Below are 225658 nucleotides of genomic sequence, written 5' to 3'. Positions count from 1 at the left end.
TCGACAATCTCGAAAACCCATTTATTTACCTGTTGGCATTTCTCAAAGAAATCTTCCTTGGCCATGTCTTCCGGCTTGAGGATATTCAGGTGCAGGTTGCCGTCTCCGATGTGACCGAACCAGATGATCTCGAAATCCGGATAATGCTCGGTCACCACCGCGTCGATTTCCTGCAGAAATCCCGGAACCCTGGAAACCACCACAGATATATCATTCTTATACGGGGTACGCGGCGCAATGGACTCGGAAATGCGCTCCCGCAGTTGCCACAGGTTCCTGGCCTGGGTTTCGCTCTGGCTTATAACACCATCCAGCACCCAACCATTCTCGACACACTGCTCGAACAGTGTCATGGCGTCGTCCATCACCTGATCAGACACCGCCTCGAACTCCAGCAGCGCATAGTATGGCGCCTCGGTTTCAAACGGTGCCTGCACCTGCCCATGAGCCAGTACGTGCCCCATGGCCTGGTGGGAGAAGAATTCGTAAGCGGTGAGGTCGATCTGCTTCTGGAACGTCTGCAGAACGTCCATGGTGTTGGTCAGGTCATTCAGACCCAGCACCAGCACGGTGAGATTGTCCGGCGTGCGGGACAGCTTCATGGTGGCTTCCGTGATAAAGCCCAGGGTCCCCTCCGCGCCGATAAACAGGTGGCGGAGATCATAGCCGGTGTTGTTCTTCTCCAGGTCCTTGTTCAGATCGAGGATATCGCCCTTGCCGGTGACCACCTTGAGGCCGGCGACCCAGTCACGGCTCATGCCGTAGCGAATCACCTTGATGCCACCGGCGTTGGTGGACAGATTGCCACCCAGCTGGCTGGAACCGGCGGATGCAAAATCCACCGGGTAGTAAAGGCCGTTTTCTTCCGCAAAATTCTGCAGCTGCTCGGTCACCACACCGGCCTGGCACCTGACGGTGCGGTCACTGGCGCTGAAGTCCAGGATCTGGTTCATGTTGTCGAATGCCACGACCACTTCGCCGTTGGCAGCCACGGCGCCGGCACTCAGGCCCGTACGGCCGCCGGAGGGCACCAGAGCCACCTGGTTGTCGTTGGCAAAATGCACCAGCGCCTGCACCTGCTCGGTGGTTTTTGGCAGCACAATAGCCACCGGTTTCGGCGGATAGATCTTCGTCCAGTCCTTGCCGTAGTTTTCCAGGTCAGCCGCGTCGGTCAGTACTTTTCCGGGGGTCTGGCCCGTTTCCATCAGGGCTTTGAGGGAGGCAACGATCTGTTCAGAATTCATGGATTATCCGATCTCACTATGGGTGATTCAGGGCGCCGGCAGACGAAGTTGATTCAGGTAACCCGGCGCGCTGTGAAAGTCTGCGTTTATGGTATCATACCGCCCCTGTTCTGTGAGCCTACCCGCCAACCGCGGCGCTCACGGGTCATTTCATGTGACGAAAGGTTCGGAAGCAAGCCCATGTCAAATACGTCTCTTGAAAAGAGCAAAATCCGCATCCTGCTGCTGGAAGGCGTACACCAGTCCGCCATTGATACACTCAACGCCGCAGGTTATACGAACATCGAGTACCTGACTCACTCTCTGGGCGAAGACGAGCTGGTCGACAAAGTCGCCGATGCTCATTTCGTGGGTATCCGTTCCCGTACCCAGCTGACCGAGAAGGTGTTCAGCGCCGCCCAGAAGCTGGTGGCCGTGGGCTGTTTCTGCATTGGCACCAACCAGGTAGACCTCCAGGCCGCAACCCGCCGCGGCATCGCTGTTTTCAACGCGCCTTTCTCCAATACGCGCAGCGTGGCCGAACTGGTTCTTGCCCAGGCAATTCTTTTGCTCCGTGGCGTGCCCGAGAAAAACGCCAAGGCCCATCGCGGCGAATGGCTGAAGTCGGCCAAGGACAGCTATGAAATCCGCGGCAAGAAGCTGGGCATCATCGGCTATGGCAATATCGGCACCCAGTTCAGTGTTCTGGCAGAAGGCCTGGGAATGGATGTGTACTACTACGACGTCGTGTCCAAACTGTCTATCGGCAACGCCACCCAGGTCGGCACACTGCAGGAGCTGCTGAACACCTGCGACGTGGTCAGCCTGCACGTGCCGGAAACGCCCGCCACCAAGTACATGTTCAAAGCCGAGCAGTTTGCCCAGATGAAACCGGGCAGCATCCTGATGAACGCCTCCCGGGGAACTGTGGTGGACATTGACGCCCTGGCGGATGCACTGCGCAGCGGCAAGCTCCTCGGCGCCGCGATAGACGTTTTCCCGGTTGAGCCCAAGTCCAACGACGAGGAGTTCATTTCCCCGCTGCGGGAGTTCGATAACGTGATCCTGACGCCGCATGTTGGCGGCTCCACCATCGAGGCCCAGGAAAATATTGGTCGCGAAGTGGCGGAAAAGCTGGCCATGTACAGCGACAACGGCACCTCGGTGTCGTCCGTGAATTTCCCGGAAGTGGCCCTGCCCTCGCACCCGAATCAGCATCGCCTGCTGCATATCCACGAAAACGTGCCGGGCGTGATGTCGGAAATCAACCAGGTGTTCTCGGAGAACGGCATCAACATCTGTGGCCAGTACCTGCAGACCACGGAAAATATTGGCTATGTGGTGATCGACGTCGACAAGGAATACGGCGAGCTGGCACTGGAAAAGCTGTTGAAAGTGAAAGGCACCATCCGCTGCCGTGTGCTGTTCTGATTCTGACCGCTTCAGGAATAATGATAGCCGGGGCCGGCCAGCAGGCTCCGGCTTTTTTTAGCGTTCGGACCTTGAGATGTCATCAGGTGCAACCATGATAGAGGTGTAAGCTTTTAAAATGCTTTACTCATCGACTCAAGGAGCATGCTATGTCACTGAAGGAATCACTGCAGAAGAAACTGGAAACCCAGACCGAATACTGGAGCAAACAGATCGAGAAGCTGCAGGCTGACGCTGAAGAGAAAAAGGCAAAAGCCGAAGATGAGCAGGCGGAAGCCGAAATCCAGAAAGACTTCTCCCAGCGCATTCAGGAACTGGAAGACAACGTCAATGAAGCGCGCAAAAAGATGTCTGAAGTCCGGGATTCAGGGGAAGAGCACCTGAAGGATCTTAAGGAAAGGATTGAAGGTTGGCTGCCAGGCAGCAAAAAGTAACCCGATAAACGCCTGTAAGGCAGTGAAAAGTAACCCGATAAACGCCTGTAAGGCAGTGAAAAGCCCGGTATCGCGAGCAGCGCGATACCGGGCTTTTTGTTACTGCATCGGAACCAGTGTCAGCTCAACGCGACGATTCTGTTCGCGGCCGGAGGCAGTATCGTTGGAAGCCACCGGATAGCGTGGGCCATAGCCAACGGCACGGGTGCGCTTGGGTTCAATACCCTGGTTCAGCAGGAAGTCCCGCACTGAACTGGCACGACGCTCGCTCAGTAACTGGTTGTAGTCCCGGGAGCCGGTGCTGTCAGTGTGGCCTTCGATCTGCACTATGGTCTTGTCGTATTCTTTCAGCACCAGCGCCACAGACTCCAGCGTATCGCTGAACGAGGGCTTGATGGTGGACTGGTCCACGTCAAAGGTGATATTGCCGGGCATGACCAGTTCAATCTCGTCGCCATTACGCACCACGCGAACCCCGGAGCCTTCAAGTTTGCGACGCAGCTCAGCTTCCTGCCTGTCCATGTAGTAGCCAATACCACCGCCCACGGCTGCGCCGGATGCCGCGCCGATCAAAGCGCCCTTGCCACGGTCACTGCTGCTGGAGGTGGCGGCACCAACGGCGGCGCCACCAAGTGCACCAATAATACTGCCTTTGGTTGCACTCGAGGTTTTCTCTTCCCCTGTGTAGGGGTCATATGTCATACAGCCGCCCAAACCAATAGTGGCGACAGCAAAAGCAACAATTGTTTTTTTCACGATATTCTCCAGAGTCTTTCCACGGTATGACTTTCTACGGCAAGTTACCGCACTGCTTTTCCCTGACGGGCCTCTGACAGAGCCCCGCCCTGGTCGTTTTTAAAGGTATCAACGATTGCGTTGAACACCGTTGCCTGCAAGTCCTGGGCTTCGTTTACCAGATGATGACGACCGTTCGGTATTCTGAGTTCCTCAACGGCGGCAAATTTATTACGGATGATTCGCAAATTGTGCTGCCAGTCGACGGTCAGATCTTTCTCACCCTGCACCACTGTGACCGGAAAATCCACCGGGCGAGCGGACTCGATATGGGGCACCCACCGCCTCAGCGCCGACACCCAGTCCACGTGGACGGCCCTCGCCTGGAGCGGATCATGTTCTTTCAGGAAGGTCAGAAAACGCGAGTTTCCACTATTGGCACCGAACACCCGGGCCCACCGAGACACAAACGGTTTGACCATGCTGTGCAGTACTTTTGCCCCCAGCCAGCCCGCGGGGCGTATCAGGGGCGCAAGCAGCACAACGCGGCGGAAGTCGGACGTTTCCGGAGTATGGTGGTTGGTCAGCAGGTAATCAATCAGGATGCCCCCACCGGTACTCTGCCCCACGGCGTACCAGGGTGCCTCCACCTTGTCTCTGACGTTGGCCATTACGTCTGTGAGCACCGCCTGATACTCCAGAAAACTGCCAATTGCTGCCGGCGTTCCACTGGACAGCCCGTGACCCGGCTGGTCATAGGCCAGAACATTGAACCCTGCCCCGAGGCAACGGTCAATCAACTGGCTGTACAGGCCCACGTGGTCGAAGTAGCCGTGCAGGATGAACACCGTGCCACGGGGCTGATCATTTTCCGGTAACTGGAAATAGTGCACCATCACCTGGTGTCGATCTGCCATGACATAACCCTGATGATAGCAAACAGCCGGGTGCTCCACCCAAAGGTCCAGCCCGTAGAATCGGCAATAGGCAACCATGTCCTCGTCCAGCGCCCCCCGGCGTTGCGGATCGAATGGCTCCAGCCTTTCCAGCAGCGACGCCCTGTTCCAGTTGGGGATTTCTATGGAATCTGTTTTCCAGTACACGTAGAGTTAAACGCCTGTTATCAATGGGTACAGAAGTGGCAAGGTGCCCGCCGGGAGCTTGGCCGTAAGATTAGCACACCAGATGGCCTTATAGGGGTTAAAGCGGTGTTACCGGAGTGAACCATGATACAAGCCGTACTGGAAAGCGGACTGCGCCAGACCATGACCCGACTGGTCCGGCCGCTGCTGCATCCCTCCGTCCCGGTCAGACTTCAGCGTCGCCTGATCAGTAAAGCCTACCTGACCTCTGTCCCGCCCCGTGGCACCCGCTTTGAAGACATCGAGGCAGAGGGCCTGGCCATGACAAGGGTTTGCCACGGTGACAACCCGGACGGTGTCGTGCTGTATTTTCACGGCGGCGGCTATATCATTGGCTCCCCACGGACCCACCGGGGGATTACCGGTCATCTGGCCAGAGCCAGCGGTGCCATGGTGATTGTTCCGGACTACCGCCTTGCTCCCGAAAACCCTTACCCGGCAGCACTGGATGATGCAGAAACCGTTTTTCTCGCCCTGCTTGAAGAGGGACATACGCCAACGTCACTGAGCCTTGCGGGCGACTCCGCCGGCGGGGGGCTGGCTATCGCACTGGCCATGCGCCTGCGGGACAAGGGGTTTCCCCTGCCCTCGTCGCTGATGGTCATGTCTCCCTGGACCGACCTCTCCAATACCCGACTTTATTCACCGGAATACGAACCGGTGCTGCAAAGACCGTGGATAGACAAGGCGGCGCGGCTTTACTGCGCCAATGAGCCGGTTGCCAACCCTTACATTTCTCCCGTTTTCGGGGATCTGTCCGGCCTGCCGCCGCTGCTGATCCAGGCGGGCAGCCAGGAAATCCTGCTGAACGACGCACGGCGACTGGCTGATGCCGCCAACCGGGACAGCGTCGATACCCGGCTGGAAATCTATAACAGTCTCTGGCACGTTTTCCAGGTGCATGCGGGGCAGCTGGCGCGGGCAACCGGGGCGTTGAACACCGCAGGTGCGTTTATTCGCCAGCATCTGAGACCCTGAATCACTCATTGAGTCGGCCAGTGATATCGGGAAGCGTTACCTCCCCGCGAATCAACGCCTCCTTACGCTTGCGCGGCCACTGTTTGAGTTGCCACTCCAGCTTCGAAGCAGCAGCCCTGTCCCTGGCTTCGGCAGCAAATGCCAACTCCAGGGGCCCCTTGCCCCGGAGGCTGCGGGCCCCTTTCGGTGCGCCTGCCTGATGCTCGGTAAATCGGCGCGCAACATCCGTTGTGATCCCCGTATACAGAGCCCCTCGGGCTGTCCGCACCATGTAGATAAACCACTGGCTCATGCCGACGATGCCCTCACCATTTTTTCCCGGGCTTTGCGTTGCTGGATCCACAGGCCCGCGACAATCAGCACCAGGCCTATGTAAGTGGACGGCAGGATTGTTTCGCCAAGGATAAAATAAATAAAGACCAGGGACAGAAACGGCGAGATAAAAATCAGGTTGCTCACCCGGGAGGTGTTTTCCGCCTTTTTCATGGCATAGGACCAGAGCACAAAGGCGACCCCCATCTCGAACACCCCCACATAGATGGCGGCGGTCAGCCCGGTGCCCGGGCTGACGTCGAAACCCGAGGTCATGGCACAGATCACCACAATCACCGGCAGACCAAACAGGAAATTCAGAAACAGCCCCACCACCGGATCCCGGGTGTCCCGTGTAGCAATAATCCAATAGGACGCCCACACCAGGGTACTGCCAATGGCATAGGCCACCCCGAGTGGGTCCGAGAACGTGAGGGAGAGGACGTCACCACGGGTCGCAATGACGACGACACCGCTGTAACACACCAGCCCGGCAATAATATCCGCACGTTTCAGACGCTGCCCCAGAAAGGGCACCGAGAGATACGCCAGCACCAGTGCCCAGGTATAGTTCAGCGGCTGCGCCTCCTGGGCGGGAAGCCGGTCAAAGGCACCGAACAGCAGGAAGTAGTAAAGGCAGGGATTGATCAGGCCCATGCCGATTGACTGCAGGTACTGGCGCCCACTCAGCTGGAAAACCAGGTGCCAGCGACGCTGGACCAGAAGTACCAGTGCCATAACCAGCACCGAAGCCGAACAGGCAATAACCAGCATCTGTATCGGGGCAAGCTCCCGCAACGAAAGCTTGAAAGCCGTGGCGACCGTCGACCAGAGCAGCACCGTGCCAAGACCATAGAGCATGGCCTGCTTCTGATTAGTCATTGGCCTGATCCTTTTCGCTGTCGAGCCAGCGATAAAGGGTCCGGCGATTAACCCCCAGGATCTGTGCGGCCCGCCGCTTGTTGCCCTCCACGTCACCCACCAGGCCCAATGAGGCGTCTTCGGCGCTCGGTGATTGGTAGCGGGCCAGTTCGCTGGTAATGGCCGCATGGGCCAGCAAACGCCTGACCTTTAATCGCAGGTGATCAGTGGACAGGGGTTTGGTGAGAAAATCATCGGCACCGGCCTTGAGGGCCTCCACTGCCTGATCAACCGTGCCAAAGGCGGTGATAATGACAAAGGGCACCGACCTGCCCTCCGCCTGCAGTTGCCGGAGTATCGACAGCCCGTCGCCGTCCGGAAGCCGGAGATCGGAGACAATCAGGTCAGGGCCGGTGTCCAGGGCGAGCCTGCTACCTTCATCAGCGGTGCCGGCACAGCTTACCCGGTAGCCATCCACCTCAAGCTCTTCAGCCAGCAATGCTCGCAAACTGGCATCGTCCTCCACCAGCAGGATCGAGGATGGATTACTGCGCATAGCCGCCTCCCGCTATTGCCGGGCCGTCGTCATCCACGCTCAACTGCCATAGTCCGTCGTGCTCGGCACTGTCCGCGCGGGCCACCAGTTCAAGATCCTCTCTCAGGCGATAGTTCAGGTTTTCTCGACGGCGCCCGGCCCCAGGTAGATAGCGACACCGCTGAACACCATCAGGGGAACGACAATACGCAGCACGAGGGTCAGGCGCAGCGAGCGGAGCATTTCCCGCGCGTTCAGCGCGCGTTCAGCATGGACCGTTTCATAAACAACTCCGACAAAGTGTCACACATCTGTGCCACATGTGTCATTTTGCCACAATAGACATAACGTACTGCTAACCTTCGTTTTTATTTAGGTTATTGATATTAAGAGACTTAACAACCTTAATAAAAGCTGGCACAGGTTTGACGCATAGTATTTGTAAGTGCGAATCCGGTGAACATCAGATTCAGGTTCGACAGATTGTTTGCAGAAATCGCAGGCGATTCAATAAAAGCACAAGGAGACAGTTATGAACAAGCTTCTCGTATCATTGACCGCATCACTGTCCCTGCTAGCCGCCGGCCCGGCACTCGCCCAGGAACTGCAGATGGAAGCTAATGATGAGATGGTAGGCGTGATTGAGGATGCCGGGATGGATATTCCGACCTACAACTCAATTGCAACTGCCTACAACAGCGAGCCGCAAGTAAGGAACCGCGTTGATGCGCTGATGTAAAAGACGCCCCGCTATCGTGTCGTCCGGCCCCGCTTTTGCGGGGCCTTTTTGATGGCGTTGCTGGGCAGGAACGACCATTGTGCCGGCGTATTATGGTACCTTTCACCCGAGGACCCGTTAACAATGCCCGGAGACAGGAAATGCAAAGACTTTGCCATTGGCGAACCCCCTTGTTTGCAATGGTCATTCTGCTATTGGCAGGCTGTTCAGACAGCCCGTCCCCAACCACAACCAGCGGCAATGAAAGTGAAAAGCCCAGCTACCCTGTCACCTGGCGGTTCGCCCTGGAAGAAATCGAGGGCAGTGTCCAGCACCAGTACGCACTGGAGCTGAAAGAGCGTATCGAAGAAATTTCCGACGGCAATATCCTGATCGACATTTTCCCCTATGGCTCGATCGGAACATCCATCCAGTTGACCGACCTGGCCCGGGAGGGCTCCGTTCATCTGGCCTTCGCTTCTCCCGGTCATCTGGCGGACGTGATCCCGGAAACCGGAGTGTTCACCCTCCACTACCTGCTGTCAGACGACGAGACCGTAAACCGGGACATTCTGGCAAGCGACGCCCTGGTGCAGCAGTTCAGCGAGCCCTATGCAGAGCAGGATCTCAAGCTGCTCGCTTTCGTCCCCGAAGGCTGGATGGTCTGGACCGCAAACAGGCCCCTCAAAACACCCGCCGATTTCGAGGGGCTCGCGTTCCGCACCATGACGTCACAGATCGCGGCTGAGGCCTACAAGGCCTACGGAGCAACCCCCACCCCGGCGCCCTTCTCCCAGGTCTACAGCGATCTCCAGTTACGCCGAATTGACGGCCAGGCCAACCCGGTTTTTGCCATTGAGGAGATGGGGTTTTACGAAGTCCAGAGCACCATGACATTCGCAAGGCCAGCCCAGTTTGTGACCTCTGTGGTTTCCAACAAGGCGTGGTTTGACGCCCTTCCCGGTGACCAGAAGCTGTGGCTGGAAAATGCGCTGGACGAAGTGGCACCGCTTGCCTACAACGTACAGGCAGAACTCAATGCCAGCCGTCTCGAGACCATTCGGCAAAACAGCAACGTTCAAATTATCGAGCTCACAGAACAACAGCGTGAGCGCTTCCGCGAAGCGAGTCTTCCGGTCCGTGAAACCTATGCCCGTATTGCAGGCAAACGGGGACAAGCGATTCTGGACCAGCTCATCGAGATGGTGAAGGAGGCGGAGCCAGAGGCTCCGGACGCCTGACCCGACTGACAGGCCACGCTATTCAGGAATCAGCCAGTCCATCGCCGGGGTAATGCCAAGGCAGTCACTGCCGGAAACCGCTTCCAGCATTGCGTTGAGCCTGCTGTCAAAACCCCAGGGCGGATTAACCACCAACATCCCCGAGCCCGTCATACCCCGCTCCGGCGGGGTGAGCAGGTGCACCTCACTGCACAGCACCTTGCGGACAGCGGAAGCCCTGAGTGTGTCTTTCAATTGCTCCTGAAGGCCACTGGTCAGTAGCGGATACCAGACCAGATAGACCCCATGCCGGCACTTTTGCCAGGCTTTGACGAGGGTATCGGCGACGTCCCGGTAATCAGACTTGATCTCATAGGATGGATCAATCAAAGACAGCAGGCGTGGCTGTTTTGGCGGCAACCGACTGAGCAGTCCGGCCAGCCCATCCTGCCTGAGAACACGGGCCCGTCCCACAGACGCCCAGTCTGCCAACTGCTGACTTTCAGAAGGATGGAGCTCAAACAGGGTCAGGTCATCCTGTGGACGAAGAAAATGCCGGAACCAGGCCGGTGACCCCGGGTAGACGGCCAATTCCCCCAGGCCGACATTGGACTGTCCGAAAACCTCCAGCACCGGCTTCCAGTCTGCCCCCAGCCGATCGCGAAACGTCCAGAGCCTTTGCACGCCGCTGTCAGCCTCTGCCGTTTTCCGGGCTCTCTCGCTTTGCAGGTCGTAGAGGGCACTGCCGGCATGGGTGTCAAAGCAGGCAATGCCGGACTTCTTCGAATGCATCATCGACAGCGCCAGTGCCAGCGCTGCGTGTTTCTGTATGTCGGCGAAGTTACCGGCGTGGAAGGCGTGCAAATAGCTCAGCATGGGGACTCCTGTGTGGTCCGGGCTCGGGTCTGTCAAGCCCCGGGGTGGTCTACGATAACACCCTCCCCGTAACGTGGTACTTAAGCCAGACAGAATCAACTGCTATGCTTCTGCGCTCATTTTCCGGGAGGATGTCCGTTTGTCCACAAAAGAATCCACGCCCAAGAGAGATACCATTGACCAGCTCTACAGCCTGATTGCCAATGAGGAAGACGCGCGGGTCTGCAAGGACATCCCGGAGGAGGCCTGCCGGGAAGTGCCCCGCAACTTCTTCCTGATTCTTGCCAGTAACGTGCTGACCAAGCTGGGCGACCTGCTGATCAGTCCGAAAACCGTGCTGGCCTGGCTGATGAGCGCCGTGGGTGCCCCGGCTCTGGTCGCCTGGCTCGTTCCCATCCGGGAATCCGGTTCAATGGTGCCGCAAATGGTCATCGCAGCCTGGGTTCGCCGGCGGGCGGTTCGCAAGTGGTTCTGGACCCTGGGGAGCTTCGGACAGGCTGCCAGTGTCGTGGCCATGGCGGCAAGCGTCTGGTTTCTCGAGGGGTACGCCGCCGGCGGCGGCATCGTAGCGGCACTCGTCGTGTTTTCACTGGCCCGCGGCTTCTGCTCGGTATCCATGAAGGACGTGCAGGGCAAATGCATTCCGAAAACCCGCCGCGGTCGGCTGTCGGGCCTGGCGTCCACCCTCGGTGGCACCGCCACGGTGATTCTGACCGCGCTGCTGTTCTGGGACCGCGGTGATCCGACGCTCGGCTTCTATGCGCTGCTACTGCTATTGGCCGCTGCGTTCTGGATCATTGCCGGCTTCCTGTTTGCCGGCGTTGACGAATACCAGGGTGAAACCGGCGGCGGCGGAAATGCCATGTCAGAGGCGATCAAAAGCCTCTCTCTGCTCCGGGATGACGTCCCGTTCCGGAATTTCGTGATCACCCGGGCGCTGCTACTCGGTTCGGCCCTGGCTTCGCCCTACTTCGTGGTGCTGGCACAGAAAGAATCCGATACTGGCTGGATGCTGGGGGTTTTCCTGCTGGCCAGCAGCCTTGCAAGCTCGCTCAGTGCCAGCTTCTGGGGCTGGGCGGCGGACACATCAAGCCGCAAGGTGATGATACGCAGCGGCGCCATGGCCAGCGGGATATGCCTGGTGGTCGGAGTGACCGCGCTCTTGCTCGGCACAGACATCGGCAGCGTCTGGTTCTACCCCATTGCGTTTTTCGTGTTGGGCATCGCCCATGCCGGAGTGCGGCTCGGACGCAAAACCTATCTTGTGGATATGGCCGGGGGCAACAAGCGAACCGACTATACCGCGGTGAGCAACACCGTCATCGGCATTCTGCTACTGGCTACCGGTGGCCTGACGGCGTTGATCTCCCTGGTCTCGGAAGTCGCGGTGATTCTGGTACTGGGGCTGATGGGGCTGGCCGGAATGCTCAGCGCCATGCGCCTGAAAGAAGTTACCGACAGCTGATTCCGGTGCTCGCCCGTCAAAGAGGGGCTTTACCGTCGTTGAGAGCCAGGGCTCCTTTCACAATGCGATAGATTATCCAGATGGCGATGCCCAGGAGAAAAAACCAGCCAATGATCAGTGGCGCGGTCACGATACCGATAACGGTCCATAACAAGCCGATCCAGAAGGTACGGATCTGCCAACGGAAATGGGGTTCTATCCAGGTATTCCTGACATCATCGAGCTTCACGTAGTTGATGATAACGCCGGCAAGGCCGGTGATCCCTCCCACGAAAAAGGACAGCGCCTGCAGTATATAAACCAGCACGGCCAGGTTGCGGCCTGGCTCCGCGCGGCGGGCCAGCGGGTTCTCGTCAGCGGGGATGTATTCAGGCTCGGACAAGTGATTCCTCCTTTTACTACGTACCAGAAGTATATCACAGCACCCGAGCCTGACGGCCGGGTGATTCAGTGGCTGTCCGGTTTGTAACCCAGGCGGAAACCACCCCAGTGCTTACCGTTCACGTAGACCGGTACTGACAGGTCATGCATGATCTCGCCGGTATCCCGACGGTAGGTCTGCAGCAGCATACTCTGGGTATGACTGCCACAACGGGCGCCGGTGCGGTCATTGAACAACCGCTTGCTGCGGCTTTTCACCAGATCCACGCTCGGATCACCGGTGGGTGCATGGGCAAAATCCCGGTTATGGGTAGGCACATAGCCGTCCGGCGCGATGGCAATCGCATACACCATGGACGGATCGGCTGCCTTTACGGCTTCCTGCACGGTAGGGAGCTGCTGGTCCGTATAACGGTCATAGCTGCTTGCGTATTTCTGAGGATCGGTGCCGGGAATGGGTTCCCGCTTTTTGTCGAAGAGCGCACTCTCCGACAGCTGCCCGTCGCGAACGGCCTGTTCAAAGAGTTCCCCAATCCGGTCGGCTCCCTGACGGGCCTGGTTATAGAAGGCCCGGTGGTAACTTTCGTCGCTGTTCAGTGCAAATGCGGCGTTGGCCTGTTCCGCCAGCTCCATCAGGGTAGCGGCCTGCTGGGCCAGGGATGCCACACTGGAGTCACTCTCGGTGATCTGGTCGCGAACGGTTTCAATGGCGCCAGAGACCTGTTGCAGACTCTGCTCGTTGTTCTGGTCAATCTCGGCGATGCGCGCCACCTGCTGCTGCACCCGGTCGGATTGATCACGGATCTGATCCAGGCGCTCACCCACGCTCTCGACGGATTCCAGGCCGGTCTCCACGCTTTTGGCAAGATCTTCAATCCGCGACACGATCAGGGAGGTGTCGGACCTTATTTCCTGAAGCGTTTCGGCCACCTCACCGGTTGCCTGGGCGGTTCGACCGGCCAGCTGCCGGACCTCATCGGCAACGACCGCGAAGCCCCGGCCCTGGTCACCAGCACGGGCCGCTTCAATGGCCGCGTTCAATGCAAGCAGGTTGGTCTGTTCCGCGATACCCTGGATGGTCGTCGTGACCCCCTGGATCTTGTTGGACTTCTCGTTCAGTTCCTGAATCAACCGCAGGTTTTCACTGGACTGCTGATGCACGGCCCGTACACTGTCGATGGCAAAGGTCAGCATTTCCCGGCCTTCGGTGCTCACCTGCCTATTCTGCAAGGCCATGGTGGCAGCATCCGTCGCCTGCTGGGCGGATTCACGCACGCTCTCGGTGATCTGACCGGCATATTCTGCCATCTGGACGGTTTCGCTGACCTGGCGGTCCAGACGAACCTTTAACTGATCCGCAGCGAAAGACACCTGCGCCGCGGAAATCGCGCTCTTGTCCGCACTGCCCGATAACGCCTCAATCAGGGCGCGGCCGGCTTTTGCCTCCGCAATAAGGCCCGCACACTGCTGACCCAGTGGGCTATCGTCCGAAAGGTCCCCGTCATTCAGTTGCTTGATAGAACGCTCGACCGGCTCCAGTACCCGCAGTACCAGATAGGCAGTGGCAACCGCCAGACCAATAATCAGGCCAACCAGAACCGAGGACCCGTCCAGTCCTATCAACGGCGCCCCCAAAGTGGCTGCGACGGCAACAACAACCGCAACCGACATTCCCGCAAACAGTACAGGTCGACTGAGCAAACCCATGGCCACCTCGTTATTATCATTGTTAATGAACACATTTTAGAAATACCGGTTTTTGATGGTATTAAATTACCGATTATTTATATCTGATACTTTAGTAAACCTGAACCGACACTCACAAAATGACACGCTTCGGCTCAGATCCCGTCATAAAACCTCTGCCAACCTGTTACCAATTCGTCTGCGTAACGTCAGGTAACCAGGCACCCTCTTACCATGCCACGGATCATTTAACGGCGGGTGGCACGAATCCTTTTGCATTGATTTTAAATTCAGGGAGAGAACTGGGAGGCCATACAGTTTGGCGAGGCAGGTATCCGGCCAAACTCGGCGACTTTGGGTATTACCCGCGGAGATGAAGAGGAAAACCAGTATAAACGCAAAACGGCCACCGTTAAGGTGGCCGTTCTAAGGCAGGATCAGCTGTACTAATACCCCAGTTTCTATGTTACCTGCAGCATTTCAACGCTTTACTGCTCCATGGAGTCACCTGCCTCCTCAACAGCTTCTCCCATTTCTTCGCCTGCTTCGTCCATTGCTTCGCCGGTTTCCTCGGCAGCATCACCGGCAGCGTCCTTGGTTTCATCCCAGGCGCTGTCATTCTGGCCGGTGGCGTCTTCGTAGGTTTCTTCGGCAGCATCACCGGCGTCGTCCGCCATATCCTCGACGTTATCGCCGGCTTCCTCGAAATCCGCTCCCTCGTTGTCGTCCTGGCTGCAGGCCGCAAGGCCCAGCGTCATCAGCAGTGCCAGTGCGCTCAATGTCAGCTTGTTCATAACCATGTCCCTTATTTGGTTTGACGTGTTAATACAACAACGACAAGTCTACGGTCCTGCCTGACCCTGGCACAATTACCCGCTGATTACGTTTTTGTTAGTAGCGACAATAAGTTAAAAAAAGCAACAACCTGCTGATATCAATCGGTACAAGCCACCGTCTTGCCGTCAAGGGTTAACACGTGGTCCAGCCGGACCATGTGTCCGCGCCCCAGCAAAACAAACTCCTGGCCGGCCCTGCTGAACAGGTCGCGGATGGCATCGTGGGTGGTCTGTATCTGGCCGGCCTCGTCGCGGTAGACGATTTCCGCAAGCCTCGAAGTGCTGTGGTATTCCCTGAGCAGACAGTGAATTTCACAGCGCACCGGTTGGTAGGCGTTAAAGGCATTTCCCGATGTCATGGCAGGCTCTTCCCTGTGGATACCGACGGGATAGAAAAATGCCCCGGAGCGCCTGATGCAGCGTCAGAGCCGGGGCATGCCTACAGTCTGGTCCAGATTCCGTCAGTCTTCCAGTTTCAGAACCACTCCGGCTTCATGTTCATACAGGTGTCGTCCTGATTCTTCAGCAGCACCAGATCCTGGGCGACCGTTGGCAGCTCCCAGTGGAAGAAGTACTGGGCAGCCTGCAATTTGCCCTGATAGAAACCACGCTCGTCGTCGCTGTTGGCGGAGCCCAGAGCCTTTGCGGCGGCATTAGCCTGGCGCAACCACATCCAGGACACGATAATGTGACCAAACAGGTGCAGGTAACAGGAGGCATTGGCCAGAACCCGGTCCGGGTCTTCCGACATCAGGGATTTACCCAGGCTCTGGGTGACCTTGACGGCCTGCTGCAGGGTTTCGCTCAGTGACAGGGCCCACTGCTGGCAACGGTCGGTAGTCGCCGCTTCCAGATCCACCTGCATTTCCTGCATCAGCAACTGCAGGCCGTGGCTCTGGTCCTGCCAGATCTTGCGGCCGAGCAGGTCCAGCGCCTGGATGCCGTTGGTGCCTTCGTGGATCGGATTGAGACGGTTGTCCCGCCAGCACTGTTCCACCGGATATTCCCGGGTATAGCCGGCGCCACCATAGACCTGGATTGCCAGGTCGTTGGCCTTCGGGCCGTACTCGGACGGCCAGGCCTTGATCACCGGTGTCAGCAGGTCCAGCAGCTTGCCCGCTTCCATCCGTTTCTGTTCATCCGGGTGGGTGTGCTGGTCGTCCATCAGTCGCGCACCGTACAGGCACAGGGCCACGCCGCCTTCGCTATAAGCTTTCTGGGCTAACAGCATACGCCGCACGTCAGCGTGTTCGATGATGGGCACCTGAGGCGCCTCCGGGTTCTTTTCCGAGGGCTTGCGGCCCTGTAGGCGGTCCCTGGCGTATTCGAGACTGTGCATGTAGCCACGGTAGCCAATCACGGCGGCGCCAAAACCGACACCAATACGGGCTTCGTTCATCATCTGGAACATGTACTTCAGGCCCTGGTGAGGCTCACCAACCAGGTAGCCGTGACAGGGAGCATCATCACCAAAGCTCAGGGCAGTAGAGGTGGTACCGCGATAACCCAGCTTGTGAATCAGCCCTGCCAGGCTTACGCCGTTACGCTCTGTCGGGTTGCCTTGGTCATCAACCGTGAATTTCGGCACGATAAACAGCGAGATGCCTTTCACTCCGGCCGGCGCGCCCTTGATCTTGGCCAGCACCATATGAACGATATTTTCGGTAATGGACTGCTCGCCGCCGGAGATATAGATCTTGGCACCCTTGATCAGGTAGTGGCCCTCATCCGTCGGTGACGCGGAGGTGCGGATGTCTGCCAGGGAGGAGCCGGCGTGAGGCTCGGTCAGCGCCATGGTGCCGCTGAAGCGGCCGCTGAGCATGTGGGGCAGGAAGGTGTTTTGCTGCTGGTCGCTGCCGAATACGCGGATCAGGTTGGCAGCGGCGGTGGTGAGAAACGGGTAGCCGGCGGTGCCCGGATTGGCTGCTGTAAAGAAGCCGTTACAGGCAGCCATGACGGACTCCGGCAGTTGCATGCCGCCGAGGTCATAGTCGTACCGGCCGGCAATGAAGCCTGCGTCGGCATAGGCATCAAACGCTTCTTTTACCTGGGGAAGCATTTCGATCTGGCCGTCCACGAATCTGGGTTCGTCTTTGTCAGCGGCACTGTTATGGGTGGCGAATTTGTCGCGGGCGATTTTGTCGGCGGTTTCGATGACAGCATCGAAGGTGTCGCGGCTGTGCTCACTGAAGCGCTCCCGTTCGCTGAGGCGTTCGGTATCAAGTACTTCATAGAGCTGGAACGCCAGGTCGCGGCGGTCTATCAGGGTGTCTGTCATTGGTGGTCTCCTGTTAATGGCCTATAGCCTCTCACAGGGTTGTTTTGGTTGAAACCGGCGTTAATGACATAATCATGGTTGATTCCGCCACTTTTCATTCCGGGCGACCGGCCAATCACGGGGATAGGTTGTCCGGGGCACGCTGTAAATACGTCCATGTAAGCTTGACGGCAGCCTCCCTGCTGCCAACAGTCCCGGACAACCTATCCCCGTAATTACCCTACTTCGGATTTGGCATGCGGACTGTTTTTATCATTGGTTTTGATGGCGCTCTTGCGAGTGCAATTACCGGGATTATTGACCTGTTCCGCTTGGCAGGAGTTACCTGGGCGCGGATCAATGACATGCCGCCGGAGCAGGAGTTTACGACGCGGCTGTTGACCGACGGCGGCAAGCCCTGCCGCTGCATCAATGGGATAACACTGCTTGCGGATGGAGACTGGCAGGACTATCCTGCCGGCGATTCCGGGGCGGATCTGGTAATTGTCCCCACAATCGGGGCGCCGATCGGGCAGGTGTTAACGGCTAATCCTGAGCTGATTCAGTGGCTCGGCGGGTTTCGCCAGACAGCGTCCGGGCAGGTTCGGGTGGCCAGTAACTGCACCGGCGCATTTCTGCTAGCCGAGGCGGGGCTGCTGGACGGACGGCAGGCGACGACGCACTGGGGCTTCGGCAATCAGTTCCGCCAGCGTTTTCCGGCGGTGGACCTGCAGCCAGACAGGCTGATCACGGTGGACGGACACGTTGCCTGTGCCGGGGGCGGCATGGCCTGGTGGGACCTGGGGGTGTACCTGGTAGAGCGATATGCCGGGGCAAAGATAGCGCGTGAGTTGGCGAAGGCGTTCGTGATTGATGCCGGGCGGACCAGTCAGGCGCCATATGGTGCCCTTCAGGCGCGGCGATACCATTCCGATGCCGCCATTCTGAAGCTGCAGGACTGGCTGGATGCAAATTATACCGAGCCGGTTACCCTGCAAACGCTTGCCGGACTGGCGGGGTTGACGGAACGTTCCCTGATCCGTCGGTTCAAGGCAGCGACCGGAGACACCCCCACCGGTTATCTGCAGATTCTGAGAATCGAGGCTGCCCGGCAGCACCTGGAAAATTCACGGTCGGCCATAGAGGAAGTGACGCGAATGGTGGGTTATGAGGACGTAAGTTCATTCAGCCGCCTGTTCCGGAAACACACCGGCCTGGCGCCTGGCATTTATCGGGCCCGGTTTGGGCGCTAGCGAACCGACGGACCGGTTTGGCCCGAGTTATGCTTCGTGTTAGTGACAGGGCCAGAACCCGGCACCAAACGTAAAAATTATCGACACAGGCTATTTCCCGCGGAGGGTAATACCATGACAGCACTACAAAGAGACCAGCAATCGGCACTGCTGAACCGCCTCTACGATATGAAGCAGAAACAGCTGTTACAGGTACAGGCCAGCCAACAGGTCGACAGCCTGCGTTACCAGGTATTGTCTGCGGAAGCCGACGCCATCAGCGCAGCCCTGAAGGCCATTCGATAACCGGCGGCCAGCTCCTCTAGCAGCAACTGACTGCCGCCGGCGCCTGAGGGAAAAAGGCGCTCACTTAGTGACCAAATTTGTCGCCATCGGTCAAATCCGGGCAGCCACTTCCGTCCCCTGGCGGATAGCCCGCTTGGCATCCAGCTCTTCGGCCACATCCGCCCCGCCAATCAGGTGGGTCTGAACTCCACGATTCGCCAGATCATCAAACAGGGCCCGGAACGGCTCCTGGCCGGCGCAGATAACGACATTGTCCACCGCCAGCACCCGGCTCTCTGTCACCTTGCCATCCTTGTCGGACAAGGTGATGTGCAGACCTTCATCATCAATCCTCTCGTAGCTGCAGCCACGGAGCATTTCCACATCCCGGTGCTTCAGGCTGTTGCGATGAACCCAGCCAGAGGTCTTGCCAAGGCCACCACCGACCTTGCTGCTCTTGCGCTGCATCAGGTAGATCTTGCGGGGTGATGCTGCAGGTTTACGCTCGGCAAGCCCGCCGGGCCCTTCGAATTGCGGATCCACACCCCATTCCGCCTGCCACTCGGCAACGCTGACCTGCTCGCCCTCCGGGTGATGACCGGCCTCGTGAGCAAGAAATTCGCTGACATCGAAACCGATGCCACCGGCACCGATCACGGCGACTGACCGGCCCACGGGCTTGTTGTGGCGGAGCACGTCGAGGTAGCCCAGTACTTTCGGATGGTCGATACCGTCAATTTCCGGCGTCCGTGGTTTCACGCCGGTAGCAATGATGACGTCGTCAAAGCCCGCCTCACTCAGCGAATTCGAGTCCACGCGGGTGTTGAGCTTGAGTTCGACACCCAGAATTTCGATCTGGCGCTGGTAGTAGCGCAGTGTTTCAAAGAACTCTTCCTTGCCGGGGATGCGTTTGGCGTAGTTGAACTGGCCGCCGATTGCGCCATCGGCCTCAAACAGGGTCACCTGGTGTCCACGCTTGGCAGCGGTGGTGGCCGCAGCCAGCCCGGCAGGCCCTGCGCCCACGACGGCGACGCGGCGGCTGATCGACGCCACGGTGAGGACCAGTTCAGTCTCGTGACAGGCCCGCGGGTTCACCAGGCAGGAAGCGCGCTTGAGCTGGAACACATGGTCCAGGCACGCCTGGTTGCAGGCAATACAGGTATTGATTTCGTCGCTGCGGTTCTGCTCCGCCTTGCGAACGAACTCCGAATCCGCCAGCAGGGGCCGTGCCATGGACACCATGTCGGCCTTGCCAGCGGCCAGGATTTCCTCGCCTTTTTCCGGGGTATTGATGCGGTTGGTAGTGCACACCGGAATGTCCACCTCACCATAGAACTTGGCGGTTACGTCGGCAAATCCGCCCCGGGGCACAGAGGTTACGATCGTGGGCACCCGGGCTTCATGCCAGCCAATGCCGGTATTGATAATCGTGGCGCCGGCCTTCTCGATGGCCTTGCCCAGCTTTACCACCTGGTCCCAGGTCTGCCCGCCGTCCACCAGGTCCAGCATTGACAGGCGATAAATAATGATGAAATCGGGGCCAACGGCTTCCCGCATACGGCGGACGATTTCCACCGGCAACTGCATGCGGTTCTCGAAGGGTCCACCCCATTTGTCCGTGCGCTTGTTGGTACGTTCGCACAGGAACTGGTTGATGAAATAGCCTTCGGAGCCCATCACCTCAACGCCGTCGTACCGTGCCAGTTTTGCCAGCCTGGCGGCATTGACGAAATCGTTGATCTGTTTGTCCACGCCCCTGGTAGACAGCGCGCGGGCCTTGAAAGGGGTGATCGGCGCCTTGGTGGCAGAAGCCGACACGCTGAAGGGCTGGTAACCGTAACGGCCGGCGTGCAGCAACTGCAGACAGATCTTGCCACCGGCATCATGCACTTCGTTGGTAACATGGCGATGAAGGATGGCAGTGCCGCGATGGTTCATGGTGGACGCCAGGGGCGAAAGCTGGCCAACGAAGTTGGGCGAGAAGCCGCCGGTGACCATAAGCCCCACACCACCCTCTGCACGCTCGGCGAAATAACGGGCGAGCTTGTGAATGTTCCAGAAGCGGTCTTCCAGGCCCGTGTGCATGGAGCCCATAAGTACGCGGTTTTTCAGCTCGGTGAAGCCCAGATCCAGGGGCTTGAGCAGGTTCGGATAGGCTTGGGTCATGTGGTTTCCTTTGTCCTTCGAAGGCGGTTTTCATCAGCAGGCAACATGGTAGCATAGCGCCCTACGACGAACGTATGACACGGAAACGATACTATGAGCGCAGGTGATTCAGAACGGGTGCTGGTCAATATCGAGGATGGCATCGCCATCGTTACCCTGAACCGACCCGATAAATACAATGGTCTGGACATGCCCATGTTTGAGGCGATAACCGGCGCCGCCAAAACGCTGAAGAAAGACCGTGGCGTGCGTGCCATCATCCTGAAGGGCGCAGGAGAGGCCTTCTGCTCAGGGCTGGATGTAAAAACCGTGTCGAAAAACCCGGTAAATTTTCTCAAGCTGCTGATCAAGCCGGGACGAAGGATCAGCAATCTGGCACAGGATGCGGGCTATCTCTGGCGGGATGTGCCGGCACCGGTGATTGCCGTCACCCACGGCTACTGTTTCGGCGGGGGCTTCCAGATGGCACTTGGCGCCGATTTCCGGTTTTCCACCAGCGACTGCGAGTTTTCCATTATGGAGAGCAAGTGGGGCCTTATCCCGGATATGAGCCTGACCGTTACCCTCCGCGAGCTGGTCGCCATTGACCTGGCCAAGGAACTGACCATGACGGCACGGCGAATCAATGGCACCGAAGCAAAAGCCATGGGCCTTGTCACCCGCGTCAGCGATGATCCGATGGCCGACGCGCTGGCTTTTGCCCGGGAATTGGCCAGTCGCTCTCCGGACGCCGTGGCGGCCAGCAAATTGCTGTTCAATCGAAGCTGGAACGCGACCGACAAGGTCGCGCTGGACTGGGAAACCAGGCTGCAGAAAAAAGTGCTGGGCCGGGCCAACCAGCGCGTTGCTGTCGCGCGGAACTCCGGGTCGCCTGAGACGCCGTATCGGAATCGACGGAATTTCTGAGCGTAGGCACTGGCGCTTTGAGGTTTGTCGTTGATCTTGCTCCCCCTGCAGAACCGTATCTGAGTGTCTATCCTGTTAGTTTGACGTGCTGTAACCATCTTGCCTTTGATCAAGGTGTCGGATAGGCTCTCAGGCGTCTGAATACAGGGGACTATCAGCTATCCCTTCGGGTCCGCCTCCATCTTCGGAGCGATCCAGCCGACTTTAACGTGCCTGACCGGAGCGCAATCGAACCATGCTACTGGCTGTGTTATCAGGATTCCTGCTGGCGCTCGTGGCGCCGGCACTGCACCGGGTCACGGGCAGGTACATTGGTTGGACACTCGCCATTCTGCCCGCCAGCCTGACCGCCTACTTCGCCAGCCTGATCCCCGCGGTCCAGGCCAGTGGTTCGCTGGTGATCGAATATGCCTGGATGCCGGGCCTGGGCATCAACCTCAACTTCCTGGTCGACGGCCTCTCCCTTGTATTTGCGCTGCTGATCAGCGGCATCGGCACGTTTATCCTGATTTATGCGGGAGCCTACCTGGCCGGGCACCAGTACCTGGCTCGTTTCTTCGTGATCATGCTGTCGTTCATGGCTTCGATGCTGGGGCTTGTGCTCTCCGATAACCTGGTGTCACTGTTTGTGTTCTGGGAGCTCACCAGCATCACCTCCTACATGCTGATCGGCTTCAACCATGAAGATATGGAAGCCCGCAAATGTGCACTCCAGGGCCTGTTTGTCACCGCTGGCGGCGGCCTCGTGCTCATGGCAGGGCTGATTCTTCTGGCGATCATGGGCGGCAGCTACTCGCTGGCTGAAATTCTGTCATCGGATCTGGCCCTCCAAGACCACGCCTTCTACACCGGGGCGGTCATCTGCATCCTTGCGGGGTGCTTTACCAAATCCGCTCAGGTGCCGTTCCATTTCTGGCTGCCCAACGCCATGGCGGCACCCACACCGGTTTCCGCCTTCCTGCACTCGGCCACCATGGTCAAGGCCGGAATTTATCTGATGGCGCGCCTGAACCCTTCCCTGGGCGAGGGTGCCCTGTGGAGCCAGGCACTGATGGTGTTCGGTGCCGCCACCATGTTTACTGGTGCCTACCTGGCCTTCAGCAGCACCGGCATCAAGAAAGTACTGGCCTACTCAACCATCATGGCCCTTGGCACCCTGACCATGTTGATCGGGGTGGGTACAGAACTGGCCCTGACCGCCTTTGTCTGCTTCCTGGTTGCCCACTCCCTGTACAAGGGCGCGCTGTTCATGATCGCCGGTGCCCTGGACCACGAAACCGGCACCAAGGACATCTCACGGATGGGCGGCCTGAGAAAGACCATGCCGGTGACCGCGGCGATTGCGTGCCTGGCCGCCTTGTCTCTGGCGGGGCTGCCGCCCGTGTTCGGCTTTATTGCCAAGGAACTGCTGCTTGAATCACTGCTGGACGCCCCGTTCTGGTCCATCGGCCTGACGACGGCTGCCGTTGCAGCGGCGGTACTGATCGTTGGTGTCGCCGGCCTGGTGGCTATCAAGCCGTTCTTCGGCAAGGTCGCAAACACGCCCAAAGCTCCCCACGAAGCACCGTTTGGCATGCTGATAGGTCCCGCCGTGCTGTCGGTGATTGCGCTGATCTTCGGCCTGGCTCCTTTTCTTCCTGAGGGAGCCCTGCTTCAGTCTGCAGTCGGAAGCGTCTTCGGCACACCGGTAGAAACCTATCTGGCGCTCTGGCATGGCGTCAACGTGCCGCTGGTTCTGTCAATCGGCAGTCTGGTATTGGGATTAAGTCTTTTGTCCGGCTGGCACCGGCTTCAGCCTGCGCTCTACGCGATCAATACTTACGCCGCCCGGTTTGGCCCGGAGGCCGGTTACTTCCATTTTATGGAGGGCATAACCATTGTGGCAGCCTGGCAAACCCGGATTCTACAGAACGGCGTGCTCGGTCTTTACCTGCTGTTGCTGGTGGCGGTGACCTTTGGCCTGACCGGATACACCCTGCTGACCCACCATGGCATCCACCTGACCCTGGACCTGACTGACAGCCACTTCTATGAGTGGGGCATTGCTCTTCTGCTGGTTGCCGCTGCCACCTTCGCCAGCTCTACCCATTCCCGCCTGGGTTCGGTGGCATCCATGGGTGTGCTTGGCTTCGGTGTCGCCCTAACCTTTATTCTGTTCAGTGCGCCTGATCTGGGCATCACCCAGTTGCTGGTAGAAACCCTGACGGTAATTCTGCTGGTGCTGGTACTGTTCAGGCTGCCCGAATTCGTCAACCTGTCCTCGCCCTTTGAACGCTTCCGGGACCTCGCGGTGGCGATCTTTGCTGGCGTGGTGATGACACTGCTGATTCTTGCGGCCCTGGATGTTCAGTACTTCGAGAGCATCTCAAGCTACTACATCGAGAACAGCGGCACGCTGGGTCACGGCCGCAACATCGTCAATGTCATCCTGGTGGATTTCCGGGCCCTGGACACCCTGGGGGAGATCTTCGTACTGTCGCTGGCGGCCCTGGGCGTACTGTCGATGATCAAGCTGAGGGCGGAGGATCAGTACAAATCATGAAATCCAATACCCTCATTCTGCATACTGCTGCGCTGTTTATCATGCCTTTGCAGCTTATGTTCTCCGTCTTCCTGCTGTTCCGCGGCCACGACGAGCCTGGCGGCGGTTTCATCGGGGGGTTGGTAGCGGCAAGCGCCTTTGTGCTCTACGCCTTTGCATTTGGCTCGGAACCTACTCGGCGCATCCTTCGGGTAGCCCCGAGGGATCTGCTGGCTGCCGGGCTGTTATTCGCCATTGCCTCGACCGTTCCTGCGTTCCTGGCAGGCCAGCCGATGCTGACCGCCCACTGGTGGGAAGTCCCCCTTCCCGGTGGTAACTACCTCAAGCTGTCGACACCCCTGATTTTCGACATTGGCGTATACGCGGCGGTTCTTGGCACCATCATGACGTTTGTCATCAACCTGATGGAGTCGGATGAATGAACCAGCACATTGCACTCCAAACCTTCAGCCTGAAAGGAGAGCCTTTATGGAAAGCCTGATGGCTTACGTCGTCGGCATCCTTTTCGCAGCAGCGATCTACATGATGCTGCGACGCTCCATTGTCAAACTGGTCATCGGCCTGATAATGCTCAGCAACGCCGCCAACCTTCTCATTTTCGTTGTGTCCGGTATGACCAGGGGTGCTCCCCCCCTGATACCAGAAGGTGCCGATGCGCCTCTGGGTGCGGTTGCGGATCCGCTGCCGCAGGCATTGATACTGACTGCCATCGTTATCGCTTTCGGCGTTCTGGCCTTCGCAGTGGTTCTCATACGGCGCGCGTATGAAGTAGTGGGAACCGATGACCTCGACCAGATGAAGGATACGGACACTTGAACCTGGAACTCGCCCTACCGATTCTTATTCCGCTGATTTCCGGCGCCCTGTCCGTGGCGCTGTGGCGATCGGTTCGCTACCAGCGCATCCTGGCCGTCCTGGCGACGGCTCTTCTTCTCGCAGCCAGCGTCTGGCTGCTGCGATCGACCATCGACCAGGGGTTCCTGGTCATGGAAATGGGCAGCTGGCCGGCCCCCTTCAGCATTGTGTTTGTCTCCGACATACTCAGTGCCATCATGATCGTATTGACCGGCATCATCGGTCTTGCCATCGCCATCTATTCACTGGCCTCCACACCCAGTGGACACGAGAAGTTCGGCTACTATCCCCTGATGCACCTGCTGCTGGCCGGAGTGGCCGGCTCATTCCTGACCGGCGACATTTTCAACCTGTTCGTCTGGTTTGAGGTCATGCTGCTGGCCTCTTTTGCATTGCTTACCCTGGGCGGTGAGCGGGCGCAGATGGAAGGGGCGATCAAATACGTCACCCTGAACCTGTTTTCTTCCGCGATCTTCCTGTCGGCGGTGGGCCTGCTTTACGGAACCGTTGGCACGCTCAACATGGCGGACATCGCCCAGAAAGTGGCAACGCTGGAAGACCCCGGCATGGTCACGGTGGTATCCATGATGTTCATGGTGTCCTTCGGCATCAAGGCGGCCGCCTTCCCGCTGTTTTTCTGGCTGCCAGCGTCCTACCACACCCCGCAGGTGGCGGTGTCCGCCCTGTTTGCCGGGCTACTGACCAAGGTAGGGGTTTACGCGCTGTACCGGGTGTTCACCCTGATCTTTACCCAGGATGTGGAATACACCCATACCATTCTGCTGTGGGCAGCCACACTCACCATGCTGACCGGTGTGCTCGGAGCGGCAGCCCAGTTCGAGTTCCGCAGGATCCTGTCGTTCCACATCGTCAGCCAGATCGGCTACATGATCCTCGGGCTTGCCCTGTTCACCCCGCTGGCCATCATCGGCGGCGTGTTTTATATCATGCACCACATCATTGTTAAGACGAACCTGTTCCTGGTCAGTGGCATTGTCTACCGGCTGCTCGGCAGCTACGAACTTAAAGATCTTGGCGGCGTCTACAAAGAACGGCCAATGCTCGCCCTGCTGTTCCTGATTCCTGCCCTGTCACTGGCAGGCATTCCACCCCTGTCCGGGTTCTTCGCGAAATTTGTGGTGATCCGCGCCGGTCTGGAAGCGGAAGCCTACGTGGTGACCGCCATAGCCCTGCTGGTGGGCCTGCTGACGCTCTATTCAATGATCAAGATCTGGGCCGAGGTGTTCTGGAAAAAAACACCGGAACACGTCAAGTCCCTCAGCCTCCTGAAGGGCGACATCAAGAAAAGCCACATGTGGGCTTACTATGTGCCTGTTGTCGGCCTTGCAGCCTGTACCCTGTACATCGGTCTTAACGGCCAGCCTATCTACGAACTGGCAGAGATGGCGGCAGATCAGCTGATGAATCCTGAGCTCTACATAGAGGCGGTTCTGGGAGGTGCGCAACAATGATCGGTTTCTTCTGGAACATCATGCTGGCGCTTGCCTGGGTAGCGCTGAGTGGCAATTTTACCGCCATGAATTTCATTACCGGCTTTTTCTTTGCCTACCTGGCACTGATGGTCCTGCAAAGGCAGGTTCCCGTCCTTAAAGGTTACTCGCGCCGGATTCCCAGGGTGGTGGCATTTCTGGTGTTCTTCATCAAGGAACTGGTCAAGGCCAACGTTCGCGTGGCCTATGACGTTGCCACGCCGGTCTGGTATATGAAGCCCGGAGTGATCGCTTTTCGCCTCGAAGCCCACACAGATGTCGAAATCCTGTTCCTGAGCAGTGTTATTTCCCTGACACCGGGAACCCTGAGCCTGGACGTGTCGGACGACCGTCAGGTACTTTTTATTCATGCCATGTTTCTTCAGGACGAAGAAGAGCTGCGTCAGGATCTCAGGGAACTTGAGCGCCGAATCCTGAAGATCTTGCGCTGAGGAGCCAACGCGTGATTCCGATTGTCATCAACATTGTCTACTTTATGCTCTCAGTGGCACTTCTGTTGGCATTCATCCGCCTGACCAGGGGGCCCTCACTGCCCGACCGGGTCGTGGCTCTTGAGCTCATCGCGTCCATCGTTGTGGGCTATGTGGGTGTCCATGCCATTGATACGGGCGTTTCCAGCCTGCTGGACGTTGCTATCGTTATTGCCCTGACGGCTTTCCTGGCCGCGATTGGTTTCGCCCGATTCCTCGAACGGGGAGCGCGCAAATGATGGAGCTTATCGTAGCAATATGCCTTCTCGCAGGAGCCACCTTCATGCTGCTGGCTGCCGTAGGCATTATACGCCTGCCAGACCTGCCCACTCGTATGCATGCCTCGACGAAAGCGGGCGCCATGGGAGCCATGTTCACTATGGCCGGTGTCGCTTTTTACTTTGCCGAGAGTGTTGTGGCCGCCAGGGCATTTGCCATCGTGGTGTTTATCCTGATCACCTCTCCGGTTGCAGCCCACGTCATCGGAAGGGCCGGTTACTTCATGGGCACGTCGTTGTGGGATGGAACCGTTAAGGATGAGCTCAGAGAAAACTACGATCCAGATACCCACAAGCTCAGCAGCGGTTACGAGGGTAGCCCGGAGAGCGTGACGCCTCCCCCCGAGTCGGAGTCGCCGGACGAGCGCTAGGCGAGAGTCTTTTTACCGTTGCCGCGCTGCTTTTCACAGTGCTGCAAACCAATTTCGCGTATCCTGCGCCCATCGACTATAAGGAGAAGCTTTCATGTTGAAAGTGAATGAATATTTTGATGGAAAGGCCAAATCCATTGCCTTCCAGACCTCCACCCTGCCGGCCACGGTGGGCGTTATCAGCCCGGGCGAGTATGAATTCGGAACCAGCAAAAGGGAAACCATGACCGTCATCAGCGGCGCTCTGACGGTTCTGCTGCCGGGTATGGAGGATTGGATGACCTACGGTTCCGGCGAGTTTTTTGAAGTGGCCGGGCAGGCCAGCTTCAAGGCGAAGACCGACATTGACACCGCCTATCTGTGCACCTACGAATAACCGCTAGACGTATCAGGGAACAGCGCAGAACGGGACAGCAAGGCCAATCGGGCCTGAGACTCCTGTCCTGCGTTTTTTATCAGCCAAAGGTTTCCGTTGTCGTAAAACTGTGTCAGATTTAGGGCTCTTCTCGTTATAAATTAAACAATTGAGAAAGAGGCATCGAGTTATGGCACAGACCCGCATCCTGTCACCGGCAGACAACGCCTATCAGTATCCACTCCTGATCAAGCAGCTCCTGCTCTCCGGCCCCCGCTACAACCCGGACCAGGAAATCGTGTACGCCAACCGCAGCAAGTACACCTACACCGACCTTGTGGATCGCATCCATCGCCTGGCAAACGCGCTGACAGATGCCGGCGTACAGGCGGGTGATACCGTGGCTGTCATGGACTGGGACACTCCTCGTTACCTAGAGTGCTTCTTTGCCGTACCGATGATTGGTGCCATTCTGCACACCATCAACGTACGCCTGTCTCCCGAGCAGATTGTCTACACCATGAACCACGCCGAAGATGATGTGGTACTGGTACACGATGACTTTCTTTCCATCATCGAAGGCGTGAAGGACGAAATCAAAACCGTCAAGACGTGGATCCAGCTCACCGACAGCGACCAGGCCAAGGCGGCGCCTGTCGATACCATTGGTGAGTATGAGGAATTACTGGCCAAAGCAGACAATCAGTTCGACTTCCCGGACTTTGACGAAAACAGCGTAGCAACCACTTTCTACACCACCGGCACTACCGGCAATCCCAAAGGCGTGTACTTCAGCCACCGCCAGCTGGTGCTGCACACTCTGACCATGACAGGGGTTACCGCAGCGTTTGATGAGATGCCATTACTGCGCTCGTCATCGGTTTACATGCCCCTGACGCCCATGTTTCACGTTCATGCCTGGGGCGTACCCTACGCTGCCACCATGCTCGGCGTTAAACAGGTCTACCCCGGTCGGTACGAGCCGGAGCTGCTTGTCGACCTTCTGAAGGAACACAAAGTCACTTTCTCACACTGCGTACCAACCATTATGCAGATGATGATGGGGACCGAATCCATCAAGACGGCCGACCTGAACAACTGGCACGTGCTGATCGGTGGTAGCGCACTGACAAAGGGCCTCTGCGATGCCGGGGCAAAGCTGGGAATCAAGATGTACACCGCTTACGGCATGTCTGAGACCTGTCCGCTGCTAAGCGCATCGCACATCAAGCCGGAAGATATGGAGCTGCCCCTGGAGCAGCAGACGTCCAAAAGGGTAAAGACCGGTGTTGCGGTGCCGATGGTGGAACTTGAAATTGTGGACCCGGAGGGCAAGCCTCTCCCCCATGATGGCGAAGCCAAAGGCGAAGTTGTTGCCCGCGCTCCCTGGCTGACACAGGGCTACTTCAAGCAGCCTGAAAAAGGCGAGGAGCTCTGGGAAGGTGGCTGGCTGCACACCGGCGACGTCGCCAGCATGGAGCCTGACCACACTCTCACCATCAAGGACCGCATCAAGGATGTGATCAAGACCGGTGGTGAGTGGCTGTCATCCCTGGATCTGGAGAACCTGATCAGCCAGCACCCGGCTGTCGCAGGCGCCGCAGTGGTCGGTATACCGGATGAGAAGTGGGGTGAACGCCCCCATGCCATGGTGACCCTGAAACCTGGCGAGGAAGCGACTCTTGAGGATATCCAGAGCCACCTGAAGAAGTTTGTGGATGCCGGCGAAATCAACAAGTGGGCGATACCCAACCAGATCGATTTCGTAGAGGACATCCCCAAAACCAGTGTTGGCAAGATCAACAAGAAACTGATCCGGGATCAGTTGAAGTAAACCTAACTGACAAGGCGCCCCTGCGAGGAACGAACGGGGGGCGTCTTCGTACCTCCCGAAACCTGCCAAAATCTGTTAAAGCCCGGTAAACGCAAAATCCACATCGGGCTTGCGCCCCGCCACAATATCCGCCAGTGCTGCCGCAGAACCACAGGAATGGGTCCAGCCCAGAGTGCCGTGACCGGTATTCAGGTAGAGGTTACCGAAGTGGCTTTTTCCGATATAAGGCACGTTAGAAGGGGTTGCCGGCCGTAACCCGGCCCAGAACTCGGACTGCTCCCAATGGGCCGCCTCTGGCATCAGTTCGGCGGTTCGCCGGACAATCGCCCGGCAGCGGGTCAGGTTCAGCTCCCGACTATAGCCGCTCAGTTCTGCCGTACCGGCAACGCGAATGCGGTCGCCGAGGCGCGAAAACACCAGTTTGTATTCGTCATCGGTAAGGCTGACGTTGAAGGCGGCCGCTTCGTTCTTTACCGGCACGGTTATGGAATAGCCTTTCGCCGGGTAGATGTTCAGCAACAGACCCAGCTTCCGGGCCAGAATGGCACTGAAGCTGCCAAGGCTGAGCACGTAACTGTCGGCACGCAGGGTCTGGTGCCGGCCTTCGCGAATAACCTTGACGCCAAGAACGCGATCGCGGGTGTTCTCGAACCCCAGGATTTCCGTGTCATAGAGAAACTCCACACCGGCTTCCTGCGCTTTCCTGGCCAACGCCTGGGTGAACTGACGGGCGTCACCGGATTCGTCTTCCGAGGTATAGGTGGCCCCGGCGATCCGATGCTTGACCGGTGCCAGCGCAGGCTCCAGTTCAACCGCCCGCTCCGCGCCGATCACCTGACGGTCACACCCCAGTTCCCGCATGATGCGGGCTGGCTTCAGCGCGGACTCGAACTCACTGGGATTGGTGTAAAAATGCAGGATCCCCTTCTCAAGGTGATCGTATTCGATGCCGATCTCTTTACGCAGCGCCTGTAAGCGTTCGCGGCTGTAGGTGCCAAGACGCACTATCTGGCGGATATTGTGGGCAGCCCTGGCAGACGTGCACTCCCGCAGGAACGCAATGGCCCAACGCCACTGGGCAGGGTCCATGCGAGGCCGGAACAGCAGGGGCGCATCGGAACGGGTCAGCCATTTGAGTACTTTCAAAGGCGCGGAAGGATTGGCCCAGGGCTCGGCATGGGAGACCGAGATCTGTCCGCCATTGGCATAACTGGTTTCAGTGCCTGAATTGCTCTGTCGGTCGACAACGGTAACGTCATATCCCTGCTGTTTCATAAACCATGCGGTAGTGACACCAACAACACCTGCACCCAGCACCAGTATGTGCATCCGTTTCCTCCCGTGGCCAGCACCTGAATAGGCTCACTATTGTAACGTCCGGCGTAGCGGATTGCGTGCCAGACGGTTTGGCAGCTCCAGGCAACCCTGCTCAGCCACCGGCTTTTTTCACCTGCCAGCCTTGCTCCTGCAACAGCGGCACCAGCACGTCCCGCTGATCACCCTGAATCTCCACCACTCCTTCCTTGACGGTGCCACCGGTTCCGCATCGGGCCTTGAGCACCTTGGCGAAGGCTTTCAGTTCCTTTTCACCCAGGGGAATACCGGTCACCAAAGTAACGCCCTTGCCTTTGCGGCCCTTGGTTTCGCGGCTGACGCGAACTATGCCATCGCCGACAGGAGGTGAAGGCGTCCGACAGACACAGTCATCAACGGGATGTCGGCAACCGGGGCACATCCGCCCCTGTTCCGTGGAAAAAACCAAGCCACCAGAACGGTTTTTCATAACGTCCTCTTGCTCAACACTGAATTCGCCGGAAGCCTTACACGCCGGGAGGATACTTTTCAAACATGTCTGCGACCACTTCATCAATCAGCTCGCGCCGCGTTTCGGACGACTGGTTTTCATTCAGGTAACGGCGACTGGCTGCACGCCAGACGACCCGGTCAGTATCCGTATCGACCAGCTCTACCACCAGTTTACCTTCCTGAATCTCCCGGACTGGCGGCGCCGAAGACAGCCCCCAGCCAAAGTTACCGCTGCCGAAACCAAAACCGAGGCCAACACCGGTGCGCTCAAGACGTTCTTCCTCGACGATTTCCCAGGTCACAAGCAGGTCCGCCTGTTCCTGCTCGACCTTGCGCATGGACTTGCGATTGAGCTCCCGCTCGACCGCGCTCTCGATCCGGCCACCGTCAAGGGATGTGAAACTCTTGCCCTCGCCCTTGGGCGCAAAAGCCCAGGACGCGTAATTGCCGAACACCGTGCCGGAATCATAATCTGTTACAACGTTGCTGGCACACCCGCTCAATGCCAGAACCAACAGGGAAACAAAGAAAACTCTCATGATGACAACTTCCTCTCTTTGGGCCGTCTGTCTGACAGTATACGCCTGGCAGACGGGCTGAGTTTCGATAAACGTTGCCTAACTCTCCAGACTGTAACCAATTCCCCGGGCATCACAAAATTCAGACAATTCCCGGACCCGGTCGAGGGGCACAACAATATCCGCAACCACCTGCGGACCGTAATCTACCTGATCCACCCCGGCGTCGTGCTGCTCACACCAGTGTCGGATGGGCTGCTCGTCGGCGAAAGTCATGGTGACTGTCACCCGCGACAGGGGCTTCTGGGTCACCCGCTCCACCGCGGACAGCACCGCTTCGGTCGCACTGGCATAAGCCCTGACGAGGCCGCCGGCCCCCAGCTTGATGCCGCCAAAATAGCGGACCACCAATACCAACACATCACCCATGTCCTTGTGCTGGATCACGCTCAATATAGGCTTTCCGGCCGTTCCCGACGGCTCGCCGTCATCGTTCATGCCGGCCTCCGCAGCGGCCCCGGGCCGGCCAATCTGATAGGCCCAACAGATATGGCGGGCGTCCGGGTGGTCCTTACGGGCCTGCTCCAGCCAGGTCCTGACCTCCTCCCGGGACGAAACCGGGGCAACGCGGGCAATAAACCGGCTCTTTTTGACCTCTGTTTCCCGCTCCAGGAAGCCGGCCGGAACTGGATAATCCCTGCACATCAGCAACTCAACCCCCATCCGTGAAGAGCGGAAAGCGTAATACCACCATCAGTCCACCCTGTTCCGCGTTAACGGCTTCGATGTTGCCGTCGTGAATCGCCACGATATCTTTGGCGATAGCAAGGCCAAGCCCCCAGCCCTTGCCACCACGGGACTTGTCAGCGCGGTAAAAAGGTTCGAACAGATGCGGTAAAACTTCCTTGGGCACGCCCGGCCCCTCGTCGCGGATTTCCAGTACCAGCTGCTGTTGCTCTGAACGCATGGCCACATGGACTTTCTTGCCCGGGGGCGTGTGATCCAGCGCATTCTGCAGAATGTTGTCAAAGGCGCGCTGCAGCAGCCCCCGGTCTCCCAGTATGGTTGTTCGCCTGCAGTCCGGACTGACGGTCAGCAGGCAGTCAACGCCCCGGTGTTCGGCGTAATCGGCTGCATCCCTGAGTACATCATTGATGACCCTGACCGGCTGAACGCCTTCGCGCTCGATATCCCCACCCTGTTCCGATACCCGGTAAAGGGTCAGTATCTGGGACGTCATTGCTTCCAGACGCTCGTTCTGGCGCAGGATAGAGGCCATCAGGTCATCATCCACGCCGCCCTCACTGGCCAGTTCAATGGCAATCCGCTGCCGCGTCAGCGGCGTCCGCAGGTCGTGGGAGATATCCCTCAGCAGATGGGTCTGGCGATCCAGCAGGTTGCAAAGCTGTGCGGTCATGGCATTAAACGCTGTCGCCAGGGCGCCCACTTCGTCACGGCGACTGGCAATGCCCTCGCTAACCCGCAAAGAGTTGTCGCCATCCGCGATGGCCCGTGCCGTTGACTCCATGTGCTTCAAAGGACGCGACACCAGGCGCGCAACCCATACGCAGGCCAGGGTTATGATGACAAACGCCAGGCCGAGTTCGAGCCACTGGAAAAACCGGGGATTCAGCCATGCATCACCGTTCAGCCGTGGCCAGGCAACCAGGCGGTAGCCTTCAGCCACTTCGATGACCGCCGGCCGCTGCCGATACCAGCCGCCAGACTCCATCCGTTCCCGGATAGACTCTGGCAAGCTGCCTTCATTATGGTCTGCCTCAATAAGAAAGAGGTGCAGGTCCAGCTTGCTGCCCTGCTCTTTCAGGAAGCGCCAGGCATCGCCCCGCCCTTCGTTTTCCCGCACTGACAGGGCCTCGGCGGCAAGCTCCTGCAGGCCCGCCTGGCGCTCAATCGCCTGCCTTTCGCGATCTTTCAGGGTGTGGGTCACCAAATTACCAACGATCATGGTGAGTGCCATGGCCAGCCAGATCGAAATGAAAATCCGCCAGAACAGTGAGAAACGCAGCCCCCTAATCATTCGGCACCCGATAGCTGTAGCCAAGCCCCCTGACCGTTTCAATTCGTGGCGGGTCATCATTTCCCAGTTTCTTTCGCAGGTTGCTGATATGCATATCCAGGGTCCGGTCGTAAGCCTCCAGCCGGCGGCCCAGCGCCCACTGCATCAGATCGGTTTTTCTTACCACACTGCCAGCGTGGGCCAGCAATACCTGCAGCACCTCATACTCGGTGGCGGTGAGATCCAGAGCTTCATCGCTCTGGTAGATCCGCCGGTGCACAGGCTCCACTCTAAGGTCGCCATAGCTTCTGGACTCGTCCAGTCCGACCTGCTGATCCCAGGCTACCCGCCTGAGCAGGGCCTGGAGGCGGGCGATGAGTTCGCGGGGGTTGCATGGCTTGGGTATGTAGTCGTCAGCGCCAACCTCAAAACCGACGATGCGATCGGTTTCATCGCCACGGGCTGTCAGCAGAACAACGGGAAGATGGGTCTTTGTCCGCAGCTGGCGCAATACTTCCAGCCCGCTGATATCCGGCAGCATGATATCAAGCACCACGATATCGCAGTGCTGCCCCATGGCCAGCGACAGTCCATCCTGGCCATTCGCCGCCTCACGCACAGTAAAGCCCTGGTTGGCCAGATAGCGGGACAAAAGCTCCCGCAGTTCGTCATCGTCTTCAACCAACAGCACCCGGTTCTGCATGGCAAACCTCCATTAACAGGTGCCAGTCTATCATGGCATGGCAAGAGGTCTGTTTTTCATCATTTTTCTTTGCACAACCTTTACATGGTGATTATCTGGCGGATTCTCGCGTATGGTAGGAATAAACCACGAAGAGTCCGCGACCATGCCAGAATCCGGCCCCCCTGAACTTACAATCCGTACCGTCCACTCCATCGCTGACATTGAGCCCGAGGACTGGCACAAGCTCAGCGGCACTGACAGCCCGTTTCTGCGTCATGACTTTCTGCTCTCACTGGAAGCATCCGGTTGCACGACCGCCGCCACAGGCTGGCGTCCGTGCCACCTGATGTTCTACCTGAACGGCCAACTGGCGGGGACTGCCCCGGCCTATCTCAAGACTCACTCCATGGGCGAATACGTTTTTGACTGGGCCTGGGCCGATGCCTACCAGCGGTATGGCATGAACTACTACCCCAAACTGCTCGTTGCCATTCCCTTTACGCCCTGCCAGGGACCCCGGTTGTTATTTTCGGGAGCATTGCGTGGGTGGATGACGCCAGAGCGAATGCACCTGGCACTCGACTCGGTCATCGAAGAACTGGGCGCGCACTCCTGGCACCTGCTGTTTCCCGACCCCAAGGATCAGGAGCTGATGGGCATGGAAGAGGAGCTCCATCGTGTTGGCTGCCAGTTTCACTGGTATAACCATGGCTATCAAACGTTCGATGATTTTCTCGCGAGACTGACCTCGCGAAAGCGTAAATCCATCCGCAAGGAACGCAGGCAGGTGGCGGACCAGGGCATTTCGTTCCGCCGGTACTCGGGTCGGGACATCCCCGATCACGTTCTCTCCGCGTTCTACGTGTTCTATCAGGCCACCTACCTGAAGCGGGGGCAGCGACCCTACCTGAACAGTGATTTTTTTCATCAACTGAGGGAAACACAGCCCGAGCAGCTCCATATCATCATGGCGGCCAGGGACGGGCAGATGATCGCAGGCGCCCTGTTTCTGCAGGGTGAGGACACGCTTTACGGGCGTTACTGGGGGTGTCTCGAGGAATTCGACCATCTGCATTTTGAAACCTGTTACTATCAGGGCATTGAGCTGGCCATTGAGCAGGCATTGACACGATTCGATGCCGGAGCCCAGGGAGAGCACAAACTGGTTCGGGGTTTCGAACCGGTCATTACCCACTCCTGGCACGGTATACCGCACCCCGGATTTCGCGAGGCCATTGCGAGATTTATCCAGGAGGAGACGGAGCATGTCATGGCCTATGCGGAGGATGCTCTGGACGCCCTGCCTTTCAGGCAAGGCGAACCGGATCAGTAGCAGGCCTCAAGTACTCACTGACATTTTACGGAGCGGGCAGCCATGGAACCGGACTATTTTCTCGAGCTTTTAAGCACCAACCGTTTTATTCTGCTGATCGCCGTTGGTGCCCTGATCGTGGCGATCATTGCCTTATTCAGCGGCGCCTCCGCCCGGCGAAGGCTGTCGGAGCACAACGACGTGTTAAAGCAGCGGGTCGACAGCCTGTGGCAGGATATGGACGAGATGCGGGTATCACAGTTCAATGGTCCCGGGCCTTCAGGCGCTCAGCAGGATGTCACCTCCAGTGAACGTTTTGCCCTGGAGAAAGCCGCTTACGAGGCTATCTGGCCTCTGGTCTGGTCACTGCATGACAAACTGGGCATGTTTCTTCGGGCTGTGGAGACGGAGGAGCACGCGGGCGAACTGCGTCTTGAGGCCCGCAACGCGGCGCTGGAAGCCCGCAAATCGCTGAACCGCGTACGCCCCTTCTGCCATGACGAAATCGACGAGCTGATCACCCAGTTGATCGATAACCAGATCAAGGCTCACCTGGCTGCCTGTCATTTCATGGACCTGAGCAAGGACTCCAAGGATTCCCTGTCATCCAGCACCAGCCATGAACGGGCCGTGCAGAAAGAGAAGTTCCGCATGCTCTACGACGGGCAGTCCAGGGACATGCTCGATCAGCTGGTCAGGGCCATCCGGCAGAGAATGCTCAGGTAGCCTCAATCCGGGGTATGCTTCCACCCCCTTCTGACCTTTTCCAGGGTATCCCGCTGCAATGCTTTCAGAAAATCACTGACCACGGTGGGCGTCTCCACGACGGGCTCGAGATAGAGCAAGCGCCTGGGCAGGGTGTCAACGGCCTTGCGGGCTGCAGACACCTGATCATCCAGTGAGCCAATGGCGCCCTCAATTACCCGCCCATGCTTCATCACGACCTTCAGCAAGGGGTTGCCGTCAAACACCTCATCCCGGCCGGCGATTACATCCTGGGCGATACGGCCATCCGGCCCCAGGCGCCGGTAGATCTGTTTCGGTCCCGGAAACGACTGCTTGCCGGGGGAATTCTTCATACGCGGAAGGCAGGCATATTCGGTCAGCTTGAAAGCCAGCTCCAGCGCCGGCTCATCATTCGACACGCCAATAGCTGTGCCCACACCGAAGCCGTCTATGGGTGCTCCGGAAGAAACAATTTCGGCAATCCTGTATTCGTCGAGGCCACCGCTTGCCATGATCTTTATGTCGGTGAGACCGGCTTCGTCCAGCATTTTCCGACAGTCCCTGGCTTCGGCGGCAAGATCACCGGAATCCAGGCGAATACCGCCAATACTTACCTCCGGGTTTTCCTGAAGCCAGGTGATGATTCGTCTGACGGCGGTGCGAGTGTCGTAGGTATCGACGAGCAGCGTCGTGCCCGGATAAAGTCGCGCATACGCCTTGAAGGCATCAAGCTCGTCCGTACACGCCTGCACGAAGCTGTGGGCCATGGTGCCATGAACGGGCATATTGAAATCCAGGCCTGCCAGCACATTGCTGGTACCTGCGAGGCCGGCGAGCCGGTAAGCCCTCACTCCCCGGTGAGCTGCATCGAGGCCGTGAGTACGGCGCATGCCAAAGTCGACAACGGGCCGGCCCTCTGCCGCCGATACCAGGCGGACAGCCTTCGACGCCAGCACTGACTCCAGGTGCACGTAGTTCATTACCAGGCTTTCCAGCAACTGAACTTCGGCGATTGGCCCCTCAATCTCCAGCAGAGGTTCCTGGGGGAACACAGGCGTACCCTCGGCAACCGCATGAACCGAGCCACTGAAGCGGAAATTGCGCAGCCAATCCAGGAATTCCGGCTGAAACCGGTCAAGGGATTCAAGCCGACCGATGTGTTCCTCGGTAAAGGTCAGGCTTTCGATAATGGAAACCACGCTTTGCTGGCCACAGGCAAGAACAAAATTGCGGTTGTCCGGGAGTTGCCGAAAGAAAAGGCTGAAAACAGCGGTATCGTCCATACCTTCGGACCAGTACGCCTGAGCCATTGCCAGCTCGTACAGGTCCACCAACAGCGAAAGATCAGCTTCTTTTACAACCGGAGGTTGATTCAGCACAATTCGGCGCCCTCGTCCTGCAGCTGTTCAAGGACAGCGGGTGCCTCATCCGCCTCGACAGCACGGGTTCCGCTGGTTATGAGCTCAACCTCAAAACCGAGTTTCAGTGCATCCTTCACTGTTGCCTGAACGCAGACATCGAGAGCCAGGCCCGCCACAAACAAACGGTGGATACCATGACGGCGAAGGTAACTGTCCAGCTGGGTGCCGTCGAATGCCGAGTAGGCGTCGGTATCAAATGCCGTTCCCTTGCTGACCCGGATAGCGGAATCCGGAAGCTTCATTTCAGGGTGAAATTCAGCGCCCGGGGAGTCCTGGACGCAGTGGACCGGCCAGGGGCCACCGCGTTCCTGGAAACTGATGTGATCAACGGTATGCCAGTCACGACTGGCGAGAATCGGCCAACCTGCCTCCAGGGCCTTGCCAATCCACTGGTTGATGGCCGGAAAGATCGAGTCACTGCCGGGAACCGCCAGACTGCCACCCTCGCAAAAATCGTTCTGCACATCGACCAACAACAGAGCATGTGGTCCAGTGTTCATAAGAAGTCCTCCCATGGTCAGACGTTCGTGCAGATCACCGGATATCAGCTGTTCTCAATCCGGAAGCCGATCTTGAGTACGACCTGATAGTGCCCGACTTTGCCGTCAACCACATGGCCGCGGGTCTCCTGCACTTCAAACCACTCAATGTTCCGAAGGTTTTTGCTGCACTCGGCAAGCGCATTCTCAATCGCGTCTTCGATGCTGTTTTTCGAAGAACCAACCACTTCTACCTTCTTGTAAACATGATGGTCGGACATGGCACCTCCTGTTTCAATGCGGTGTATAGTCAGGCGAATCACCTGAATGCCTGTTTTTTCAGCCTATACCAGTAACCTATAACCAGCAAACAGCCAGGCCCTCTGCAACGGAACTTTACGGGGTAACTGAGCTTTGACATTTCCTTTGTCGTAAACTGAGGGTTACCCACTATCTCCGGATCTCTATGAGAAGAATCAAGCATTGTTTTATCGGGGCTACCCTGACATTCGCCGTGCTATTGGCAGGCCCGCTTCTACTGGCGGCCTGTGCCGGCTTTCAGGACTCCGGAAGCTGGCGGACCGCGGACCGGTCCAGCGCGGGGCTGGCCCCTACCCCTGAACAGGAGCAGGGCGCCGTGGTACAGGTCTACGGTGCGCGCGCCTATAACTGGCGGGGCTATTTTTCAGTGCATACCTGGATCAGCACCAAGGAGGCTGGTGCCAACACCTACTATGTGCATCAGGTTACCGGCTGGCGACACTACGTCATCCAGTCACGACCTGATGACCCTGACCGCAACTGGTACGGCGCCAAACCGGCATTGATTGCAGATTTTCGCGGACAACAGGCGGAACGGATTATTGGGCAACTTGGCGGCGTTATTGAAAACTATCCCTATCCGACAACCTACGAGGCATGGCCAGGCCCCAACAGCAATACGTTTGTGGCCTGGGTCATCCGCCAGATTCCGGAGATGGATGTGGCCTTGCCCAGTAATGCAATCGGCAAGGATTACCTGGGCAATGGGTTGATCTCGGAAGTGCCAGGTGGAGCCGGATACCAGCTATCGCTGGGTGGCTATTTCGGCGTGCTCGCAGGCGTTCGGGAGGGGCTTGAACTGAATATCCTGGGGCTGTCTCTGGGTATCAATCCGCTGGCCCTCGGCATCAAACTGCCGGGCATTGGCGAACTGGCACTGCGCAATACAAATCCCATGCCTGAACCCGCTGCAACCAAGACGGACGGGGCAGGGACGGTCTCCCAAAAAACGCTTTAAATACGTCCATGTACGCTTGGGCTCCGCCATCCATGGCTCCGCACATTTTTGGGAGACCGCCCCTGCCCCGTCCTGCCTCTTTGGCCAGCATTAAAGCGAAGTGATACCCGCATAACGAACCAGGCCGGCTGCGGCTATCCCGGCCGCAATCGCGGGAAGAGGTTTCTTGATCGCCAGCATGATAACCGCGGTAACAACCAGCGCCGCCAACGAGCCGGCGTCCCCGCTAAACGCCATGGGAACGATGATGGCTATCAACACGGAACTGGCCATGGTGTTGATGAAGCTTTCGATTCTCGGATTGATGGTCACGAAGGACATCAGGAACACGCCACCGAAGCGGGTGATTACAGTTACAACCGTCATGATGGCGATCAGTGCGAGGATGCCGGCGGTGGTAGTTTCAATGGTCATGTAGAGGTTTCCTCCTCCACACCCACTCGATCTTCATCATCGGCTTTCTTTTCCAGCCAGAAGAAGCCGATAGCACCACCAGCTAATGCACCGACCACCACATGGGTATTCGGAGGCAGCCATTTCCAGGCGGCCAGTGATGAGATTGCAGCTACAGTCCACGCCACCAGTGTTCGGGGCGACTTGTTGCCACCCAGTGCCATGGCCAGCAGGAAACAGCCGAGCACCATGTCCAGGCCAAGGGATTTTGGATCCTGCAGTAACCCGCCGAAGTAAACGCCGAGCCAGGTTCCGATGATCCAGGCAATCCAGATGACAAGGCCGCCTCCGAGGATCACTTCCAGATTGCGCTTGCCGTTCTGGTAGTCCTGGGCAGAGACTGCCCAGTTGGCGTCGGTCAGAAACAGCAGCAGACCGTAGCGACGGCCAGGGGGCATGTCCCGGAGCATGGGATATAACGAGGCGCCCATCAGCAGGTGCCGGGAGTTGATCGCAAACACCACAGCAATCAATGGAATCAGGGAAACTTCACTGCCCCACATATCCACGGCGGCAAACTGCGAGGCGCCGGCGAATACAGTGAAGCTCATCAGGAGGGCCTGCAGGGGCTCAAGCCCTTTCTGGACTGCCGCCAGGCCGAAGGCAGCACCAAAGGCCACCACAAATAGCGAGATGGGTAGCAGCCGGAAAAATTCGGCACGGACTTTTCCGGTCTGAAGCTGGTAGGAATAGGTGCTGGGGTTCATCTAAGCAAGCTAATGAAACTTGCGGCAGATGCGTATAGGTAGATGCCGAAGCGTCAGAGTTGGTGGAGGGTGGCGGCCAGGGTTTCGCTGATGCCGGCGTTGAGTTTCAGGTCCACCAGTGCGTCGGCGCGGGTACGGCCCAGATTCAACGTGGCGATGGGTTTGCTCCATTCCCTGGCATAGCGACAGAAGCGAAATCCGGAATAAACCATCAGCGACGATCCGATGACCAGCAGGCCGTCGCTGGCCCTGAGGGTGTCCAGCGCGAAATAGACCCGGTCCTTGGGCACATAGTCTCCGAAGAACACCACGTCCGGTTTGAGGATGCCATGGCAACGGGGACAATCGGCAATGCGGAACCCGGAGAAGTCCACTTCAAGATCCGCATCTCCGTCGGGGGCGGCAACCGCGGAATATTGTTCAAATCCCGGATTCATGTCAGCGCAGCGTTCGTGCACCTCGTCCCGATTGCAGCGGTAGCCGCAGCCCATGCAGATAACCTCGTCGGCCCTGCCGTGAAGATCCGTCACTGCCTGGCTGCCGGCCCGCTGATGTAGACGATCGACATTCTGGGTAACCAGCAGGCGGCTGTGGTTACGCAACTCCAGCTCAGTCACATGATGGTGGGCAGTGTTGGGCCTGGCATTGCGAATGACCGGCCAGCCGATCAGGCTTCGGCCCCAGTAACGCCGGCGCACCGCCACACTGGTCATGAAATCCTGGTGCTGCACTGGCTGTTTGCGTTTCCAGGCACCGTCGCCGTCCCGGTAATCGGGAATGCCGGAATCTGTACTGACTCCGGCACCGGTCAGTATCATCAGTCCAGGATGCCGGTGGATAAACTCCGCCAGCCTCGCTCCGGCCTCTTGCGGGGCATGCAACACCAGCGGCTGATCATGGATCGGCATGGTTACGCCTTTGGCAGGCTTTCGAATTGCAGACATCAGACTCACCCTGTTGGCAAACCCCTATACCTTAGGGGGCAAACAACGCCCTGCCAATAGCCACGGCGGGGGAAACGGCTCAAAAACTCAAAAGCCTGCGGCGCATCTCTTCCGCGCCCAGACGATTCATCAATTCGATATTCTGTCCGGGGATCAGTTCCGTGCCCGGGTAGCCAGCAATGGCACGCTCGAGGCTTTCCTCCCGCAGCAGGTGCAACATCGGGTAAGGCGAGCGATTGGTGTAGTTCTCGGCGTCGTCTGGCCCGGTACCGCCAAACTGATAGTCCGGGTGAAAGCTGGCAATCTGGTAAATTCCGTCCAGCTCCAGGTATTCCAGAAGGCCATCAGCGGCGGCAAGGAATTCATTATACTCCGCAAAGTCCCGCAGCGCGCCCGGATGCACGAGCAGGGTCGTTTCAACTTCCGGGTGTTCGTTGAGATGCACCAACTCATCCTGCAGCGCCATCAAAAGCACCTCTTCCGAGCCGGCATCGGTCGCCACGAAGCGAATCCGCTCCTTTACCAGCTCCCTGCGCGCAAACGGGCACAGGTTAAGCCCGACCACTGTCTCTGAGACCCACCGTCGGGTGGCATCCAGAATTGAATTGTGCTCCAAGGGTACACTCCCCTATTGTGATAAACGGAACAGACACGCCCAGTGCGGGTCGTGATATGTTAAGCAAGCTTACAATAATTCCAGTATTGATACCGGAGATCAAAAATGGACGTGGCAAGAACGCCTGACGAACGATTCGAGCGGCTGCTGGACTACCCTTTCAAGCCCCACTATGTGGAGGTCGATGGCCTGCGCATGCATTATGTCGACGAAGGGCCTGCGGACGCCATGCCCGTGCTGATGATGCACGGCGAGCCGTCCTGGTCCTATCTTTACCGGCACATGATCCCGATCTGCGCTGCGGCGGGGCATCGGGTCATTGCCCCGGACCTGATCGGCTTTGGCAAATCAGACAAGCCTACGGATATCAACGCCTACAGTTACCAGGGCCACATGCACTGGATGCAGTCATTTCTGGACCAGACCGGATTGCGGGACATCACCCTGGTCTGCCAGGACTGGGGCTCACTGCTGGGCCTGCGACTGGCTGCGGAAAACCCGGACCGGTTCCGCGCCATTGTCGTTGGCAACGGCATGCTGCCAACCGGCGATCAGCCAGTGCCAAAGGCGTTTCAGCTGTGGAAGAACTTCGCCCTTTACAGCCCCTGGTTCCCGATTTCCCGCATCATCAACACCGGCAGCTTCCGCACACTGGGCCCGGATGAGCGCCGTGCCTACGACGCCCCTTTCCCGGCCAAGAAATACAAGGCCGGGGCCCGTGCCTTCCCGAAACTGGTGCCGGTAAAGCCAAGCGATCCGGCCAGTGAGTCCAACCGGGCCGCATGGAAGGTATTGGAGCAATGGGAGAAGCCGTTCCTGACCACGTTCAGCAATGGCGATCCTATCACCCGGGGCGGTGATCGTTTCATGCAGGAGCGTATCCCCGGTGCCAAAGGCCAGCCCCACACCACCCTGACCGGCGGCCACTTCCTGCAGGAAGATTCACCGGTACAGTTTGCCTGCGCGGTCAACGATCTTCTGGCCAGTTTGGGCCAGGGCGATCAGAAATAGCCCTGGCTGCGCAGGTAATCGTCGTAGCTGCCGCTGAAGTCAGTGATGCCATCAGCCTTCAGCTCAACGATGCGAGTGGCCAGCGACGACACGAACTCCCGGTCATGGCTGACGAACACCAGCGTGCCCGGGTAGTTTTCCAGTGCCAGGTTCAGGGACTCGATAGACTCCATGTCCAGGTGGTTGGTAGGCTCGTCCATCAGCAGCACATTGGGCTTTTCCAGGATCAGCTTACCGAACAGCATCCGCCCCTGCTCGCCGCCTGAAATCACCTTCACCGACTTGCCGATATCATCTCCGGAAAACAGCATCCGGCCGAGGGTGCCCCGTACCAGTTGCTCACCGCCGGTGGTCCATTGTGACATCCAGTCGGTGAGGTTCATGTCTTCGGCAAAATCCGCGGTATGGTCCTGGGCGTAGTAGCCCACCTGGGCGCTGTCTGTCCACTTCACATCGCCGCTATCAGGCGTCATGTTGCCAGCCAGACACTGCATCAGCGTGGTTTTACCAATGCCGTTGGGGCCGATGATCGCCACCCGTTCCCCGACCTCAATCTTGAGATTGAGCTTGTTGAACAGGTTTTCGCCGTCAAAGCCCTTGCTCATGTCTTTCAGGGTAACGGCCTGCCGGTGCAGCTTCTTGGTCTGCTCAAAACGGATAAACGGGCTCACGCGGCTGGAGGGCTTGACCTCCTCAAGCTGGATCTTGTCGATCTGGCGGGCGCGGGAAGTCGCCTGCTTGGCCTTGGAGGCGTTGGCCGAAAAGCGGCTGACAAACTGCTGCAATTCGGCAATCTGGGCCTTCTTCTTGGCGTTATCCGACAACATGCGCTCACGGGCCTGGGTGGCGGCGGTCATGTACTCGTCGTAGTTGCCCGGGAACAGCCGCAGCTCGCCGTAATCCAGATCCGCCATGTGGGTGCACACACTGTTCAGGAAATGGCGATCGTGGGAAATGATGATCATGGTGCTGTTTCTTGCCACCAGGATGCTTTCCAGCCAGCGGATGGTGTTGATATCCAGGTGGTTGGTGGGCTCGTCCAGCAGCAGGATATCGGGATCGGAAAACAGCGCCTGTGCCAGCAGAACCCGCAGCTTCCAGCCCGGCGCGATCGCGCTCATCGGACCGTCGTGCTGGTCCAGGGGAATGTCCAGCCCCAGCAGCAGCTCACCGGCACGGGCGTCGGCGGTGTAACCGTCCATCTCGGCGAACTGGACTTCAAGGTCGGCCACGGCCATGCCGTCTTCTTCGGTCATTTCCGCCAGCGAATAGATACGGTCCCGCTCCGCCTTCACCCGCCAGAGTTCCTCATGACCCATGATCACGGTATCGATAACCGAGCAGTCCTCATAGGCGAACTGATCCTGGCGCAGTTTGCCCAGCCGCTGGTTCTGGTCCACCATGACCTGCCCGGCGGAGGGCTCCAGATCGCCCCCGAGGATTTTCATAAAGGTGGACTTGCCACAGCCGTTGGCGCCAATCAGACCGTAGCGATTGCCGTTGCCAAACTTGACGGATACGTTTTCAAACAGGGGCTTGGCCCCGAACTGCATGGTAATGTTCGCGGTGGAAATCAAGAAGAAACCTATCAACAGTGAGTACCGGGTGAAGCCCGGACAGGAAAAGCCGGCATTGTACAGGTTTGCCGCCAAAACCGTGAGACAGCAGAAACACGGATAAAAAGCGCTTGCCACGGCCGGCCGCGGCGGGCAGCATTTCAGCCTCGGAGTAGCAACACACTCATTATCACTACCTCTTTTATAGGAAACAGACGTCATGACCAAGGCAACGGCACGCCACATCCTGGTGGACAGCGAAGCAAAATGTGAAGAGCTCAAGAAAGCCATCGAGGGCGGCGAGGACTTTGCAGAAGTGGCAAAGCAGCATTCCTCCTGCCCCTCCGGCCGCAATGGCGGTGATCTGGGTTCCTTCGGCCCCGGCCAGATGGTTCCGGAATTCGACAAGGTGGTATTCAGCGGTGACGTGAACAAGGTTCTTGGTCCGGTGAAGACCCAGTTCGGCTACCATCTGCTGGAAGTCACCAGCCGAAGCTGATGATTCCGTATCTGCCAGCTGACCGCCGTGCCCGCAAAGCCAGGATATGCCAGTATCTGGCCTTTGCGGGTATCGTCCTGATTGCGCCCTTTTTCTTCATTGGTGGCCCAGGATGGACTGACGGGCCACTCTACAAGTCTGCCTGGAACCTCGGGCACATCCTTTTCTTTGCCCTGATGACGATTGCGGTCCAACCCTGGCGGATCTGGACCGGCTGGAGGCTGTGGGCGTTTGCCACACTGGCTGTATTCCTGCTTGGCCTGGGGATAGAAGTGCTCCAGTACGGTCTCAGCCGTCAGATGGACTGGCACGACATCCTCCGCAACCTGCTGGGCCTGTGGGCTGTACTTGCCGTCTGGCCGCGGGCAATCAGGGGCGGGTTTTCACCTCCGACGGTCTGGGCTCTGCGAATCATCGTTGCTTTACTGCTGCTTGCTGAAGTGGGCAATACCGCACGGATTGGCGTCCGGCAATACGAGGTCAGCCAGTTATTACCGGCACTTTATGATTTCAGCCACAGGGACCCGGCGCCGTTCTGGAACGGGCCGATCACCCCGACCTCGGGAAACCGGCAAAGCAACCGCCAGGGGCAACTCAAGATATCCCTTTCCACCAACCGCTTCTCCGGTGTCTCTTTTGACAATTTCCCGGGTGACTGGCGGGGATACAGCCACCTCATCGTTGTGACGTATAACCCCCAGGATCAGCCAGTGCCGATGACCCTGCGCATTAATGACGTTGAGCATGACCTCGGCAATAACGCCTATAACGACCGCTTCAACACACGCCTGGAACTCGCCCCCGGCGAACACCGCTTCCGGCTGGATCTGGAGCTGATCAAAAACGCGCCCGCCGGGCGCAGCATGGACATGGGCGCAATCCGGCGGCTTGGTTTATTCACCTCCGGATTGACGGAGCCAAAGACTGTCTATCTGCGCGATATCAGGCTGGAATGACCACCTGTGGCATGCTCACCAGGCGGGTTCGACAGGGATTCAGTCCAGTCGCCAGGGGTTGGACGTCAAAGCGTCAGCGCCGTCTTCACCCACCAGAACCGTATCACTGCAGCCAATACCCCACTGCCCCGGAATTCGCAGACAGATCGGCAGGTGAAACACCATGCCCTGCTGGAATACCGCGGTTTCACCGCGGGCAATAAACCCCGAGCCTTCCACCCAGGATGGGGGAAACTGCGCGCCAACGGTGTAGCCAAACACCCCCGAGAAAAATACCTCATCAGCCAGCGGCGCCAACGCCTGCTCGGCAACCCTGGCCGCGGAGTCGAACGTCCGGCCCGGGACCATGGCGCGCTGTAAAGCATCCACTACCCGGCGGCAGCCATCGAAGACAGATCGCATCTTCGCGGAAGGCTGACCAGCCACAACGGTACGCATCATGGGCGCTGTATAGCGCTGCCAGACCGCGCCGAATTCCAGGAATACGGGGTCGCCCTCCGCCACCTTGCAACGCTTGTGGTTGGTGTGAATAACACTGCTTCGCTGACCCACAGTCACAATGGGCTGCATGCTCATGAATTCACTGCCGCCGGCCAGAAGCGCCTCTGCGCCCACCGCTGCGATGTCGTTATCGGTCATGCCGGGCTGTATCGCGGATGCAGCCGCCTCTATGCCCTGGCCGGTAATGCGGGCACTTTGCCTCAGAAAATCAATTTCGGCGGGCGATTTGACGATACGGATGTTTTTCAGCATGCCGGAGGCGTCCACAAACCGCGTGTCCGGCAGCCGCTGCTTCAATCCTTCCACGACACCCTGGCGCAGGGAACCGTGCCAGTAGTCAATTCCCACGGTGGATCCATGACCGCTGAGAACCTCGGCCAGCGGGTCCAGCACATCGCCAATACCCTCCCAGCGATAGCCGATGACCTCATCAACCCGGGTGGTGATCATGGCAGGGCCGGTTTCAATGGAGGGCACCTGCAGCATCAGGGACCCCGGCGTGACCACCAGCGCCACGTGAACAGAAACCTCGAAGGTACTGTAACCGGTCAGGTAGAAAAGATCAGACGGGTCTGTCAGCAGCAATGCCCCAACACCCTCATCCGCCATTCGGCTTCTGAGACGTTGCAGCCGTTGCTCGTATTCAGCCGCAGAGAACGGGCATTCCCGCCCCCTGAGTTCTCTGGCAAGGGTTTTCTGATAGGCGTTAAAGTCCATGGGGGTCGTCTCCGGGAGGAGGAAAGGTTACTACTGGAGACTGGACCCAAAGCGGCGGTTTTTCAAACCCCGGGGAGCGTTATCCGGGATTGAAAAATCTTGTCAGCTGACTGCCTACCGATTCCACGGGGTCGGTAATCGAGCGCTGGATGCTGTTGGTGACCACCCGCACGAATGCTGAACCGGAATCACTCTCCAGAAATCCGATGTAGTCTTTCAGCTCCGACGTATTCAGATCCTGATAGGTATAAAGGTACCCGATGTAGACCTGTCGGGCGACCATGGCCCGCAACGTGTCTCTCTGGCTTTCAATCTTCTGTTGCAGCTGTTCGAACGTGGGGCCCTCGCTGCCATTGAAGACCGCCAGAGTGGAAGCAAGACCCAACTGAACAGCAACGGTGGTGTCTACCGTGCTCTCTGTGGCCCGGGCTGCCCGGTCAAAGCGGTCAAACAGCTTTGCCCGCTCGCTGCCCCGGTAGTTATCCTGCAAATCCGCAGCGGCGGCCTCCACCTTTTCCCAGGCTGCCGGCCTGGAGGCGGCAATCTCCGCCTGGGTAATCCTCTCGGCCAGGGGGGTTTGATACCAGCCAAGCACGGAGTCCAGTTGCTGGTCACTCAGGCCCTGATCCAGGTCCTCAACCACCTGTGCGCGAATCTCGTCAACGCTGAACGCGTTACTGACAATACTGCTGACGGTATTGGCGACGAACGGCTCTACCCGGCCACTCTGATTCAGGCCCTCCCGGACGCCCTGACTCATCATCGCCGGATACTGGGCGACAATCGCATCAACGGGTGAAGCCCGGAGTACGGAGTCGGCCAGTGGGCTGGCCGTGGCGGAAGTACATACCAGCAAAAGAAAAAGTAATGCCGGTTTAACTTGGGATAGTGCGCGCATGAACCTAGTATCCTGTGAGAACGGACGTTTGTTATGCCATGGCGCCGGCGCCGCCTGCAAGCAAACCGGCCCGGTGTTTGATGACCATTTTGTAGTATGGAGCGGGAGAGCCCTGACCAGCCCATGAAGAATCGTCGTAACCGACTGAAAATCTGGAAGTCGCGGCTCGGCTGGTATGGACTGCCCTCGCTGGGCCTGGCCATTGCGATCGTGGCAACCATCCGGTTCAGCCTGCTGGAACCGGACCCGCCAGCCAATCCGGAAGACGTCTGTGAGATTTTCCGGGAACACCCGGTCTGGTATGACTATGCCAGTAGCTCCAGGGAACGTTGGGGCACCCCCATTGCCACGCAACTGGCCTTCGTTTACTATGAATCATCGTTTCGCAGCCATGCCCGTCCACCCCGAACCAAACTGTTCGGCTTCATCCCGTGGGCCCGGCCGACCTCTGCCTACGGTTACGCCCAGGCCCTGGACCCGGCCTGGGGTGAATATCTGGAGGCAAACGGCGACGGCCTGTCGGTGGTGCGCACCAACATGAAACACGCGCTGGACTTTGTGGGCTGGTACAATCATCTGACCAACCGTCATGTCGGCGTTCCCCTTACCAGCCCGGAAAAACTCTACCTCGCCTATCACGAGGGAAGAACCGGATACCAGCGGCAAAGCTACCTGGCCAAACCGGCCGTGATGGCGCTGGCCGAGCGGGTGCAAAACCGGGCCTTTCGTTACCATCGCCAGTTACAGAACTGCGAAGAGGAGTTCCAGTGCTGGCGTTTCTATCAGTTCTGGCCTTTTTGTGGCGACTGGTAGAACCGTTTCAGGCGTCGCCTTCCACTCGTGGAGAAAGCTTTGCCAGCCTGGTGGTAAGAAATTCCTTCACAAGACGCACCCGCGCCATCTGCTGGGTTTCGTGGTTGACCATCAGCCAGAGATCCACACCCTCACCCTCAAGCGGCCCGGACAGCCTTTTCAGTTCCCGGGTACTGTCACCCAGATAACAGGGCAGCGCGGCCAGGCCTGCGCCGGCTCGCGCCAGCGCATGCATGGCCTGGAGACTGTTACAACGGATAATGGATGAGGCATTTTTCAGATTTTTGCGGTACCAGCGCCCGGTTGCCAGGTGGCTGAAGCTTTCATCGGGCAGAATCCACAGTTGCTGCTCTGGCCCGTTCTCAAGGTCCATGGCGGGGTTACGCTTGCAGTACCTTGCCGCCCCATAGACAGCCGACTCGATGGTGCCGATACGTTCGCCTTCCAGAGTGGCCTGGGGCTTATTGACGGGCCGTAGCATCAGGTCGGCCTCGCGATGGCTGAGGTTAAGCACATCGTTATCGGTAAGTACCTCCAGCTCAATATCCGGGTATTCACGAAGCAGGTCGGCAATCATCGGGCTGATCAGTGCGTTGACCATGGTATCAGTCGCGGCAAGCCTGACTTTGCCTACCGGGGCCGAATCCTGGCCCCTCAGCTGGCGCTCCAGGTTTTCCATGTCGCCAGTCAGCCTTTCCGCTGCCCGGAAAGCGGTTTCCCCCACGGGCGTTAGCTGAAGCCCGTCGCGGTTACGCTCAAAAAACTGAACCCCCAGCTGTTCTTCCATCTGATCCAGACGACGAAGCACGGTCGTCTGGTGCACACCCAGTATTTCACCGGCTTTGGCGAGGGTTCCACCTATTGCCAGCGCGTGAATATATCGAAGATAATCCCAGTCCATAGCTACTGCATATTTGCAACATGAGTACGGATTTTAACGTATTTAAGCTGCAAAAAAGAAGGCGTATAGTTCTTTGCATAGTCAGCTAACCAATATTTTTTAATCCACCGGAATAAGGAGGAAGGCGCTATGACTCAACACCATATCGCAACCGAACACCAGCTGCCGTCCAGTATCCTCCACAACAGTACTGATGTCAGGCGCCAATACACCCGTGCAGCCGCGAAACAGGCCGCACAGGTAATCAGCCGGAAAATGAGTTCCTGGAGAAAGAAGGCAACATCCGCAACGCCGGAGATGCCCCAGATGATGCAGGGCGGACACTAAGCCCGCCCCTGTAAGGGAAGACAGATTCCATCAGCACCGGTGGCCCTGAGTAGTCAGGCCCACCGGTGTTTTCGTGTGCGGGCTCAGAATTCCCAGATAACTTTCCGTTTCTTGCCGAACCACTCATCCATTTTGCGGTTGTAGTAATCTTCGATGACGTTGCGCTTGATTTTCATGGTCGGCGTCAGCATTCCGTTTTCCATGGTCCATGGTTCCTTGACCACGACCACGAAGGCCAGTTTCTCATGGCCCTCGCACTCGCGATTGACCGCATCCAGCTCCGCCGCCAGCTCCTGCTCCAGCTGTTCGCGACTGCCACCGGCCTCCAGCTCATCCCGCGCCTCCTCCGATAACAGCACCATCAGGCACGGCTGGGGCTGATTGGCGCCGGCCACACAAACCACTTCAGCTTTCGGGTGGTTGAAGCGGTTCTCAATCGGTACCGGTACCACGTACTTGCCTTTGGAGGTCTTGAACAGATCCTTCACGCGGCCGGTAATACGCAGGAAACCTTCACTGTCGATCTCACCCATGTCGCCGGTTTTCAGGAAGCCGTCGTCGGTGACATCTTCCCGGGTTTTTTCCTCATTCTTGTAATAGCCCAGCATTTGCCCGGGGCTTTTGACCTCAATTTCCTCACCCTCTGCCAGACGATGCTCCACGCCCGGATTGGTGACACCCACGGTACCGGGCTTCGCCGCGCTGGGACGATTGGCATGGGAATAACCGAAGTTCTCGGACATACCATACACTTCCAGCAACTCCAGGCCCAGATTGCGATACCACGCAACAATTTCGCTGGAAAGAGGCGCCGCGCCTGTCAGGGCTGCACGGCAATGATCAAGCCCCAGTTGCTTGAGCACCTTCTTTTTTACCAACCGGTTCAACAGCGGGATATTGAACAGCACTTTCTGCTTCTTGGGTGGCAGCTTGTTGTTGATACCCAGGTAGAATTTCATCCACAGCCGTGGCACCGAGAAAAACAGAGTCGGGCGGGCCCGCTGCAGGTCTTCCTGGAAAGTCTCCAGGGAGTTGGCGAAATACAGGTGGAAGCCGTAATACAGTGACTGGGTTTCCACCGCGGCACGCTCGGCGACATGGGCAAGCGGCAGATAGGAGAGCATGCGCTCATCCTGATTGACCGGGAAGATCTGCTGCAAACCATCCGCTACGGAGATCATGGTGCGGAAACTGTGCATCACACCTTTCGGGCGACCGGTACTGCCGGAGGTGTAAACAATGGTCGCCAGGTCGTCCGGATCAGGTAATTTGGGCTCGGCCGGCTGCTGGTCAGCAATGATATCGAGCCACTGAGGGGTATCGCTACGGGGCGACATCGGCAACGAAATAATCGGCAGGTCGTCGGGGATGTGCTCCTTGATGTCATTCCAGCCGTCCGCTTTGCCATCCAGCTTGCCCAGGAAAAGCAGCTTCGCTTCGCTGTGCTCGAGAACATAGGCGGCCGTATCGCCGTTCAACGTGGGATAGAGTGGAACTGACACGTGACCCGCTGCCCAGGTGGCCAGATCACAAAGAATCCAGTGTGCGCTGTTTTTTCCCAGAATTCCGATATTGCTGCGCTCAGGGATATCCAGGGAACCGAGGTGCGCTGCCATTCGGGAAACCTGATCTGCTGCCTGCCTCCAGGTAATGTCTTCGGTGGTTCCGTCGGCAAAAGGCTGGGTCAGGTAGACCTTATCGGGAGTGTGCTCTGCCCAATGATAAAGGCAATGGAGGGAGGTTTGCTTTGCACTGTCTACAGCCATTGACGGCTCCTTATTGTTATCGTCTGGACTCGCTTTATTTTTATCAGACTAAAGCATAGTACCTGTATTTTCGGTTTCCTCAAGCTCTCTGCACAGGAGGCCTTAAGCACGGCAAATGCGACAGACAACACGTTTTCATTCGTGACATTGATCATGAATAGTCTAGAGTGTTGGGGTCAGCGTAAAGACAACAACAAAAAAGATCACACTGGAGGTGCATGTGAGAACAACTACCCGCTCATCTTTGATTTTCCCGGCCTGGGCCCTTATCTGCGCCGGTGCGGTTGCATTTCTGTATTGCGCGTCAGCAGGCCTGCTGATCGCCTGAGTGGCGCCCCCGGACAGCGTCCGGGTCTTCCGCCAGGCAGGTATGCAGCGTACCCTCCTTCATCTCGCCGGATAACACGGTCAACGAGGAAGGGTTTCGCTCATGCAAGATTTCATTCTGTACCACTACGCCATGTCGCCTTTTTCCGAGAAAATCCGGTTGATGCTTGGCTATGCCGATCTTTCGTGGCAGTCAGTTACCGTGAAAGAGATGCCGCCAAGGCCGGAGCTCTCGATACTTGCCGGTGGCTACCGAAAAGTCCCCGTGGCCCAGAGTGGCGCCGATATATTTTGCGACAGCCGTACCATAGCGGACCACATTGCCCGCCTGAGCGGCAGAAAGGAACTGAGCCTGGCCGGTCAGCCGCAGGAAGTCATCGATTTTGTGCGCAGCACTGATCTGGACATATTCCTGGCCTGCGTGATCGCAGCCAGCGACGGCCGCATGCTGAAAAAGCTGGTCAGGGAAACGTCTCTTTTCCACGCTTTCCGCTTTCTCAAAGACCGCATCAACATGGGCAGAAAATCCCGGCTCAAGGCTCTGCGTGGCCCTCAGGCCAAGCAAAAGGTCATCTCCCATATCGGCACCATGGAAGCCATGCTGGACCAGGACTTCCTGTTCGGGAGTAAACCCTGTGTCGCGGACTTTTCCGCCTACCATGGTCTCTGGTTTGTGTGCGATCTGGCGGGCAAGCCCTGGCTGAGGAATTTTCCTAAAGTAAACGTCTGGATGGGGCGAATGAGGGCCTTCGGCCATGGCGAATTCCGCGAAATCACCGCTGATCAGGGCCTGGACATTGCCCTGAACGCCATGCCACGGGCCATCGAGGCCACCAGTGACGAACCGCTGACAGGAAGGAATGTGGAAATCGCACCGGACGATTACGGGCGCGACCCGGTCATCGGCAAACTGGTGTATGCAGATGACCGGACACTGGTCCTGGGACGCTCCCATCAACGGGTGGGCCAGGTGCATGTGCACTTTCCGCGCCAGGGCTACGCCGTGAAACCGGCCTGACCCCCGGCGCCAGGCTGACAGGCGTCACGATTGCTTGGGGATTAATACCAGGTGATTGGGCAATTCATTTTTCTCATGGGTAGCGGGCACCTGTTCCCTGAGGTGCTGACCGCAGCTTTTAATACACTCCAGAAAGCCGGTCAGGGTCTCGCCACTGCGCACCCGTTCGGTAAAGGTTTTGACAATACCTTCCCAGACGTCATCACCAATCCGTGAAGAGATCCCCTGGTCCACGAGAATTTCCACATAGTGCTCGGCCTCAGAGACGAAAACCAGCATGCCCACACCGCCCTCGGTGTGATGCAGATTCTGCTCCAGAAACTGCCGCCGGGCCATATTGGATGCCCGCCAGAAACGGACAGGGCGCGGAATCAGACGATGCCCTACCCCCGGAAACTGGAGCAGGAGGCAAAGCACAATAAACGTCGCCCATTGCACCATCAGCAGCCAGTCCGCACCCAGGGAGCCGGTGAAGTAGTTGATGGTGCCAGGAATCAGCAGCGCAATGATCCCCGCCCAAAGCAGGGGTATGTAGGAGTAATTATCGGAAGCATCGGCCAGCACGGTCACCAGTTCCGCGTCGGTCTCCCGTTCAACCTCAGAGATGGCCGAAGCCACCTGTTGCTGTTCCTTGTTTGTTAATAGCGTCATGTCAGTTCCGATATTGCTGAATCAGGGGTTCCGTATTAGTGGACCTTGGGGTAGATAAAGGGTTACCAGCCGCCGGAGGCTCCACCACCGCCAAAGCCGCCGCCTCCGCCGCCGAAGCCACCGCCTCCAAGGCCACCACCGCGGCCACCACCAAGCCCTCCGAGGAGAGCGCCTGCCAGTATGGCACTTCGGCCGCGCCGGCCACTCCCGAAAAACGCCAGCAGGATAATAATGAAAAACAGGATGCCGAGGGCGGGATGGGGTTTGTCGCCTTCGCCGCGAGCTTCCCGTGAATCAGGCACTGCCAGGGGTTCTCCACCGAGTACCTGGACCATAGCGGCAGCACCATTGGCTATACCAGTGGCAAAATCGCCTTCCTGGAAGGCCGGGCTGATGATCTGGTTGATAATGGTCGCGGAGGCGGCGTCGGTAAGGCGCCCTTCCATTCCGTATCCCACCTCGATACGAATTCGTCGCTCGTCTTCAGCGACAATCAGCAGGGCGCCATTATCCTCGCCTTCCTGGCCGATACCCCAGTGCCGGCCCAGCCGGTAGCCGTAGTCTTCGATGGCATAACCCTGCAGGTCAGGAAGCGTTACCACCACAACCTGCTCGGTGGTTGCCTGCTCGTGGGCTTCCAGCATCTGACCGAGGTTGGCCTCAAGGTTCTCGGGAAGCATGTCGGCGCGATCGACCACGCGGCCCGTCAACTCGGGAAAATCCGGGGCAGACTGGGCCATTGCGACCTGGCCAGAAAGGACCAGGACCAGCAATACGGTTATCCGGCTCAACAGTACCGGCATCAGAATTCCACCTGAGGTGCGTCTTCCGCGTTCGGGGCTGTTGCCTCAAAATTGGCCCTCAACTCCATATCGCTGTAGAGGAAGCTGTGCCAAAGCCGGCCAGGGAAGGTGCGAATCTCGGTATTGTAGCGCTCGACCGCCTGGATAAAGTCCCGCCGGGCCACCGCAATGCGGTTTTCAGTGCCTTCCAGCTGAGACTGCAGCGCCAGGAAGTTCTGGTTCGACTTCAGATCAGGATAGCGCTCGGATACCGCCATCAGCCGGCTTAGGGCACTGCTCAATTCGCCCTGGGCCTGCTGGAACTGCTGGAGCTTTTCAGGATTGTTGAGAATACTTTCATCCACCTGGATCGATGAGGCCTTCGATCGGGCCTCAATCACCGCCGTCAGGGTTTCCTGCTCCTGCTTGGCGAAACCCTTGACGGTTTCAACCAGGTTGGGGACCAGGTCGGCCCGCCGCTGATACTGGTTTTCTACCTGCGACCAGGCGGCCTTTACCTGCTCATCGTAGGTGGGGATGTTGTTTATGCCGCACCCGGTCAGGAACAGGGCCAACAATGCCATGGCCGCCAAACGGAAGCTGAATCGGCCTGGCGTGGCCGTGGCCGTGCTCGTGTATTGCATAACGTATCGGTTCCTTGATGATTAACGGGCCAGTTGCCTGAGGCCATTGACACTAACATACTTCTACTCTTGCATCTGTTCGCTATGCCACCTTGGATACTGTATACATATACAGACCTCTTCGTTATACTCGCCTCGACTCAATGAACCCCACCAGACACGACAACGTGCGGGAACACACTGGAGAACATCATGGCCGTACAAGCGCTGTATTATTCGGAGAGGGACGGACTGGAGATGGCACTGAAACATCCTGACACAATGCTCTTCTCATCCAAAGCCGAAGCCGACGCCCGGGACAAGATACTGGAACTGGCAGAGGAAATTACCCAGTTTCTTCAGGCGCGGGTTGAAGGTATGGATGAGGCCATGGCTGAAAAGGCGGCGCTGGCCATTGCCGAAGAAAAAGATCTGTTCGGCAGGGCCCTCAAGAAACCCTCCCTGTTGAACGAGCAGACCCAGCCGGCTTCCGACTGAGCTCTCTGCCCGGCCGCTCAGCGGCGGAAACGTGTTTCCAGCACTACCGCTGAGTTGGTCCGCTCCACACCTTCCAGATTACCTATCTCATCGAGTACCGCACTGAGCTCCTCCAGCGACTGCGCCTGGACAATGGCGATCAGGTCGTACTCGCCGCTCACCGAATACAGCTGCGACACCTGACTGATCCGCTCAAGGGCGGTATTGGTCCGTGCTGTCAGCTTCTGAAAAACCTTGACCGACACATGCGCCTCCACCTGACTGGTCGAGAACTCGCCACCCAGTTGAACGGAATAGCCGCGAATCACACCACTGGCTTCGAGCTTCGCTATGCGATTCTGCACGGTTGAGCGCGAGACATTGAGGGCACGGGCCAGGTCGGAAATGCTGGAGCGGGCATTCTGGCGGAGCCGCAAAAGCAACTCCTGATCCTGTTTACCAAGCATATTGCCAAGCCCTTACGTTATTTTGTACCGACAACATATCATTCTGGGTATTCTGAAACTACAAACTGACACCTGCCTTCATCATACTGGCCCTGTTAATGGTCACCAGAAAAGAGCCAAAAATAGATGAGGATGTCACCATGATTATTCGCCCGGTTGCCATGACCGATCTTCCCGCCTTGCAGCAGATAGCTCTGGAATCCGGGCCCGGTTTTACTTCGCTGGTGAACGATGTTGATTTTCTGGCCGGCAGGATCCATCGCTCCATGGCAAGCTTCGGGGGCGCCGTGAATTCCCCGGGTGACGAAGGCTACCTGTTTGTGCTGGAAGATTGCGAAACCGGCGAGATCATGGGAACGACCGGTATCGAAGCCTCGATGGGCAATCGGCGGCCGCTGTATCATTATCACCGCGGCCTGGTGGTTCATCATTCACCGGAACTGAATCTGCACCGGCGAATGGAAGTCCTGAACCTGTGTAGCCACTACGGCGGTTGCAGTGAAATCTGCACGCTGTTCCTGCGGCCGAAATTTCGCCGGGCGCAAGCCGGCAAGCTGCTGTCACGGGTCCGTTTCCTGTTCATGGCGCAACACCCCCAACGATTTGCAGAGACAGTCATCGCGGAAATGCGTGGCGTGTCGGACGAAAACGGACAGTCCCCGTTCTGGAACTGGCTGCGCACGCATTTCGTGGACCTTGATTTTGACACCGTGACGCGCATGGTCGGTACCGGAGACAATGGCTTTGTAGCAGACCTGATGCCCCGGCACCCCCTCTATACCCAACTGATGGACGAAAGTGCCCGTGCGGTTATCGGTCAGGTGCACAACAACACCCGCCCGGCCCTGAACATGCTCGAGGCCGAAGGCTTCCGCCACACCGGTTACATTGACCCGTTTGATGGTGGGCCTACGGTCGAGGCCAGCCTGGCTGACATCCGCACCGTCTCGACCTCCATCGGATGCCGGGTTCAGGTTGTTGATGATGTCCAACCGGCGCTGGAGAAATGGAACAGCGGCGGCAAGGGACGAACGTTGATCCTGACCAATACAGCAACAGCGGATTTCCGCGCCACCGTCACCAGTGCCGCCAGATATCTGCCCGCACACAACCTGCTGCAGGTGCCGACAGCACTGGCAAACGCACTGCAACTGGGTAACGATGGACATGCCCGATTTACGGAACTGGCAAGCACAAGCGCAGGCAGGCAACCCGCGACCATTCCAATGAACCAGAAAAAGGAGGCGCTCCATGCACACCGATAGAGACACATTGTTCAGTCATCTTTGGGACAACTATTGTGAGGTGACCCCGTCTGCCGAGCACCTACACCGGTTGCTGGATGATACCCAGGGCGGCGAGATTGTGAACGACCACATCGCCCTGCGCACCTTCAACCTCGAAAAGGTCAGACTGGACAGGCTGGCAGCTCACTTTCTGGCTCTGGGCTACCAGGAAGGCGGTGACTACCATTTTGAAGCGAAGAAGCTCTACGCCAGGCATTATGAACACCCCGACCCGTCCGCCCCCAAAGTCTTTATTTCCGAGCTGCTGGTCGAACAATGCTCCGAGCCGGCGCAGGCTATTATTCACCAGCTGGTGAGCCAGATGGATCCGGCCGCGGTGACGGCCGACAACTTCCTGTATTCCGGGCGCCACTGGGACATCGACTATCCCACCTACCAGGCTCTGCTGGAAGAAAGCGAGTACGCTGCCTGGGTGGCCGCCTGGGGCTTCCGCGCCAACCATTTCACGGTGAGTATCAATGCGCTCAGCCGCTTCAGGACAGTGGCTGAGATAAACCAGGTGCTGAAAGACCATGGGTACCGGGTAAACAGCTCCGGCGGGGAAATCAAGGGCTCGCCCGAAGAACTGCTTGAGCAGTCTTCCACCATGGCGGACCGTGCCGAGGTACACTTTTCCGACCAGACGGTGGCCATACCTAGCTGCTTCTATGAGTTTGCGCTCCGCTACCCGAAGCCTGACGGCCAGCTTTACAGCGGATTTGTTGCCGCTTCAGCGGACAAAATCTTTGAGAGTACCGACAGCCGCTAACCGGTCATTAGGTGGTAACCAGCTCTTCGCAGATAACCTCCAGGCAGGCCGGGCGGCACTTTGCGTCCAGCGGCGTCTTCCCGGCAATCTCCCCGTCCATGGTAATGGTTTTCGGGGAGCGGGTGATGACTCTGACCTCGGGGCTTTTAAGGTGCACCACCGTGCTGGTGCGCTTCGGTGAGCTCCTGCTCAGACGGACCGTGATAAAGGTCAGCAGAAGCTGGAACATCGAACGCGGGCGAACCGCGATCACATCCAGTTGCCCATCACCGGCTGATGCCTCGGGAATCTCGTTCCCCCCGCCGAAAAAGGCACCGGACGAGACGGCAATGGTGAGCCAGCGCCCGGTCACATTGCCGGCTCGTGTTTCAATCCGGCCATGAAACCCGCGATAAGCCGACAGTTTCTGCAGCAAAGCCGCAACATAACTGAAGCGACCGAGAAACCGCTTGGCTTCTCCCGAGGGCTCCCGCACGGGAAGTGTTCCCAGGCCAATATGAGCAACGTTCAGAAACATCCCCTGGCGGGCAACGGCAACGTCTACCTTGCGGGTTCGGCCCGCGGAAACCAGGTCACAGATCTTGCGGGGGTCCTCCGGAAGCCCTAGATTGCGGGCAAAATCGTTGGCTGTGCCGGATGGAAGTACTGCAAGGGTCGCTCCCGACTCCAGGCACAGGGCTGCCGCAGCATTCACCGAACCATCCCCTCCAGCCGCCAACAGGATGTCCCGGGCAGCAATCTCGCCTGTCCAGCCGGTATCGGCGAGACTGCAATCCCGTATACCGGAAATACCGGCCGCCTCCAGATGCTTGCGCCAGAAATCGGCGCCGCGACTGCCCTCTTCCCCTGCCTTGGGGTTTGCCATCAACCAATAGACCATGACATTCCTATGCTTCCTGAGCCACTATTCGAATTCGGGCGTAGCTATTACCATCGTGCTTACGATCGAGAGTACCTACGTATAAATTATAAACCGCCAGCGCGCCATCAACATGGTTAACGTTTAATCTGGCGGCAACACCTTGATCAAAACAAAATCGGGGCAATAGGGAGGTTCATTCTGGAGGATGTTAACGTAGTCTTGCTGGGAGCCACGGCCAGCCTGCTGGCTGGCCTGGGGACCGGCGTCGGCGCACTCGGCGTGTTTCTGGTGAGAAAACTCACACCACAATTGCAGGACGGCATGCTCAGCGCTGCCGCCGGCGTCATGTTGGCAGCGTCGTTCTTTTCGCTGCTGTTACCCGGCATCAGATACGGGGAGGAACTTACCGGCGCTACGTGGAGTGCGTCACTGATGGTTATTGCAGGCCTGCTCATGGGGGCGGGGCTACTATTCAGCATTCACCAGCGGCTGCCTCACGAACACTTCACCCTGGGGCGCGAGGGCCCGGACAGCGCCCGAATACGCCGCATCTGGCTGTTTATCATTGCCATAGCCCTGCACAACTTTCCCGAGGGCATGGCAGTCGGTGTGGGCTTCGCCGGGGGCGATATTGGCAATGGTACTGCCCTTGCCATCGGCATCGGATTACAGAATATTCCCGAGGGTTTGGCAGTGGCGGTGTCGTTACTGGCCATTGAACACTCGCGGACCAAATCCTTCTTTATCGCCGTATTGACCGGCCTGCTGGAGCCTATTGGCGGTCTTTTCGGCAGCGCCATGGTGTGGCTTGCCGAACCCATAATGCCCTGGACCCTGGGGTTTGCTGCCGGTGCCATGCTGTTCATTATCAGCGACGAGATTATTCCCGAGACCCATCGCGGCCAGTTCAAGACCCTGGCCACGTTTTCCCTGCTGGGCGGCTTTGTGGTGATGATGTTCCTGGACGCAACACTCGGTTAGCCCGGGAACAGAACCTTTATCATCCCGATACTGCTGACAATCAGCAGTACCACTCCGAGCATCCGGAAAAACACCGGGGTCTCTGCCCTGAGCATGCGGTCGTGAACATAAAGGCCAATAACGTGTCCCACTGCCGCGCAGGGCAGCAGCCAGAGGTGGTGGATCAGCTGAAGGTCCACGCCTACCCAGATAAAGGCCGCCATCTTGATCACCACGAGAATGAACCAGAGCGCGAACAGGGTGTCCCGCAATCGCTCCTTTGGCAGATGCTGCGCGACCACGGCAATAATCAGCGGTGCCCCGATCAACGAAGTGCCACTGACATACCCGCCCACCATCAGGAAAACCGTGTCGACGGTGCGACTGCCGCTGCGAAATGGCCGGTCAAGGATGTAGGAGACGGAATAAAGCGCGACGATGGCAAAGATAATGGTACTCATGACGTCTGATGGCAGGGTGATAAGCCCGAATACGCCGATCAGTTTTGGCACAATCATGATGCCCAGAATCCGCCAGAGGTAACGCCAGTCCACAGTCCCCTCCGAGATGCGCCCCTGATCGTCCGTTCTTGACGACTTGCGGTTGTTCATCCAGATGGTGAGCGATGAAAACACCAGCAGGTGCACGGCAATGATTGGCAGGAACACCAGCGGCTGGTCCAGTACCAGCAGCAGAAACGGCAATGACAGTACCGCCCCGCCAAATCCGAGGCCGGAACGAACGAAGCCGCTCCAGACAAAGATCAGGCCAACCAGGACATACTGGTACAGCGCCAGCTCAGACATAGCGATACTCAGGTTGCGGCAAACAGGTTCGCGAATGCGAAGGGGTACGAGGATACCTGTCACCCACCCATTACTTCCAGTAACAAAGGGGTACTTTTCTACAACGGAAGATCTGCCGGATACCGCCTAATTTTTAAACAACGCTGCCGGCGTCTTGCTGCCGGAGGCGTGTGACAAAAACAACAACCACGCAGGGAAGGTGGCTCCCCTGCCTGCAGTAACGGGAGAACAACAATGTCAGCAGCGGTTGAACACCTGGACGAGCGGCTTCAGGACGGCAGTGAACTGCTTGAGGAAATCATGCCCTCGGCCATCACCCTGGCCATGATGCTGCGCCAGCGAACCATGGCCTCCTGGCTGCGCACAGAATTTGACGGCTATGGCGACCCCTCGTCATTACCACCCTACCGCCGCGACGTACCGGGCCACATCGTGGCCCGCTCGCCCCAGTACGGCTGGATTCCGGCACCGGTCGACGACAGGCAGAAGCGGGATTTCGGGCACCGTAATATGGCGGAGGGCATCAAATCCCTGGAGAAGACCTGCCTCAGCTGCAAAAAAGGCACCGGGAACCGGATAGTGTTCGATAAAGAGGAAATGGCCACCCTGCAGGGTCAGATCAACCTCACGGCAGAGCTGGCAATCACCGTCAGCAGGGACAGCTACTGCAGACTTCTGCGGGTTATCCGCAGCGCCCTGTACCTCTGGGCGCAGGCACTCATGGAAGTGGGCATTGGCGGCGACCACAACTCTTACAGCGAGGACGAGCGCAAGAAGGTCGCGCACCTCGACGATCCCGAACGTTTCTGGCGCCAGGCGCTGGAAAGCAACGCCGACCTGCCGATTCCGGACGTTCGGGAAGTGGGCTTCTTCGAACGCGTCTTCGGACGGGCCGGCTGAGTTTTCCTCAGCGATCGGTAAGCTTGATCTCGATACGGCGGTTCCGCTGTAAGGCTTCTGCGGAACTGCCCTCGGCAACCGGGAAGAACTCACCGAATCCGGCCGCTGCCATGCGGGTCTCGGGGACACCCTGCGAAGCGAGGTAGCGCACCACGGCCACCGCCCTGGCAGTGGACAGCTCCCAGTTGGATGGAAACTCTTCGGTGTTGATCGGAATGCGGTCGGTATGGCCATCGATCCGCAGAATCCAGTCAATATCATCCGGAATAGCCGAGGCAACATCCAGAAGCACGTCTGCCAGTTTATCCAGTTCCCGCTGGCCTTCCTGCCCCAGGCTCGCCGAGCCGGACGCAAACAGCAATTCGGAAGGCAACAGAAAACGGTCGCCGACAATGCGGATGTTCTCATTATCCTGAAGTATCTGCCGTAACCGGCCAAAGAACTCGGACTGATAGCGTTCCAGTTCATTGACCCGCTCTGCCAGTAGCCTGTTCAGCCGTTTACCCACTTCCTCCAGTTCCGCCTGCTTCTCGGCGGTCAGATCTTCCTGAAGTCGCAGCGCGGCGGCAATGCGGCTCAGCTGGTCCTGCAGGGCCGCAATCTGGTTTGACAGCTGCTGAATGATTGCCCGCTGGGAGGCAGTAAGCTGTTCTTCGTCCCCCAGTTCCGCCTCGGCGCTGGACACGGCCTGTTGCAGGTCTTCTACCCGCATGGCCTGGGCCTCGGCATTGTACTGCTGCGCCAGCCGTTGTGCCCGCTCCTCTTCCAGTTCCGCGCGAAGCGAATCATTCAGGGCCAGGCTCTCACTGTAACTGCTCTGGACAGCGGCCATCTCCTCTTCCAATGCATCTGTCTGTGCACGCTCCAGCCCCAGAAGCCGTGAAATCTCCTCCAGCTGGCTGTTCAGCCTGGCCAGTTCCGAATCACGATCCGACAGCACCTGGGAAAGATAAAGCTGGCTGACCACATAGATCAGCAGCATGAAGATAATCAGCATCAACAAGGCCGAAAGCGCGTCCACGTAGCCGGGCCATACGTTGATGTTGCTGCGGGTGCGACGTCTGGAGCCAATCATGGCGCCGGCCTGTTAGTGCTGTGCATCATCAACCCGATCCACCAGGTTGGTGACGCCAGTCAGCCACTCTTCCAGGCCGTCGTAAAAGCGGTTCTGGGCGTGCCCTGCCTGGATATCCAGAAAGCCGAGCACAAGCGAGCCACCCAGCCCCAAAAGTGATGAACTGAACGCCGTTCCCATACCCTCCAGCGGCTTCAGCAGCCCCGACTGGAGCCCGGCAAACACCTCACCGAAGTCTTCCTGCCCCATATCCAGGTTAACGATGACCTCGCCCACGGAATTAATGGTACCCAGCAAGCCCCAGAAGGTACCCAGCAGGCCCAGGAAAATCAGCAGGCTGATGAAATAGCGCGTAATTTCACGCTGCTCATCCATGCGACTGTGAATAGCATCCAGCACCGTGCGCAGAGACATGGTCGAGAGGGAGAACCGGTCCCGCTTGGAGTCGTCATCAAGCTGGCGTGCCAGAGGCTTCAGCAAGCGGGGCTCCTGTAACACCGAAAGCCCGGCATTACCGGTGCGGAACTGTGCAACCCAGCGCAATTCCGGGAACAACACGAACACCTGTCGGTAGGTAATGGCAATGCCGATTAGAAGCACACAGAGGATGAGCAGGTTAAAGACCCAGTTGGCCATGAACGCCGTCTGGAGCGGCTTGTAAATCAACGCACAAACCACACCGACCACGGCCAGGAACAGTGTCATCCAGAAAAGGGTATGCTTGGGATTGCTCATTAACACCACCGGTTTTATGGGGAAACACGGTAAAAGCTAGCACAAGCCCCGGCCCCCTGCTGAACTTTACCCGTCTTTGGCGGGTTAAGTATTTGTTAATCCGCTAACTTCAGCGCTGGTAACGGCTGACAATGCTGTCCAGAGCGCCACTCTCGCGGGCTTCATCTAGCCCCTGCTGCAGGTCTTCCACAACCCCGGGATCGGTTTCATTACTGACCGCCAGGTACATCGGTGTTTGCCGAAAGACCAGGACCGGCCTCAGACCGGTAATACCGTGGGCTTCTTCAGCCACCAGCGGACCCACCAGTCCATCGGTTACCCAGAGGTCCGCCTGACCCAGGGTCAGCCTGCGGGGATTCTGTTGACCGGACACTCCCATAATGACCTCGAAACCCTCGCCCACCAGGTAATCCGACATCACATCACCTTTATAGCCGGCAATTGTGTATTGCCTGGCCTCTTCCAGGGAGCTGATTTTGATATCGGAATCGGGTGCCGCAAACAGTGTCCATTTGATCGGTGCCAATGGTCCGACCCACTGGAACTGGTCTTCCCGTTCATCCGTCCGGGCAGTACAAAACAGGGCATGGTTCTCGCGGCCCTGCACCCGGTTATAGGCAAGGCTCCAGTCACGCATCTTCATGACATAGTCGTAGTCCACCCTGGCCATCATCTCTTTGACCATATCCGAACAGATCCCTGATATATCCCCGGCGTTATGGGCAAAGCCCTGACCGGTGGTTGACGCATTATAGGGAGGGTAGTTTTCGGTATAGATATACAGCTTGTCGCTGGCAACGGCTGGCGGCATCAGGGCCAGCAATAACAGGCCCTGGGCAACACGCTTGATCGACTTCAGGGGGGCCGGAACCTCGGGACCTGATTTGACTGTCATTGCTTTATCCTCGTAGCGATGGATCGTGGTTGGTCATGGATGGATGCAAAGACCCTTTTCTGGCACTTTTGGCCAATCTGTATGAGCGAATACGCCAATACGACCATCATTGCGACTTTGATGCAAAATTTCAGTGACAAAACGTATCCTTGTTGTACGTCTCTTTACTGGCCAGGAGATTGCCCCGAAGGCAGGAACCAGCGGCGCAGTTCCAACACAACATCAGCGGGCGCCTCCTCGGGTAAAAAATGCCCGCAATCCATGATCCTGCCTTCGACCTCATCGGCGTAGTTCTGCCACACTTCCATGACATCGTAGGTGCGATGAACAAATCCCTTGCGACCCCATAGCACCAGCAGCGGACATCCGACCTTGCGATCACGGTCGCGCTCGTCATGTTCAAGGTCGATCGTGGCGGCGGCGCGGTAATCCTCGCAGGAGGCATGGATCACCTCCGGGTCACGGAAACAGCGCAGGTATTCGGCAACGGCGTCCGGGTCGAACGTGGCCTCCGGTCCACTCCAGCGCTCGAGCTTCTCCTTCAGGAAGTAATCCGGATCAGCGCCAATCATGTGCTCGGGCAATCCACCGGGCTGAATCAGGAAAAACCAGTGGTAGTAGCCGGTGGCAAAATTCTGGTCGGTGTGCCTGAACATGTGCAGGGTGGGCGCAATATCCATCACGCAAACACGGGCCACCTGCGCTGGATGGTCAAGCGCCAGGCGATGAGCCACCCGCGCACCACGGTCATGACCGGCAACAGCAAACCGCTGATAGCCCAGCGCGGCCATCACCTCCACCATATCCCGGGCCATTTCCCGTTTTGAATAGGCCTCGTGCCGGGTACCGGACGGGGGCTTGGAGCTGTCACCGTAGCCCCGAAGATCGGGACAGATCACGTGAAAGTTCCGGGCCAGGGCCGGTGCCACCCGGTGCCACATGGCATGGGTCTGGGGGTAGCCGTGCAGCAGCAGTAGCGGCGGCCCCTCACCACCATGGGCAAGGTGGATGTCTGCCCCCGGGGTCCTGATACGAGCGGTTCTGAATTCAACGCCTAGATCCATCACTTGGTTCCGCCTTTTATCCCATGCCTGCTGAAGTGGATAGTGTAGCCAATCACTGGCAGGGTTCGAATCAAAACAGGGCCCGCAACCGGACCTGGCGTTCCCGCTATTTTCGCGTTTATCTTAGACATTGGTTTCGTTGCGTCTTGCTGCAGGCCGTTTTTAGGGCCACTATCGTAACCATCCATATTTGCGAAAACGAAAAGGCACCGCATGTTTCTCGAACGCTACCACTCAATCCAGGACGGACACGTGCTGATCAGCGCAACCCAGGCCAGCCGCTTTGCCAAGGAAGTAGCCGGGGATTTCAACCCGATCCACAACCCTGATGCACGGCGCTTCTGTGTGCCCGGAGACCTTCTTTTTGCCCTGTTGGTGGCCCACTTCGGCCTGTCCCGGAATATGACGTTCCATTTCCGCAGCTTGCTGGGGGAAAATGTCCCCCTGGAATTTCGAGAAGACAATGACGGCCTGATCCGGGTCTACGACGACAAGGGCAGGGTCTATATCGAGGTTGAGCGCAACGGCGAACGCACCCACGATGACACTGTCATCGAGAATTTCACCCGCTGCTATGTCGCGGCTTCCGGTAAGAACTTTCCACACACCCTGAAACCGCTGATGGAAAGCGAGGGCGTGATGTTCAATCCGGACAGGCCCATGATCATGTATCAAAGCATGAACCTGACCCTGGATACCCTGGATGCACCCCACCCTGACTTGGAGCTCCATAACGCCGAATTGAAGCCGGAAGGAAAGCGCGGCAACGTCTCTCTGGACTACCGGGTGCTTACCGGTGGCAAGACTGCCGGCGAGGTTTCCAAGAAGCTGGTTGTCAGTGGCCTGCGTGAATACGACGCAGACGCGATGGACGCAGTTGTTGAGGAGTTCTACCGGCTGAAGAACAAGTCCTGGGACTAGCGGATAACGTGTCATGGCAGCAACACCGGTAAGCCGGGAAGAAAAGCTGGCGGCCCTGGCCCGCCTCGACAGGTTCAGCCGAATGGCAGACAACGCCATCGGCATACCGTTTACCCGATTCCGGATCGGTTTCGAGCCTGTCATCGGCCTGGTTCCAGTGCTTGGTGATTTTGCCGGCCTGATCATGTCGGGCTACGTACTTGTGGAAGCACAGCGGGCCGGCGCCAGCACCCGCGTTAAAGGGCAGATGGTCCGGAATATCGCAATCGACTTTGTTGGTGGCCTTATTCCCGTCGTCGGGGACGCCTTCGACTTTGCCTGGAAAGCCAACGCCCGCAATGCGCAACTGCTACGTGAACACCTCGAGGCCGAGCTGCGCCCGCAGCCCAAGCCAACGTTTCCCTGGCGGCAGTTCCTGACAATGATTGCCATTCTATCCGGGCTGACGGCCCTGGTTGTGGTTGTCGCGCTCTGACCCGGGGGCACGACGGATTTGTGCCTTGCAGCCATCAAGGCTTAACCTTGGGGAAATATACATTAACCAATCCAGGGGACAATCATCATGGCAAAGAACATCTGCTCCAACTGTGGCAATAGCATCCCTGCGGGAAGCAAAAAATGCCCGGAGTGCGGCAGCCTTCAAACGTCCAGGTTCAAGATGATCCTGGGCGCAGCCACGGTACTGATCGCGGCTCTGGTTATTGTCATAGGAGCGGTGTTCATCATTGCCAAAGACGAACCTGCCAATCCGGCCGGCGACACCACCGAGATAAACCCCTAACCCGACACCTTCTCCAGAAAGGAAAGATAGGATCGGGCCACGTTATCCGGTGCCTCTACCTGGGGATAGTGGCCGATACCGGGCAGTTCACCAAACCAGGCCAGCGGCAGTTCCAGCTTCTGCCGCGCCAGCAACTCCTGCGCTACCGTATCGCCGTAATCATGGGCAAGCACATGAAAGCGGTCCAGCCCCAGCTGCCTGACCACGCCCTCTACAATGTCCGCCTGTTGATGAATGGAGTATCGGTGTGATGCGGGCTTTTCGGAAAAGCCGAAACCCAGCATGTCCATGGCGACCACGCGGTGAGCCTGGCGCAGGGCGGGCCAGATTTTATGCCAGTCCCAGCTTGCCGTGGGGAAACCGTGAATCAACAGAATGGTTTCCTGCCCCGGTTCCCCCTCATCCATTGTGAATATCCTGAATCCATTGATAGTCCGGGTCTTGCCCCTGGACTGCCACTCGCTTGGGCGCATCTTGTCTCCGGGTGCCAAGTCTGGCGGTTTATTGATGTTATTGTCCAAGGATCATGCGAAAACCTGAACTTGACGTCAAGTTTGATTTTTGTTAATTATTCTGGTTCCAATCGGGGACCAATCATGAAGCCAGCACCCAGACAGGAGCGAGCCATCCGCAAACGCAATGCGTTGCTTGCGGCCGCGTTTGACGAGTTTTCCAGCCAGGGTTTTGAAGCCACCACGGCCAAGTCCATTGCTGATCGCGCCGGTGTTGCTACCGGAACTTTCTACCAGTACTTCCACAACAAGCAGGATGCGCTGCTGGAAATCACCCAACAGCGTTTTGCCCAGCTGCAGCAGCACCTTCAGGTTCCGGAAGCCAGGCTCGGGGTTACTCCCGACAATAACGCCGACATTCGCGGTATTTTCCGCCAGGCGCTGGGCTTTCTCTACGATTTCCATCAGCAGGAATCAGGCCTTCACGAGGTGCTGGAATACCGCCGCCGGGTGGATCCTGCCCTGGCCGAACTGATGGATAACGGCGAGACCGTATTGATGGAAAGGGTACGCGCCTTTGTAGCGCGCTATGTCAGGGATGGTGTGGAAACCACCGCCTTCTGCCTGTTTTCCATGGCCGAAGGCATGGTGCACCGGCATGTTTTCCAGGGGCACCAGGATGTTCAGCGCGACGACTTGATTGAAAGGGGCACACAGATACTGGCGGCCTACTTCGAAAACCAGAACAACAATGGGTGAAACAGCCATGAGCGATGAAACAACCAATACCACCTGGGACTATCTTATCCAGGGCGCGAAAGTGTTCGATGGCAGTGGCAAACTGCCGGCTTACCAGGACATAGCTGTAGCCAACGGCAGGATTGCCGAACGGGGAGCCAGTCTCGACCCCCAGAAGGCTCGCAAGGTCATCGATGGCAGCGAGCTCTGGGCCATGCCGGGACTGTTCGATATCCATACCCACTACGACCTCGAACTGGAAGTCGCCCCCGGCCTGCCGGAATCCGTGCGCCATGGCACCACCACGGTGGTCATCGCCAACTGCAGCCTGGGGCTGGCCTTTGGCGCCCAGCGCAAGGATGGGGCAGACCCCATCGTGGATTGCTACGCCCGCGTGGAAAACATCCCCAAAGGTGTGCTGAGGGCAACGGCAGACCGGGTCGACTGGCAGACCCCAAAGGAATACATCCAGCACCTGAACAAACTCAGCCTGGGCCCCAACCTGGTCACCCTGGTGCCCCACTCCATGCTGCGCATCGAAGTGATGGGGTTTGAGGCCAGCATCTCCCGTGACCCCACGGAAGACGAACTCCAGGCCATGGAATCCCTGCTGGAACAGGCACTGGACGACGGCTATGCAGGTTTCTCTACTGACGCCCTGCCCTTCCACTACCTGGCCAACCAGCCCAACACCCGCAAGACCATACCCACCCAGTTTGCGAAATACCCGGAAATCAAGCGGCTGACCGATGTGGTCCGGCGCAAAGGTGGTGTCTGGCAGGCCACACCGCCAAAAGACAGTACCATTGGCACCATCAAGACCTTCCTGCTCAGTTGCGGTCTTTTCCACGGTAAGCCACTGAAAACCACCGTTGTGGCAGCGCTGGATGTACACAGCAACCGCAAGATCGTGCGGCTGGCACGCTTGCTGGCCCGTGTGCTCAATTCCCGGCTGCTGAAAGGAGACTTCCACCTTCAGGCCCTGGCGGCACCCTTCAAGGTATGGTCCGATGGCGCAGTTACGCCGCTCTCGGAGGAGATTGAAGAGCTGCGCATCCTCAATGAAACCGAACTGGAAGACCGCGAAGGCAGGCTGAAGATTCTCAACGACCCGGACTACATCAGGCAGTTCAAGGCCATGTGGATGAGTGGCAAGACCGGTTTTGGACCCAAACGCCTGAAGCGTCTGGTGCGCCTTGAGGATTACGCCTTCAACCGTAGTCTCGAGGACATGACCATCGACGTCTGCCCCCTGAAGGACTGGGAAGGCAAGACCTTTGCTGAGGTTTTCATGCGCGTTAAAGCGGTGAACGCGGGTAAACGCCCTGAGGGCAGCGATGCCGAAAAAGCCCTGCTGCAGGACTACTTTAGCCAGGTTAAGGACGAAGGCGACTTTGTGCTGGCGATGCTGCGGGCCTTCGACCGTGACCTGAGCTGGTACACCATCTCCGCCAACCGGGACGAACGAACAGTGCGCAACCTGCTCATGGACCGCCAGCTATTGCCCGGCTTCAACGACAGCGGCGCCCACCTGACAAACATGGCCTTTTACGACGGCAACCTGCGGGCCCTGAAACTGGCATCGGATGGCGGCGATATGGATGTAACCTATATAGTCCGCCGTCTCACTCGCGATCCCGCCCGCATATTTGGCGTCAAGGGCGGCAGCATCGAAGTGGGTGACCAGGCGGACCTGATCCTGGTGGATCCCTCCGCACTGCGCCGCATGGACCATAACAGAACCGTGAGACGCCAGTACCGAGAGGAGTTCCAGCATGAACAACTGGTTAACCGCACCGATGGCGTGGTGCCCCTGGTGATGATTGCCGGCCATCCGGCCTGGCAGGGAACGGATTTCGACGAATCACTGGGCCAGAAAAAAATGGGCACCGTACTGGAGACCACCTTTTAATCAAAAACCGATAGCAAACCAGAATAGCAGTCAGCAAACCCGTACCCCCCGAGTTGCGATCCCTGAGGGGGTTTTATCCTGCGGCTTTCATAAAATGCCTGTGAGACTGCCGGTTTTGCTGTTTTCTACCTTTCTGCTACATAAAACCAACACTTGACCTACCGTTTAAAACCCACCTTTCGCGGTAAGTGGCTAGTATTGATCACAGGTTCCAACGGACAGCCTGAGAGTTCCCCTTGCCCCGCGCCATCGGTTACCAGCCATTATTGCAGAAATCACTCGCGACACTCTGCCGGGTGGCGATGACGCTGTGCCTGCTGGTGGCTGCGATTCCCGCAGCGTCGGCACTGGCTCCGGTTGATATTACGCAGACAGACGACACCCTCCAGCTCGGGCCGTACCTTGAGTACCTCAAAGACCCGGATCGACGTGAGGACCTGGCCGAGGTTCGTGCCAGTAACGAACTTTTCACGCCCCACACCGGTGACGTGCTCAACATCGGCTACACCAGCGCCGGCCACTGGGTGCGGTTCCGGCTTACCAATACCGGCACGGAGCCGCAGACCCGGTACCTGGAGTTCCGCTCTGCGTTCGTCGATCGACTGACGCTTTACCATCCCCAAGAGCGAACCGGTTACGGGAAAACCGAATCCGGCAGGCTGGTAACACCACCAGAGCGCCCGCACCCATCCCGGCACTTTGTTTTTCCGATTACCCTGTCACCGGGCGCTGACGCCGTTTACTACCTGTATGCCGACAGTGCCGATACCCTGACTATCCCGCTCTATCTGCATACCGATACCGGGCTGCAGCAAACCGTGTTAACCAGCCGCTCCTGGCTGAGCTTCTTTCAGGGACTGATTGCCGCCATGGCTGTATTCAGCCTGTTCCTGCTAGTGACACTGCGCGACCGGGTCTACGGCTACTACATTGGCGTCATCATAATGCATCAGGGCCTTTTCTTTACCCTGTTCAATGGCCTGGGCTACCAGTATTTCGGCCTGGAGAATCCCTGGTGGTCGAGGGAGGCGTTGTCGATACTGGTCAGTCTGACAATGCTGATGATCATGCAATTCACACGGGTTCTCCTGGACACCAGGAATCAGCAACCCCGCCTTGACCGGGTGATCGCCGCTATCCAGTGCGCTGCCATTGCAATCGCCGGCCTGAGTCTGTTTGTCGACTATTACCTGTCCATCCGCCTTGCCAACCTTCATGGCTCTGTCACGGCCCTCGCGGTCTGGGTCGTTGGCTGGAACGCTCTGCGCAAAGACCACCCTGCCGCCCGGTACTTCCTCATTGCCTGGACATCACTCATTGTCGGCGGACTGACCTACAGCCTTAAATCCTGGGGGCTGCTTCCAAGTAACGCCTTCACCGAACACAGCTGGCAGATTGGTGCAGCCATCGAGGCCATTTTCCTGTCACTGGCGATCGCCGACCGCATTACTAACGAAAGCCGGCAACGGATCCGGCTGCAATACGAAGCGCAGCAGGCACAGGCCACGGCGCTGGAAATCCAGCGCCGTGCCAACGAGACACTGGAAAAGAGTGTTCGCGAGCGTACCGAAGAACTGCGGGAGGCAAACCGCAAACTTCAGCAGCTTAGCGACACCGACCAGTTAACCGGGATCAGTAATCGCCGCTCACTGGAACGCTACCTCCAGCATACCTTCGAACGGGCACTCGTGGACCGGAAGCCTGTGGCCGTGCTGTTGATTGATATTGACCACTTCAAGCCAGTCAACGACACCTATGGGCACCAGGCCGGAGATGACTGCCTGAAGGAGATCGCCGAGCGAATCAGGTCGAGTGTCGCGTCCGAACCTGTCAATACACGAGCCGGACCACTCGGATTAACCATCAGTATGGGGGTGTATGCTGCCGCTCCAGTGAAGGGCGATTCCGCCGAGAACTTCCTCCAAAAGGCGCATCAGGCGCTCTATCGCTCAAAGCATGAGGGACGCGACAGGGTAACGCCGTTTCGGTGAGGATGCCCACACTGTGGCAGCTCTCACCGAGATGGGGAGCCCGCAACGCCTTATCGAGGGTGCCCGCCACCTTGATAATAGGGAGCTGGAGGATCTAAGCAGCCGCCTGACCGCCAATCTGGTCAGCTTCTGGGAGGCGCTGAGGTTGTGCGGCAAGCTCGCCCCCCAGCCTCACCTGGGCACCCTGTTCCGGGTGAACCCCTGGGATTAGGGCGAGGCCTTGCGCTGCGTTACCACCAGCGCAACCCCGGTGATGGATATGGCACCACCGATCATCGCCAGCACGCCCAGCCGCTCATCGAACAGCCAGAACGCTTCCAGGGCTGTCACCGGTGGCACCAGGTAGAAAAGGCTTGCCACCTGGGAAGCAGCGCCGCGGCGAATCAGCCACATCAGCAGCAGGATTGCGCCGATCGAGACCCCGCAAACCAGCCACACCATCGACCATATCAGCGGCGGGGCCCACTCCACCTCACGGGTTTCAAAAACGAAGGCGCCAACCGCAAAAAACGTTGCCGCGGCACTGTATTGAATAAAGGTGCCTGCCACCAGATCCGCCTGGGTACCATGGCGCTTCTGATACACCGTACCCAGGGATATGCCGCCGAGGGAGAGCGCCGCCCAGATCAATGTCCATAGCGGGAAGTCCGTGGTGGAGGGGCCACCACCGAATTTCTCGAGCAGCACCAGGGTCACCCCGACCAGGCCAAGGGCCAGTCCCAGCCACTGGCGGGACGACACACTCTCCTTGAGGACCAGGATAGCCACTGCAGAGGTCACCAATGGCTGCAAACCAACGATTAACGAGATAATCCCCGAGGGCATGCCGCCCTGAATGGCGTAATACACGCCACCCAGGTAGCAGCCATGCACCAGCAACCCGGTTACCGCCAGATGTCCTGCCCCACGCCACCCGGGCCAACGGGTCTTCATGACCCATGCCAGCACGCTGAGCAATGTCAGCGTGAACAACATGCGTATCAGCAGAAGGGTGAAGGGCTCAGCAAAGGGCAGACCGTATTTGGCGCCAATGAAGCCCGTGCTCCACAACCAGACGAAAAGGGCGGGCACAAAAAACGAATAGAAAACCTGGGGCATGGGTTCAACCGCGAGTCAGAGGTGTTTGGAAACGGATCAGATGCTGTCTTTTTCCTTGCCAGACTCGTCGGTCAGTTTGCGTTCAGTGTCATTCCACTGCTCGGACAGCGCTTCGTAGGCATCAGAAAAGCCTTTCTTGGCGCGCTCCCATGCCGAGGAGGAACTGGCCTGAAGTTCGTCATACCAGTTCTGCACACGTTCCCGCTGCTCCCGCAGCGACTCCAGGCTCTTCCGGGACCGCTCCCGGGCCTTGTCACTCATGTCGTCCCAGTTCCGGTCCAGCTCCTGCTGCAGCGTTTCAATGCGCTGATCCAGGGCTTCAAGGGTACTTTCAATGGTCGCTTCCGCCTCGGCTTTCTGGTCCGCCCCGAACTTCTCCAGAGCTTCGCCCAGTTCCCGCGTTTCTCTCTTCAGGGACTCGACCGATGACTCCTCGGATGTTTCCGCATGGAGGTTGCCCGACATGCCAAGCGCCAGAATCAGTGCCAGATGATAACAACAGTGTTTGAAGTACATTAGAATTCTCCCGGGTTTATTTGGTGGATCATAGCAATCTTTCAGGCCGGCATTCAGCTATCGGCTCCTGCCAATGCCTCCAGCACGGCCTCGCAAACCTCTTCATGGTTCCTGCCCACACAATCAATGGCTATATCGGCGACACCAGAATAGAGCGCAAAACGCTCAGTGAACAGTTCCTCCAGCGACTGGTCCGGACGACGTGAAATGCCTCGCGCGCTGTGATCACCAATGCGCTCAAGCACCAGTCCCAGTGGAATATCGAGAAACACCACCACGCCGCCGGCTTTCAGATGCTGCATCGCCGGCTCGCTGTAGACCGCACTGCCACCGGTGGATATAACCTGGCCTCGCACATCCAGGCTGAGTAACACCTTTTCCTCTATTCGTCTCAGCGCCTGGTAGCCGTCGCCGTCAACAATCTCCTGCAGGGTGCGGCCGGCTTCCTGCTGAATCAGCAGGTCGGTATCAATAAACCCCAGCCCCATACGCTTGGCCAGCAATACCCCGACCGTGCTTTTACCGCTCCCCGGCATTCCAATGAGCACAACATTACTGGCTGCTTTATGGGCGGACATTGTTCCTCCAGAATCTGGCAATAATGAGAACTGGCCGGCTATACGGGAAAACTGATGCTTCGCCGACAACCATCGCGGTTTCTTCAGCCAACTATAGCCGTATAATCAACTAAGAGGCCGGAAGTTGGCGAAAGCAGCCGGTTTTATTGATCAGGCAGTCCAAGAGCAAACAATGACAAGCGGCAAAACCTTTATCACTTCCACGCTGGCGCTTCTGCTACTGGGTTTTTCTGCGCCGGTGGCAGCGGACAGTATCAAGCGCATTGTTCATCCGGACGGAAGGGTAGAGTACACCAACGTAAACGGCAGCGGTCAGAAACGGGCGTCCACGAAGGATGAAGTGGTCTACCGTTACCGGGACGATAACGGCGTGATTGCCTACAGCAGCGTGCAACCGGCCAGCACGAATTTCGACGTTATCCGCTTTCACTGTTACGCCTGCGACCCGGACTCCACCGTGGACTGGCGCACCACACCGCTGTTCCTGCAACCCTACCGCGACGAAATCAGGACTGCCGCCAGGGAATTCAATGTTGACCCGGCCTTGGTGCGGGCTGTCATCCACGCCGAGTCTGCGTTCAATGACCAGGCCCTGTCCCCCAAAGGCGCCCAGGGGTTAATGCAGCTGATGCCCGCCACCGCAGAAGAGCTGGGCGTTGGTAACGCCATGGTGGCCCCGGAAAACATCCGCGGCGGCGTCAATTACCTGGCACGCATGCTCAAGCGCTTTGACGGTGATATCCGACTGGCAACCGCTGCCTATAACGCCGGCCCGGGCGCTGTTGGCCGCCATGGCGGCATACCGCCCTACGCCGAAACCCGGGCCTACGTGGAACGGGTGGGCATTCTGCACGAACGTTACGCAAGCAACTGATGCGGCGTTAACCAAACGCCAGCCAGGCCCCAACCAGTATCATCAGACTACCCGCTACCCGGTTAACGGTTCGAACACCTCCGCCCTGCTTCAGGGCCTTGCGCAAGGTCCTGCCACCATGGGCATAGAGCTGGAGACAGAGGAACTCCAGGCCTAGGATGATCAGGATCAGCGCTGTCAATTGTGGCGCCAGCGGCAGTTTGCTGTCGATAAACGGGGGCAGCAGCGCGATGAAAAACGCCCAGCCCTTGGGGTTGGCAATCGCCGTAACGAACCCCTGGAGTGCCAGCTGCAGCCGTGAGCTTTCAACCGGCGCCGAGTCCTCTTCCGGCATTGCCATTTTGCCTTTGGACTGCCACATCTGGACGCCCAGCCAGGCAAGGTAGGCGCCGCCAGCGTACTTGAACACGGCAAACGCTGTCGGGTACTTGAGCATAAACGTTGCCACACCCACCGCTGCGGCTGTCGCCACCACAGCAACGCCGACGAGCTCGCCTGCCATCATCCATAACGCCCGCCTGACACCAATGGTGATGCCCAGCGACAGTGCCAGGGTCATGCACATGCCCGGGGTGATGGACACCATGAAGAACGTCGGGATAAAGGCATACAGCAGGGCCAGATTCAATGTCACCACAAACAGACTCTCACGATGGGGGATGCGAAACCGTTAATTATACAGCCCCTGCAGATAACGCAACCCGGAAAGCTGAACCATCTGCCCGCGAATCCACGCCACTCTTTCCCACACGTAGGCAGAGGGGCTGGCAGCATCGAGCACCTTCGGATTGGGAAGCACCGCCGCAAGCCGGGCAGCCTGGGTTTGGGACAGCTGGCTGGCAGGAATGCCGAAATAGAGTCGACTGGCCGCTTCAACCCCGTAGACTCCGTGACCAAACTCGGCAATATTCAGGTACACCTCAATAATCCGCCGTTTTGGCCAGAGTGCGTCGATCGCCAATGCCAGCCCTGCTTCGAGTGCCTTACGGCTGAAACTGCGCCCACTCCACAGGAACAGGTTCTTTGCGGTTTGCTGGGTAATCGTACTGGCCCCCCTCAGGCCCTGGCCCGCCTGGTACTCCGCCAGTGCCTTGCGAATGGCACCAAAGTCCACGCCCCGGTGGTGCGGAAAACGCTGGTCTTCACTGGCTACCACTGCCAGCGGCATCCAGGGTGAGATATCATCCAGACTTACCCATTGCTGCCTGAGCTCGTGGCTGGAGCCGGATAGCAGATGTCCGAGCATAAAGGTGGATGTGGGTGGATTCACGAACCGGAAAAGCAGGATCATTGCGATAATAAGCAGGAAAGCCCCAGCCAGGGTCCAGGCAACCGAACGCAGGTATTTTCGGATCAGGGAGTGTCTCGCCACGGTGTTATCTTCAACTGGTTATGGATTCTTGATGAAACCGGAAAAGAGCCAAAAGACTATCACATTACCCCTATGAAGCTTTCCCGGATTCTCAGTAACCAGAACGGTGTCAGCCGCAAACAGGCCAACGCATTGATTGCTGCCGGGAAAATCATGGTGGACGGCATTATCTGTCAGGAAGCTGCACGTGAGATAAACCGTTTCTCAGAGGTAACCAGCCAAGGCCGTATTGTCCAGCCGGGTGAGCCTTCCTGCTACCTGATGCTTCACAAGCCCGCGGGATACCTCAGTGCGACGACGGATACCGTTCACCAAACCGTCATGGAGTTGATCGACCCCCACCTGCATAACGACCTCCATATCGCCGGGCGGCTCGACCGGGCCAGTACCGGCTTGCTGATTCTGACCAATGACGGCACCTGGTCGCGCCGGCTGACCGAACCGGCAATCAAAATGCCGAAGGTTTACCGGGTCTCTACCGCCAGTGCCATTGCCCCGGAGACGGCCAAACGTTTCGCTGACGGGATCTGGTTTGCATTCGAGAAGCTCAGGACCTCCCCCGCACGACTTGAACTGCTCGGGCCACAGGAAGCGCGGGTTACCATCTACGAAGGCCGCTATCACCAGGTAAAGCGCATGTTTCATGCGGTCGGCAACCGGATAACCGCCCTGCACCGGGAAAAGATGGGCGACATTCAGCTGGATGACAGGCTCTCGCCGGGCGCCTATCGCTGTCTGACAGAAGAGGAGATACGCTCTGTCCGCTAACAACCGGTTGGTGGATTGACACTGGATTGACCCAGCTCAGCTGCTGGTGGCATTGCAGGATGGCAAAATACGCTAAGCTTTCCTGAAAGTGATAACACCAAACACGGAACGTCCCTCGCCATGACCGAATACGACAACAGTTCAAGCTATTACCCTCGCCCACTGAGACATCTGAGCAGCTATCTGTCCGGGCTGGTGGAGGGGCGGCTCTGGCTGAAAGTCCTCATTGGCATGTTCCTGGGCCTTGTTACCGGCACCTTGCTCGGCCCTTCCGTTGGCCTTGTCGAGCCGGCGACAGGCACGCTCATCGGTAACTGGTTGGCGTTTCCGGGACAGCTCTTCCTCGCCACCATCCAGATGATCGTGATCCCCCTGGTCATCGCCTCTGTGGTGCGAGGCCTTGCCGCCAGCGAGGATCTGGACCAGCTCCGCAAGATGGGGCTGCGGGTGACCGGTTTCTTTGTCGTCACCACCGCCATCGCCGCGTCCATCGGGCTCTGGATTGGCAACCTGATGAATCCCGGCGGAATGATGACCAGCCTGGCCAACACCGTTCCAGCCGGGGAAGGCACGACGGCCGCTGCAACCATGCCCAGTGTGGATGAGCTTCCCAGAACCCTGATCGGCCTGCTGCCGGGCAATCCGCTGGACGCCATGGTCGAGGGCCAGATGCTGCAGGTGGTGATCTTCTCCATCATCGTCGGCATCGCCCTGGTAAGCATGGCCCCTGAAAAATCCCGGCCGTTGCTGGACCTGCTGGACTCCCTGCAACAGGTCTGCATGACGGTAGTACGCTGGGCCATGCGGCTGGCGCCTTACGCAGTATTCGGACTGATGGCACAGCTGACAACCACTATCGGCTTCCAGGCCATGGTGGGCATGGCTTCCTACGTAGCAACAGTTCTGGTGGGGCTACTGCTTTTGCTGGGCGTATACATGCTGATCCTGAAGCTGCTGGCAGGACAGCCGCCTGTCCAGTTCATCAAGGACAGTCGCGACGTCCTGTTGCTTGCGTTCTCCACCTCAAGCTCGGCGGCTGTCATGCCACTGTCGATCCGCACCGCCGAGGACAAACTCGGCGTGCGCCCCTCCGTCTCCCAGTTTGTCATTCCGCTCGGCGCTACCATCAACATGAACGGCACGGCACTGTATCAGGCTGTGGCGACGGTTTTCCTGGCGCAGGTCTATGGCATTGATCTCAGCATGGGCAGTATGGCGCTGGTCGTCGCCATGGCTGTGGGCGCCTCCATCGGCTCGCCGGCAACCCCAGGCGTGGGCATCGTCATTCTGGCAATGGTATTGCAGACTGTCGGTATTCCGCCGGGTGGCATTGCATTGATCATGGGGGTGGACCGGATTCTGGACATGTGCCGTACGGCGATTAACGTAACCGGAGACCTGGTTACCTGCCGCCTGATGGAAAACTGGTCCGGCAAACGGCTACCCTCGGAGCCGGTGCCCCAGGAGTCCTGAGGGCGACGCAGCGGCGGGCTTTCTGGTAACCTGACGCTTCGAAAGTCCAACCGGGAGTTCCCATGACAACCGTGCAAATCGATATTGTTTCTGACATTGCCTGCCCCTGGTGCGCCATCGGTTATGCCCGCCTGGAAAAGGCTATGGAAGCCCTGAAGGACGAGATGGTGTTCGATGTTCAGTGGCATGCCTTTGAGTTGAACCCGGATCCTTCCGGCGACGGCGAACCTATCCTCCCGGCCCTGAGCCGAAAATACGGGCGCAGTGAAGACGAAATGAGAGCCAACCAGGCCCAGATGATAGAGATCGCCCACGGACTGGGACTGAACTTCGAAAAACTTCAGGAACGCTACACCCGCAATACCTTTGACGCCCACCGGTTGGTGAAGTGGGCAGGGGAAAAGGGTAAACAGACCGAGATGAAAATGGCTTTTTTCGAGGCCTATTTTGGTCGCGCTGAAAACATCTCGAATCCGGATGTGCTCGTGCATTGCGTGGAAACCATCGGCCTGGACGGCGATGAAGCCCGCGAGATACTGGCATCGGACCAGTACGCGGATGCTGTGAGGCAGGACGAGGCCCGCTATCAGCAAGCTGGCGTGTCAGCGGTACCCGCCTTCATCATAAACGGAAAATATCTGGTTTCTGGCGCGCAGGAGCCGGAAACACTGACAAAAGCGTTCCGGGAGATTACGGAGGCTGCCTGAGCCATTGCCGGTAGTCATCATTGAAAACCCCCTTCCCTGGGGGTATTCAACAGACCAACGGTTACTCGGAGGCTGCAATCAGGCTGGCGTTACCGCCGGCTGCGGTGGTATCCACACACAGGTGGCGCTCAATCACGTATCGCTGATCCAGGTTGTGCTCGGTAATCAGCGGCAACAGCGCACCGTCACGCTTCATCAGTGCCCGACGATACGGCTTCAGCAGTGACGGCTTTGCACAGCTCACGATCGCCTCGAAGCCATTGACCGTTTCCACGGCATCCGGCTCCAGGCGGCCTTCCATGCCGACAACTGGCAGGCCGGCCTTGGCGGCACGCTCCACGGTGTGAGTGATACCCGGTGCAATCACCACCGCTTTATTACCCTGAGCCAGAGCCATCGTCATCTGTTCGATGGCGGTTTCCTTATCCGGGCCGAGACACAGCACGGTGCCACGGGCGTGGTTGCTCAGAATGTTGCTCTCCCCGGTTGGCCCGGGCATTTCCTCGGCGTGGGCATCCAGTGGCTGTGGAACCGAATCAAAGAGTTGTTTCATGATCTCGATTCGCGCTTCTGGCTGCTGGGTGTCCATCTTGCCAAGCTTGCCGATCAGGCTCTCCAGCTTCCTCGCATCCACTTTCTCGTCAATGGACTCCGTCGGGCGCTGGACTGTCTCACCCTTCATGAACCGGCGCACATACTGGGGACCACCGGCTTTCGGGCCGGTGCCAGAGAGGCCTTCGCCACCAAATGGCTGCGAGCCCACGATTGCACCGATCTGGTTCCGGTTGACGTAGGTGTTACCCACCTTGATGCGGCTGGCTATGCGATCAACCCGCCGATCTACCCGGCTGTGAATACCAAAGGTCAGACCGTAGCCCTTGGCATTGATGTCATCCACTACCTTATCGATGTCTTTGGCATCAAAGGTTGCCACATGAAGCACCGGGCCGAAGATCTCTTCCTCCAGATCCTCAATGCCATTGACCTTGAGCACTGCCGGAGACACAAAGTTGCCCTTGTGGGGCACTGACAGTTTCTTCAGAAGCAGGTCTTTGCTCTCGAATTTCTTGCAGTGATCGATGATTTTCTTGGCAGACGGGTCATCAATGACCGGGCCCACGTCCGTAGACAACAGCCAGGGGTCACCAATGCCAAGCTCTTCCATGGCGCCATACAGCATTTCCAGCAGGCTATCGGCAATATCTTTCTGGATGTACATCATTCGCAGCGCCGAACAGCGCTGGCCGGCACTCTGGAAAGCGGAGGCCAGCACATCGCGAACCACCTGCTCCGGAAGAGCGGTGGAATCCACGATCATGGCGTTGAGGCCGCCGGTCTCTGCCACCATGACGGCATCCGGTTCCATGTTTTCTGCCATGGCCTTGTCGATGACCTTGGCAGTGTTGGTGGAACCGGTAAAACAGACACCGGCTACGCGGGAGTCCGAGGTCAGGCCCGCACCCACAGTGGCGCCTGTCCCTGGCAGAAGCTGGATCGCATCCCTGGGAATACCCGCCTCGTGCATCAGCTCTACGGCCCGGGTGGCCAGCAGGGACGTCTGCTCGGCAGGCTTGGCCAGTACCACGTTGCCCGCCACCAGGTTTGCCAGAATCTGGCCGGTAAAAATCGCCAGCGGGAAGTTCCAGGGCGAAATACACACAACCGGCCCACGGGCTTCGCCGCTGTCTTTGTAGCGAACACCTTCGTTGGCGTAGAAGTGGGCAAAGTCCACAGCCTCACGGATCTCGGCAACCGCGTCCGACAGGGATTTACCCGCCTCCCTGCCGGTCAACGCGAACAGCTCGTAGGTGTTTTCTTCATAGAGGTCCGCCACCTTGCGCAGGCAGGCAGCGCGGTCCTCTGCCGAGGTGGCAGACCAGGATTTGAAACCTTCCTGGGCCGCGGAAATGGCCGTGTCGATATCAGCTTCGTTGGCCTGGGTAACATGGCCCACCAGATCATCCGGGTTGGCCGGGTTGCGAACCACCTGAACTTCTGTGCCCGCCACGTTGCCTGCGATCAGCGGCCCGCCTTTCCAGTGGTGTTCCTTGAAGGCACCACGGCCCTTTTCAATAGCCTCGATGGTCACCGGATCAGTGAGATCCCAGCCTTTGGAATTGCGGCGATTCTCACCAAAGATCTTGTACGGATGCACAATTGCATCGCTGGAAATGTTGCTACCCATTTCCTTGACCGAGTCGATCGGATCCTTGGCGATCTGTTCCGGCGTAATGCTGGTATCCACGATCTGGTTCACGAACGAACTGTTGGCACCATTCTCCAGCAGACGGCGCACCAGATACGCCAGCAGTTCGCGGTGGGCGCCGACCGGCGCATAGATGCGGCAGGGTACGCCACTTTCTTTCATTACCTGGTTGTGCAGGGATTCACCCATGCCGTGCAGGCGCTGAAATTCGTAATTGGCTTCCCCACGAACCCTGGCCAGCTCGAGAATGGCTGACACCGAATGCGCGTTGTGGGTCGCGAACTGCGGGTAGATGCGGTCCGTCATGTTCAGCAGCTTGGTGGAACAGGACAGGAAGGACACATCGCTACAGGCCTTGCGGGTAAACACCGGAAACCCGTCCAGGCCCATCACCTGGGCACGCTTGATCTCAGCGTCCCAGTAGGCGCCCTTGACCAGCCGCACCATGATGCGACGGTCGTATTTTTCAGCGAGCCCGTACAGCCAGTCCAGCAGGAATGACGCGCGCTTGCCATAGGCCTGCACAACCACGCCGAAGCCGTTCCAGCCAGCCAGTTCAGGGTCGCTCAACAGCTCCTCGATGACGTCCATCGAGAGGTCCAGCCGGTCCTGCTCTTCGGCATCAATATTGAAGCCCATGTTGGCGGCAGCCGCTTTTTTGACCAGCCGCCTGGCTCTGGGCAGCAGCTCACTCATCACCCGCTCTTTGTTGCCGTACTCATACCGGGCCAGCAGAGCGGAGAGCTTGACCGAAATGCCCGGATTCTTGCGAACGTCGCCCTGGCAATGTTTGGCGATGCTATCGATGGCGTTGGAGTAGGAATTGTAATAACCCTGGGCATCGTGATCGGTGCGGGCAGCCTCCCCCAGCATGTCATAGGAGTAGGTGTAGCCCTTTTTCATGTAGTCTTCACCGGCCTTCTGGGCTTCCTTGATGTCACGCCCGAGCACGAACTGCCGCCCCATTTCTTTCATGGCCTGACCGGCCACCATACGGATCACCGGCTCGCCCATACGCTTTAGAAGCCTGCGGAGGGTTTCGCCCACGCTCTGGCGCTCGGATTCCGTCAGCAGGTTGCTGGTCATCAGCAGGGCGATGGTTGCGGTGTTGATCAACGATGACGAGGCCTTGCCAACGTGATCGCCCCAGCTGCCGGAGGTAATCTTGTCCTCGATCAGATCGTTGATGGTCACGCTGTCCGGGACCCGCAACATGGCTTCGGCCAGACACATCAGGGCGACACCCTCTTTCGTGGTCAGCCCGTACTCCGCCAGGAACTTCTCCATGATCGTGGACTTGGCGTTTTTGCGGACACTACGAACCAGCTCCGCTGCGCGGGCGGAAATTGCTTTTCTCTCTTCCTGGGTCAACTGAGCGCCAGCAATCATTTCACTGATGACGGTGTATTCATCGGCCAGATAGTAATTGCGAACGGCCTGCCTGCTATCGACGAGTTCAGGCGTCACTGATTGCTGCGGTCTCATAGTTGTACCCTCATATTTATGTATCTTTTTGGTCACTCCCCGCATTTTACCGAGAACGACAAAGACTATTTGACTGTAAAAACCAGACAGGCGTACCTTAAAGGCTTTTTTGACAAGCCAATTTTTAGTTTCTTCCTGTCATACAATCCCTGTTCAGGCAGAATCACTGAATCAACAGATCATTCCGCCTTCGCCGCCAGCTCCCGTAGCATGCTGTGGGCCACCGAGAAGACCGCGCAGTCCACCTCGTTCGCCGCTTGCATGTCGTCCAGCATCCGGTGCCAGCGTGTCAGAGGCGCCTGCTTTTCGTGACGCCAGACTTCCAGCAGATCCTCCGGCGATACCTTGTCGCCCTCTCCCTCAGGCGCCACGGTAAACACACTCCACGTCAGGTTCCTCAACTGATGATCCAGCTCATCACGGTAATGAAGCGTTGCCATCACCTGCCAGTGGCCACGGGCCTTGAAGTCAAGCATCTGGCGATCCAGCCAGGTCAGGTTAAGACCTTCCCCGAGACTGAAGTACACCCGGGCCACCGCCTCCAGATCCTGCTCAAGCTGGCGGCCAATCTCGATGATATCCATCAGCCAGTACCGGCTTTCAGCGGATGCGCAGTATGCCGCCAGGCCCTGCGGAACTGTCTGCTTACAGTACCTATCATAGCGTTCCTTCCACCGACTTGCAGGAATCACTGCTTCCAGGCTCTCGGTCGAAGCCAATACGTCGGTCAGGGGTCCCTGGTAATGCGCAACGCAGGATCGTGGATCCAGGTCGCCAAGACGGGCGTGCAGCAGCCAGCTGGTGCTTCGCGTCACGAGGCGTATGATGTCACCGAACAATTCCGCCTGGACGTCGGGACCAATCCTGCCATCCAATCCTTCTGTCGCCTTCCACTGAGTCTCTACGTCATGGATCTGCAGGGAGATCAGGTAAGCCGCGGCAATCCGGCCGCAGTCAGCGCCGGTGGCATTACGGATTTTATCCGCCCAGCTGATACCCATTCGATTGACGATGTCGTTGGCAATCTGGGTGGCAACAATCTCCGCACGCAGTGGATGCCCATCGATTGCCGCCGGAAAGTGCTCCAGCAGCGAGGCCGGAAACGCTGAATACAGCGCCCGGGCAAAGCGATGATCGTGAACAATGGGCGTTGTGAGCAACACCTGTTTGAGTTCAATCTTGGCGTAGGAAATCAGCACCGAAAGCTCGGGACGAGTGAAGCCCGAACCGCGTTGGCGCCGCTCCGTGAGTTCCTCGTCATCGGGCAGGAACTCCAGAGACCGGTCGAGCCTGCCCTCTGCCTCCAGCCGCCTCATAAGGCGCTCGTGCTCATCCATGGTGGCAACCGAGCCGCTTTGGGCAAGGCTTAACGCCATCGCCTGGCGATAATTGTTGCTCAGCACCAGCTCCGCCACCTCGCCCGTCATTGCCCTGAGCATCTCATTACGCTGGTCAAGGGTCATCTGTCCCCGGCGCACCTGCTCATTAAGCAGGATCTTGATGTTCACTTCGTGGTCGGAGCAATCCACGCCGCCGGCATTATCGATAAAGTCAGTGTTGGCGGCCCCGCCGGCCCGGGCAAAATCAATGCGGCCAAGCTGGGTGAAGCCCAGGTTTCCGCCTTCACCAAGCACCCGGCAACGTAGCTGATGGCTGTCGACTCTGACGGCATCATTGGATTTGTCACCAACGTCCTCGTGAGATTCACTCGCCGATTTCACATAGGTACCAATCCCGCCGTTCCAGAGCATGTCGACAGGCGCCTTCAGCAGCGCCCTGATCAACTCGTTGGGCGGCAGGCGATCCACCCTCACATCCAGGCAGGCCTGCATCTGCGGGGACAGGGGAATCCACTTTGCAGCACGGGAGAAGACTCCGCCTCCTTCACTGATCAGTTGCTCGTTATAGTCCGCCCAGCTCGATACCGGCAACTCGAACAGCCGTTTGCGCTCCGCAAACGATGCGACCGGCTCCGGTGCCGGGTCCACAAAGATATGAAGGTGGTTAAACGCGCCAATCAGTCGAATCCGGTCCGACAACAGCATGCCATTGCCGAACACATCGCCGCCCATGTCGCCGATGCCAACCACGGTGAATGCTTCGCTCTGGGTATCGATACCCTTCTCCAGGAAGTGGCGCTTGACCGATTCCCAGGCTCCCCGGGCGGTAATCCCCATCTTCTTGTGGTCATAGCCCTCACTGCCCCCGGATGCGAACGCATCCCCGAGCCAGAAGCCGTACTCATGGGCCAGCCGGTTGGCGATGTCAGAAAAGGTAGCGGTACCCTTGTCGGCAGCCACAACCAGGTAGGTGTCGTCGCCATCGTGGCGGACCACCTCGGGTGGCGGCACAACCTCGCCCTCATTGAGGTTGTCGGTCAGATCAAGCAATCCACGGATGAACGTCTGGTAGCAGGTGATGCCTTCCTCCCTCAACGCCTCCCGGGAACCGTCTTCCGGCGGGTGCTTGACAATAAAGCCACCCTTGGCACCTACCGGCACAATGACCGAGTTCTTCACCTGTTGCGCCTTGACCAGCCCCAGAACCTCTGTCCGATAGTCCTCTTTGCGGTCTGACCAGCGCAACCCACCCCGGGCCACCGGGCCTGCCCTGAGGTGGACCCCTTCAACCCTCGGTGAGCATACAAACACCTCGAAATGCGGGCAGGGTTTGGGAATATCCGGGATAGAAGATGGGTCCAGCTTCAGCGAGAGATAACCCTTGAACTCGCCGGTATCCTGATGCTGGAAATAATTGGTCCGCAGGGTCGCCTTGATAAGGACATAAAAACGCCTGAGAATCCGGTCGTCATCAAGACTTTTCACGTCATCGAGGGCGTCGAGAATGCCATTCTCAACGCGCTCAGCCTCTGACTCCCGGCGCTCCGCCAGAATGGCGTCCGGGTTGAACCTGGCGTTGAACAGGGCAATCAGCAGTGAGGTAATATCCAGGTGACGGGCCAGGGTGTCGGCAATAAATGGCTGGCTGAACCCGAAACGCAGTTGTTTGATGTAGCGGGAATAGGCCCGCAATACGCTGACTTCCCGCCATCCCAGGCTCGCTGCCATCATTAACTGATTGAAGTCATCGTTTTCCGCAAAGCCATTCCATATTTCACGAAAACCCTCTTGCAGCAGGGGCTTGGCCTTTTCAATATCGGCATCACGGCAACGGGAATGGAACTGCACGGTGAAATCACTGACACCAAACTGCTCTCCGTCCCGCCGCTGAATGCGATACGGGTGCTCACCCAGTACCCGCATGCCAAGGTTCTCCAGGATCGGAATCACATCGGAAAGGATGACCGACTTACCCTGACTGTAAAGCTTGAAACTCAACTCCTGTGCGCCCTGTTCAGCGGGCTGATAGAATCGCATGGGAACGTCGGAAGTCACGGCAATGGACTGGATCTGCTGAATGTCTTCAACAGCCTCCTCGATCGAAAATTTCGATCGGTAGCTTGACGGAAAACCGCCGCTGAACATGCCGGCAAAGCCTTTCCCCGGGCCCTCTCCCAGGACCTCGACCAACTGCCGTAGCAGCGCATCATCCCAGGACCGTGACTCCTCCAGCATGGTGGCAACAATTTCCCGCAGGTTTCGCGAGTCGTCAGGGTCGTAATCTTCGCCTTCAAGGGCATCTGAGAGTTGTTCCAGCAGGGTTTGTTTTTGTCGCGAATCGGGCTGGGACATCTGAAATCTCCGGGGCTATCAAATGGCGTATGTATGACTGGACACCCCCAGTATAGACAACTCCCCGAAGGCTCTTTGCCCATATCGTTTTAAAATGCAGGTATTTTGATTATATTCGTCTCCATAAACAGCCTTAAATCAAGCCGGGAAAACACGTTATGGTCGAACTGGACAGAATCGATCACTCCATCATCCGCGAGCTGCAGAAGCACGCACGGATTACCGTGACGGAGCTCGCCTCCCGGGTGGGACTGTCCAAAACGCCCTGCCAGGTTCGCATGCGGCGCCTTGAAGAACAGGGTTACATCACCGGCTATACCGCACTGGTCAACCAATCCAAACTGGGGCAAAGCCACATTGCATTCGCGCAGGTCACCCTTAACGACACCAGCAGCAACGCCCTTGCAGCCTTCAACAACGCGGCAAAACAGATCTCGGCAGTGGAGCAATGCCACATGATCGCCGGCAACTTTGATTACTTGCTCAAAGTGCGTACACGGAACATGGCCGAGTACCGGCAGGTGCTGGGAGAGCAGATATCCGCCCTGCCCCACGTATTGCAAACCAGTACATTTGTGGTGATGGAAAACGTCAAGGATGCTGGAATTTGACACGCGTAACAGAGAGAACGTAATGAAACCCTTACTGCTGAACGCCGACATGGGGGAGAGTTTCGGCCCCTGGGTAATGGGGCTGGATCACGAGGTGATGCCTCACGTGGATCTGGCCAACATCGCCTGCGGTTTTCACGCATCCGATCCGGATGTCATGCGGCGCACGGTCCGCATGGCGGCGGAACATTCGGTCGGGGTCGGCGCGCATCCGGCCTACCCGGACCTCGTCGGGTTCGGTCGTCGCCCCATGGCCTGTTCGCCGGCAGAAATTGAAAATCTGGTGCTCTACCAGGTTGGCGCCCTGACGGCAATTTGCCGGGCGGAAGGCACTGAGGTCCGCTATGTGAAGCCCCACGGTGCCTTGTACAACGACATGGCCAGCGATCCGGCAGTTTTCAGTGCTGTTGCCCGGGCCATCCTGGCACTCGACCCCGAACTGCCATTGATGACCCTGGCAACCCGCGACACGTCTTCCATTCGGGCACTGGCACTTGAGCATGGCATCAACCTGTGGTTCGAGGCCTTCGCCGACCGCGCCTATGACCATGGCGGACTGCTTGTGTCGCGGGCAAATCCGGGCGCCGTCCATCGTGATCACGGGACGATCATTGAACAGGCCCGGCGCATTGCCAGCGGTCAGCCGTTAACCACGATTGATGGCAGCGACCTGCTCCTGACTGCCGACACCCTGTGTGTGCACGGCGATAATGAGGAATCAATAGCGTCCGTGCGCGCCATCCGGCAAATGCTCAATACCCTTTACGGTCGGGCATGAACTCTCCGCGGCTGCCCTGCCTGGAACGGGCCGGCCTCGATGGCTGGATGGTGAGATTGTTCAACACCATTGAAGAAAACAACCTGCTGTGGCTGACCGCCCTTGGCGAGGATTGCGAGGCGGCCTTCGGCGACGCACTGGTAGACCTGGTGCCCTCCTACACCACGCTGTTGGTGGTTTTTGATCCGCTTCGCATGACACCCTGCGAGGCCAGGCAGCAGCTCGTCGACATACTGGCGTGCCTCAAACCTGCGGAAGCCGGTGCCGACGGCAGACTTCACGAACTGCCCACCCGGTATGATCAGCAAACCGGCCCCGACCTGCAGCGGGTCGCCGAGCTGTCTGGGCTGTCGGTCGAATCAGTGATTGAAGCCCATAGCAGCCGGGAATATCGGGTGTTCGCCCTGGGTTTTGCCCCGGGGTTCGCCTTCATGGGATTACTGGACCAGGCATTGATCTGTCCCCGCCTGGACACACCGCGCCAGAAAGTGCCCGCTGGCAGCGTGGCCATTGCCGGGCAGCAGACCGCCGCCTACCCGATGGCCACACCCGGCGGCTGGAATTTGATCGGCCACACCCCAGTGCGCCTGTTCGATCGCAACCGCGACGGGTTCAGCCTGCTTCGAGTAGGTGATCGGGTTAGCTTCGTGCCGATGGAGCGGGCCTGTGATTGAGCGCACTCTGAGCGGCTTCCGTGTATCCCGCGCCGGCCCCCTCGCCCTGCTCCAGGACTCAGGGCGTTTCGGGGTCCGGCACCTGGGCGTAACCCAGGGTGGGCCGGCGGACCTGCACGCCTGGGCCTGGGCCAACAGCCTGACCGGCAATGCCTGGGGTACAGGGGTGCTGGAAATCACCTTCGGCGGATTGGAACTGGTCGCCGAGGGAGATTTGACCATTGCCCTGACCGGCGCCGACCTGGGTATCAAACACAACCGGCAACCCGCGCCCCGGTGGCGGACTCTGGCCGTCGCAGCCGGTGACACCCTTACCTTCGGCACACCGGCCAACGGCTTGCGCGCCTACCTCGCTGTGTCGGGCGGTTTCCGTGGCGATACCGTTCTGGGCAGCTCCGCCTGCGTAGTGCGGGAACAGCTCGGGGGATTTGACGGCCAGGGAAACAGCCTGCGCGAGGGTGACACACTGACCGTGAACCGGGCCGGGACCCCGCCAGCCCAACGGGCTGCACCGGAGTCAGAGCGTCATGATTACCGCCAGATGGCCATACTGGACCTGCTCCCCGGAGCCCAGATAGCAGCATTCACCGGCAGGAGCCTGTTTGATGCATTCAATGCCGAATGGCGAGTGGACCAGCGCGCCGATCGCATGGGGGTCCGGCTCACCGGCCCCGCACTGCAATGCAGCATTGGTTCGCTGATATCGGAAGGGATTTCCCTGGGTGCGGTTCAGGTGCCACCAGACGGTCAGCCTATCGCACTGCTGAATGACCGACAGACCATTGGCGGTTATCCCCGCCTGGGCAACCTCACACCCATGGCTGCCAGCCGCCTGGCCCAGTGCATGCCGGGCCAGGCCGTGAGATTCCGGGCCGCCGGCATCGACAGCACGCTGCGGCAGCACCGGCGATTTCTGCAAGAGCACGCAGCTGCCAGTGCCTGCTGAGTAACCGGCCTGGGGCGAGTCCCGCTCAGGCGCGCCCCAGGAACCGGCGCTCTTCCACATTGACCCTGATGCGATCGCCAGTGGAAATGTGCTCGGGCACCTGGACAACCAGCCCCGTGGTGAGTCTGGCAGGTTTGGTCCGGGCAGTGGCAGAACCGCCCTTCACCGAGGGGTCTGTTTCCTCTATCAGCAGGTCCACTGTCGGTGGCAGATCCAGAGCGACCGGCGCATCGCTTACAAGAACGACCATCAGGCCCTGGGTGTCTTCGTTGATAAACAGCAGCTCTTCGGCAATCGCCTCAGCATTCAGGCTGTACTGGGTGTAATCCTCGCTATCCATGAAGACATACTCATCGCCATCGGAATAGGAAAACACCGCCGGCCTGCGAACCAGATCCGCCAGATTCAGCATGTCGGAATCTTTAAAGGTCTGGTCCATCTTGTAACCGGTCACGACATCATAAAGGCGCATGCGATAAAGACTGCCACCGGCCCGGCCCTGAGGCACCGACCGCTCGATGTCCTTGACGAAGTAAACGCCGCCCTCGTACTCAACTGCCGAGTTCTTCTTGATTTCACCTGCTTTTGGCATTGCTTCTGGTTCCGCAATAAAAGTGAGACATAGACGCTTGATCAGGCGCCGGGTTGTTACCCCGTAAGGCCAAGATTCTCGGCGTCCTTCAGGATGCAATCATCCAGAAGTTCGAGATACCCGGCCTTGGCCTTACGCTTGGTTTGCTGATGGGCTTTCATGTTCAGCTTCCGCAATTGCTGGGCCAGCTCATGCGCCCGCTTGATAAGCTGATCAGGCGCAACCACCTCATCCAGGAAGCCGGCCTGTACCGCACCCTCCGGTGTGAAGATTTCCGCATTGACCACGGCCCGATAGAAGTGAGCCGGCGACAGGCGGTGCCGCGCAATCTCGATACCGGCATGGTGCATGGTCATGCCAATGGCTACCTCGTTCAGGCCCAGCTTGAAGTCACCCTCGATGCCGATGCGGTAATCCACCGAGAGCAGAACAAACGCGCCCTTGGCAATGGCGTGACCACTGCAGGCACCGATCACCGGCAGCGGAAAGGCGGCGAGGCGACGCGTGAACCTTGACCCCACCGTGACCAGGGCAGACGCTTCCTTTGGCCCCTTCTGCATTTCCTTCAGGTCGTAGCCTCCGGAAAGAATCCCGGGCTGCCCGGTCAGAATGACCACGGCCTTGTCTTCTTCGGCGCGATCAAAGGCCTGATTCAGCGCTTCAAACACCTCATGGCTAAGGGCATTTGCCTTGCCGTTACTGATCGTGATTGTGGCAACGCCATCTTCCAACTGGTAATTTACAAGGTCCGTCACCGGCATATCCTCTTGCTGAAGTTGTCTTTCAAGGTGGTGAACTTTGCCAGCTTCTGCCGGAACCCGCCACCCTCCGGTACTCGCTATTTGGCTGCCGGTTTCAGAGGCTCGCCAGCTCGTCCTGAAGGTCGCGCTTTAATTCTTCAGGACCGGTAATCCACAGGGTGTCATCCCGGCCCGGAAATACACCCACCTCCAGACCGTCTCTAGTCAGGCCAGGGACCCATTTTTTGAAAAAATCGGGCAGGGAAATGCTCTTCGGTGAGAGGTCATCAGAGCCCTTTGCGTATTCGGCCGCAAAGGCCGAGCTGGGCCAGACCGGCAGGTGGGCGATATCGCCGTCTCCGGATTCAATTTTCAGGAAACGGTTCTCCGCATTCACCAGAATCCAGATCTCCCGCTCCTCACCAACCAGGCTCAGGAAGTAGTCATACCGATCCTCACCGTTGAGCTCCAGGATCTGGTTCAGCTCATCATTATTCATAGTTTTCACCAACAGTTACGCTGCGTTAAGATTGCTTGCCCCGCTCACCTGCTACACTTTCATGTTCAGGGCTCACGTGGGTCCTGGATTATGGTTCCACAAGCACACTATAAGGAAATTGGAATGGCAAGCACGAAACTCCTTGGTCTCGTTCTGCTCGTCGTAGGCGTTGCCCTGCTTTTCTTCGGCTATCAATCCACACAGTCAGTCGGGGACCAGATCACCGAAACACTTACCGGCCGCTTTACGGATGAAACCATGTGGTACCTGATTGGGGGCGCCGCAGCGGTGGTTGCCGGCGGATTTCTGGCATTCGTCAGAAAATAATCATTACGGGAGATCAGCCTTATGACGCTTCATCTTGAACTCGCTCCCCTGATCAGTCTCGGCGCCGGCATTGCCATCCTGGTATTTCCAAAGCTGCTCAACTACATCGTGGCAGGTTACCTGATCGTTCTCGGCGTTCTGGGATTGCTGGGCCATTCTTTCTGAAGGAAAAGAACTCCCGGTTATTGTCTGCGGGGTGTCATTTACTAGAAACTCGACCTTCCCCGCAACAGTACCTGTAACCGATCAATGCTGTCATCACCATCCAGCGGGAATGCAAAATCCAGATGGGCCATCCGTTGGACCTCAATGCGGCTGGACGCCAGCCGCAAGCCAAAGCCCACGTCCTTCAGTACCCCGTCATCCGGGCCACTGTTGCGACCGTCTTCGAACCAGGCCCGCCCCACGTCAGTAAACACCACCCCTCCGAGGCGAAACAACTTGAACGGGTGCCAATCCGGGAAGTATCGGCGCTCGAGTGTCCACAGCGCTCGCCGGTCACCCTGCTGGTAATCACTGGGATAACCGCGCAGGCCATTTTCACCACCGATCAGTAGCTGCTGGTCCACGGTCAGGTTGTGCGCTGCGGTGAGGGAAAGATTGGTATACCAGCTGTTCCAGCGCACGGATCCACCGTAAAAGTATTCCAGGCTGAGCGTGCCCTGCAGATTCTCGACACGATCTTCATCCAGTCGGTAGGTTCCACTCTGGCTGAGCCCGTAGCGGGCATAATTGGTTTCGGTGGCAACAAGCGCATCCTCGAAATCCATGTTCAACACAACGCGGTCTTCGGTGGCCCCCAGGCCCGGAGAGGAGTAACCCAGTTCCGTGCGCCATACAAACCCATCCCGCACGTCCTCAACCCGCTGCAGACGGGTAAGGTTTGTCATCTCCCGGAAGCGATTCTCGCGATAGTCGAAACCGATCCAGGGATAGCTCAGAGTCCGGTCGTCCGGCAGCAGGTCGAGGGCCGGTTCGTCCGGCAGGCGCTCAAACTCCAGAGCGTCGTAACGGAAGCCGGCAAGCAGCCGAAGCTGGCGGTCATTACGCTCTGCCAGCCGCCATCCCGCATCAATGCTCGCAAATTCCTGGCTTCGACGATAATCCGCGATGGCTTCGGCAGCCACAAACCGGGATTCTTCCCGCACGTCGTCCACACCACTGAGCCCAAAGCGCCATTGTGCACGCTCGCTGAAGAAAGGGCGCTCCAGGTAGGCGCTGCGGCCGCGACCATCGCTGCGTTCATCGAAAGAAAACCCGGTCTGCCAGTGGGAACCAAGAACGTTGGGGTCATCAAAATCCAGGCTGGTCTCGGTGCGGTCGGGGTCCCGTGTATAGGAAATCCCCAGGCTTTTGCCGGAACCGAGAAAGTTCGGATCGGAAAGCCCGGTGTTGGTGGTATTCTCGCCACCGGAGCGGGAGCCGCCGACAGAGGGAAACAATGTCCAGGTGTCCCGCGCCAGTACGCTCACCTCTACCTCATCCCCGCAGACACGGGTCACGCCAACCCAGGCGGCGGTCAGATACTCCCGTTGACGAAGCACGCGTTCGGATTCAGAAAGCAGACCCGGCTCGTAAATATCCCCTTCGTTAAACACCAGCTGGGCGCGTAGGGCAGACTTCCACGTCGGGGTATTGAGCGTGTTCAGGGTGCGGTAGAGGAAATTGTCCTGGTCAGGATCACTGACATCAAAGATGGGCCGGCGAACGATGCGAATCTGGCCGATGCGGGCCCCTTCCGGGATCACCAGATCGCCCTGGCGGGCGAGCTGGTCCCGGGGCTGGTCAAGATCAATTGACTCTGGCTGCACCTCGCTGGCAATGCAGCGGCCAGGGTCTGGCTCGATCCCCGCTGCCGGGCCGGAAAGCGTCAGTCCCGAAAGCAGGAAGGCGTACCCTGATCCCTTTACTGCACGGGTCATGATCGCTCCCGGGTTATCGAATGCCTTGAGACTGCAGCCACTGGCTGATCTGCGCCTGATTCATGGCACCACTCTGGCGGGCCACTTCCCGGCCGTTCTGAAACAGGATCAGGGTGGGAATGCTGCGAATACCCAACTGGCCTGCTGGTGCCTGGGCCTGCTCGGTATTCAGCTTCGCGAAACGGACTTTTCCCCGCCATTCCTTCGCTGCCTGCTCGAACTGGGGCGCCATCGCTTTGCAGGGCCCACACCAGCTCGCCCAGAAATCCACCAGTACCGGGACGTCACTTCGCCCGGTATGGGCAGCGAAGCTCTGGTCGGTCAGTTCCAGAACCTGATCCGGCCACAACGGCTGTTTACAGGCGCCACAATTACCACCGGAAGCCAGTTTATCGGCGGGCACCCGGTTTACTTTGTGGCAGTGTGGACACACCAGGTGTCGGATATCGGATGTCATTGGTCAGCCTCTTTTCATCTATTAACTGATATTTCAGGAGCCTAACATGGATTGTCGGGAACGCCAGTACCCCTTATTCAATCACTTCCGCCACGGGCCGCCGCAAGGATCGTGGCGTTTCAGGCCCGCGACCAATCCTCACAACAAGATCCGGCCTTCGATTCCCGACGCCCAGGAAACGGGCAAATTCCGCACGCAGTGAAGCCACCTCAACCGGCTGATTGATAAAGGCCGTCTTCAGCCCCAACGACGTTGCCTGCAAGGCAAGTCGCTCATAGCACCGGCCGGCCTCGATCCAGTGGGACCTGTCGTCGACATCCGATACCAGGACTGCAATGGCAGATGAGCTGCGGATGTGCCGGTCATCTTTCTGGTTCTGTTTTTTTGCAGAGAATCCGAAGCGCATCGCCAACAAACCAAGCCAGCGGGGCACCTCGGGGCTGCCCATGACCGGCCCATAAAGACCGTCACCGCTGGCAACTGCCTCCTGCCCGCTAAAACGGATCCAGGACTTGAGCTCCCGGGCCCACGCAGCATCGCGAAACTGGGCGGAATTACCTTCAGCGACGTACTGGGCTATCTGCTTCTTATGGTCGTCACCGGTGAACAGCATGATGGAGACGCCGTCACCCCGCCCGGCGTCTTCCAGCTGCTGCAACTCTTGCCCAGAGAGTTGCGTGCCATCGTATTCAACACGGCTACACTGCCGGTCGGGAATAGCTCCAAACAAGTGCGACCGAAAAGGGGTCGTTTCCTCAAAGTCAATCTGCACCCCGGCAGTGGCGGCGTCGAAGGAACAGCGACCTTTTAGCCCCGCGGCTTCCGCTGCCAGCAACAGATTCTCGGCGGCACAGCCAAGGCTCGCATACAGGTGATGGTCGTCGGGATCCACTGCCGGACAACGCCGTCGAAAATCCGGAAGAATCCGGATCCGGTTTTTCTCCGGTTTGAATAACCAGGGCTGGGTATTATGGCTGGACGCGGCCAGCGTCGCGTAGTGAACGAGCGCCGTGTAATCATGCGCTCCGTTATCCAGCGCCAGGTGACGCCGGGTTCTGTCTGCGCAGTCAGAGTAGCTCATCACGCCCTGGCTATCCGGAACAGAGCCTCCGGCGAAATCCGCTTGATCCAGAGCGCGGCCATTTCCTTGCCCTTGCCCACCGGAATCTCGCGCTTTTGCGCCTGCAGGCCCTTGAAGATAACGTCGGCGCATTCGTTTACATCCATGCCGCCGGCAATATCCTCGTCTTCTTCTCCATAGGCAGCCCCGTCTCCGGCGAGGGCATTGCGGGAGATGTCCGTGCGAATAAAGCCCGGGGTGATTGTGGAAACCTTCACACCCTGCCCTTCCACCTCTGCGCGCAGGGCGTCAAAAAATCCCATCACCGCGTGTTTGGCCGCGCAGTATCCGGTTCGCATCGGCGCACCAACCTTGCCAGCCACACTGGAGGTCACCGCAAGATGCCCGGCACCCTTTTCCAGCATGTGGGGCAATACCGCCTTGGTCAGTGCGATCTGGCCCATCACATCCACATCCATCAGTTTCTGGTACACCGCCATATCCGTGTCCTTGCATAATGAGCGCTGGGACACACCGGCGTTGTTCACCAGCAGATCAATGCTGCCGAAAGTATCAAGCACGGTCTGGACCGCGGCGGGCAGGGAGTCCCAGTCTGTCACATCCAGAGGCAGCACCAGCACTTCATTGGCCGCAAGGCCTGCTTCACGGCAACGGGTGGCAACCCGCTGCAGCTCGCTTTCTCGCCGGGCGGACAGAACCACCCGGGCACTGTCCTGCGCAAATCGAACAGCAAGGGCCTCACCGATGCCGGAGGAGGCGCCCGTGATCCAAACGGTTTGTGTGGGCATAACGGGTATATCCTTTAGGGTCAGGTTGTGTTGGCAACAGTCTGACAAAAAGACTACACCAGCCCCTGTTCCCTTGCCATCGCCATGGCCGCCTGGGGCCCTGTCCAGAGCGACGGTAGAATAATCAGCGACACGGGAATCGCCGTCAGCACGATAAACTGCTGCAAAACCCCGATCTGCCCGGCGCCCATGTACAGAAGAATGGCCGCCATCAGCGCCATGGCACCGCCCCAGAACACGCGAATCCAGGGGCTTGGCTCATCATGACCGGCGCCGACCATGGCAATGGCATAGCTCATGGAGTCGCCGGTGGTGGCCACGAAAATGGTGGTAAGCAGCAGAATTGCCGCCGCCATCCAGGTACTGCCGGGCAACGCCTGGGCCACCGTCAGCGTGGCCACATCAAAGCGGAAATTGTTCAGGGCTTCGGTGAGGTCAAATGTACCCGCCAACTGGTGATAAATGCCGGAACCACCAAGCAAGGTGAACCAGATGGTGGTGGCAATCGGGGCCAGCAGGGCCACCGCCAGGATCATCTCCCGTACCGTTCGCCCACGGGAAATCCGTGAGACGAAGACCGCCATCAGGGGTGTGTAGCCAATAAACCAGGCAAAGAAAAACACCGTCCACCACTTCATCCACCATGCCGGCGCGGTGTCTGCCGTCATGGTCGCCATGGCGAAGAAGGAACTTACGTACTCACCCATGGCTTGGGTGTAGGTGTTGGCCAGGAAAAGCGTAGGGCCGAAGATGAAAATCACGGCGGCAATCGCCAGCGCCAGCAGCACATTAAAGCGGCTGAGCAGCTGAATGCCTTTATGCAGCCCGGTCATGGCAGATGTCATGTAAACACCGGCGAGAATCACCAATACTGTCAGTTGCGTGCCATAGCCGTCAGGTACCCCAAACAGTTCGTGCAAACCAAAACTCATCTGGGTTGCCAGAAATCCGATCGGGCCAACGGTGCCTGCGACCACCGCAATCACACAGAAGGCATCGATCACACCGCCGAGGCGGCCCTGAATCACCTTTTCACCAAACACCGGATACAACAGTGTTCGCGGCTGAAGAGGCTTGCCCTGGCCATAATGGGCCCGGGTCAACACCAGTGCCGTCAGAGACCCCAGTACCGCCCAGGCAAGAAACCCCCAGTGGGTGAAAGACTGGGCCATGGCAGGCGCTACGGCCTCTGCCGTGCCCGCTTCGGTGTCAAACGCAGGCGGCGTTACCACAAAATGATACACCGGCTCGCCAGCGGCAAAGAACACTCCGCCACCCGCCAGCAACGTGCACATAATCATCGACAGCCAGCGGAAGCGGCCAATCTCCGGGCGATCAAGACCGCCAATTCGTGCCGACCCCGCGCGACTGAGGGCGGTGCCGATCGCAATGAAAAACGTCAGTAACAGCAGAAGCTGGAAAAAAGACCCCAGGTAGGTGGCGGTCCATGCAAAGCCGCGGCCGATAAGGTCGCTAACATACTCGCTGTTTACGATCGAAGCGCCAACAAACAGCAAAATAAAGCCGATGGTGAGTACCAGCACCACCGGATCGCTGTCAGCCAGAGCGCCTGATTTTGGCCGCGGCGCGGACGTAGATTTTGCGGTCATAGGATCTGTCTCTCGGGGAAAAAGCCGCGCAGGCTACAGGAAACGTGAGAATCATGCACTTCGCAGCACTCAATTACGGTTGGGCTGTGAGAATGCATCAAAGCGAAAACCGCTGTTGTTGTCTTAATTCGTCAACAATTATTGAACCACGAGACATGGGTGGTCCGTATTGGCTTGTGAGCTAACACAAAAAAGGACGTGTTCGACCATGACATTGCCAGTTCAGGAGAAACCATCGCCTGCCAACCACTCCGAATCGTTGCACTGGCGACCAGTGCTGCTCAGGACCCCCAACCTCGTCGAGGGCGCTCCAGAGAAAAAGCGCGAGGAAATTGCCCATTATTTCACGAACACTTTTGATACTTATACACGGCTCTTCGACTGCCTTGCCGATGATGCGGGTTATTTCCAAAAATCCATTCCGTTAAGACACCCGCTCATTTTTTACCTCGGGCATACCGCGACGTTCTTCATCAATAAGCTTGTGCTTGCGAAGCTTCTGCCCGAGCGTATTGACCCACACATGGAGTCTGTTTTTGCCGTCGGCGTGGACGAAATGAGCTGGGACGACCTTAACGACGACCACTACGAGTGGCCCAGTGTTTCTGCTGTGATGGATTACCGCGCCAAGGTACGTGCCAGCGTACTCGAGCTGATCGAATCCCTGCCGCTGAATCTGCCCATTAACTGGGAAAGCCCTTGGTGGCCGATCGTTATGGGCGTCGAGCATGAGCGCATTCACCTGGAAACATCCTCCGTTCTCATTCGCCAGCACGATCTGGCCAGAGTTCAGCCGCGGCCGGAATGGGCTCCCGTTGGTGAGACTGGTGAAGCGCCGGAGAACGCGCTGATTACGGTTCCTGCGGGCACGGTTCACCTCGGCAAAGCTTTTGACGACGCCTACTACGGATGGGATAACGAGTATGGGCAACACGAGGCGAGTGTTGACGAATTCAGTGCCAGCCAGTATCTGGTGAGCAACCAGGAGTTCCTGGAGTTCGTTGAGGCCGGCGGCTACGAACGGGATACCTACTGGAGCGACGAGGGAGCCTCATGGCGCCGGTTTGCCGGAGCCAAGTACCCCACTTTCTGGCGCTGGCACAATGACGGTTGGCACCTTCGCCTGATGACCGAAGAAGTGGAAATGCCCTGGGACTGGCCGGTAGAGGTGAACTACCATGAAGCCAAGGCTTTTTGTGAGTGGAAACGCCAGCAGACTGGCCAACCGGTCCGCCTGCCCACAGAAGACGAGTGGTATCGGCTCTGTTCGGTAGCGGGCGTTGAGGAAGTTGGAGCCAGTCCGGCGAATGCAAATCTGCACCTGGACCACGGTGCATCCTCGTGCCCTGTAACTCGTTTCAGACATCGTGACTGGTTTGATGTCGTCGGCAACGTCTGGCAGTGGGTGGAGACACCGACCTATCCCTTTGATGGCTTCAAGGTGCATCCCCTTTACGACGACTTCACCACACCCACTTTCGACGGCCAGCACAATCTCATCAAAGGCGGCTCCTGGATTTCCTGCGGCAACGAAGCACGGTTGGCAGCACGGTACGCATTCAGACCGCACTTTTTCCAGCATGCAGGCTTCCGCTATATCGCGTCAGATGCCGCGGTTGCCCAGCCCAACGCCTATTATGAAAGCGACCGGTTACTGACCGAGTACGCAGAATTCCACTTCGGTGATGCCTGGTTCGGCGTGGAAAACTTCCCCAAGGCGCTGGCAGACATGGCACTTCAATCCATGAAGGGCAAAACGACTCGCAAGGCCCTGGACCTTGGCAGTGCCTGTGGCCGATCGAGCTTCGAACTGGCCAGGACCTTTGATCAGGTGGAGGGAGTCGATTTTTCCGCCAACTTCATTCGCCTGGGCGTCGAGATGGCCGAGCAGGGCTCTATCCGCTACGCGCTTGCCGAAGAAGGAGAACTTGTCAGCTACCACACCCGCACCCTGAAAGAACTGGGACTGGAAAGTTTCGCTGACAAGGTTTCCTTCCATCAGGGCGACGCCTGCAATCTCAAACCTCAGTTCAGTGGTTACGACCTGGTATTGGCAGCCAACCTGATTGACCGGCTGTATCGGCCAGGACGGTTCCTGGACAGCATCCACGAACGCATCAACGATGGCGGAATTCTGGTCATTGCCTCACCCTATACATGGCTGGAGGAACACACGCCGAAGGAAGAGTGGATCGGCGGTTTCAAGAAAGACGGCGAAAACCACACTACTCTGGATGGACTGAAAGCTCATCTTGGCAGCTACTTCCGGCTCGTAGGTGAACCCAGGAAAGTGCCCTTCGTGATGCGCGAGACACAGCACAAATTCCAGCACACCCTTTCTGAGGTGACTATCTGGGAGCGACTGCCGCGCTGATCAGTGCGTCAATCTCCCGGCCGATCGCCTGATGAGCCACCAGTTGGTCGAACCAGCTGGTGGCTACCTCTGCATGCAATAACCCCATCAATGCACCAAGCACCATGCCCCTATGAACATTATCGCCACCCAGATTGGTGTTCACGCGAAGCGCAAGCCAGGGGTCCTTGTGATATTTGTAGGCCAGATACAGGACCACCGGCCAGGAATCCGAGATATAGCAGGCCGACGAATACAGTCGGCCCACCACCTGCAGGTCAGGCAGGTTGCGGCTCACCAGACCAGCAACATCAAGACCATCCGAACCTTTACCGGCTTCTACCAGAAGTGACTTTGCGCCCTCTTCGCCAGGACCCTCCATCAGGCCACAAAGCAGCCGTACGTAGCGGTTACAGACCGCCATCAACGACTCGTCCGGATGTGTCAACGCCACATGCTCACGGCACAGGGCCTGTATCTCGGACACTCCGGCACCCCGGAGCCGTTGTGAGAACACCAGAGATGCCACCGTCACAAGTCCGCCAACCGACGGCGTATCGTGGGTTACCATCGCGCATTTTTCTGGAGCCAACCCCTTCTGAAAGTTGGCAAAAAACCCTCGATGATAAGATTCGGCGTAGGTATCCGGGTGCGCGGGGGGATCGGCGGTCATGAAACCGATATAGTCTGAAAGATACACCTTTCGATCATATTCCCCTGCCGCACCAGCCAGCGCACGCATGAGAACACGGGTGCAATGCGCATTCAGCGTATTCTCGCCGGGCCCCATACCCTGGTGATAATGAACGCTGGGGACATCCCAGTACTTAGCCCGGCCCTTCAGAATGACATCGCCTACAATCGCCGAGGACGACTCATCGGGCGCTTTCCGGCCCTGACGACGGCCACCACTGCTGGTCGAATGCAGGGACATGATTGAGGAAGGGTGAAAATCCGGAGCAGCCTCAAACCGTTGAATACCACCAGGGAAGGCTTTCTCAATGTCCATCGGGTTGTAATACCAGTGCACCGGCATTGCCAGGGCATCGGCGACAAACTGAGTCTTTAGTGCACTGGCAACACGTTGTGAATAAGCAGAATCATTGTTCACGGACTAAATCTCCTGATAAAGCCTGAGCATTCGACATTGCAGGCTGCATTAAAAACCTCGCCCCACCGTCTATTTACGAAGCGCACCGTAGAAAACATCACCGCTGAGAACCATTCGCCGGATTGCTCGTAAGTCCTAACTGTCTCAAGACACCAAACGCCAAGAGATACCATGCATCGAGAGCAAATCAGCGAAAACACTCTGCGGTCGGGCACTGAAAACCTTGCAGAGCGGGATCCCGACCTCAATGGTATATTCATGCGGCTTGGCTACCCTCCCCTGTGGACGCGGGAGCCGGGTTTTGCTTCACTGGTCAGAATCATTCTCGAACAGCAGGTATCCATTAAAGCCGCCGCTACCATGTTTGAACGACTTGCTTCACAGCTCGGCGACGTATCAGCGGAGTCGATTCTCGACGCTGGCGAAAAGGGCCTGAGAGGCCTCGGGCTGACCCGACAGAAATCCCGTTACTGCGCAGAGTTGGCCCGGCAGACCGCAAGTGGGGAACTGCAGCTTGAACAACTCGGCGCCCTTGATGACGAGCAGGGACGAAAACGCCTGCTTTCGGTGCCCGGTCTGGGGCCCTGGACGGTCGACATCTACTATATGATGGCTCTGCGCCGGCCGGATGTCTGGCCACGGGGAGATCTGGCACTGGCCTCAGCGATACAGGACATCAAGCAACTAGGCTCGCGACCCACACCGGAGGCACAGCTGATGTTTGCCCGCCAATGGTCGCCATGGCGGGCTGTGGCTGCCCGCATGCTTTGGATGCACTATCTGGACGCCAGAGGACACTAGAGAGGAAATCATGATTTACGAAACCGATATGAAACACCTGGGACGCTGCATTGAACTGGCTACCATGGCGATTAAAAGCGGCAATCCGCCGTTCGGCTCGGTGCTTGTGGATGAAAGCGGCGCAGTGAGGTTCGAGGGGCATAACGAGACAGCCGGCGGCGACAATACCCGCCACCCCGAGTTTGAGATAGCCCGCTGGGCCGCAACCAACATGACACCGGACGAGCGCGCCGCGGCAACCGTATACACCTCCGGAGAACACTGCCCCATGTGCGCCGCTGCCCACGGTTGGGTTGGGCTGGGCCGAATCGTTTACGCCAGTTCCTCGGAGCAACTATCAACCTGGCTCGACGAGATGCACGCAACACCACCAGCAGTGGCAACGCTGCCGATCAATCAGGTGGTTCCCGGGGTGCCGACCGAAGGTCCATTCCCGGCGCTATCAGACGCGGTTCGTGATCTTCACAGGCGCTTTCACTCACAACAAAAAGCAGACGACAGAGCCTGAAGCCCATGCGCATTCGCGTTACTCATCAACGGATTACGATCGCCTTACAGCTGGTACTGCTCGCCGAGACCGTGTTCGCCATCTGGGGCCAGCGCTGGTTTACCGCCTTCCTGACAGCAATGATTATCGCAATCACCTTCTTCCCGTTGTTGTTTGAGCGCCGGTTCCGGATTCATATCCCGCCAGAGCTGCAGCTTGCTGCCATCGTTTTCGTATTTGCCTCCCTGTTCCTGGGCGAGATCCGCGATTACTACACCCGGTTCTGGTGGTGGGACATGGCACTGCATACCATGTCCGGCTTTTTGCTGGGCATCCTCGGCTTCCTGCTGGTCCACATCATGAACGAAACCGAGAAAATCCACGTGCATATGAACCCCGGTTTCGTGGCCTTCTTCGCCTTCATGTTTGCTCTGGGTGTTGGCGCGCTCTGGGAGATTTTCGAGTTCACCATGGATTCGCTGTTTGGCATGAACATGCAAAAGCCCATGCTGGGCGACCCCTCGGGCCTGACAGATACCATGTGGGACCTGATTGTCGATGCCCTCGGGGCGCTGGTGATCTCGGTACTGGGCTGGCGTTATCTGAAAAACCCGGACCAGCGGTCGTTCCTGGAGCGCTGGATCGACTCTTTCATCGAGCGCAACCCCAGGTTCTTCAGGCGGTAAAACAGGGGCAGTGATTCAGCCAAAGTAATCCTGTATCCACTGAAACAGCGTCGCTGTGTCCACATCGGGCAGCGGCACCTGCTTGAAATCTTCACCGACCTCATCGTCGATGGTGACAAACTGATAGAGAAGAACACCAGGCTGCTCATCGTGCAGAATAAGCGTAATTCGCCGACGGGTGCGCAGACAGTCGATAGTCATGACGTCGGCAGGTATACCGGCATCACGCATGCCCCGGCGCACTTCCACCACCGGATTGATATGCTTATGAGCGGCCTGGATGCGGGCGTGGGCATCGCTGGCCATGTCGGCCAGGGCTTTCAGGGGATCTTCAGACATTTTATTCAACCACTCCTGAGCGGGGAACCAGACAGTTCATTGCCGTAATGGACATATCCCTGAATACGGCCTCCGAGGCGATCACACCCGGAAATCTGTCGTAGATTGCGCGCCGGCAGGACGAGGTCCGGGACTCCGCTTCATTGGCGCACTCGGTATGCACCTCTGAGCCACGATTCTGTCCCGTTGCATCTTCACAAAGTGCCGGGATCTGGGTAACCACCCAGTCCATGGCAACACTGCGCTCAACCGGGTTCGCGGCCAGATTTGTGAAGCGGCTGGCAGCAACCGGCTCCGGCTGGTCCCGGGTTTGCTCCCACAGAACAAACAGCAGAGCTGCGGATACCAGTACGATGGTGACCTTTGGAATCTTCATGAACGCCTTTCAATCCGATGGAACAGGCAGCGGATGATAAACGCTGGGGCATGTGCTGTCTCGGTCTGCGCAGCTATACTGACCGGGAATTTTCTTTTCGGGCCGGGAACGGTTAACGGTCCTATCACTCAAACTGCAAGGAGTCTGGTCTATGACCACATTGATCGTCGGTCTGGTTCTGTTTCTCGGGGTGCACTCACTCTCCATCGTTAACGAACCGTTGCGGAATCGCCTGCACGACTCCCTGGGCGAGATCCCCTTCAAGGGGCTCTACGGACTGGTTTCTCTCGTCGGCCTGGTACTGATCGTGTGGGGTTACGGCGCTGCCCGCATGGATCCGACGGTGATCTACACGCCACCGGGCTGGCTCAGGCACCTGTCCTTTCTGCTTCTGGTGCCGGTCTTTCCGCTCCTGTTTGCCACCTATTTCCCGGGCAGGATCAAGGCAAAGGTGGGACATCCGATGCTGGTGGCCGTCAAACTCTGGGCACTGGCTCATCTGCTGGCCAACGGCATGCTCCATGACCTGCTGCTGTTCGGTTCCTTCCTGGCGTGGGCCATAGTGGACCGGATTTCCATGAAGCGAAGGACTCAGCGGCCGATCCCCACTCTGCCGGCCAGCAATGCGAATGATGCCATTGCGGTTGTCGGCGGCCTGGCGGTGTATGTGGTCATGGTGATCTGGGCTCATCAGTGGCTGTTTGGTGTGGCACCGGTCTAATTTTCAGCCCTTTTATTCCCCGCATCCATCCCCACAGACTTGGTTAACGCGTCCCTTGAAGAACGCGTTGATTCTTGTTTTACCGGGATGGAGGATTGATGCAAAGGACCATCGTCAGCCTGTCTTCGCTGATTATCAGTATTATCCTGCTCATTATGGGCAACGCCTACCTTATGACCCTGCTGGGCCTGCGGCTCAGTATCGAGGAGTTCAGTGCCAGCGTCATCGGCTGGATCCTGGCATTCTATTCCATTGGTTTTGTGGCCGGCACACTCTACGCCGGTCGGATCATTGAAAAAGTCGGCCACATTCGGGCATTTGCAGTCTTTGCGGCCGTGCTGACGGCGTCGATACTGATTTACCCGATGGCGATTGAGGCCAACCTGTGGGGCGCCCTCCGGGCTGTGGGTGGCTTTGTCATGGCAGGCCTGATGATCGTCATGGAGAGCTGGTTCAGCAGCAAGGCTGACAACCGCAACCGGGCGAGCCTGTTCGCCATTTACCAGATCGTTTTCTTTCTCTCCACTGCAGGCGGGCAGGTACTGATCCGCGTGGCCGATCCATCCGGCTTTATCCCGTTTTCCCTTGCCGCGGTTCTCGTTGTACTGGCGCTGACCCCGCTGTCGATGACCCGTCGCGAATCGCCAAGCATCACCCAGAGCGAACGCCTGTCACTGACCAGTCTCTATCGCAAATCGCCAGCAGGCACGATGGGCGCACTTATTGCCGGGCTGCTGATCAGCGCGTTCTACGCCATGGGGCCGGTGTTCGCCAACCGCATAGGCCTTGACCTCGGCCAGCTCTCCAATTTCATGGCGTCAGCCATCGTCGCCGCCATGTTACTGGCCTGGCCCATCGGCCGTATCTGCGACCGCTTTGACCGCTACCGTGTCATGCTGGTGGTGGCAATTATCGCCGCTGTCAGCAGCCTCGTGGCGGCAGCCATCAGCAACTACAGCGTCATCGTGCTGGTGCTTTTCGTTGGCCTGTACATGGGGCTCAGTGCTGCCATTTACCCCATCGCGGTTGCCATCACCAATGACCTGATGGAAAGCCACCAGGTGACCGCCGCAAGCACTGCGCTGCTGTTGAGCTATGGGCTGGGAAGCATTATCGGGCCGCTGGTCAGTGCGCTTTTCATGGAGCTGCTGGGAGCCCACGGACTGTTTATCAGCAATGCTCTTATCCTCGCGTGCCTGATACTGTTCATGCTGATAGGACCGGGCCGCAGCCATCCCGAAGTGACGCAGCAAGAGCACTACTACACCACAACCCCGGAAGCCGCCCTGGGTGTATCAGAGCTGGACCCCAGATACACGGAATTGGAGGAAGCTGCTGACGCGGAGGTTGCAGAGAACGCCGGAACCGGAGAACCTGATGACCACAACCGCTAGCGGCATTGATCCGAAAGCTGCGAGAAACGAATAAATTCGAACTCGTTCGCCAACACGCCGGCCATGTGACCAATGTGTGCCGGCGTAATTTCGCAACAGCCGCCAATAACCCTCGCACCGTCCGCCAGCCATTGCCGTACCTGTGTGGCATAGGCTTCTGGAGAAATGTCCTCCCGGGCCTCGAGTTCATCCACCGAACCGCCGCTGGCCATTGGCTCCACTGACTTGAAGGCATTGGCATAACCGCCAACACACGGATACAGCTCAACCAGTTCTGGCATAGAGGCAGACACCAGGTCGGGGTCGCAACAATTCAAAAGCACGGCCGTGGGGGCGTGGGGTTTCACCGCTGCAACCGCTTCGGACAGGGTTTCACCAGACCTGAGCCTGCCATCGGCTTCGAGGCGAAAGGCCACACCAAAGGGCTTTCCCAACCCCTGCACGGCGGCACAGGCAGCACGCGCCTCCAAACTGTTGCTCATGGTTTCAATCAGGAACACGTCAGCGCTGGCCTGCAGCTCAACCAGGGTGGCGTACTCGTTCCGGAGATCCTCAAAAGAGCGGTCTGGCTGTGCCTGATAGCTGCCGACTAAAGGCGCAAGACAGCCGGCAATATCCACCGCTACGCCGGTAACGTCAATGGCCTGCTCCAGGGCCTGAAATGCCTGCCTGTGAATGGCCCCCATCTGCTCGTACACCCCCTGCCTGCGCAACCGTGTTGGTGTGGCCGCATAGGTATTGAGGGTCAGGGTTCTTGCCCCGGCCCGGATAAAATCCGCATGCACCGCCGTAACAATATCTGGCTGCTCCAGCATCACTGCAACAGACCACAGCGGAGAACTCACGCTGCTTGCCCTGCGATAAATCTCCTGGCCCAGGCCACCATCAAGCAGTGCTATGGATCTCATACAGCGCTTTGCTCCTTTCAAGTAGGTTCTCAGCAGGCCAGCCGTTCGATAACGCACCGCCCATGTGCAATTGCACCAATCATAACCATAAATCCAGACGGGAATAACCCGTTCAAAGAACCCCGTTTACATGCCTGCCTGTATATTTAAAGCGTTTTCGCGCTTATGGCACAACGGTTGCAGTTGCAGTAGTGACCTCAGTTAACAACCAAGATTGTGAAGGAGTCATCCGTGCAACTGAAACGCTTCAAAACCCTGTGGGGGCACGAGGGGTCGTTAGCGCAAGCCATCGACCAGGTCAACGAAGCCGGATTTTCCGGTATCGAGGCGCCCGCACCTGACAACAGGGAGGAGGCCGACGCATTCGGGAAGGCCATGTCTGAAAACGGCCTTCTCTGGATTCAGGAAGTGTGCACCACTGGCAGCTATGTGCCAAGGCGTGATGCCACTATTGAGGAGCACCTGAAAGATTTTGAGACAAAACTGTGCAGCGCTGAGAAGACCGGCCTGAAACCCGAGTTCGTCAATGTGATGGGCGGTTGCGATGCCTGGTCCATCGACAACTCGGTGCGCTTTTTCTCGGAAGCCCAGAACATCGCCGACAAGCTTGGTATCCCGGTGAGTTTTGAAACCCACCGGGGTCGCAGTTTCTTCAGCCCCTGGAACACGGTCGCCATTCTGGAAAAAGTTCCTGAGATCGATGTCACCTGTGATTTCAGCCATTGGGCCGTTGTCTCCGAGCGCCTTCCCCATATTGAGTGGGATTGCATCGAACGCACCGCCAGCCAGGCACGGCATGTCCACGCCAGAGTGGGCTACGACCAGGGCCCGCAGGTTCCTCACCCGGCCGCCCCTGAGTACGCCGAGGCCCTTGTCTCTCATCAATCCTGCTGGGAGGCGGTCTGGGAATCGCAGACCAGGCGAGGACTCGATTACTCCGCCATGACACCTGAATTCGGCACCGACGGATATCTACACCTGTTGCCCTTCACCCAGGCGCCCATTGCCGATCTCTGGTCTCTCAATCGCTGGATCGGCGAGGAAGAGCTTGCTCATTTTCAACGCTGGCAATCTTCCCCGGCCAAAACGTCAAAGATCGCCTGAAACAGCAAGTTGAACTGCACAGCAAGGAGAACCCAGGACCATGCCTAACCTGACTCAGCATTTACGCCATTCGGACGGTGTCTGGCCGCTGACGCTTGTGCTGGCCTACATCCTCATCACCTACATCGGCGGCTGGCTGCTCATGGCCCGCCCCGGATTTCTCCTGCCCGCCCTGGGCGTTATCGCCTGTGGACACGGTATGGTGATTGCCGCCTACCTGGTGCATGACTGCGCTCACAACGCCCTTTTCAAAAAGACCGAACACAATACCCGCCTTGGTAAATGGCTTAACTGGGTCAGCGGTGGCAGTTACGGTACTTACGAGGATCTGCGCTACAAGCACATGCGCCACCACGTTGATAACGCCGATCCGATTTCATTCGATTACCGCGCCTGGCTGAAAGCCCACCCCAAAATCGAAAAAGTAATCTTTGCACTGGAGTGGTGCTATATCCCGGCAGTCGACATCCTGATGCATGCAGTTCTGATGGTGGCACCATTCACGCCCATCGGTAATCCCGCCCACCGGAAACGTGCGGCGGCGGTTCTCGTGACCCGGTTTGCACTACTTGCAACTCTGGCCGTCTGGAGCGTCAAGGCTGTTCTGCTCTACGCTCTTGCCTATGGGCTGGCACTCACGGTGTTACGCTTTTTCGACGCCTATCAACACAATTATGAAATCGTGGTCAACCTGAATGACCCGCACGCGGAACTGCCACACAAGGGAAATCGGGAGTACGAGCAAAACAATACGTACAGCAACCTCGTTTCCCGTCGCTGGCCCGTGCTTAACCTGCTTGTGCTTAATTTCTGCTACCACAACGCTCACCACGCCAAGCCGACCATGCCCTGGTACAAGTTGCCAGCGCTTCATAACGAGCTCTTCGGCGATACCTACACCCGCACCGTCGGTATGAAAGGGCAGGTCAAGAGCTATCACCGCAACCGCATCGCCGGTATCTACGCAGAAACCTACGGCCAGGTTGAAGTGCCAGCGGCCCTGCGGGACGGAAAAGCCGTTCCGGTTTACGGACTCAGCTTCCTGACCGCCTTCTGAGGCAATCCCCATGACCGCAAAACTCTCTGAAACAGCGACGCGGCACACGATGATTCCGAAAACGGCCACCGAAGCGCCATCCGGAAAACGGTCGGATCACTGGTTCGACTTCAATCAGACTATCCCGGGCGCACAGCGCTTCATGCTGGGAACAGTTGGCTGGCTCGCTTTCCTTCTGTTCTGGCAGGTGACTTCCCAGCTGGAGTTTGCTCCGGATCGCCTTTATCCCGGTCCAGCCGCAGTTTTCAGCTCACTACAGGAACTGTTTCTCGAGAAAGGTTTTTTCAGCGATGTGGTTTCCAGTGTTACCCGCATCGTGATCAGCTTCGGCATTGCTATTCTGATTGCCCTGCCCCTTGGCTTGCTGATGGGCTCATTCGCCCGGGTAGACAGTCTTCTTAATCCGCTTCTGGGCGCATGGCGTTACCTTCCGGCTCCAGCCTTTATTCCACTGCTGCTGATGTGGCTGGGCACCGGCGATACCCAGAAAATTACCCTGTTGCTGATGGGTGTGGTTTTCTTTCTGGTGATCATGCTTGCCGATGTTACCCGGCAAACCCCAAGGGTGCTTATCGAAACTGCAAAAACCCTCGGCGGCGGGCGCCGTATTATTCTGTGGACCGTGCTGTTCCGCCACTCGCTGCCTGGCTACGTCGACACCTGCCGACAGATGCTAGCCGTCAGCTGGACTTACCTTGTGATCGCCGAAATTGTCGCTGCGACCGATGGCATTGGAGCCATGATGATGCGGGCCAAACGCTTTGTGCATGTGGACGACATTATGGCGGGCATCGTCACCATCGGGGTACTCGGGCTGCTTTTTGACATTCTGTTCAGGCTGGTTTACCGCAAATGCTTTCCCTATCTCGGCCGCGAGCAATCCTGATGACACCACTCGACTTTCTTCCTGAAACCAAGAGGTAATAGAACATGAAATGGCTTAAATGCAGTGTCTCTCTGATCGCACTCACACTGTTCTCGGGCAATGCCCTGTCGGCTGAAACCGTGAGACTGTCGCTGTTCTCCTGGCCGGGGTATGGCTTCTGGTTTGTTGCCCAGGAGAAGAATCTGGCACCGGATCTCGATCTTGAAATCACCATTATCGAGGATCCCTACGAGAGTTTTGCCCTGATGTCGGCAGGTGTTCTGGATGTCACCTCCAGCACCGCCGAATATGCGCCGATTGCTGCCGACAAGGGCGTGCCCGTAAAAATGGTGACCTACACCAATCCTTCCTACGGCACCGACAAGATCGTGCTCGCGCCAGGCTTCGAAAGCGCGGAGGATCTGAAAGGCGAATCGGTTGCCGTACTTGAAGGCGGCCTGACCCAGATTTTTATGGGCATATGGCTGGAAGAAAATGGCGTGGGTATTGATGAAGTCGAATTCACCAACCTGATTATGGACGACGCTGTAGGCGCGCTGGTGGGTGGTGACGTCAGCGCCGCTGAATTCTGGGAACCGTTTGGCTCCCAGGCGCTGGCTGCCCTGCCCGGTTCAACCGTCGTTGCATCCTCAGAGGAACCGGGCTGGATTGAAACAGCCCTGCTGGGAGATGCCATGTACATGAGCGATTCTTTCCTTGAAGAGAAACCGGAGACCGCTACCAGGGTCATGCAGGCTTACTTCGATGCAGTGGACTACTGGAAAGCCAACCCTGCCGAAGCCAATGAAATCATTGCCAAGGCGCTGAGATTTCCGGTGTCCGACGTCGAGAAAGTCATCGGGTCAACCGGCGAAATCCATAAGGGCGGCATCTGGATCTTCGACAAGACCCAGGCCGCGAAGTATATGGGACTGGTACCCGGCGAGCTGCCGCTTGGCCTGCCCAATGGCCAGGTTACCAACAACTGGGAAACAGTCACCGACTGGTGGCTTAAGTTCGGACTCATTGACGAGCGTCATCCGCTGGAAGCAGGGGTCGATATGACACCGCTGAAAGCCATTCTTGAGTCCACTCAATAAAAGGAGCGATTGCCATGCTTTCAGCCAGGGGTCTTTCAGTGTCCGGCATCAGCAAAAGTTTTCAGTCTGGTGGTCGGACCATCCTTGCACTGGACGACATTTCGCTGTCGTTGCCTGCGGGCAAGGTGGGAGTTCTGCTCGGCCCCTCTGGCTGTGGCAAATCCACGCTGCTTCGCATGATAGCGGGCCTGGAGACACCATCGGGAGGCGGCATCACTCTCAATGACCGGGCAGTCTACAGGCCCGCTCGTGACCGGGGCATGGTGTTTCAGGACTACACCTCGTTCCCGTGGCTGACCGTGCGCGATAACGTTGCCTATGGCCTGAAAATCAATGGCGACAGCAGTGCGCTTAACGAGGGCACTGTTGACCACTTCATCCGTGCAGTTGGTTTGGACAAATTCGCAGATGCCTATCCTCACCAGCTGTCCGGGGGCATGCGACAGCGGGTGGCCATCGCGCGAACCCTCGCTAATTATCCGGACTTGCTGCTGATGGATGAGCCCTTCGGTGCCCTGGATCCGGAAACCCGCTGGCAAATGCAGGACCTTCTGTTGAGCGTGGTTCGCAAAGAGCGCACCACCGTCATGGCCGTGTCCCATGACATCGAGGAAGCACTCTACCTGGGTGACGTCGTGTTCTTCCTGTCGCGGCACCCGGGGCGGCTGAAGGAAACCCTGTACCCGGATTTCAAAGCCGGGCTGCCGGAAAACGACCGGGAGGCATTCCTGCAATCCGACGATTATCGACGCCTTGACCTCCACATCCGTCGCCTGATGCGTGACGAAGGGCGCGATGCTGCCTGATGGAGGCGACGCCCCGGGGATTCTCTGATGCCCAGAGAGGATTTCCTACCTCTACCCCTCGATTCGCTCTCCGTACTCAAGAGTTGGCAGGGAAGACATGTGCTTCTAGTGCCGGCAAGTCCGCAATGGTCGGAAATGGACTTTGCGGCTGCAATCGAGAGCCGGAGCAAGCTCAAACACCTGTTCGGCCCGAAAGACCCCTGGGCACTAGCCCCGTAAACTCGCAGTCAACAATCTTTACAGTCGTTTAAAATTGTAAACGCTCACTATCACTGCAAACTCCGGGCATCATACCAGTCACCCAGCCTGATCGATAAAAACTATAAATAACAGAAACTTAATGGCTATAACCGACCTCCTGAATGTGTAACCTTCGATCACAACGTGTATCCCTCCGTAAGCGCCAAATTTCTGACGAGTCCAGCCCGACAAACCCGGAACCAGTCCGCATATAACCAAAAAATGCCGCTGTATGATTCGACCGAATTCGTCAATTAACGGGTGCGAAACATGTCATATTGCGGCAAATTTTTATCGAAGCATGGACTGCTGACCTTATCTACGGTGGCTCTGCTCTCGGGCTGCGGTCTGGACATGGGCTCTGAAGACAGCAGCACGGCAGCGCAATCCCAGAGCACAAACGAGCCGACGGTTGCGATCGCAGGTGCGGCCATGAAAGGCGTCATCCAGCAGGGTCTGGTGACCGCCAACCGGCTGATTTCTGACAAAGACGGCTATTATGCCCCTCATCGACAGGCCGCAAAGCCCGTATTAACAGCTGATGACGGCAGTTATGAGTGGCATCTGCGCGGAAAGGCGGATAGCTGGGCCCTGGTAGAACTCCAGGCCAACGACAATACCCGCATGCTCTGCGACGTTGTGCCCCAATGCGATCAGAACGGCGCCAACCCTGTTGCCTTTGGCCAGCCCATGGCACTGGACAGCGACTTCAGCCTGCGCGGAGCCGGCGACCTGGTCACCGAAACCATCAACCTGACCCCGCTGACCCATCTGGCCGTGGCCCTGGCGGAACGCAGTGCCGACGGCTTTTCTCCGGAGGCCCTATCAGCGTCTTACGGCACGGTAGAAGGATGGTTCGGCCTGGCTGCCGGTTCCCTGCGGCTACCCCCCCCGGACCTGACTCGGCTTGAAGACGCCGACAGCGTGTCCGCCGATGCCTTGCAGCTGGCCGTTGCCAACGCCGCGTTTCTGGCACTGGTAAATGACAGCGCCCGGTGGGACTCAATTTCCCAGGTGTTGAACAACGTCGCCACCCAGGTCACTGAAACCGGCCAGATCAGCATGATGGGAGATGACACAAACGTGGCGCTGGCGGATCTGATTGAAGTCGCAGCGGTGCAGGCCGCTGAGCTTCAGGTCACGGTGGATTCGAGCATTGTCAGCCAGCGGCTGGGGTTAATTAAGACCCGGAGCGTTCATCACCTCAAAACCATTGCGGATGTTTACGAAGACAGTGATACCACGGTTGCCGAAACCGGGGAAACTGCCAACGATACAACGGAGGACACCAGCAGCGACACCACCACTGATACCGTAACCGACACCACTGAGGACACTACCGGCAGCGTCGAGGAAACCGCCGGTACCGGAGGCAACACCAGCGGTGACACCATCGCCGATACAGATACAGGCACCGGGACCGACACCAGCGATACGTCAACGACCGAAACGACCGAGGAAGTCACCATTGCCGCCAACACCGCCCTGCTGAGCTGGACCGCGCCGCTGACCCGCGAAAACGGTGTCAGCCTGGCCATGGGTGAAATCGCCGGCTTTGAGGTGGTCTACGGCACCAGCGCGGAGACTCTCGATCAGAGCATCGACATCGAAGATGCCTCTGTCGATAAACTGCTGGTGGAGGAACTTACCGAGGGGACCTGGTATTTCGCTATCCGTACCCTGGACACCGATGGCAATCGCAGCCGGCTGTCAGAGGTTGTCCATAAGCAGATCTGAATAAAGCTCCTGTTGCGACTAAAGACTCATCGAAACGGGTGTATGGTCGTATGTACCGGGGGATCAGCGCATGATGCACTGATCCCCCAACAACCAACTGCAGGAGAATAACCATGACAACAGCCTCCACCACACTCAGGGACCTGAACGGCCTCGGTCAGGAGCCGTCAAAGCTGTCCGAATCTGCCCTGATCATGATCGACTGCCAGAACACCTACCGTGAAGGCATCATGAAGCTTGAAGGGGTGGAAGAAGCCCTTGAGGAAGCCCGTAAACTGCTGGAGAAAGCACGCGCAGAGGGAGTCCCAGTGTTCCATATCCGCCACGATTCCGGCCCGGGCTCACCTTATGATGTCAACGACCGCATTGGCGCCATCGCCGATATCGTCGCCCCGAAAGAGGGCGAGCCAGTCATTACCAAGAACTTCCCCAATTCATTCGTGCAGACCGACCTGGACGAGCAGCTCAAAGCCAAAGGTGTGAAAAACATCATTCTTGCCGGCTTCATGACCCATATGTGCGTGAACTCCACGGCCCACGGCGGGTTCAATCTTGGCTACGCACCCACGGTGGTCGCCAGCGCAACGGCAACCCGTCCGCTGCAGGCAGCCAATGGCAAAGTGCTTTCCGCGCAGGCAGTTCACGACGGCGCACTGGCTTCGACACGGGACCTTTACGCTGCTGTCGTCGACAGCGTGGCAGACTTGCCCGCCTGATCAATGGCGGCGCATACGATTTCTCAGCTTCTGGAGAATGTGCGCCCCACGTGAGTGCGGCACATAGCGGGACCCTGAGTTTGAGTGGGCACTCAAAGCGGTGACAGTGACCAGGATCAGTCCCATACCGAAAAACTGGATGCCCGCCAGACTCTCGTTCAGCAGCATTACGCCGAACAGTGAAGCCGTGACCGGCTCGACCATGGCCACGATCGACGCCACGGTTGGTGCCGTATTACTCAGCCCGACGATATAGAAAATGAAAGAAAACCCGGCGCCCAGTACGCCCAGGGTCAGGAACATCGGCCAGTCGGGCGTACTCAGTACAGCCACCACCTGGTCGGAGCCGGCCGGCCAGATCAGTACCAGGGCAAGAACAGCGAACGCAATGGTCAGAATAGCCTGTGGGCTTCCATACCTTCCTGCGTACTTGAAACCGAATATGAACATTGCATAGGAAAGTCCCGCAAGCAGGCCGGCGCCAATGCCGGTCGGCGTTATTCTGCTGCCTCCGACATCATAGATTCCGGTGAGCAGGGCAATACCGATGATAACAACCACGATGGCAGCAAGCTTGAATGCGGTCAGCTGCTCAATCTTGAGGATGAAAGAAACCAGAAAGACAAACACAGGGGCGCAGTACATCAGAGTCGCCGCAACCGCGACACTGCCCTCCGAGATACTCAGGAAATAGAACGAGAAGTTGCCCGCCACCCCCAGGCCGGCAACGACCGACCATAGCCACAGCCGCGGGTTGGCGAGCCCACTGTGACCCGGACGCAAGAGCAGCCAGGCAAGCACGAACAACAGGCCGATAATGCCCCGGTAGAACGACACCACGAATGAACCCCACCCCTCATCCAGAAGGATGCCGCCGATACCACCGGCGAGCCCCCAGCAGACTGCCGTGAGCGCGACAAGCATCGCGCTTCTCATTGCGCCATAATCGGTTTGCCCTGCACCTCTCTCGGCCACACTATTCTCCCTTTCAGTCAAACATGATCCAATGTAGCTCAAAGAGACTATGCTACCCCACACGTCAAACAAATTAACGGAGGCCACGCCATGAAACTCGCTACGCTCTGCAAACCCGGCGGACTGGATCAACTTCAGATCACCAACGCGCCCGAGCCCGGAAAACCCGGCCCGGGCGAAGTGCTGGTACGAATCCACGCCAATTCCCTCAACTTTCACGACTATGCCGTGGTGGCTGGCGCCATACCCACCGAAGACGGCCGTATTCCCATGGCAGACGGCGCAGGCGTGGTTGAGGCGGTCGGCGCGGGGGTCAGCGAATTCAAGACAGGCGATCATGTTGTGTCCACCTTTTTCCCGAAATGGGAAAATGGCCCGGCGCCCATCGACAACTTCACCACCACCCCGGGCGACGGTATCGACGGTTACGCCCGCGAGCAGGTGATTGCGCCGGTACAGGGCTTTACCCATGCCCCCAGGGGCTTCAGCCACGCGGAGGCCTCAACCCTGACGACGGCGGGCCTGACCGCATGGCGTGCGCTGGTTGTCAACGGCGGCTTGAAAGCTGGCGATACGGTACTGACCCTTGGCACCGGTGGCGTTTCCATCTTTGCCTTGCAGTTCGCCAAAATGATGGGCGCACGGGTGATATCCACCTCATCTTCCGACGAAAAGCTCGAGCGCCTGACTGCCATGGGGGCCGACCACACCATCAACTACAAAACCACACCGGCCTGGGGTCAGCGCGTGCTCGAACTGACCGGTGGCCAGGGCGTTGACCATGTAATAGAGGTGGGCGGCCCGGGAACCCTGCCAGAATCCATAGATGCCGTGCGCATCGGCGGCCATATTGCTTTGATTGGCATACTTACCGGCCAGGCCGGGGACGTACCGACCGCCAAGCTCATGGCGAAACAGGCCCGCCTGCAGGGCCTGATCGTCGGCAGCCGCGCTCACCAGCAGGAAATGATAAGCGCCATTGAGGCCAACGATTTGCAGCCGGTCATCGACCGCTCCTTTACACTGGAGGAAATTGCCGATGCGTTCCGCTACGAAGAATCCGGCAGGCACTTTGGTAAGATCTGCCTCGAGTTTTAACCGGGCTCGGCCGCATCCGGCGCTGCGGAGGACAGCGCCGGCTTGCCCGTTGCCTCTGCCACTGTTCTGGCGGTCCGCTCCAACGTCAGTGCCAGCCGCTCAAACATGCCTTCGATGGTGATGGTTTTCTGATCCGGGTCCCCCTGGGCATGGATCGCCTCAAGCAGTCTGGCGCTCACCTTACGGAATGCGGGATTCACGGTACCCCGTGCGCTTGCGAGATAGGTATCGGCCAGGGTTTGCTGCCACTCATCCAGAAGCACATTAACGGCGGGACTGCGATGGTCCTTAATCAGCCGGCGAAGACGAATCGACACATGCCCCAGATTAAGCCCGGTGAACCCCAAGTCTGTCATGTAGCGGTCGTTGCTCCCGGAACTCTGGTCATAATTGGCCAGCCGCAACAGGCGTTCCCCCATACGACCGTTGAACCAGTTTTCCGGATTCTGGTGATCGTCAATTGCGGCCAGATCACGGGCCGTTGACCTCAGCAGGCGGCGCTGCATAAACCGGCTGTCAGGCGGCGTAATGAGTTTGAATACCCAATAGAGAATGCTGATTCCCACAAACAGGCCCAGTGCAATATTGATCGCGCTTTCACCACTGAATGTCATGCTGTTGCTGGGCTGCGTGATGATGGTGAACGGAATACAGAAGCCCAGCCCGTAGGGCAGCGTGGCACGATCGGCAAGAGCCAGCAGGCCGAAGAAATAGGGGCCGGCGAGAACCAGTATCAGCAGCTCGACATTGCCACTGGCACGGGATAACAGGCCCAGCCCGAAGACCAACGCCACGGGAATCGCCACCGTTGCACCAATCAGCACCCGGCGCAGGATAGGCGTCAGCTCCGCCAGCGAGAATCGGGCAAACATCACCGAAAACACCACGGGCATGATCATGATCATCAACGCCGCCGAGCTTGCCGTCTGGATCCAGATCATCGCCCCGATTGCGAATATCACGGCCGTGCGAAAGCCATTGATCAATCCGACCAGAGGATCCCGGTGGGTTTGCAGCATGGGCGCCTTCAGCAACGTCTTGTCACGGCTTTCCAGTGCATTGTAGGCCCGCAACACCACCACCAGGTCACTCACCAGCTCCAGTGCCGTCCTGGTCAGGCGCACAACGATGGCGGACTCGTTCCTGAACCCGCTTCGCTGCTCCAGCAGAGAACGGCGCAGCAAATGGGCAAGCCGGTAGCCTTCCTGATAGCTGTCTGCTTCGGCGATCGCCCCGAAATAGTGGCGCAACTGGCTGAGCACCTCGCTGAATGCGGGCGACACCAGGTCACCATGGTTGCGTTGGAAGCGCCCGAGAATCTGAGTAACCGCCAGCAGCGACATTACTTTGTTGCACAACAGATTGGCTGCCCTGCCCCGGCCAGAGCCTTCCGGGCCCTCGTAGGTAACGGCGCTGGAATCGTCATTAAGCGCCACCAGGGTTTCGAGAATCTCGTCGGCATGCTGGTGCCGCTGTTTGTGGGAGCTTCCTGGCTCGAGCTCCAGCTTAAGATATGCCAGGGTTTTGTTGATCACCTTCCGGGCGTTCACGCGCAGGCCGTCTTTTACGGTCACCGGCCACAACAACTGGCTGACCAGCATGGCGCATACGGCGCCGGTCGTAATCTCGCTGATGCGCGCCTGGGCGATGGTAAACACCGCCTGGCTGTTTGTTGTGCCGGCATCTGCCATCACCAGGATAACCACCAGGCCGGCTGTCATCCCTGCCATCGCGAAGGCATAGATATAATTGAGGTTGTGCACCATCGAGGAGGCTGCTGAATTCAGGCCAATCCACAGTGTTAACAGGCCCAGCGCCAGAAGCGGATACGGTGTCAGCAACGCAAGCACCAGAATACCAAAGCCACCGCCAGCCGCCGAACCCACGATCAGGCAAAGCGCTTTCTCGATTACCAGCCCGCTTTCCGGGCGGATCTGCAGGAAAATCGCGGAAACCATCGCCCAGTAGGGCCGGTCCAGCTGCAGCGCCATTGACACAAACAACGCCAATGCCATGGCAACAACACCCTTGATGGCGAAGATCACGGCGTATCGGTTGGGTGTCAGGAGTTGCGCCATTAGCGGATGCAGAGACATCGTTGCGGGCCCGCTACTCGGAGTCCAGATAGATTGAGACCGTCATCCCTGCACTCAGATGTATATCCTCCGGCACCGAGTCCAGCACGATATCCACGGGAATCCGCTGGGCCAGCCGCACCCAGTTGAACGCCTGTTGCACCTCGGGAAGCATCTGGTCGTTGCTGGTGGTGTTGGTATCGGCAACCCCCCGGGCAATGCTGACAACGGTGCCTGTCAGTTTCCGGTCGCCACCCATCAGTGTGATCCGGGCAGGTTGTCCCACCTGCACCAACTGCAGTTTGGTCTCCTCAAAGTACCCGGTGACGTAGAACGAATCAGCTTTAACCTGAGACAACACCGCCTTTCCTTTATCGACGTAATTGCCCTGTCGCAGGTGGAGATTGTTGATGGTGCCATCTGCTGGCGCCACCACCTGAGTGCGCTGCAGATCAATCCGCGCCATTTCCAGCTCTGCCCTGGCAAGCTCATGGCCGGCCTTGGCAGACTCCATATCAATGCGGTAGGTTTCCAGATCTTCCTCGCTGGTGGCCCGGCTGTCAGAACTCCCTTGCTGGCTCTGGTACCTGTGCACGGCCAGCTCTAGCGCACTGTATTTCTCTGCGACCTTCGCCCTCGCCTCCGCAAATGCAGCCTGATAGCGGGTATCGTCGATGGTAAAAAGCGGATCGCCCTGGTTTACGACCTGGTTGTTCTGCACGTTCATCTGCGTGACCCAGCCGGAAACATCTGGCGCAATGGTGATGATATCGGCACGTATCCTGCCGTCCCGTGTCCATGGCGAATACAGGTAATGGTTCCAGACCCAGCTACCGGCAATCACCGCTATCGCGACCACCAGCAACGTAATACCGACACGCAGCAGCTTTCCCATGAGTTTTCCCTAGCTCCCGAACAGGTAAACAATGAGTGCCAGGTAGCACACGAACGCGGCAACATCGAACCATGCCTCTTTCCAGATGAAGCGGCGAAGGTCCAGGCGGTGCAACGCCAGCCGGGTCGCAGCACTCAGAAGAAACGCCAGCGGCGCCAGCACCAGTAATGGACTGAACAGCATTCCGCCAAAACCCAGTTCGTGAAGCATGCATCCCTTATCATTGTGTGATGACGTGATGGATAATCATGATCCAATTTGCATGAGAAAGACTACAATAAAAGCCTTGCGTATACTTGCCCTGAAAGACGACAAAGAACCAACTCCTGATTAGGCACGTTACCCATGACTGACGAAGATACCCTCAATGCCCTGAAAACCGCCTTCACTTTCATGCCCCAGCCGGTGGAGGTCAACCGCTTTGAATACGGTGATGATGCTGACCGAATCCTGGCCCAGGTGAATTTTGTGCGGGAAGTTCTGGTCAGCCACGGGATTGATCCGGAAGAAGTGGCCGGAGAAATCAACCCGGACACCTCACCCAATTCCTGCTACTGAGCACACTCCGCTCCCTGACTCAGGAGACCAGATGCCGTATCAATTTGAGGATCTCAAAAAGAGCTGCCATAGCGAATGGCGCGCCTACATCGAGCATAGCTTTGTAGCGCAGCTGGGCGACGGCTCGCTGGCCCCGGAGGCTTTCCAGCATTACCTCAAGCAGGATTACCTGTTCCTGATCCAGTTTGCCCGTGCGTTTGCTCTGGCCGCCTACAAAAGCCCGACCCTTTCCGATCTCCGCCAGGCAAAGGAAGGATTACAGGCAATCCTCGACGTGGAGCTGGACCTGCACATCAACTACTGCAAGGAATGGGGCATTTCAGAGCAGGAACTTGCCAATTTGCCTGAGGCCCGGGCCACCATCGCCTACACACGCTATGTGCTGGATGCGGGCAACCGCGGTGACCTGCTGGACCTGCACGTTGCACTCTCCCCCTGCATGGTGGGATACGGCGAAATCGCCAACTGGCTCAACAGTCGGGCGGTAACGAAACGGGGCGACAGCAATCCCTATGACGCCTGGATCGCTATGTACGAAAGCGACGAGTTCCAGCAAGCCATGCACGCGGAAATCCGCTGGCTGGACGACAGACTGGCCGATGTTTCCCCGGCCAGGTTCAGTGAGCTTACCCGGATATTCAGCGACGCTACCCGGCTCGAGATCGATTTCTGGGAAATGGGGCTGAAACAAAGCGACTGACGGGGAGGGGCCGCGCCCCCCGGGGCCTACCGGCCCCTCAGTCCTCGTCGCTGAACGCAGAGCGGTGAAATTCCGCGGCTTCATTGGCTTCCTTTACGCCCGCTTCGAGCAATTCCGGGACCTCACCGCCAGCAAGCACCTCCAGCACCGCATGGACACCTTGTGAGAGCGAGCTGAGGTTGTAGCCGCCCTCCAGCACCAGAGCGAGCCGGCCCTCACAATGCTGGTCGGCGATTTCCTGGACGATGCGGGTGATAACCTTGAAACCGTCGTAGGTGAGGTTCAGAGCCATGTCATTGCGGTGGGGATCGAAACCCGCGGAAACGAGAATCAGGTCAGGCTTGAAGTGGGCCGCGGCCGGCACGAGTATTTCCCGGAACACTTTTTCAAAGGCGATGTCGCCGGCCGACTCCGGAAGCGGGACATTGATGGTGTAGCCCTCGCCGAATCCGGCGCCCACTTCCTCCAGTGCGCCGGATCCCGGGTAAAAGGGCGCTGCACAATGAGTATCGAAAAACAGGACATCAGGGTCTGCCCAGAAAATATCCTGGGTTCCGTTACCGTGATGCGCATCCCAGTCGATGATCAAGACCCGCTCGCAGCCCAGTTTTGCCTGGGCATGGGCTGCCGCCACGGCTACGTTGTTCAGCAGGCAGAAGCCTCTTGCCCTGACCGGCTCGGCGTGATGACCGGGGGGCCGCACCAGGGCGAAGGCGCTCTGGCACTCGCCGTTGACCACGCTTTCCACTGCCGCAATGGCGTTTCCGGCGGCAGCCAGGGCGGCGTTCACGCTGTTGGGGGAGACCGCGGTGGTGTCCGAGTCTACCCAGGCGGCTTTCCCGAACAATGAGAGGAAGTGATCCAGGTAGGAGGTGGTATGCACCCGGGCAAGCTGGTTATAGGTAGCATTGCTCCCCTTCCTGAACTGGACCCCGGGCACGGGGTGCTGCTCCAGGTGCTTGATGATCGCGGACAGCCTTCCCGGGTGCTCCGGATAACTCCACTTGAAGTCCAGGCCCTGCAGAATGTGTCTGACGCGTTTTTCCACCCGACTGGGAACAAAAGGCAGATCCACCTTGGGGTCGTGGCCCAACATGACTTCATCATAAAAGACATTCACGTTTCGATCGCCTAGCACTCCGCTCTCCTTCTTACCTTTGGTCTCTTATACGGTACCAGTTAAACCCTTCCTGAGCTCGCAGAGCGGGAATTTGTTCGGGTGGCAACGGCCGGGACAAAAGAAAACCCTGCCCATAGGCGCAGTGATGTCCGTGCAGGAACGTCAGCTGCTCGCTCTTTTCTATGCCTTCAGCCACCTGTTCAAGCCCCAGCGCTTTGGCCATTTCGATAATGGTGCGGGTAATGGTAGCTCCGTCCTCGCTCGTCGGCAGGCCATCAATGAACGAGCGGTCAATTTTAAGGCTGCTCACCGGCACGCGGCGAAGATAGGACAACGACGAATATCCGGTTCCGAAATCATCGATGTTTATCTCAATGTTATGCGCCCTCAGCCGGGCCAGATTATGCTCCACGGCCTCATTGTCCTGAACCAGGGAGTGCTCGGTAATTTCAATGCGCAGCAGCTTTTCGGGAACCTGCGCAAATGCCAGCCGGCTGAGCAGTTCCTCCGAGAAAGTTGGCTGCACCAGTTCAGCAGGGGAGACATTCACTGCGACAGTAATATCCCAGCCAGGCGCTGAATACCAGGTCTGCAACTGCCGGCAGACTTCCTCGCGGACCCAGCGGCCAATCGGCAGAATCAGGCCACTTTGCTCTGCCAGAGGGATAAACTGCTCCGGAGAGACCTGGCCAAGCTCGGAGCAACGCCAGCGCAACAGTGCTTCAACACCTGTCATCTGTCCTGTACTCAAGGAAAAAATCGGCTGATAGAGCAAATAGAACTCGTCTCGCGCCAGCGCTCCCTTCAGACAGGATTCGATTTTGAAAATCTCGGCGAACGCTTCCGAGTAGGCAAGATCGAAATAATGCACCGGCTCGGCCATGCTCTCAGGACTTACCCGGATCGCCGCCGAAGCTTGCTCAATCAGCGCCTCGGGACTGCCACCATGGTCGGGAAACAGGCTTCCCCCGATCCGGACTTTCAGATAATGCTCTCGGCCCAGGCAGCGGTAGGGGCTATCCAGCGCCGCATGGATCTTATGGGTGACCTGTTTCCGCTGGCTTTCATCGTGTACCGGAAACACCAGTACCAGCTCATCCGCCTGCAGGCGCGCGACTGAGCCACCTTTGGGGCAGTTATTCCGCAGGCGATCAGCCAGTTGCTGCAGCAGTTTATTGCCCCCCTGGGTACCCAGGCTCTGGTTGATCAGGCGCAGTCCCGTCACATTGAACAGCAGCACGGCGACCTGAAGGGATTCTGTTGCAGCCAGCTCAAGCAGCTGGCCCAAGCGGTCCATCAGCAGCTGGCGGTTGGGCAACTCGGTCAGCGGATCGTAATAGGCCGAACGTTCAATGGAGCTCTTCAGGGCCAGCAAGTCCGCACCATGGGCAATTTCATTCTCCACCAGGTCGGCAAACTGGCGCAGTTGGCTACACTGCTCCTCGCTGAAGTGCCGGGGGTGGTGGTCCAGCACGCAGAGCGTGCCCAGTGGATTCCCCGCCGGGCCGTGCACGACTGCGCCCGCGTAAAACCGGATATAGGGCTCACCGATGACCAGCGGGTTACCGGCAAAGCGCGGGTCGTCCAGCGCATCGGGTACAACCATCAACGAATCCTGGTTGATGGCGTGGCCGCAGAAGGAGATATCGCGGGGGCACTCGGTCTGATTCCAGCCCAATCTGGACTTGAACCACTGCCGGTCGCGATCCAGCAGGGTAATCAACACGATGGGAAATCCGAACAGACTCGCCACCAGGCTGGTATAACGATCAAAACGCAACTCCGACGCCGTGTCCAGAAGCTGGAGCCCATAGAGCTCCTCCAGGCGTGCCTCTTCACCCGCGGTAACTTCCGGCGGTATATAAGCGTGCTGATTCATGGCTATCCAGAGCCTCCAAGCGAGTCCTTCGCTCAGTGTAGAATATAAGCCGACCAATATCAGACTGGATAAACAATGGAATTCACCTTCCTGGGCACCTCCGCCGGAACACCAACACGATCTCGCAACGTAAGCGGTCTGGCTCTTTGCCGCGCCGGCCCCAAACCCTGGTATCTGGTGGACTGCGGGGAAGGCACCCAGCACCAGCTGTTGCGCAGCCGCTACTCTCTCATGCAGTTGCGGGCCATCTTCATCACCCATATCCATGGCGACCATACCTTCGGCCTGCCGGGGCTGCTCACCAGCGCGTCGATGCTTGGCCGCACCGCGCCGCTCGCTATCATCGCGCCTGCCCAGGTTCAACGCTTTCTCAATTCAGCGATCGAAAACAGCGACTCAAGCCTCAATTACCCCCTGAACTTCATCGACTCCGAGGCCCGCGACTTTCACTGGCAGGACGAGCATTTCCAGGTGACCAGCGTGGCGCTGTCCCACCGCGTACCCTGCCGTGCTTATGTGTTCACCGAGCAAAACCTGGAGCGGCAGCTACTGCAGGACAGGCTGCGGGCAGAGGGCGTGGAACCCGGGCCCGAATGGGGCGAGTTGCAGAAAGGAAATGACGTTACCCTCCAGAACGGCCGCCTGCTCAGAAGTGACGATTACACTCACATTCCCCGCGCAGCTCGTCGCATGGTCGTAGCCGGCGACAACGACAGCCCGGAACTGCTGAACGATGTCTGTAGCACCAGCCATGTTCTGATCCACGAAGCCACCTACACCCAGGATGTGGCCGACAGGGTCGGCCCCTGGCCACAACACAGCTCGGCCCGACAGGTGGCCCGGTTCGCCCAACAGGCCCGAGTGCCCAACCTGGTGCTGACCCACTTCAGTTCCCGCTACCAGTCCGGTGCCGGGGGCGCACCCCATATCAACCAACTGGCGGCTGAAGCCATGCAGCATTACCGGGGCCAGTTGTTCCTGGCCCGGGATTTCGATAGCTACCGGCTGGAAAAGGACCTGTCACTGAGCTGCCTGACCGCCAGCCCGGCGGGCTCGTGAGCTGGTACCCATGAACCACCAACGCCACCTTGCCCTCGCAGGGTGTCAGCAACGGCATTACCGGCCATGACTTTCAATTAGCGGGCCGGTCGCCCACAATAACAAGGTAACTTACTTGCGAGTGAACACCCACACGATGCCATCGAACGTAAAAACCCGGGTCCTTTTCCATTCCAGACGCCTGAATATTTACCTGGTCCGTTACTCCCAGGGCCACAAGATCGTGCCCCACGTTGATATGGTCTCCGAAGGCCGGCTGTACAAATTCAACTGCGTGCTGATCAAGCCCGAAGCGGGCGGGCAATTCATCTGCGAGAAAAACATCTTCAACCTGTTCGGGCGGTTCATTCTGTTCCGGCCAGACCTTTACCAGCACCGGGTTTCGAAGATCGAGCGCGGCAGCCGATGGTTACTCAGTTTTGCGTTGATCCAGAACTGATACAGAGCTGCGTGCAGTTCGTACAACACTTTGCGATCCATCTATCAGGATCAACTTTCTTTAACGCAAAGGGACATGTATGAACAATTCCAAAGAAATGCTGGAATCTCCACTCTTTAAAACCGTGGCAGGCCTGGCTTTCGAGTCAGTGATGGTGACCGAAGCGACGGCCGACCATAAAAATTCGGTCATCGTCTATGTGAATCAGGCCTTCAGCAATCTGACCGGCTATTCAGCCGAGGAAGTACTGGGCAAGACGCCAGGCCTTCTTCAGGGGCCGGAGACCGAAAGTGGGGTAAAGGAACGGCTCGCTGACGATCTCAAGAACAACCGGACCTTCCACGGTACCACCATCAACTACCGCAAAGATGGCTCCGCTTTTACCATTGAATGGAAAATCGCGCCGGTAATGGATGGCGATACGGCCACGCATTATGTGGCGGTCCAGCGAGCCATTGATTAAGCCTGTTCGATGCCGGCGAATGGGCGATTCGCCGGCTAGCTCGCCCGGTGCGCCACGTACGCGGCGGTAAAAGCGGTTTCCTGAAAGGCTTTCAACCCGGTGTCAGCAAAAGCAATCGGCAGCGGGTGCCCTGACAACGTCGATTTGATCAGGGCTGGAGAGAGCAACCTCACCTCCAGCCCGATATCGTCGATCAGCTGAATGGCTGCCTCCAGCTTGAAGCTGATGGCGCCGCCGGCGAACTTGCCTTTCGGCATCCGCTCCTTGATGGCGATACTGTTTACTTCGTGATCAGCCATCAATGCAGCAAAAGCCGTCTGGAACTGTTTCAGATCCTCACGAGTATGATTTTTGTTCAGTGACAGCTTGCGTACCTTGCATTCCGGCAAGCTGAACTGTCCCCGATCCAGATTCAGTAAACACACCACCGCATCGCTGCCGGTCAGTTCAACTCCGCAGATAATCATGGCATTGCTCTCTTTGCGATCATTACCCTCAGCCACAGCATTTCTTGAACTTCAGGCCGCTGCCACAGCGACAAGGGTCATTGCGCGAGGGTGCCTTCGCCGTGGTAACGGTCAAGCCCTTGTTCTGGAGCGCGGTCAGTTCGGCAATGGATTCAACAGCGCCCTCGCGGGTATCCATTTTGATGTTCGCATGCAGCCCGGCCCTGGCTACCTGAGCCTTGATCTCCAGTTTGCGCGCCTCACTGGTAACCACCAGTGTTAGCGGGAACTTCTTGCTGCCACTCTTCTGGCTGGCGTTGGTCTGAAAGCCGCCATAAGCGGTGTGATGCTGGCGGGCGTCTTGCCGGCCTTTGAAGAAAAACTTGTCTGACATGCTGAAATCCTGGTGAATGGAGAGACGCCCGGGCTCTTCAGGAAATACTGGCGGCCACTGGGCCAGACCTTTTAGCATGCTTCCCGAATTGGTTATATAGGCATAAGTGGAAATTCATGCCGCAAAGAGTGAGTAACGTTCAATGAAAAAACCAATCCTTTATACCCTGGCCGCCATCGCAACCCTCATTGTTTTGGGCATTGGCTACCTTTGGCTGACCTTTGCCAGCCCCTATGGCTACAACCCCACCGGAGACCTGCCTGACATCGATGAAGACGCCACCTATTCGGTCTTCGTCTATGGCACCCTCACGGAGCCCTGGGTGCGCTGGCTGGTAATGGGGCGCGCCGGGGACGGTGAACCTGCCAAGCTACCCGGCTTCCGTAAGGAGGAGCTGGACATCAAACCGGTCGAAGGGGCCGTCACCGAAGGACAGGTAATTACAGTGAATGCCGAGGAACTCCGGGCCCTGGATCGCTACGAGCGCCTGGGTGTCCGCTACGAGCGGGTGCAGTTGACACTGCAGGATGGCGACCCGGCCTGGGTATATCGGCTGATGGAGCCGCTCGTGCAGGAGTTTTCAGAGGAGATGCCCGATTAACTCGGGATCCGCCCCGGTTTAATCGGTCAACCCCCTGCCAGCTTCGGATAGAGCGGCTCAACGATTGGCTTAAGTCCTTTGGCGTCATCTATGAACAGCTGCAGGTGCGGGAAAGGAATCTCGATACCGGCAGCGTCCAGCGCCGCTTTCATCTGCTCCAGAATATCCGCCATGATTCGCGGCTGAATATCCAGGTTGTCGGGGGTAATCCAGACTTTGACTTCCAGGTCCTGCGAGGAATCACCCAGGCTCTTGAGCATCACCCGCGGTTCCTTCCCCGGTCCCTGCAACACCTCCGGGTGGCCCAGTAAAACCGGCATAAGGACCTCCCTGGCAGCTTTCGCGGACTCCTTGTAGGCAATACCCACCGGAATGTTAAGGCGGGTCGCGCCTTCGGCACTGTAATTAATGATATCCGATGACGCCACGCTGTCGTTCGGGATCATTGCGAAAATATTATCCCGGGTGCGCAGCCAGGTGGTGCGCAGGGCGATCTTGACGACCTTGCCGTCCTGGCCGTTGATCGTTACCCAGTCACCAATGTGGAAGGGGCGCTCAATCAGCAGGGTAATGCCTGCAATGAAGTTTGAAAGGGTGGATTGCGCCGCAAAACCGACCGCAATACCGACGATGCCCAGACCTGCAATAATGGAGATTACATCAAACCCGAACTGGGCCAGTACTGTCACCAGAGCCAGGGTGCCGGCAAATACTGAAAACAGGTTTTCGACCAGCTGGCGGATAGAGGGATCCAGCCGGTAGCGAGTCACCGCCTCCTTCATCAACCGCCCGACAATCATCCAGGCGATAAAAAATCCCAGGACCATCAAGCCCGCCCGAGCCATGGCCTTGAGGAACTCGGGGGAGGCCCCGAACTGGGCCAGGATCACCAGCAACGCGCCCAGCCCGGCCAGGTAGCGGACGCCGCTGCGAACCTGTGAGAACAATGGTTGTTGCGCCCGCTGTTTGCCTATCACCAGGCGGATCGCGCCAATCACCAGCAGATAGGCTGTGACAAATAACGCGAGGTAGAAAATGGAGATAAGCAGTTGGCTCAATAACTGAGCCGCGAACTCTCCCCACTCCACATTTTCGCCGGTCAGAGCCTGGAGAGCCGCGCCCAGGTTTTGCCTCAGCTGTTCTGCCACCGCCGCGGAGAATGATTCAGCCATCGGCTCGCTCCGCCTTATCTTGTGGCGACATGGTTACGATCCCTTAAGATGCATGACTGCGTAGAATCGCCCAATCGCCCCGGGAAATCTACTTGTCCAAGCCAAACTTCTCGTGTTCCCCGAGGTCTGGCTGCTCGCCTTTCATCTTGGCTTTGGCCGTTTTGACACTTTTCAGCATTTTGCTGCTGTCGCTGTTCCAGTGTTCTCCTTTCACGACCTTGATTTCTATCATACCCACATTGGGCGCATCTTTGCCGTCAGGGAACCAGGCCGCAACGAACGGATTCCAGTATTTGTCGATCAACGTCTTGTCCTGAATGGCCCGGCCGACACCGGTGAGCGACACATATACATGGTCGTCCGGGTCAGCGAAAGAGATACAGACATCGTTATCGCTTTCCAGTTCGAATACTTTTTCCGACTCCAGGTCGGTGTAAAACCACAGAACGCCGTCGTATTCATCCTGCACCAGAACCATGGGCCGCGACCGCAGCTCTTCGCCGTGGCGGGTTGTCATCATCCCGGTCTTGATATCTTTGATGAGACTCCAGATTTTCTGCTTGTGCTCTGGGCTGGACATATATCTGCTCCTTTTTTTCAACTGTAAAAACCTGCTTGCAATCAAGCATATCAAAGGCATTGAAGTTTGCCATGCATCAGGGGCTACGACCAAAAACATGGATTGGTTTTCCAGGGAAGAATCAGAACGTAAATCTCTGCTGATTTTTTACCGCTGTTTCCAGGTGCCATCCGGCTGACATACGAGCGGTCCGATAACCGTGCCGGTTGGATAGGAGCGGCCGTTATAGACACAATTCGCCAGCGTCGCGGACGCAAAAAAGAAGCCAGCCAACAATACAGTTACTCGCATTTTTACAAGTACGCTCATTTTTCACCTCCCACCCCTGTTAACACCATTGAAACGACCTCCTCCCGACCGATGACCATTTTTACCTGGTAGCCAAGGGGGACTATGTAAGCCACCGCCAACTGAAGCCGCTCCTGCCCGACACTCCCGTAAAGTGCCTCGGCAGTGTTGGCATTGATCATGATAACTTCGGTGGCGTCCGGGTCAGGAAGCTGGGCGCAGTGAAAGGGTCTCTCAGCGAACACAGACACCATTCTTTGTGTCTGCTCGCCATTGATCAGAAGCAGGTCGTGACCGATGAACTTGTGCCTTCGTGGCGAGCAGACGGCGGCCGAATTATCAGAAAGTTGTGAGTCAGGCACAAACGTGACGCGAACAGGTATGCCAACCTGCTGGAAAATACCCTCCTGCTGGTTGGCGGCTTCCCTGAGTCGCACGGCGGCCGGAGAGTCGCGGTCCAGTCCGATTATTTCAAGGGCGGCGCTGAGGCTATGGATGTTTCGATAGGTATGGAACTGATGATCAAACGGCCCTGCACCATCCACCAGCAGGTCAATGATCTCTTTGGAAACCTCATCTTGTGGCGAAAGCCTGCGTAAGTAATCCACAAACTCGACACTCTGAACGCTGTAAAGACCGTATCGCTCCCGCAGCATCGCCCGGACGATGTCGGCCTGATCTTCGTCTGCCATCACATTGTCGAAGAGGCTGGACAGCTCATACTCACGGCCGCTGAAATCAAGAACGATTGAGTTCCCGCCTTTGGTCTCCACCTTGAACAGGCCCGGGCCGGAACTACTGAGCATCATATAGGTGAAAAAAGCGGCGAATAAAAGCACCGCCACAATGACAAGGTTAGTATGGAGCTTTATGCCTTCACTCATGGCTACAAACCCTCCTTCCAGCATCCGGCTGAACATTCGGAGGATTCCCTGACGGCAAGAGCGTCATTGTAAAGACACGGGGCTCTAACAAAGGAATCAAAAGCATCCCACCCAGGTCACGCTAATCGTTCCTTTCAGGCTGCAGTGCGCTGATGGGCATCATCTTTCACATTAGTCCACCCCCTGATGAAGTCAAACAGGAGGGTCGAAATCAATGGCACTACAGAAAGGATTACCAAAATAAAGCGATTTAGTGGTCTATCCTTGAGTGAAATTCTCCGCAGTTTCCCAGGCTGCCAGCCAATCATCAGGAGGACGCTGATGACATTACCCTCGCCTTTGACCCCGGAACAGGTCTATCGCCGCTGCCCAATCGATCAGCTGGATTTCGAAACCACCGACTCGCTGGAGGATCTGGAGCTGCCCTGTGGCCAGGAGCGTATGCTTCGGGCCCTCGAGTTCGGGGCCAGTATGAAGGCAGACGGGTTCAACCTGTTTGTCCTGGGGCCCGCTGGCGCCGGCAAGCACGAACTGGTCGAGCGCTTCCTGGCCAATTATACCGAACGGCAACCTGTGCCCTCGGATTGGTGCCATGTTCACAACTTTGAGTTTCCTGACCGGCCCAGGGCCCTTCGCCTCGCCGCCGGCGAAGGGCGACAATTCAAGAAAGATATGAACGATCTCGCGGCGGAGCTGCGTACAGCGATTCCGGCGACCTTCGAAAGCGAGGAGTATCAGGCCCGCCTGCAGGAGTTGCAGGAGGAAATGACAAAGCGCCAGCATCAGGGCTTGTTTGAAATCCAGAAAGAGGCCAACGCCAACAATATCGCCATGATAACGACGCCTGCGGGCTTCACCTTTGCTCCCATGCGCAATGGCGAAGTTGTTGATCCGGAGGACTACAAAAAGTTCTCTGACGAGGAAAAGGCGCTCGTCGAATCCAAGATAGAGGAACTCCAGAAGAAACTGCAGCAGACCATTCAACAATTCCCACGCCTGGGCAAGGAAGCCCGGGAGCGGATTCACGCCCTGAATGAAGAAATGGTTCAGCTCACGCTTGGCGGCCCGATCGGCGAGCTTCGCGAAAAATGGCGGCACAATCCCGCCGTTGTCGACTACCTTGATGCCATACGTGAAGATGTGGTGGAACACGCAGAAGCGTTCCAGGACGGCGAGAACGGTCCGCCCAGTGGCTTGCTGGCGCGGTACAAAGTCAACCTGCTGGTGGATAATGCAGAGACAACCGGTGCGCCGGTCATCTACGAGGACCTGCCGAATCATCAGCACCTGGCGGGCCAGATTGAGCACCGGGCCCGCCAGGGCACCCTTTATACCGATTTTACCCTGATCAAGGGTGGCTCCGTTCACCGGGCCAACGGTGGCTATCTGATCATCGACGCCGGCCGGATACTGGGCCAGCCGATGGCCTGGGAGAGCCTAAAACGCATTCTGTTCTCCGGCGAGATCCGGATCGAGTCCCTGGAGCGTCTCTACGGATTGGCCAGCACCATAAGCCTGCAGCCAGAACCCATTCCGGTATCGGTTAAAGTCGTATTATTGGGCGATCGCATGCTGTATTACCTGCTGGCCCACTACGATCCTGATTTCCTGGATCTTTTCAAAGTCGAAGCGGACTTTGAGGACGATCTCAACCGGGACGACGATAGCTACGGGCTCTATGCGCGCATGATTGCCACCATGGCACGGCAGCTGAAATGCCGCCCGCTTTCCCGGGAGGCAGTGGCAAGGCTGATAGAACAGGCAAGCCGCCTGGCGGCGGATCAGCGCAAGCTGACGGCACACGACCGGGCGCTTCGGGACCTCATCAGTGAGGCTGACCATTGGGCCGATCGGGCAGGTATCGTCGCCATCGAGGCGGATCACATGCAACAGGCGATTGACGAGCGTGAATTCCGCGCCAGCCGCATTCGCGACCGCAGTCGGGAGCAGATTACCCGCGGCATCGTCATGATTGCCACTGAAGGCGAGACCGTGGGCCAGGTGAACGGACTATCGGTGCTCAGACTCGGCGCCTCCATGTTTGGCCAGCCTACCCGGATCACCGCCACCGCCCGGCCGGGCAAAGCGCAGGTGGTGGATATTGAACGGGAAGCCAAGCTCGGCGGCCCGATTCACAGCAAGGCCGTGATGATTCTTTCACGCTTTCTGGCGAGCCAATATGCAGGGGATGGCGAACTGTCCCTGTCGGCAAGCCTGGCGTTCGAGCAGTCTTACGGGGGTGTAGAGGGCGATTCTGCATCCGTCGCAGAGACCTGTGTTCTGCTGTCTGCGATCAGCCGCCTGCCGTTGCGCCAGAGCATTGCCGTCACCGGTTCTATGAACCAGCACGGCGAGGTCCAGGCCGTGGGCGGCGTCAACGAAAAGATCGAGGGTTTTTTTGATACCTGTCGCGAGGCCGGGAAGGTTCACGGCCAGGGCGTGATCTTGCCCGCCAGCAATGTCGAGCATCTCATGCTCAACCAGGCGGTCCGCAAGGCCATTACCGATGGCGATTTCAGCATCTACCCGGTCTCCCAAATCAATCAGGCAATTGAAATTTTGACGGGCATGGAAGCCGGCGAACCCGATGAGAACGGCGAGTTTCCCGAGGCGTCCTTCAACCGGGTAGTCGCCAACCGCCTGTCCCGGTTTGCCGAGGTCAGCAAAAAACCGGAAGACGGCGAGGGAGGCAGTGACAGCAGTGGAGGCGCAGATCGTGACTAATACGCAAGAGCCTGAGGATCAGGCTGCAACGCGTGGGCGGGTTCTGGTGCTTATCGACGGTTCACGGATGAGCTATGCGGCCCTGGAAGCCGCCGCCGACATAGCCGGGAAACGAGGTGCTGACATCCTCGGGGTGTTTGTCGAGGAGTTGAACCTGGTACGCAGCGCCGGATACGGTTTCTCCCGCGAGGTCGGCTCGGCCTCCGGCATCAGCCGGCCATTCGACCCCGGCATTCTGGAGCAGCGCATGCGGCGGCTGGCGGACCATGCCCGCGCGGCACTTGCCGGCGCCGTCAAGCGGCGCGGAGGCAAGGCAGCCCTGAGTGTTGCCCGCGGTCATGTGATTGAGGAGGTCTTGGCCCTGGCGGGGCCGGATGATCTTTTGGTACTCGGCCGTGCTGGCTGGTCTTCCACGGCCGGCGCCCGGCTGGGCTCCACTGCCCAGGGGCTGATTCGACAGTCACCCGGGCAGGTGCTGCTGTGGTGCGAACAGAAGCTCCCCTACCCGAACCGGGTGGTTGTTTTCCTCAATGATCATGACGGGGCCAATCACCGGGCAGCGCTGACAGCTGCCGAGATCTCCCGGCACTATCACCAGCCGGTGACGATTATTCTGGGCACTGACGGCGAGCCAACTGCCAGTCGGCTCGATGCCATCAGGCAGGATCTTGATGTGCTCGGCGCTGGCACCCGGTTGCGAGTCATGCCTGATACTGATCCGATAACAGTCGCCCGGACGCTCCGGGAAGAACGTGCTTCGCGACTGGTGATCAGTCGCGAGTGTGCACTCTTTACCGCACCCGGTGCGGAACAGCTGCTGGCAGCGTTGAGCCTGCCCATTACCATCACCCCCTGACAAACAAAGGCTGTACACAATGTTTGGAATCGCCTGGTTCGCAATGATGTGGTTCGGACTGATCATGGTCGCTCTGATTGCCGCCGTGATGGTCCTGCTGCGCCGGCATCACGATGCCGGGGATGACCACGAAGCACCCCCCCGCGAGCAGCAGAGCGAGGCGCGCCAGGAGGTCATCGAAAGGGTCAAGGGTATGCATACCGCGGCTGAAGGCCTCCATGGCCGCGCCCGCGTGAAGGCGTTGCGGAACTACATGGATAGCATGAGCGATGATCTGGAACCGGTCTCGGAAATTCGCGCCCCCGGCAGCGGCCCCCCCAGGGGGGAATGGGTGATTGCGCCAGAGGCAGAACCCGAGCGTCGCATTCTCTATATTCATGGCGGCTCCTGGGTCGCCGGCAGCCCCAAAAGCCATCGCGCCATTACCGACCGGTTGTCACAGCTGGCCCACGCCTGCGTATTTGCCGTTGATTACCGGCTGATGCCGGAAAACCGCTACCTGGACGGCGTCATCGACTGTCGGCAGGCCTATCGCTGGCTGCTGGAGAACGGCCCGGACGGAGAAGCTACAGCGGATTTCCTGGTGGTCGCAGGAGACTCCGCTGGTGGCAGCCATGCCCTGGGACTGCTCGCCTGGATACGGGACCAGGGTCTGCAGGCACCAACCGCTGCGATTGCCCTGTCACCCTCCACAGAACTGATGGTGACGTCACTGGGCAAACGTGCCAATCTGAAAAGCGATGTCATGCTGGGGCCAACCGTAAAAAAGCTGGCCCGTATACCATCGCCGCTTTTGTGGTGGGGAACTGTTCTGGGCATGCGGGTATTGCCCACGAACCCGATTGCATCGCCCCTGCGCGGGAAGTTACACGGGCTGCCGCCGACGCTGATTCACGTCAGCGAATCGGAAATTCTACTGGAGAACGCCCAGCGCTACGCAGAGAAAGCGCGAGCTGCGGGCTCACCGGTGGAGTTGGAAACCTGGCCGGACATGGTTCATGTATGGCACCTGTTTACACCCCTGTTACCGGAGGCGGAAGAAGCGTTCGAGCATATCGGAGAGTTTCTGTCGCGGGTGGAAGCGGGTTCGGCGTAAAGGCATCAACTCAGCAGGCATTCTTTGGCTTCATTGATACGGGCCGCCAGATAGTTACTCCCACCACGGTCCGGGTGCACTTTCTGCATCATCCGGCGATGCGCCTGGATAATTTCTTCCCGGCTGGCACCGGGCGCCAGCCCGAGTATATCGAGGGCTTCGTTCTCGGTCAGAGGGCCGCCGGCGTTACCGGAGCTGTCCCCGCCAGCAGCTTCCTCGCCGCCAGCACCTGCCTGGTCGTCAGCACGCCAGGAGTCCCCAAACCGGCGGTCGAGGTAAGTTTCCAGCAGGCGGGCGGAGTCTTCGTCGTTGGCACGGCAGTATTGCAACAGCTCGATAAATTCGCTCTCTTCAAGATCCGCCAGCGACCGGCCGGCCATGGGGCCTTTCAGGATCTCGCCGCTCATGGTTCCGGAGTCATGGTCCAGGGTCATATCCAGAATATCACTGGAAACCCGGGACTGGTTGCCGGTCCTGGCCTCCCCTCTTCCCGCTCCCGCCATGCCTCCCGTCAATACAGAGGGCAGTATCCGGCGCAACAGCGGGAAAAGGAACGCCAACAGTGCAAACAGAAAATGCAGCCGACCGGTAACGGCCAACAGGACTACCATCGCGATCCCGGCAATCAACACCAGCTTGAGAATGGCCGGTTTGCGCTGGCTCGCCGGCTGGCTGCGCAGCCAGACCCACGCAACAACCGTCAATACGATAACCAATAACGTTAATGGCACTCAGATACCCCGGCTCATTGGCCCATGGATAGATTGGAACAGGCACTATCTGATCTGTCGGGTCAGGCGCTTGACTTCCGGGGAGCTGCGGTTGGAAAAGTCCTGCAGGGCCTTGGTTCCCCCGGAAGCATAGACCGCAACAGCGGCCATAAGATCCTTGAGAATCTGCGGACTGTTGCGATCAAAGGGGGCATAGGCACCTCCGGAGAGCTTGCTCACCTGCTGGAACACCGCCCTGGCATGGGCGTCGCTACCCTCATGGAACATGAACACCGGGGTTCTCAGCATGCCCAGTTCTCCGGCGGTATGGCAGAGCTCGTCCACCGATTCCTCGCAAAAATCGCCGATAAACACCACCGCTCTTACCGCCTCTGCGCGGGTTTCTTTCAGCGCGTGTTTCAGTACCCGGCTGATCTGGGTTCGACCACCCAGGCAGGACACGCCATTCATAAGGTTCAGCAGCTGGCCGGTCTCGGTGACAAATCCCGTCGCCCGGAATTCACGAAAGCCGCGGTAATAACAAAGCTGAATGGCCAGGCCGCCCAGATCCCTGGTGGCCATGAACAACTCACTTTGCAGGTGGCAGGCCTTATCCCACGTGGCCTCCCGGCTTGCGGTGGCATCCAGCGCGAAAATCAGCCGGCCCTGTTTACCGCCACCGCTTTGCGCCGGCAGTTTGCGGACCTCCTGGATAAACTGGTCGATCGACTGTTTGTCGGATTTTTTGCGTAGCTCTTTGTCGGACATAAGCTTCTGAAAACCGCCCGCGGTAACCAATGTATCGCTACAAGCGTAGGGCAAAGACAACGGGATTCACAGTGGCAGGCCGGCCATATTCGATAAAACCGTGCCGGTTGCCAGCTCAACCACCGTCAAGCTTGAACCAGCTGTACACCCGCATGGGAGGGATGTTCCGCAGCTCCAGTGCACAGCTGGCCGGCGCCCCCATGATCGGGCCGGTAATCGTGGCCACATCCCGGCGGAACTGATAGGCGATGAAACGCCCGCCCTCGGCCAGATTGTCCTTTACCGCCTGGGCGACACGGGTAGCAACGGCTTCCGGCATTTTCGAGAAGGGAATGCCGGAGATAACCACATCCGGTTGGCCCATATCGTGTAACGCCAGAATCTCTGCGAGATCCTCGGCGCTGCCCAGGTGGTTGGTGAAGCGCGGGTCTGCGATCTCGCCAAGCAGTTCGTGGAAGTACGGGCTCAACTCAATCGACAGCAGCTTTGCATCCTGGGTAAGGTGCCTCAGGAACGTTCTTGTGGTGCCTCCGGTGCCGGGCCCCAGCTCCACTACCCGGCTGGCAGCGGACAGCTCCGACGCCTCGACGATTCGCTGCTCCAGGAATCGCGAACTGGGGATAATCGAGCCCACCTGACGCGGTTCCCGCAGGAATCCTCGCAAGAAGGCTGCCGGGCTTGTCCTCCGGTTCGGATCGTACTTCGGGCCGTCCTTTTCTTCACCCATGGCATTTTTCTCAATCTGGCCGCCTGGAATACTAATCGATTATAGCAGTGAGCAATGTCTATACCGCCGCCAGCGGCAGAATGGCCCTGGCTAGTTTTTGTCGTCTTCCGTGTCATACGTGAACGGCTCTCCCTTCTCGTCCTGAAGCTGATAATCGTAGGCTGCCTGGAGGCCGGTCTCCTCCTCTGTCGCTTCCTCGGTCCCCTGCTCAATGTTGCGGGGATAAAGCGGCGACAGCAGTGCTACTACGATGCCGATCGCAGCGAAAATGGCAAACGCATCGCTATAGCCGAAGTTCTTCACCAGGATACCGACGATAGGCGAACCGGTGGCCTGACCAAGCGAAACTGCCATGAATGGCAATACCGGACCCATGGACAGCCGGCCCGGCAAAAGCCGGATGCCTGTCATCAGATAGAGCCCCGTCAAACTCATATAGGCCAGGCCGAAGACCAGTCCGGAGAATGCTGCAAGCGCCAGTTGATCGGGGCTGGCCGCCAATAACGCCAGGCTTGCCGCCAGCATCATCAGCATCAACGCCTGAGTGATCGGCGGGTTGTTGCGGTCGGCCAGGTCAGCCACCACCGCTCCCCCCAGCCCGGCGACGCCCACCGCCAACCAGAGCCACCCGGTTTGCTCGGGCGGCAGCCCGCCCAGAGTGACCACAAGGTCGGGCGCGAAGATCCAGTACGCGGAAGAAATGAAGCCCATCACAAAAGCAAACAGCGAGAGCCTGAACAGACGCCACCACTGCAGCGCAGTGATGGGAGGCGGCGGTGCTGCGTTCGACGGGGCAACCCGGGATACCGAGGGAATAAAATACCAGGCCGCAAACACCCCGATAACCGCCATAACGGCAAAGGACATATACGCATAGCGCCAGATGCCGGCCATGAAAAGAACGGCGGGCACGGCAACCATCACACCGATACTGGTACCGGCATTCATCACCGAGCTGACGCGCCCGTGTACGGAGCGATCAACCAGCACCTGCATGGCGGCCGTTAGCGCCGGCATCATCAGGCCGGTGCAGATACCACAGGCAAATACCCCGACCCCGAGTGATAAGGGGCCCGTGGCCTGGCTTATCAACGCCAGACCGACCGCCCCGAACGCTCCCGACAGAACCGCTGTGTTACGGGCGCCGAGACGATCAGCGGCAAGCGGGGCAACCGATGTGGCCAGCAGAAAACTGATAAGCGGAAGCGCGCCGATGATACCGACCAGGTAGGGTGTCAGACCGAGCTCGGCGCGGATGGGTGGTACGAACAGACCGAAGGCAAAACGGGCCAGACCGTAACTGATCGCAATCAGCGCCGCGCCGAAAATAGCAAATCCTGTGCTCGATACGGTCTTCACGATACGTTCTCCAACGGTAGCGCGCCTGGAACCAGCCTTTACAGAGTAGGAGTTGTTGTTGCCGGCATCAAACCATTTTGACTGCCCTGATTATCCTTTTCTGGGCTTCAGGACTTCAGGCCGGGGCGGCGCCGTCAGAGTTTTGAGAGTGCCTCCAGTATCGGTGTGTCTCCGGAAACCACATCAAAAACGCAATTGGTGGCCTTATCCGAATCCAGCGCCGCCAGCAGGACCCGGGCAACATCCTGCCTTGATATCTTCCCGAAATCCTCCATCTTCGAACTGATTGCCACTTTGCCGGTACCATCGTCGTTGGTCAGTTGCCCCGGGCGGACAATGGTGTAGTTCAGTCCGCTGTTCTTGAGATGCTCATCGGCATTGTGCTTGGCCCAGAGGTAATGGCGGAGTTTTTCCGGCCCTTTTTCCGGCTCCTCGGCACGCATGCTGCTGACCATGATGAATCGCTTGATGCCCATGGCTCTGGCTGTATCCACCAGCCGGATGGCACCGTCCTGATCCACATCAATGGTCTTATCCGGCCCGGTATGGGGGCCGGAGCCGGCAGTGAAAATCACCGCATCGCAACCCCTCATGGCCTCGCTACAGTCCTGCTCGAGATCCCCCAGCACGGTCTCCGTGGCGCCCATCTGCTGCAATTCTGGGCCCTGGTCCTGATGTCTGACCAGGGCCCGTGCCTCATGATCACTGTCTGCCATTTCCTGCAACAGATGTTGCCCGATTTGCCCGTTGGCTCCTGCAATGAACACATGCATGGTGGATCTCCTGATTGGCGTGAGTATCCCTTATAGCTGAGTGCACTGCAGGCACAATTCAAGGCACTGCGACCGCTACACCGATACTCGTACCCGCGCTCACCACGTAGCTGACGCGCCCCGCCTCACCAGGATGTGGCTATATACTGGGTCTCCAGGAACTCCTTTATGCCATCCTGGGCACCTTCCCGGCCTATACCGCTCTCTTTCATACCACCAAACGGAGCGGCCGGGTCGGATACGAACCCCCGGTTCACGCCAACAATGCCTGCGTTAAGCCTTTGCGCAATCCGCATGGCCTTACCAACATCCCGGCTGAAAACATAGGCGGCCAGACCATAAGGTGTGTCATTAGCCTGCTGGATAACCGATTCCACATCCCGGAAGCGCACCAGAGGCGCAACAGGACCAAACACTTCCTGATCCAGAATACGGGCATCCGGGTTGACATTGCGAAGCACGGTTGGCGCAAAGAAAAACCCTTGTTCGTGAAGAGTCGTACCGCCGGTTTCAATGGTGGCGCCGTCGCTAACTGCCTCAGCAATGATGGCCTGCAGCTTCTCCAGTTCTTTACGGGAAATGATGGGGCCAACATCCACGTCAGCCTCAAGACCATTGCCGACTTTCAGGTCAGAGAACCGTTCTACCAGTCGGTGGCAAAATTCGTCGTATATGGAATCATGAACATATAGCCTGTTCGCGGCAATGCAGGACTCACCGGCATTGCGCATCTTGGCGAGGAAGGCTCCCTCAATAGCGGTGTCAATATTTGCGTCATCGCAGACAATCAATGGCGCATTTCCGCCAAGCTCCATCGATGTGTTAAGGATCCTTTTGGCGGCGGAACCAAGCAGGAGGCGCCCGACACCGGTACTGCCTGTAAAAGAAATTTTACGCAGCCGGGAATCTGCCACCAGAGCATCGGTAAGAGTGCCTGCGTCATCAGTCGTCAGGACGTTGACAAGACCATCGGGCACGCCACATCTTTGCATCAGTTCTGCCAGATACATGGAGGTAAGCGGAGTTTCTTTCGGTGGCTTGACAATGACGCCGCAACCGGCGGCAATGGCCGGTGCGATTTTCCGGGTAATCATCGCTGCCGGGAAGTTCCAGGGCGTGATCAACAAAGCCGTGCCAACCGGCTGATGGGTCACGACAATCGTATGCTTGCCACTGGGAGATGGCCGCATTTCACCTCCCAAACGCAGGGATTCCTCACCATACCAACGAAAAAACTCCGAGGCATAATCGACCTCGCCGGTTGACTCCTTGAGAGTTTTCCCTTCCTCGAGGGTGATCAACCTGGCAATGATGTCTTTTTCTTTTTGCATGGTGTCGAAAACGGACCGCAAGACTTCCGAGCGTTCTCTCGGCGTCAGCGCCATCCACTCCTTCGCGGCCCCATCGCAGGCATCAAGGGCCAGCCTTGCATGCTCGGACGTGCAACTGGGGACAATGGCGATTACTTCCTCGGTAGCAGGATTAACCACCTCAATTTTGCCACTGGTTTCAGTTATCCACTCTCCGTTGACAAACAGCCCGATGGGTATGCTTTGCCCAATTTCTTCAATATATTCTTTCAAACCATAGACTCCTGATTCTGAAATCGCCTCTGGATCTGTTGCCGGTCAGTACTTGTTAGCGACAAACAATTCCTTGGACGGGAATAGCGTGATCACCTGACAGCCATCGGGAGTCACAACAACCTCCTCCTCGATACGAGCGGCACCATTACCGTCAGCAGCAGGGCAATACGTCTCCAGCGCGAAAACCATCCCCTCCTGCAATTCGAAGGGACTGTCGAACGATACCAGCCGGCTTATAATCGGCCGCTCGTGCAGTGCCATTCCCAATCCATGGCCAAACTGCAGACCGAATGCCTCCATTTCATTGGCAAAGCCAAAGTCGGTTGCCTTGGGCCATACCGCGGCAATCTTGTCGGTGGTCATGCCGGGGCGAACCAGCTCGATCGCAGAGTCGATCCATTCCCGGCACTGCTTGTAGGCATCCTCCTGCGACCTGGTAGAGCTGCCGATATTCAGAGTACGGTAGTAACAGGTGCGGTACCCCATGAACGCCTGGATAATATCGAAAAACGCCTGATCACCCGGCCGATACATACGGTCAGTGAAATTGTGGGGGTGCGGACAGCAGCGCTCACCGGATACGGCGTTAATTGCCTCTACGTCATCGGAGCCGTTGTCATAAAGAAACTTGTTGACCAGGGCCACCATCTCGTTTTCCCGGGTGCCCGGGCGAAGCTTTTCCGCCAGGTGATCGTAGGCGCCATCCACCATCGTGGCCGCCATGTTCAGCAGGGTTATTTCATCCTGGCTCTTAATCTGACGGGCATCCAGCATGACCTGTTGCACGTCCCTGATTTCCAGACCAACTTCCTGGAGTGCGAACAGCATTGGAGGCTCAACGACATCCACGCCTACGGGCATATCAGCGACGCCCTCGGCCCGCAGAATATCGCGGATTTCTTCAGCAGCACGCTTGAAAAGGCCGGCTTCCTGGCCGATAGAGCCTCTCAGCCCGAGCATCCCCGCACGACACCGCTCCTGCTTCAGCCAAGGGGCATAAATGCGATGATGGGCAGCGGCTGAACCGAAGTCCCAAAGATAGGGATCCGAATTGCCGGTGAACAGGGCGTAGCGACAGAACTTGTCTCTGGTCCATTCACCAATAACGGAACTGGTGAGATACCGGATGTTATTGTTGTCGAAACAGAGAATGGCCCCCAGGTCGGAGCCAGCCAGAGCTTCCCGCGCCCTCCCTGTCCTGTAGCGATGCAGGCGGTCATAGTTCACCCGCTCTTCAAAGTCGACATGCATCCTGCCCGGTGCAGGTATGGGGCGCCCCCATACCCAGTGAGGATCGACGTCCTCGGAACGAACAATGGTTGGCTCGCTCGGTTTTACTGTCTTAGCCATGACTCCTCCTCAATGCGGCGGCAAAGATAAGCCTGTTCTGCTTATGGAAACTCTCAAGTCTTACTCTAGTGCAAACGTTTGCGTTATTCAATTAAAAAGGCGCGAAAACGCGTTCGTGCAACCAGGTTCGTGTATAATTCAATAGACTAGGTATTCGAGATAATCGAAAGCAGAAGCTCACGACGTAGTCTCACGTCGTTTTCCAACTCCCTCTCAGATACTGGACTTTGGTTTTGGTGCACAGGAAACGGGTAACACTTCGCGATTTGGCAGAACACCTCAACATCAACACCTCCACGGTGTCCCGCGCGTTGAGTGAGAAATCCAGTGAAATGATTTCCCCTGATGTTGTAAAGCGGGTGAGAAAAGCCGCCCAGGAGATGGGTTACAAGCAGAATGCCGCCGCATACGCCCTCAAGGTTGGAAGAACCAAGTCCATCGGCATCATTATTCCGGACATGATGAACCCTGTGTTTGCGCCTATCGTTCGGGGCATTCACAGCGTCCTTAATCAGTATGGGTACACAGCGTTCCTGGCCTACAGTGAAAATAACGCAAGTGCAGCTCATTCCGAGGTGGAGAAGCTTATCAGCCGTGGCGTCGACGGCATCATATACGCGGCTGCATTTCGCACGGATAGCGTCGTGGATCTGTGTAAGAGCCACAGCATTCCCCTGGTTCTGGTCAACCGGGTGGTCGATCAGGGTAATGTGGATACGGTGAAAGTGGATGACTCATTGGGTATTAAAATGGCAGTAGGTCACCTGCTTGATCTGGGCCACCGTAAAATCGGCTTCATTGCCGGCCCCAAGAACATCTCGGTGTCATACATCCGCCTGCGGGCCTTCACTCAAACAATGGCCGAGCATGATCTCGAGGTAGAGCCACACCGCATTGTCGAAGCCCACTCTTTGACAGAGGAAGGCGGCGAAAAGGCAATGTCAGTATTTCTTGGGCAAAACCCCGACGCTACAGCGATTATCGCATCAAACGACCTGATTGCCCTGGGCTGCTTCACCGCCTTGACACAGTTTGGATATACCTGCCCGAAGAGAATATCCATAGTGGGCTTTAATAACATGCCTTATCTTGACTGGTTTGCGATCCCTCTTACAACGATATCGATTCCCCATTTCCAGATGGGCGAGCGGTCTGCCGAGCTATTACTGAAACGAATAGATCCTGAGAGTGATGACCATTATGAGGAGGTGCTGCTGAAACCCAAGCTCATTATCAGGCAGTCAACAGCTCCCGTGATCCGGAGGAAGAAAAAGATCGCCTCCACCTAGCGTTCTGTCTGGCCAGTGATTGCTCTGATCAGCGTGTCTTCAGTTACCTCACCACGGTCAAAGCATCGGGTTATGCGGCCATCGTACATCGCGATAATCCGGTCGCTTACGGTAAGCACCTCCGGCATTTCAGAGCTGACAACGATCACAGCCAGGCCAGTTTTCGCCAATTCCCTTATGAGATGGTGAATCTCTGATTTGGAGCCGACATCGATGCCTCTGGTAGGCTCGTCGAGGATGAGAATTTTTGGCGAGGTACTCAACCATTTACCAATCACCACCTTCTGCTGGTTGCCACCACTGAGGTTAAGAGTTGAATATTCCCAGCCCGGACATTTAATGCGAAGCTTGTCCATATACTCTTCGAACACCTTTCTCTCAGCAGAAGTATCAATCCAGCCAAGCTTCGTAAACTCGCTGATATTGGCCAGGGTCGTGTTGTCTTTACAACTCATCCCAAGAACCAGCCCCTGCTCTTTTCGGCTCTCCGGCACCAGACCAAGGCCATGATCGATAGCATCACTCGGCGAGTTGATGGCCAGGTTCTGGCCGTTAATCTGAACACTTCCGGAATCAGGCTTACGCAGACCGAAAATTGTTTCCATGATCTCAGTACGGCCAGCCCCGACCAGGCCATAGAATCCAACAACTTCCCCGGCGTGAACATCAAATGAAATATCTGAATACAACCCTTCGATACCAAGACCGCTGACCTGCAGAGCTTTGGCGCCAAGTTCCGGCGGCTGATGCTCGATATCGGCATCGAGGTCCCTGCCAATCATTCGTTGGGTCACTTCGTCTTCATTCGTTTGGCGGGTGTAGAAAGTGCCCTGGTAGGTGCCATCGCGCAACACCGAGATGCGATCGGAAAGCTCGAAGATCTCATCCATTCGGTGCGAGATGTAAACAATGGCAGTGCCACTCTCCTTCAACTCCCGTATTACACCGAACAACACCACTTTTTCGTAATCCGTAAGAGAGGCGGTAGGCTCGTCAAAAACAACAACTTTTGGCTGAAAAACCAGTGCCCGAGCGATTTCTACCATCTGCTGGTTGGCAATCGACAGATTGCCAAGCTTTTCCGTGGGCTTGAATTTGCAATTGAGGCGGGTGAGGATTTCTCCACATCGCTCATTCAGATGGCGATTATTAACAAATATGTTGGCAAACCGGGGAATGTTTCCCAGGAATACATTCTCTGCCACTGTCATATCCGGCACCAGGGAGAGCTCCTGGTGGATCAACAACACACCGTGCTCCCGGGCCTCCAGGGGGCTCGACATATGCACCAGTTGATCCTCAAGAATGACCTCCCCCCCATCCGGCTGATATATGCCGGCGAGTATCTTCATCAGAGTGGATTTCCCGGCACCATTTTCACCGAGAAGCGCATGCACCTCTCCTGCGCGAACATCCAGTTCCACACCATCCAATGCCTTCACACCCGGGAACGATTTACTGACATTCTTCAGTTTCAGCAAGGGCTTTTCTTCGGGCTGCGAGTTTATCGGTTCTTTCATTTCGGTTTGTGTGTTCATGCTCCCACTCCTTGCGGCTCGGCGAAGCGCTTATCGAGAAACAGAACAAGGATCAGAATAGAGCCAAGAATGATAAGCACGTAGAACGATGGCACCTGAAGTAAATTCATACCATTTCGGAGTATTGCGATGGCAAGAACACCGCCAAGGGTTCCGATGATGCTGCCAAAACCACCGGTAAGGCGCGTGCCTCCCAGGACGACCGCTGTGATCGTCCAAAGCTCATAATTGCGACCAAGATTCGGCGTTGATGCGCCCATTTGAGTCGATAACAGAATACCCGAGAGGGCGGCCAGGAAACCTATGAGAATAAAATTCAGTAACATATGCGGCCCGACACGAATGCCCGCCTCTTTGGCTGCGACCCGGTTACCGCCAACAGCAAAAACATTTCGTCCATGAATCGTATATTTCAATACCAGATGTGCAATTATTGTTAAAAATACAAAAATCAGTGCCAGCACAGGTATGCCAAACAACGAGCTGGCTCCAAAATTAGCATAGGCCAGGTCGTACGCGTAAAAAGCCTGCTCTTCGGTATAGATGAATACCAGCCCCCTCACTCCTATCATTGCACCAAGAGTAACAATGAATGCGTCAACACCGGTTTTCCAGGCGATTATTCCATTTAGCGCGCCAATCAGAATACCGGAGAGCAGTCCTACCGATACCGCTCCGATAATTCCCAGTTGCGGCTGCAAACCAACGGCAAGGCTTGCCGCAAGGGCCAGGGTCGCTCCAACCGATAAATCTATATTGCCGTTGATCATGACAAACGTCATCCCAAGGGCAATCAAACCGATTGTCGAGGCCTGCACCAGAATATTACTGAAATTCCTGATGTCGAAAAAATAAGGTGATGAAAAACTGAAGAAGACAATACAGACAAAAACAAATATCCAGATCGGCTGTCTTTTTATCAAGTAAATTATACGATTCATTGTCATTATCCCCGTCATATTTCGGGTTTTAATAAGTGCTAAAAAGCTTGCCACGCTTGGCAGCTATGTCTAGCCATACCGCTACAATAATAACCACCCAGGTAACGAGCCACTGGGTATAGTAGGGGAAGCCCAGCAGCAGCAATCCATTCTGAATCATCGCCAGAATCAGTACCCCGATGACGGTTCTCGCAATGCTTCCTGAGCCGCCCAGAAGGCTGGTTCCGCCCAGGATGACACCGGCAAGTACCAGTAACTCGTAACCTTCACCGACATTATTCTGAGACCCCATAACGCGGGAACCCAGAATCAGGGCAGCACAGCCGGTGGTGAACGCTGATAACAAATAGGTACTGAATACGAGACGATTTCTGCGCAGGCCGGAGAATAATGAAGCGGTTGCGTTCCCGCCAATGGCAAATATCTTGCGGCCGAAACCCGTTTTCAGGAGCACAATCTGCAAGATAATGCCCAGCACTATAAATATTATTGCCGGAACCGGAACGCCAAAGAGCGCCTCTCTTCCAAAAAATGCAAACCAGGTATTTGTCTGATCGGATATATCAACATTTTTGCCACCTGAATAAACGAGGGTAATGCCCTGTATAGCGGATAACATACCCAGGGTGACAATCAGTGAATTCAACCGTAGATAACCGATTAAATACCCGTTAACGGAGCCAATCAGCAACGTAAAGACAAACATCAACAGGATTGCCGTTCCGGGACCCACCTTGTCATGAAGATCGACCACCAGAACAGTGGCAAAAGATAATAGGGAACCTACAGACAGGTCCAGGTTTCCCCCGATGACAACAAAAGTCACACCGAGCGCAATGGTCCCGATAATGGACGCCTGCATCACTACGGTCAGGAAATTATCAGTACTGAGAAATTTTTGAGTCGACAGAGAAAAAATGACGACGCATAGAATGAAGGCCACCGAAATACCATGCTTCCCAAAAAACTGAAGCGCAGATATTTCGCCACCTTTTGAACCTGGTTTGAAAGAATCCAACAAAGCTTTCATTATTTGACCCCACTAACCGGAGCCCTTTGTGCAAGGGCCCCTTTTACTGTCAGATATCCCGACTCAGAAAACAGGCTTTTCGAATTCGCCCATGTTTTCCTGGGTAATCTTCGGAGTGTCAAAATAACTCATCTTGTCTACTTCTTTCCCTTGGGCAACGGCAATAGCGATGCTTAAAGCATTGCGCGCATCCTCTGCGGGGGACTGGTATACCGAGCCATGATATTCACCCCGAGCCATGGCCTCATAACCAACCGCGAAGTTGGTCGCACCAATGAAGATTATCTCTCCGGCACGGTCTTCGGATTTCGCAGCATTCAGTGCACCAACCCCCATATTATCGTCGGCAGCATAAACACCATCGATGCTGTCATATCGGGTCAGAAAGTCCTCCATCGTGCGCTGGGCTTTCGCACGATTCCAGTCGCCGGGCTGTGAATCGAGAATTGTTACATCGGGGCAGACTTCGGGAAGACGGTCTTCAAAGCCTTTCTGCCGCTCAATGGCCGTTGTATAACCAGGTTGCCCGGTGATCTGGACAATATTGCCCTCGCCACCAAGCTGGTCACACATCATTTCAGCCGCATAAGCGCCCTGTTGAATGTTGTTCGGGCCAGAAAATGCAGCAATCAAAGGCTGACCTGCCTCAGCAATATTGGAATTTGTTACCACTACGGGAATACCCGCATTCCTGGCGCCGTTAATGGCAGGAACTACCGCCTGGCCATCGGTCGGCCAAATGATGATTACATCAACCTGTTGCTGGATCAGATTCCTTACCTGTGAAATCTGGCGGGCAACATCACCGCCAGCATCGAGAACGACGACTTCGACGTTATCTGCTTCCTCGGCGGCATCCTCAAAGGCTTGCTCATAGGTAGTCTGATAGCTGTCCACACCCACATTGTTCTGGGTAATACCGATCCTGAAAGTTTCGGCCTGGGCCATCCCTGACAACCCGAGACTGATGATCGATCCGGCAAGAAGAGAAACCTTGCCGAGATTCTGGAGAGTGCGAACTGCTTTAATTTCAACTTTCATTGTTTTGACTCCGTTGCTTGTTTTTGTTCGGACCTGAGGGTGTTAATCAAACCTCGTTAGTAATCTTTACAGAGTGCAAGCCATAATGCAATCGTTTGCACTCCCTTTTTGTGCTTTTTTTGACCACCGGTCAGTGCTGGTGTCCCTCTTCTACCTGCCCCTTCTCGACAAGCAGAACCTCTGTCGTAATCAACAGCGTCGCCAGTGACGATGCGGTCTGAACCGCCAGCCTCGTGACTTTTGTGGGATCGATAATCCCTGACTCGAACAGGTGTTCTATTTTTCCTGTTGCGGCGTTCAAACCGTAGTCAAGACTGCCACCGCGAATATTCTCGATAATCACTCCCGGTACCAGACCGGCATTTTCCGCGATCGTCGAAAGCGGCGCCTCCAGCGCCCTGATGGTAAGAGCGTATCCGGCAGCTTCGTCGGGCGTCAGCTCTGCAGGCGGATCCATCTTCTCGATCGCCCGCAACAGGGATACGCCACCTCCCGGAACATACCCTTCCTCGATAGCCGCACGCGTAGCCTGGATAGCATCCCCAATCCTGTCCTTTCTCTCCTCCAGCTCTACCTCTGTCGCTGCGCCTACCTTGATAATGCCGATACCACCGGAAAGCCTCGCCTTTCGCTGCATCAATTTTTCCCGGTCATAGTCTGAAAACGCATCCGGTATCTGCTGCTTGATCTGGTCGATTCGGTCGGTGATCGCATCCGGGTCACCAGCGCCATCTATAATGGTGCTGGTATCCTGGGTTATAACGACCCGTCTGGCACTCCCCAGATCGGCCTCCTGGAGATCAGCAATAGTGACGCCAAGGTCACTTGATACCAGGCTGGCCCCTGTCAATATCGCAATATCGGCGATCATATTTTTACGCCGATCACCAAACCCCGGCGACTTGACAGCTGCAACCTTTACCCGACCTTTCATGTGGTTAACAATCAACGTGGGCAGAGTGTCGTGCTCAAACTCTTCGGCAATGATCAGAAGTGGGCGCCGCCCCTTGCCTACCATCTCCAATAAAGGGACCAGGTCATTGAATGAGTCAAACTTTCCGTCGATGGCCAGGATCAGTGGATTTTCGAAATCCACCGACATGCTTTTGTGATCATTGATAAAGTGGGGGGATGCGTATCCGCGGTCAAACTGCATGCCTTTGACCAACTTCAGCTCCAGATCAAGACCAGTCCCATCCTCAACCGTGATCACCCCTTCAATGCCAATTTCACTCATGGCATCGGCAATCATTCCACCGACCGCTCTGTCGCCATTTGCAGAGATGGTCGCGATACGGCGAATGGACTCAGGCTCATTGCAGGGCAGCGACATGCTGATGAGAGCAGCGACCGCATCTTTTGTTGCCTGCTCTATACCGCGCTTGACAGCTACGGGGCTCATATTTGCCGCGACCGCCCTCATCCCCTCGTTCATGAGAGCCTGAGCAAGGACAGTGGCCGTTGTGGTGCCATCGCCTACCTCTTCATTAACCTTGGAGGCAACATTGCGCGCAAGGCGCGCGCCGGTATCTTCTATCTCGTCTGATAATTCGGTTTCCTTTGCAACCGACACACCATCCTTTGTCACGTATGGCAGACGATCCTTTTTACTGATCACGACATGCCGACCACAAGGGCCCAGAGTTGCCTTGACCGCATCACCGAGTGCGTTTATTCCCCGCAACAATGAATTTCGGGCTTCCTGGTTGAACTGGATATGCTTGGCTGACATAAGCAATAAACTCCTGAATAATAATGATTAGTTGGCTTTATTGTTCACTGGCCCATGCCAGCACATCGCTGAGGTGAATAATCACCCTGCTAACACCAGCGACCGCCACCACTTCTCCCTGCCCGGGTACAAAGAAAACAGTATCGCCCGGTTCCATGCCTTCAAGGCGGGACCTTGCTTCATAGCCAACCTCAACAACGCGCCCTTTCGGGGACTCTCCAGAGCTTCTGTTTGACATGACAATGCCCTGGGCAGACTCGTGTCGTTGCTCTATCAATTCCAAAATCAGGCGGTCGGGAGCGGGATGCAACGTCATAATAAAGTTCTCCAATTGGTAAATTCTTTGTGGTTGCTTATATTTATTGAGTGCGAGCAAAACTCTTCAAATCAATGTAGCGCAATCGTTTGCATTTGTAAAACCGCTTAGCTAGACTTGTCACATCACCTGAAACCCAAACAAAGACAATACGCGAGGGGAAGATATGGATAAGACACGCTTAGAAAACAAAAACTGCCTGATTACCGGTGCAGCCAGGGGTATTGGTGCTGCGGTTGCCGAGCACTACGCGGCGCAGGGCGCGAAAGTCTGTGTCGCGGACGTCAACCTTGAAGGCTGTCAGGAAGTTGTAGCCCGGATACAGGAGAAAGGCGGAAAAGCGATAGCAGTTGCTCTGGATGTAACCAAGAGAGACCAGATGAAAGCAGCCGTTCAGGCTACCGTCGAGGCATTTGGCAGCCTCAACGTAATGCTGAATAACGCTGGCATCAACAAGCCCCTGATGTTTCTTGATATCACCGAAGAAAACTGGCAGCAGATCATGGATGTTAATGCCTGGGGTTGCCTGGTCGGCATGCAGGAGGCAGCGAAACAGATGATTGCCCAGGGCAAGGACAATGGCCCGTATAAAATCATCAATGTGGGTTCAATTCTAAGCCGCCAGGCATTTGACGACGTCATCCCCTATTCGTGCAGCAAACATGCGGTTCAGGCAATGATAAATGGTGGCGCCAAAGCGCTGGTTGACCACAACATAACGGTCAACGGTTATGGCCCAGGCGTCGTGCGAACGGAACTGTGGGAGCAGCTGGACAAGGATCTCGTTGCCATCGGCAAGTTTGAAAAACAGGGGCAGTCCATGGACGAGCTGGCCGAAAAGATGATCCTCATGAAGCGTTATTCCTACCCGGAAGACATCGTGGGTACCGCCTCTTTCCTCGCCAGCAATGAATCTGACTATATGACGGGCCAGTTGCTGATGATCGATGGCGGCATCGTGCTCCAGTGAGGGACTCGAACTCCACAGATCTTTGCGAAATCGATCTTCGTCGATGATGCCCTGACGCTAAACCGGCATTCCATTGTTGTGGTTGTGTTGTTTCCACTCCTCCTTGTCAGTCAAAGGGAGCTTGCGCCAGCATATGCTGGCGCTTTTTTATTCAGTTCTCTCTCCGATTGCGCCCATCACCGGCAAAGTTCTGCGCACCAGATTCATCAGTCTTTCATCAACAAGCTGGGGCATGAATAGCTGTTTTTTGATGCAAACGTTTGCATTATTGATGCGCTTTTGCTAAAAATTGAATGTGCAGTTGCACATCCTATGTAAACAAAAACAATACGGAGAGAACCATGACTAGTGTGATACCGAAGGCTAGGCTGAAGTTTCAGAGCTTATCTGCTGTCGCTGGTGCGCTTGCAATGCTTTGCACCTCAACGATACTGGCGCAAGAATCGGCCGGTTACCGGATGGACGATATTGAAAACCGGATCGCGGATCTTGAGAACACCATACCTCTCAGAGTCGGCGTCGGGATCGAGACACTTTATATCCTTGCGGACCACTCCGAAGCCAGTCGCGAAAAGAGCGGTGATTATTTTCTCGACAAGTTCGAATTGATCATAAGCGGAGATTTCGACGGCGGACTCTATTACCGTTCCAGATGGGATTATCAGGTAACCCAGCAGGCCTTTTTCCCTGCCTGGACCTACGCCGGGCTGAAACACAACGACAACTGGTCGACAGAAGCCGGCGTGATTATTCAACCCCTTGGAGCGGGCGTGGACGGCTCCTATTATGACAACAGCTTTTTGAGTGACGTGCCTCTGTGGATCGGCCTGGCAAACAACTCCGAGCCGGGTATCAAAACCATGTTCAGCCAGGGCAACGCCGACTGGGTGTTCGCCTTCACCAAAAACGCCGAGTTGACCAGCAAACCCACGGCCCGTTTTCGCCCTGATCTGATCGCCCAGAACGGCCTGTCCGAGGTGGAATTAAATAATACCTTTCACGGTGGCGGTGCTTACACCATTGACCTGGATGGAGCGACTCTGCAACTGGGTTCCAACGGTCAATATGGCGACCTGTTCAACACGGTGACAAATGACAGCGGGGGTGAGCACTGGGCAGCGACTGCTTTTGCCAACTACAACGCCGGTGGCTTTGCATTGACTCTCCAGGGCATGGTGTACGACTACAACCTGGACAGAGCACCTGTCGGTGGCCCAGCTACCACGGACACCGTTTATCTGTCACAAGGCAAACCGATTCCGGCAAGCGGCAATGTCTACTCAACCCGGATCTCCTACACAATGCCAGCGTCCGTTGGCATCTTTGACACCGTCAAGTTCTATCACGATTACGATTTTCTCGACAGTGGCAGCGAAGACACCATCTCCGCTGACGACACACAGTTCAGCATTGCTGGCGTTCACCTCTCAAGAGGTGCCTTTAACACCTGGGTCAGTGTGTATACGTCCAAGAACGCCGACTTTGCAAACGGCGGACCTGATGACGACACCTGGAACACTCAGTTCACCGTCGTAGGTGCTTTGTACTTCTGATAACGAGGGAAAAAGCTTCTGGCAACGGACTGCCAGTCAAACTTTTAAACACCTGAGTCTGATCTCGTTTTCGGATTTATTGAATTCCCGGGAGGGAAAATGAAAAAAATATTCGGTATACCGTCGGTTATTGCAGCCGGCATTTTTGCGATGGCTGGCTCTGGAAGCGCCTTGGCGCAGACCGAGCTGAGATGGGGGCACGTCTACGAGTCCCAGTCGCCCTACCATGAATGGGCAGAGTGGGCCGCCAAAGCTTTTGAAGAGCGCACTGACGGAAGGTATTCAATTGAGGTGTATCCGTCGTCGTCTCTTGGCAAGCAGACGGATCTGGCCGAAGGCCTGGAGCTCGGCACAGTCGACATTATCTATGACGGGCAGTTCTTCGCCGGTCGCCGCTACGGACCAATGGCCATTGGCAGTGCGCCGTTCATGTTCCGGGACTTTGCTCATTGGGAAGCGTACCGCGATTCTGATCTTTTACAGGATCTTTCCCAGGGATACACCAAGGCTACCGGCGACGATATCGCCGGACTGGTGTACTACGGACAACGACACGTGACGTCCAACAGTGAGATCAACGTGCCAGCCGATATGGAAGGTATGAAGATTCGTGTACCCAATGCGTCACTGTACAAGATGTTCCCGGAGGCCGTGGGCGCTAACGCCACTCCAATGGCATTTGCCGAGGTTTATCTGGCACTGCAGCAAGGCGTTGTGGATGCCCAGGAGAATCCGCTTCCTACCATTCAGTTCAAGAAGTTCCACGAGGTCCAGGACTACATAACCCTGACCGGTCATATCACCGACGCACTGCTCACGATCGTTGCCGGTCGGATGTCAGACAGCATGCAGGAAGAGGATTATGGCACGTTGATGACGGTGTTGAGCGAAGCCGCCGTGGGCGCCTCGGAAGATATCCGCAGTTCTGAACTGGAGTTGGTGGAATGGTTCCGCGAACAGGGCATCACGGTTAACGAGGTGGATCGTGCGCCCTTCCGGGCTGCTGTCGCTGAAGAGCTGAATGGTCCAGAGGCGAGCTGGAACCGCGAAACCTTCGACAGGCTGCAGGCCCTGGAGTAATCCGCCATGGCCGACGAGAATTTCAGTACGCCAAATCGTACTCCCACTCCTGACAACAGTGCAGAACGTTTCCGCATGCCAGCACTGGACGCAGGCGTGGTAATCGTTCTTTTCTGGCTACTGGCGCTGGTGGTTTTTACCCAGTTCTTCACGCGTTATGTGCTTAACGACTCGATTGGCTGGACGGAAGAGCTCGCCCGCTATCTGCTGATCGTCGTTACCTTTGCCGGCGCCTGTATTGCAGTTCGCCGCAATACCCACATTTCGGTCGAGTTCTTCTATCGCTATCTGCCACCGGGAGCCGCTCGCGGTCTATCCACTATGGTAGATCTTCTGAGGACCGGACTGTTTGCTGTGCTTACCGTGCTTTGTGTTCAGCTTGCAGGTAATACCCGGCAGATGATGACCGCGATTGAGCTGCCAAAATCCGTCCTCTACGGCTTTGTTGCCGGCTGCTTTGCGTTAATGACGGTGTATTCGGCAATGGTTGCCTGGCGACACATCGTCAGCGGCAAAGCCGATGTTTCGCCCGACGTACCCACCGGGCCGGCAGGGTAAGGGGCGCACTATGCTGATCCTGTTCGGGACACTTGCTCTGCTATTGATCATCGGCATGCCGGTTGCGCTGGCCCTGGCTGGTGCCTCTCTGGCGTTCCTGCTGCTAGAGAGCCCGCTGCCAGCGGTCGTGGTGGTGCATCGCATGATCAATGGTGTGGATAGCTTTCCCCTGCTGGCTGTGCCCTTCTTCATTCTCGCCGGTAGCCTGATGAACCATAGCGGGATCACGGATCGGATTTTCAATTTTGCCAAAGCACTGGTCGGATGGATGCGCGGGGGACTGGGCCATGTAAATATTGGCGCTTCGGTGCTGTTTGCCGGCATGTCCGGTGCTGCGGTTGCTGATGCTGGTGGTCTTGGAACCGTCGAGATCAAGGCCATGAGAGAAGGTGGGTATGACGGAGATTTCGCCGTCGGTATCACCGCCGCCTCATCCACTATCGGACCGCTTATTCCACCCTCCCTGCCACTGGTCGTCTATGGGGTGGTGTCATCAACCTCGATCGGCGAGCTCTTTGCCGCCGGCGTTCTGCCCGGGCTGTTGATGGCTGTGGCGCTGATGGTCATGGTGGCCTGGTACGCCAGGGTTCGCGGCTATGGCAGTGATGCGGGTTTTGCCTGGTCCATCCTGTGGCAAACGTTCAGACAGGCTTTTTTGTCACTGCTGACACCGGTCATTATCGTTGGCGGCATCCTGGCAGGCCTTTTTACCCCAACCGAGGCAGCCATTGCCGCCTGTGCCTACGCATTGCTGTTGGGCGGGGTTATCTACAGGGCACTGGACTTCGGCAAAATAAAGGCAATCTCCCTCGACACAATCGAAACCACGGCAATTGTGCTGCTGATCGTAGCCGCTGCGTCCATTTTCTCCTGGATCCTGACCTCCAACCAGGTCACTGCATTAGTGGCGGACGCGATTCTGGGCCATACCCAGAACGTTGTGCTGGTGTTGCTGCTCATCAACGTGGTGCTTCTGGTTGTCGGCTTTTTCATGGAGCCGGTGGCCGCTATCACCATCCTCACGCCAGTGCTGTTGCCAGTAGTGGTAGCCCTGGGCGTGGACCCCGTGCATTTCGGCATCATGATGATCCTGAATCTTATGCTTGGCCTGCTAACACCACCTGTCGGGATGGTGCTGTATGTGCTTGCACGTGTCGCCGATATCAAGTTTGAGAGCGCAGTACGTGCCACAGCACCGTTCCTCATTCCATTAGTTATCGTGCTTTTGCTTATCACCTATGTTCCGGCCGTCTCAATGTGGCTGCCGGAACTGCTCTATCGCTAACCTCTGAAGACTGGACAATTACAATGAACGCCAAAACCAGAACCAAGACCAAAACCAGTAATGCAACCAGGAAGGATCTGAGTAAGGAGGACGCTCTGCGGATGTATACCCAGATGGTGCGCATCCGCACCTTCGAGGACAACGCAAACCAGCTTTACCTTGCCGGCAAGATGCAGGGCCTGACTCACATGTATTCCGGCGAAGAAGCCGTCGCTGTCGGCATCTGCGAGGCGCTGAACGATAACGACCGCATTACCTCAACCCACCGGGGCCACGGGCATTGCGTAGCCAAGGGTGCAAACTACAAAGAGATGTTCTGCGAATTGCTGGGAAAGGAGGAAGGCTACTGCCGGGGCAAGGGCGGCTCGATGCATATCGCCGACCAGAGCCACGGCAATCTGGGTGCCAACGCCATTGTCGGCGGCTCCATGGGAATTGCAACCGGCTCGGCGCTGCGCGCCAAATTGCTGGGCCAGGATGACGTGACCGTCTGCTTCTTCGGGGACGGGGCCACCGCACAGGGCCTGCTGTACGAAGTGATGAACATGGCCGCACTGTGGAACCTGCCGGTTATTTACGCCTGCGAAAACAATGGCTATTCAGAATATACCAAGACCGAGGAGATCGCTGCCGGCTCAATCACAGCGCGGGCAGAGGCTTTCGGCATCGAGGCGTTCTCCATTGATGGGCAGGACGTTCTTGGCGTCAACGAACTGAGCAGGAAACTGGTCGCACGGTGCCGAAATGGTGAAGGGCCTTTCTTCGTTGAGCTGATGACCTACCGCTATCACGGCCACCATGTGGGCGACATCAACCGCGAGTATTACCGCTCCAAGAAAGAAGAGGCCGACTGGAAGGAAAACCGTGACCCCATCATCCGATTCCGTGGCTGGCTGGTCGAACAGGGCATCGCCACCGAAGAAGAGATCGAGACGTTGAACGAGCAGATCAAGCAGGATGCTAAAGAAGCCGTCGCCTATGCCGAAGCCGCCGCCTATCCGGACGCCGCAGAGGTAGATATGCATGTCTATGCGGAAACCGATACTGCCACGCTGCAAGCCGGAAACTGAGGGAGATCATATTATGAGAGAAATTACACTGTCCCAGGCTGTAAACGAGGCGCTGGCCGAAGAGATGCGGCGTGACCCGACAACCTTCATTCTAGGCGAGGACGTGGCCGAAGCAGGCACGCCATTCAAGGTACTGTCAGGCCTGGTTGAAGAATTCGGTACCGAACGAGTGATTGATACACCCATCTCCGAACCCGGCTTCGTGGGACTCGCCGTAGGGGCTGCCCTCACCGGTGCCCGGCCGATTGTCGATCTGATGTTCGGCGACTTCATCTACCTGGTAATGGATCAACTGTGCAATCAGGCGGCCAAGCAGCAATACATGTCCGGCGGCAAGCTGAGCGTGCCCATGGTACTTCGTACCAATCTGGGTGCTACGCGCCGATCAGGGGCGCAGCACAGCCAGTCGCTGCATGTACTGGTCGCCCATATTCCGGGACTCAAAGTGGCACTGCCATCTTCCGCCTATGAAGCCAAAGGACTGATGAAAACAGCGATCCGGGATAACAACCCGGTAGTCATCATCGAAGACAAGCTGATGTATCAGGACAAGGCGCCGGTGCCCGAGGAGGAATACCTGATTCCGTTTGGTGAGGCCAATATCAAACGTGAAGGCACCGACATCACCCTGATCGGTACGTCCTCCATGGTGCAGGTCGCCGAGGCCGCCGCAAAAATTCTGGAAGCCGAAGGCATCAGCGCCGAAGTGATCGACCCCCGCACAATTGTGCCGCTCGATGAAGAGACCCTGCTGAAAAGTGTCCGCAAAACCAGCCGCGCGATTGTTATTGACGAGGGCCACCAGAACTATGGCATAACCGGCGAAATCGCCAGCCGGCTGAACGAAAAAGCCTTCTATTATCTCGATGCTCCGGTGCTGCGCATGGGGGCAATGGATGTGCCGGTACCCTTCAGCCCCGTGCTCGAGGATCTGACAGTACCGACACCTGAAGGCGTCGCCGAAAATGCGCGCAGGCTCTGCGCCGGGGAGATGATCCATGCCGCTTGACGTCATCATGCCAGCACTCGGGATGGCGCAGGACAGTGGTGTCATTCTTGCGTGGCGCAAATCACCCGGGGACCCAATTTCAGAAGGGGACGCCCTGTTTGAAGTGGAAACAGATAAAGCTGTGATGGAAGTCGAAGCGCAGGGCACAGGCTTTCTGACGGATGTTACGGCCGCCGCCGGCGAAGCGGTACCGGTGGGGCGTGTCGTTGCGCGCATCTCGGAAACACCTGAAAACACCGGAACCACGCATGAGGTCGCAGAGGAAAAGTCCAGCGCAACTGACGATCAGGCCAGTCCGGCAATTCCTGAAGGAGAACAGGTCATTATGCCGGCGCTGGGTATGGCCCAGGACGCCGGCCTGATCGTTGCGTGGCGCAAGTCTCCCGGTGATCCGGTAACCGCCAGCGACATCCTGTTTGAAGTGGAAACGGATAAGTCCGTCGTGGAAGTCGAGGCCGGTCATGATGGATTTGTCGCGGCCCTGTTGGCGGAAAAGGGCGAAGAAGCGCCGGTGGGCCATGTGATTGCAATCATCACCCGCGAAAAACCGGAATCGCCTGTCCAGCTTAGCCTGAAAGCCAGTGGCAAGTCGGCGGAAACCGCAGAGCCGGTGAAACCAGCGGAATCGGTTAAACCCGCACCTGCCCCGTCGCAGTCTCCGGTGCCAGAGAAAAGAGGACCGGCCCAGGAGGTTCCCGCAGAGGGGGGGCGCATTCTTGCCTCACCCAAGGCCCGTCGGCTTGCCCTTGAGCGCGGCCTGGACCTTGGCCGCCTGGCCGAACACGGTTACCCGCAGCCCTATCACGTCAGGGACCTGGATGTGCTGGAAAAGCTGCCCGCAGCGAAAGCCCCACAGCTTTCCGGTGCAGCACCCGCCCGTTACCTGTCCGCCGAGGTGCCTGCAGCTGGCTTCCATGAGTTTGCCGAGTGGGCTGCCAGGGAGACTGACCTGACCAGCACCGGCGCCCTGTTGGCGGCGTTCGGGGGGGCGAGCATGGGCCGCAAGAGTGTGGTCGTAGCGCTGGAGACCTTTGGCAAGACACAGCTTTATGCAGTTCGTGGGCGACGACTTGTCGACATGGACGAGGCAGAGCCTGGCGTTGCGCCTGATCTGAAATTGCGCGACTTGCGGTTTGGCCGCGTGAGCGCTCTTCAGATCGGCCCCGAGGACACCCCGGTACTGAGCGTTCTGAACGCGGGGGATGGCCTGAAACTGACGCTGGAATGCGCCGCTGAGCACCTGGATGCTCCCGCAGCCATTGCCCTGCTTTCCGATTTCGCAGGCCGGATGGAGCAGCCGCTCCGTCACCTGCTCTGAGCTATGGAGTAGTGCCAATCATGACAGACATTATCGCATCGCCCTCCGTTCGGGCGCTGGCCCGGGAAAAGGGTATCGACATCGGGGTACTTGCCCGGGATCTACGCCGCAACAATATCGTGCGTGAGGATCTTGAGGATCGGAAATCCGCTGCCGTAAATGAGGTAACTGGGGACACATCCTACTGGGATGTGGATCATTCCCGGTATGGCAGTGTGACAGAAGAGCCAGTGAGCCGCTTTGCGCAGGTAGCGGCCGCCAATCTGGCGGCTGCGCAGACACTTATTCCCGCAGTGACCCACCATGAACGTGCATATATCAGCGCAGTGGAGACCTGGCGGCAGGAACTGAAACCAGAGGCACAGGCCCGTGGCGTAAAGCTGACAGCGCTTGCCTTTCACGTGGTCGCCCTGGCCCGCTGCCTGGAGGAATTCCCACGATTCAACGCATCGCTTTCAGCGGACGGCAAGACTCTGGTATACAAGGAATATGTTCATATCGGCATCGCTGTGGATACCCCCCACGGCCTGATGGTTCCGGTACTTCGCGATGCGCAGAACAAAGGGCTGTGGCAGATCGCTGAAGAGATCGCTGATCTGGCGTCGCGCGCGCAAAAACGAAAGGTCGGCGCTGACGAAATGGGGGGTGCATCAATGACGATCACAAACCTGGGCGGCATCGGTGGCGTTGGCTTTACCCCCATCGTCAATCCACCCGAGGTGGCGATACTGGGTCTCACCCGCCCTGAAACCATACCAGTCTGGGATGGACACGCCTTCCAGCCTGCTCCGGTGGTTTCGGTGGACCTGAGCTACGACCACCGGGTGATCAATGGAGCTGACGCAGCACGTTTTTCTGCACGCTATTCAGCTCTGCTGTCAGATCCAAGGCGGCTGGTAGTGTGAGGCGGGTTCGGTAACAGTCTACAAACCTACCCGGGCATTTGCCTGCCAAGGCGCCGGGTCACTTTAGGATAGCGTCTCGCAAGCGCCCCGGCGAAACGGTATTGTTGGCAGACATGCCTCAATGCCTCTGACGACGGGAGGACAGCATTGTGTTCAAGAAATGTTGTATCCAAAGCAAAGGTTGCGCGACATCCTGGTTTTCTCCGGTGACTGTTCTTCTGCTTGCCTCCCTCACCCTGCCACGCTCCGTTCAGGCCGCAAGTGACTTCTATCTGCTTTACCGCCAATGGCAGCCGTATGACTGGCCGGAAGAAGTGCCCTCAGCCACCGAGATAAGCCGTTCCCAGCGTGGCCTGGGTTGGAACAGTCAGAGTGCAGCAGGCGGGTTCGGTGCTGATTACGATTATCAGCCGCTGCGCATACGTACCGGTGAACCGGCGCACAACGGCCACTTGCACCGGCTGACCTTCGGTGGCCAGTGGCAGCACCGGCTTTATCGCCTGGAAGCGCGGGCCGGCTTTGCCGGTACCTCCAACATATTCAAGTATCGGGAATTTCACAGCGATGTGGTGAATGGTCGTGTGGCAATGTTCCGGCAAGTGAGTGAGGGCTCGCCCCTGAGCCTGGGGGTCGGCGGCGACCATCGCTTCGGTTCTTTCCGCTGGCTTCCCAGGGTACGCTGGAAACACACGAACGATAACGGCCACTGGCTGGTGGACCTGCCTGTGCTGATGCAATGGCAAAGCTCCGGTGAACGCTGGGGGCTCAGGCTGGAACGCAAAGGGGATCGCTGGGCCACACTTGATGGCGCCCGCGAGGTCGAAGGCGCGCTGTATCTGCGGGAGTGGCGAGCGGAGCTGACATACCGGATCCGCTCGGCTGAAAACTTGTGGCCAGCGGTGGTTCTGGGGCTGGGCGCCAGCGTGGATACCCGTGTCAGGTATCAGGACCTGGAGTCGGGAACCCTGGACCTGCGGCTGGGCGATGCCCTTCTGGGGAGTATCAGGTTGGGCTGGTAGACCCAGGCCGCAAGCAACAGCTCTTACAACATGTTCATTTTCTCATCAAAAGGAACCAGAACCCATGGCACAGCAATCCCAGGTCATACTCGTAACCGGCGGCGCACAAGGCATCGGCAAGGGCATTGCGGCCCACTTCCTGGATAAGGGCTGGCGAGTGGCGGTCTTTGACCAGGATGCCGAAGCCATTGAGGCATGCCGACAGCAGCTCGGCAATAAAGAAACTCTGCACCTGATCAAAGCGGATGTGTCCCGCGAGTCCGACGTAGCCTCCGGCGTGGCTGAAGCTGTGCGATGGGGTGGGCGACTGAACGCGGTGGTCAATAATGCGGGGCTTGCGGATCCGGATACCGGGCCGATCGAATCACTTGAGCTGGCCCAGTGGCAGCGGCGAATCGACGTCAACCTGACCGGTGCCTTCCTGATGGCCAAGCATACGGTGCCACATCTACGGCAAACCCGGGGCAGCATCGTCAATATGGCCTCCACCCGCGCCCTTCAGTCCGAGCCTGACAGCGAGGCTTATGCCGCCACCAAAGGCGGCCTGATCGCGCTGACCCACGCACTGGCTGTGAGTCTCGGGCCAGAGATCCGTGCCAACAGCATCAGCCCGGGCTGGATTGATGTGCGTGCCTGGCAGGCCGATGCGCCCTCCGAGCCTGAGCCCCTGTCGGCGTCCGATCATGGACAGCACCCAAGTGGCCGCGTCGGCACACCCGATGACGTAGCGGCCATGGTGGCCTACCTGATTTCGGAGCAAGCCCGCTTTGTGACCGGTCAGAACTTCGTAATCGACGGTGGCATGACCCGCAGGATGATTTACGAGGACTAGCCTGCGAGGGCATCCCGCACTTTTTTGCTGAGATGGCCCATATCGACCCGGCCAAGCACCTGGGGGCGGAGGTCATTCATTACACGCCCCATGTCCTGCATTCCCTGGGCGTCAGTTGCACTGATTGACATCCGGATCAGGGCGTCCAGGTCATCCTCGGTAAGGGCATCGGGCATGAACTCCTCAATGATTACCATTTCCGCCCGCTCCTTGTCGCCCAGCTCCTCGCGGCCGGCATCGTCGTATTGACTGGCGGCATCACGGCGCTGCTTGAGCATCTTGTCCAGAACTTTCAGAACGTCCTCGTCACCCAGGTCGCGACGCTCATCAATCTCGATCTGCCTTACCGCGGACTGAGCCATGCGCAGGGTGACAAGCCGGGTTTTATCCTTGTTCCGCATCGCGTCTTTCACTGCGTCGTTCAGTTGTTCCTTCAGGGATAGTTCTGCCATGGTCGACCTCTGTTAAAATAAATTTAAAATTGACCTTTCCAACATAATTAGGCGTTCATAAATGAAACTCAACCCCTTCAATACCCGTATCGGTTTGGCCCTCGGAGGTGGTGCTGCCAAGGGCATTGCTCATATTGGCGTTTTGAAGGCGTTCGAGGAAGAGAAAATCCGGATTCACTGTATTTCCGGAACCAGTGCAGGGGCGCTGATCGCCAGCTATTACGCCTTCGGCCGCCCGGCCGAATCCATACTTTCAATCTGTTCCACGCTGAATCTGTCCAAGATCATCAATTTTACCTTCAAGCCCGGTGGCCTGTTCAGCACCGACTCCATTCGGGAGATGATCCATCGGGATCTGGGCGATTGCCGGATCGAAGACGCCGACATTCCCCTGGCGATTTGCGCAACGGATATCGAAACCGGTGAGCAGCTGGTCTTTCGAGAAGGAAACCTGGCAGATGCCGTCTGTGCGTCCATGGCTGTGCCAGGCCTGTTTGTTCCAGTGGAGATCAATGGCCGGATTCTGGTAGACGGCGGGCTGGTTGAAAACGTCCCGATATCGCCCCTGGCGCAAATGGGCGCCGGCATTACCGTGGCCGTGGATCTGAGCCATGTCAGCCGTTATCCGAAACCGGAAGATACATTTGATGTAATCAGTAATGCCATCAACATCGCTATCGACTTCAGCACCCGCAAGCAACTGAAAAAGGCAGACATATCGGTTCCGCTGGACCTGAGCCGTTACAGCCTCACCAACAACGCCGACTGTGTGGAAGAGCTTTACATGGAAGGTTATCGACCCATGCTGAAAAAAATTCGCCAGGTGCTCTGGTACAAGCGGATGAATGTCGTTATCAGCCTGGTGAAAGCGGTCGGGAAAGTGCTGCCCTTCAAGGTGCCCGAGGTTCTCAAAGGCCTGAAACGCCTCACATGAAGTAGTGCCTGACCAGTTGCAGCACAATAGCCAGTGCCATCAGCGGTATGATCCACCGGGTTATTTTGCTGTAGTCCCGCGGCTCACCCCTGGGCGCGTATTTTTCGGCCAGCGGAATTATTATGATCAGGGCCAGAAAAAGCACAGCGAGAATTACCAGCAGGGTTTCCATGGCCAGTTTCTCCAGGAAGGTTGATGATTGAAGAAGCATTGCCAGCGCCAGAGCCTGCCCTGCGGGCATCAGGTCAGCCTGAACCGCTTCAATCTCAGGCTACCGGTTAAGCCGGATATTGGGAATGCGTGTGAACCAAAAACCCTTTTTCAGCCTACTCTGCTAACCTGCCCCTTCTTTTGATGCATACGGAGTATCTGCATGATTACAGTACATCACCTCAACAATTCCCGCTCACAACGCGTTCTCTGGATGCTGGAAGAGCTGGGAGTACCCTACGAGATCCAGCATTACGAGCGTGATCCCAAAACCATGCTGGCCCCTGCAAGCCTCAAAAAAGTACATCCGCTGGGCAAATCACCGGTGATCACCGACGGCGATCTGGTGGTGGCGGAGTCCGGCGCCATTATCGAATACCTTGCCCACACCTATGGCAAAGACACCATGCTGCCGGAGGGCGGTGGCCAGGCGTGGCTGGATTACACCTACTGGCTGCATTACGCCGAAGGCTCACTGATGCCGCCACTGGTGATGCGCCTGGTATTTGAAAAGATAAAAACCAGCCCGATGCCGTTTTTCGTAAAGCCCATAGCAAAAGGCATTGCAAACAAAACCAATGAAACCTTCATCGGCCCGATGATCAAGACGCATCTGGATTTTGTCGAATCCCACCTGTCGAAAAACACCTGGTTTCTCGGGGACAACCTCAGCGGGGCGGACATTCAGATGAGTTTTCCGCTGGAAGCCTCAGTAGCGCGGGGCATTGCCGGCAAGAACCGGCCTCATATCACCGCCTGGGTAAAGCGAGTGCACGCCAGGCCGGCCTACCAGAAGGCTCTCGAAAAGGGCGGGGAATACGACTTTGCCTGAATGCTGGCGGAGGGCTCCATGCCCTCCCCCATTTTGCAGAACTTGCAGCGCTCTACTCCGGCAACGTCTCACCCGACCCGCCCATTTCAGCGGGCATATCTTTCATTTTTGGCAATCCGTCCCGGATCGGCAGCACCGATTCCTGATAATGCACGTGCAACGCCGGCTCGAATGTCAGGCCAGGGAGATTGGCGACGTACACATCCACCAGGTCCCACGCCGGGTGATCTGTGAACACATGCCCACCGCAATGCTTACACCATTTGCGGTAGCTCTGCTCGGTAAGATGATATTCGCCAACCTGATCGGCACCGGATAACACCTGCAAGTTCTTGATGGGCCAGAGGGAAAAGGCGTTTACCGGCCCGGCAGACCAGCGACGGCATGAATCACAGTGGCAATACCCCATTGCCTCCGGCGCCCCGGACACCTGAAACTTAACGGTTCCGCAAAAACAACTTCCCTGATATTCGCTCATGATCGCCTCTCTTGTTTGTTTTGTTTGTTGTTGTGCCGCCACCACTGTCCCAAAGACAATCCCCCGATGTCCATCGTACGAAATGGCGGAATCAGCAGCACTTTGGTAGCAGAATATTTTGAACATGGTCGATCTGTGTGGTGGCTTGTAGAATGCGCCAACCCCGATAACTCACGAGCAGCCTCACCATGATCGATTTCCGCAGCGATACCGTTACCCGCCCGACCGCAAAAATGCGCGATGCCATGGCCAGCGCCGAGGTGGGAGACGACGTGTACGGTGACGACCCCACCGTGAACAGCCTGCAGGCCTCCGCCGCTGACCGCCTGGGCTTCGAAGCGGCCCTGTTCACCGCCACCGGCACCCAGGCCAACCTGCTGGCAATCATGAGCCATTGTGGCCGGGGGGATGAATACCTCTGCGGCCAGTCCGCGCACAACTACCGCTACGAGGGCGGTGGCGCCGCCGTACTGGGCAGCGTGCAACCGCAACCGATCGAGAACGAGCCGGACGGCAGCATCAGCCTCGACAAAGCAAAAGCGGCCATCAAGGCCGATGACATCCATTTTGCGAGTACCCGCCTGCTTTCGCTGGAAAACACCATCGGCGGCAAGGTACTGTCACTGGACTATCAGCGCCAGGCCCGCGCCTTGTGCAACGAGCATAAACTTCTGCTGCACCTCGATGGCGCCCGGGTATTCAATGCCGCGGTAAAATCCAGCTGTGATGTGACCGAGATAACCAGACACTATGATTCGGTCAGCGTCTGCCTCTCGAAAGGGCTGGGCGCACCGGTCGGGTCGCTGCTACTGGGCACAAAAACCTTTATTGAGCGCGCAACACGCCTGCGCAAAATGCTCGGTGGCGGCATGCGCCAGGCCGGCATACTCGCCGCTGCCGGGCGAATCGCCCTTGAGCAGGGGCCGCTGCGGCTATCTGAGGATCACGCCAACGCCGACTACCTGGGCGCCGGCCTGGCTGGAATTCCGCAACTGGACATCAACCCCGCCAGTACCCAGACCAACATCGTCTATGCCCGCTGCCGGATCGGCAGGGCCGAGCAACTGCGGGATTACCTGGCTGGCCAGGGCATTCTGATCACAGCAGGAGACCCGATCCGCTTTGTGACGCACCTGGATGTGAACCGCCAGGATGTGGATCAACTGCTGGATGCCATCCAACGGTTCTATCAGTCGTGACGCTCTGCCGTTACTCCACCGTGACAGTAATTTTCTCGGACATGACCGGCGGCTCATGAGGTATGTGCAGGTGATCTCCTACCAGTAATTGCAGAGTATGCTCCCCCGGCGACAGTTCCACGGTGGTCTGGGTCTGTCCACCGCCAAAATGAATATGGCGGTCATCGGCAGGAACCGGCTCGTCCAGCGGCGGCAGCTCATCGACATCCACCAGCAGGTGGTGGTGCCCGGTGCCCTCGCGTTCCACGCCGGCCGGCGCCACTCCCAGGCCTTCGAGGCCGAACCTCACCGTCAGCGGCGAACTCACGGTCTGCCCGTCAAGCGGCGTAACAAAATACACCGCCGCTCCTTCGGGCGCAGGCGTTGCTCCATTGGCCCCGGAAACCATCGATGCGGCAAGAACAGAACAGAAAAGCAAACGCTGTGCACTATTGATTATGTTCATGACCCATTCCTTGAGTGAGGTGCTACATCTCCAATGGTAGGACACATTTCAGGATCTTGCTGAGTAACAAATGGCCATCGGCAATGTCCGGGTGCCTTGGCTTCGGAGAGCATGGCGCCGTCACGGTTTTCAGCCGGAACCGACCGGCTCCGGCTTCTCTTCGTCAAGCCAGGTTCCGCAATATTTACAGTACCTGGCGTCAGTTTCGTGTTGGTGCTTACCGCACCCCGGGCAGGCTTCGTCGGAATAACGTTCCGCCCGCAGGGCACGAATGACTTCCGCGGAAAAGACGCCAGCGGGAAGCGCAATAATCGAGTAGCCTGTCAGCATAATCATCATGGAAATGAACTGCCCCCAGGGGGTAATCGGCGTTATATCGCCATAGCCCACCGTCGTCAGCGTCACTATTCCCCAGTAAATGGATTTGGGAATACTGCTGAAGCCCGCTTCGGCGGGCTCAATGAGATAGAGAAGAGAAGAAAAAATGGTGACAAGTATCAGCACTGTGAACAGAAAAAGCAGGATCTGGTCCCGGCTGCGAACCAGTGCGTCCATCAGCAGGCGGCCCTCGCCCACCAGCGCCATCATTTCCAGCACCCGGAACAGGCGCAAGGTCCGCAGCAGGCGCACCACTACCAGGGTCTGCGCACCGGGGAACAGAAGTGCCAGCCAGGTAGGCAGAACCGCCAGAACGTCGATAACCCCGTAAAAGCTTTTCAGGTAGAGCGTCGGTTTCTCCAGACAGTAAATACGCAGGCCGAGCTCAACAGTGAACAGCAGCGTTACCCCCCATTCCAGCGCATAAAAGATGTCACCGAAGCGGTCATGATATTCCGGGACACTATCCAGCAAGATGATTCCGACGCTGAGAAATATCAGCAAAGCCAGAAAAATATCAAAGCCTTTGGCCAAGCGGGTGTCTGATTCGAAAATGATCTGAAACAGGCGGGTTTTGATTCCCAAACCGCCCGGTTTTTCTTTCTCGCTAATCGTTTACTCCTCCATCTCCAGAATCCACTTCACGAGCCTTTCAGCATCTTCACGACTGACGTCAGTGCGAACCCCCATATCCGGCATTTCGGTATTGCCCCAGTGATCCTCTCCGCCAGTCAGCACAACCTGAACCAGCCGATCAGACTCATTCATCGAATACCTCTGGGCGATACTCCGGAACGATGGCGCTACTGATAGGGCTTCACTTTCATTGACAGCATGGCAGGCCGTGCACTTCTTTTCCTCGGCCAGCTGCATACTGGTCATGCCATGGGATTCGGCAAATACTGAGCCAGCCCCCAGGCAAAGGACACCCGCCAGCATGGCGGGTAAGAGTTTAGATTTCATAGCCAATCCCTCCCTGGTTGATTCAGACGGGACCACTGCAAACGGTCCAGGGTAACTCTGACACCTCAAGCTGAAACTTAGACCAGGATGGACGACCACACAAAGTGCCCGAATAAAATAAATCTTTCCCGATCTTTCCTATACTGCCTGTTACACCACATCGAGAAGCTGGCAATTACCGGGTATCAGCAAGGAGCATTCATGAAGCCGTTTCGACTGAACAAGCATGGAAAACTGGTGTTTCCCTCAAGCATCTTTACCGAGCTCGACTTTTCGACCATCAGCAATCTTGACCAGCTGAAAGCGATTATCCGGCGCGATTTCGAAGTCAAAGCGCCGACCGGTACCGAAATCGCCGAGCGGGCCGCTGCGGGGAGCTATGGGACGCGCTATGACCTGTTGCGCGACATCGGTCTGCACCTGTTCTGGGCAAACCGGTACGCGCTGGTAATGTATGACAAGCAGCCGATGCGCTGGCGTGATGTCCCGCGGAACCGCGACGATGTCTTTGTGCCCCTGCTGCAGCCCTGGGAGGGACGGGAAGCCAAGACCGCAAGTGTCCGCGAAGCTTACGCGCAGCTGCCTGCCAAGTGGAGCGCAACCGCTGAAGACGAGCTGTTCGACCTGCTCTTCGACTGCTTTTCCAACAAGCTCTATCACGCAACCTCACTGCCGCCGATCAAGGCCACGATTGCCGAAGCGCTTGCCGCTGCCGGGGCCAGCACGACCACCCTTGGCAACTATGATCCCGACCACCCGCGTTTCAGCATCGACGACATCCTCGATGTTTCCGACCAGCAGGCTGAACTTGAGGCGCTCCGGCGCTGGTCTATGGTGCTGCACAACCAGCAGCCCTGGGACCGGAGCCAGGCCCGGCTGAAGCCGCTGGCCGAGATGCAGGATGACGACATCGTCGTGCTGTTCTATCCGAAAAACCGCCACGTGCTTGAATTCATCAACCGCGAAAAGAAGGGTGCCACCGTTGCCAGGCAGGCGCCGACGCCGGATCCTGCCGTTGAGCCCGTTCGGCCCTATCCGCCGACGGTGATCGGTGACAGTTCGCCGATCCAGCCGAAGATCGAGGCGCTGGCCGTCCGCAAGGGTGAGGTCATCTGCTCAAACGAGGATGTGGTGCGCAATTCCCCGTCCTCGTGGTCACCGATGAGCGCGAAGGAAATCGCTGACAAAACCGGCATCGAACGGCGCCGCTATACCGCCGAGCCACTGGAGAATATCGCTCTTGAGGCCGCACGGGCAGCCCTCAGGCATGCCGGTCGCGGGGCCGAGGAGATCGGTGCAGTACTATTCTGCTCCTGCACCTCAAGCCGACTGATCCCGTCGACCGCCACCTGGCTCTCCGGCCAGCTGGGCATCCTGCAGACCCACTGCTCCGCCGACATCGTCGCGGCCTGCGCCGGCTTTCCCTATGGCGTCGCCGAAGCGGTCCGCCTGCTGCAGGAGATCGAACGCCCGGTCCTTCTGGTCATGGCCGAGAAGTTCTCGGACAAGATCGGCAATGCCCGACCGTCGCGGATGATCTTTGGCGACGGCGCCGCCGCCGTGGTGATCGCGCCATCCGATGGTGAACGCGACATCCACGTGGTCCAGACCTATGCCAGCGGGCCCGCCAGCCAAGTGAACTCGATCATCTGGCCGAATCACGATTTCGACAACGACATCACGGTCTACGGCCCCGAGGTCAAGGCGCTGGTCAAGCGCTACCTGAACCAGATGATGGGCGAGCTGTCCGGGCTCGGACTCGATATCGACATCATCGTACCTCACCAGGCCAACAAGACCATGATCACCGAGATCACCGAGGCCCAGGGCATTGACGCCAACGACATTTACTTCAACATCTCCGAGGTCGGCAACGCCTCTGCCGCGAGCATCCCGATCGCGCTCGCCGACGCCGTCTTCGATAAAGCGATCGACAAACGCTCGCTGGTTTTTGCTCCCGGCTTCGGCGCCGGGGCCGTTGGCGGCTACGTTATCCTGTCACTGGAGCCTGCGATGGTGGCACCGGAGGTGACAACTGCCCTCGCCATGAGCCCGTCGTCGACGAAGGCGCATTCCTCCATTGAAGATATCAAGGAGGCATTCCATACGTAAGCAGAACCTGATGGCATGCTAGTGCAGCATTGCGATGACTCTGAGGGCCGAGTTGACATGTCCTGAGGTTCACTGAAGGATAGGACGCTATGACCAGAGCCAACAACGAACCTGAAAACCAGTATAACGGCGCGTCAGTCGAGCTCCTGAAGCCACTCGACGCGGCCATCAACCGCCTTGCTGAAACCAATGCCATTGAGGGTGTCTCTCCGGTATTCGAGGTGATCGACGCGGCAAAACCGCTGATGTTCAGCCCCGAAGGCGTGGAGGCGCTTTACGAGCGCGTGCCAGCTATTGAGTCGGCAGGATTCTTTGGTGGGAGCGACTGGGACTTGCCACAGACACTGGTCCCCTCGCTGGCGGCACGCACCGTTCGCCACGGGGAACCGGCGGCAACAATGGTTGAATGCCTGAGCCAGATACGCCTTCTGGCCGTCGCCAAAGGCGATTACACCCACGCGTCCATCTCGGCGGAACACGCCCATCACTTTCTCGCCCAGGTACTGGCAATGAATCTCGACCTGGTGGTCAGTGATCTCCAGGAGAGCGACCGGCTGCGACCCGATCAGCTCGGCTACGCGGTTCAGAACCTGTATCACTACCTGTTGCGGCATCTGGGCTACGAAGACCTCCTGGAACACTTGGTAGCCGAAGTCTGGCGTATTCTGGCGCAACGCCCCGTTCAGGTAGAGGGCGTCAAGCACATGGTGACCCAGATAGCGGTCTGCCTGGAAAAACCGGACGCGCTGGGTGGCGAAGTCAGCGACGACGCGGTGCAACTGATTAACGCCGTGTTCAGCCCCACCGAGGGTTGCCGTGAGGATCCCGGCTTTGAGATCTATTCTGAACGACTGGCGGAAATGGACGATGCCACCCTGCTACAGGAGGCCATCGCCTTTGCCCAGGCCATGCACAGTACCGGCCTGGTGTCCGCCTACATGCCGGTGTTCATACGCTATCTGCGTGGCCGCTGGAACGAACTGATCCCGACGGCCCTTGGATTGAGCTATACAGGTGCCGACGCGTTTCACTGCTACCCCGCATTGATCCACCGCCTGATCGATGAGGCCGTATTTCCAGAGACCAGCCAGTGTGCCTATGGCCTGGCCATGATGCTGGAGCGGGGCATTCTCTACTCGCCCCCTGTGGCGCCATCCCTGTGGCGCCAGATACGCCTGCCGCTGTGCGACGCTGCCGCCGGGAAGATTGTGGCCGTCTTCGGGAGCAGCCGCTCCCCCGAATGCTTTCTGCTCGCCGACGTGCTCAATGTGCTCGGGCGCCCGCTGGGAATCGGACAGGGAAACTATCCCACCTGCCAGTCCACGCGCGCCCTGTCCATGTGGGCCTACAACATGCCGGCGGAGCTGCTGCGGATCCTTGCCTGGGCCGCGCGCGATGATGAAATCGTGATGCGCTTTGAAGGTAACAGTATATCCTCGCGGGAACTCGGCGCCGGCCTGGCGACCGAGCCACCGGTGAATGTGGATGCGGTATCCCTACTGACCGTACCTCATCTGGATCGCATCTACTTTGAAATGGGGCGGCGCAGTGTCGGGCGCGGAGAGGATCCGCACAAATGGGTCAACGCAGAATTTCATGGCGATCATGTCGGCCACGGATTTCGAATTGCGGTCGACGTATTCACGGGCGGCCTCAAAGACTTCGACGGCTTCATTCGCGATTTTTACGCTGCCTATCACCCCTTCTACAACGGCAACATCCCGGTTATCAATCCACAACCGGCCGGTATTGCTGTGACCGACAGCGCCACGCGCTTTCTTGGCTGGCACGCCATCACCATCCAGCGCCTGGCGCTGGATTCGGACAAAACCATGCGCGTCTACTTTTTCAACCCCAACAACGACAGCGGGCAGAACTGGGGCCAGGGCATCGTCACCTCAACCCACGGCCACAATGAACGTTTTGGCGAAGCCTCGTTACCGGTGGCCGAGTTCGTCTCCCGCCTGTACGTCTTTCACTATGACCCCCTCGAAAAGGGCGAGCCGGGCGAGGTGCCGGCCGACGAAGTGAATCGCGCCATGGAGCTGGCGAAAGACAGTTGGGCGGCGGGGCGCTAATGGCAAAGGCGGCGCTGATGGCAACGGACGTTATCCTGGACACCAACGTATTGGTGGCGGGGGGATTCAACCGCCACAGCGCCTCTGCGAAAATCCTCGGGCTGGTCCGCAAGGGTAAGCTGCGAGTAGTCTGGAACCACGAGACCCGGGGCGAGATCGAGTATATCCTTCGCAAGATCCCGCCACTGTCGATGCGCGACAGCAAGGCCCTGTTCCGCAAGGACGCGCGCTTCCGGGGCCGGACCGACCCGGGCCAATTCCGTTACGTGCCAGACCCCGCCGACCGCAAGTTCGCTGCCCTGGCGGACGCCAGCGGCGCCACCCTGATCAGCAACGACGACGATCTGTTAGCAGGTCGCAAACGGGCGCGGGTACCCATTGTCACGCCGGAGGAATTCCTGCGCCCTGTCAGTTCTCCTTCACCGCCTGACGAACATTCTGCTCGGCACTCTGCCAGGCCTCGACGAGTTCGTCGAAGGCGTCGTTGAAACCATCCTTCATCGACGCCCAGGTAACATCAGTGCTGTCCTGCATACGCTGGCGCCATTCCATTACCCGTGACCGTTCACGGCGGAGCGCTGCCACCGCAGTCTGCGCCTGGGCCCGCTCTAACCTGTCGGCCGAATTCCAGTTATCCTGCAGGCGACTGTCCAGCGTTTCTATACGGGCCTCAATGGCACCGAGAACCTCCTCGATGTCCGTCATCAATCGTTCCCGTCGCTCGCTGCTGAAATCGGTCAGCTCCTGATCCAGGCTCTGCAAGTCCTTGCGTAACGACTCCTCGGTTGCATCACCGTCATTCTCTGCGGCGTGCCCCGGGGCCAGCGGCATAACCATTGCCAACAGCAGGGCGCCGGCCTGTAATCGCAACGGGTATCGCAAAGTCTGGTACCTCCTGTGAATCAAAATTGAAAATCGCGGCTCCTCTAAAGATCACGGGCCTCTCGCGCATCTGCAACACTACCCTTGTTTTTCACATTGGTATAGCCCGCACTCTCCAGGGCAGACTTTGCTTTACCGGCCCTGTTGCCGCTGCGGCAATACAGGTGAATCTCCGTATCTTTATCCGGAAACAGCTCAGTGACCTGCGCGACAATGCCTGTGTGTGGAATAAGCGGATCACCATCAATGTGATTCTGCCGATGTTCGGCTTCCGTCCGGACATCAATCCACACCGACTTCGCTTGCACTACCGTCGGTGCAAACACCAGCAACAGAATTATCAGGATGGCCTTCATTGAAACGAACGTTCTCATGATCAGTCTCCTCCTCACATTAGGGCTTTAATGATCAGTTTATACGATCAAGCGCACCGGAGGACTTCAACCCGTGCAAACCGCAGCTGGCCGCCGCTTGCGAGGCTGAGATAATCTGCTCTTCCGTCACGCCTGTTGACGCAAGCCCCGGCAGGCCACTCCGGGCAATCCATTCATGGAAATCCGGCAAGGCGTGGTCCCTGGACGTCTGAAACACCTCGCCAATCCAGCCAATCACCTGGTCGATACGAGCCTTCTGTTCAGAGTTGACCACGTTATCCCGGTTAGCGGCAGGCGCATGGCCGAAAGGGGCAGCCCGTCCCCGATCACCTCCAGGTGAGCCATCAATCCGGTCTGCCCCGGCAACATGGCCGCGAGAACCTTGGCCGAATCCATCACAGAGCCACCACCCATACCGAGTACCAGATCGACACCCAGTGATTTACCCCTATCAATGGCGGCTGTCAGTGTCTTCAGGTCTGGCTCTTTTGCGACTGACAGTGTCTGGACGACTTCGACCGCCCTGAAGTTACATACAGTGGCTACAGTGGCCTACTTTATTTGAAGCAGGCACAGACACCGAGTTACGCCCAAAATGCAGATCTGACTTTACGGGCGCGCCGAACAAAAGTTATCGCTACGCCGTTTTTGATTGGCCACGCAGGTTCAGAACACCCCCGTCTCCGCCAGCTGCCGGATGATCTGAATCGTTTCAATGTCCGTGGCCACATAGGCCTGGTGGAGAAATTGGTCATAGGGCATCGAATCACCCCGGTCCTCGATGCTGGCTGTGTGATATCGGAAGCGGACAAAAAGCGACCCGGGTTCCGGCTCCTCAATATCCATGACGAGCGTTGCCTCTGGAAGCGTGTCCGTTGGCAAAGTTCTGTACTCGATTCTGGCCTCCGACCAGAGCGTGACTTCGTCAACTACCTGCAGCCCCGGCAGTTGCAGGCATCGTTTCATGTAGGCCGGTCCCTGCTCGAGGATCTCGTAATCGTCGACTCCTATCAGGAACTTGTCCGGGCGCCTTGCCCGGAGCACCAGGCCTTCCCATATCTGGAAGCGGGTCAGGGCTGGCAGTTCCGGCTTCGTCAGGTCGTTGATCTGAACAAGGTGTTCAAAGGTCACTTGGCCTCCTCAAGAGTCCATCAGCATGAATTAGCGCAATACAAAAACGAGAAGAGTCACGCATATCGTGATGTTCACAACCCAGAAGGTCAAAGAAACCCGTTGCCGGTGGCTCAAACGTTTGAGTGCATTAGTCATAGTGAAACCGCTCCGACAGAATCCGATGAGAGGGTGTGCCTCTTTTAATCAGGTGATCCTCAACGATGTTCATCATGATCGTCGGCCCGCACATCACAAAGGCCCATTCGCTGAACTCCCTCTCAGAAAAAACGCGATCTACCAGCCCCCCATCTATGAAGCCTGCCTCTCCATGCCAGTGCTCTGGGGGTTCTGACAGTACATAGACCACGCCCTCCTCACCCAACTCTTCGCGATAGGCAATCTGATCGATCACCCGATTGCCATAGATCAGCTTGTGCTTGCGCGAATCGCCGGTCAGGCGCAGTTGCCGGAGTATGCCCAGCAGCGGAGCGAGGCCAACGCCCCCTGCAATGAGAGCCACCCCGGGTTCAACACGACCATCAACAGACAGATTGCCGTAGGGCCCGTCGAGATAGGCAACAGTTCCAGTTTTTATCTGGCTAATTGTTCGCGTGAAGTCACCGAGCTCTTTGATCATGAAAGATAATTCTGGCCCAGCCGCCGGCGCTGAGGAAATGGAAAACGGGTTTTCTTTCATCGAGAAAGGGCTGTGCCCCACATTTAGCCAAACGAATTGCCCGGCCCGGTAATTCAGCCCCCGGTGACCGACCGGCTCCACAGTCAATTCCCATTGCTTTGGCGTCAACTGGACCACGGATGCTACGCGCCAGGAACGAGCCTTCTGCCGAAGAGGAACCAGAAGGTAAACCGTAAGCAGTGAACCAACAGCCACGCCAGTCATTGTAAGCCACCACCAGGTCATAACAGGCTGCGAGCCGTAACGCCCGGCATACACGGTATGATGCAATAGAAGAACCGCAATCAAGAGGGCGCCGACCCCATGTAAAAGGCGCCATGTCTCGTATTTGTAGCCCAGCTGCGTGCGCCCGATAGCCATGACAACAAGACCTGCAAGAAGCAGATAGGCGGCAATACCTGTCGACAGGGGAGAAAAATCGGTAGTGAGCGTCAACTGGCGCGTGGGATCCCATGGGCGGGGACCACCCGACGGCGTCCCCTGGTACAAAAACGGGTGCAATAGAGCAAAAACAAGCGCCGTACGGGCCATGATCTGGTGAAACCGCATGGTCACATCCAGTCCAACACCATTTGAAATGGTCTTGAAACGACCGGACAGAATGAATTCCACCAGAATCATCGAGAAGGCGAGAATGCCCAGACCCGATGCCAATTCCTGGTGGAACTGACGAGGGGGCCCTCCGACCAGAGAGGATAAAACCAACGGCAAGGTGACAGCGACTAGGTAAGCAACAATCAAAAACAGCAGTTTCATCTTTCGGGCCTATTTCACGTCCCCTGTCCATTTAATCTAGTCTTCCATAGAACCCTTGGCAAAGCCGCTGCGATGAGACCACCACAAGTCCGAGTAATATGGTTAACTGTAAGTCCTAGTCAGCAGAGGACAGATTTTCGTGCCCCCAAAGTCATGGGTCAGTCGTTTTCGCCCCCATAAAATTCCGTTCCGGCGCCGATTCGCTCGGGCGTCTGTCGCGCTGATCTTTCGAACAACGGAAGACGGTGGCAAAGAGTTGCTCTTCATCCAGCGGGCCCTGCGGGAAGGTGATCCCTGGTCCGGCGACATAGGTTTCCCTGGGGGCCGACTGCAACCTGAGGATACGTCGGCGCGGGCTGCCGCCGAGCGGGAAACTCGGGAAGAAACCGGCATAGATCTCAGCCGCCACGGCCACTATCGGGCCCGGCTATCAGACCTGATCACCCGCCATCACAGCCGCTGGCGCCCCATGGTGGTGACCCCCTACGTATTCGAATGGCTGGGGCCAAAGGCCGTCGCACCCAATCATGAAGTCGAGCGGGCGGTCTGGGTTCCCCTGGACTACCTCGCTGCCGGCGAGAACCAGGGTCAGCTTCCCTGGCGCACGCCCCTCGGCACCCTGAATCTGCCCTGCTGCCACTACCAGGACGCCTGCATCTGGGGGCTGAGCTACAGCATGTTGCAGGAACTGCTGACACTGACTTCCGAAATTTGCATGAAAGACTCCCAGAACTGACTACTATCAAAGTAAGTGAGTGCCAGAGTCGACGTTGCCGTGGGACTGTCAATCAAGACAACAGAATTTGCGCCGGAAGAGTTTGAGCGTTTTGCAGCCAAGGTCCGGATGGACCTTAAAGCGCTCACTCGTCTTCTGAACCGGCCAGGGTTTGGTGAGGGAGAGACTTCCATTGGCGCCGAGGTCGAGTTCTACATCGTAAACCCTGACCTGCAAGTGCAACCCATCAACACAGAAATCGCCGCCAGCGTTCAGGACCCCCAACTGACGGTTGAGCTCAACCGCTTCAATCTCGAATACAATCTCAGCCCCCAGGCGTTCAGGGGATCTCCGTTTGCCAGGACGGAGCAGGAGCTGCTCGCTGCGATCCGACGGATCAACCAGCACGCCGCGCCACTGGCTGGGGAACTGGTGCCGATCGGCATTCTGCCCACCCTTCGCCAGTCCGATATGGGCGCGAAGGTGATGACAGACGAGCCCCGCTATCATGCGCTATCGAACGCGCTGCTCAAGCAACGGGGTGAGCCATTCAGCATCCATATTGGTGGCAACGATGTCATCGATCTGGAGGCCGACGACGTCTACATGGAAGGAGCCAATACGTCGTTCCAGCTGCACTGGCGTGTGCCCGCCCATCGTTTTGCCGATTATTTCAATGCGGTACAACTGGTCACCCCGGTTGTGCTCGCTCTGGCCAGCAATTCACCCAGCCTTTTTGGCCACCACCTCTGGGACGAAACCCGCATTGCCCTGTTCAAGCAATCCATTGACAGCCGATCCCCCAACCATAAAACCTGGCGCCATCCACCACGGGTCTATTACGGAAACGGCTGGACACGCAGCGCCTGGGAACTGTTTGCAGCATCGGCATCACTGTACCCACCGATCATCCCACTAATGTCTGATGAAGATCCGATGGCCGTGATTGATCTTGGCGAAGTGCCCAAGCTCGCCGAACTGCGCCTGCACCAGGGAACCACCTGGCCCTGGAACCGGGCCATTTATGATCACGCCGACGGCGGCCATCTGCGCATCGAGATCCGTTCCATGCCTGCAGGCCCGACCGCCGCTGATATGTGTGCGAATGGCCTGTTCGTGATCGGGGCTGCGCTGGCGGTGCTCAGTGACATCCGCCACCTGACGTCGATACTGCCGTTCCATTACACCGAACACAATTTCTACCGCGCAGCCAAATATGGCATTGGCGCTGAAATCATCTGGCCGCACAAGGATCAGGTTCAGTTGCAGGATACGCCCCTGCTGACTGTGGCTCGAGATCTGCTGCCCCGCGCCCGGGAAGCATTGAAACAGACCGCCGTGGATGAGACAGAGATTTACCGCCTGCTGGGAATCATCGAAGGCCGCATTGAAACGGCCATGTCGGGCGCGCGGTGGCAGCGCCACATCACCGAGTCTTTGTTCAAATCCCTGAGTCGCGATGAAGCGTTCCGGAGCATGCTGTCTCTTTACATGGCCAACCAGAAGAAAAACATCCCGCTGCATGAATGGAAGCTGTCGCCGTGAGCAACTCGAATTTACTTGATTACCTGAATGACCCGTCACCCCGGACGCTGGGTCGCTCTCCCCTTGAGTGGCTGGACCGACTGCGCAAGCCTACAGTGGTAAACGTCACCGGTCGCGACCGCTCCCGTACCCGGGCCATGGCAACGCTTCTGCACGGCAATGAGCCTTCTGGTCTGTTTGCGCTGCACCGGTGGCTGCTAGAGCAGCACACGCCCGCAGTCAACATGCTGTTTCTCCTCGGAGGCGTCTATCCGGCGAAGATCCCACCCAGGTTCTCATCTCGCCAGCTACCCAAAGGCCTCGATCTCAATCGGTGTTTCAAAGAGCCTTTCGAAGGCGAAGAAGGGGCCATCGCACAAGCCATGCTGGCAGAGCTTCATAAGGCGAAACCCGAATGCCTGCTGGACGTGCACAACACCTCGGGCACAGGCCCGGCCTTCGCTGTAACCATCACCAATGACGCCGAACATCAGGCGCTGACCTCACTCTATACCGACCGCCTCATCATGACCGACCTTCGTCTGGGTGCGCTGATGGAATACTCCGAGCAGGAAGTGCCCACGGTCACCATCGAGTGTGGTGGAGCCCAGGATGATCAGGCGCATGCACTCGCGTACGAAGGGCTCGTTCGGTACACCTCAAGGCCCGACGTGTTGGCACTGGAAAAAGCGGAGTGGGACGTCGCCGTACTGCGCAACCCGATTCGGGTGGAGCTGGCACCTGACGCGACCATAGAATACCGCCTTAAGCCTACCGGCCATGCTGACCTGACGTTTCCACCAGACATCGAGCACCGCAATTTTGGCATTGTCTCCCCGGATGAGCCTCTCGGATGGGTCGGTAAAAAAGGCCTGGGCATACTCACAGCGATCGGCCACAACCGGAGCGAGAACATGGAGCAGGTTCTGCGAGTCGAAAATGGGCAGATCTACCCCGCTCAGGCCATCAAAGCCTTTATGATTACCACCAACCCAGCCATTGCGAAAAGTGACTGTCTGTTCTATGCGGTCAAGGCAACAGGCGAACCCATTTTTTAGCCCCGTCAGATAAGCCGCGAAAATAATCCGCCCGAGTTTCCGCTAAGCGCTCTAGCGCACTGACTGAACAACTCCCTGAGCATAGGATAGGAACTCATCCAGAATTCGATACCCATGCGATTCAAGGAGAATCCTATGAACAAACGACATTCACTCCTGTTTTATGCATTGCTCACACCGGCCATAGCCCTGGGTTCAGGTGCTGTGCTCGCTTCCCCAGGCAGCAACGGGGATACGGATCTGGGGGAGCAAAGCATGGGCCACGACGCTGATCCTGCGACGCAGAGGCCCGAGCACGACAAGGAAGTCACCAAGTCCCGATACAATACTGATGAACCAGCTGATTCGAAAATGGGCGACCAGTCTGGCATGCAGAACAAGAACCACATGAATTCTCCGCCAACAAACGGCACGAAGGCCGATGATCTGCACTCGGAACCGAGCCACGAAAAGTCAGCTGATTGAAGATGGGATCGCCTGCTCAGAAGTATCCCAGCAGTCTCCCAAGGAGCAGCGCACTTAACCAGGCCACCAGAGACAACGCAGCCCCTGCCCTTAGGGAGAAAGGCATGGGGGCCTTCATCGGGAAACTTCGTATATCCTGGCGCTTCAAAACCCGCCCCAGGATCAACGCGTTCGACACACCCAGCAGGACCAACGCCATTTTCGCCTGAAACAACAGCGATGCGGCATAGTCCACGGCCGCCGTAGCGAATAACAACACTCCACAGACAACCGCAAAACCCAGACCAATCGCCGACGTGACCCGCAGCACATCGACAAATACCATCACGGGGTAATGTCGCCAGAGCCCCAGCAAACGCAAATCCAGCGGCACAATGCCGCCGACCAGCATCGAAATCCCGAGAATATGGCCGGCGTTTACCAGCGGGTACATGTACGTTGAGTTGCGCAAGGCCGAGACGAAAGCCAGGTTCTCGACAGAGACCAGCGCCTGCTCAATCATCCCCGCGCTCAGGACGTGCGGCCGGGATACAAGTCGTAGTCTTCCTCGTTGATCACTACCCGTTCAGCCTTGATCAGCCGTTCGCCTTCCTTCGCGGAGCGATGCCCATGCACGGTAATTTCACGCCCCTGGATCAACATCTCTGCGCTGAGCCCAACACGGTCGTTACGCCAGGGCTGACCAACTTCCACAACCCATTCCTCGCCATCCACGTCTATGGTGACCTCGCCATGGGGATTACCCAGGCGCACAGACTGGATGACACCGGTGATTTCAAATTCTTCATCCGTTGCCCAGGCCCAACCGTGATGAGCGTGGACAGCAGAGGCAGCGAGAAAAGCAGCAAGGACAGCAAAACCGAGCAGGTAGGTAAAACGAACGTGGGGCATATCCAATCCTCTTGTGGCGGATTTATCCGGGTAATCCAAACCGTAAGTTCCATAACTCAGTATATTAGACAATCGGGATATGGCGGAACTGGGGGCGGCTATCGTTATTATTGGAGTTATGCATCATAAATTGCGTTCATTGAAAACTGATGAGCCCGATCCATGACCATCGACCGTGAACGCCTGGCAGCCCTTGCCGCGAAACCCCACTTCCATCGGGGCAGGTATCATAACCTGGAGCGCATACCCCATCGTGGTCTGGGGGACCTCCTTCGCTGGCAACTCGCTCCCGGCCGCCGCTTCCCGCAGGGTAAACGCTATACGGTGCTGCGCCCGGATGCGCACTTGCTGATGAAACCGCCGGAAGCTCCGCAGCTGACCTGGCTGGGGCATGCCTCATTCCTGTTCCAATACCGGGGCCTGAACGTACTGACAGACCCGGTGCTGTCGGATCGTGCCAGCCCCTTCCGGCTGGTCGGGCCAAAGCGGTTCACACCCCCCGCCCTGACGGTGGCAGACATGCCGCCCATCCACTTGGTGCTGATTTCCCACAATCACTACGACCATCTCGATGAAGCAACCGTACACCAGTTGCACCGACGTTTCGGGGATAACCTGTGCTTCTGTATTCCCATGGATCTGCGACGCTGGTTCGAGAAGCGCGGCATCCACAACCTGGTGGAACTGGACTGGTGGCAATCCGCGCCCCTGGCCGGCGCAAATAAAGTGTTCTGCCTCCCGGCCCAGCACTTCAGCGGCCGAACCGCTACCGACACCAACACCTCGCTCTGGTGTAGCTGGCTCCTGGAAATGGATGGCTTTAGGTTCTATTTCGGCGGTGATACCGGTTATGGCGAAGTATTTCGCGACATTGGCGAGCTATTCGCGCCCATTGACCTGGCGTTGCTCCCCATCGGCGCCTACGACCCACGCTGGTTCATGGCCCCGGTGCACGTGGCGCCGGAGGAAGCGGTCAGGATTCACCAGGATATTGGCGCCCGCCAGTCGGTAGCCATGCACTGGGGCACCTTCGTACTCACCGATGAACCCATGGACGAGCCACCCCGGCGACTGCGGCTGGCATTGGAGAGACAGGGCCTGAGTGAGTCGGTGTTCCGGATCATGCAACATGGGGAAGCTTGGTCGCCGGAGTGACCGACTTTCAGAGCGGGGACATCATCACGCTCACCGATAAAATAGATCTGTCCCGGTTTTCCATTTCAGATTTTCCCGTGTAACAAACTGCTATCACCGTTGTCGTAGTGCATGTAGCTCCAATACAACAGTGAGAATGACATGAACAGGCTCCTCTTAGTGCTGATCGCCACGGCCCTGATTTTCACAACCACCGCATGGGCTTCCGAGCCACCGGTCTATACCGGTCTTCTCAGCAATACCGGCGCAGGCGGGTACGACACCGTCAGTTACTTCGAAACAGGGAAACCCACAAAAGGCTCCAGCGATTTCACTACCCAGTGGCAGGGGGCCAACTGGCGTTTTGCCAACGCCGAGAATCTTGCCCGCTTCGAAGCCAACCCTGAACGCTATGCGCCCGCCTATGGCGGCTATTGCGCCTGGGCGGTGAGCCAGGGCTATCTTGCAAAAGGGGACCCGAAGCACTGGAATATCCGGAATGGCCGGCTATACCTGAACTACAACCAGTCCGTGCAGGATAAATGGCTGGACGACGCCGACGGGTTTATTCGCCAGGCGGATGCGAATTGGCCCAAGGTTCTGGATTAGTTGGGAAAACCGGGACAGATCTATTTACCGGATTAATCAAACCGAGAGCTCGATGATTTCACCAACCACACCGATAAGAGAGATCTGTCCCAGTTTTCAGCAGCTCCCCCGCGAGAGAAAAATTTCTATTGGACTATGACCTCAAACTCGCCAGTTTCGCTATCCTCGACCACCTCTACATCAAACATTATATGAGAGGGATTGTCGCCCGTTGGCGGTCCGAGCGTTACACTTCGTGTCCCGAGAACACCATCACGAAACGAAGCAATCTGAAGACTCGCGGTCCGACCATCGGCTCGATCATAGTTTGCGATACCTACCTGATAGGTGCCGGCTTGCAGCTTCTCAGCTTCACAAGCGGCAAAATAGTGTTCTGGGCCATTTGCGACCGTGTTATCAACATCCAGGTACCCGGAAGTGCCCGTCATCGCCTGATAAAACACATGGGATCCAGACGGTTCATACACATGAAGGTCAACATCGCCCGCGCCATTCCATGTGAGCGTCGCAGTGAAAAACCCAGTTTCAGCTTCAAACTCTGTTTCCGGAGGTTGCAGGTTAGCAAGCTCAGTTTCGATATTCTGAACTACAGCCGCACCTAAACCGAGAGCAGGATTCAGATATATTTCCAGAAGCCCGTGACCAAGAATGTCGGTTTGCCCATTAAGGCCACCCGGGCGATTAAGGTACCCGGGGATGATATCTGTTATGCCGACCACGCTGCCGGACGCCCGCAAGGCATTAATGACGAGATCTTTGTCAGCAAGCCGATGGGGGCCATTAGTGGTTGGAGATGCTGGTGCTATGTGGACGAGATTCAGTGCTTCGTTGTCTATTTTGTCACTGGCATAACCATAAGCCGAGTTCGCGAACAGATTACCCTGTGAGTGGGCCACCATAAGGATCTGCTTACCTTCGACGATCCAGGTATCGACCCGGGACTGATGCTCTGAGTAATTAGTAATAGTGGGTGGGTTCCCAGCAAGGGAAGTCAGAGACTGGACGATCTTTGCCTGGTACCAGTTAATGAAATCGTCGCGTGTTTCAGGGAGTGTGGTCGCTAATTCAGCCAGCCTTTGCCACCATTTGCCACCACCGTTGATGATTTCGAGAGCCAGCTCATATCGGCCGGCAAGAATCTGTTCCTGCTCAAGGACGCGCTGCTCGAAAGTCTCCACAAAGTCGTCAAGACCATCTGTATAGTTGTACATCACTTCGTAGCGGATGTTCTCTCCATCGGCCCGCTCATTCCCATGAATTCTACGAAACTCATTCAGTGCTCGGTTGGCTTCGCCAATGGTTGTCTGCACTCCATTGAAAAACGCAAAGATAATTCCCGAATCCCTACAAAAATTACGTGCTTCGTAGGGCTGCGCAAACGCATTGAGAGATGTTGAGGTAATGATGAATAAAGAAATCGCAAAACTCAGAAACGTCCGTGTTGGTTTACTCACAGCTACTTCCCTCCGGCAGTGACCAGGAAGCGCCATCAAGTGCCTTGTTAAACTCCATGTACTTTTTCAGGCGACTGGCGGTATTGAAAGTAATGGCCTCAAGATCTCTTGAAACCTCAGCAGGCTCGGATCCCGATCCAGGTACTTCAAACACCTCATAGATACAGGCTGTTGCCCGGGAAATCTTCTGGTTGGTCTGGCGTACAGCCGTGGAAGAAAGGAGGTCAGTATTCAGCACTGCCTGATTGGCTCGGGCGGCCTGATTGGCGGCACTAATGTGGGAACTCTCAGAGAAATGGTTTGAAATGTAGTCGTCTACATCATCCCGAATGCCATTGTTATCAACGTCCGCACCTTCGAGATCCGAGCCCCGAGCAAGTTTGGGAATAGCGCCGGAGTTTTCCAGTTCCTGAACAGTAGTGGGGTTGTCGTCGGTTGGGGTATCGGCGTCGCTGCTTTCGTCGTTCGAACACGCTACGAGCGCCAACACCAGGGGCAGGCAAAACAGTCCCTTATTCATTATCAGCTCCATTGAAATGTAAGGTTCGTCATTGAACCGTCGCTATAATACACATTTTGATTTGTAAGGCTCAACCGGGCGATCTGCGATCAGTTCAAGTCCCCGCCTCGCCCGAAGTCGGCGGCGCTGAGACTAGCGAGCAGCCCCGTCGTCGAGCATTTTCCCTGACTGCGGAGAGGTCAACAGAGCGGGTAAGCTGGAAAAATAATCTGGAAGTTTTAGGTCTGATCAAAGAGCAGGAATGCTAAAAGCCTTACGCTTCATTCGCCTTCCGATAGTTGCCCTGATAATCAAAAATCCTTTCCTGCACCTGCCAATAATGCTTCTGCTTGCGGGCAATCACAAAATCCGGCGCAGAGAGCAAGGCCTGTACCTCAAGCACCTCATCCACCCTGCTGAACACTTTTGGGGCCTGGCCATTCGCGAAACGACGCCCGAACAGTTTGTTGAAGACGCTGCGCTGTGCCGGCTTGCTGAAATCAAAAGACTCGCTGAGCTCTTCCCCATCTTCACCGTGATAGGTGATCCTCAGTTTGCTGCCATCAGCACGCAGCGATATCCCCGCACAACGGATCACCATGGCATCCTTGAGCTTCAGCGCATCTCTCAACTGATCATCCGGGTCTATGACGGCTGTGTGGCACTGGTGACAGTTGCGGGCCGCGATATCATTCTCGCTACCGCAGTGTGGGCACTCCTTGAAACGGAAACGGTAATCGCACTGTTGCCGGCGCCCGTTCTGCACGGCGGGTTCATCCCCTTCCGCAGCGCCCAGCAGGCCCTGGCACCGGCGACCGTAATGCTCTATAACACCACCTTCGCTATCGGTTTTGCCCCAGAAAATATTGGCAAAACCACAGCCCGGGCAGAACACCTGCACCGGCTCACTGTCGGGGTTTGGTTTCGGCTCCCCCACCTCCGGGTGATAGAGATTTACATGGTTACCCGCGTAATCAATCACCAGACAATCCTGTTTGCCTTCGTCCAGGCGAAGGCCACGGCCCACGATCTGCTGATACAGGCTGACCGACTGAGTAGGACGAAGAATGGCGATGAAGTCCACATGGGGCGCATCAAAGCCCGTGGTGAACACGGACACATTCACCAGGTACTTCAACTGCCGCTGCTTGAATCGCTGGATCAGCAGATCCCGATCCTTCAGATCGGTCGCGCCCGTTACCAGCGCAGTCTGGTGCTCCGGCAGATAACCGGTGATTTCCCACGCATGATCCACCGTTGCCGCAAAGATCATCACTCCCTTGCGCTCAACGGCCAGTTCCATCACCTGTTCAATGATGGCGCGGGTCACACGCTGGTGTTTGCCCAGCAGCTGGTTGACGTCTTTCTCGGCGTATTCGCCAAAGCGGTCCTGAGGCAGCGCGGAGAAATCGTATTGCGTCACTGCCGCATTCACCAACTCAGGCCGGGTGAGATAGCCCCGGTTGATCATGTAGCTCAACGGCAGTTCATAGATGCAATTCACGAAGGGCTTATCCTGATCTTCACCAGAGCCGCGGACAAAGCCCCGGTAGTGATAGCGATAGATCCAGCCCATGGCCAGCCGATAGGGAGTGGCGGTCAGCCCGAGGACTTTAAGGGAGTCATTCTGTTGCCGCAGCAGCTCAATGATCCTCTGATACTGGCTGGTTTCCTCACCGCTGACCCGGTGGCACTCATCGATGATAACCAGCGAGTACTCATCCCGGAACTGATCCAGGTTCGCCGATACCGACTGCACGCTGGCGAAGGTCACCTGGTGCCCGCGCTCCTTGCGTTTCAGCCCGGCGGAGAAAATGCCGCCCATTAGCCCGTAACTCTGGTATTTGGCGTGATTCTGCTCGACCAGCTCTTTTACGTGGGTCAGCACCAGAATCCTGCGCCGGGCAAGGCGGGCCAACTCAGCAATGACCAGGCTTTTACCGGCACCGGTTGGCAGCACAATAACGGCAGACTCATCCGATTTTCGGAAATGGTCCAGCGTGGCATCGACGGCTTCCTGCTGGTAGGGCCGGAGTTTGAAAGGAGCATTCATTTTTCGGTGCTTAATCATTTTCAGGGTGAAAAGTGGGCCATACTAGCAAATGCGGTTGCCGTTACCCGTAAGCTAAACAATAAATCTGCCCCCGGTTTTCCCTATGAGCAGCGCAGCCCCAGAGCTATCCACCACACCGGATCCCGCTGACAACGGGCTATCCCGCCAGGAAGCCAGTGCACGCCTGGAGAAATTTGGTTACAACCAGCTGCCTGCCCCGCCCATGCCAGGTGTAGTGCAGCTGTTTGCGCGGCAATTCCTCAGTCCTTTCATTTACATCCTGCTGATCGCTTCCGCGGTATCATTTGCACTCGGCCAGAACCCCAGCGGAGTTTTCATCCTGATTGTCCTGCTGATCAATGCGGTTATCGGCACGGTCCAGGAGTTTTCGGCCCAGAAAGCGGCCGCCGCGTTGAAGCAAATGATGAAAGGCACAGCCCATGTACTTAGGGATGGCCAAATTGTAACCGTTGAAGTTGAAGAGATCGTTCCAGGCGATGTTGTTCTGCTTTCCTCAGGGGACAAGGTGCCGGCCGATATCCAGCTGCTCAGCACCAGCAGCCTGGCGGTGGATGAATCCATGCTGACGGGGGAATCCCTGGCGGTTGCCAAGAATGCCGGTACGGCAAGCGACGACGGCACGCCGCTCACAGAGCGCGTTGACCAGTGCTTTGCAGGCAGCATCATCACCCACGGGCGCGGACGCGGCCGGGTGATAGCCACCGCCTCGAATACCCAGCTTGGCAGGATTGCCCAGGGAGTCACCGGCAAAACCTCTGCCGAACCGCCGCTGATGATTCGGATCCGCAAGTTCACCTACCAGGTTGCCTTCGGTATTCTGGTGGCCATTGCCGCCCTGGCCTGCCTGATGATCCTGGATGGCGGTTACTCCATCGAAGACATGGTTCTGATGACCATCGGCCTGGCGGTGTCGGTGATTCCCGAGGGCCTGCCTGCGGCACTGACCGTCGCCCTCGCCATCGGCATGAGCCGGATGGCAAAGCGCAATGTGATCATCCGCAAGCTGGTGGCGGTGGAAGCCCTGGGGTCCTGCACCCTCATCTGCTCCGACAAGACCGGCACCCTGACCGTCAACGAACTCACTATTCGCAAGGTAATGCTGCCTGATGGACGCCAGTTCGATGTCTCTGGCGAGGGCGTCGCCCCTGGAGGTGAGATCACAGGCCACACCGGAGCCCAGGTGGATACGGGCCCGGATGCACTCAGGGAGCTCTGTGTCGCAGGCGTACTCGCCAATGAAAGTCACCTGGACTACAGCGGCGGCGAATGGGTTTCCCAGGGTGATATCGTGGACATCGCCTTCCTGGTCATGGCCAAGAAGCTGGGCATGTCCATCACCGACCTGCGAACCCGGCAGGAGCAGGTGGCGCTGATCCCCTATGAGTCGGAAAAGGCTTACAGCGGCGTGGTCAACCGGGTTGGCGATCAAACCGTCATCTACGCCAAGGGCAGCCCTGAAAAGATGCTGGCCATGTGCAACCGGATGGCAACCGCTGATGGCTCTGCGGTAATCGACAAACCAGCCCTCGAAGGCCAGTTCACCGAGCTCGCTTCCCGGGGCTATCGGATTATAGCCCTGGCCAAGAAAACCTCGTCATCCGGCGACCATGAGATGGCCGATATGATCTTTCTCGGGATGGTCGCCATGATTGACCCGCTTCGCCATGAAGCCTTTGATGCCATCGAAAAATGCCGCACCGGCGGTATTGAGGTGGCCATGGTCACGGGCGACCATCCCGCTACCGCAAAATCGATCGCCCTGGAACTGGGCCTGTGTGACGCGGACGCAACGGTTGTCACGGGCCCCATGCTTGATGAAGCCAGCACGGAGGGCCAATTTGCCGTCGACCAGCTCATTCGCCAGGCCCGGGTTTTCGCCCGCATCGAACCCGCCAGGAAAGCCCAGATTGTGGACAGCTTCATGCGGGACGGGCACTTTGTCGCGGTCACCGGGGATGGCGTCAACGATGCTCCGGCCATGCGGCAGGCCCACGCAGGAATCGCCATGGGCAAGCGCGGCACGGATGTGGCCAAGGAAACGGCGGACCTCATCGTTACCGATGACAATTTTTCCTCCATTGTCGACGGCATCGAGGAAGGACGTGTGGTTTACAACAACATCCGCAAGGTTATCGGGCTGCTGGTTGCCACGGGTTTCTCGGCGATCCTGCTTTTCTTCTTCTGTGTACTGGCCGGTCTGCCAATGCCCATGATCGCGGTGCAGTTACTCTGGCTTAACCTGGTTGCGAACGGCTTCCAGGACGTGGCCCTGGCCTTTGAACCCAAGGAAGGCGGTGAATTGTCGGTAAAGCCGCGCTCGCCCCAAGAGCCCGTGTTCGATAGACCGATCATTGAGCATGTATTGGTGGTGGGATCATGGATGGGTCTCGTGGCTTTCCTCAATTTCCAGTGGACGCTCGAACAGGGCCAGAGTATCGAGGAAGCCCGTAACCTGACGCTGATGCTGATGGTGCTCTTCGGCAACATTCACGCGCTGAACAGCCGCTCGGAGTTCCGCTCGCTTTTCAGCATCCCTCTGCTCCGTAATCCTTTCCTGATGCTGGCTGTTCCCCTCGCGCAACTGGCCCACATTGGTGCCATGTACACCCCGGTGCTTTCCGATGTCCTGCAGATTCAGCCGATTTCAGTGGAGGAATGGCTGCAGTTGCTCGCATTCGCCATGAGCCTTCTCGGTGTGGCGGAACTGCACAAGGCCCTGATCAGGAGGCGGCGAGCCCGTGCCAGCTCAGCGGGAAGCGCAATAATCGAGTAGCCGGTCAACATGATCATCATGGAGATGAACTACCCCCAGGGCGGTCACTGGCGTTATGTCGCCATAGCCCTGTTCCTGATTCAGTGAGGGCACCCCGAAGGGTGCCCATGGAGGTCGCGGGACATAGTCTCAGCCCGCGGGCCGGCCCTGATCGGGCTGGCTATAGTCGCAGACCCCGTCCGGGAAAATTGCGTTCAGACGGGTGATTTGCTCGGCTGTAAACGAGACAGCCCCATAGGTACCGTCCGATAGAGCGGTATCTACCGATTTCAGGCTGCACTTGAAAACGCTGCCTTCAATGGAACCACCCGCTTCCATCCTCGACGTGGTGTAGGTCTGGAACCGGTTGGTACAGGTTCCCGACGCCTCATCATCCAGGATGCCGTTCCAAACTGTATCACCGGCATCGATTAACGTGCCGTCCGTGTTGAAACAGGCGTCCCGTGCTTCCATCGGGCGGTTAGCGGCGATGCCCAACCCCGGATCCTGCTGAATGTTAGTGATCCAGTCGTGCAGTACTTCCAGCGCCATCCATGTCTGATTGAACTCCTCCCGGGGTTCCGGTTCATCCGGATCTGAGTAGTCCGTTGGCCGAGCGTCCGTAAACCAGATGACCTGATTGCCGGCATCGCCCATCCGGTTAATGATGCGCTGGCGGGCAGAGAAGGACTGATGGCTGTTGTGCATGTCCAGCACCTCCTCCAGATAATGCCGCCAGTCGATGACCGGCATATTAAGCTGACCATCGAACACCAGACCAGAGTTATAGGCGGCGCGGATGGCCTCCAAATCACCCTCGGTACGGGGTGCAGGTGTTGCCCCACCGTCCGGGCTCAGATTCATGTTGCGCGAACTCCAGGGATCAAAGGTCGTCGGATCCGCCAATACGTCGGAAACCGAACCCAGGAACGGAAAGCCCTCCTGGACCATCTCCGAAGGCTGCTTCCATCCTCCCACCTGAGCGTTGAGCTTGAGGAACTCCTGCCTGGTGACATTGCCTTCCCTGAGCGCCTTGAGGCCATACTGCACGCCAACGTTGTCGAACAGGGTCCGGGGCTCCCCGTTTTCATCCACGCCATAGATGTTTTTCGCGTCCGAGTAGTGAGTCCAGCGCACATCATCCATAACGCCTTCGGGCTGCATCAGTTCCTGATTCTCAGCCCAGCCAAAGTGCGGGTTCATCACAAGCGGCGTCAGCCCACGCCAGGCCGGAATGCACTCGGTCATGCCGGGCGCGGTGCTATAGCCCAGCATCTGCTTGATCTGGGCAAACGGATCGGGGTACTGATCGTTGGAATTCAGGCCCACCAGCCAACTTCTGTTGGACGTGGTCTGCCACTTGGAATTGCCCCGGTCGGTAGCATCCATGTAATACTCCAACAGCTCACAATCCCCGATGTGAATGGTCTGAGTCACCATGTCCGGATAGGAATACTGGGGCACACCGCCATCCAGCAAATCCGGATGATTCTGTGAGTAGACATACTGCTGGATGCCACCACCAGAGCCGCCGATCGCCACGGTATAATCCGGCATGCCAAAGCGCTTGATGAAATGCTCCTTCACCATGAGCGCAGTCTCACCACCCACCTGCAGGTTGTAATGGGGGCTGGTGCGAGTGCCGGTGGAGTAGATCACGGCATAACCCTTCTGCAACGTATCCGGCTGCAACGCCCGGCTGTTGCTGATTGAGCCTTGGGAATGGCCAATCCCCACACCGCCCTGGAAGTGGAACAACAGCCTTCCATTCCAGTTCGCGGTAGATGCTTCCCAGGGCTGGTCGCCCGCCTCGGCAAGGGTCGCGAAACTGTAAATGAAGCGGTTGATGGTGCCCCGCTCCTGGCGAACGATAAAGTCCACGGTGCGGCCATCCGTCAGTTGCGCTTTGGCCATATCGTCCGGGCGACTGCCGTCATCCGGCAATATCGCCCAGCTCCCGCCGGTGGTGCGGTACACAAAGGTGACATAGGATTCAATAGAGCAGTCTCGGCTCAGGCCAACCTGGCTGCCCTGCTCATCCAGGACAGGAAAACCTGTGTTGCCATCGGTATCCACAAGAGGCTGCTTTCCCAGTTCCGTGGTGACAGTACATACAAACGGGTACTGCTGGGGCCCGGAGAAAATGGGGCCAGTAACGGGGTAAGCCGTGAGATCGACGGACGCAAGTGGCCCCTGCCTGCGATGGTGGAGCTCCAGCCGGTTCTCGCCTTCCCGCAGGCCGGACACCAACACCTCATGCCCATGGCGCCCGGCCCGAATCTCCGGGTTGACGGGCTGGCCATTCAACCAGAATGTCAGTTGTCGCAGACGTGACTTCACCGCCGGCTTTGACCCAATGGGGTGGTCCTTGAACAAGACCTGTACCAGCACATCCTCACCAGTCACCTGGTCTGGCGAGCTGGAAAGCACTTTCAGATCGTAGTCGGGGGTGGCCGCATGGCCTGTAAGCGGCAGCCAGGCCACCGCCAGGATGATAATCAGGGGTGTGAACAGCAGCTTCAACCTCATGGTGAATTCCCTCTCTCCAGTTTTTTTAGAGAAGCGCATTCATCAATATGGTTCAACCTGTACGAAAAGCAAACAACCCATGACAACCGGAGCTCCGTCCGGACACCTCAGCCTTGCCAGTAAGCCTTACTGCGCTCATCCATCGGAAAGAAATGCTCGATCCGCAAACTCTGAGCGGTGACATCCAGGGGCGTGCCGATGGTTGCGATGGTGGAGAAGATCCTGAGCTGTTGGTCCCCCAGGTTCAAGGCAAAAGGAATCGCCGGGTAGTCCAGGTGCTCCACCACGTGGCTTTTCCAGTTTTTTGGAACGCCGGGCACAGTCAGTGCCTGCTCCAGCAATCGATTGAGGTGATCCCATGAAAAACCTGGTTCGTCGATTCAGCGTTAAACAAATCCTCCTGGGCGATGTAGCCCTATCCACGCCCCTCGCGTTGGCGCTCATTCTGGCTGCAGAGCCTATCGCCCAATGGGCGGGTGGCCCCGGTGCAACCTTTTACCTGGTGGCCGGCATTGTGATGCTGCTGTCGTGCGTGAATATGGCCGCCATGGCGTTCAATGAAAGGTGGCAGGAGAAATTCCTCAACCTGATGATTGCTGGCGATGTAACCTGGAGCCTGCTGTCTTTTGCCCTGATGGTGTGGTTTGCAGGCAGCTTGCAGCCCCTGGGCTGGGTGCTGTTCGCCCTGAACGTGCTGGTTCCACTGGACATGGCGTGGATGAAACGGGTTGATGGCAGCAAGCCTCAGCGGCCTGCGTTCGGATAATGCTCCGTCCCCCAACCTGATCACGTGTGGGGCTGAACGTACCTTGCCAGCCACACGGGCGTTCAAAGCAGCGCACAGGTTGCAGGGCCTAATCGTTCAATGATGCCCACCCGGCCCATGGGCGTGGCCGTGGGCCAACTCTTCCGCGTCAGCATCGCGCACTTCGATAACTTCAATATCGAAGGTCAGCGTTTTACCGGCCATCGGATGGTTGGTGTCGACATCGGCAAACTTGTGGCCGACCTTGGCGACCATCACATGGCGCGGGCCCTTCTCGGTTTTCACCTGGGCAATCATGCCCGGCTTCCAGCGTTTGGCGCCCATCAAATGCTTGATCGGCACCCGCTGGATGGCATCGGCCTTGCGCGGACCATAGGCTTTTTCCGGAGTGACGGTAGCGCTGAACGTATCGCCGGCCTCGCGGCCTTCCAGGGCTTCTTCCAGCCCCTTGATAATGCCCCCGCGGCCATGCAGGTAGGCATTCGGCTCGCCGCCACGGGAGTTTTCAACTTCGTTGCCCTGTTCATCACGAACGCTGTAGTGGAACAGGACCACCTGATCTTTTTTAATGGGCATAGATATCTCTTCAAGAATTCATGAAACGCCAGTATAGACTGCCGCAGCATTTGCCCCGGCAGCCCCCTGCAAATTGTCTTGCCTGGCCGCACACCCAGCGGCGATCTCCCGCCAGGCGGCTGGATGTCCTTACATCAAGTCATCCAATATTTCCTGCACATGCTCGGCCGGTTTGACCTTGCCGTAATGGCGCAGAACCACTCCCTTCTCATCAATCAGAAATGACTCCCGGTTAACGGACATCACTTGTTTACCGTACATATTTTTCTGCTTGAGCACTTCGTATCGGTTCACCACCACTTCTTCCGGATCCGCCAGAATCGGAAAGTTCAGCGATTCTTTACGGGCGAACTTCTGGTGTGAACTGACCGTGTCCCGGCTCACACCCAGTACCTGCACGCCATGACGACCGAGCTCGTCCAAACAGTCCCGAAATTGCTGCGCTTCGATGGTGCAGCCGGGCGTGTTGTCACGCGGGTAGAAGTAGAGCAAGACTTTCTGCCCCTGATAATCCGACAGAGTATGTTCCTTGTTTTCCTGGTCTTGCAGCGTGAAATCAGGTGCGGTTTTACCTTCCCAGCTCATCGGGGTTTTCCTCCTCAAACAATAGGTGTGCCATTATAGCCAGCAACGGCAGTGACTGCAGTGGTGGGAACCACCCGTGAGAATAAGGGAGCGACAGGATGCCGGATCTGAACGAAGCCATGATGAACAACCACTCCTTCTGGCAATACAAATACGGCGACTATTCCGCGAACGCCGCACTTCCCCCGGGTTCCCATGAAACCGACGTGCTGGTCATTGGAGCGGGCTACACCGGCCTGACCTGCGCACGGGAAGTCCGCAAAGACGACCATACAAAGCGCGTGATGGTGTTTGATGCCAACGAAATAGGCTTTGGCGCGTCCGGCCGCAATGGCGGTTTCAACATGACGTTGTTCGGCATTGAGCCAGAGGTGACCATGCTACGCTGGGGAAAAGAAAAAACCCGCGAAGCCCAGAGCTATATGCAAAAAGCCGTGCAGTATGTGAAGGACCTGATCGAAGCTGAAAAGCTGGATTCCGATTACCAACACACAGGCATGCTGAGAATTGCCTATACCAATAAACAGGCACACCGATTAAAGAAAACCTACGCCCTGCTATCTGACATCACCAAGCCCGGCAGCTTTGAATATTGGAGTGGTAAAGAAACGCAAAAACGAGTGAATTGCCCGCACATCAAGGCTGCCATCTTTGAACCGGGAACCGGCATCCTGGATCCGTGCAAGCATGTACGCTCACTAAAAATGCTGGCCGAGCGGGAAGGCGCTGAGATCTTCGAGAACACCAGAGTCATAGGCCTATCCCGGCAGAGCGGCGCAAGCGTGGTGCAGACGGATGTCGCCACGATCAGGGCGAAAAAGCTGGTCATCGCCACCAATGCCTGGACCCACAAGTTGAAGACGTCCCCCAAGGTTGCCAACGTCCAGGCGCCGGTATGGACCTACCAAATCGTGACAGCCCCCTTAACGCCAGAACAATGGAAACGCATCAACTGGAAGGAAAGGATGTCGATTGAGGACAACCGCCAACTCGTCCATTACATGCGAATCACCACATGCGGCCGGATCACCATGGGCGGGGGCAGCATCGGCGTTGAATATAACGACAGGAAAATGGCGTTGTGGAAGAACGAAAAAGTATGGCGTGCCCTGGAACGGCATCTGAAATGGATGTTCCCTGCCCTTGCAGATATCGACATTCACTACAAATGGGGTGGATGTATTTCAGCCAACGTCGATATGACCCCTGAGATCGGGTTTATTGGCGACAGCAACATCATCTACGCGACCGGCTGCATCGGCCACGGCGTGTCGCTAACCCAGCTCAATGGAAGACTGATAGCCGACCTGGTTCTGGGGAGGGAAACCGGCCTGGCCAAATTCTGGATCGTGAACCGCAGGGCAATTCCTTTGCCACCGGGTAAGATGCTGCGTTTCGCCGGGATCAAGTTTATTGAAGGCGTCTTGAATGCGGTTGACTGGTATGAAGAAGGTGGTTCGAAGAAGCCGCGAAACTGAATCTGTCGCGGTTTTCACAAGCCTGTCTGTCAGTGGATTAATGGAAAACCGGAAGCTGCCGCCCAAGAAACTCAAGCTGGTCTTCTATGGACTGAGCCAGAGCCTCGCCCCGATACACGTCAAAATGCCCGACCGAATAGTGCTTCACTTCCGAGTTCGGCATTTTTTCGGCCGCTTTGGCCGCGGCATTCGCCGGAGCGACCGTATCGCGATCGCAAATCTGCACCAGTGCCGGACAGATGACTTTGCTGGCAAGGCGGGTGGGCCGGAAAAGAGGGATCGTATAACTCACGCCCGCCGCAACGTAGTTCGGCGCATTATCGGCCAACAAGGGAACATACCCGTCCCGGCAATCATCAGCTGTCATCATGCCTAACTCCCCGGGACGGCCCGCAGAGGCGATATATCGTGGAGACATCCCCAGTCCACGGCGAATCCAGTCAACCGTTCCATGCCAGGTCAGACGCAGCGCCTGCGTGATGCCGGCATAACCGATTACGCCCAGCAAAGACGCCAGACCATCCATCATCGGGCATTGGGAGATGGTGCACTGCACATTTCCATCCTTTGCCGCGGCAGCAATCACGAGACCGCCAGAAAACGACGTTCCCCACAGGCAAATGCGGCTTCCGTCGATACGATCCAGCTTCCGTGCAAAACACAGGGCCGCCAGCCAGTCAGCCACTTCCTTGCGGGGGCTCAGCGTCTGGCGAGGCTGGCCATCACTTTCACCGAAATGCCGGTAGTCAAAAGCAAAGACCGCATAGCCCGCCTGGCAGAAGGCTTCTTTGAACGATGCAAGACCGCTGGCATGGGTCAGCCCAAAACCATGCGCCATCACGATACACGGCAAATTCCGGCTGTCAGCATCCGGGGTATAAAGAACACCGCGGCAGGTTATACTCTGGCTCTGGAATTCCAGTGGCATTTCGATCATGTTCAATCTCCTGTTTGTTGTCCTGTTCATCCTTGACGCTGCAGTCGGATTCATCATAGACAGCCGTCACCATTCAGGCTAGAAACCAGATCTTTCCCGGTTTTCGCCGGGCAGACCTGTTCTCAAACTCCAAGCCTCGGACCTATTACTGTGAGCACCTTCCATCGAAGTGAGAAAAGCCGAGCCAAACCTGTTCGCAAAGGCCTGCACCCAAGGAATCTGCACAACCAGGGCTATGACTTCCCGGCTCTCGTTAAAAGCCACCCGGCACTGGCCTCCCATGTGAAAGCGAACGCTCATGGCGGCCTTTCCATCGATTTCGCAGACCCATCGGCGGTAAAAGCCCTTAACGCCGCGCTATTGAGCCGGTACTACAACATTGTCGATTGGGATATTCCAGAGGGTGCACTTTGCCCGCCAATACCGGGCAGAGCCGACTATATCCATTACATGGCGGACCTGCTCGGTTCAGGGCTTGAACAGCCCGGCATCAAGCTGCTCGATATAGGGACCGGAGCCAATGGAATCTACCCGCTACTGGCCTGTCAGATTTACGGCTGGCAGTGCGTCGGCAGCGACATTAACACTCAGTCGCTTAAAAACGTAGCCACGATTATCGCCAACAATCCCGCACTCAAAGAACGCTTCACGCTGCGCACGCAGCACGACAAAAACCACATGTTTGAAGGGATCATTCAAGCCGGGGAATTCTTCGACGTCAGCGTCTGCAACCCACCTTTTCACGCCTCGCCCGATGAAGCAGTGAAAGGCAGCCGACTTAAACACAACAACCTTGCCCGTAGCCGCGGTGAACAAAAAGCAAAAACCGCATCTCCCACCCTGAACTTTGGCGGGCTGGGAGCAGAGCTTTGGTGTAAGGGAGGTGAACAGCTGTTTCTGAAAAAGCTGATCAGAGAAAGCCAGGCGTATTCAACTCAATGCCGCTGGTTCACCAGCCTGGTTTCAAAAGCCGACAATATTAAGCCTGCAAAGAAGTTGATCGGTAAGCTTGGTGCCGTTGATATGCGGGAAATAGAGATGAAGCAGGGAAACAAGATTACCAGGGTCCTGGCCTGGACATTCATCTGAGCCACCCCGGAGATGACGCCTGTTTATGTTGCCTGAAAATAGATAGAGCATGAATCTGGCCTGAACCTGCTAGCCCTGAAGGGCAAGCGGTTCCGAATGAGGAATCCAGTGAGGGCGCGCCCGAGAAAAATAAATCCCGGTTTTTTCACATTCGTGTAATTCTCAATTTTTACTCTTGTATCAACACACCGATTACTACAATGTTTCAAAGGACCAGCTTGATATCGAAGCCCCTCCCATCGGGGACACAGGACGATGCCCTCTCGAGATAAAATAACGCAACCGGATGCCGTCCCGTTCCGGGCCATGACGCTATTCCTGGTACTGACCTTCGCCATCGCCTGGGGAATCCTAGCTGCCTTTATCTTTCTTCCGGAGACTATGGTTGGCCTGTTCGGCGAAATTACCGGCCAGCACCCTCTGTTCTATCTTGCTGTCTGGGCACCGGCCATATCGGCGTTTATTGTGGTTTTTCGATGGTCCGGCCTGGAAGGATTGCGCAGGCACATCGGGCGCGCCCTGCTATGGCGCTGCTCATGGCACTGGTATACTTTTTTGTTGCTCGGAGTCCCCCTCGTATTCTTTGCGGGTTCACTCCTCAAGGGAAACCTCCCGGATTTTGTCTTTCCCTTTAGTTCAGCTTCCTCCTTCCTGATCGCGCTTGGGTTTATTGCCACAAAAGGCCCGATCGAGGAGTTTGGCTGGCGTGGATTGGCGCTGCCACTGCTCCAGCGCAAGATGGCCCCCATCTGGGCGGCCCTCATTATTGGCGTAATCTGGGGCCTTTGGCACACACCGGCTTTCCTTCTGAGCGGCACCGAGCAAAGTGCCTGGTCATTCTTGCCCTTCTTCACCGGCACCATCGCCCTGAGCGTTATTGTCACGCCGCTATTCAATGCGTCCCGGGGAAGCATTTTCCTTCCCGCGCTGTTTCACTTCATCCTCATCAATCCCGTCTGGCCAGATGCCCAGCCCTACGACACCTATCTCTTTGCGCTGGTTGCCCTCGTTATCGTATGGCTGAACCACAAGACCATGTTCACGCGCAAATGCAGCATTACCCAAGTCGTTCCTGCACGCGGGGGCGGACCTATTGCCAGGAACTGAGTGATCGCTCCCCGGGTACAGTTCGAGCCTCCGTCACTACGCCGGGCACGGGGTTACCATTGCCTTTCAGGTGAATAGTGATCGTATATCTGAAAACGACTTGTCTGAAATCGAACAGTGCCTTGCCAGCGTAGTTCTCTCCGGTGGGCAAGACACTGGCTGTATACCTCAGGCCTATTGATACCCGATCCGTCGCAATCCCGGAGTTCTGAAATGAAAAAGTACCTCGCCCTTCCCGCCCTGTTCATCGCATTGCCCGGCTATGCGCAATTCGCGCCTCAGGAGGGTATCAGTGGAGAGATCTCATTGAACGCGGGGGTTATCTCTTCAACTTCCAACTTTAACGTCGACGGTGACGCAACCATCGATTCCCTGGACAACAAGGCACAAAGCGAGTCAGAAGGCCTGATAGCGCCGCTTGGCAACATTGCCTATACCTTTGGCGAGAACCTGGGGCAGCAGATCTATTTTGGCACCACGCGGGAAGATATTGCCGTTGGCACACTGGCCGTTCAGCTTGGATATAAACACCAACTCGGCTCCGGCACGGTTGTGGATGTTTCCTTTTTACCGACGGTGATATCCGGGGAAACCTGGCAGAATCCCTATCAGCTCAACACAGCCCGAAAAGAGACGGACGTTACAGGCAATGCCTACCGCCTGCAGCTGAATAGCATCTCGGGATCCGGCTTCAGTGTCGATCTCGCCTACGCCATCTCAGATGTCGAGGATGATATCAACGCCGGCACGGACCTGGCCCGCGATGCTGAAAGCTACTACGCAAAAAGCAGCTACCGCTTTACGGTCTCGCCCACCAGCTTCGTCATACCCTCTGCCGTTTACATCCAACATGATGCTGATGGCAGTGCCAACAGCTTCGACTCCTACGGTGCCGAAGTCAGTTGGCTCAATCTTCTGGGCAGGCACATCCTGGTGTTAACGGCGGGGTACGCCAGTCGGGACTACGACAGCGCGAGCACGCTGTTCAACAAAAAGCGTTCGGATGACGAATTCAGCCTGTTCGCAGCCTACGAATACGCGGAATTCATGGGATGGAAAGATTGGTCGTTCATTTCCTTTGCCGGCTATGACGACACCCAATCCAACCTGACTTTCTATGATGAGTCTTCCTATCTGTTTGCCGTAGGTCTTAACTACAAGTTCTGAACAGGCCTGGCCGGGGAAAAGGGGCACAATTATCCTGGCCTGTCCTGGCAGTCCCCCTCTGTTGTTACTAAGATTGATGAAGTGGCAGTCCCACTTTGGCCCCATGGAAGGAGGTGCCGTATGACACGCATCCGATGCCCGTCGCAAGCTGTTATCCAGGCCCGGCCGCCCTGGTGCGTATACCTCATGATGGTTGTCGGCCTGTCCCTGCTGCCTGCACTGACCTGGGCTCGGGCGGACCTGATGATCGGACTTGAAGCGCCGGATAACGCCAACGCCGGCGACGATATCGGCACTTCCCTTACCCTGAATGTCATCAACCGCGGCGATCGCCTGGCCCGGGGGACCCGATCGTCCGACAATGGCTATATGATCGACATTTTCATCACCCGTGGAAGCATGCCCGCCGGCTATGCCCGTTACGATGAACACTACTTCGATGGCGTACTGCTCAAGGGCGGGCGCGTCAGCAATACCGATGATTTACCCCCACTGCAACGCGCTAGCTATCAGACCTCCGCAATACTGCCAACGGACATTCCACCCGGCCGTTACCAGCTCTGCGCCCGTGTAGACCCGGGAAATAAAATCCCCGAGGCCAGGGAAGACAACAATACTTACTGCCAAAGCCTTTCGATTAACCTGTCTCCCATGCTGATTCGGGCCCTGCCGGGATTCGAAATGCTCCTGCCCGAGCATCGGGACCGGGAACTGCGCGTCATCGAAACGGAACAGGTCGACCTCGCTCCGCCTCCCGCCACGCCGGAGACGCCGGTCGAGACATCCGACGCTACACGAACCATTCTTGAAGACGGGTCTATAGTCCTGACATGGCCGGACGGCTCAAAACGGCGCCTGAGGCCGGACGGCCTGGTTGAATACGTCAGTCCCGATGGCACCATAATGTCTCCCATAGCCATCCAGGTTGAGGTCGCCGATTTGCCGGAGCTGCCCGAGGAATTGAGCGGCTGGGGCAGCTTCCTCTCCAACGACCTGCTGGCGATCCTCGGCAACATCCTGACCGACGCCGAACTCGAGGCCTACCAGCAAACTGAAGCCGACAAAGGCTATTACGAACGCATCAACTGGCGCCTGCGCAGCATCAAGTTTCTGACCGCTCTGGAGAACGATGAATGATGCGGCTCTGGCATGCATTAATCGTGAGTGGCCTGTTGTTGGGACCCATGTCGACGGCCCTGGGCGAGGACAGTGACAACACCCCCGAACCGGCGGATACTTCACGGATCGATGCCATGGAAGCCGCCCTCGAAGCGGAAGACAATCAGAACGGATCCCGACCCCTGCAGGCCCCGGCAATGATCTCTGGCGAGTTACTGGATGCCGAAGGGCTAGCCGCCATGCAGGCCGCCCTCAAGGGCTACTACGACTACCGCACCGAAGGATACGACCACCGTCAACGCGTCTTCGAGTGGCAGTTGTTGTCGTCGCGGATCATCTTTGTCGTTGTCATCGCCCTGGTTGGAGCCGGCATCTATTTTTCATGGCTGCAGTTCCGGGCGGACCTGAAAAAGACCGGCAACGAGGGGGCCCGGGGCGTCTCCACGCTGGAAGCGTCGACCTCCGGCATCAAGGTCAGTTCACCGGTGCTGGGTGTAGTCATCCTGGTGATCTCGCTGCTGTTCTTCTATCTGTACCTGCAATATGTCTACCCGATTGAGGAAATACTCTAAAACCGGACCCACTCTACTATTGCCCTCCAATCCCGGGCAGAGCCGACTATCTCCATTTTATGGCGGACCCACTGGACACGGAGCTGGCATTTTCAGACGATGACGAAAAACCCGACCGCGGTCAGCAAATTTACAAGGCCAACCGCGAACTGATGGACAGCTGCGATGCCGTCATCGCCAACCTTACGCCCTTCCGCGGCATCAGCGCCGACCCGGGCACGGTATACGAAGTGGGCTATATGATCGGACAGGGCAAGCCCGCCTTCGGATTCACCCTGAACAGCCGTCGCTACCGGGAACGGACGGGCTCAATCGGTCTGGACAAACTGGGCCACACCATTGAGGACTTTGAGATGAGTGACAACCTGATGATCGAAGGCGGTATCAACGATTCCGGTGGTCAGCTAGTCGTGGCCGAGCAGTCAAGCGAACACCCGTTCTTCTCGGCGGAACTGTTCCGCCGCTGCGTGCAGGCGCTGGCCCATGCCTGAACAAACCCCATTACAAACCCTGTTCGACACCCTCCCCCAAACCGGCCGGGTGGAATGGATCGGCATTCGCCCCGCCCGTGGTGAGGCCATGGAAGCGCTCGACAGCGTAGCGGTCAACCCAGGCAAAGGCCTGGAAGGTGACCGCTTCAAAGGCCGCGAGACCAGCAAGCGGCAGGTGACCCTAATCCAGAAAGAACACCTGCAAGCCATCGCCTCCTGCCTGCACCGGGAGGCCATCGCACCCGAAGTTTTCCGCCGCAACATCGTGATCTCTGGCCTGAACCTGCTGGCCCTGAAAGGCAAGCGATTCCGCATCGGTAATGTGGTGCTGGAATACACCGGCCTTTGCCACCCCTGCAGCAAAATGGAAACGGCGCTGGGGCCCGGCGGTTACAACGCCATGCGCGGGCATGGGGGTATTACGACGCGAGTGGTTGAAGGGGGGTGACATTGCCCTTGGCGACGAGGTTCACGCCTGTAAATGAGTTGGCGAATTCGCCGAGAAATCAAAAGGGGGCACAACCAACAAAAATAAATCTGGCCCGGTTTTCCCCCTTTGTTTTTATTCAAATGTTCTTGGCCGCACCGTATCCGGCTTCAGGAACGGCTTATCACCGAGGTTGCGGTGATCCCCCAGCACATGGCCGTCAGTTTCCCTGGTCCGCCCATACATCGAGTGTTTGTGGAAGGGCTCTCTGGTCTGTTCCAGGGTTTCTTTTACATCACCCGTATAGCGGGGGTCCTGCGGGCGTTCCTGGCTACTCATGTAGTAGGCAATGTCCCAGGCTTCCTGGTCATCCAGACTGTTGGGCTGGCCCAGCGGCATGTTGTTCTTGATAAATCCCGCTGCCGTGAAAACCCGTACGATGCCCGCACCCCAGTTGTTCGACATGTCGCCCCAGGTAGCCGGGAAAACCGTCTGGCCATCCACACGGAGGCCGCCGCCATCGTTACCGTGGCAAACAGAACATTTCTCCTGGAACGCGGCTTCGCCCCGGGCATAGCTCAGTTCTTCAGGGCGCTCCGGTGCCGGAAAACCGCGGCCGTAGATGGGCTGTTGCGGATAAACCGGCACACCTTTGGCCAGCCACTGATGATACGCAGACAGAGCAACCATGTGATCACTGCCATACTCGGGGGGCTTACCGTTCATGGAGTAGGTGAAACAGCCGGCAATGCGCTCTTCAAGATTGTTTACGTGGGCGTTCTTTCCCCGGAAGCCCGGCAGTGTCACAGCAGCCGGCCAGATTGGGGCACTGAAAGGCATGCGCCCTTCCCCAAGGTGGCAGCTGGAGCAATTCATGTTGTTGAATACGTTCTCGCCGCGCAGTTGCTGAGTGTTGGTGAACAGGTCGTGGCCTCTTCGAATAACCCGCTTGAGCTCCGGGTGAAGTTTGGCGTCTTCAAGGTCTTCCATCGTCGGTGGAATGTGCACCAGCTCGTTTTCTTCCGGAGCCGGGTAGCCAAGCTCCGCCAGGGTGTCGATGTATTGTTGGGTGGTTTTGTCTTCTGCTGTGGCATTGGCGGAAAACAGCAGGGTTCCGGACAGTGCAGCGTAAGTTAATGTACGAATCATGACGTCGGAATCCTCTTAGTTGGCCACAGGTTTCTGGCCGGCAAGCCAGGCGGCTACTGCTTGTACATCGTCATCGCTCATCCGACGGGCAATGGAGCCCATCAGGTCTTGCGTGTCATTGTTCCGGGTACCCGCTTTCCAGGCCTGCAGCTGGGCCTTGATGTAACCGGCGTGTTGCCCGGCAATGCCGGGGAAGACCTCTCCAGCGCCCCGATTGCCCGGGCCATGGCAGCTTTTGCAGGAAACAATGTATGCGGACCAGTCGCCCCGCTCGGCCAGCTGTTTGCCGCGCTTGAGCATCGCTTCGTCAGCATCTTCGCCACCGGCGCCCTGGGTGGCAGGCAGGCTGGCATAATATGCGGCGACATCTGCGATTTGCTGTTCGTCCAGCATATTGGCGAAAGGCATCATGCTGGCATTGCTGCGCTCACCGCTCTGATAGTCGTGCAGTTGCTTGGCAATGTAGGCGGCGTCCAGCCCTGCCAGCCGCGGCCAGGATTCTCCATCGGGCACGTTTTTGCCACTGCCGTCGGCCTGGTGGCAGGCGGTGCAGACGCCTGCCGCTGCTGCACCCCTCTCGGCATCGCCCTCCACTTCGGCAAACGCCAGGCCGGAGCAGATAACCAGCCCGAGGGCCGCCAGCATTCCTGGATTTTTTTTCACGGTCGATTTCCCTCTCAGTCAGCGCCAACACGGAATGGCTTATTCACTTGCTTCCATTACTCTGCCTGCTTCGGCAAAACACTACTTGATAAAGATCAACTGGGTGGGGCTTAAGTGTCTGTGCGCCATCGCACTGATGGCCTGGCGGAAAGAATGAAAATAACCCTGCCCAAGTTTCAGTTACAGCTTACCAGGGGTGATGACCGACCAGCAGTCTGACCCGAGGCAAGCATCGTAATGTTATAAGAGTGCGTGAAAGCCGTGCACCGACAGCAGTTACATTAATAGCTGATAGCTCAGTCGAAAGGAATGTGAGAGAAGGGTCGGCCTCCGCCGACAAGCTATCCCTCCCCACCGCGAAGGATGGGGTTTCTCGCGAACTGTCTTATGAATTATGAGCACGCAATTGTAAAATTTGACGGAGACGTTGCTATCCTGCTCTGCAACAGCTGCGGCATCACTATCGCTGAGGGCACGAAACACGAGGACCGTGAGCACTACTGTGCAATGTGCATGAGCGGCAATTGCAAAGCAAAATTCAAAAAAGGCAACTAATGCTGTCCCGGTTCGTCTTTCGCTGTTGTTGAGCAAAAAAATTTCCCGCTTTTTTACAGGCTCTTCATCCCAGAGTTATAGTGGAACTCTACAAAAACAACGGAGTAGCACCATGAACGACAGCCCCGCCGGTCGCCGAGCACCGACCATCAACCGCCAGCAGGACATTTACAGCAAAGGCCTGGGCGGAGAAAAACCACTGGTTCCGGTGGATTTTCACGAGCTCGAACGCCAGGGCTGCGACGCCATGAGCCCGGAGGCTTACGCCTACATCGCCGGCGGGGCCGGTCTGGAAAGCACCATGCGTGCGAACCGGGAATCCTTTGACCGCCAGCGCATTGTTCCGCGCATGCTTAACGACGTGTCCGAGCGCGACACCACCGTGAATCTGTTCGGCCGCACCCTGCCCAGCCCCTTTATGCTGAGCCCGATCGGCGTGCTGGAAATGGCCCATGGGGACGCCGACCAGGCCGTTGGCCGCGCCGCCGCAGCCGAGGGCATACCGATGATCTTTTCCAACCAGGCGTCGCAGCCCATGGAGCAGGTGGCCGACGCCATGGGGGATGGCGCGCGCTGGTTCCAGCTGTACTGGAGCAAATCCGACGATTTGGTGCGGAGCCTGGTCAGCCGGGCCGAGAGCTGTGGCTGCGAAGCCATCGTGGTCACCCTGGATACCACCATGCTGGGCTGGCGCACCCGGGACCTGGACCTGGCCTACCTGCCCTTTCTCCGTGGCAAAGGCATTGCCCAGTACACCAGTGACCCGGTCTTCCTGGAAAGCCTGAAAAACCCCAGCCAGCCGGGCAACATGGCCAGGCCGAAACTGTCGCTGGAAACGCTTAAAACACTCAAGCAGATCGGCCAATCCTGGCCCGGTGGTGCCCTTGACGGCATCAGTTCCGGCAGGGCTATGGCGGCGGTACAGGAATTCATCGCCGTTTACTCCAAACCTTCGCTAACCTGGGACGATCTGAAGATGCTGCGCGACCACACCCGCCTGCCGATCGTATTGAAGGGAATCCAGCATCCGGACGACGGCCGCAAAGCGGTGGACTATGGCATGGACGGCATCATTGTATCCAACCACGGCGGGCGCCAGGTGGACGGGGCTATCGGCAGCCTCGAAGCCCTGCCAGAGGTGGTCGAAGCCGTTGCCGGCCGGGTGCCGGTGATCATGGACAGCGGCATCCGCACCGGCGCTGACGTTTTCAAGGCGCTGGCATTGGGTGCCACCGCCGTTGGCCTGGGCCGACCCTGGGTCTACGGGCTGGCGATTGCCGGCGAAGCCGGGGTGCGGGAAGTGATTGCGAACCTGAAAACGGATTTCGAGCTCACCATGGGGCTTTCCGGGTGCAAGTCTATCAGCGAGATTACGCCCGAGGCACTGCGCCGTGCGGACTTGTAAGATGCTCTGACAGCGCATAGTCGATTGCGGCACACACCGCGGCAACCTGCGCGGCATTGCATAGCTCGGGGGTCACCCGGTCGCTGTCCGGGTAGACCTCGGTGGTGGTCCTGTAGCGGGCGTTGGTCATGCTGGTGCAAAGGCCAAGCTGCGCCAGCGGATACTGAATAACGCCCCGAGCGGCCGCCGGTGAGCCGAGGATTTCGCCGTTGTCATCCGCCGGCGCGATATGGGTGATCTTTTCCACCGCCTCAATCAACGCCTGCTGGAATTCCGGCTGCGGGCTCTCGGTGTCATCCACCAGATAGAACCCGTCAGGAATCTCCCCCGGCTCAAACGGCTTGCCATCACGGGCCGCAAGCGCCGGGCGGAACTCGGTTTCGTCGGTATCGGTGGTCTCGTGCAGGTCGATATGCAGCAATATTGGCTCAGCTATCGAAGCGACCAGTTGCATGAGCGCCGCTGACTCCCCGGCCTGGCCGTCATCACGAAACGAGCGGTTGGGGTCAATCGCGTTCGCGTTCCAGCGATGGATGCGTTCGTAAGCCCAAGGGCTGACGCAAGGCGCGACCAGCAGGTTTACACGACCGGCATAATCCAGTGCCTGCTGTTCAACGAACTGCAGCGCCCCTTGGACACCGCTTGTTTCATAGCCATGCACTCCACCGGTAATCAGCACCACCGGCCGATCGGCACGCCAGTCGCGGCTGCGGATCGCCATCAGCGGATAAACGCCCGGGCCGTATTCCAGGCGGCCATACTCTTGCACGTCGAAGCGCGAACGCAGCCGCTCGATCACGCTCAACACGTCGGACTCGTAACTGCGGTGACGGGTCTGCCGTGACAGCCACTCAGCACGTTCCGCGTTGCCCCAGGGAGTGCCGGGCGTACCAATTGGATAGGATGCTGAAGCGGTGCTCATATCGCTTGTCTCCTTCGGTCAGTCACTCGCGTATGCATATGAAAAACCGGTGCAAATACAGCCTTATCGATAACTTTCAATCAAAGTGTTCAGTTGTGATTGGAATTCGGGGTCCTGCATGACCGCATCAACCTGGTTGATCACGTCCATAACGGACGGAAGCTGCCGCGAAACGCCAATGTGGAAAGGAATTCGGGCATTCGGAATAAAATCAACCTTGCGAACTTTAAGCGTCTTCGAATAGCCAAGTTGTCGAGCAATGAATCGGGCGTCTTCAGCAGGCTGCACCAAAAAATCTCCGGCCTCCCGTAGCATAAGAAGATGCATCATCGCACTCATGTCACTGCCCGGCACACGTTCCAGATAGTCGGGAATATTGTCCTCCTCCCATTGCGAGCCCCTCTCAATAATCACCGTCAGACTGGACAAGTCAGCAAAGCTGGTGGCCGATTCGATCAGATCTTTGTTGGGGTTATCAGCCGAGTAAACCAGATGGCCAAAGTTCTGCGTGAAGAGTGGCTTGGCTGAAAAGATGGCGTATTCCTCTCGCTCCTCCGACGGATACGTGAGAAAGCCTTCGGTAAGGCCCAGTCTGACGTTGTACTGCGCCCTGGACCAAGGCACCACCACATTTTCCGTGGTGTAGGCGGGGATAAAACTGAACGCCAGCTGCACCAAATCCGGAAACAACCCGACAGCTCTCTCGTCAAACAAGGAACTGTAAGGCGGTGATTGTTCGCCGAACGCAAATTTCAGATTGCTGCTTCCCATCGAGACACCGGGCAAAGCCAGGAGTGCAGCCAGAAACGCGAGGCGAAACAACGCCGTAAATCCTGCCAAAAGACCCTTATTCGCCAAGGTTACCTCTGAGGAGCTCTGTGCTTGCATGAACAGGTCATCATGGCGCTAACACCTCAGTTGTAATTATAGAGTGGAAATGCCGTCGATCTCGGTCACCGTTTTGGCATCCGCCCGCTCAATAATTTTCACGAAGGTGGATTGGATCGTTTCATCTTCCCGGGCATCACCGCCACTTACAAACGTTTGCTTCTGCGGCTCGACGCCCTCTTCCTGAGTAAATGACACAACGACCTCGGTGGCTGAATCCGGCGCTTTACCAAAGTACTCTAGCGAAACCAACGGATAGCCATGAAAGCCCTTCTTAATCTGCTTTGCAATGCGCTTTTTTGCTTTATCCAAATGCATAATAGAGCCTGTCGCTGCGCCTGTTACCTGGGTGCCACATGAACATCCAGTTGATGCCATTTGCCAATTCTATGCTGTTAACTCCATCGAAAATAGATCTGTCCCGGTTTTCGTCCATTCAATGCACGTCTCCCTGCAGAGCCTTATACCGAGCACATGCCTTGTCCCTGTCTCTCAAAAGGCGCGGATCCTGGTTGCCAATAGCGGCAGCGATCAGGGAATTACATTCCTGCCGTGCTAAAAAAAGGCCGGAGGGAGGTTGGTGAACACGCCGAGAATCGATATCTGATGAGGCCACTGGATCCGCGGCTCTCAACTCAGCTTTTGGTTTGCTTTCAGATTGCCGCGGAGTTGGTTTCGGTACGCTATCAACCCGCTGCTCAGCGTTCGTTTTCATGCCTATTGCCATTGCCCCCACGACAAAATTCGAATAGGCATTCACGCCGATAGCACCGACTCCCAACAGCAAGACCGGGAAAACCAGGAGTTTGAGGAGCCCCCTACTCGGTCGACGCCGCGTATCACCGTAACGCCCGGCCACCAGACCCCTCACATAGCGGGCATGGGCCCGATCAGTGGCAAATGATGCCTTGAGGCGACCGGAAGCCACCTTATCCCGAACCTCCGACACCTGCTTTGGGCTCAACACCAATTCACGTTGGGACTTAATGTAGCGGACATACCCGAGCCCCTGAGTCACGTTTTCTGGCATGGGGGTTTTGAAGGTGCTGTCCCCCACAAACACCACCACCGAGTGCACCTGATGACCACCCAGCCCGAGCAGCGTCTGAAGCGTTTTTACATGCTTGTAGTTCTGGTGCAGCGGGTTCTGGAACTTATGGTTGGATCGATAAATCTTCTGCGTCCAGGTGTGCTGATGAGGGCCTCCGAAGATCCAGCCCTTCATGTTTTTGGTCTCGACAACGAAGACCCCAAACTCCGAAACCAGAACATGGTCGATCTGCGTGGTGCCATCTGCCGTGGGGAGCGTAACGTTCTTGATAAGATGGTAGCGGCTTTTATCCAGGAACCACCGCGCCGAGAGGTTGACCAGATACTCACCGAATTTACCTTTGAACCAGGGTGACCTGATCAGGCCTGCGATGATGAGAAGCGGTACCAGATACCAGAGTGCAGTAATCAATTCTTGGTAGACCGGACTAAAATCCATTTCTCAGACATCCTTGTTTTGCGCCCTTCGAACAATCCGATCTGAAAGATAAATCAGTCTTTGCTTCAGCACCTCAGGAGTTTTGTAACGCCTTGCGAAGGAACACCAGACATTCATGGCTGAAACAGGACTGGAAAATAAATCTGTTCCGGCTTTCTAATTTTGCTCAGAATCCTTCAACGGCGACCCGGACCTGTAAGGCACCTTCCCCGCAGGCGTATATCTGGCAGCAGGCTCCAGATGCACATCCTGATCATCGAAGAAGATGTGCGCCTTGAACGCCTTGATGATTTTCGATTTATCCAGCCCGCCCAGGAAAAAAATCTCATCCACATACACACCCCAATGCCGCAGGGTTTTGATTACCCGCATCTCAGCCGGACTGTTTCTTGCGGTAATGATGGCCACACGAACGGGTGAAAAGTCGACCTTGTGAGGAAGCCGGTCCTGCAACCGCGACAATTTACGAAGCAGCGTTGCGTATGGGCCGTCGTTCAGGGGATTGTCCTGCTCTCTATCCTCTGCCGAATGAAATCCCTTCAGGCCCTCGGCCTTGAACACGATTTCACTCTCGTCGCTGAACAGCACCGCATCACCATCAAAGGCGATTCGCACCTGGCCATCGGGAATGGATTCCATGTTGGCGGGTGGTTCCTTCACCAGGGCCACGGCGCAGCTATCGCTATCAATCACACGCTGCGCATCTTTGGTATCAGTGGTCAAGAACAGGTCCACATCGTAAGCGTCCAGATAATCCACAACAGACTCACCACCGGTGAACGCAGAGCGTGTGATATCCAGGCCGTACTCGCGAATGTTATGAAACACTCGCACCCCGGTTTCCGGGCTGTTGCGGGACATAACCACAACTTCCACCAGAGGGGCTTTGTCGCCGGACTAAAACTGGCTCAGGGAGAGAAGGGCCTTTACCAGATAGAACCCTGTGCCAGGCTTCAGTCCATCGGACTCACGGGCCGCCATGTATTCACGGTACTCCTCGATGGCCTCTTCACGATTGGATTCGAACTTACGACGAAATACGGAATCCGCTTCGCTCAGATCGAACAACGCCGTTGCTGAGATGCCAACCACCAAGGTATCCGATAAATCGTAGGGCATGGGGAAATCCTTAAAGGTGATTTCATCTGTGCGCTATTTCTCAGGCGCGAAAATAAATCTGTCACGTTTGTCCCAACGGATCAAACCGGCAGTTCAATAATCTCACCAACCACACCGTCTTCGCTCACCTGCAACCGCCCTACCGTGATCGGGAGCGTAAAACGCCGGGGCCCGGCGCCACCTGGATTGAAATAAAGCACATCGCCAACCCACTCATTAGAGGGCTTGTGGGAATGGCCGGCGATCACTGCGCGGCCTGTTTTGTCGATATTGCCACGCATCCCTCAATGGCGCCCGCCCGACCCGTGCGCGTGGCCATGCAGGCAAGCATTGCTTTAGTAGGTCTGTGCCGGTTTTCCCACCCTAACCCGGCTTTCTCGAGACCATGACCCGACAACGGGTATTCGGGGTGGCAGCCGGTTACGAAGACCTGAACGATCACGAAGCGCTGCGCTTTGACCAGGCGCTTCAGGCAGCCATGAGCGCAGATGACACACTGGCGGGCAAGTCCACTCTTTGCCGGATGGAGCAGCGAGTAAATCGGCAATCGGTGGTAAAAGCCCACGAACTTCTGTGGCATCAGTTCATTGAACAGCATGACGAACCACCCAGGGAGATCGTGCTGGATTTTGATGGCACCGATGTGCCAGTGCATGGCGACCAGCCCGGCAAGTTCTTTAATGCCTATTACGATCATCATTGCTACTTGCGACCGGAACAACGTGGATTACCTGGTGGGCATCAGCAAAAACAGCCGGCTGATCAAAGACGTGGACGTGCCCTCGACGTTGGTCCGTAAAGCTCATCAGAACCTGGGAACAAAAGTTTCTGCCACCTACCGATTCCAGTATCAGGCTCGCACCTGGAAACACCCACGGTGGGTGGTGGCGCGCCCGGAAGAAGGCGAGCTGGGATCCAATCCAAGGTTCATCATCAGCTCCCGTTACGACGACGGCTTCAAACTCTACTGCGAGCAATACTGCGCCCGGGGTGACATGGAGAACCGGATCAAGGTTCAGCAGTTGTGCCTGTTTGCCGATCGCACCTCCAATAGTCAGTGGTGGACGAACCAGTGGCGGCTGGCCCTGTCAGGGTTCGCCTACACGCTATTCGAGCGATTGCGAACCCACTTGAAGAAGACACCCTTCGAGCGCATGAGTGCCAGCAACCTGAGGCTCAAACTGATCAAGGTTGGTGCAGTCATTATCCGCAATACCCGGCGCATCCGGGTCCTGATGAGTGATGGCTATCCTTACAAAGACGAACTGTCCGCCTTGGTTCGGCGGCTGGTTCCAGACTCGCTGCCAGGACTCCCCCGGCCCGACTCAACGGGGGAAAGGGGGAGGTGTGTGTAGGCTCCAGAAACTGATTAAATATCGAGCAATCTAAGTGGCAATGACAGGGGTTTGGCGTTAATGATGGCCATTCACAGCGCTCGCCGAGGTACTATGAGAAATCCGGTCTAAAGCCGCTCAATTGCCTTGAGCAGTGAACTGAACGCTTTTGAGAAGCTGCGCTCAGCCAATCGATCCATCATCCGGCCAAGCAATGGCAATGGCAATGGCACTTGCACGTGCCCTTCTGAAATCCAAGTCACACGAGTCTGTTCACCCTCGGGCTTTAAAACGATCTCCCCCTTCGTGTGCTTAACGGCGAACGGGCTCGATTCTTCAATGCGATAGTGCATCCTGTTTGGCCTCTCAAACTGCGTAATACGTTCGGTCAGTTCAAGCCGGCCGGCGCCGATAACCCGGAGCGCGCCGGTGCCATTTTTCTCGTCTTTTCCTTTTTCGACCAACAGAGACTTGCTAACCCCTGGGAACCGATCGTAGCGAGCATGGTCTGCGATAGCCTCAAAGACCGTGCCAACATCCTTCCCAAGAACCCGCTCGACGTGAATGCGAAACATAGCTACTCCTCAAAAAACCGGCTGACGGACAAGATACGCTTACGCTGCACCAAAGGAATGGGTTTTCTTCGATTTTTTGATATCGTATTGAGACAGGAAAAGCGCTGTGACAAACCGTCAGCTTATTACTATTGATCGCCGAGCGAATCAATTCACCTGACTGCGAACCGTTTTCCTGTTCAACAAACTAGCGAAAGGCGTCAGTACCTCCATTCCTGAGTTGCGCGGGATAATAATCAGTGGCTATCACCGAAATGACGATTCGGTCCCATGGTGGGTCGGCCATGTTTTACAGAGCCCTGTTGAAGGCCATGCCTCTTGTTTTCCTGACTACCCTGGCGTTCGGTGTGTCGGGCTATGCGGTGGCGGTGGAAGTCGAACGTGTACCCCGTCAAGGCCCGGACGAGATCCACGCCACAGTGTTGGTTCCGGCACCCGTAAAGCAGGTATTGGCAGTCCTCGAAGAACCTTGTCATCTACGACGATGGGTGCCGAAACTGGCATCGTTGAAAATCCTGGCAAGGCCGCGGGAGAACCAGACCTTGGTATATATGGCGACGGACCCGGCCTGGCCTATGTTCCCCCGCGACAATGTCATACTGTTCACCCGTCACGAAGGTCCGCCAATAACCCTGGATATGCAGTCTCGGCCGAACGCTATGCCTGAAATGGCTGGCTACCAGAGAATTCCGTTTAGCGAGGGAAGCTGGACGCTGCGCACCGAACTTTCTGACGCCACCCGTGTCGACTACCTACAGCGTGTCGAACCGGGTGGGCAAATGCCTCAGTGGTTGTCAGATCACATTGGTATGGCACACGTGGCCGAACTGCTGAGTGCTCTGCAGAACTATGCCGGCGGTACTGATACCGGCAATTGCAGCCGTGATCGCCACAATTCAAGCGTTCAATAGAGTTCTCGATACATGCCGGATACCTTCCGTACACATTGTTTGAAGATAGCAGCAACTCTATCACTCGCGGTATTGGCAGGCTGCGCCAGTATCAATGTCGCCACTGTTGACCAGGGGCCGATGCGACAAAGCCAGGCATTGATGCAGGAAGACATCGCTGAGTGCCTGGACGGATTCCATGCTCTGGAAACAACGGCACGAGAACTCGGCATTGTGGATGCCCGGCATCAGCGGGTGCAGGGTTTCCCCCACTTGCGCACGTCACGATTTCTGGCAAGTTTCGATTCGGGTGAGCTGTCTGAGGTCGCATACCTGCGCTGGTTGATGCGTCAAAATGACAAGGCCGTTGAAGGCCTGCTGATGGAATGGAAGCGGCTGCCACCGGTAAACAAGAGGCGGCTGAGCCAGTACTGGCCGGGCACCAAGGCAGACGTGGAGCGCGCATTGGGTGAGTGTGGTGGGGCACTTGTAGAACGTCAGGCTGCCCTACCCCGATTAACCGGGGTAACTCCCGAAGATCACTATCAGAGCTGGAAACGATGGGTTGGCCTTTACCCTTTGACGGCTATACCGTTCTATCTGGGTGTTGTTAACGAGCACGAGTACTTTCAGGAAAAACAGCGCGAGTTCGCCGATGCCAGTCCCGAAAAAATCGGGCAGTGGACGCATTATGACCGGCAGGTGCCTTCCCTCGCACCGGGTGAGGCATTGGCACTTCTTGGCCGGCAGGAGCCTGATGCGCTGGGTATACCAATTCTGGCTCCAGCGACAGAGGAGCAATTGCTTGACGCCTTTATGCCTGCGCTGGCGATCCAACACACGGGTAATGGCCTGGCTGCCAATGACCGCCCGATGCGGCTCATAGCCGACGCCTCCGGGGCCATTCTTCGGGATATCAGCCAGCCCACAATTTATACCCATATCAGCTTCGGGCGCTATCATGAAAAGATAACCATACAACTGAATTACAGCGTCTGGTTTACAGAACGCAGGGCTGGCCAACCATTGGACCTGCTCGCGGGCCAGTTCGATGGTGTCACCTGGCGTGTTCACCTGTCCTCTTCAGGCACCGTTTTGGGCTATGACCAGATGCATCAATGTGGCTGTTGGTATCAGTTTTTCCCCGCCAGCGGTTTCAGCCTTCAGCCAACGCTGCCTGTTACTCAGGAGCCATTCAATATCGGGCGAACGCTACCTCCGGGACAACAATTTACCTTGTGGCTGGAATCCAACACTCATCATTTGCTGGGTGTATTGCCCGCTAAAATGCTGACGTCCGTAGAACCTCTGAAGGTGTTGCCATACGCGGAATTAAGAGCTCTTGCCGGCCCGGACGGACACTATTATAGTCCGTTCAACTCTCAGGGGCTGATCCCCGAGTCCCGGCGGCCGGAACGCTTCGTATTCTGGCCAATGGGCATTCCGAGTCCTGGCGGCATGCGCATTCACGGTACCCATGCCATTGCATTCATCGGTCAGCGACACTTTGATGCCCCCCGGATACTTGATGAGTTGGGACTGGTGCCAGAATCTCCACAATCTGCTCAATTACCCTGAAAGCGTGGCCTTCGTTTGGCAAAAATAAATCTGGCCGGGCTTTCAATGCATTTCGTGACCAACCAGGGCCGTTGGTGTGCTGCAAACCGTAAAAACTGGGACAGATCGCATGCCCCGAGTCACTTCTGCGTCATTAGTCCATAAGGCCGCACCAGGGCAGAGCGTGCATCGCCAATAGAAAACACCCTGGCAAATTCAGCGAATCGCTGCCCTTCGTACCACAGCTGGACAACCGGCAGAGAAAAAATGCCCTGAGCCGCACACAATGAACCTGCAGCTTCCTGGCAATCAATGTAAGCGGTCATCAGCTTCGGGAATTCCTCGTTGGCCAGCGTCTCCAGCCGGGTCTTTATGGCCTGACAGACGCCGCAACTTGCGCCCATCCAATATTTGTAAACCATTAAATCATCCCGTTTTTCAGTACGGAACGATCAACTAAGTTTCTATCGCGGCTTTCACCTCTGGAGATACTGTAGAAGAGTGCCAATATGCTCTGCGATCCCGGTCAGGCCCTCAGAGATCCGGATCCAAGCACGGGAATTCGAGGCCTTAAAGATCTGCAGTGTTTGGGAGGCCTCAGGGCTGTTTCTGGAGCAGGGTTTTTCTGACCTTCCCAAGCTATGCCGTTTAAGTCCTGGACTGGTTAACCAATTCCTGCAGCTCGTTAGACAGTCTTGCCAACTCATTACCTGACATGGATGTTTGGTTGGACCCTTCTGCCGGGTGATCGAGGCCAGAGATTCACCGGCATGTGCGGCTCTTTCAACGCTCTGCTGACTGCTTTGTCGACTCGCCTCCATTGCCTCAACCGCTTCGTGCGCACCTTTCTGCAGGCGCTGAATAACTTCTGCGATTTCAAGTGTCGATTCCTGGGTTCGGCTCGCAAGTATTCGCACTTCATCTGCCACGACTGCAAAGCCACGGCCCTGCTCCCCTGCACGCGCTGCTTCTATGGCGGCATTCAGGGCTAACAGATTGGTTTGCTCGGCAACGCCCCGAATAACATCCAGAACCGTCCCGATTTTTTCACAATCACTCTCTACTGCGTTGATGAGTGCGCGGATGTCCTGTGTCATGTCCCTCTTCGCAAAGAAGTTCTCTCCAACACACAAAGGTTGCTCAAATCTGGTGGGGGGTTCGTTTTTAGTGACGCTTTGGTGATTGGGGGACTGATTTCGTATGAAGAGCTTGAGAATCGCTGCCCGGACGGTCTGTATTTTTTTAGCCCCCCCCCTGGTATCAATGAGCAATTAATACAGGAATCCGGTCTCAAGCTGCTTGAAGCCCGTGATACCACGGAGAATTGTGCTCGGTTGTCTAAACGTTGGCACGATGCTCGCGAAAAACGAAAAGACGCACTCATCACCTGTGAGGGTGAAGATAATTTTCTGGGAGTGCAGCGATCTTTGGCCGGCGTCCATAGGTTAACCAGCGAGAGGCGCTTGTTGCGTTTTTTGTATACATGTTCGAAATAGAGAACGGAAACCGGATCAAACCGGCAGTTCAATAATCTCACCAACCACACCGTCTTCGTTCACCTGCAACCGCCCTACCGTGATCGGGAGCGTAAAACGCCGAGGCCCGGCGCCACCTGGATTGAAATAAAGCACATCGCCAACCCACTCATTACGGGGTTTGTGGGAATGGCCGGCGATGACCACGCGGTAACGGCCTTGCGGATCAAAGTCGAGGGTTTTAACGTCGTGGAGCATGTAGAAAGCGTGCCTGCAGAACTCCAGATCCTGAATATCGGGAAGAGTCGCTGCGCGGCCGGTTGTGTCGATATTCCCACGGATCGCAGCTAAAGGGGCGATCGCCTCCAGCGCATCCAGAACCTCGTCCCGCCCCACGTCACCGGCATGAAGGATCAGATCCGAGCCTTTCAAAACCTCCAGGGCTTGAGGACGCATTTTACCGTGGGTGTCTGCGATTACTCCGATTTGCATGCTTACGCCTCTTCTAATTCCGCAATGACGGTCCCGGTTGTCTACGTCTTCAACGTCTCAGGCCGGAACAGTGCCGTACTCAACACCAGAACAAACGCTGCCAACACGAACACCTTATTCACAAACCAGTTCGTGCGCCAGATGGACCACTCCGGCTCCGCCAGGAACCAGATGAACAGAGTGGTGATGATCAGGATCTCAACCACAGACATGCCAATGGCCAGCATGCGTGCGTACCGTGGCCTCGCCAATAACGCCCAGGCCAGCCAGAGATGCGCAACCGGCCACAGGTCCCAGTAGATATAGGTTGACCAAGCCTCATTGCTGGCCAGCGCAAAGCCGATCGGGAACAGGTATTTGATAAAGATGGTCCAGGCCACGAGGATCAGGAACAGATGCGCCAGAAAGCTGATCCAGGGGCTCCGGACATTTTCACTGGGCGATGTCATTATGGCGCTCCTGTCGGCGAGTTCATCTGCGACTTAAACATAGTCATCTATAGTGATGAGTAAGTCGTGTTACCACTAGTGCTTGATATAAAGAATAACTATGAAAAAAATAGCACTTCAAGTCGCCACATTTGTTGGCGCCCTGTCATGTTCTGGATCGTCAAATGCGACGGATACGAGAACCCCTCTCGTACCGCTTCCTTGGATTCGCGAAAACTGGCAGAGAATTCAGACGCAACCAGGTAACATTTGAAATGAGTGAGCCCATCGAGGATAAAAGAGCAGCAGCGCCGCCCGCAAAGAGGGGCTTCAGTGGTTTGCAGGTCTTTGGCATCGTCCTGCTCACCCTCGTTGCCACCATCGGCGTTGGTTACTGGTGGTTAAGCCACTACGTGTTTCCTGAGAACTTCGAACCCGTCACTCTTAATGCCAGTGAACAGGATTCACTCAACACTAAACTGAATACCTTGGGTATCGACACCCAAGACGCCGAATCTGGCCGCCCGTTGCGGCCGGAGCCCTACAGTGAAGACGGCGCCAGCCGGGAGGTACGCTTCAGCGAGCGGGAACTCAACGGTATGCTGGCCAATAACACCGATCTGGCTCAGAGACTCGCCGTCGACCTTTCGGATGACCTCCTGAGCGCCGTGCTTCTAGTGCCTCTTGAAGAGGGTTTCCCTTTACTCGGTGGCAGAACCCTACGAGTAAATGCGGGGGTAGAACTCTCCTTTGCCAACGGGCGCCCGCTGGTTAAGTTAAGGGGTGTCAGCCTGATGGGCGTCCCCATTCCGAATGCCTGGCTGGGCAACCTCAAGAATGTGGACCTCGTCAACGAGTTCGGTGCCAACCCGGGATTCTGGCAATCCTTTGCAGCAGGTGTGGATTATATCCAGGTCGAGGATGGGCGGTTACTCATCCGACTCAAGGAATAGAGCCCGGCGCCCTACCCCGGAAATACTGGATGCTATCCCGCAGTTTTATCAGCTCTAAGAGGCCGCAATGGCAAAGCCAAAACGAATCTACCTCGCCGGCCCCGAAGTCTTCTTCCCGGCCGAAGAACACCAGGCCATCGTCGCCGAGAAAAAACGCCTGCTCCGGGAGTACGGATTTGAGGGTGTGGACCCGCTGGACACGGAATTGGCATTTTCAGGCAATGAGGCAAAGCTCAGGCGCGGTCATCGGATCTTCCGGGCAAACCGCGAACTGATGGACAGCTGCGATGCCATCATCGCCAACCTGACTCCCTTTCGCGGCATCAGCGCGGACCCGGGCACCGTTTTTGAGGTGGGCTACATGACCGGACAGGGCAAGCCCGCCTTCGGGTTTACCCTGGACCGCCGATACTACCGGGAGCGGGCGGGCGCAACCGAACTGGACGAGCTGGGCCATACCGTTGAGGACTTTGAGATGCGTGACAACCTGATGATCGAAGGCGGCATCCATGGCTCCGGTGGTCAGCTGTTCGTGGCAGACCAACCAGGCGAACACCGATTCTTCTCAGCAGAACTGTTCCGCCGCTGTGTGCGAGCGCTGGCCCATGCCTGAACAAACCCCACGTCTGGAAAACCGGGCGCAATCACCCTAGCCGGAAAAATAAATCTGTCCCGGTTTCAAGTCCATCACAGTTCCACTTATGGTTGGGTTACCTATGCAAATTGAGCGAATGGCGGTATACACGGCCAATCTGGAATACACCGGAAAAGCCTATGCCTTTGCCGGCGGCCGCTCCCATCAGGGATTCGAGACCACGGTTGTTGCCCTTTCTACCGACACGGGGCTGGAGGGCTATGGTGAGGTGTGCCCCTGCGGCCCCAACTACATGCCAGCTTTTGCCGAGGGCCTTCCTTCCTGTCTATCACTACTGGCTCCTGAAATACTTGGCCAGGACCCCCGGCAAGTGTCGGTGATTCAGGAGCGTATGAATCAGGCGCTCACCGGCCAGGCTGTAGCCAAAGCGGCCATCGATATTGCGTGCTGGGATCTCCTGGGCAAAGCGTGCGGGCTTCCCGTCTACACGCTGCTTGGCGGGCTTCAGTCGCCATCCATGCCCTTGCATCGGATTGTTCCACTGGCCGAACCAGGGGAAATGGAAGAGTCCCTGCGTCGTTATCGCACGGAAGGTTTTCGGCACATTCAGATCAAACTGGGCCATGGGGTAGAAGAGGATATTGAACTGGTTCGCAGGCTAGGCAAACTCAAACAACCTGATGAGCTCTGGATTGGCGATATCAATGGCGCCTGGCGGCGTGATCAGGCGCTGCGATTTTCCAGGGCCATCGAGGATGTGGATATCTACCTCGAGCAACCCTGCCGCAGTTACGAAGAATGCCTGTCGGTCAGGCGGCGCGCGAGGCACCCAGTCAAACTGGATGAAGCGTTCAACACATTGAACGAATTACAGCGTGGCCTCAGGGACGACGCCATGGACGCCATTGCCTTGAAAGTCAGCAAGTTCGGAGGGCTGACACCGTCCCGGATCGTCCGGGATGTGTGTGCAGACGCCGGCATACCCATGACCATTGAAGACGCCTGGGGCAGTGGCATCGCGACGGCTGCCTATGCACACCTCGCCGCCAGCACATCCCCCAGAGCCTTGCTGAATACCACTGATTTGCACAACTACAACACAGTGCAGCTTGCCACGGGTGCCCCGGAAGTGGCGGACGGCCGAATGTGGCTCAGTGATCGACCCGGGCTCGGCGTTGTCCCGGACTTCACCCTGCTTTCCTTGCGGGATGTCTACGAGTAAGACTGGGAAATAAATCTGTCCCGGTTTCTCCACAAACAAGCATCGTAGTCTATGTTGTGGACATGGACGAGCGTTTCCAGGGCAGATTAAAAGTCCCGCCGTCGAAGCCCACCTATCCTGCCGAGGATGCACCATGTTGCAGACTTCACTGAGATACCTCACCGTGGTTGCCTTTGCCGCTAACTTTACTGCATCTTCCGCCCTGGCTGACGCCACAACACCAATCGACTGGACATCGGTTCCGGTTGAAGAGGTTACACTGTTCTATCCCGGACAATCGAGCTTCCAGTGGTTACATAGCCCGGAACATCGCGGTGCGCGTAAGTTGAAACGCGGCAACGCCTGCAAGGACTGCCACCGTGACTCGGAACGAGACATGGGTAACGATATTGTCTCGGGTGGCCACCTGGAACCCAATCCGATCGATGGCAAGAAAGGGGCACTACAATTGGCTGTCCAGGCTGCTCACGACGAGGAAAACCTGTATCTCCGGTTCCGCTGGAAGACGCAGGCGGAACGGCCCGGCGTGATGCACAACTACATGCGCTACGATGGGCAGGCATGGGCATTCTACGGCGGCCCCCGATCGGCAAAGCGCGTGCGTCAGGGAGAGGAGCCGCCCCTCTACGAAGACCGACTTGCGATCATGATCGACGATGGCGATGTACATCGTTTTGCCGAGCAGGGGTGCTGGATCAGTTGCCACACCGGCATGCGGGACATGCCGGGCGAACCTACATCAGAAGCGGTCCGCTCTCACCCGTATTTGGGCGAAGGTGGCCTGGGCCGCAATGACGTGCGCAAGTACCTTCCCGTCTCCCGTACCGACACATCCTCGAGCTGGGACAAGGTTGAATCCCCCGAGGTTCTGGCGGAGCTCAAGGAAAAGGGCGTTTTTCTGGATCTGATGCAGTGGCGTGCGGCCCGGAGCAACCCGGTCAACATGGCAGACGACGGCTTTGTACTCGGATACCGCCTTTTCGACGAAGGGAAAAACCCGTTCTCCTGGAACGTCGATCGCGACTCCATGACCCCCAAATTCATGTTCGATCCTAAGAAAGTAGGCCGGAAATCCCTCACCGTGTCGGATATAGAGACTGGCCCGGAACCTGCGGCCCTGATCCGCGAAGATAACTCGGTTCCCTATGACCCCGACGCCGGGTGGAAAGAAGGCGACGTGCTTCCAGGCCGACTGCTGAGTCGTGCAGACGCCCGGGGGTCGGCGGCGGACAACAACAGGGTTACCGGCAAGTGGGAAGATGGGAGCTGGATTGTGACCTGGGTCAGACCGCTCGACACCGGCCATTACGACGACATCTCCCTGATGCGCGGTAACACCTATACCTTCGGCTTTGCCGTGCATGACGACAATGTCACGACGCGTTTCCACTTTGTGTCATTTCCGGTTGTCGTCGGGATAGGCCGAGGCGGAGATATTACAGCTGTCCCTCTGGATTAACCGTCGGGGCCAGGAAGCCGCCCAACCTGCCGCCAAGCGAAAACGTGATTTATTTTCGCGGCATCCCTGTCTCTTAGGAAAATAGATCTGTCCCGGTTTCTAGGGGGTGGCCATCTTTATCCGGGCATCGATCCTATCTTCCTTATTCTGGCTCTGGGAAGAAATCAGAATCAGTTGGCGAATAAAGCTTGCAATTCTTGGATCATAGATATCGTTGTGATCCCGAATCAATTCACCATCCACCCGTACATTCAAATAGGGATTGCGCCCGGCCGAGGACTCCGTGCGTTCGAGCACCGCGCCGTCAAATGAAATGCGACTCCCGCTCTCGTCCGCCTCCCAGCCCTTGCTGGCTTGAACGAAAGCTTGAACTTCCGAAGACAGATCAAAACTGGCCTGCTCACGGTCCGCCAAGGTATCGTTTGCACGGAGGTAATGGGTCAGATAGGGATCGAAGTGGCCCAGGGCGGTCACGTTCGCTGAGCCCTGGTCTATTGTCTCGCTATATCCAAGAACGGGATTGAATCGCTCGGCATTCCGCTCGGTTTCAAACAATGTGGAAAACCACCGACCCATGGGGAATGCCGTGCCGGTGGCATCGTCGTCCTCAGAGGTGAGTACCGCTAATACTGGCAATTGGCCAGCAAAGTACCGCCGCCGCTCATTTGCCATGTCACTGAGCGCCGAATAGCGTGCAGCCTCGAAAGCCGGGTTGATCAGTACCACCAGATCCGCGAAGCCTACTGTATCGCTCACCACGCCGTCCGGGCCATAAGTTTGTACAAACCCGTTCTCTAAAATCTCGCTCATCGCGGAAAAGACCAGAGCTCCACCAAAGCTGTGCCCCACGACGACAAAACGGGTACGGTGGGGTTTGCCATCGGCAAGCGACTGGGCCCGTTTTGTTTTCTGCACGAGCTCCAGGCGGCTGAGTAATTCAGTAGCGCCGCCGCGCCCCACTTTATGGGCGGTATTCTTGCGCTCCCAGAATGTCAGCTCTTTCAATCCAGGCAGACTCACGGAGCCGCCGCGCCAGCCCAGATAAATGCCGACCACCTCCCTTGACGACGTACCGGTCCTGTCGCTCATTGCTGATTCCAGTGCACTCAATCGACGCAGCGACTCTCGAAAACTGGATATATTATTGTCTCCGGCTTTCGCACTGTGCTTCCAGCCATGTACAAACACCACCATTAAAAGTTCGTGATGGGCGGCCAAGGTATTGACCTGGCCGATCACCTCCCTCAATTGCCGGCGATCCCAGAGCTGCCCCTGGTCGTCGAATTCGACAAAGCCCAAGTGGTACTTTTCGTCAATCGCCTCGGGAGACTCAAACACTTGAAGCGTATGCTGAGAACATTCTTCAAGAGGGTTGGCGGAAATACACAAGCCAGATTCGGTACGGTAACGCTGATGAGAAATACAGGCCGACAGTGACACAACCATTGCGATCACAAGGGCAAAACGGGCGCCTTTCAAGCGGTCTTTCATGACAAATTCCTTTTCGATTTGCTTGGGAAGAACCTCCTGTTACAGCCACTACTCTGCTCTTTTTAGATTGATACTCCCGCAAGCCGCCTCGCGGCCGCCTGCAGATAAGGCAAGCATAGCCCAGCAGGCTACGAAGGCCAGCATCCAGCCACGCATAGTGAGCAATTAGCTTTCAAAGGTAGAAGGCTGTCAGTGTTTCGTGCGGCCTATTGACTCTGGCTGGCTAATGGGTGTCCCAGTTTTCCTACCCGGACAGCGCAGAGGGAGGGGCTGGATGCGTTGTGTGGGATTATTGATCGGGGGTGCTGCTTCAATTAGCTCGCGAATGCGCATCGGCATGTGTCCCGGCTTTCTTGCTCGGGTTTCCAGACCTTTAGGGGGCAGATGGAGCGGGTGAAGGGAATCGAACCCTCGTCGTAAGCTTGGGAAGCTTCTGCTCTGCCATTGAGCTACACCCGCATCCTGCCGCCCAATATAGGTCTGCAGTCGCACGCTGACAAGCAGTCTGATCCGACCCAAGCCTCGTAACACGGCCTGAGGCAAAACCGGGACAAATCTATTTTTGAGACCTGGTGTTAAGTCAAAAGCCCATAAGGCCGCTCCAGCGCCGAACGAACATCGCCCATGGAGAAGACCCTTGCGAATTCCGCGAATCGCTGCCCATCAAACCACAGCTGAACAACCGGTAGAGAAAAAATACCGCGAGCCGCACATAACGGGCTGCCGGCGGCTTCCTGGCAATCAACGTAGGCAGTGACCAGTTTCGGGAATTCCTCGCCGGCAAGCTTCTCCAGTCGGGGCTTGATAGCCTGACAGACGCCACAACTTGCGCCTCCATAAAGAAGCAGCACCGCAGGGCTGGACTGTAGCAATTCCGATAAGGCCTCTTCTGAGGATATGTTTTGCACTGTTAAATCCTGATAAGCATGACCGGTTTAGTACCCAGCGCCTGCCGGGCAAACTCGGCATCCGGCCACATCAGCAGCCAGCCAAGAACCGCAATATAGAGAATCACATTAAACCAGAATGCCACCTGAAAGGAGGTCTTAAGGGTTTTGTGGAAAACCGGGTCAGATCTATTTTCCAGCCGCTACTGCTGCGTCAATCGGTGCGCATCTCGCGAATGCGCATGGGCATGGCGTCGATACGGCGGAAAATAGCCTCAAGGTCGAGACTGGGCTCGCGGCTTTTGATACCGCCGTCTTTGCCTATCAACAGCACCCTCTCATCCGAACGGGACTCTCCAAGCAGAGCCTTAACGTCGCTCTCCAGGCTGCTCGAAAGCGCTTTCTGATTTGAAACCACGTCTGACCCAGTGTTCACAAACCAGACAATATCACGGTCGTCGACTCCGGCCCGGGCACTCCTGAGTGTCTCGATCTCGCTGGCATTCTCATCTGCGGCTTGAACCAGAACGAGTCGGTTTTTCCACTGGTAGTCGCTCAGCCTGTTCATGTCAGCCCCGTAAGCAGTCAACGTAATAAGCGAAAGCACCACCGTCAGAATGGTTTGCCTCCCGGTAACAATAAAACTGAAATTCATTTCTTTGTTCCCGTCATCGTCCGCTTAAGAACAATACGAAAGTTTGTGCTCACCTGATCATACGAACGGCCACAAGAGGGCCTGAAATCAACGCCAACGGGCAAATCCCCCGCTTCCGAGTTATAGTGCCCCGATGAATTATCCCCAGCGAGTTGTCTGCCTTACCGAAGAAACCACAGAGACACTCTACGCCATCGGCGCAGAGGATCGCATCGTCGGCATATCCGGATTCACCGTCCGGCCCGAGAGAGCCAGGAAGGAAAAACCCAAGGTCTCTGCCTTCACCTCTGCCAAGGTTGGGAAAATTCTGGAACTGAAGCCAGACCTGGTGCTTGGGTTCTCAGACATGCAGGCCGGCAGCGCTGACGGAGGGGCGGGATGCGTTGTGTGGGATTATTGATCGGGTGTTACCGCCGGGCTGAGGAGCTGGAGAAGCTGGAAAAATAAATCTGTCCCGGTTTTGCGGTTTTGCTCCGTGATCAATACTTCGACCATCAACCGCCGACCAGCTTAATGACCCGCTCCAGCATCGGGTCTTTGCCTTCCTCGCGCCCTTTTCGGCCAAGGTACGTGAGACGGATGT

The 225658-nt window shown here is 57.3% G+C and carries 236 protein-coding genes, 1 tRNA gene and 5 pseudogenes (1 of these 242 cut by a window edge); 115 read left to right on the top strand and 127 right to left on the bottom strand.

Annotated features, from left to right (window positions below; all coding sequences use genetic code 11):
• Positions 1–1244, bottom strand: partial view of an FAD-binding oxidoreductase gene (locus DIT71_RS14530; RefSeq protein ID WP_114613936.1) — the 5' portion only. It extends 160 nt beyond the left edge of the window; 1244 of the gene's 1404 nt are visible here — the first part of the coding sequence; the start codon lies at positions 1242–1244; its stop codon lies off the left edge, out of view.
• Between the two features lie 180 nt (positions 1245–1424).
• On the opposite strand from DIT71_RS14530, the gene serA reads away from it, so the two are divergent.
• Both serA and DIT71_RS14520 read left to right on the top strand, forming a co-directional pair.
• Positions 1425–2654 carry a phosphoglycerate dehydrogenase gene (serA, locus tag DIT71_RS14525; RefSeq protein ID WP_114614087.1) on the top strand — a complete coding sequence of 410 codons (1230 nt, stop codon included), beginning with the start codon at positions 1425–1427 and terminating at the stop codon, positions 2652–2654.
• A 149-nt stretch (positions 2655–2803) separates the two neighbouring features.
• Positions 2804–3088, top strand: coding sequence for a hypothetical protein (locus DIT71_RS14520; protein WP_114613935.1), 285 nt, complete (start codon positions 2804–2806; stop codon positions 3086–3088).
• Positions 3089–3187: 99 nt separating this feature from the next.
• Here DIT71_RS14520 and DIT71_RS14515 read toward each other — a convergent pair whose 3' ends face one another.
• Both DIT71_RS14515 and DIT71_RS14510 read right to left on the bottom strand, forming a co-directional pair.
• On the bottom strand, positions 3188–3844 hold the full coding sequence (locus DIT71_RS14515) for an OmpA family protein (protein WP_114613934.1): 657 nt from the start codon (positions 3842–3844) through the stop codon (positions 3188–3190).
• A 44-nt stretch (positions 3845–3888) separates the two neighbouring features.
• Positions 3889–4926: an alpha/beta hydrolase gene (locus tag DIT71_RS14510; RefSeq protein WP_114613933.1), complete on the bottom strand. Its 1038-nt coding sequence runs from the start codon at positions 4924–4926 to the stop codon at positions 3889–3891.
• 123 nt (positions 4927–5049) lie between these two features.
• Between DIT71_RS14510 and DIT71_RS14505 the strand changes: the two genes are divergently transcribed.
• Positions 5050–5943 carry an alpha/beta hydrolase gene (locus DIT71_RS14505; protein WP_114613932.1) on the top strand — a complete coding sequence of 298 codons (894 nt, stop codon included), beginning with the start codon at positions 5050–5052 and terminating at the stop codon, positions 5941–5943.
• A 1-nt stretch (position 5944) separates the two neighbouring features.
• Here DIT71_RS14505 and DIT71_RS14500 read toward each other — a convergent pair whose 3' ends face one another.
• Genes DIT71_RS14500 through DIT71_RS14490 form a run of 3 tightly spaced genes read right to left on the bottom strand, consistent with a single transcriptional unit; the run spans position 5945 to position 7672 of the window.
• On the bottom strand, positions 5945–6235 hold the full coding sequence (locus DIT71_RS14500; RefSeq protein WP_114613931.1) for a GIY-YIG nuclease family protein: 291 nt from the start codon (positions 6233–6235) through the stop codon (positions 5945–5947).
• Positions 6232–7137, bottom strand: a complete 906-nt coding sequence (locus tag DIT71_RS14495) for a DMT family transporter (protein WP_114613930.1) — start codon at positions 7135–7137, stop codon at positions 6232–6234. Before DIT71_RS14495 ends, DIT71_RS14500 begins: the two co-directional genes overlap by 4 nt.
• Positions 7130–7672, bottom strand: a complete 543-nt coding sequence (locus DIT71_RS14490) for a response regulator (RefSeq protein ID WP_114613929.1) — start codon at positions 7670–7672, stop codon at positions 7130–7132. The genes DIT71_RS14495 and DIT71_RS14490 overlap by 8 nt, the downstream gene beginning before the upstream one ends.
• A gap of 511 nt (positions 7673–8183) precedes the next feature.
• On the opposite strand from DIT71_RS14490, the gene DIT71_RS14480 reads away from it, so the two are divergent.
• Together DIT71_RS14480 and DIT71_RS14475 are read left to right on the top strand one after the other, a co-directional pair.
• Complete coding sequence (locus tag DIT71_RS14480; protein WP_114613928.1) at positions 8184–8390, top strand: DUF4168 domain-containing protein; 207 nt, start codon at positions 8184–8186, stop codon at positions 8388–8390.
• Positions 8391–8530: 140 nt separating this feature from the next.
• Entirely contained in the window at positions 8531–9610 is a 1080-nt protein-coding gene (locus DIT71_RS14475; RefSeq protein WP_114613927.1) for a TRAP transporter substrate-binding protein, read from the top strand.
• An 18-nt stretch (positions 9611–9628) separates the two neighbouring features.
• Here the strand turns inward: DIT71_RS14475 and DIT71_RS14470 are convergent, their stop codons facing one another.
• Positions 9629–10465 (bottom strand): 23S rRNA (adenine(2030)-N(6))-methyltransferase RlmJ, encoded by an 837-nt coding sequence (locus tag DIT71_RS14470; protein WP_114613926.1) that lies wholly within the window; start codon positions 10463–10465, stop codon positions 9629–9631.
• A 139-nt stretch (positions 10466–10604) separates the two neighbouring features.
• On the opposite strand from DIT71_RS14470, the gene DIT71_RS14465 reads away from it, so the two are divergent.
• Entirely contained in the window at positions 10605–11930 is a 1326-nt protein-coding gene (locus tag DIT71_RS14465) for an MFS transporter (RefSeq protein ID WP_114613925.1), read from the top strand.
• Between the two features lie 16 nt (positions 11931–11946).
• Here DIT71_RS14465 and DIT71_RS14460 read toward each other — a convergent pair whose 3' ends face one another.
• The 5 genes from DIT71_RS14460 to DIT71_RS14440 form a co-directional block, all read right to left on the bottom strand.
• Positions 11947–12312 (bottom strand): DUF4870 family protein, encoded by a 366-nt coding sequence (locus DIT71_RS14460; RefSeq protein ID WP_114613924.1) that lies wholly within the window; start codon positions 12310–12312, stop codon positions 11947–11949.
• A gap of 65 nt (positions 12313–12377) precedes the next feature.
• Positions 12378–14018: a methyl-accepting chemotaxis protein gene (locus tag DIT71_RS14455; protein WP_114614086.1), complete on the bottom strand. Its 1641-nt coding sequence runs from the start codon at positions 14016–14018 to the stop codon at positions 12378–12380.
• 467 nt (positions 14019–14485) lie between these two features.
• Positions 14486–14791 carry a hypothetical protein gene (locus tag DIT71_RS14450; RefSeq protein ID WP_114613923.1) on the bottom strand — a complete coding sequence of 102 codons (306 nt, stop codon included), beginning with the start codon at positions 14789–14791 and terminating at the stop codon, positions 14486–14488.
• A gap of 140 nt (positions 14792–14931) precedes the next feature.
• Positions 14932–15192 (bottom strand): hypothetical protein, encoded by a 261-nt coding sequence (locus tag DIT71_RS14445; RefSeq protein ID WP_114613922.1) that lies wholly within the window; start codon positions 15190–15192, stop codon positions 14932–14934.
• 116 nt (positions 15193–15308) lie between these two features.
• Positions 15309–17111 carry an acyl-CoA dehydrogenase gene (locus DIT71_RS14440; RefSeq protein ID WP_114613921.1) on the bottom strand — a complete coding sequence of 601 codons (1803 nt, stop codon included), beginning with the start codon at positions 17109–17111 and terminating at the stop codon, positions 15309–15311.
• A 236-nt stretch (positions 17112–17347) separates the two neighbouring features.
• Between DIT71_RS14440 and DIT71_RS14435 the strand changes: the two genes are divergently transcribed.
• Both DIT71_RS14435 and DIT71_RS18035 read left to right on the top strand, forming a co-directional pair.
• On the top strand, positions 17348–18343 hold the full coding sequence (locus tag DIT71_RS14435) for a GlxA family transcriptional regulator (protein WP_114613920.1): 996 nt from the start codon (positions 17348–17350) through the stop codon (positions 18341–18343).
• 114 nt (positions 18344–18457) lie between these two features.
• Complete coding sequence (locus tag DIT71_RS18035; RefSeq protein WP_167507467.1) at positions 18458–18628, top strand: hypothetical protein; 171 nt, start codon at positions 18458–18460, stop codon at positions 18626–18628.
• Positions 18629–18718: 90 nt separating this feature from the next.
• Here the strand turns inward: DIT71_RS18035 and DIT71_RS14430 are convergent, their stop codons facing one another.
• Positions 18719–20773: an NADPH-dependent 2,4-dienoyl-CoA reductase gene (locus DIT71_RS14430; protein WP_114613919.1), complete on the bottom strand. Its 2055-nt coding sequence runs from the start codon at positions 20771–20773 to the stop codon at positions 18719–18721.
• Positions 20774–20866: 93 nt separating this feature from the next.
• Here DIT71_RS14430 and DIT71_RS14425 point away from each other — a divergent pair, with 93 nt between their 5' ends.
• The 10 genes from DIT71_RS14425 to DIT71_RS14380 all read left to right on the top strand — a co-directional run bounded on the left by DIT71_RS14425 (position 20867) and on the right by DIT71_RS14380 (position 29895).
• Entirely contained in the window at positions 20867–21679 is an 813-nt protein-coding gene (locus DIT71_RS14425) for a crotonase/enoyl-CoA hydratase family protein (RefSeq protein ID WP_114613918.1), read from the top strand.
• 235 nt (positions 21680–21914) lie between these two features.
• Complete coding sequence (locus tag DIT71_RS14420; protein WP_114613917.1) at positions 21915–24221, top strand: putative monovalent cation/H+ antiporter subunit A; 2307 nt, start codon at positions 21915–21917, stop codon at positions 24219–24221.
• Complete coding sequence (locus DIT71_RS14415; protein ID WP_114613916.1) at positions 24218–24643, top strand: Na+/H+ antiporter subunit B; 426 nt, start codon at positions 24218–24220, stop codon at positions 24641–24643. The genes DIT71_RS14420 and DIT71_RS14415 overlap by 4 nt, the downstream gene beginning before the upstream one ends.
• A 46-nt stretch (positions 24644–24689) precedes the next feature.
• On the top strand, positions 24690–25037 hold the full coding sequence (locus DIT71_RS14410) for a Na+/H+ antiporter subunit C (RefSeq protein ID WP_114613915.1): 348 nt from the start codon (positions 24690–24692) through the stop codon (positions 25035–25037).
• On the top strand, positions 25034–26548 hold the full coding sequence (locus DIT71_RS14405) for a Na+/H+ antiporter subunit D (RefSeq protein WP_114613914.1): 1515 nt from the start codon (positions 25034–25036) through the stop codon (positions 26546–26548). The genes DIT71_RS14410 and DIT71_RS14405 overlap by 4 nt, the downstream gene beginning before the upstream one ends.
• A complete protein-coding gene (locus DIT71_RS14400; protein WP_114613913.1) occupies positions 26545–27018 on the top strand; it encodes a Na+/H+ antiporter subunit E in 474 nt (157 codons plus the stop codon). Before DIT71_RS14405 ends, DIT71_RS14400 begins: the two co-directional genes overlap by 4 nt.
• A gap of 11 nt (positions 27019–27029) precedes the next feature.
• On the top strand, positions 27030–27296 hold the full coding sequence (locus DIT71_RS14395) for a monovalent cation/H+ antiporter complex subunit F (RefSeq protein ID WP_114613912.1): 267 nt from the start codon (positions 27030–27032) through the stop codon (positions 27294–27296).
• The gene (gene mnhG / locus DIT71_RS14390) at positions 27293–27706 is read left to right on the top strand and encodes a monovalent cation/H(+) antiporter subunit G (RefSeq protein ID WP_114613911.1); all 414 of its coding nucleotides are present in this window, start codon (positions 27293–27295) and stop codon (positions 27704–27706) included. The genes DIT71_RS14395 and mnhG overlap by 4 nt, the downstream gene beginning before the upstream one ends.
• Before the next feature lie 94 nt (positions 27707–27800).
• The gene (gene ppnP, locus DIT71_RS14385) at positions 27801–28082 is read left to right on the top strand and encodes a pyrimidine/purine nucleoside phosphorylase (protein ID WP_114613910.1); all 282 of its coding nucleotides are present in this window, start codon (positions 27801–27803) and stop codon (positions 28080–28082) included.
• A gap of 169 nt (positions 28083–28251) precedes the next feature.
• The gene (locus tag DIT71_RS14380) at positions 28252–29895 is read left to right on the top strand and encodes a fatty acid--CoA ligase (protein WP_114613909.1); all 1644 of its coding nucleotides are present in this window, start codon (positions 28252–28254) and stop codon (positions 29893–29895) included.
• Between the two features lie 75 nt (positions 29896–29970).
• Here the strand turns inward: DIT71_RS14380 and DIT71_RS14375 are convergent.
• The 6 genes and pseudogenes from DIT71_RS14375 to DIT71_RS14350 all read right to left on the bottom strand — a co-directional run.
• A pseudogene (locus DIT71_RS14375) lies at positions 29971–31227 on the bottom strand (D-amino acid dehydrogenase); the annotation flags it as partial.
• Positions 31228–31324: 97 nt separating this feature from the next.
• Positions 31325–31678, bottom strand: coding sequence for a translation initiation factor Sui1 (locus DIT71_RS14370; RefSeq protein ID WP_114613907.1), 354 nt, complete (start codon positions 31676–31678; stop codon positions 31325–31327).
• 37 nt (positions 31679–31715) lie between these two features.
• Positions 31716–32240, bottom strand: coding sequence for a DUF4136 domain-containing protein (locus tag DIT71_RS14365; protein WP_167507466.1), 525 nt, complete (start codon positions 32238–32240; stop codon positions 31716–31718).
• A 78-nt stretch (positions 32241–32318) separates the two neighbouring features.
• Complete coding sequence (locus tag DIT71_RS14360; RefSeq protein ID WP_114614085.1) at positions 32319–32924, bottom strand: YigZ family protein; 606 nt, start codon at positions 32922–32924, stop codon at positions 32319–32321.
• A gap of 7 nt (positions 32925–32931) precedes the next feature.
• A complete protein-coding gene (locus DIT71_RS14355) occupies positions 32932–34257 on the bottom strand; it encodes a sensor histidine kinase (RefSeq protein WP_114613905.1) in 1326 nt (441 codons plus the stop codon).
• On the bottom strand, positions 34250–34939 hold the full coding sequence (locus DIT71_RS14350; protein WP_114613904.1) for a response regulator transcription factor: 690 nt from the start codon (positions 34937–34939) through the stop codon (positions 34250–34252). The genes DIT71_RS14355 and DIT71_RS14350 overlap by 8 nt, the downstream gene beginning before the upstream one ends.
• 145 nt (positions 34940–35084) lie before the next feature.
• On the opposite strand from DIT71_RS14350, the gene DIT71_RS14345 reads away from it, so the two are divergent.
• Both DIT71_RS14345 and DIT71_RS14340 read left to right on the top strand, forming a co-directional pair.
• Positions 35085–36254, top strand: a complete 1170-nt coding sequence (locus DIT71_RS14345; RefSeq protein ID WP_114614084.1) for a GNAT family N-acetyltransferase — start codon at positions 35085–35087, stop codon at positions 36252–36254.
• A gap of 42 nt (positions 36255–36296) precedes the next feature.
• On the top strand, positions 36297–36959 hold the full coding sequence (locus tag DIT71_RS14340; RefSeq protein ID WP_114613903.1) for a hypothetical protein: 663 nt from the start codon (positions 36297–36299) through the stop codon (positions 36957–36959).
• A 2-nt stretch (positions 36960–36961) separates the two neighbouring features.
• On the opposite strand, the gene DIT71_RS14335 is transcribed toward DIT71_RS14340, so the two are convergent.
• The 3 genes from DIT71_RS14335 to DIT71_RS14325 are packed head-to-tail and all read right to left on the bottom strand — an operon-like array spanning position 36962 to position 39140.
• Positions 36962–38338 (bottom strand): nicotinate phosphoribosyltransferase, encoded by a 1377-nt coding sequence (locus DIT71_RS14335; protein WP_227538142.1) that lies wholly within the window; start codon positions 38336–38338, stop codon positions 36962–36964.
• The gene (locus DIT71_RS14330) at positions 38332–38880 is read right to left on the bottom strand and encodes an isochorismatase family protein (protein WP_199491024.1); all 549 of its coding nucleotides are present in this window, start codon (positions 38878–38880) and stop codon (positions 38332–38334) included. The genes DIT71_RS14335 and DIT71_RS14330 overlap by 7 nt, the downstream gene beginning before the upstream one ends.
• Before the next feature lie 44 nt (positions 38881–38924).
• The gene (locus DIT71_RS14325; protein WP_114613901.1) at positions 38925–39140 is read right to left on the bottom strand and encodes a dodecin; all 216 of its coding nucleotides are present in this window, start codon (positions 39138–39140) and stop codon (positions 38925–38927) included.
• A gap of 185 nt (positions 39141–39325) precedes the next feature.
• Here DIT71_RS14325 and DIT71_RS14320 point away from each other — a divergent pair, with 185 nt between their 5' ends.
• On the top strand, positions 39326–40138 hold the full coding sequence (locus tag DIT71_RS14320; RefSeq protein ID WP_114613900.1) for a DUF3750 domain-containing protein: 813 nt from the start codon (positions 39326–39328) through the stop codon (positions 40136–40138).
• Positions 40139–40228: 90 nt separating this feature from the next.
• On the opposite strand, the gene DIT71_RS14315 is transcribed toward DIT71_RS14320, so the two are convergent.
• The 4 genes from DIT71_RS14315 to DIT71_RS14300 form a co-directional block, all read right to left on the bottom strand.
• Positions 40229–40552, bottom strand: a complete 324-nt coding sequence (locus tag DIT71_RS14315) for an AzlD family protein (RefSeq protein ID WP_114613899.1) — start codon at positions 40550–40552, stop codon at positions 40229–40231.
• Positions 40549–41298, bottom strand: a complete 750-nt coding sequence (locus tag DIT71_RS14310; RefSeq protein WP_114613898.1) for an AzlC family ABC transporter permease — start codon at positions 41296–41298, stop codon at positions 40549–40551. The genes DIT71_RS14315 and DIT71_RS14310 overlap by 4 nt, the downstream gene beginning before the upstream one ends.
• A gap of 53 nt (positions 41299–41351) precedes the next feature.
• Positions 41352–42206: an NAD-dependent protein deacetylase gene (locus DIT71_RS14305; protein ID WP_244312034.1), complete on the bottom strand. Its 855-nt coding sequence runs from the start codon at positions 42204–42206 to the stop codon at positions 41352–41354.
• Between the two features lie 115 nt (positions 42207–42321).
• Positions 42322–42858, bottom strand: coding sequence for a DUF1415 domain-containing protein (locus tag DIT71_RS14300; RefSeq protein WP_114613896.1), 537 nt, complete (start codon positions 42856–42858; stop codon positions 42322–42324).
• Positions 42859–42963: 105 nt separating this feature from the next.
• Between DIT71_RS14300 and DIT71_RS14295 the strand changes: the two genes are divergently transcribed.
• Positions 42964–43869, top strand: a complete 906-nt coding sequence (locus DIT71_RS14295) for a haloalkane dehalogenase (protein ID WP_114613895.1) — start codon at positions 42964–42966, stop codon at positions 43867–43869.
• Here the strand turns inward: DIT71_RS14295 and DIT71_RS14290 are convergent.
• Positions 43860–45446 carry an ABC-F family ATPase gene (locus DIT71_RS14290; RefSeq protein ID WP_114613894.1) on the bottom strand — a complete coding sequence of 529 codons (1587 nt, stop codon included), beginning with the start codon at positions 45444–45446 and terminating at the stop codon, positions 43860–43862. The genes DIT71_RS14295 and DIT71_RS14290 overlap by 10 nt on opposite strands.
• Before the next feature lie 199 nt (positions 45447–45645).
• On the opposite strand from DIT71_RS14290, the gene DIT71_RS14280 reads away from it, so the two are divergent.
• On the top strand, positions 45646–45924 hold the full coding sequence (locus DIT71_RS14280; protein ID WP_114613892.1) for a peptidylprolyl isomerase: 279 nt from the start codon (positions 45646–45648) through the stop codon (positions 45922–45924).
• Complete coding sequence (locus DIT71_RS14275) at positions 45924–46880, top strand: VanZ family protein (protein WP_114613891.1); 957 nt, start codon at positions 45924–45926, stop codon at positions 46878–46880. Before DIT71_RS14280 ends, DIT71_RS14275 begins: the two co-directional genes overlap by 1 nt.
• Before the next feature lie 39 nt (positions 46881–46919).
• Here the strand turns inward: DIT71_RS14275 and DIT71_RS14270 are convergent, their stop codons facing one another.
• On the bottom strand, positions 46920–48098 hold the full coding sequence (locus tag DIT71_RS14270; protein ID WP_114613890.1) for a M24 family metallopeptidase: 1179 nt from the start codon (positions 48096–48098) through the stop codon (positions 46920–46922).
• Between the two features lie 79 nt (positions 48099–48177).
• Positions 48178–48996, bottom strand: a complete 819-nt coding sequence (locus DIT71_RS14265; protein WP_114613889.1) for a DUF2059 domain-containing protein — start codon at positions 48994–48996, stop codon at positions 48178–48180.
• A gap of 123 nt (positions 48997–49119) precedes the next feature.
• Between DIT71_RS14265 and DIT71_RS14260 the strand changes: the two genes are divergently transcribed.
• The gene (locus DIT71_RS14260; protein WP_114614082.1) at positions 49120–49809 is read left to right on the top strand and encodes a transglycosylase SLT domain-containing protein; all 690 of its coding nucleotides are present in this window, start codon (positions 49120–49122) and stop codon (positions 49807–49809) included.
• A 7-nt stretch (positions 49810–49816) separates the two neighbouring features.
• Here the strand turns inward: DIT71_RS14260 and DIT71_RS14255 are convergent, their stop codons facing one another.
• Positions 49817–50710, bottom strand: coding sequence for a LysR family transcriptional regulator (locus DIT71_RS14255; RefSeq protein WP_114613888.1), 894 nt, complete (start codon positions 50708–50710; stop codon positions 49817–49819).
• A gap of 129 nt (positions 50711–50839) precedes the next feature.
• Between DIT71_RS14255 and DIT71_RS14250 the strand changes: the two genes are divergently transcribed.
• Positions 50840–51037, top strand: coding sequence for a hypothetical protein (locus DIT71_RS14250; protein ID WP_114613887.1), 198 nt, complete (start codon positions 50840–50842; stop codon positions 51035–51037).
• An 83-nt stretch (positions 51038–51120) separates the two neighbouring features.
• On the opposite strand, the gene DIT71_RS14245 is transcribed toward DIT71_RS14250, so the two are convergent.
• Together DIT71_RS14245 and DIT71_RS18425 are read right to left on the bottom strand one after the other, a co-directional pair.
• Positions 51121–52803, bottom strand: coding sequence for an AMP-binding protein (locus tag DIT71_RS14245; protein WP_114613886.1), 1683 nt, complete (start codon positions 52801–52803; stop codon positions 51121–51123).
• 304 nt (positions 52804–53107) lie between these two features.
• A complete protein-coding gene (locus tag DIT71_RS18425) occupies positions 53108–53239 on the bottom strand; it encodes a hypothetical protein (protein WP_264756336.1) in 132 nt (43 codons plus the stop codon).
• Here DIT71_RS18425 and DIT71_RS14240 point away from each other — a divergent pair.
• Positions 53234–54148 carry a glutathione S-transferase family protein gene (locus DIT71_RS14240; RefSeq protein WP_114613885.1) on the top strand — a complete coding sequence of 305 codons (915 nt, stop codon included), beginning with the start codon at positions 53234–53236 and terminating at the stop codon, positions 54146–54148. The genes DIT71_RS18425 and DIT71_RS14240 overlap by 6 nt on opposite strands.
• 24 nt (positions 54149–54172) lie before the next feature.
• Here DIT71_RS14240 and DIT71_RS14235 read toward each other — a convergent pair whose 3' ends face one another.
• The 3 genes from DIT71_RS14235 to DIT71_RS14225 form a co-directional block, all read right to left on the bottom strand.
• The gene (locus tag DIT71_RS14235) at positions 54173–54799 is read right to left on the bottom strand and encodes a TPM domain-containing protein (protein WP_114613884.1); all 627 of its coding nucleotides are present in this window, start codon (positions 54797–54799) and stop codon (positions 54173–54175) included.
• A gap of 62 nt (positions 54800–54861) precedes the next feature.
• Positions 54862–55602: a TPM domain-containing protein gene (locus DIT71_RS14230; RefSeq protein WP_114613883.1), complete on the bottom strand. Its 741-nt coding sequence runs from the start codon at positions 55600–55602 to the stop codon at positions 54862–54864.
• Entirely contained in the window at positions 55602–56165 is a 564-nt protein-coding gene (locus DIT71_RS14225; RefSeq protein WP_199491032.1) for a LemA family protein, read from the bottom strand. The genes DIT71_RS14230 and DIT71_RS14225 overlap by 1 nt, the downstream gene beginning before the upstream one ends.
• A 252-nt stretch (positions 56166–56417) precedes the next feature.
• On the opposite strand from DIT71_RS14225, the gene DIT71_RS14220 reads away from it, so the two are divergent.
• Positions 56418–56702 (top strand): YebG family protein, encoded by a 285-nt coding sequence (locus DIT71_RS14220; RefSeq protein WP_114613881.1) that lies wholly within the window; start codon positions 56418–56420, stop codon positions 56700–56702.
• Positions 56703–56719: 17 nt separating this feature from the next.
• On the opposite strand, the gene DIT71_RS14215 is transcribed toward DIT71_RS14220, so the two are convergent.
• Positions 56720–57148: an Lrp/AsnC family transcriptional regulator gene (locus DIT71_RS14215; protein ID WP_114613880.1), complete on the bottom strand. Its 429-nt coding sequence runs from the start codon at positions 57146–57148 to the stop codon at positions 56720–56722.
• Between the two features lie 140 nt (positions 57149–57288).
• On the opposite strand from DIT71_RS14215, the gene DIT71_RS14210 reads away from it, so the two are divergent.
• Both DIT71_RS14210 and DIT71_RS14205 read left to right on the top strand, forming a co-directional pair.
• Positions 57289–58413, top strand: a complete 1125-nt coding sequence (locus DIT71_RS14210) for an arginine N-succinyltransferase (RefSeq protein ID WP_114614081.1) — start codon at positions 57289–57291, stop codon at positions 58411–58413.
• Positions 58400–59203, top strand: coding sequence for a DUF1338 domain-containing protein (locus DIT71_RS14205; RefSeq protein ID WP_114613879.1), 804 nt, complete (start codon positions 58400–58402; stop codon positions 59201–59203). The genes DIT71_RS14210 and DIT71_RS14205 overlap by 14 nt, the downstream gene beginning before the upstream one ends.
• Positions 59204–59210: 7 nt before the next feature.
• On the opposite strand, the gene DIT71_RS14200 is transcribed toward DIT71_RS14205, so the two are convergent.
• Positions 59211–60083, bottom strand: a complete 873-nt coding sequence (locus DIT71_RS14200) for a diacylglycerol/lipid kinase family protein (protein ID WP_114613878.1) — start codon at positions 60081–60083, stop codon at positions 59211–59213.
• 201 nt (positions 60084–60284) lie between these two features.
• On the opposite strand from DIT71_RS14200, the gene DIT71_RS14195 reads away from it, so the two are divergent.
• The gene (locus DIT71_RS14195; protein WP_227538141.1) at positions 60285–61046 is read left to right on the top strand and encodes a ZIP family metal transporter; all 762 of its coding nucleotides are present in this window, start codon (positions 60285–60287) and stop codon (positions 61044–61046) included.
• Here the strand turns inward: DIT71_RS14195 and DIT71_RS14190 are convergent.
• Entirely contained in the window at positions 61043–61831 is a 789-nt protein-coding gene (locus DIT71_RS14190) for a sulfite exporter TauE/SafE family protein (protein WP_114613876.1), read from the bottom strand. The two genes, DIT71_RS14195 and DIT71_RS14190, sit on opposite strands and share 4 nt — an antisense overlap.
• 234 nt (positions 61832–62065) lie before the next feature.
• Between DIT71_RS14190 and DIT71_RS14185 the strand changes: the two genes are divergently transcribed.
• Complete coding sequence (locus DIT71_RS14185; protein WP_114613875.1) at positions 62066–62731, top strand: AbiTii domain-containing protein; 666 nt, start codon at positions 62066–62068, stop codon at positions 62729–62731.
• 7 nt (positions 62732–62738) lie between these two features.
• On the opposite strand, the gene DIT71_RS14180 is transcribed toward DIT71_RS14185, so the two are convergent.
• The 4 genes from DIT71_RS14180 to DIT71_RS14165 all read right to left on the bottom strand — a co-directional run bounded on the left by DIT71_RS14180 (position 62739) and on the right by DIT71_RS14165 (position 66500).
• Positions 62739–63806 (bottom strand): peptidoglycan -binding protein, encoded by a 1068-nt coding sequence (locus DIT71_RS14180; protein ID WP_114613874.1) that lies wholly within the window; start codon positions 63804–63806, stop codon positions 62739–62741.
• A gap of 12 nt (positions 63807–63818) precedes the next feature.
• Entirely contained in the window at positions 63819–64541 is a 723-nt protein-coding gene (locus DIT71_RS14175; RefSeq protein ID WP_114613873.1) for a MotA/TolQ/ExbB proton channel family protein, read from the bottom strand.
• A 109-nt stretch (positions 64542–64650) separates the two neighbouring features.
• Positions 64651–65436 (bottom strand): substrate-binding periplasmic protein, encoded by a 786-nt coding sequence (locus DIT71_RS14170; RefSeq protein WP_114613872.1) that lies wholly within the window; start codon positions 65434–65436, stop codon positions 64651–64653.
• Positions 65437–65600: 164 nt separating this feature from the next.
• A complete protein-coding gene (locus DIT71_RS14165; protein ID WP_114613871.1) occupies positions 65601–66500 on the bottom strand; it encodes an alpha/beta fold hydrolase in 900 nt (299 codons plus the stop codon).
• Between the two features lie 213 nt (positions 66501–66713).
• Here DIT71_RS14165 and DIT71_RS14155 point away from each other — a divergent pair, with 213 nt between their 5' ends.
• From DIT71_RS14155 to DIT71_RS14145, 3 genes are all read left to right on the top strand, one after another.
• Entirely contained in the window at positions 66714–67421 is a 708-nt protein-coding gene (locus DIT71_RS14155; protein WP_114613869.1) for a DUF3581 family protein, read from the top strand.
• 13 nt (positions 67422–67434) lie between these two features.
• Positions 67435–67896: a DUF4112 domain-containing protein gene (locus DIT71_RS14150; RefSeq protein ID WP_114613868.1), complete on the top strand. Its 462-nt coding sequence runs from the start codon at positions 67435–67437 to the stop codon at positions 67894–67896.
• Positions 67897–67983: 87 nt separating this feature from the next.
• Complete coding sequence (locus tag DIT71_RS14145; RefSeq protein WP_114613867.1) at positions 67984–68202, top strand: zinc ribbon domain-containing protein; 219 nt, start codon at positions 67984–67986, stop codon at positions 68200–68202.
• On the opposite strand, the gene DIT71_RS14140 is transcribed toward DIT71_RS14145, so the two are convergent.
• Positions 68199–68609, bottom strand: coding sequence for an alpha/beta fold hydrolase (locus DIT71_RS14140; protein ID WP_227538139.1), 411 nt, complete (start codon positions 68607–68609; stop codon positions 68199–68201). The two genes, DIT71_RS14145 and DIT71_RS14140, sit on opposite strands and share 4 nt — an antisense overlap.
• 189 nt (positions 68610–68798) lie before the next feature.
• Here DIT71_RS14140 and DIT71_RS14135 point away from each other — a divergent pair, with 189 nt between their 5' ends.
• The 4 genes from DIT71_RS14135 (at position 68799) to DIT71_RS18240 (ending at position 73506) form a co-directional block, all read left to right on the top strand.
• Positions 68799–69413, top strand: a complete 615-nt coding sequence (locus DIT71_RS14135) for a TetR/AcrR family transcriptional regulator (protein ID WP_114613865.1) — start codon at positions 68799–68801, stop codon at positions 69411–69413.
• Positions 69414–69420: 7 nt separating this feature from the next.
• Positions 69421–71304, top strand: coding sequence for an N-acyl-D-amino-acid deacylase family protein (locus DIT71_RS14130; protein WP_114614080.1), 1884 nt, complete (start codon positions 69421–69423; stop codon positions 71302–71304).
• 236 nt (positions 71305–71540) lie between these two features.
• Positions 71541–73295 carry a sensor domain-containing diguanylate cyclase gene (locus tag DIT71_RS14125; protein ID WP_144114499.1) on the top strand — a complete coding sequence of 585 codons (1755 nt, stop codon included), beginning with the start codon at positions 71541–71543 and terminating at the stop codon, positions 73293–73295.
• Positions 73296–73308: 13 nt separating this feature from the next.
• Positions 73309–73506 carry a hypothetical protein gene (locus tag DIT71_RS18240; RefSeq protein ID WP_227538138.1) on the top strand — a complete coding sequence of 66 codons (198 nt, stop codon included), beginning with the start codon at positions 73309–73311 and terminating at the stop codon, positions 73504–73506.
• On the opposite strand, the gene DIT71_RS14115 is transcribed toward DIT71_RS18240, so the two are convergent.
• The 3 genes from DIT71_RS14115 to DIT71_RS14105 are packed head-to-tail and all read right to left on the bottom strand — an operon-like array spanning position 73503 to position 75487.
• Positions 73503–74393, bottom strand: coding sequence for a DMT family transporter (locus tag DIT71_RS14115; protein ID WP_114613863.1), 891 nt, complete (start codon positions 74391–74393; stop codon positions 73503–73505). The two genes, DIT71_RS18240 and DIT71_RS14115, sit on opposite strands and share 4 nt — an antisense overlap.
• Positions 74394–74429: 36 nt before the next feature.
• On the bottom strand, positions 74430–74909 hold the full coding sequence (locus tag DIT71_RS14110) for a sll1863 family stress response protein (RefSeq protein ID WP_114613862.1): 480 nt from the start codon (positions 74907–74909) through the stop codon (positions 74430–74432).
• A gap of 53 nt (positions 74910–74962) precedes the next feature.
• Complete coding sequence (locus tag DIT71_RS14105) at positions 74963–75487, bottom strand: shikimate kinase (protein WP_114613861.1); 525 nt, start codon at positions 75485–75487, stop codon at positions 74963–74965.
• Between the two features lie 172 nt (positions 75488–75659).
• On the opposite strand from DIT71_RS14105, the gene DIT71_RS14100 reads away from it, so the two are divergent.
• On the top strand, positions 75660–76361 hold the full coding sequence (locus DIT71_RS14100) for a lytic transglycosylase domain-containing protein (RefSeq protein ID WP_114613860.1): 702 nt from the start codon (positions 75660–75662) through the stop codon (positions 76359–76361).
• A 7-nt stretch (positions 76362–76368) separates the two neighbouring features.
• Here DIT71_RS14100 and DIT71_RS14095 read toward each other — a convergent pair whose 3' ends face one another.
• Together DIT71_RS14095 and mtgA are read right to left on the bottom strand one after the other, a co-directional pair.
• Complete coding sequence (locus DIT71_RS14095; RefSeq protein WP_114613859.1) at positions 76369–76998, bottom strand: LysE family translocator; 630 nt, start codon at positions 76996–76998, stop codon at positions 76369–76371.
• Between the two features lie 33 nt (positions 76999–77031).
• A complete protein-coding gene (gene mtgA / locus DIT71_RS14090) occupies positions 77032–77733 on the bottom strand; it encodes a monofunctional biosynthetic peptidoglycan transglycosylase (protein WP_114613858.1) in 702 nt (233 codons plus the stop codon).
• A 72-nt stretch (positions 77734–77805) separates the two neighbouring features.
• On the opposite strand from mtgA, the gene DIT71_RS14085 reads away from it, so the two are divergent.
• From DIT71_RS14085 to DIT71_RS14075, 3 genes are all read left to right on the top strand, one after another.
• Positions 77806–78501, top strand: a complete 696-nt coding sequence (locus DIT71_RS14085) for a pseudouridine synthase (RefSeq protein WP_114614079.1) — start codon at positions 77806–77808, stop codon at positions 78499–78501.
• Between the two features lie 120 nt (positions 78502–78621).
• A complete protein-coding gene (locus DIT71_RS14080) occupies positions 78622–79974 on the top strand; it encodes a dicarboxylate/amino acid:cation symporter (RefSeq protein ID WP_114613857.1) in 1353 nt (450 codons plus the stop codon).
• A gap of 62 nt (positions 79975–80036) precedes the next feature.
• Entirely contained in the window at positions 80037–80681 is a 645-nt protein-coding gene (locus DIT71_RS14075; RefSeq protein ID WP_114613856.1) for a DsbA family oxidoreductase, read from the top strand.
• Positions 80682–80742: 61 nt separating this feature from the next.
• Here DIT71_RS14075 and putA read toward each other — a convergent pair whose 3' ends face one another.
• Positions 80743–84372, bottom strand: a complete 3630-nt coding sequence (gene putA / locus DIT71_RS14070; protein WP_114613855.1) for a bifunctional proline dehydrogenase/L-glutamate gamma-semialdehyde dehydrogenase PutA — start codon at positions 84370–84372, stop codon at positions 80743–80745.
• A 179-nt stretch (positions 84373–84551) separates the two neighbouring features.
• Positions 84552–88064, bottom strand: a complete 3513-nt coding sequence (locus DIT71_RS14065; protein ID WP_114613854.1) for an NAD-glutamate dehydrogenase — start codon at positions 88062–88064, stop codon at positions 84552–84554.
• 158 nt (positions 88065–88222) lie between these two features.
• Here DIT71_RS14065 and DIT71_RS14060 point away from each other — a divergent pair, with 158 nt between their 5' ends.
• Genes DIT71_RS14060 through DIT71_RS14045 form a run of 4 tightly spaced genes read left to right on the top strand, consistent with a single transcriptional unit; the run spans position 88223 to position 91073 of the window.
• Positions 88223–88675: an Lrp/AsnC ligand binding domain-containing protein gene (locus tag DIT71_RS14060; protein WP_114613853.1), complete on the top strand. Its 453-nt coding sequence runs from the start codon at positions 88223–88225 to the stop codon at positions 88673–88675.
• A 22-nt stretch (positions 88676–88697) separates the two neighbouring features.
• Entirely contained in the window at positions 88698–89453 is a 756-nt protein-coding gene (locus DIT71_RS14055) for a 5-oxoprolinase subunit PxpA (protein ID WP_114614078.1), read from the top strand.
• Positions 89450–90127 carry a 5-oxoprolinase subunit PxpB gene (gene pxpB / locus DIT71_RS14050; protein ID WP_114613852.1) on the top strand — a complete coding sequence of 226 codons (678 nt, stop codon included), beginning with the start codon at positions 89450–89452 and terminating at the stop codon, positions 90125–90127. The genes DIT71_RS14055 and pxpB overlap by 4 nt, the downstream gene beginning before the upstream one ends.
• Positions 90120–91073: a 5-oxoprolinase subunit C family protein gene (locus tag DIT71_RS14045; protein ID WP_199491023.1), complete on the top strand. Its 954-nt coding sequence runs from the start codon at positions 90120–90122 to the stop codon at positions 91071–91073. Before pxpB ends, DIT71_RS14045 begins: the two co-directional genes overlap by 8 nt.
• A 25-nt stretch (positions 91074–91098) precedes the next feature.
• Here DIT71_RS14045 and efpL read toward each other — a convergent pair whose 3' ends face one another.
• From efpL to DIT71_RS14030, 3 genes are all read right to left on the bottom strand, one after another.
• A complete protein-coding gene (efpL, locus tag DIT71_RS14040) occupies positions 91099–91665 on the bottom strand; it encodes an elongation factor P-like protein EfpL (RefSeq protein WP_114613851.1) in 567 nt (188 codons plus the stop codon).
• 56 nt (positions 91666–91721) lie between these two features.
• Positions 91722–92420 carry a crotonase/enoyl-CoA hydratase family protein gene (locus DIT71_RS14035; RefSeq protein WP_199491022.1) on the bottom strand — a complete coding sequence of 233 codons (699 nt, stop codon included), beginning with the start codon at positions 92418–92420 and terminating at the stop codon, positions 91722–91724.
• Positions 92421–92520: 100 nt separating this feature from the next.
• Positions 92521–92904 carry a DUF2750 domain-containing protein gene (locus DIT71_RS14030; RefSeq protein WP_114613849.1) on the bottom strand — a complete coding sequence of 128 codons (384 nt, stop codon included), beginning with the start codon at positions 92902–92904 and terminating at the stop codon, positions 92521–92523.
• A 123-nt stretch (positions 92905–93027) separates the two neighbouring features.
• Between DIT71_RS14030 and DIT71_RS14025 the strand changes: the two genes are divergently transcribed.
• Complete coding sequence (locus DIT71_RS14025; RefSeq protein ID WP_114613848.1) at positions 93028–93231, top strand: DUF3185 family protein; 204 nt, start codon at positions 93028–93030, stop codon at positions 93229–93231.
• A 21-nt stretch (positions 93232–93252) separates the two neighbouring features.
• On the top strand, positions 93253–93396 hold the full coding sequence (locus DIT71_RS14020) for a DUF3096 domain-containing protein (protein ID WP_114613847.1): 144 nt from the start codon (positions 93253–93255) through the stop codon (positions 93394–93396).
• A gap of 41 nt (positions 93397–93437) precedes the next feature.
• Here DIT71_RS14020 and DIT71_RS14015 read toward each other — a convergent pair whose 3' ends face one another.
• The 5 genes from DIT71_RS14015 to DIT71_RS13995 form a co-directional block, all read right to left on the bottom strand.
• Positions 93438–95153, bottom strand: coding sequence for a BamA/TamA family outer membrane protein (locus DIT71_RS14015; protein WP_114613846.1), 1716 nt, complete (start codon positions 95151–95153; stop codon positions 93438–93440).
• Between the two features lie 13 nt (positions 95154–95166).
• Positions 95167–95610, bottom strand: coding sequence for a thioredoxin TrxC (trxC, locus tag DIT71_RS14010; protein WP_114613845.1), 444 nt, complete (start codon positions 95608–95610; stop codon positions 95167–95169).
• 73 nt (positions 95611–95683) lie between these two features.
• Positions 95684–96691 (bottom strand): Acg family FMN-binding oxidoreductase, encoded by a 1008-nt coding sequence (locus DIT71_RS14005; RefSeq protein ID WP_199491021.1) that lies wholly within the window; start codon positions 96689–96691, stop codon positions 95684–95686.
• Complete coding sequence (locus DIT71_RS14000) at positions 96691–97479, bottom strand: SDR family oxidoreductase (RefSeq protein ID WP_114613844.1); 789 nt, start codon at positions 97477–97479, stop codon at positions 96691–96693. The genes DIT71_RS14005 and DIT71_RS14000 overlap by 1 nt, the downstream gene beginning before the upstream one ends.
• A 53-nt stretch (positions 97480–97532) precedes the next feature.
• Positions 97533–99089, bottom strand: a complete 1557-nt coding sequence (locus DIT71_RS13995; protein ID WP_114613843.1) for a BCCT family transporter — start codon at positions 99087–99089, stop codon at positions 97533–97535.
• A gap of 208 nt (positions 99090–99297) precedes the next feature.
• Between DIT71_RS13995 and ovoA the strand changes: the two genes are divergently transcribed.
• A complete protein-coding gene (ovoA, locus tag DIT71_RS13990; RefSeq protein ID WP_114613842.1) occupies positions 99298–101463 on the top strand; it encodes a 5-histidylcysteine sulfoxide synthase in 2166 nt (721 codons plus the stop codon).
• On the opposite strand, the gene DIT71_RS13985 is transcribed toward ovoA, so the two are convergent.
• On the bottom strand, positions 101438–102553 hold the full coding sequence (locus tag DIT71_RS13985; RefSeq protein ID WP_114613841.1) for an ADP-ribosylglycohydrolase family protein: 1116 nt from the start codon (positions 102551–102553) through the stop codon (positions 101438–101440). The genes ovoA and DIT71_RS13985 overlap by 26 nt on opposite strands.
• 171 nt (positions 102554–102724) lie before the next feature.
• Here DIT71_RS13985 and DIT71_RS13980 point away from each other — a divergent pair, with 171 nt between their 5' ends.
• Genes DIT71_RS13980 through DIT71_RS13970 form a run of 3 tightly spaced genes read left to right on the top strand, consistent with a single transcriptional unit; the run spans position 102725 to position 104527 of the window.
• Positions 102725–103354 (top strand): DNA-3-methyladenine glycosylase family protein, encoded by a 630-nt coding sequence (locus DIT71_RS13980; protein WP_114613840.1) that lies wholly within the window; start codon positions 102725–102727, stop codon positions 103352–103354.
• Positions 103355–103364: 10 nt separating this feature from the next.
• On the top strand, positions 103365–103862 hold the full coding sequence (locus DIT71_RS13975) for a nucleoside deaminase (RefSeq protein WP_227538137.1): 498 nt from the start codon (positions 103365–103367) through the stop codon (positions 103860–103862).
• A 5-nt stretch (positions 103863–103867) separates the two neighbouring features.
• Positions 103868–104527 (top strand): hypothetical protein, encoded by a 660-nt coding sequence (locus tag DIT71_RS13970; protein WP_114613839.1) that lies wholly within the window; start codon positions 103868–103870, stop codon positions 104525–104527.
• 15 nt (positions 104528–104542) lie between these two features.
• Here DIT71_RS13970 and DIT71_RS13965 read toward each other — a convergent pair whose 3' ends face one another.
• Both DIT71_RS13965 and DIT71_RS13960 read right to left on the bottom strand, forming a co-directional pair.
• Positions 104543–104866, bottom strand: coding sequence for a hypothetical protein (locus DIT71_RS13965; RefSeq protein WP_114613838.1), 324 nt, complete (start codon positions 104864–104866; stop codon positions 104543–104545).
• Between the two features lies 1 nt (position 104867).
• Entirely contained in the window at positions 104868–105242 is a 375-nt protein-coding gene (locus tag DIT71_RS13960; RefSeq protein WP_114613837.1) for a hypothetical protein, read from the bottom strand.
• A gap of 151 nt (positions 105243–105393) precedes the next feature.
• Between DIT71_RS13960 and DIT71_RS13955 the strand changes: the two genes are divergently transcribed.
• Together DIT71_RS13955 and DIT71_RS13950 are read left to right on the top strand one after the other, a co-directional pair.
• The gene (locus DIT71_RS13955) at positions 105394–105963 is read left to right on the top strand and encodes an NnrU family protein (RefSeq protein ID WP_114613836.1); all 570 of its coding nucleotides are present in this window, start codon (positions 105394–105396) and stop codon (positions 105961–105963) included.
• Between the two features lie 98 nt (positions 105964–106061).
• On the top strand, positions 106062–107357 hold the full coding sequence (locus DIT71_RS13950; RefSeq protein WP_114613835.1) for an MFS transporter: 1296 nt from the start codon (positions 106062–106064) through the stop codon (positions 107355–107357).
• Here DIT71_RS13950 and DIT71_RS13945 read toward each other — a convergent pair.
• Positions 107354–108265 (bottom strand): homocysteine S-methyltransferase family protein, encoded by a 912-nt coding sequence (locus tag DIT71_RS13945; RefSeq protein ID WP_114613834.1) that lies wholly within the window; start codon positions 108263–108265, stop codon positions 107354–107356. The two genes, DIT71_RS13950 and DIT71_RS13945, sit on opposite strands and share 4 nt — an antisense overlap.
• Positions 108266–108496: 231 nt before the next feature.
• Between DIT71_RS13945 and DIT71_RS13940 the strand changes: the two genes are divergently transcribed.
• The 7 genes from DIT71_RS13940 to DIT71_RS13910 all read left to right on the top strand — a co-directional run bounded on the left by DIT71_RS13940 (position 108497) and on the right by DIT71_RS13910 (position 115890).
• Positions 108497–109369, top strand: coding sequence for a sugar phosphate isomerase/epimerase family protein (locus DIT71_RS13940; protein WP_114613833.1), 873 nt, complete (start codon positions 108497–108499; stop codon positions 109367–109369).
• A gap of 40 nt (positions 109370–109409) precedes the next feature.
• Positions 109410–110426, top strand: coding sequence for a fatty acid desaturase family protein (locus DIT71_RS13935; protein WP_114613832.1), 1017 nt, complete (start codon positions 109410–109412; stop codon positions 110424–110426).
• 10 nt (positions 110427–110436) lie between these two features.
• Positions 110437–111312 (top strand): ABC transporter permease, encoded by an 876-nt coding sequence (locus tag DIT71_RS13930; protein WP_227538136.1) that lies wholly within the window; start codon positions 110437–110439, stop codon positions 111310–111312.
• A 44-nt stretch (positions 111313–111356) separates the two neighbouring features.
• Positions 111357–112391, top strand: a complete 1035-nt coding sequence (locus DIT71_RS13925) for an ABC transporter substrate-binding protein (protein WP_114613831.1) — start codon at positions 111357–111359, stop codon at positions 112389–112391.
• A gap of 14 nt (positions 112392–112405) precedes the next feature.
• The gene (locus tag DIT71_RS13920; protein ID WP_114613830.1) at positions 112406–113197 is read left to right on the top strand and encodes an ABC transporter ATP-binding protein; all 792 of its coding nucleotides are present in this window, start codon (positions 112406–112408) and stop codon (positions 113195–113197) included.
• Between the two features lie 594 nt (positions 113198–113791).
• Positions 113792–115174, top strand: a complete 1383-nt coding sequence (locus tag DIT71_RS13915) for a fibronectin type III domain-containing protein (protein WP_114614073.1) — start codon at positions 113792–113794, stop codon at positions 115172–115174.
• A 113-nt stretch (positions 115175–115287) separates the two neighbouring features.
• Positions 115288–115890, top strand: a complete 603-nt coding sequence (locus DIT71_RS13910) for a cysteine hydrolase family protein (RefSeq protein ID WP_114613829.1) — start codon at positions 115288–115290, stop codon at positions 115888–115890.
• Here DIT71_RS13910 and DIT71_RS13905 read toward each other — a convergent pair whose 3' ends face one another.
• Positions 115891–116865, bottom strand: coding sequence for a DMT family transporter (locus DIT71_RS13905; protein WP_227538135.1), 975 nt, complete (start codon positions 116863–116865; stop codon positions 115891–115893).
• A 90-nt stretch (positions 116866–116955) separates the two neighbouring features.
• Here DIT71_RS13905 and DIT71_RS13900 point away from each other — a divergent pair, with 90 nt between their 5' ends.
• On the top strand, positions 116956–117963 hold the full coding sequence (locus DIT71_RS13900) for a zinc-dependent alcohol dehydrogenase family protein (RefSeq protein WP_114613827.1): 1008 nt from the start codon (positions 116956–116958) through the stop codon (positions 117961–117963).
• Here DIT71_RS13900 and DIT71_RS13895 read toward each other — a convergent pair.
• Genes DIT71_RS13895 through DIT71_RS13885 form a run of 3 tightly spaced genes read right to left on the bottom strand, consistent with a single transcriptional unit; the run spans position 117960 to position 121143 of the window.
• Positions 117960–120059, bottom strand: coding sequence for an FUSC family protein (locus DIT71_RS13895; protein WP_114613826.1), 2100 nt, complete (start codon positions 120057–120059; stop codon positions 117960–117962). The two genes, DIT71_RS13900 and DIT71_RS13895, sit on opposite strands and share 4 nt — an antisense overlap.
• 13 nt (positions 120060–120072) lie before the next feature.
• Complete coding sequence (locus DIT71_RS13890; RefSeq protein WP_114613825.1) at positions 120073–120933, bottom strand: efflux RND transporter periplasmic adaptor subunit; 861 nt, start codon at positions 120931–120933, stop codon at positions 120073–120075.
• A gap of 9 nt (positions 120934–120942) precedes the next feature.
• A complete protein-coding gene (locus tag DIT71_RS13885; RefSeq protein WP_114613824.1) occupies positions 120943–121143 on the bottom strand; it encodes a DUF1656 domain-containing protein in 201 nt (66 codons plus the stop codon).
• Between the two features lie 135 nt (positions 121144–121278).
• On the opposite strand from DIT71_RS13885, the gene DIT71_RS13880 reads away from it, so the two are divergent.
• Positions 121279–121491 (top strand): penicillin-binding protein, encoded by a 213-nt coding sequence (locus tag DIT71_RS13880; protein WP_114613823.1) that lies wholly within the window; start codon positions 121279–121281, stop codon positions 121489–121491.
• Positions 121492–121522: 31 nt separating this feature from the next.
• Positions 121523–122191 (top strand): thiaminase II, encoded by a 669-nt coding sequence (gene tenA, locus DIT71_RS13875; RefSeq protein ID WP_114613822.1) that lies wholly within the window; start codon positions 121523–121525, stop codon positions 122189–122191.
• A 37-nt stretch (positions 122192–122228) separates the two neighbouring features.
• Here the strand turns inward: tenA and DIT71_RS13870 are convergent, their stop codons facing one another.
• Positions 122229–123329, bottom strand: coding sequence for a histone deacetylase family protein (locus tag DIT71_RS13870; RefSeq protein ID WP_199491020.1), 1101 nt, complete (start codon positions 123327–123329; stop codon positions 122229–122231).
• Between the two features lie 13 nt (positions 123330–123342).
• Positions 123343–125190, bottom strand: a complete 1848-nt coding sequence (locus DIT71_RS13865) for a sensor domain-containing phosphodiesterase (protein WP_114613821.1) — start codon at positions 125188–125190, stop codon at positions 123343–123345.
• A gap of 75 nt (positions 125191–125265) precedes the next feature.
• Between DIT71_RS13865 and DIT71_RS13860 the strand changes: the two genes are divergently transcribed.
• The 3 genes from DIT71_RS13860 (at position 125266) to DIT71_RS13850 (ending at position 127151) form a co-directional block, all read left to right on the top strand.
• On the top strand, positions 125266–126249 hold the full coding sequence (locus DIT71_RS13860) for a ribonuclease Z (RefSeq protein ID WP_114613820.1): 984 nt from the start codon (positions 125266–125268) through the stop codon (positions 126247–126249).
• A 136-nt stretch (positions 126250–126385) separates the two neighbouring features.
• Entirely contained in the window at positions 126386–126688 is a 303-nt protein-coding gene (locus DIT71_RS13855) for a 2OG-Fe(II) oxygenase (protein WP_114613819.1), read from the top strand.
• A 79-nt stretch (positions 126689–126767) separates the two neighbouring features.
• A complete protein-coding gene (locus DIT71_RS13850; RefSeq protein ID WP_114613818.1) occupies positions 126768–127151 on the top strand; it encodes a PAS domain-containing protein in 384 nt (127 codons plus the stop codon).
• Between the two features lie 35 nt (positions 127152–127186).
• On the opposite strand, the gene DIT71_RS13845 is transcribed toward DIT71_RS13850, so the two are convergent.
• Positions 127187–127618, bottom strand: a complete 432-nt coding sequence (locus DIT71_RS13845; protein WP_114614071.1) for a DUF3010 family protein — start codon at positions 127616–127618, stop codon at positions 127187–127189.
• 28 nt (positions 127619–127646) lie between these two features.
• Positions 127647–127991 carry a PBPRA1643 family SWIM/SEC-C metal-binding motif protein gene (locus DIT71_RS13840; protein ID WP_114614070.1) on the bottom strand — a complete coding sequence of 115 codons (345 nt, stop codon included), beginning with the start codon at positions 127989–127991 and terminating at the stop codon, positions 127647–127649.
• A gap of 142 nt (positions 127992–128133) precedes the next feature.
• Between DIT71_RS13840 and DIT71_RS13835 the strand changes: the two genes are divergently transcribed.
• A complete protein-coding gene (locus DIT71_RS13835; protein ID WP_114613817.1) occupies positions 128134–128592 on the top strand; it encodes a gamma-glutamylcyclotransferase family protein in 459 nt (152 codons plus the stop codon).
• Between the two features lie 26 nt (positions 128593–128618).
• On the opposite strand, the gene DIT71_RS13830 is transcribed toward DIT71_RS13835, so the two are convergent.
• The 4 genes from DIT71_RS13830 to DIT71_RS13820 form a co-directional block, all read right to left on the bottom strand.
• Positions 128619–129764 carry a mechanosensitive ion channel family protein gene (locus DIT71_RS13830; protein ID WP_114613816.1) on the bottom strand — a complete coding sequence of 382 codons (1146 nt, stop codon included), beginning with the start codon at positions 129762–129764 and terminating at the stop codon, positions 128619–128621.
• An 88-nt stretch (positions 129765–129852) separates the two neighbouring features.
• Positions 129853–130344 (bottom strand): pyridoxamine 5'-phosphate oxidase family protein, encoded by a 492-nt coding sequence (locus DIT71_RS13825; protein WP_114613815.1) that lies wholly within the window; start codon positions 130342–130344, stop codon positions 129853–129855.
• A gap of 147 nt (positions 130345–130491) precedes the next feature.
• Entirely contained in the window at positions 130492–130653 is a 162-nt protein-coding gene (locus DIT71_RS18235) for a hypothetical protein (protein ID WP_167507465.1), read from the bottom strand.
• Positions 130650–131516 (bottom strand): hypothetical protein, encoded by an 867-nt coding sequence (locus tag DIT71_RS13820; protein ID WP_144114498.1) that lies wholly within the window; start codon positions 131514–131516, stop codon positions 130650–130652. Before DIT71_RS13820 ends, DIT71_RS18235 begins: the two co-directional genes overlap by 4 nt.
• A 321-nt stretch (positions 131517–131837) precedes the next feature.
• Here DIT71_RS13820 and DIT71_RS13815 point away from each other — a divergent pair, with 321 nt between their 5' ends.
• Genes DIT71_RS13815 through DIT71_RS13805 form a run of 3 tightly spaced genes read left to right on the top strand, consistent with a single transcriptional unit; the run spans position 131838 to position 136192 of the window.
• Positions 131838–134240 (top strand): ATP-binding protein, encoded by a 2403-nt coding sequence (locus DIT71_RS13815; RefSeq protein ID WP_114613813.1) that lies wholly within the window; start codon positions 131838–131840, stop codon positions 134238–134240.
• On the top strand, positions 134233–135096 hold the full coding sequence (locus DIT71_RS13810; protein ID WP_227538132.1) for a universal stress protein: 864 nt from the start codon (positions 134233–134235) through the stop codon (positions 135094–135096). Before DIT71_RS13815 ends, DIT71_RS13810 begins: the two co-directional genes overlap by 8 nt.
• A 19-nt stretch (positions 135097–135115) precedes the next feature.
• On the top strand, positions 135116–136192 hold the full coding sequence (locus tag DIT71_RS13805; RefSeq protein WP_227538131.1) for an alpha/beta hydrolase: 1077 nt from the start codon (positions 135116–135118) through the stop codon (positions 136190–136192).
• A 5-nt stretch (positions 136193–136197) separates the two neighbouring features.
• On the opposite strand, the gene DIT71_RS13800 is transcribed toward DIT71_RS13805, so the two are convergent.
• From DIT71_RS13800 to DIT71_RS13770, 7 genes are all read right to left on the bottom strand, one after another.
• A complete protein-coding gene (locus tag DIT71_RS13800; RefSeq protein ID WP_114613812.1) occupies positions 136198–136923 on the bottom strand; it encodes a DnaJ domain-containing protein in 726 nt (241 codons plus the stop codon).
• A 45-nt stretch (positions 136924–136968) separates the two neighbouring features.
• Positions 136969–137670, bottom strand: a complete 702-nt coding sequence (locus DIT71_RS13795; protein ID WP_114613811.1) for a VWA domain-containing protein — start codon at positions 137668–137670, stop codon at positions 136969–136971.
• Between the two features lie 115 nt (positions 137671–137785).
• Positions 137786–138397: a class I SAM-dependent methyltransferase gene (locus DIT71_RS13790; RefSeq protein ID WP_114613810.1), complete on the bottom strand. Its 612-nt coding sequence runs from the start codon at positions 138395–138397 to the stop codon at positions 137786–137788.
• 90 nt (positions 138398–138487) lie between these two features.
• Entirely contained in the window at positions 138488–139756 is a 1269-nt protein-coding gene (locus DIT71_RS13785) for an MFS transporter (protein WP_114613809.1), read from the bottom strand.
• 134 nt (positions 139757–139890) lie between these two features.
• Positions 139891–140529 (bottom strand): SDR family oxidoreductase, encoded by a 639-nt coding sequence (locus DIT71_RS13780; RefSeq protein ID WP_114613808.1) that lies wholly within the window; start codon positions 140527–140529, stop codon positions 139891–139893.
• A gap of 125 nt (positions 140530–140654) precedes the next feature.
• Positions 140655–142112, bottom strand: a complete 1458-nt coding sequence (locus DIT71_RS13775) for an NAD-dependent succinate-semialdehyde dehydrogenase (protein WP_114613807.1) — start codon at positions 142110–142112, stop codon at positions 140655–140657.
• Between the two features lie 45 nt (positions 142113–142157).
• Positions 142158–143465, bottom strand: a complete 1308-nt coding sequence (locus DIT71_RS13770; RefSeq protein WP_114613806.1) for a M24 family metallopeptidase — start codon at positions 143463–143465, stop codon at positions 142158–142160.
• Between the two features lie 266 nt (positions 143466–143731).
• On the opposite strand from DIT71_RS13770, the gene DIT71_RS13765 reads away from it, so the two are divergent.
• A complete protein-coding gene (locus tag DIT71_RS13765) occupies positions 143732–144754 on the top strand; it encodes a LacI family DNA-binding transcriptional regulator (protein WP_158538976.1) in 1023 nt (340 codons plus the stop codon).
• On the opposite strand, the gene DIT71_RS13760 is transcribed toward DIT71_RS13765, so the two are convergent.
• The 6 genes from DIT71_RS13760 to DIT71_RS13735 form a co-directional block, all read right to left on the bottom strand.
• Positions 144751–146292 carry a sugar ABC transporter ATP-binding protein gene (locus tag DIT71_RS13760; RefSeq protein ID WP_227538129.1) on the bottom strand — a complete coding sequence of 514 codons (1542 nt, stop codon included), beginning with the start codon at positions 146290–146292 and terminating at the stop codon, positions 144751–144753. The two genes, DIT71_RS13765 and DIT71_RS13760, sit on opposite strands and share 4 nt — an antisense overlap.
• Positions 146289–147233 (bottom strand): ABC transporter permease, encoded by a 945-nt coding sequence (locus DIT71_RS13755; RefSeq protein ID WP_114613804.1) that lies wholly within the window; start codon positions 147231–147233, stop codon positions 146289–146291. Before DIT71_RS13755 ends, DIT71_RS13760 begins: the two co-directional genes overlap by 4 nt.
• Before the next feature lie 28 nt (positions 147234–147261).
• The gene (locus tag DIT71_RS13750) at positions 147262–148263 is read right to left on the bottom strand and encodes an ABC transporter permease (RefSeq protein WP_114613803.1); all 1002 of its coding nucleotides are present in this window, start codon (positions 148261–148263) and stop codon (positions 147262–147264) included.
• Between the two features lie 63 nt (positions 148264–148326).
• Positions 148327–149304 (bottom strand): sugar ABC transporter substrate-binding protein, encoded by a 978-nt coding sequence (locus DIT71_RS13745; protein WP_114613802.1) that lies wholly within the window; start codon positions 149302–149304, stop codon positions 148327–148329.
• 130 nt (positions 149305–149434) lie between these two features.
• Positions 149435–151036 carry a chaperonin GroEL gene (gene groL / locus DIT71_RS13740; RefSeq protein WP_114613801.1) on the bottom strand — a complete coding sequence of 534 codons (1602 nt, stop codon included), beginning with the start codon at positions 151034–151036 and terminating at the stop codon, positions 149435–149437.
• A 37-nt stretch (positions 151037–151073) separates the two neighbouring features.
• Complete coding sequence (locus DIT71_RS13735) at positions 151074–151352, bottom strand: co-chaperone GroES (RefSeq protein WP_144114497.1); 279 nt, start codon at positions 151350–151352, stop codon at positions 151074–151076.
• 166 nt (positions 151353–151518) lie between these two features.
• On the opposite strand from DIT71_RS13735, the gene DIT71_RS13730 reads away from it, so the two are divergent.
• From DIT71_RS13730 to DIT71_RS13680, 11 genes are all read left to right on the top strand, one after another.
• Complete coding sequence (locus DIT71_RS13730) at positions 151519–152322, top strand: SDR family NAD(P)-dependent oxidoreductase (RefSeq protein WP_114613799.1); 804 nt, start codon at positions 151519–151521, stop codon at positions 152320–152322.
• Between the two features lie 458 nt (positions 152323–152780).
• Positions 152781–153875: a hypothetical protein gene (locus DIT71_RS13725; RefSeq protein WP_144114496.1), complete on the top strand. Its 1095-nt coding sequence runs from the start codon at positions 152781–152783 to the stop codon at positions 153873–153875.
• A 99-nt stretch (positions 153876–153974) separates the two neighbouring features.
• Complete coding sequence (locus tag DIT71_RS13720; RefSeq protein ID WP_114613797.1) at positions 153975–154955, top strand: sialic acid TRAP transporter substrate-binding protein SiaP; 981 nt, start codon at positions 153975–153977, stop codon at positions 154953–154955.
• 6 nt (positions 154956–154961) lie between these two features.
• Positions 154962–155513 (top strand): TRAP transporter small permease, encoded by a 552-nt coding sequence (locus DIT71_RS13715; protein WP_114613796.1) that lies wholly within the window; start codon positions 154962–154964, stop codon positions 155511–155513.
• A gap of 10 nt (positions 155514–155523) precedes the next feature.
• Positions 155524–156798 carry a TRAP transporter large permease gene (locus DIT71_RS13710; RefSeq protein WP_114613795.1) on the top strand — a complete coding sequence of 425 codons (1275 nt, stop codon included), beginning with the start codon at positions 155524–155526 and terminating at the stop codon, positions 156796–156798.
• Between the two features lie 23 nt (positions 156799–156821).
• Positions 156822–157868, top strand: a complete 1047-nt coding sequence (locus DIT71_RS13705; RefSeq protein WP_114613794.1) for a thiamine pyrophosphate-dependent dehydrogenase E1 component subunit alpha — start codon at positions 156822–156824, stop codon at positions 157866–157868.
• A gap of 10 nt (positions 157869–157878) precedes the next feature.
• Positions 157879–158877: an alpha-ketoacid dehydrogenase subunit beta gene (locus tag DIT71_RS13700; RefSeq protein WP_199491027.1), complete on the top strand. Its 999-nt coding sequence runs from the start codon at positions 157879–157881 to the stop codon at positions 158875–158877.
• Positions 158867–160195 carry a biotin/lipoyl-containing protein gene (locus tag DIT71_RS13695; RefSeq protein ID WP_114613792.1) on the top strand — a complete coding sequence of 443 codons (1329 nt, stop codon included), beginning with the start codon at positions 158867–158869 and terminating at the stop codon, positions 160193–160195. The genes DIT71_RS13700 and DIT71_RS13695 overlap by 11 nt, the downstream gene beginning before the upstream one ends.
• Positions 160196–160215: 20 nt before the next feature.
• Positions 160216–161100, top strand: coding sequence for a 2-oxo acid dehydrogenase subunit E2 (locus DIT71_RS13690; RefSeq protein ID WP_114613791.1), 885 nt, complete (start codon positions 160216–160218; stop codon positions 161098–161100).
• Between the two features lie 206 nt (positions 161101–161306).
• Entirely contained in the window at positions 161307–162119 is an 813-nt protein-coding gene (locus DIT71_RS13685; RefSeq protein WP_114613790.1) for a hypothetical protein, read from the top strand.
• 64 nt (positions 162120–162183) lie between these two features.
• Positions 162184–162951 carry an SDR family oxidoreductase gene (locus tag DIT71_RS13680; protein ID WP_114613789.1) on the top strand — a complete coding sequence of 256 codons (768 nt, stop codon included), beginning with the start codon at positions 162184–162186 and terminating at the stop codon, positions 162949–162951.
• Here the strand turns inward: DIT71_RS13680 and DIT71_RS13675 are convergent.
• On the bottom strand, positions 162948–163403 hold the full coding sequence (locus tag DIT71_RS13675; protein ID WP_114613788.1) for a GatB/YqeY domain-containing protein: 456 nt from the start codon (positions 163401–163403) through the stop codon (positions 162948–162950). The genes DIT71_RS13680 and DIT71_RS13675 overlap by 4 nt on opposite strands.
• A 61-nt stretch (positions 163404–163464) precedes the next feature.
• Here DIT71_RS13675 and DIT71_RS18490 point away from each other — a divergent pair, with 61 nt between their 5' ends.
• Positions 163465–164337 (top strand): patatin-like phospholipase family protein, encoded by an 873-nt coding sequence (locus tag DIT71_RS18490; protein WP_114613787.1) that lies wholly within the window; start codon positions 163465–163467, stop codon positions 164335–164337.
• Here the strand turns inward: DIT71_RS18490 and DIT71_RS13665 are convergent.
• Complete coding sequence (locus DIT71_RS13665) at positions 164330–164578, bottom strand: hypothetical protein (protein ID WP_227538128.1); 249 nt, start codon at positions 164576–164578, stop codon at positions 164330–164332. The two genes, DIT71_RS18490 and DIT71_RS13665, sit on opposite strands and share 8 nt — an antisense overlap.
• 132 nt (positions 164579–164710) lie before the next feature.
• Here DIT71_RS13665 and DIT71_RS13660 point away from each other — a divergent pair, with 132 nt between their 5' ends.
• Complete coding sequence (locus DIT71_RS13660; RefSeq protein WP_114613786.1) at positions 164711–165379, top strand: glutathione S-transferase family protein; 669 nt, start codon at positions 164711–164713, stop codon at positions 165377–165379.
• A 52-nt stretch (positions 165380–165431) separates the two neighbouring features.
• On the opposite strand, the gene DIT71_RS13655 is transcribed toward DIT71_RS13660, so the two are convergent.
• Positions 165432–165983 carry a GFA family protein gene (locus tag DIT71_RS13655; protein WP_319921921.1) on the bottom strand — a complete coding sequence of 184 codons (552 nt, stop codon included), beginning with the start codon at positions 165981–165983 and terminating at the stop codon, positions 165432–165434.
• 62 nt (positions 165984–166045) lie between these two features.
• On the opposite strand from DIT71_RS13655, the gene ltaE reads away from it, so the two are divergent.
• Entirely contained in the window at positions 166046–167056 is a 1011-nt protein-coding gene (ltaE, locus tag DIT71_RS13650) for a low-specificity L-threonine aldolase (protein WP_114613785.1), read from the top strand.
• Positions 167057–167066: 10 nt separating this feature from the next.
• Here ltaE and DIT71_RS13645 read toward each other — a convergent pair whose 3' ends face one another.
• The 3 genes from DIT71_RS13645 to DIT71_RS13635 all read right to left on the bottom strand — a co-directional run bounded on the left by DIT71_RS13645 (position 167067) and on the right by DIT71_RS13635 (position 168842).
• Positions 167067–167501 (bottom strand): DUF4399 domain-containing protein, encoded by a 435-nt coding sequence (locus DIT71_RS13645; RefSeq protein ID WP_114613784.1) that lies wholly within the window; start codon positions 167499–167501, stop codon positions 167067–167069.
• A gap of 129 nt (positions 167502–167630) precedes the next feature.
• A complete protein-coding gene (locus DIT71_RS13640; RefSeq protein WP_227538127.1) occupies positions 167631–168464 on the bottom strand; it encodes an ion transporter in 834 nt (277 codons plus the stop codon).
• 30 nt (positions 168465–168494) lie between these two features.
• Entirely contained in the window at positions 168495–168842 is a 348-nt protein-coding gene (locus DIT71_RS13635) for a c-type cytochrome (RefSeq protein ID WP_114613782.1), read from the bottom strand.
• Between the two features lie 201 nt (positions 168843–169043).
• On the opposite strand from DIT71_RS13635, the gene DIT71_RS13630 reads away from it, so the two are divergent.
• The 3 genes from DIT71_RS13630 (at position 169044) to DIT71_RS13620 (ending at position 173520) form a co-directional block, all read left to right on the top strand.
• A complete protein-coding gene (locus DIT71_RS13630; RefSeq protein WP_114613781.1) occupies positions 169044–170954 on the top strand; it encodes a 3-oxoacyl-ACP synthase III family protein in 1911 nt (636 codons plus the stop codon).
• Between the two features lie 89 nt (positions 170955–171043).
• Complete coding sequence (locus DIT71_RS13625; protein ID WP_114613780.1) at positions 171044–173032, top strand: hypothetical protein; 1989 nt, start codon at positions 171044–171046, stop codon at positions 173030–173032.
• A 17-nt stretch (positions 173033–173049) separates the two neighbouring features.
• A complete protein-coding gene (locus tag DIT71_RS13620) occupies positions 173050–173520 on the top strand; it encodes a PIN domain-containing protein (protein ID WP_158538975.1) in 471 nt (156 codons plus the stop codon).
• Here the strand turns inward: DIT71_RS13620 and DIT71_RS13615 are convergent.
• The 6 genes from DIT71_RS13615 to DIT71_RS13595 form a co-directional block, all read right to left on the bottom strand.
• Entirely contained in the window at positions 173441–173914 is a 474-nt protein-coding gene (locus tag DIT71_RS13615) for a hypothetical protein (protein WP_144114495.1), read from the bottom strand. The two genes, DIT71_RS13620 and DIT71_RS13615, sit on opposite strands and share 80 nt — an antisense overlap.
• A gap of 44 nt (positions 173915–173958) precedes the next feature.
• The gene (locus DIT71_RS13610) at positions 173959–174288 is read right to left on the bottom strand and encodes a rhodanese-like domain-containing protein (protein WP_114613777.1); all 330 of its coding nucleotides are present in this window, start codon (positions 174286–174288) and stop codon (positions 173959–173961) included.
• A 34-nt stretch (positions 174289–174322) separates the two neighbouring features.
• The gene (locus DIT71_RS18230; protein ID WP_227538126.1) at positions 174323–174562 is read right to left on the bottom strand and encodes a hypothetical protein; all 240 of its coding nucleotides are present in this window, start codon (positions 174560–174562) and stop codon (positions 174323–174325) included.
• Positions 174523–174756, bottom strand: a complete 234-nt coding sequence (locus DIT71_RS18225) for an iron-containing alcohol dehydrogenase (protein ID WP_244312033.1) — start codon at positions 174754–174756, stop codon at positions 174523–174525. The genes DIT71_RS18230 and DIT71_RS18225 overlap by 40 nt, the downstream gene beginning before the upstream one ends.
• 198 nt (positions 174757–174954) lie before the next feature.
• Positions 174955–175419, bottom strand: a complete 465-nt coding sequence (locus DIT71_RS13600) for an AtaL-like protein (RefSeq protein ID WP_114613776.1) — start codon at positions 175417–175419, stop codon at positions 174955–174957.
• 130 nt (positions 175420–175549) lie between these two features.
• Complete coding sequence (locus DIT71_RS13595; RefSeq protein ID WP_114613775.1) at positions 175550–176854, bottom strand: ferredoxin reductase family protein; 1305 nt, start codon at positions 176852–176854, stop codon at positions 175550–175552.
• 139 nt (positions 176855–176993) lie between these two features.
• Here DIT71_RS13595 and DIT71_RS13590 point away from each other — a divergent pair, with 139 nt between their 5' ends.
• From DIT71_RS13590 to DIT71_RS13575, 4 genes are all read left to right on the top strand, one after another.
• On the top strand, positions 176994–177590 hold the full coding sequence (locus DIT71_RS13590; RefSeq protein ID WP_114613774.1) for an NUDIX hydrolase: 597 nt from the start codon (positions 176994–176996) through the stop codon (positions 177588–177590).
• 15 nt (positions 177591–177605) lie between these two features.
• On the top strand, positions 177606–179114 hold the full coding sequence (locus DIT71_RS13585) for a glutamate--cysteine ligase family protein (protein WP_227538125.1): 1509 nt from the start codon (positions 177606–177608) through the stop codon (positions 179112–179114).
• Positions 179111–180151 (top strand): M14 family metallopeptidase, encoded by a 1041-nt coding sequence (locus tag DIT71_RS13580; protein WP_227538124.1) that lies wholly within the window; start codon positions 179111–179113, stop codon positions 180149–180151. Before DIT71_RS13585 ends, DIT71_RS13580 begins: the two co-directional genes overlap by 4 nt.
• A 135-nt stretch (positions 180152–180286) precedes the next feature.
• The gene (locus DIT71_RS13575) at positions 180287–180616 is read left to right on the top strand and encodes a hypothetical protein (RefSeq protein WP_114613771.1); all 330 of its coding nucleotides are present in this window, start codon (positions 180287–180289) and stop codon (positions 180614–180616) included.
• Positions 180617–180632: 16 nt separating this feature from the next.
• Here DIT71_RS13575 and DIT71_RS13570 read toward each other — a convergent pair whose 3' ends face one another.
• Together DIT71_RS13570 and DIT71_RS13565 are read right to left on the bottom strand one after the other, a co-directional pair.
• Positions 180633–181118 (bottom strand): hypothetical protein, encoded by a 486-nt coding sequence (locus DIT71_RS13570; protein WP_114613770.1) that lies wholly within the window; start codon positions 181116–181118, stop codon positions 180633–180635.
• A gap of 8 nt (positions 181119–181126) precedes the next feature.
• Positions 181127–181507, bottom strand: a complete 381-nt coding sequence (locus DIT71_RS13565; protein ID WP_114613769.1) for a DUF6152 family protein — start codon at positions 181505–181507, stop codon at positions 181127–181129.
• 162 nt (positions 181508–181669) lie between these two features.
• Here DIT71_RS13565 and DIT71_RS13560 point away from each other — a divergent pair, with 162 nt between their 5' ends.
• Both DIT71_RS13560 and DIT71_RS13555 read left to right on the top strand, forming a co-directional pair.
• The gene (locus DIT71_RS13560) at positions 181670–182662 is read left to right on the top strand and encodes an MBL fold metallo-hydrolase (protein WP_114613768.1); all 993 of its coding nucleotides are present in this window, start codon (positions 181670–181672) and stop codon (positions 182660–182662) included.
• 141 nt (positions 182663–182803) lie between these two features.
• Positions 182804–183250 carry a YHS domain-containing (seleno)protein gene (locus DIT71_RS13555; RefSeq protein ID WP_114613767.1) on the top strand — a complete coding sequence of 149 codons (447 nt, stop codon included), beginning with the start codon at positions 182804–182806 and terminating at the stop codon, positions 183248–183250.
• Between the two features lie 125 nt (positions 183251–183375).
• On the opposite strand, the gene DIT71_RS13550 is transcribed toward DIT71_RS13555, so the two are convergent.
• From DIT71_RS13550 to DIT71_RS13540, 3 genes are all read right to left on the bottom strand, one after another.
• Positions 183376–184704, bottom strand: coding sequence for a hypothetical protein (locus DIT71_RS13550; protein ID WP_114613766.1), 1329 nt, complete (start codon positions 184702–184704; stop codon positions 183376–183378).
• Positions 184697–185224: a hypothetical protein gene (locus tag DIT71_RS13545; RefSeq protein ID WP_114613765.1), complete on the bottom strand. Its 528-nt coding sequence runs from the start codon at positions 185222–185224 to the stop codon at positions 184697–184699. The genes DIT71_RS13550 and DIT71_RS13545 overlap by 8 nt, the downstream gene beginning before the upstream one ends.
• A 253-nt stretch (positions 185225–185477) precedes the next feature.
• Entirely contained in the window at positions 185478–187256 is a 1779-nt protein-coding gene (locus DIT71_RS13540) for a DEAD/DEAH box helicase (protein WP_114613764.1), read from the bottom strand.
• A gap of 103 nt (positions 187257–187359) precedes the next feature.
• On the opposite strand from DIT71_RS13540, the gene DIT71_RS13535 reads away from it, so the two are divergent.
• The gene (locus tag DIT71_RS13535; protein WP_114613763.1) at positions 187360–190050 is read left to right on the top strand and encodes a cation-translocating P-type ATPase; all 2691 of its coding nucleotides are present in this window, start codon (positions 187360–187362) and stop codon (positions 190048–190050) included.
• A 129-nt stretch (positions 190051–190179) separates the two neighbouring features.
• Here the strand turns inward: DIT71_RS13535 and DIT71_RS13530 are convergent, their stop codons facing one another.
• Positions 190180–192558: a DUF6351 family protein gene (locus tag DIT71_RS13530; RefSeq protein ID WP_114613762.1), complete on the bottom strand. Its 2379-nt coding sequence runs from the start codon at positions 192556–192558 to the stop codon at positions 190180–190182.
• 107 nt (positions 192559–192665) lie between these two features.
• Positions 192666–192878, bottom strand: a complete 213-nt coding sequence (locus DIT71_RS13525) for a hypothetical protein (RefSeq protein ID WP_227538123.1) — start codon at positions 192876–192878, stop codon at positions 192666–192668.
• Between the two features lie 38 nt (positions 192879–192916).
• Between DIT71_RS13525 and DIT71_RS13520 the strand changes: the two genes are divergently transcribed.
• Positions 192917–193324, top strand: coding sequence for a hypothetical protein (locus DIT71_RS13520; protein WP_114613761.1), 408 nt, complete (start codon positions 192917–192919; stop codon positions 193322–193324).
• A gap of 96 nt (positions 193325–193420) precedes the next feature.
• On the opposite strand, the gene DIT71_RS13515 is transcribed toward DIT71_RS13520, so the two are convergent.
• Positions 193421–193900: an FKBP-type peptidyl-prolyl cis-trans isomerase gene (locus tag DIT71_RS13515; RefSeq protein ID WP_114613760.1), complete on the bottom strand. Its 480-nt coding sequence runs from the start codon at positions 193898–193900 to the stop codon at positions 193421–193423.
• A gap of 129 nt (positions 193901–194029) precedes the next feature.
• Positions 194030–194485 (bottom strand): thioredoxin-dependent thiol peroxidase, encoded by a 456-nt coding sequence (gene bcp, locus DIT71_RS13510; protein WP_114613759.1) that lies wholly within the window; start codon positions 194483–194485, stop codon positions 194030–194032.
• 98 nt (positions 194486–194583) lie between these two features.
• On the opposite strand from bcp, the gene DIT71_RS13505 reads away from it, so the two are divergent.
• The gene (locus tag DIT71_RS13505) at positions 194584–195963 is read left to right on the top strand and encodes an NAD(P)/FAD-dependent oxidoreductase (RefSeq protein ID WP_114613758.1); all 1380 of its coding nucleotides are present in this window, start codon (positions 194584–194586) and stop codon (positions 195961–195963) included.
• Positions 195964–196000: 37 nt separating this feature from the next.
• Here the strand turns inward: DIT71_RS13505 and DIT71_RS13500 are convergent, their stop codons facing one another.
• Positions 196001–196957 (bottom strand): alpha/beta hydrolase, encoded by a 957-nt coding sequence (locus DIT71_RS13500; RefSeq protein ID WP_227538122.1) that lies wholly within the window; start codon positions 196955–196957, stop codon positions 196001–196003.
• Between the two features lie 93 nt (positions 196958–197050).
• Here DIT71_RS13500 and rlmF point away from each other — a divergent pair, with 93 nt between their 5' ends.
• The 7 genes from rlmF (at position 197051) to DIT71_RS13465 (ending at position 202893) form a co-directional block, all read left to right on the top strand.
• The gene (gene rlmF / locus DIT71_RS13495; RefSeq protein ID WP_114613756.1) at positions 197051–197989 is read left to right on the top strand and encodes a 23S rRNA (adenine(1618)-N(6))-methyltransferase RlmF; all 939 of its coding nucleotides are present in this window, start codon (positions 197051–197053) and stop codon (positions 197987–197989) included.
• A 306-nt stretch (positions 197990–198295) separates the two neighbouring features.
• Positions 198296–199096: a CPBP family intramembrane glutamic endopeptidase gene (locus tag DIT71_RS13490; RefSeq protein ID WP_208727693.1), complete on the top strand. Its 801-nt coding sequence runs from the start codon at positions 198296–198298 to the stop codon at positions 199094–199096.
• Between the two features lie 213 nt (positions 199097–199309).
• Positions 199310–200263: a DUF2860 domain-containing protein gene (locus DIT71_RS13485; RefSeq protein WP_114613754.1), complete on the top strand. Its 954-nt coding sequence runs from the start codon at positions 199310–199312 to the stop codon at positions 200261–200263.
• 120 nt (positions 200264–200383) lie between these two features.
• Positions 200384–201400, top strand: a complete 1017-nt coding sequence (locus tag DIT71_RS13480) for a CARDB domain-containing protein (protein ID WP_114613753.1) — start codon at positions 200384–200386, stop codon at positions 201398–201400.
• Entirely contained in the window at positions 201397–201954 is a 558-nt protein-coding gene (locus DIT71_RS13475; RefSeq protein ID WP_114613752.1) for a hypothetical protein, read from the top strand. Before DIT71_RS13480 ends, DIT71_RS13475 begins: the two co-directional genes overlap by 4 nt.
• Before the next feature lie 59 nt (positions 201955–202013).
• Positions 202014–202445 (top strand): nucleoside 2-deoxyribosyltransferase, encoded by a 432-nt coding sequence (locus tag DIT71_RS13470; protein ID WP_114613751.1) that lies wholly within the window; start codon positions 202014–202016, stop codon positions 202443–202445.
• The gene (locus tag DIT71_RS13465; protein WP_114613750.1) at positions 202438–202893 is read left to right on the top strand and encodes an MOSC domain-containing protein; all 456 of its coding nucleotides are present in this window, start codon (positions 202438–202440) and stop codon (positions 202891–202893) included. The genes DIT71_RS13470 and DIT71_RS13465 overlap by 8 nt, the downstream gene beginning before the upstream one ends.
• A gap of 114 nt (positions 202894–203007) precedes the next feature.
• Here the strand turns inward: DIT71_RS13465 and DIT71_RS13460 are convergent, their stop codons facing one another.
• Together DIT71_RS13460 and DIT71_RS13455 are read right to left on the bottom strand one after the other, a co-directional pair.
• Positions 203008–204021, bottom strand: a complete 1014-nt coding sequence (locus DIT71_RS13460) for a c-type cytochrome (protein ID WP_114613749.1) — start codon at positions 204019–204021, stop codon at positions 203008–203010.
• Positions 204022–204036: 15 nt separating this feature from the next.
• Positions 204037–204684 (bottom strand): c-type cytochrome, encoded by a 648-nt coding sequence (locus DIT71_RS13455; RefSeq protein WP_199491017.1) that lies wholly within the window; start codon positions 204682–204684, stop codon positions 204037–204039.
• 667 nt (positions 204685–205351) lie between these two features.
• On the opposite strand from DIT71_RS13455, the gene DIT71_RS13450 reads away from it, so the two are divergent.
• Complete coding sequence (locus DIT71_RS13450) at positions 205352–206644, top strand: lactate 2-monooxygenase (RefSeq protein WP_114613747.1); 1293 nt, start codon at positions 205352–205354, stop codon at positions 206642–206644.
• Here DIT71_RS13450 and DIT71_RS13445 read toward each other — a convergent pair.
• The 6 genes and pseudogenes from DIT71_RS13445 to DIT71_RS13420 all read right to left on the bottom strand — a co-directional run bounded on the left by DIT71_RS13445 (position 206610) and on the right by DIT71_RS13420 (position 211343).
• Positions 206610–207566, bottom strand: a complete 957-nt coding sequence (locus DIT71_RS13445; RefSeq protein WP_114613746.1) for a M14 family metallopeptidase — start codon at positions 207564–207566, stop codon at positions 206610–206612. The two genes, DIT71_RS13450 and DIT71_RS13445, sit on opposite strands and share 35 nt — an antisense overlap.
• A gap of 63 nt (positions 207567–207629) precedes the next feature.
• On the bottom strand, positions 207630–208454 hold the full coding sequence (locus tag DIT71_RS13440; protein ID WP_144114494.1) for a substrate-binding periplasmic protein: 825 nt from the start codon (positions 208452–208454) through the stop codon (positions 207630–207632).
• 36 nt (positions 208455–208490) lie between these two features.
• The gene (locus DIT71_RS13435) at positions 208491–208772 is read right to left on the bottom strand and encodes a hypothetical protein (RefSeq protein ID WP_114613744.1); all 282 of its coding nucleotides are present in this window, start codon (positions 208770–208772) and stop codon (positions 208491–208493) included.
• A gap of 118 nt (positions 208773–208890) precedes the next feature.
• On the bottom strand, positions 208891–209943 hold the full coding sequence (locus tag DIT71_RS13430; protein ID WP_114613743.1) for a nuclease-related domain-containing protein: 1053 nt from the start codon (positions 209941–209943) through the stop codon (positions 208891–208893).
• 156 nt (positions 209944–210099) lie between these two features.
• Positions 210100–211062 (bottom strand): annotated as a pseudogene (locus DIT71_RS13425) (5'-nucleotidase).
• 80 nt (positions 211063–211142) lie between these two features.
• The gene (locus tag DIT71_RS13420) at positions 211143–211343 is read right to left on the bottom strand and encodes a metallophosphoesterase family protein (RefSeq protein ID WP_227538119.1); all 201 of its coding nucleotides are present in this window, start codon (positions 211341–211343) and stop codon (positions 211143–211145) included.
• A gap of 95 nt (positions 211344–211438) precedes the next feature.
• Between DIT71_RS13420 and DIT71_RS13415 the strand changes: the two are divergent.
• Positions 211439–212417: pseudogene (locus DIT71_RS13415) on the top strand (transposase); the annotation flags it as partial.
• Between the two features lie 107 nt (positions 212418–212524).
• Here DIT71_RS13415 and DIT71_RS13410 read toward each other — a convergent pair.
• Positions 212525–212971 carry an SRPBCC family protein gene (locus tag DIT71_RS13410; protein ID WP_114613742.1) on the bottom strand — a complete coding sequence of 149 codons (447 nt, stop codon included), beginning with the start codon at positions 212969–212971 and terminating at the stop codon, positions 212525–212527.
• Positions 212972–213255: 284 nt separating this feature from the next.
• Here DIT71_RS13410 and DIT71_RS13405 point away from each other — a divergent pair, with 284 nt between their 5' ends.
• A complete protein-coding gene (locus DIT71_RS13405; protein ID WP_158538974.1) occupies positions 213256–213882 on the top strand; it encodes an START domain-containing protein in 627 nt (208 codons plus the stop codon).
• Positions 213883–214002: 120 nt separating this feature from the next.
• Positions 214003–215439 carry a hypothetical protein gene (locus DIT71_RS13400; RefSeq protein ID WP_144114492.1) on the top strand — a complete coding sequence of 479 codons (1437 nt, stop codon included), beginning with the start codon at positions 214003–214005 and terminating at the stop codon, positions 215437–215439.
• A gap of 119 nt (positions 215440–215558) precedes the next feature.
• Here the strand turns inward: DIT71_RS13400 and DIT71_RS13395 are convergent, their stop codons facing one another.
• The 4 genes and pseudogenes from DIT71_RS13395 to DIT71_RS13375 all read right to left on the bottom strand — a co-directional run bounded on the left by DIT71_RS13395 (position 215559) and on the right by DIT71_RS13375 (position 217834).
• Positions 215559–215840, bottom strand: coding sequence for a thioredoxin domain-containing protein (locus DIT71_RS13395; RefSeq protein WP_114613739.1), 282 nt, complete (start codon positions 215838–215840; stop codon positions 215559–215561).
• Between the two features lie 318 nt (positions 215841–216158).
• Positions 216159–216473, bottom strand: a pseudogene (locus DIT71_RS18215) (methyl-accepting chemotaxis protein); the annotation flags it as partial.
• 456 nt (positions 216474–216929) lie between these two features.
• Positions 216930–217385, bottom strand: coding sequence for a metallophosphoesterase family protein (locus DIT71_RS13380; RefSeq protein WP_114613738.1), 456 nt, complete (start codon positions 217383–217385; stop codon positions 216930–216932).
• Between the two features lie 41 nt (positions 217386–217426).
• Complete coding sequence (locus DIT71_RS13375) at positions 217427–217834, bottom strand: hypothetical protein (RefSeq protein WP_114613737.1); 408 nt, start codon at positions 217832–217834, stop codon at positions 217427–217429.
• A 254-nt stretch (positions 217835–218088) separates the two neighbouring features.
• Here DIT71_RS13375 and DIT71_RS13370 point away from each other — a divergent pair, with 254 nt between their 5' ends.
• The 4 genes from DIT71_RS13370 to DIT71_RS13355 all read left to right on the top strand — a co-directional run bounded on the left by DIT71_RS13370 (position 218089) and on the right by DIT71_RS13355 (position 222042).
• Positions 218089–218766: an arginine N-succinyltransferase gene (locus DIT71_RS13370; protein WP_114613736.1), complete on the top strand. Its 678-nt coding sequence runs from the start codon at positions 218089–218091 to the stop codon at positions 218764–218766.
• 67 nt (positions 218767–218833) lie between these two features.
• Positions 218834–219379, top strand: a complete 546-nt coding sequence (locus DIT71_RS13365; protein ID WP_114613735.1) for a nucleoside 2-deoxyribosyltransferase — start codon at positions 218834–218836, stop codon at positions 219377–219379.
• A 103-nt stretch (positions 219380–219482) separates the two neighbouring features.
• Complete coding sequence (locus DIT71_RS13360; RefSeq protein WP_114613734.1) at positions 219483–220583, top strand: mandelate racemase/muconate lactonizing enzyme family protein; 1101 nt, start codon at positions 219483–219485, stop codon at positions 220581–220583.
• A gap of 133 nt (positions 220584–220716) precedes the next feature.
• Positions 220717–222042, top strand: a complete 1326-nt coding sequence (locus DIT71_RS13355; RefSeq protein WP_114613733.1) for an ethylbenzene dehydrogenase-related protein — start codon at positions 220717–220719, stop codon at positions 222040–222042.
• Positions 222043–222141: 99 nt separating this feature from the next.
• Here the strand turns inward: DIT71_RS13355 and DIT71_RS13350 are convergent, their stop codons facing one another.
• The 5 genes from DIT71_RS13350 to DIT71_RS13330 all read right to left on the bottom strand — a co-directional run bounded on the left by DIT71_RS13350 (position 222142) and on the right by DIT71_RS13330 (position 225075).
• Complete coding sequence (locus DIT71_RS13350; protein WP_114613732.1) at positions 222142–223533, bottom strand: esterase; 1392 nt, start codon at positions 223531–223533, stop codon at positions 222142–222144.
• A 385-nt stretch (positions 223534–223918) separates the two neighbouring features.
• Positions 223919–223992: transfer RNA gene (locus DIT71_RS13345), tRNA-Gly, on the bottom strand.
• Positions 223993–224108: 116 nt separating this feature from the next.
• Positions 224109–224441, bottom strand: coding sequence for a thioredoxin family protein (locus tag DIT71_RS13340; RefSeq protein ID WP_114613731.1), 333 nt, complete (start codon positions 224439–224441; stop codon positions 224109–224111).
• A gap of 2 nt (positions 224442–224443) precedes the next feature.
• The gene (locus DIT71_RS18415) at positions 224444–224566 is read right to left on the bottom strand and encodes a hypothetical protein (protein WP_264756335.1); all 123 of its coding nucleotides are present in this window, start codon (positions 224564–224566) and stop codon (positions 224444–224446) included.
• A 68-nt stretch (positions 224567–224634) separates the two neighbouring features.
• Entirely contained in the window at positions 224635–225075 is a 441-nt protein-coding gene (locus DIT71_RS13330) for a DUF4174 domain-containing protein (RefSeq protein ID WP_114613730.1), read from the bottom strand.
• Positions 225076–225208: 133 nt separating this feature from the next.
• Between DIT71_RS13330 and DIT71_RS13325 the strand changes: the two are divergent.
• A pseudogene (locus tag DIT71_RS13325) lies at positions 225209–225430 on the top strand (ABC transporter substrate-binding protein); the annotation flags it as partial.
• Positions 225431–225658: the final 228 nt, after the last annotated feature.

Origin of the sequence: Marinobacter vulgaris (assembly GCF_003344045.1) — a bacterium.
GTDB lineage: Bacteria > Pseudomonadota > Gammaproteobacteria > Pseudomonadales > Oleiphilaceae > Marinobacter > Marinobacter vulgaris.
The sequence above is the reverse complement of the archived record's forward strand: the minus strand, read 5'-3'. Positions and strand labels throughout refer to the sequence as shown.

Coding starts and splice junctions, on each gene's coding strand:
- DIT71_RS14130 (WP_114614080.1), top strand. CDS start 69,421: ATGAGCGATGAAACAACCAATACCACCTGGGACTATCTTATCCAGGGC.
- DIT71_RS14320 (WP_114613900.1), top strand. CDS start 39,326: ATGAGAAGAATCAAGCATTGTTTTATCGGGGCTACCCTGACATTCGCC.
- DIT71_RS14175 (WP_114613873.1), bottom strand. CDS start 64,541: ATGAGCAATCCCAAGCATACCCTTTTCTGGATGACACTGTTCCTGGCC.
- efpL (WP_114613851.1), bottom strand. CDS start 91,665: ATGCCAAAAGCAGGTGAAATCAAGAAGAACTCGGCAGTTGAGTACGAG.
- DIT71_RS14340 (WP_114613903.1), top strand. CDS start 36,297: ATGGAACCGGACTATTTTCTCGAGCTTTTAAGCACCAACCGTTTTATT.
- DIT71_RS13925 (WP_114613831.1), top strand. CDS start 111,357: ATGAAATGGCTTAAATGCAGTGTCTCTCTGATCGCACTCACACTGTTC.
- DIT71_RS13515 (WP_114613760.1), bottom strand. CDS start 193,900: ATGCCCATTAAAAAAGATCAGGTGGTCCTGTTCCACTACAGCGTTCGT.
- DIT71_RS13720 (WP_114613797.1), top strand. CDS start 153,975: ATGAAAAAAATATTCGGTATACCGTCGGTTATTGCAGCCGGCATTTTT.
- DIT71_RS14025 (WP_114613848.1), top strand. CDS start 93,028: ATGGCAAGCACGAAACTCCTTGGTCTCGTTCTGCTCGTCGTAGGCGTT.
- DIT71_RS13920 (WP_114613830.1), top strand. CDS start 112,406: ATGCTTTCAGCCAGGGGTCTTTCAGTGTCCGGCATCAGCAAAAGTTTT.
- DIT71_RS13725 (WP_144114496.1), top strand. CDS start 152,781: ATGGACGATATTGAAAACCGGATCGCGGATCTTGAGAACACCATACCT.
- DIT71_RS14180 (WP_114613874.1), bottom strand. CDS start 63,806: ATGATTGGCTCCAGACGTCGCACCCGCAGCAACATCAACGTATGGCCC.
- DIT71_RS13855 (WP_114613819.1), top strand. CDS start 126,386: ATGCCATCGAACGTAAAAACCCGGGTCCTTTTCCATTCCAGACGCCTG.
- DIT71_RS14210 (WP_114614081.1), top strand. CDS start 57,289: ATGATTATTCGCCCGGTTGCCATGACCGATCTTCCCGCCTTGCAGCAG.
- DIT71_RS13890 (WP_114613825.1), bottom strand. CDS start 120,933: ATGGGAAAGCTGCTGCGTGTCGGTATTACGTTGCTGGTGGTCGCGATA.
- DIT71_RS14445 (WP_114613922.1), bottom strand. CDS start 15,192: ATGACATCGGGAAATGCCTTTAACGCCTACCAACCGGTGCGCTGTGAA.
- ltaE (WP_114613785.1), top strand. CDS start 166,046: ATGATCGATTTCCGCAGCGATACCGTTACCCGCCCGACCGCAAAAATG.
- DIT71_RS13675 (WP_114613788.1), bottom strand. CDS start 163,403: ATGGCAGAACTATCCCTGAAGGAACAACTGAACGACGCAGTGAAAGAC.
- DIT71_RS13460 (WP_114613749.1), bottom strand. CDS start 204,021: ATGATTCGTACATTAACTTACGCTGCACTGTCCGGAACCCTGCTGTTT.
- DIT71_RS13895 (WP_114613826.1), bottom strand. CDS start 120,059: ATGTCTCTGCATCCGCTAATGGCGCAACTCCTGACACCCAACCGATAC.
- DIT71_RS14115 (WP_114613863.1), bottom strand. CDS start 74,393: ATGCCCCAGGTTTTCTATTCGTTTTTTGTGCCCGCCCTTTTCGTCTGG.
- DIT71_RS13960 (WP_114613837.1), bottom strand. CDS start 105,242: ATGAAGATTCCAAAGGTCACCATCGTACTGGTATCCGCAGCTCTGCTG.
- DIT71_RS13435 (WP_114613744.1), bottom strand. CDS start 208,772: ATGCATTTGGATAAAGCAAAAAAGCGCATTGCAAAGCAGATTAAGAAG.
- DIT71_RS14380 (WP_114613909.1), top strand. CDS start 28,252: ATGGCACAGACCCGCATCCTGTCACCGGCAGACAACGCCTATCAGTAT.
- DIT71_RS14250 (WP_114613887.1), top strand. CDS start 50,840: ATGACTCAACACCATATCGCAACCGAACACCAGCTGCCGTCCAGTATC.
- DIT71_RS13780 (WP_114613808.1), bottom strand. CDS start 140,529: ATGCATGTGTTCATTGCAGGAGCCAACGGGCAAATCGGGCAACATCTG.
- DIT71_RS13680 (WP_114613789.1), top strand. CDS start 162,184: ATGGCACAGCAATCCCAGGTCATACTCGTAACCGGCGGCGCACAAGGC.
- groL (WP_114613801.1), bottom strand. CDS start 151,036: ATGTCAGCCAAGCATATCCAGTTCAACCAGGAAGCCCGAAATTCATTG.
- DIT71_RS13400 (WP_144114492.1), top strand. CDS start 214,003: ATGCGACAAAGCCAGGCATTGATGCAGGAAGACATCGCTGAGTGCCTG.
- DIT71_RS13945 (WP_114613834.1), bottom strand. CDS start 108,265: ATGAGATCCATAGCACTGCTTGATGGTGGCCTGGGCCAGGAGATTTAT.
- DIT71_RS14490 (WP_114613929.1), bottom strand. CDS start 7,672: ATGCGCAGTAATCCATCCTCGATCCTGCTGGTGGAGGACGATGCCAGT.
- DIT71_RS14505 (WP_114613932.1), top strand. CDS start 5,050: ATGATACAAGCCGTACTGGAAAGCGGACTGCGCCAGACCATGACCCGA.
- DIT71_RS13620 (WP_158538975.1), top strand. CDS start 173,050: ATGGCAACGGACGTTATCCTGGACACCAACGTATTGGTGGCGGGGGGA.
- DIT71_RS14305 (WP_244312034.1), bottom strand. CDS start 42,206: ATGCCGATCCATGATCAGCCGCTGGTGTTGCATGCCCCGCAAGAGGCC.
- DIT71_RS13705 (WP_114613794.1), top strand. CDS start 156,822: ATGAACGCCAAAACCAGAACCAAGACCAAAACCAGTAATGCAACCAGG.
- DIT71_RS14245 (WP_114613886.1), bottom strand. CDS start 52,803: ATGGCTGTAGACAGTGCAAAGCAAACCTCCCTCCATTGCCTTTATCAT.
- DIT71_RS14215 (WP_114613880.1), bottom strand. CDS start 57,148: ATGCTTGGTAAACAGGATCAGGAGTTGCTTTTGCGGCTCCGCCAGAAT.
- DIT71_RS13380 (WP_114613738.1), bottom strand. CDS start 217,385: ATGCAAATCGGAGTAATCGCAGACACCCACGGTAAAATGCGTCCTCAA.
- DIT71_RS13530 (WP_114613762.1), bottom strand. CDS start 192,558: ATGAGGTTGAAGCTGCTGTTCACACCCCTGATTATCATCCTGGCGGTG.
- DIT71_RS13505 (WP_114613758.1), top strand. CDS start 194,584: ATGCCGGATCTGAACGAAGCCATGATGAACAACCACTCCTTCTGGCAA.
- DIT71_RS13770 (WP_114613806.1), bottom strand. CDS start 143,465: ATGGCTAAGACAGTAAAACCGAGCGAGCCAACCATTGTTCGTTCCGAG.
- DIT71_RS14085 (WP_114614079.1), top strand. CDS start 77,806: ATGAAGCTTTCCCGGATTCTCAGTAACCAGAACGGTGTCAGCCGCAAA.
- DIT71_RS13395 (WP_114613739.1), bottom strand. CDS start 215,840: ATGGTTTACAAATATTGGATGGGCGCAAGTTGCGGCGTCTGTCAGGCC.
- DIT71_RS14065 (WP_114613854.1), bottom strand. CDS start 88,064: ATGTCCCAGCCCGATTCGCGACAAAAACAAACCCTGCTGGAACAACTC.
- DIT71_RS13490 (WP_208727693.1), top strand. CDS start 198,296: ATGACGCTATTCCTGGTACTGACCTTCGCCATCGCCTGGGGAATCCTA.
- DIT71_RS14455 (WP_114614086.1), bottom strand. CDS start 14,018: ATGGGTTTGCTCAGTCGACCTGTACTGTTTGCGGGAATGTCGGTTGCG.
- DIT71_RS13750 (WP_114613803.1), bottom strand. CDS start 148,263: ATGAAAGCTTTGTTGGATTCTTTCAAACCAGGTTCAAAAGGTGGCGAA.
- DIT71_RS14020 (WP_114613847.1), top strand. CDS start 93,253: ATGACGCTTCATCTTGAACTCGCTCCCCTGATCAGTCTCGGCGCCGGC.
- DIT71_RS13645 (WP_114613784.1), bottom strand. CDS start 167,501: ATGAACATAATCAATAGTGCACAGCGTTTGCTTTTCTGTTCTGTTCTT.
- DIT71_RS13865 (WP_114613821.1), bottom strand. CDS start 125,190: ATGAATCAGCACGCTTATATACCGCCGGAAGTTACCGCGGGTGAAGAG.
- DIT71_RS14235 (WP_114613884.1), bottom strand. CDS start 54,799: ATGACGCTATTAACAAACAAGGAACAGCAACAGGTGGCTTCGGCCATC.
- DIT71_RS13695 (WP_114613792.1), top strand. CDS start 158,867: ATGCCGCTTGACGTCATCATGCCAGCACTCGGGATGGCGCAGGACAGT.
- DIT71_RS14355 (WP_114613905.1), bottom strand. CDS start 34,257: ATGATTAGGGGGCTGCGTTTCTCACTGTTCTGGCGGATTTTCATTTCG.
- DIT71_RS18490 (WP_114613787.1), top strand. CDS start 163,465: ATGAAACTCAACCCCTTCAATACCCGTATCGGTTTGGCCCTCGGAGGT.
- DIT71_RS13930 (WP_227538136.1), top strand. CDS start 110,437: ATGACCGCAAAACTCTCTGAAACAGCGACGCGGCACACGATGATTCCG.
- DIT71_RS13445 (WP_114613746.1), bottom strand. CDS start 207,566: ATGAGCACCGCTTCAGCATCCTATCCAATTGGTACGCCCGGCACTCCC.
- DIT71_RS14205 (WP_114613879.1), top strand. CDS start 58,400: ATGCACACCGATAGAGACACATTGTTCAGTCATCTTTGGGACAACTAT.
- DIT71_RS14200 (WP_114613878.1), bottom strand. CDS start 60,083: ATGGTCTATTGGTTGATGGCAAACCCCAAGGCAGGGGAAGAGGGCAGT.
- DIT71_RS13715 (WP_114613796.1), top strand. CDS start 154,962: ATGGCCGACGAGAATTTCAGTACGCCAAATCGTACTCCCACTCCTGAC.
- DIT71_RS14435 (WP_114613920.1), top strand. CDS start 17,348: ATGCGGACTGTTTTTATCATTGGTTTTGATGGCGCTCTTGCGAGTGCA.
- trxC (WP_114613845.1), bottom strand. CDS start 95,610: ATGACATCCGATATCCGACACCTGGTGTGTCCACACTGCCACAAAGTA.
- DIT71_RS13500 (WP_227538122.1), bottom strand. CDS start 196,957: ATGATGAATCCGACTGCAGCGTCAAGGATGAACAGGACAACAAACAGG.
- DIT71_RS14450 (WP_114613923.1), bottom strand. CDS start 14,791: ATGAACAAGCTGACATTGAGCGCACTGGCACTGCTGATGACGCTGGGC.
- DIT71_RS13795 (WP_114613811.1), bottom strand. CDS start 137,670: ATGTCCGACAAAGAGCTACGCAAAAAATCCGACAAACAGTCGATCGAC.
- DIT71_RS13745 (WP_114613802.1), bottom strand. CDS start 149,304: ATGAAAGTTGAAATTAAAGCAGTTCGCACTCTCCAGAATCTCGGCAAG.
- DIT71_RS13430 (WP_114613743.1), bottom strand. CDS start 209,943: ATGGATTTTAGTCCGGTCTACCAAGAATTGATTACTGCACTCTGGTAT.
- DIT71_RS13375 (WP_114613737.1), bottom strand. CDS start 217,834: ATGACATCGCCCAGTGAAAATGTCCGGAGCCCCTGGATCAGCTTTCTG.
- ovoA (WP_114613842.1), top strand. CDS start 99,298: ATGACATTGCCAGTTCAGGAGAAACCATCGCCTGCCAACCACTCCGAA.
- DIT71_RS13475 (WP_114613752.1), top strand. CDS start 201,397: ATGATGCGGCTCTGGCATGCATTAATCGTGAGTGGCCTGTTGTTGGGA.
- DIT71_RS14005 (WP_199491021.1), bottom strand. CDS start 96,691: ATGAGCTACTCTGACTGCGCAGACAGAACCCGGCGTCACCTGGCGCTG.
- DIT71_RS14280 (WP_114613892.1), top strand. CDS start 45,646: ATGACCAAGGCAACGGCACGCCACATCCTGGTGGACAGCGAAGCAAAA.
- DIT71_RS14155 (WP_114613869.1), top strand. CDS start 66,714: ATGTTTCTCGAACGCTACCACTCAATCCAGGACGGACACGTGCTGATC.
- DIT71_RS14240 (WP_114613885.1), top strand. CDS start 53,234: ATGCAAGATTTCATTCTGTACCACTACGCCATGTCGCCTTTTTCCGAG.
- DIT71_RS14410 (WP_114613915.1), top strand. CDS start 24,690: ATGGAAAGCCTGATGGCTTACGTCGTCGGCATCCTTTTCGCAGCAGCG.
- DIT71_RS13360 (WP_114613734.1), top strand. CDS start 219,483: ATGCAAATTGAGCGAATGGCGGTATACACGGCCAATCTGGAATACACC.
- DIT71_RS14220 (WP_114613881.1), top strand. CDS start 56,418: ATGGCCGTACAAGCGCTGTATTATTCGGAGAGGGACGGACTGGAGATG.
- DIT71_RS14080 (WP_114613857.1), top strand. CDS start 78,622: ATGACCGAATACGACAACAGTTCAAGCTATTACCCTCGCCCACTGAGA.
- DIT71_RS13880 (WP_114613823.1), top strand. CDS start 121,279: ATGACTGACGAAGATACCCTCAATGCCCTGAAAACCGCCTTCACTTTC.
- DIT71_RS14475 (WP_114613927.1), top strand. CDS start 8,531: ATGCAAAGACTTTGCCATTGGCGAACCCCCTTGTTTGCAATGGTCATT.
- DIT71_RS13965 (WP_114613838.1), bottom strand. CDS start 104,866: ATGTCTGAAGATCCCCTGAAAGCCCTGGCCGACATGGCCAGCGATGCC.
- DIT71_RS14275 (WP_114613891.1), top strand. CDS start 45,924: ATGATTCCGTATCTGCCAGCTGACCGCCGTGCCCGCAAAGCCAGGATA.
- DIT71_RS13370 (WP_114613736.1), top strand. CDS start 218,089: ATGAGTGAGCCCATCGAGGATAAAAGAGCAGCAGCGCCGCCCGCAAAG.
- DIT71_RS14295 (WP_114613895.1), top strand. CDS start 42,964: ATGGACGTGGCAAGAACGCCTGACGAACGATTCGAGCGGCTGCTGGAC.
- DIT71_RS13845 (WP_114614071.1), bottom strand. CDS start 127,618: ATGATTATCTGCGGAGTTGAACTGACCGGCAGCGATGCGGTGGTGTGT.
- DIT71_RS13555 (WP_114613767.1), top strand. CDS start 182,804: ATGAACAGGCTCCTCTTAGTGCTGATCGCCACGGCCCTGATTTTCACA.
- DIT71_RS13330 (WP_114613730.1), bottom strand. CDS start 225,075: ATGAATTTCAGTTTTATTGTTACCGGGAGGCAAACCATTCTGACGGTG.
- DIT71_RS13950 (WP_114613835.1), top strand. CDS start 106,062: ATGCAAAGGACCATCGTCAGCCTGTCTTCGCTGATTATCAGTATTATC.
- DIT71_RS14100 (WP_114613860.1), top strand. CDS start 75,660: ATGACAAGCGGCAAAACCTTTATCACTTCCACGCTGGCGCTTCTGCTA.
- DIT71_RS13690 (WP_114613791.1), top strand. CDS start 160,216: ATGACAGACATTATCGCATCGCCCTCCGTTCGGGCGCTGGCCCGGGAA.
- DIT71_RS14360 (WP_114614085.1), bottom strand. CDS start 32,924: ATGTGCAGGGATTATCCAGTTCCGGCCGGCTTCCTGGAGCGGGAAACA.
- pxpB (WP_114613852.1), top strand. CDS start 89,450: ATGAACTCTCCGCGGCTGCCCTGCCTGGAACGGGCCGGCCTCGATGGC.
- DIT71_RS13635 (WP_114613782.1), bottom strand. CDS start 168,842: ATGAAATCTAAACTCTTACCCGCCATGCTGGCGGGTGTCCTTTGCCTG.
- DIT71_RS13975 (WP_227538137.1), top strand. CDS start 103,365: ATGATTTACGAAACCGATATGAAACACCTGGGACGCTGCATTGAACTG.
- DIT71_RS14255 (WP_114613888.1), bottom strand. CDS start 50,710: ATGGACTGGGATTATCTTCGATATATTCACGCGCTGGCAATAGGTGGA.
- DIT71_RS13970 (WP_114613839.1), top strand. CDS start 103,868: ATGCGCATTCGCGTTACTCATCAACGGATTACGATCGCCTTACAGCTG.
- DIT71_RS13825 (WP_114613815.1), bottom strand. CDS start 130,344: ATGTCCAGCCCAGAGCACAAGCAGAAAATCTGGAGTCTCATCAAAGAT.
- DIT71_RS13540 (WP_114613764.1), bottom strand. CDS start 187,256: ATGAATGCTCCTTTCAAACTCCGGCCCTACCAGCAGGAAGCCGTCGAT.
- DIT71_RS13830 (WP_114613816.1), bottom strand. CDS start 129,764: ATGGCTGAATCATTCTCCGCGGCGGTGGCAGAACAGCTGAGGCAAAAC.
- DIT71_RS14330 (WP_199491024.1), bottom strand. CDS start 38,880: ATGAACACTGGACCACATGCTCTGTTGTTGGTCGATGTGCAGAACGAT.
- DIT71_RS14520 (WP_114613935.1), top strand. CDS start 2,804: ATGTCACTGAAGGAATCACTGCAGAAGAAACTGGAAACCCAGACCGAA.
- DIT71_RS13850 (WP_114613818.1), top strand. CDS start 126,768: ATGAACAATTCCAAAGAAATGCTGGAATCTCCACTCTTTAAAACCGTG.
- DIT71_RS14145 (WP_114613867.1), top strand. CDS start 67,984: ATGGCAAAGAACATCTGCTCCAACTGTGGCAATAGCATCCCTGCGGGA.
- DIT71_RS14055 (WP_114614078.1), top strand. CDS start 88,698: ATGAAACCCTTACTGCTGAACGCCGACATGGGGGAGAGTTTCGGCCCC.
- DIT71_RS14075 (WP_114613856.1), top strand. CDS start 80,037: ATGACAACCGTGCAAATCGATATTGTTTCTGACATTGCCTGCCCCTGG.
- DIT71_RS14430 (WP_114613919.1), bottom strand. CDS start 20,773: ATGACCCAAGCCTATCCGAACCTGCTCAAGCCCCTGGATCTGGGCTTC.
- DIT71_RS14325 (WP_114613901.1), bottom strand. CDS start 39,140: ATGTCCGACCATCATGTTTACAAGAAGGTAGAAGTGGTTGGTTCTTCG.
- DIT71_RS13885 (WP_114613824.1), bottom strand. CDS start 121,143: ATGCTTCACGAACTGGGTTTTGGCGGAATGCTGTTCAGTCCATTACTG.
- DIT71_RS14400 (WP_114613913.1), top strand. CDS start 26,545: ATGATCGGTTTCTTCTGGAACATCATGCTGGCGCTTGCCTGGGTAGCG.
- DIT71_RS13900 (WP_114613827.1), top strand. CDS start 116,956: ATGAAACTCGCTACGCTCTGCAAACCCGGCGGACTGGATCAACTTCAG.
- DIT71_RS14265 (WP_114613889.1), bottom strand. CDS start 48,996: ATGCGCGCACTATCCCAAGTTAAACCGGCATTACTTTTTCTTTTGCTG.
- DIT71_RS13980 (WP_114613840.1), top strand. CDS start 102,725: ATGCATCGAGAGCAAATCAGCGAAAACACTCTGCGGTCGGGCACTGAA.
- DIT71_RS14185 (WP_114613875.1), top strand. CDS start 62,066: ATGTCAGCAGCGGTTGAACACCTGGACGAGCGGCTTCAGGACGGCAGT.
- DIT71_RS13570 (WP_114613770.1), bottom strand. CDS start 181,118: ATGATTGAGCAGGCGCTGGTCTCTGTCGAGAACCTGGCTTTCGTCTCG.
- DIT71_RS14190 (WP_114613876.1), bottom strand. CDS start 61,831: ATGTCTGAGCTGGCGCTGTACCAGTATGTCCTGGTTGGCCTGATCTTT.
- DIT71_RS13355 (WP_114613733.1), top strand. CDS start 220,717: ATGTTGCAGACTTCACTGAGATACCTCACCGTGGTTGCCTTTGCCGCT.
- DIT71_RS13485 (WP_114613754.1), top strand. CDS start 199,310: ATGAAAAAGTACCTCGCCCTTCCCGCCCTGTTCATCGCATTGCCCGGC.
- DIT71_RS13565 (WP_114613769.1), bottom strand. CDS start 181,507: ATGCCCCACGTTCGTTTTACCTACCTGCTCGGTTTTGCTGTCCTTGCT.
- DIT71_RS13730 (WP_114613799.1), top strand. CDS start 151,519: ATGGATAAGACACGCTTAGAAAACAAAAACTGCCTGATTACCGGTGCA.
- DIT71_RS14225 (WP_199491032.1), bottom strand. CDS start 56,165: ATGGCATTGTTGGCCCTGTTCCTGACCGGGTGCGGCATAAACAACATC.
- DIT71_RS13955 (WP_114613836.1), top strand. CDS start 105,394: ATGACCACATTGATCGTCGGTCTGGTTCTGTTTCTCGGGGTGCACTCA.
- DIT71_RS13840 (WP_114614070.1), bottom strand. CDS start 127,991: ATGTCAGACAAGTTTTTCTTCAAAGGCCGGCAAGACGCCCGCCAGCAT.
- tenA (WP_114613822.1), top strand. CDS start 121,523: ATGCCGTATCAATTTGAGGATCTCAAAAAGAGCTGCCATAGCGAATGG.
- DIT71_RS14350 (WP_114613904.1), bottom strand. CDS start 34,939: ATGCAGAACCGGGTGCTGTTGGTTGAAGACGATGACGAACTGCGGGAG.
- DIT71_RS14150 (WP_114613868.1), top strand. CDS start 67,435: ATGGCAGCAACACCGGTAAGCCGGGAAGAAAAGCTGGCGGCCCTGGCC.
- DIT71_RS13995 (WP_114613843.1), bottom strand. CDS start 99,089: ATGACCGCAAAATCTACGTCCGCGCCGCGGCCAAAATCAGGCGCTCTG.
- DIT71_RS13405 (WP_158538974.1), top strand. CDS start 213,256: ATGTTTTACAGAGCCCTGTTGAAGGCCATGCCTCTTGTTTTCCTGACT.
- DIT71_RS13630 (WP_114613781.1), top strand. CDS start 169,044: ATGAAGCCGTTTCGACTGAACAAGCATGGAAAACTGGTGTTTCCCTCA.
- DIT71_RS13660 (WP_114613786.1), top strand. CDS start 164,711: ATGATTACAGTACATCACCTCAACAATTCCCGCTCACAACGCGTTCTC.
- DIT71_RS13595 (WP_114613775.1), bottom strand. CDS start 176,854: ATGAAACTGCTGTTTTTGATTGTTGCTTACCTAGTCGCTGTCACCTTG.
- DIT71_RS13610 (WP_114613777.1), bottom strand. CDS start 174,288: ATGAGAACGTTCGTTTCAATGAAGGCCATCCTGATAATTCTGTTGCTG.
- DIT71_RS14140 (WP_227538139.1), bottom strand. CDS start 68,609: ATGGATGAGGGGGAACCGGGGCAGGAAACCATTCTGTTGATTCACGGT.
- DIT71_RS14315 (WP_114613899.1), bottom strand. CDS start 40,552: ATGACCATTGAAACTACCACCGCCGGCATCCTCGCACTGATCGCCATC.
- DIT71_RS13535 (WP_114613763.1), top strand. CDS start 187,360: ATGAGCAGCGCAGCCCCAGAGCTATCCACCACACCGGATCCCGCTGAC.
- DIT71_RS13665 (WP_227538128.1), bottom strand. CDS start 164,578: ATGCCCGCAGGGCAGGCTCTGGCGCTGGCAATGCTTCTTCAATCATCA.
- DIT71_RS14170 (WP_114613872.1), bottom strand. CDS start 65,436: ATGACAGTCAAATCAGGTCCCGAGGTTCCGGCCCCCCTGAAGTCGATC.
- DIT71_RS13410 (WP_114613742.1), bottom strand. CDS start 212,971: ATGTTTCGCATTCACGTCGAGCGGGTTCTTGGGAAGGATGTTGGCACG.
- DIT71_RS14110 (WP_114613862.1), bottom strand. CDS start 74,909: ATGTACTTCAAACACTGTTGTTATCATCTGGCACTGATTCTGGCGCTT.
- DIT71_RS13420 (WP_227538119.1), bottom strand. CDS start 211,343: ATGCGTGGCAATATCGACAAAACAGGCCGCGCAGTGATCGCCGGCCAT.
- DIT71_RS13440 (WP_144114494.1), bottom strand. CDS start 208,454: ATGCAAGCACAGAGCTCCTCAGAGGTAACCTTGGCGAATAAGGGTCTT.
- DIT71_RS13575 (WP_114613771.1), top strand. CDS start 180,287: ATGAACAAACGACATTCACTCCTGTTTTATGCATTGCTCACACCGGCC.
- DIT71_RS14365 (WP_167507466.1), bottom strand. CDS start 32,240: ATGAGAGTTTTCTTTGTTTCCCTGTTGGTTCTGGCATTGAGCGGGTGT.
- DIT71_RS13465 (WP_114613750.1), top strand. CDS start 202,438: ATGCCTGAACAAACCCCATTACAAACCCTGTTCGACACCCTCCCCCAA.
- ppnP (WP_114613910.1), top strand. CDS start 27,801: ATGTTGAAAGTGAATGAATATTTTGATGGAAAGGCCAAATCCATTGCC.
- DIT71_RS13935 (WP_114613832.1), top strand. CDS start 109,410: ATGCCTAACCTGACTCAGCATTTACGCCATTCGGACGGTGTCTGGCCG.
- DIT71_RS13520 (WP_114613761.1), top strand. CDS start 192,917: ATGAAAAACCTGGTTCGTCGATTCAGCGTTAAACAAATCCTCCTGGGC.
- DIT71_RS18235 (WP_167507465.1), bottom strand. CDS start 130,653: ATGAGCGTACTTGTAAAAATGCGAGTAACTGTATTGTTGGCTGGCTTC.
- DIT71_RS14310 (WP_114613898.1), bottom strand. CDS start 41,298: ATGAACCCCAGCACCTATTCCTACCAGCTTCAGACCGGAAAAGTCCGT.
- DIT71_RS13470 (WP_114613751.1), top strand. CDS start 202,014: ATGGCGGACCCACTGGACACGGAGCTGGCATTTTCAGACGATGACGAA.
- serA (WP_114614087.1), top strand. CDS start 1,425: ATGTCAAATACGTCTCTTGAAAAGAGCAAAATCCGCATCCTGCTGCTG.
- DIT71_RS14000 (WP_114613844.1), bottom strand. CDS start 97,479: ATGCCCACACAAACCGTTTGGATCACGGGCGCCTCCTCCGGCATCGGT.
- DIT71_RS13815 (WP_114613813.1), top strand. CDS start 131,838: ATGACATTACCCTCGCCTTTGACCCCGGAACAGGTCTATCGCCGCTGC.
- DIT71_RS13860 (WP_114613820.1), top strand. CDS start 125,266: ATGGAATTCACCTTCCTGGGCACCTCCGCCGGAACACCAACACGATCT.
- DIT71_RS14420 (WP_114613917.1), top strand. CDS start 21,915: ATGCTACTGGCTGTGTTATCAGGATTCCTGCTGGCGCTCGTGGCGCCG.
- DIT71_RS13910 (WP_114613829.1), top strand. CDS start 115,288: ATGACAACAGCCTCCACCACACTCAGGGACCTGAACGGCCTCGGTCAG.
- DIT71_RS14470 (WP_114613926.1), bottom strand. CDS start 10,465: ATGCTGAGCTATTTGCACGCCTTCCACGCCGGTAACTTCGCCGACATA.
- putA (WP_114613855.1), bottom strand. CDS start 84,372: ATGAGACCGCAGCAATCAGTGACGCCTGAACTCGTCGATAGCAGGCAG.
- DIT71_RS13735 (WP_144114497.1), bottom strand. CDS start 151,352: ATGACGTTGCATCCCGCTCCCGACCGCCTGATTTTGGAATTGATAGAG.
- DIT71_RS18035 (WP_167507467.1), top strand. CDS start 18,458: ATGACAGCACTACAAAGAGACCAGCAATCGGCACTGCTGAACCGCCTC.
- DIT71_RS13760 (WP_227538129.1), bottom strand. CDS start 146,292: ATGAACACACAAACCGAAATGAAAGAACCGATAAACTCGCAGCCCGAA.
- DIT71_RS14060 (WP_114613853.1), top strand. CDS start 88,223: ATGGTCGAACTGGACAGAATCGATCACTCCATCATCCGCGAGCTGCAG.
- DIT71_RS13805 (WP_227538131.1), top strand. CDS start 135,116: ATGTTTGGAATCGCCTGGTTCGCAATGATGTGGTTCGGACTGATCATG.
- mnhG (WP_114613911.1), top strand. CDS start 27,293: ATGATGGAGCTTATCGTAGCAATATGCCTTCTCGCAGGAGCCACCTTC.
- DIT71_RS13625 (WP_114613780.1), top strand. CDS start 171,044: ATGACCAGAGCCAACAACGAACCTGAAAACCAGTATAACGGCGCGTCA.
- DIT71_RS14165 (WP_114613871.1), bottom strand. CDS start 66,500: ATGGATCTAGGCGTTGAATTCAGAACCGCTCGTATCAGGACCCCGGGG.
- DIT71_RS14415 (WP_114613916.1), top strand. CDS start 24,218: ATGAAATCCAATACCCTCATTCTGCATACTGCTGCGCTGTTTATCATG.
- bcp (WP_114613759.1), bottom strand. CDS start 194,485: ATGAGCTGGGAAGGTAAAACCGCACCTGATTTCACGCTGCAAGACCAG.
- DIT71_RS13820 (WP_144114498.1), bottom strand. CDS start 131,516: ATGAGTGAAGGCATAAAGCTCCATACTAACCTTGTCATTGTGGCGGTG.
- DIT71_RS13480 (WP_114613753.1), top strand. CDS start 200,384: ATGACACGCATCCGATGCCCGTCGCAAGCTGTTATCCAGGCCCGGCCG.
- DIT71_RS13710 (WP_114613795.1), top strand. CDS start 155,524: ATGCTGATCCTGTTCGGGACACTTGCTCTGCTATTGATCATCGGCATG.
- DIT71_RS14480 (WP_114613928.1), top strand. CDS start 8,184: ATGAACAAGCTTCTCGTATCATTGACCGCATCACTGTCCCTGCTAGCC.
- DIT71_RS13365 (WP_114613735.1), top strand. CDS start 218,834: ATGGCAAAGCCAAAACGAATCTACCTCGCCGGCCCCGAAGTCTTCTTC.
- DIT71_RS14370 (WP_114613907.1), bottom strand. CDS start 31,678: ATGAAAAACCGTTCTGGTGGCTTGGTTTTTTCCACGGAACAGGGGCGG.
- DIT71_RS14015 (WP_114613846.1), bottom strand. CDS start 95,153: ATGACCCGTGCAGTAAAGGGATCAGGGTACGCCTTCCTGCTTTCGGGA.
- DIT71_RS13545 (WP_114613765.1), bottom strand. CDS start 185,224: ATGAATAAGGGACTGTTTTGCCTGCCCCTGGTGTTGGCGCTCGTAGCG.
- DIT71_RS13790 (WP_114613810.1), bottom strand. CDS start 138,397: ATGGGTGAAGAAAAGGACGGCCCGAAGTACGATCCGAACCGGAGGACA.
- DIT71_RS13755 (WP_114613804.1), bottom strand. CDS start 147,233: ATGAATCGTATAATTTACTTGATAAAAAGACAGCCGATCTGGATATTT.
- DIT71_RS13560 (WP_114613768.1), top strand. CDS start 181,670: ATGACCATCGACCGTGAACGCCTGGCAGCCCTTGCCGCGAAACCCCAC.
- DIT71_RS14345 (WP_114614084.1), top strand. CDS start 35,085: ATGCCAGAATCCGGCCCCCCTGAACTTACAATCCGTACCGTCCACTCC.
- DIT71_RS14500 (WP_114613931.1), bottom strand. CDS start 6,235: ATGAGCCAGTGGTTTATCTACATGGTGCGGACAGCCCGAGGGGCTCTG.
- DIT71_RS13655 (WP_319921921.1), bottom strand. CDS start 165,983: ATGTTCAAAATATTCTGCTACCAAAGTGCTGCTGATTCCGCCATTTCG.
- DIT71_RS14270 (WP_114613890.1), bottom strand. CDS start 48,098: ATGGACTTTAACGCCTATCAGAAAACCCTTGCCAGAGAACTCAGGGGG.
- DIT71_RS13835 (WP_114613817.1), top strand. CDS start 128,134: ATGAAAAAACCAATCCTTTATACCCTGGCCGCCATCGCAACCCTCATT.
- DIT71_RS13450 (WP_114613747.1), top strand. CDS start 205,352: ATGAACGACAGCCCCGCCGGTCGCCGAGCACCGACCATCAACCGCCAG.
- DIT71_RS14425 (WP_114613918.1), top strand. CDS start 20,867: ATGAGCGCAGGTGATTCAGAACGGGTGCTGGTCAATATCGAGGATGGC.
- DIT71_RS14495 (WP_114613930.1), bottom strand. CDS start 7,137: ATGACTAATCAGAAGCAGGCCATGCTCTATGGTCTTGGCACGGTGCTG.
- DIT71_RS14105 (WP_114613861.1), bottom strand. CDS start 75,487: ATGTCCGCCCATAAAGCAGCCAGTAATGTTGTGCTCATTGGAATGCCG.
- DIT71_RS14030 (WP_114613849.1), bottom strand. CDS start 92,904: ATGAATAATGATGAGCTGAACCAGATCCTGGAGCTCAACGGTGAGGAT.
- DIT71_RS13915 (WP_114614073.1), top strand. CDS start 113,792: ATGGGCTCTGAAGACAGCAGCACGGCAGCGCAATCCCAGAGCACAAAC.
- DIT71_RS14135 (WP_114613865.1), top strand. CDS start 68,799: ATGAAGCCAGCACCCAGACAGGAGCGAGCCATCCGCAAACGCAATGCG.
- DIT71_RS14260 (WP_114614082.1), top strand. CDS start 49,120: ATGAAGAATCGTCGTAACCGACTGAAAATCTGGAAGTCGCGGCTCGGC.
- DIT71_RS14440 (WP_114613921.1), bottom strand. CDS start 17,111: ATGACAGACACCCTGATAGACCGCCGCGACCTGGCGTTCCAGCTCTAT.
- DIT71_RS14230 (WP_114613883.1), bottom strand. CDS start 55,602: ATGCCGGTACTGTTGAGCCGGATAACCGTATTGCTGGTCCTGGTCCTT.
- DIT71_RS13350 (WP_114613732.1), bottom strand. CDS start 223,533: ATGAAAGACCGCTTGAAAGGCGCCCGTTTTGCCCTTGTGATCGCAATG.